180 protein-coding genes, 1 tRNA gene, 1 rRNA gene and 5 pseudogenes (1 of these 187 only partly in view) are annotated in these 198,926 nt (G+C 69.7%); 70 read left to right on the forward strand and 117 right to left on the reverse strand.

The window, feature by feature from the left end:
• From G4G93_RS02875 to G4G93_RS02910, 8 genes are all read right to left on the reverse strand, one after another.
• On the reverse strand, window positions 1–492 hold the 5' portion of the coding sequence (locus tag G4G93_RS02875; RefSeq protein WP_246736477.1) for a GntR family transcriptional regulator. 180 nt of this gene lie to the left of the window's left edge; only the first 492 of its 672 coding nucleotides appear in the window; it begins with the start codon at window positions 490–492; the stop codon falls past the left edge of the window.
• Between the two features lie 382 nt (window positions 493–874).
• On the reverse strand, window positions 875–1,684 hold the full coding sequence (locus tag G4G93_RS02880; RefSeq protein ID WP_165080956.1) for an ATP-binding cassette domain-containing protein: 810 nt from the start codon (window positions 1,682–1,684) through the stop codon (window positions 875–877).
• Window positions 1,668–2,654, reverse strand: coding sequence for an ABC transporter ATP-binding protein (locus tag G4G93_RS02885; protein ID WP_165080958.1), 987 nt, complete (start codon window positions 2,652–2,654; stop codon window positions 1,668–1,670). The genes G4G93_RS02880 and G4G93_RS02885 overlap by 17 nt, the downstream gene beginning before the upstream one ends.
• A gap of 30 nt (window positions 2,655–2,684) precedes the next feature.
• A complete protein-coding gene (locus tag G4G93_RS02890; protein WP_165080960.1) occupies window positions 2,685–3,611 on the reverse strand; it encodes an ABC transporter permease in 927 nt (308 codons plus the stop codon).
• Window positions 3,611–4,618, reverse strand: a complete 1,008-nt coding sequence (locus G4G93_RS02895) for an ABC transporter permease (RefSeq protein WP_165080962.1) — start codon at window positions 4,616–4,618, stop codon at window positions 3,611–3,613. The genes G4G93_RS02890 and G4G93_RS02895 overlap by 1 nt, the downstream gene beginning before the upstream one ends.
• Window positions 4,619–4,637: 19 nt before the next feature.
• On the reverse strand, window positions 4,638–6,221 hold the full coding sequence (locus G4G93_RS02900) for an ABC transporter substrate-binding protein (protein WP_246736478.1): 1,584 nt from the start codon (window positions 6,219–6,221) through the stop codon (window positions 4,638–4,640).
• A 17-nt stretch (window positions 6,222–6,238) separates the two neighbouring features.
• Entirely contained in the window at window positions 6,239–6,904 is a 666-nt protein-coding gene (locus G4G93_RS02905) for an AroM family protein (protein WP_165080964.1), read from the reverse strand.
• 287 nt (window positions 6,905–7,191) lie between these two features.
• Complete coding sequence (locus G4G93_RS02910; protein ID WP_246736479.1) at window positions 7,192–7,641, reverse strand: MarR family winged helix-turn-helix transcriptional regulator; 450 nt, start codon at window positions 7,639–7,641, stop codon at window positions 7,192–7,194.
• Window positions 7,642–7,678: 37 nt separating this feature from the next.
• Here G4G93_RS02910 and G4G93_RS02915 point away from each other — a divergent pair, with 37 nt between their 5' ends.
• Window positions 7,679–8,824, forward strand: coding sequence for an FAD-dependent oxidoreductase (locus tag G4G93_RS02915; protein ID WP_165080966.1), 1,146 nt, complete (start codon window positions 7,679–7,681; stop codon window positions 8,822–8,824).
• 170 nt (window positions 8,825–8,994) lie between these two features.
• Here G4G93_RS02915 and G4G93_RS36695 read toward each other — a convergent pair whose 3' ends face one another.
• The 3 genes and pseudogenes from G4G93_RS36695 to G4G93_RS02925 all read right to left on the reverse strand — a co-directional run bounded on the left by G4G93_RS36695 (window position 8,995) and on the right by G4G93_RS02925 (window position 10,836).
• A complete protein-coding gene (locus tag G4G93_RS36695; RefSeq protein WP_409513817.1) occupies window positions 8,995–9,132 on the reverse strand; it encodes a hypothetical protein in 138 nt (45 codons plus the stop codon).
• A 30-nt stretch (window positions 9,133–9,162) separates the two neighbouring features.
• Window positions 9,163–9,808: pseudogene (locus G4G93_RS02920) on the reverse strand (transposase); the annotation flags it as partial.
• A gap of 101 nt (window positions 9,809–9,909) precedes the next feature.
• The gene (locus G4G93_RS02925; RefSeq protein ID WP_165080968.1) at window positions 9,910–10,836 is read right to left on the reverse strand and encodes an AroM family protein; all 927 of its coding nucleotides are present in this window, start codon (window positions 10,834–10,836) and stop codon (window positions 9,910–9,912) included.
• A gap of 98 nt (window positions 10,837–10,934) precedes the next feature.
• On the opposite strand from G4G93_RS02925, the gene G4G93_RS02930 reads away from it, so the two are divergent.
• A complete protein-coding gene (locus tag G4G93_RS02930) occupies window positions 10,935–12,014 on the forward strand; it encodes a DUF917 domain-containing protein (protein WP_165080970.1) in 1,080 nt (359 codons plus the stop codon).
• Window positions 12,011–13,555 carry a hydantoinase/oxoprolinase N-terminal domain-containing protein gene (locus G4G93_RS02935; RefSeq protein WP_165080972.1) on the forward strand — a complete coding sequence of 515 codons (1,545 nt, stop codon included), beginning with the start codon at window positions 12,011–12,013 and terminating at the stop codon, window positions 13,553–13,555. Before G4G93_RS02930 ends, G4G93_RS02935 begins: the two co-directional genes overlap by 4 nt.
• Window positions 13,556–13,792: 237 nt before the next feature.
• Here the strand turns inward: G4G93_RS02935 and G4G93_RS02940 are convergent.
• The 5 genes from G4G93_RS02940 to G4G93_RS02960 form a co-directional block, all read right to left on the reverse strand.
• Window positions 13,793–13,868: transfer RNA gene (locus G4G93_RS02940), tRNA-Ile, on the reverse strand.
• Between the two features lie 127 nt (window positions 13,869–13,995).
• Window positions 13,996–14,778: an ABC transporter ATP-binding protein gene (locus tag G4G93_RS02945; RefSeq protein WP_165080975.1), complete on the reverse strand. Its 783-nt coding sequence runs from the start codon at window positions 14,776–14,778 to the stop codon at window positions 13,996–13,998.
• Complete coding sequence (locus tag G4G93_RS02950; protein WP_165080977.1) at window positions 14,775–16,553, reverse strand: ABC transporter permease subunit; 1,779 nt, start codon at window positions 16,551–16,553, stop codon at window positions 14,775–14,777. The genes G4G93_RS02945 and G4G93_RS02950 overlap by 4 nt, the downstream gene beginning before the upstream one ends.
• Before the next feature lies 1 nt (window position 16,554).
• The gene (locus tag G4G93_RS02955; protein WP_165080979.1) at window positions 16,555–17,592 is read right to left on the reverse strand and encodes a branched-chain amino acid ABC transporter permease; all 1,038 of its coding nucleotides are present in this window, start codon (window positions 17,590–17,592) and stop codon (window positions 16,555–16,557) included.
• A 297-nt stretch (window positions 17,593–17,889) separates the two neighbouring features.
• Window positions 17,890–19,047: an ABC transporter substrate-binding protein gene (locus G4G93_RS02960; protein ID WP_165080981.1), complete on the reverse strand. Its 1,158-nt coding sequence runs from the start codon at window positions 19,045–19,047 to the stop codon at window positions 17,890–17,892.
• 252 nt (window positions 19,048–19,299) lie between these two features.
• Between G4G93_RS02960 and paaG the strand changes: the two genes are divergently transcribed.
• The 4 genes from paaG (at window position 19,300) to G4G93_RS02980 (ending at window position 22,685) form a co-directional block, all read left to right on the forward strand.
• Complete coding sequence (gene paaG, locus G4G93_RS02965; protein WP_165080983.1) at window positions 19,300–20,103, forward strand: 2-(1,2-epoxy-1,2-dihydrophenyl)acetyl-CoA isomerase PaaG; 804 nt, start codon at window positions 19,300–19,302, stop codon at window positions 20,101–20,103.
• A 50-nt stretch (window positions 20,104–20,153) separates the two neighbouring features.
• Window positions 20,154–20,561 (forward strand): hydroxyphenylacetyl-CoA thioesterase PaaI, encoded by a 408-nt coding sequence (paaI, locus tag G4G93_RS02970; RefSeq protein ID WP_165081350.1) that lies wholly within the window; start codon window positions 20,154–20,156, stop codon window positions 20,559–20,561.
• A gap of 134 nt (window positions 20,562–20,695) precedes the next feature.
• Entirely contained in the window at window positions 20,696–22,030 is a 1,335-nt protein-coding gene (gene paaK, locus G4G93_RS02975) for a phenylacetate--CoA ligase PaaK (RefSeq protein ID WP_165080985.1), read from the forward strand.
• A gap of 25 nt (window positions 22,031–22,055) precedes the next feature.
• Window positions 22,056–22,685 (forward strand): TetR/AcrR family transcriptional regulator, encoded by a 630-nt coding sequence (locus G4G93_RS02980; RefSeq protein ID WP_165080988.1) that lies wholly within the window; start codon window positions 22,056–22,058, stop codon window positions 22,683–22,685.
• 246 nt (window positions 22,686–22,931) lie between these two features.
• On the opposite strand, the gene G4G93_RS02985 is transcribed toward G4G93_RS02980, so the two are convergent.
• Window positions 22,932–23,468: a GNAT family N-acetyltransferase gene (locus G4G93_RS02985; protein WP_165080990.1), complete on the reverse strand. Its 537-nt coding sequence runs from the start codon at window positions 23,466–23,468 to the stop codon at window positions 22,932–22,934.
• Window positions 23,469–23,646: 178 nt separating this feature from the next.
• Window positions 23,647–24,813 carry a type III PLP-dependent enzyme gene (locus tag G4G93_RS02990; protein ID WP_165080992.1) on the reverse strand — a complete coding sequence of 389 codons (1,167 nt, stop codon included), beginning with the start codon at window positions 24,811–24,813 and terminating at the stop codon, window positions 23,647–23,649.
• A 697-nt stretch (window positions 24,814–25,510) separates the two neighbouring features.
• Here G4G93_RS02990 and G4G93_RS02995 point away from each other — a divergent pair.
• From G4G93_RS02995 to G4G93_RS03005, 3 genes are all read left to right on the forward strand, one after another.
• Complete coding sequence (locus tag G4G93_RS02995) at window positions 25,511–27,130, forward strand: glucan biosynthesis protein G (RefSeq protein ID WP_165080994.1); 1,620 nt, start codon at window positions 25,511–25,513, stop codon at window positions 27,128–27,130.
• Complete coding sequence (locus G4G93_RS03000; RefSeq protein WP_312891657.1) at window positions 27,127–27,606, forward strand: GNAT family N-acetyltransferase; 480 nt, start codon at window positions 27,127–27,129, stop codon at window positions 27,604–27,606. The genes G4G93_RS02995 and G4G93_RS03000 overlap by 4 nt, the downstream gene beginning before the upstream one ends.
• Window positions 27,607–27,825: 219 nt before the next feature.
• A complete protein-coding gene (locus tag G4G93_RS03005; protein ID WP_165080996.1) occupies window positions 27,826–28,242 on the forward strand; it encodes a hypothetical protein in 417 nt (138 codons plus the stop codon).
• A 122-nt stretch (window positions 28,243–28,364) separates the two neighbouring features.
• On the opposite strand, the gene ugpA is transcribed toward G4G93_RS03005, so the two are convergent.
• From ugpA to G4G93_RS03020, 3 genes are all read right to left on the reverse strand, one after another.
• Window positions 28,365–29,249, reverse strand: a complete 885-nt coding sequence (ugpA, locus tag G4G93_RS03010; protein WP_165080998.1) for a sn-glycerol-3-phosphate ABC transporter permease UgpA — start codon at window positions 29,247–29,249, stop codon at window positions 28,365–28,367.
• A 4-nt stretch (window positions 29,250–29,253) separates the two neighbouring features.
• Window positions 29,254–30,582 carry a sn-glycerol-3-phosphate ABC transporter substrate-binding protein UgpB gene (gene ugpB, locus G4G93_RS03015; protein ID WP_165081000.1) on the reverse strand — a complete coding sequence of 443 codons (1,329 nt, stop codon included), beginning with the start codon at window positions 30,580–30,582 and terminating at the stop codon, window positions 29,254–29,256.
• A 321-nt stretch (window positions 30,583–30,903) separates the two neighbouring features.
• A complete protein-coding gene (locus tag G4G93_RS03020; RefSeq protein WP_165081002.1) occupies window positions 30,904–31,269 on the reverse strand; it encodes a hypothetical protein in 366 nt (121 codons plus the stop codon).
• 318 nt (window positions 31,270–31,587) lie between these two features.
• On the opposite strand from G4G93_RS03020, the gene G4G93_RS03025 reads away from it, so the two are divergent.
• The gene (locus G4G93_RS03025; RefSeq protein ID WP_165081004.1) at window positions 31,588–32,421 is read left to right on the forward strand and encodes a glycosyltransferase; all 834 of its coding nucleotides are present in this window, start codon (window positions 31,588–31,590) and stop codon (window positions 32,419–32,421) included.
• A gap of 610 nt (window positions 32,422–33,031) precedes the next feature.
• Window positions 33,032–33,238, forward strand: a pseudogene (locus G4G93_RS35715) (transposase); the annotation flags it as partial.
• A 193-nt stretch (window positions 33,239–33,431) separates the two neighbouring features.
• Here G4G93_RS35715 and G4G93_RS03035 read toward each other — a convergent pair.
• From G4G93_RS03035 to G4G93_RS03045, 3 genes are all read right to left on the reverse strand, one after another.
• Window positions 33,432–33,797 (reverse strand): c-type cytochrome, encoded by a 366-nt coding sequence (locus G4G93_RS03035; protein ID WP_165081009.1) that lies wholly within the window; start codon window positions 33,795–33,797, stop codon window positions 33,432–33,434.
• The gene (locus G4G93_RS03040; protein ID WP_165081011.1) at window positions 33,794–34,162 is read right to left on the reverse strand and encodes an SPW repeat protein; all 369 of its coding nucleotides are present in this window, start codon (window positions 34,160–34,162) and stop codon (window positions 33,794–33,796) included. The genes G4G93_RS03035 and G4G93_RS03040 overlap by 4 nt, the downstream gene beginning before the upstream one ends.
• A gap of 84 nt (window positions 34,163–34,246) precedes the next feature.
• Window positions 34,247–37,306: a cation-translocating P-type ATPase gene (locus G4G93_RS03045; RefSeq protein WP_165081354.1), complete on the reverse strand. Its 3,060-nt coding sequence runs from the start codon at window positions 37,304–37,306 to the stop codon at window positions 34,247–34,249.
• Window positions 37,307–37,478: 172 nt separating this feature from the next.
• Between G4G93_RS03045 and G4G93_RS03050 the strand changes: the two genes are divergently transcribed.
• The gene (locus G4G93_RS03050; RefSeq protein WP_165081013.1) at window positions 37,479–38,321 is read left to right on the forward strand and encodes a universal stress protein; all 843 of its coding nucleotides are present in this window, start codon (window positions 37,479–37,481) and stop codon (window positions 38,319–38,321) included.
• 190 nt (window positions 38,322–38,511) lie between these two features.
• Here the strand turns inward: G4G93_RS03050 and G4G93_RS03055 are convergent, their stop codons facing one another.
• Entirely contained in the window at window positions 38,512–39,630 is a 1,119-nt protein-coding gene (locus G4G93_RS03055; protein ID WP_165081015.1) for an AraC family transcriptional regulator, read from the reverse strand.
• Window positions 39,631–40,045: 415 nt separating this feature from the next.
• Here G4G93_RS03055 and G4G93_RS03060 point away from each other — a divergent pair, with 415 nt between their 5' ends.
• The 3 genes from G4G93_RS03060 to G4G93_RS03070 all read left to right on the forward strand — a co-directional run bounded on the left by G4G93_RS03060 (window position 40,046) and on the right by G4G93_RS03070 (window position 41,625).
• Window positions 40,046–40,240 (forward strand): hypothetical protein, encoded by a 195-nt coding sequence (locus G4G93_RS03060; protein ID WP_165081017.1) that lies wholly within the window; start codon window positions 40,046–40,048, stop codon window positions 40,238–40,240.
• 276 nt (window positions 40,241–40,516) lie between these two features.
• The gene (locus tag G4G93_RS03065; protein ID WP_165081019.1) at window positions 40,517–40,906 is read left to right on the forward strand and encodes a hypothetical protein; all 390 of its coding nucleotides are present in this window, start codon (window positions 40,517–40,519) and stop codon (window positions 40,904–40,906) included.
• A 179-nt stretch (window positions 40,907–41,085) separates the two neighbouring features.
• Window positions 41,086–41,625, forward strand: coding sequence for a Spy/CpxP family protein refolding chaperone (locus G4G93_RS03070; protein WP_165081021.1), 540 nt, complete (start codon window positions 41,086–41,088; stop codon window positions 41,623–41,625).
• A 592-nt stretch (window positions 41,626–42,217) separates the two neighbouring features.
• On the opposite strand, the gene G4G93_RS03075 is transcribed toward G4G93_RS03070, so the two are convergent.
• Window positions 42,218–42,628: a hypothetical protein gene (locus G4G93_RS03075; RefSeq protein ID WP_165081023.1), complete on the reverse strand. Its 411-nt coding sequence runs from the start codon at window positions 42,626–42,628 to the stop codon at window positions 42,218–42,220.
• Window positions 42,629–42,741: 113 nt separating this feature from the next.
• On the reverse strand, window positions 42,742–43,167 hold the full coding sequence (locus tag G4G93_RS03080) for a hypothetical protein (RefSeq protein ID WP_165081025.1): 426 nt from the start codon (window positions 43,165–43,167) through the stop codon (window positions 42,742–42,744).
• Window positions 43,168–43,829: 662 nt separating this feature from the next.
• On the opposite strand from G4G93_RS03080, the gene G4G93_RS03085 reads away from it, so the two are divergent.
• Entirely contained in the window at window positions 43,830–44,657 is an 828-nt protein-coding gene (locus G4G93_RS03085) for a DUF4344 domain-containing metallopeptidase (RefSeq protein ID WP_312891662.1), read from the forward strand.
• Window positions 44,658–44,694: 37 nt separating this feature from the next.
• On the opposite strand, the gene G4G93_RS03090 is transcribed toward G4G93_RS03085, so the two are convergent.
• Window positions 44,695–45,750 (reverse strand): AI-2E family transporter, encoded by a 1,056-nt coding sequence (locus G4G93_RS03090; protein ID WP_246736480.1) that lies wholly within the window; start codon window positions 45,748–45,750, stop codon window positions 44,695–44,697.
• Here G4G93_RS03090 and G4G93_RS03095 point away from each other — a divergent pair.
• From G4G93_RS03095 to G4G93_RS03130, 8 genes and pseudogenes are all read left to right on the forward strand, one after another.
• On the forward strand, window positions 45,749–45,928 hold the full coding sequence (locus G4G93_RS03095; RefSeq protein WP_165080007.1) for a hypothetical protein: 180 nt from the start codon (window positions 45,749–45,751) through the stop codon (window positions 45,926–45,928). The two genes, G4G93_RS03090 and G4G93_RS03095, sit on opposite strands and share 2 nt — an antisense overlap.
• 515 nt (window positions 45,929–46,443) lie before the next feature.
• A pseudogene (locus tag G4G93_RS03100) lies at window positions 46,444–47,399 on the forward strand (phosphate acetyltransferase).
• Window positions 47,400–47,401: 2 nt separating this feature from the next.
• Complete coding sequence (locus tag G4G93_RS03105) at window positions 47,402–48,604, forward strand: acetate/propionate family kinase (RefSeq protein WP_165081032.1); 1,203 nt, start codon at window positions 47,402–47,404, stop codon at window positions 48,602–48,604.
• 16 nt (window positions 48,605–48,620) lie between these two features.
• The gene (locus G4G93_RS03110; protein WP_165081034.1) at window positions 48,621–49,139 is read left to right on the forward strand and encodes a hypothetical protein; all 519 of its coding nucleotides are present in this window, start codon (window positions 48,621–48,623) and stop codon (window positions 49,137–49,139) included.
• 28 nt (window positions 49,140–49,167) lie between these two features.
• Complete coding sequence (locus G4G93_RS03115) at window positions 49,168–51,486, forward strand: DUF3141 domain-containing protein (protein WP_165081036.1); 2,319 nt, start codon at window positions 49,168–49,170, stop codon at window positions 51,484–51,486.
• Between the two features lie 45 nt (window positions 51,487–51,531).
• Window positions 51,532–52,314: an enoyl-ACP reductase FabI gene (gene fabI / locus G4G93_RS03120; RefSeq protein WP_165081038.1), complete on the forward strand. Its 783-nt coding sequence runs from the start codon at window positions 51,532–51,534 to the stop codon at window positions 52,312–52,314.
• A 10-nt stretch (window positions 52,315–52,324) separates the two neighbouring features.
• The gene (atpC, locus tag G4G93_RS03125) at window positions 52,325–52,762 is read left to right on the forward strand and encodes an ATP synthase F1 subunit epsilon (protein ID WP_165081040.1); all 438 of its coding nucleotides are present in this window, start codon (window positions 52,325–52,327) and stop codon (window positions 52,760–52,762) included.
• Window positions 52,763–53,102: 340 nt separating this feature from the next.
• A complete protein-coding gene (locus G4G93_RS03130) occupies window positions 53,103–53,480 on the forward strand; it encodes a hypothetical protein (RefSeq protein ID WP_165081042.1) in 378 nt (125 codons plus the stop codon).
• Between the two features lie 4 nt (window positions 53,481–53,484).
• Here the strand turns inward: G4G93_RS03130 and sfsA are convergent, their stop codons facing one another.
• Window positions 53,485–54,192 carry a DNA/RNA nuclease SfsA gene (gene sfsA, locus G4G93_RS03135; protein WP_165081044.1) on the reverse strand — a complete coding sequence of 236 codons (708 nt, stop codon included), beginning with the start codon at window positions 54,190–54,192 and terminating at the stop codon, window positions 53,485–53,487.
• A 255-nt stretch (window positions 54,193–54,447) separates the two neighbouring features.
• Between sfsA and G4G93_RS03140 the strand changes: the two genes are divergently transcribed.
• The 4 genes from G4G93_RS03140 to G4G93_RS03155 all read left to right on the forward strand — a co-directional run bounded on the left by G4G93_RS03140 (window position 54,448) and on the right by G4G93_RS03155 (window position 57,399).
• The gene (locus G4G93_RS03140) at window positions 54,448–55,200 is read left to right on the forward strand and encodes a competence/damage-inducible protein A (RefSeq protein ID WP_165081046.1); all 753 of its coding nucleotides are present in this window, start codon (window positions 54,448–54,450) and stop codon (window positions 55,198–55,200) included.
• Between the two features lie 8 nt (window positions 55,201–55,208).
• Entirely contained in the window at window positions 55,209–55,715 is a 507-nt protein-coding gene (gpt, locus tag G4G93_RS03145) for a xanthine phosphoribosyltransferase (RefSeq protein WP_165081048.1), read from the forward strand.
• Window positions 55,716–55,891: 176 nt separating this feature from the next.
• Window positions 55,892–56,566, forward strand: coding sequence for a transglutaminase-like cysteine peptidase (locus G4G93_RS03150; RefSeq protein WP_165081050.1), 675 nt, complete (start codon window positions 55,892–55,894; stop codon window positions 56,564–56,566).
• A gap of 140 nt (window positions 56,567–56,706) precedes the next feature.
• Window positions 56,707–57,399, forward strand: coding sequence for a transglutaminase-like cysteine peptidase (locus G4G93_RS03155; RefSeq protein ID WP_165081052.1), 693 nt, complete (start codon window positions 56,707–56,709; stop codon window positions 57,397–57,399).
• Between the two features lie 25 nt (window positions 57,400–57,424).
• Here the strand turns inward: G4G93_RS03155 and G4G93_RS03160 are convergent, their stop codons facing one another.
• The 9 genes from G4G93_RS03160 to G4G93_RS03200 form a co-directional block, all read right to left on the reverse strand.
• Window positions 57,425–58,165, reverse strand: a complete 741-nt coding sequence (locus G4G93_RS03160; protein WP_165081054.1) for a BTAD domain-containing putative transcriptional regulator — start codon at window positions 58,163–58,165, stop codon at window positions 57,425–57,427.
• 274 nt (window positions 58,166–58,439) lie between these two features.
• Window positions 58,440–58,691 (reverse strand): hypothetical protein, encoded by a 252-nt coding sequence (locus G4G93_RS03165; protein ID WP_165081056.1) that lies wholly within the window; start codon window positions 58,689–58,691, stop codon window positions 58,440–58,442.
• 74 nt (window positions 58,692–58,765) lie between these two features.
• The gene (locus G4G93_RS03170; protein WP_206289437.1) at window positions 58,766–59,413 is read right to left on the reverse strand and encodes a TetR family transcriptional regulator; all 648 of its coding nucleotides are present in this window, start codon (window positions 59,411–59,413) and stop codon (window positions 58,766–58,768) included.
• A 102-nt stretch (window positions 59,414–59,515) separates the two neighbouring features.
• A complete protein-coding gene (pcaD, locus tag G4G93_RS03175) occupies window positions 59,516–60,697 on the reverse strand; it encodes a 3-oxoadipate enol-lactonase (protein ID WP_165081060.1) in 1,182 nt (393 codons plus the stop codon).
• 38 nt (window positions 60,698–60,735) lie between these two features.
• Complete coding sequence (locus G4G93_RS03180; protein ID WP_165081062.1) at window positions 60,736–62,094, reverse strand: adenylosuccinate lyase family protein; 1,359 nt, start codon at window positions 62,092–62,094, stop codon at window positions 60,736–60,738.
• Window positions 62,095–62,098: 4 nt separating this feature from the next.
• Window positions 62,099–62,932, reverse strand: a complete 834-nt coding sequence (locus G4G93_RS03185) for a 3-keto-5-aminohexanoate cleavage protein (protein ID WP_165081064.1) — start codon at window positions 62,930–62,932, stop codon at window positions 62,099–62,101.
• Between the two features lie 138 nt (window positions 62,933–63,070).
• Entirely contained in the window at window positions 63,071–63,706 is a 636-nt protein-coding gene (pcaG, locus tag G4G93_RS03190) for a protocatechuate 3,4-dioxygenase subunit alpha (RefSeq protein ID WP_165081068.1), read from the reverse strand.
• 4 nt (window positions 63,707–63,710) lie between these two features.
• Entirely contained in the window at window positions 63,711–64,439 is a 729-nt protein-coding gene (gene pcaH, locus G4G93_RS03195) for a protocatechuate 3,4-dioxygenase subunit beta (protein WP_165081070.1), read from the reverse strand.
• A 132-nt stretch (window positions 64,440–64,571) separates the two neighbouring features.
• Window positions 64,572–65,381 carry an IclR family transcriptional regulator gene (locus tag G4G93_RS03200; protein ID WP_165081072.1) on the reverse strand — a complete coding sequence of 270 codons (810 nt, stop codon included), beginning with the start codon at window positions 65,379–65,381 and terminating at the stop codon, window positions 64,572–64,574.
• Between the two features lie 118 nt (window positions 65,382–65,499).
• On the opposite strand from G4G93_RS03200, the gene G4G93_RS03205 reads away from it, so the two are divergent.
• Entirely contained in the window at window positions 65,500–66,402 is a 903-nt protein-coding gene (locus G4G93_RS03205) for a DMT family transporter (RefSeq protein WP_165081074.1), read from the forward strand.
• 116 nt (window positions 66,403–66,518) lie between these two features.
• Here the strand turns inward: G4G93_RS03205 and G4G93_RS03210 are convergent, their stop codons facing one another.
• The 4 genes from G4G93_RS03210 to G4G93_RS03225 form a co-directional block, all read right to left on the reverse strand.
• Window positions 66,519–67,718 carry an L-dopachrome tautomerase-related protein gene (locus G4G93_RS03210; protein ID WP_165081076.1) on the reverse strand — a complete coding sequence of 400 codons (1,200 nt, stop codon included), beginning with the start codon at window positions 67,716–67,718 and terminating at the stop codon, window positions 66,519–66,521.
• Between the two features lie 90 nt (window positions 67,719–67,808).
• The gene (locus G4G93_RS03215) at window positions 67,809–69,149 is read right to left on the reverse strand and encodes an LLM class flavin-dependent oxidoreductase (protein ID WP_165081078.1); all 1,341 of its coding nucleotides are present in this window, start codon (window positions 69,147–69,149) and stop codon (window positions 67,809–67,811) included.
• A gap of 60 nt (window positions 69,150–69,209) precedes the next feature.
• On the reverse strand, window positions 69,210–70,376 hold the full coding sequence (gene metB / locus G4G93_RS03220) for a cystathionine gamma-synthase (RefSeq protein WP_165081080.1): 1,167 nt from the start codon (window positions 70,374–70,376) through the stop codon (window positions 69,210–69,212).
• Between the two features lie 104 nt (window positions 70,377–70,480).
• A complete protein-coding gene (locus G4G93_RS03225) occupies window positions 70,481–71,311 on the reverse strand; it encodes an NADPH-dependent oxidoreductase (protein ID WP_165081082.1) in 831 nt (276 codons plus the stop codon).
• A 166-nt stretch (window positions 71,312–71,477) separates the two neighbouring features.
• Here G4G93_RS03225 and G4G93_RS03230 point away from each other — a divergent pair, with 166 nt between their 5' ends.
• Window positions 71,478–72,836, forward strand: coding sequence for an LLM class flavin-dependent oxidoreductase (locus G4G93_RS03230; RefSeq protein WP_165081084.1), 1,359 nt, complete (start codon window positions 71,478–71,480; stop codon window positions 72,834–72,836).
• A 174-nt stretch (window positions 72,837–73,010) separates the two neighbouring features.
• Here the strand turns inward: G4G93_RS03230 and G4G93_RS03235 are convergent, their stop codons facing one another.
• From G4G93_RS03235 to G4G93_RS03275, 9 genes are all read right to left on the reverse strand, one after another.
• Complete coding sequence (locus G4G93_RS03235) at window positions 73,011–73,976, reverse strand: type II secretion system F family protein (RefSeq protein WP_165081086.1); 966 nt, start codon at window positions 73,974–73,976, stop codon at window positions 73,011–73,013.
• A 56-nt stretch (window positions 73,977–74,032) separates the two neighbouring features.
• The gene (locus G4G93_RS03240) at window positions 74,033–75,001 is read right to left on the reverse strand and encodes a type II secretion system F family protein (RefSeq protein ID WP_165081088.1); all 969 of its coding nucleotides are present in this window, start codon (window positions 74,999–75,001) and stop codon (window positions 74,033–74,035) included.
• A 46-nt stretch (window positions 75,002–75,047) separates the two neighbouring features.
• The gene (locus tag G4G93_RS03245; RefSeq protein WP_165081090.1) at window positions 75,048–76,514 is read right to left on the reverse strand and encodes a CpaF family protein; all 1,467 of its coding nucleotides are present in this window, start codon (window positions 76,512–76,514) and stop codon (window positions 75,048–75,050) included.
• A 58-nt stretch (window positions 76,515–76,572) separates the two neighbouring features.
• Window positions 76,573–77,817: a CpaE family protein gene (locus tag G4G93_RS03250; protein ID WP_165081092.1), complete on the reverse strand. Its 1,245-nt coding sequence runs from the start codon at window positions 77,815–77,817 to the stop codon at window positions 76,573–76,575.
• A 171-nt stretch (window positions 77,818–77,988) separates the two neighbouring features.
• A complete protein-coding gene (locus tag G4G93_RS03255) occupies window positions 77,989–78,717 on the reverse strand; it encodes a CpaD family pilus assembly protein (protein WP_165081094.1) in 729 nt (242 codons plus the stop codon).
• A 68-nt stretch (window positions 78,718–78,785) separates the two neighbouring features.
• Entirely contained in the window at window positions 78,786–80,288 is a 1,503-nt protein-coding gene (locus G4G93_RS03260) for a type II and III secretion system protein family protein (RefSeq protein ID WP_165081096.1), read from the reverse strand.
• 95 nt (window positions 80,289–80,383) lie between these two features.
• Window positions 80,384–81,196, reverse strand: coding sequence for a Flp pilus assembly protein CpaB (gene cpaB, locus G4G93_RS03265; protein ID WP_165081098.1), 813 nt, complete (start codon window positions 81,194–81,196; stop codon window positions 80,384–80,386).
• Between the two features lie 276 nt (window positions 81,197–81,472).
• On the reverse strand, window positions 81,473–81,979 hold the full coding sequence (locus G4G93_RS03270; RefSeq protein ID WP_165081100.1) for a prepilin peptidase: 507 nt from the start codon (window positions 81,977–81,979) through the stop codon (window positions 81,473–81,475).
• Window positions 81,980–82,161: 182 nt separating this feature from the next.
• On the reverse strand, window positions 82,162–82,344 hold the full coding sequence (locus G4G93_RS03275) for a Flp family type IVb pilin (protein ID WP_165081102.1): 183 nt from the start codon (window positions 82,342–82,344) through the stop codon (window positions 82,162–82,164).
• 291 nt (window positions 82,345–82,635) lie between these two features.
• Between G4G93_RS03275 and G4G93_RS03280 the strand changes: the two genes are divergently transcribed.
• From G4G93_RS03280 to G4G93_RS03290, 3 genes are all read left to right on the forward strand, one after another.
• Window positions 82,636–83,160, forward strand: a complete 525-nt coding sequence (locus G4G93_RS03280) for a pilus assembly protein N-terminal domain-containing protein (protein WP_165081104.1) — start codon at window positions 82,636–82,638, stop codon at window positions 83,158–83,160.
• 149 nt (window positions 83,161–83,309) lie between these two features.
• On the forward strand, window positions 83,310–83,879 hold the full coding sequence (locus G4G93_RS03285; RefSeq protein WP_246736481.1) for a TadE/TadG family type IV pilus assembly protein: 570 nt from the start codon (window positions 83,310–83,312) through the stop codon (window positions 83,877–83,879).
• Between the two features lie 53 nt (window positions 83,880–83,932).
• Window positions 83,933–84,553, forward strand: coding sequence for a TadE/TadG family type IV pilus assembly protein (locus tag G4G93_RS03290; RefSeq protein WP_246736482.1), 621 nt, complete (start codon window positions 83,933–83,935; stop codon window positions 84,551–84,553).
• A gap of 6 nt (window positions 84,554–84,559) precedes the next feature.
• On the opposite strand, the gene G4G93_RS03295 is transcribed toward G4G93_RS03290, so the two are convergent.
• Window positions 84,560–85,117 carry a TIGR02281 family clan AA aspartic protease gene (locus G4G93_RS03295; RefSeq protein WP_165081110.1) on the reverse strand — a complete coding sequence of 186 codons (558 nt, stop codon included), beginning with the start codon at window positions 85,115–85,117 and terminating at the stop codon, window positions 84,560–84,562.
• 286 nt (window positions 85,118–85,403) lie between these two features.
• Here G4G93_RS03295 and G4G93_RS03300 point away from each other — a divergent pair, with 286 nt between their 5' ends.
• The 5 genes from G4G93_RS03300 (at window position 85,404) to G4G93_RS03320 (ending at window position 89,724) form a co-directional block, all read left to right on the forward strand.
• Window positions 85,404–86,081 carry a 50S ribosomal protein L25/general stress protein Ctc gene (locus G4G93_RS03300; protein WP_165081112.1) on the forward strand — a complete coding sequence of 226 codons (678 nt, stop codon included), beginning with the start codon at window positions 85,404–85,406 and terminating at the stop codon, window positions 86,079–86,081.
• A 94-nt stretch (window positions 86,082–86,175) separates the two neighbouring features.
• On the forward strand, window positions 86,176–86,787 hold the full coding sequence (pth, locus tag G4G93_RS03305) for an aminoacyl-tRNA hydrolase (RefSeq protein WP_165081114.1): 612 nt from the start codon (window positions 86,176–86,178) through the stop codon (window positions 86,785–86,787).
• Between the two features lie 94 nt (window positions 86,788–86,881).
• The gene (ychF, locus tag G4G93_RS03310) at window positions 86,882–87,979 is read left to right on the forward strand and encodes a redox-regulated ATPase YchF (protein WP_165081116.1); all 1,098 of its coding nucleotides are present in this window, start codon (window positions 86,882–86,884) and stop codon (window positions 87,977–87,979) included.
• Between the two features lie 7 nt (window positions 87,980–87,986).
• Window positions 87,987–88,652, forward strand: coding sequence for a deoxyribonuclease V (gene nfi / locus G4G93_RS03315; RefSeq protein ID WP_165081118.1), 666 nt, complete (start codon window positions 87,987–87,989; stop codon window positions 88,650–88,652).
• Between the two features lie 73 nt (window positions 88,653–88,725).
• Window positions 88,726–89,724: a MaoC family dehydratase gene (locus tag G4G93_RS03320; RefSeq protein ID WP_165081120.1), complete on the forward strand. Its 999-nt coding sequence runs from the start codon at window positions 88,726–88,728 to the stop codon at window positions 89,722–89,724.
• On the opposite strand, the gene mtnA is transcribed toward G4G93_RS03320, so the two are convergent.
• Window positions 89,721–90,818: an S-methyl-5-thioribose-1-phosphate isomerase gene (gene mtnA, locus G4G93_RS03325; RefSeq protein WP_165081122.1), complete on the reverse strand. Its 1,098-nt coding sequence runs from the start codon at window positions 90,816–90,818 to the stop codon at window positions 89,721–89,723. The genes G4G93_RS03320 and mtnA overlap by 4 nt on opposite strands.
• Before the next feature lie 532 nt (window positions 90,819–91,350).
• On the opposite strand from mtnA, the gene G4G93_RS03330 reads away from it, so the two are divergent.
• Window positions 91,351–91,521: a type II toxin-antitoxin system VapC family toxin gene (locus G4G93_RS03330; protein WP_165081124.1), complete on the forward strand. Its 171-nt coding sequence runs from the start codon at window positions 91,351–91,353 to the stop codon at window positions 91,519–91,521.
• Between the two features lie 260 nt (window positions 91,522–91,781).
• Here G4G93_RS03330 and serA read toward each other — a convergent pair whose 3' ends face one another.
• The 3 genes from serA to G4G93_RS03345 form a co-directional block, all read right to left on the reverse strand.
• On the reverse strand, window positions 91,782–93,380 hold the full coding sequence (gene serA / locus G4G93_RS03335; protein ID WP_165081126.1) for a phosphoglycerate dehydrogenase: 1,599 nt from the start codon (window positions 93,378–93,380) through the stop codon (window positions 91,782–91,784).
• Between the two features lie 217 nt (window positions 93,381–93,597).
• Window positions 93,598–94,767 carry a phosphoserine transaminase gene (locus G4G93_RS03340; RefSeq protein ID WP_165081128.1) on the reverse strand — a complete coding sequence of 390 codons (1,170 nt, stop codon included), beginning with the start codon at window positions 94,765–94,767 and terminating at the stop codon, window positions 93,598–93,600.
• A gap of 83 nt (window positions 94,768–94,850) precedes the next feature.
• Window positions 94,851–95,087 (reverse strand): hypothetical protein, encoded by a 237-nt coding sequence (locus G4G93_RS03345; RefSeq protein ID WP_165081130.1) that lies wholly within the window; start codon window positions 95,085–95,087, stop codon window positions 94,851–94,853.
• A gap of 156 nt (window positions 95,088–95,243) precedes the next feature.
• On the opposite strand from G4G93_RS03345, the gene G4G93_RS03350 reads away from it, so the two are divergent.
• On the forward strand, window positions 95,244–95,948 hold the full coding sequence (locus tag G4G93_RS03350; protein ID WP_165081132.1) for an ABC transporter permease: 705 nt from the start codon (window positions 95,244–95,246) through the stop codon (window positions 95,946–95,948).
• Between the two features lies 1 nt (window position 95,949).
• Here the strand turns inward: G4G93_RS03350 and G4G93_RS03355 are convergent, their stop codons facing one another.
• From G4G93_RS03355 to G4G93_RS03365, 3 genes are all read right to left on the reverse strand, one after another.
• Entirely contained in the window at window positions 95,950–96,789 is an 840-nt protein-coding gene (locus tag G4G93_RS03355; protein ID WP_395410424.1) for a substrate-binding domain-containing protein, read from the reverse strand.
• Window positions 96,790–97,112: 323 nt separating this feature from the next.
• Window positions 97,113–97,841: a tRNA (guanosine(37)-N1)-methyltransferase TrmD gene (gene trmD, locus G4G93_RS03360; RefSeq protein ID WP_165081134.1), complete on the reverse strand. Its 729-nt coding sequence runs from the start codon at window positions 97,839–97,841 to the stop codon at window positions 97,113–97,115.
• Between the two features lie 162 nt (window positions 97,842–98,003).
• Window positions 98,004–99,395: a deoxyribodipyrimidine photo-lyase gene (locus G4G93_RS03365; RefSeq protein WP_165081136.1), complete on the reverse strand. Its 1,392-nt coding sequence runs from the start codon at window positions 99,393–99,395 to the stop codon at window positions 98,004–98,006.
• Window positions 99,396–99,772: 377 nt separating this feature from the next.
• Between G4G93_RS03365 and G4G93_RS03370 the strand changes: the two genes are divergently transcribed.
• Entirely contained in the window at window positions 99,773–99,964 is a 192-nt protein-coding gene (locus G4G93_RS03370) for a hypothetical protein (RefSeq protein WP_048429329.1), read from the forward strand.
• Between the two features lie 25 nt (window positions 99,965–99,989).
• Here the strand turns inward: G4G93_RS03370 and G4G93_RS03375 are convergent, their stop codons facing one another.
• Window positions 99,990–101,075 carry a TRAP transporter substrate-binding protein gene (locus tag G4G93_RS03375; RefSeq protein ID WP_165081139.1) on the reverse strand — a complete coding sequence of 362 codons (1,086 nt, stop codon included), beginning with the start codon at window positions 101,073–101,075 and terminating at the stop codon, window positions 99,990–99,992.
• Window positions 101,076–101,289: 214 nt separating this feature from the next.
• Here G4G93_RS03375 and G4G93_RS03380 point away from each other — a divergent pair, with 214 nt between their 5' ends.
• Together G4G93_RS03380 and G4G93_RS03385 are read left to right on the forward strand one after the other, a co-directional pair.
• Window positions 101,290–101,868 carry a tyrosine phosphatase family protein gene (locus G4G93_RS03380; RefSeq protein WP_165081141.1) on the forward strand — a complete coding sequence of 193 codons (579 nt, stop codon included), beginning with the start codon at window positions 101,290–101,292 and terminating at the stop codon, window positions 101,866–101,868.
• 192 nt (window positions 101,869–102,060) lie between these two features.
• Window positions 102,061–102,471, forward strand: coding sequence for a hypothetical protein (locus G4G93_RS03385; protein ID WP_165081143.1), 411 nt, complete (start codon window positions 102,061–102,063; stop codon window positions 102,469–102,471).
• 319 nt (window positions 102,472–102,790) lie between these two features.
• Here the strand turns inward: G4G93_RS03385 and G4G93_RS03390 are convergent, their stop codons facing one another.
• Window positions 102,791–103,588 carry a Cof-type HAD-IIB family hydrolase gene (locus G4G93_RS03390; protein WP_165081145.1) on the reverse strand — a complete coding sequence of 266 codons (798 nt, stop codon included), beginning with the start codon at window positions 103,586–103,588 and terminating at the stop codon, window positions 102,791–102,793.
• A gap of 38 nt (window positions 103,589–103,626) precedes the next feature.
• Window positions 103,627–104,889: an alpha/beta hydrolase gene (locus tag G4G93_RS03395; RefSeq protein WP_165081148.1), complete on the reverse strand. Its 1,263-nt coding sequence runs from the start codon at window positions 104,887–104,889 to the stop codon at window positions 103,627–103,629.
• A 226-nt stretch (window positions 104,890–105,115) separates the two neighbouring features.
• On the opposite strand from G4G93_RS03395, the gene G4G93_RS03400 reads away from it, so the two are divergent.
• Window positions 105,116–106,285, forward strand: a complete 1,170-nt coding sequence (locus tag G4G93_RS03400; RefSeq protein ID WP_165081150.1) for a polysaccharide biosynthesis/export family protein — start codon at window positions 105,116–105,118, stop codon at window positions 106,283–106,285.
• Between the two features lie 33 nt (window positions 106,286–106,318).
• Here G4G93_RS03400 and G4G93_RS03405 read toward each other — a convergent pair whose 3' ends face one another.
• A complete protein-coding gene (locus G4G93_RS03405; protein ID WP_165081152.1) occupies window positions 106,319–107,287 on the reverse strand; it encodes a D-2-hydroxyacid dehydrogenase family protein in 969 nt (322 codons plus the stop codon).
• A gap of 244 nt (window positions 107,288–107,531) precedes the next feature.
• Here G4G93_RS03405 and G4G93_RS03410 point away from each other — a divergent pair, with 244 nt between their 5' ends.
• On the forward strand, window positions 107,532–108,641 hold the full coding sequence (locus tag G4G93_RS03410; RefSeq protein ID WP_165081154.1) for a branched-chain amino acid ABC transporter substrate-binding protein: 1,110 nt from the start codon (window positions 107,532–107,534) through the stop codon (window positions 108,639–108,641).
• Here the strand turns inward: G4G93_RS03410 and G4G93_RS03415 are convergent.
• From G4G93_RS03415 to dctP, 6 genes are all read right to left on the reverse strand, one after another.
• Window positions 108,629–109,492 (reverse strand): PhzF family phenazine biosynthesis protein, encoded by an 864-nt coding sequence (locus tag G4G93_RS03415; protein ID WP_165081156.1) that lies wholly within the window; start codon window positions 109,490–109,492, stop codon window positions 108,629–108,631. The genes G4G93_RS03410 and G4G93_RS03415 overlap by 13 nt on opposite strands.
• A gap of 170 nt (window positions 109,493–109,662) precedes the next feature.
• The gene (locus tag G4G93_RS03420; RefSeq protein WP_165081158.1) at window positions 109,663–111,186 is read right to left on the reverse strand and encodes a malonate--CoA ligase; all 1,524 of its coding nucleotides are present in this window, start codon (window positions 111,184–111,186) and stop codon (window positions 109,663–109,665) included.
• A gap of 93 nt (window positions 111,187–111,279) precedes the next feature.
• Window positions 111,280–112,686 carry a malonyl-CoA decarboxylase gene (locus G4G93_RS03425; protein WP_165081358.1) on the reverse strand — a complete coding sequence of 469 codons (1,407 nt, stop codon included), beginning with the start codon at window positions 112,684–112,686 and terminating at the stop codon, window positions 111,280–111,282.
• A gap of 160 nt (window positions 112,687–112,846) precedes the next feature.
• Complete coding sequence (locus tag G4G93_RS03430; protein WP_165081160.1) at window positions 112,847–114,199, reverse strand: TRAP transporter large permease; 1,353 nt, start codon at window positions 114,197–114,199, stop codon at window positions 112,847–112,849.
• Complete coding sequence (locus tag G4G93_RS03435; RefSeq protein ID WP_165081162.1) at window positions 114,196–114,834, reverse strand: TRAP transporter small permease; 639 nt, start codon at window positions 114,832–114,834, stop codon at window positions 114,196–114,198. The genes G4G93_RS03430 and G4G93_RS03435 overlap by 4 nt, the downstream gene beginning before the upstream one ends.
• Window positions 114,831–115,868 carry a TRAP transporter substrate-binding protein DctP gene (gene dctP / locus G4G93_RS03440; RefSeq protein WP_165081164.1) on the reverse strand — a complete coding sequence of 346 codons (1,038 nt, stop codon included), beginning with the start codon at window positions 115,866–115,868 and terminating at the stop codon, window positions 114,831–114,833. Before dctP ends, G4G93_RS03435 begins: the two co-directional genes overlap by 4 nt.
• Before the next feature lie 205 nt (window positions 115,869–116,073).
• Here dctP and G4G93_RS03445 point away from each other — a divergent pair, with 205 nt between their 5' ends.
• From G4G93_RS03445 to msrB, 3 genes are all read left to right on the forward strand, one after another.
• Complete coding sequence (locus tag G4G93_RS03445) at window positions 116,074–116,730, forward strand: GntR family transcriptional regulator (RefSeq protein WP_165081166.1); 657 nt, start codon at window positions 116,074–116,076, stop codon at window positions 116,728–116,730.
• A gap of 129 nt (window positions 116,731–116,859) precedes the next feature.
• On the forward strand, window positions 116,860–118,020 hold the full coding sequence (locus G4G93_RS03450) for a YihY/virulence factor BrkB family protein (protein ID WP_165081168.1): 1,161 nt from the start codon (window positions 116,860–116,862) through the stop codon (window positions 118,018–118,020).
• Between the two features lie 91 nt (window positions 118,021–118,111).
• Window positions 118,112–118,522 carry a peptide-methionine (R)-S-oxide reductase MsrB gene (gene msrB / locus G4G93_RS03455; protein ID WP_165081170.1) on the forward strand — a complete coding sequence of 137 codons (411 nt, stop codon included), beginning with the start codon at window positions 118,112–118,114 and terminating at the stop codon, window positions 118,520–118,522.
• A 142-nt stretch (window positions 118,523–118,664) separates the two neighbouring features.
• Here msrB and G4G93_RS03460 read toward each other — a convergent pair whose 3' ends face one another.
• From G4G93_RS03460 to pdxH, 7 genes are all read right to left on the reverse strand, one after another.
• The gene (locus tag G4G93_RS03460; protein ID WP_165081360.1) at window positions 118,665–119,753 is read right to left on the reverse strand and encodes an SPL family radical SAM protein; all 1,089 of its coding nucleotides are present in this window, start codon (window positions 119,751–119,753) and stop codon (window positions 118,665–118,667) included.
• Between the two features lie 89 nt (window positions 119,754–119,842).
• Window positions 119,843–120,106 (reverse strand): hypothetical protein, encoded by a 264-nt coding sequence (locus tag G4G93_RS03465; RefSeq protein WP_165081173.1) that lies wholly within the window; start codon window positions 120,104–120,106, stop codon window positions 119,843–119,845.
• Between the two features lie 196 nt (window positions 120,107–120,302).
• Window positions 120,303–120,734 carry a TIGR02301 family protein gene (locus tag G4G93_RS03470; protein WP_165081175.1) on the reverse strand — a complete coding sequence of 144 codons (432 nt, stop codon included), beginning with the start codon at window positions 120,732–120,734 and terminating at the stop codon, window positions 120,303–120,305.
• A complete protein-coding gene (locus tag G4G93_RS03475) occupies window positions 120,731–121,255 on the reverse strand; it encodes an NUDIX hydrolase (RefSeq protein ID WP_165081177.1) in 525 nt (174 codons plus the stop codon). Before G4G93_RS03475 ends, G4G93_RS03470 begins: the two co-directional genes overlap by 4 nt.
• Window positions 121,252–122,274 (reverse strand): hypothetical protein, encoded by a 1,023-nt coding sequence (locus G4G93_RS03480; protein ID WP_165081178.1) that lies wholly within the window; start codon window positions 122,272–122,274, stop codon window positions 121,252–121,254. Before G4G93_RS03480 ends, G4G93_RS03475 begins: the two co-directional genes overlap by 4 nt.
• Complete coding sequence (locus G4G93_RS03485; protein WP_165081362.1) at window positions 122,267–122,989, reverse strand: SDR family NAD(P)-dependent oxidoreductase; 723 nt, start codon at window positions 122,987–122,989, stop codon at window positions 122,267–122,269. The genes G4G93_RS03480 and G4G93_RS03485 overlap by 8 nt, the downstream gene beginning before the upstream one ends.
• A 178-nt stretch (window positions 122,990–123,167) precedes the next feature.
• Complete coding sequence (gene pdxH, locus G4G93_RS03490) at window positions 123,168–123,809, reverse strand: pyridoxamine 5'-phosphate oxidase (RefSeq protein ID WP_206289440.1); 642 nt, start codon at window positions 123,807–123,809, stop codon at window positions 123,168–123,170.
• Between the two features lie 111 nt (window positions 123,810–123,920).
• Between pdxH and G4G93_RS03495 the strand changes: the two genes are divergently transcribed.
• From G4G93_RS03495 to G4G93_RS03510, 4 genes are all read left to right on the forward strand, one after another.
• Window positions 123,921–124,370: an RT0821/Lpp0805 family surface protein gene (locus G4G93_RS03495; protein WP_409513818.1), complete on the forward strand. Its 450-nt coding sequence runs from the start codon at window positions 123,921–123,923 to the stop codon at window positions 124,368–124,370.
• A 220-nt stretch (window positions 124,371–124,590) separates the two neighbouring features.
• Window positions 124,591–125,520 (forward strand): DnaJ C-terminal domain-containing protein, encoded by a 930-nt coding sequence (locus tag G4G93_RS03500; protein ID WP_165081181.1) that lies wholly within the window; start codon window positions 124,591–124,593, stop codon window positions 125,518–125,520.
• A 145-nt stretch (window positions 125,521–125,665) separates the two neighbouring features.
• Window positions 125,666–126,523: an enoyl-ACP reductase FabI gene (gene fabI, locus G4G93_RS03505; protein WP_165081182.1), complete on the forward strand. Its 858-nt coding sequence runs from the start codon at window positions 125,666–125,668 to the stop codon at window positions 126,521–126,523.
• A 103-nt stretch (window positions 126,524–126,626) separates the two neighbouring features.
• Window positions 126,627–127,832, forward strand: coding sequence for a pyrophosphate--fructose-6-phosphate 1-phosphotransferase (locus G4G93_RS03510; RefSeq protein WP_165081183.1), 1,206 nt, complete (start codon window positions 126,627–126,629; stop codon window positions 127,830–127,832).
• Window positions 127,833–127,894: 62 nt separating this feature from the next.
• Here the strand turns inward: G4G93_RS03510 and G4G93_RS03515 are convergent, their stop codons facing one another.
• Both G4G93_RS03515 and G4G93_RS03520 read right to left on the reverse strand, forming a co-directional pair.
• Entirely contained in the window at window positions 127,895–128,122 is a 228-nt protein-coding gene (locus G4G93_RS03515) for a hypothetical protein (protein ID WP_165081184.1), read from the reverse strand.
• Window positions 128,123–128,252: 130 nt separating this feature from the next.
• A complete protein-coding gene (locus G4G93_RS03520) occupies window positions 128,253–129,164 on the reverse strand; it encodes a lytic transglycosylase domain-containing protein (RefSeq protein ID WP_395410450.1) in 912 nt (303 codons plus the stop codon).
• Window positions 129,165–129,287: 123 nt separating this feature from the next.
• Between G4G93_RS03520 and G4G93_RS03525 the strand changes: the two genes are divergently transcribed.
• Together G4G93_RS03525 and G4G93_RS03530 are read left to right on the forward strand one after the other, a co-directional pair.
• Window positions 129,288–130,169 carry a methyltransferase domain-containing protein gene (locus tag G4G93_RS03525; protein WP_165081185.1) on the forward strand — a complete coding sequence of 294 codons (882 nt, stop codon included), beginning with the start codon at window positions 129,288–129,290 and terminating at the stop codon, window positions 130,167–130,169.
• The gene (locus G4G93_RS03530; RefSeq protein ID WP_165081186.1) at window positions 130,166–130,519 is read left to right on the forward strand and encodes a DUF427 domain-containing protein; all 354 of its coding nucleotides are present in this window, start codon (window positions 130,166–130,168) and stop codon (window positions 130,517–130,519) included. The genes G4G93_RS03525 and G4G93_RS03530 overlap by 4 nt, the downstream gene beginning before the upstream one ends.
• A gap of 107 nt (window positions 130,520–130,626) precedes the next feature.
• On the opposite strand, the gene G4G93_RS03535 is transcribed toward G4G93_RS03530, so the two are convergent.
• The 3 genes from G4G93_RS03535 to argJ form a co-directional block, all read right to left on the reverse strand.
• Window positions 130,627–131,043 carry a (deoxy)nucleoside triphosphate pyrophosphohydrolase gene (locus tag G4G93_RS03535; protein WP_165081187.1) on the reverse strand — a complete coding sequence of 139 codons (417 nt, stop codon included), beginning with the start codon at window positions 131,041–131,043 and terminating at the stop codon, window positions 130,627–130,629.
• 86 nt (window positions 131,044–131,129) lie between these two features.
• Window positions 131,130–131,858: an SIMPL domain-containing protein gene (locus G4G93_RS03540; protein WP_312891672.1), complete on the reverse strand. Its 729-nt coding sequence runs from the start codon at window positions 131,856–131,858 to the stop codon at window positions 131,130–131,132.
• Window positions 131,855–133,096 carry a bifunctional glutamate N-acetyltransferase/amino-acid acetyltransferase ArgJ gene (argJ, locus tag G4G93_RS03545; RefSeq protein ID WP_165081188.1) on the reverse strand — a complete coding sequence of 414 codons (1,242 nt, stop codon included), beginning with the start codon at window positions 133,094–133,096 and terminating at the stop codon, window positions 131,855–131,857. Before argJ ends, G4G93_RS03540 begins: the two co-directional genes overlap by 4 nt.
• A 325-nt stretch (window positions 133,097–133,421) precedes the next feature.
• Here argJ and G4G93_RS03550 point away from each other — a divergent pair, with 325 nt between their 5' ends.
• Together G4G93_RS03550 and G4G93_RS03555 are read left to right on the forward strand one after the other, a co-directional pair.
• Window positions 133,422–134,384, forward strand: a complete 963-nt coding sequence (locus tag G4G93_RS03550) for a LysR family transcriptional regulator (protein ID WP_165081189.1) — start codon at window positions 133,422–133,424, stop codon at window positions 134,382–134,384.
• 34 nt (window positions 134,385–134,418) lie between these two features.
• Window positions 134,419–135,117, forward strand: a complete 699-nt coding sequence (locus G4G93_RS03555; protein ID WP_165081190.1) for a 4'-phosphopantetheinyl transferase superfamily protein — start codon at window positions 134,419–134,421, stop codon at window positions 135,115–135,117.
• 120 nt (window positions 135,118–135,237) lie between these two features.
• Here G4G93_RS03555 and G4G93_RS03560 read toward each other — a convergent pair whose 3' ends face one another.
• The 7 genes from G4G93_RS03560 to G4G93_RS03590 form a co-directional block, all read right to left on the reverse strand.
• Window positions 135,238–136,116, reverse strand: a complete 879-nt coding sequence (locus G4G93_RS03560) for an RNA polymerase factor sigma-32 (protein ID WP_165081191.1) — start codon at window positions 136,114–136,116, stop codon at window positions 135,238–135,240.
• Window positions 136,117–136,404: 288 nt separating this feature from the next.
• Window positions 136,405–136,992, reverse strand: coding sequence for a CarD family transcriptional regulator (locus G4G93_RS03565; protein WP_165081192.1), 588 nt, complete (start codon window positions 136,990–136,992; stop codon window positions 136,405–136,407).
• Between the two features lie 547 nt (window positions 136,993–137,539).
• The gene (gene fdxA / locus G4G93_RS03570; protein WP_165081193.1) at window positions 137,540–137,878 is read right to left on the reverse strand and encodes a ferredoxin FdxA; all 339 of its coding nucleotides are present in this window, start codon (window positions 137,876–137,878) and stop codon (window positions 137,540–137,542) included.
• 173 nt (window positions 137,879–138,051) lie between these two features.
• Window positions 138,052–138,333: an RNA-binding S4 domain-containing protein gene (locus G4G93_RS03575; protein WP_165081194.1), complete on the reverse strand. Its 282-nt coding sequence runs from the start codon at window positions 138,331–138,333 to the stop codon at window positions 138,052–138,054.
• Between the two features lie 9 nt (window positions 138,334–138,342).
• Window positions 138,343–141,777 (reverse strand): helicase-related protein, encoded by a 3,435-nt coding sequence (locus G4G93_RS03580; protein WP_165081195.1) that lies wholly within the window; start codon window positions 141,775–141,777, stop codon window positions 138,343–138,345.
• 88 nt (window positions 141,778–141,865) lie between these two features.
• Entirely contained in the window at window positions 141,866–142,237 is a 372-nt protein-coding gene (locus G4G93_RS03585) for a hypothetical protein (protein WP_165081197.1), read from the reverse strand.
• A gap of 4 nt (window positions 142,238–142,241) precedes the next feature.
• Entirely contained in the window at window positions 142,242–143,156 is a 915-nt protein-coding gene (locus G4G93_RS03590) for a DUF3108 domain-containing protein (protein WP_165081199.1), read from the reverse strand.
• A gap of 289 nt (window positions 143,157–143,445) precedes the next feature.
• Between G4G93_RS03590 and rpmB the strand changes: the two genes are divergently transcribed.
• Complete coding sequence (gene rpmB, locus G4G93_RS03595; RefSeq protein WP_093567567.1) at window positions 143,446–143,736, forward strand: 50S ribosomal protein L28; 291 nt, start codon at window positions 143,446–143,448, stop codon at window positions 143,734–143,736.
• A 186-nt stretch (window positions 143,737–143,922) separates the two neighbouring features.
• Here rpmB and cobT read toward each other — a convergent pair whose 3' ends face one another.
• From cobT to G4G93_RS03615, 4 genes are all read right to left on the reverse strand, one after another.
• On the reverse strand, window positions 143,923–145,824 hold the full coding sequence (gene cobT, locus G4G93_RS03600; RefSeq protein ID WP_165081201.1) for a cobaltochelatase subunit CobT: 1,902 nt from the start codon (window positions 145,822–145,824) through the stop codon (window positions 143,923–143,925).
• A 6-nt stretch (window positions 145,825–145,830) separates the two neighbouring features.
• A complete protein-coding gene (locus tag G4G93_RS03605) occupies window positions 145,831–146,328 on the reverse strand; it encodes a DUF29 domain-containing protein (protein WP_165081203.1) in 498 nt (165 codons plus the stop codon).
• Window positions 146,329–146,346: 18 nt separating this feature from the next.
• Entirely contained in the window at window positions 146,347–147,330 is a 984-nt protein-coding gene (gene cobS, locus G4G93_RS03610; RefSeq protein ID WP_165081205.1) for a cobaltochelatase subunit CobS, read from the reverse strand.
• A gap of 215 nt (window positions 147,331–147,545) precedes the next feature.
• Window positions 147,546–148,169, reverse strand: a complete 624-nt coding sequence (locus G4G93_RS03615; protein ID WP_165081208.1) for a J domain-containing protein — start codon at window positions 148,167–148,169, stop codon at window positions 147,546–147,548.
• 134 nt (window positions 148,170–148,303) lie between these two features.
• Here G4G93_RS03615 and G4G93_RS03620 point away from each other — a divergent pair, with 134 nt between their 5' ends.
• The gene (locus G4G93_RS03620; RefSeq protein WP_165081210.1) at window positions 148,304–148,576 is read left to right on the forward strand and encodes a BolA family transcriptional regulator; all 273 of its coding nucleotides are present in this window, start codon (window positions 148,304–148,306) and stop codon (window positions 148,574–148,576) included.
• Here G4G93_RS03620 and G4G93_RS03625 read toward each other — a convergent pair.
• The 4 genes from G4G93_RS03625 to G4G93_RS03640 all read right to left on the reverse strand — a co-directional run bounded on the left by G4G93_RS03625 (window position 148,518) and on the right by G4G93_RS03640 (window position 152,109).
• On the reverse strand, window positions 148,518–149,795 hold the full coding sequence (locus G4G93_RS03625; RefSeq protein WP_165081212.1) for an MFS transporter: 1,278 nt from the start codon (window positions 149,793–149,795) through the stop codon (window positions 148,518–148,520). The genes G4G93_RS03620 and G4G93_RS03625 overlap by 59 nt on opposite strands.
• 19 nt (window positions 149,796–149,814) lie before the next feature.
• A complete protein-coding gene (locus G4G93_RS03630) occupies window positions 149,815–150,981 on the reverse strand; it encodes an acetyl-CoA acetyltransferase (RefSeq protein ID WP_165081213.1) in 1,167 nt (388 codons plus the stop codon).
• A 62-nt stretch (window positions 150,982–151,043) separates the two neighbouring features.
• Window positions 151,044–151,751, reverse strand: coding sequence for a 7-cyano-7-deazaguanine synthase QueC (gene queC / locus G4G93_RS03635; RefSeq protein ID WP_165081215.1), 708 nt, complete (start codon window positions 151,749–151,751; stop codon window positions 151,044–151,046).
• A 130-nt stretch (window positions 151,752–151,881) separates the two neighbouring features.
• Window positions 151,882–152,109 (reverse strand): hypothetical protein, encoded by a 228-nt coding sequence (locus G4G93_RS03640; RefSeq protein ID WP_206289442.1) that lies wholly within the window; start codon window positions 152,107–152,109, stop codon window positions 151,882–151,884.
• Window positions 152,110–152,337: 228 nt separating this feature from the next.
• Between G4G93_RS03640 and rpsT the strand changes: the two genes are divergently transcribed.
• The 3 genes and pseudogenes from rpsT (at window position 152,338) to G4G93_RS03655 (ending at window position 155,689) form a co-directional block, all read left to right on the forward strand.
• Window positions 152,338–152,613: a 30S ribosomal protein S20 gene (gene rpsT, locus G4G93_RS03645; RefSeq protein WP_109958403.1), complete on the forward strand. Its 276-nt coding sequence runs from the start codon at window positions 152,338–152,340 to the stop codon at window positions 152,611–152,613.
• A gap of 181 nt (window positions 152,614–152,794) precedes the next feature.
• Window positions 152,795–153,640, forward strand: a pseudogene (locus tag G4G93_RS03650) (YifB family Mg chelatase-like AAA ATPase); the annotation flags it as partial.
• A gap of 225 nt (window positions 153,641–153,865) precedes the next feature.
• Window positions 153,866–155,689 carry a hypothetical protein gene (locus G4G93_RS03655; protein ID WP_165081217.1) on the forward strand — a complete coding sequence of 608 codons (1,824 nt, stop codon included), beginning with the start codon at window positions 153,866–153,868 and terminating at the stop codon, window positions 155,687–155,689.
• 42 nt (window positions 155,690–155,731) lie between these two features.
• Here the strand turns inward: G4G93_RS03655 and G4G93_RS03660 are convergent, their stop codons facing one another.
• The 6 genes from G4G93_RS03660 to G4G93_RS03685 all read right to left on the reverse strand — a co-directional run bounded on the left by G4G93_RS03660 (window position 155,732) and on the right by G4G93_RS03685 (window position 160,679).
• Complete coding sequence (locus tag G4G93_RS03660) at window positions 155,732–156,481, reverse strand: hypothetical protein (protein WP_165081219.1); 750 nt, start codon at window positions 156,479–156,481, stop codon at window positions 155,732–155,734.
• Between the two features lie 86 nt (window positions 156,482–156,567).
• Entirely contained in the window at window positions 156,568–157,062 is a 495-nt protein-coding gene (locus tag G4G93_RS03665; RefSeq protein WP_165081221.1) for a helix-turn-helix transcriptional regulator, read from the reverse strand.
• 113 nt (window positions 157,063–157,175) lie between these two features.
• Window positions 157,176–157,685 carry a hypothetical protein gene (locus G4G93_RS03670; protein WP_165081223.1) on the reverse strand — a complete coding sequence of 170 codons (510 nt, stop codon included), beginning with the start codon at window positions 157,683–157,685 and terminating at the stop codon, window positions 157,176–157,178.
• A gap of 191 nt (window positions 157,686–157,876) precedes the next feature.
• Window positions 157,877–158,170: a hypothetical protein gene (locus G4G93_RS03675; RefSeq protein ID WP_165081225.1), complete on the reverse strand. Its 294-nt coding sequence runs from the start codon at window positions 158,168–158,170 to the stop codon at window positions 157,877–157,879.
• A 418-nt stretch (window positions 158,171–158,588) separates the two neighbouring features.
• A complete protein-coding gene (locus G4G93_RS03680) occupies window positions 158,589–159,404 on the reverse strand; it encodes a hypothetical protein (RefSeq protein ID WP_165081227.1) in 816 nt (271 codons plus the stop codon).
• A gap of 384 nt (window positions 159,405–159,788) precedes the next feature.
• A complete protein-coding gene (locus G4G93_RS03685) occupies window positions 159,789–160,679 on the reverse strand; it encodes a 3'-5' exonuclease (RefSeq protein ID WP_165081229.1) in 891 nt (296 codons plus the stop codon).
• A gap of 340 nt (window positions 160,680–161,019) precedes the next feature.
• Here G4G93_RS03685 and G4G93_RS03690 point away from each other — a divergent pair, with 340 nt between their 5' ends.
• The 3 genes from G4G93_RS03690 to G4G93_RS03700 all read left to right on the forward strand — a co-directional run bounded on the left by G4G93_RS03690 (window position 161,020) and on the right by G4G93_RS03700 (window position 164,179).
• Entirely contained in the window at window positions 161,020–161,475 is a 456-nt protein-coding gene (locus G4G93_RS03690; RefSeq protein WP_165081231.1) for a LexA family transcriptional regulator, read from the forward strand.
• 516 nt (window positions 161,476–161,991) lie between these two features.
• Entirely contained in the window at window positions 161,992–163,305 is a 1,314-nt protein-coding gene (locus tag G4G93_RS03695) for a Y-family DNA polymerase (protein WP_165081233.1), read from the forward strand.
• Between the two features lie 46 nt (window positions 163,306–163,351).
• A complete protein-coding gene (locus G4G93_RS03700; RefSeq protein ID WP_165081235.1) occupies window positions 163,352–164,179 on the forward strand; it encodes a hypothetical protein in 828 nt (275 codons plus the stop codon).
• On the opposite strand, the gene G4G93_RS35720 is transcribed toward G4G93_RS03700, so the two are convergent.
• From G4G93_RS35720 to G4G93_RS03735, 7 genes are all read right to left on the reverse strand, one after another.
• Window positions 164,176–164,691 carry an HNH endonuclease gene (locus G4G93_RS35720; RefSeq protein WP_312891677.1) on the reverse strand — a complete coding sequence of 172 codons (516 nt, stop codon included), beginning with the start codon at window positions 164,689–164,691 and terminating at the stop codon, window positions 164,176–164,178. The genes G4G93_RS03700 and G4G93_RS35720 overlap by 4 nt on opposite strands.
• A gap of 286 nt (window positions 164,692–164,977) precedes the next feature.
• A complete protein-coding gene (locus tag G4G93_RS03710) occupies window positions 164,978–168,991 on the reverse strand; it encodes an N-6 DNA methylase (protein ID WP_165081239.1) in 4,014 nt (1,337 codons plus the stop codon).
• The gene (locus G4G93_RS03715) at window positions 168,991–171,750 is read right to left on the reverse strand and encodes a DEAD/DEAH box helicase (RefSeq protein WP_165081241.1); all 2,760 of its coding nucleotides are present in this window, start codon (window positions 171,748–171,750) and stop codon (window positions 168,991–168,993) included. The genes G4G93_RS03710 and G4G93_RS03715 overlap by 1 nt, the downstream gene beginning before the upstream one ends.
• On the reverse strand, window positions 171,747–177,005 hold the full coding sequence (locus G4G93_RS03720) for a DEAD/DEAH box helicase (RefSeq protein ID WP_165081243.1): 5,259 nt from the start codon (window positions 177,003–177,005) through the stop codon (window positions 171,747–171,749). The genes G4G93_RS03715 and G4G93_RS03720 overlap by 4 nt, the downstream gene beginning before the upstream one ends.
• 412 nt (window positions 177,006–177,417) lie before the next feature.
• Window positions 177,418–179,079, reverse strand: a complete 1,662-nt coding sequence (locus tag G4G93_RS03725; RefSeq protein ID WP_165081246.1) for a DUF3987 domain-containing protein — start codon at window positions 179,077–179,079, stop codon at window positions 177,418–177,420.
• A gap of 150 nt (window positions 179,080–179,229) precedes the next feature.
• Window positions 179,230–180,060 carry a hypothetical protein gene (locus tag G4G93_RS03730; RefSeq protein ID WP_165081248.1) on the reverse strand — a complete coding sequence of 277 codons (831 nt, stop codon included), beginning with the start codon at window positions 180,058–180,060 and terminating at the stop codon, window positions 179,230–179,232.
• Window positions 180,061–180,067: 7 nt separating this feature from the next.
• Window positions 180,068–181,000 carry a hypothetical protein gene (locus tag G4G93_RS03735; RefSeq protein WP_206289444.1) on the reverse strand — a complete coding sequence of 311 codons (933 nt, stop codon included), beginning with the start codon at window positions 180,998–181,000 and terminating at the stop codon, window positions 180,068–180,070.
• Between the two features lie 367 nt (window positions 181,001–181,367).
• Between G4G93_RS03735 and G4G93_RS03740 the strand changes: the two genes are divergently transcribed.
• The gene (locus G4G93_RS03740; RefSeq protein WP_246736483.1) at window positions 181,368–182,273 is read left to right on the forward strand and encodes a hypothetical protein; all 906 of its coding nucleotides are present in this window, start codon (window positions 181,368–181,370) and stop codon (window positions 182,271–182,273) included.
• Here the strand turns inward: G4G93_RS03740 and G4G93_RS03745 are convergent.
• The 4 genes from G4G93_RS03745 to G4G93_RS03760 form a co-directional block, all read right to left on the reverse strand.
• The gene (locus G4G93_RS03745; protein ID WP_165081250.1) at window positions 182,268–183,233 is read right to left on the reverse strand and encodes a hypothetical protein; all 966 of its coding nucleotides are present in this window, start codon (window positions 183,231–183,233) and stop codon (window positions 182,268–182,270) included. The genes G4G93_RS03740 and G4G93_RS03745 overlap by 6 nt on opposite strands.
• Before the next feature lie 209 nt (window positions 183,234–183,442).
• Window positions 183,443–184,537, reverse strand: coding sequence for a TniQ family protein (locus tag G4G93_RS03750; RefSeq protein WP_165081252.1), 1,095 nt, complete (start codon window positions 184,535–184,537; stop codon window positions 183,443–183,445).
• A complete protein-coding gene (locus G4G93_RS03755; protein ID WP_165081254.1) occupies window positions 184,506–185,408 on the reverse strand; it encodes a TniB family NTP-binding protein in 903 nt (300 codons plus the stop codon). Before G4G93_RS03755 ends, G4G93_RS03750 begins: the two co-directional genes overlap by 32 nt.
• Window positions 185,409–185,861: 453 nt before the next feature.
• Window positions 185,862–187,139 (reverse strand): hypothetical protein, encoded by a 1,278-nt coding sequence (locus tag G4G93_RS03760; protein WP_165081256.1) that lies wholly within the window; start codon window positions 187,137–187,139, stop codon window positions 185,862–185,864.
• A 948-nt stretch (window positions 187,140–188,087) separates the two neighbouring features.
• Here G4G93_RS03760 and ltrA point away from each other — a divergent pair.
• Entirely contained in the window at window positions 188,088–189,752 is a 1,665-nt protein-coding gene (gene ltrA, locus G4G93_RS03765; protein ID WP_165081258.1) for a group II intron reverse transcriptase/maturase, read from the forward strand.
• A gap of 129 nt (window positions 189,753–189,881) precedes the next feature.
• On the forward strand, window positions 189,882–191,066 hold the full coding sequence (locus tag G4G93_RS03770; RefSeq protein WP_206289445.1) for an RNA-guided endonuclease TnpB family protein: 1,185 nt from the start codon (window positions 189,882–189,884) through the stop codon (window positions 191,064–191,066).
• 182 nt (window positions 191,067–191,248) lie between these two features.
• Here G4G93_RS03770 and G4G93_RS03775 read toward each other — a convergent pair whose 3' ends face one another.
• The 3 genes from G4G93_RS03775 to G4G93_RS03785 all read right to left on the reverse strand — a co-directional run bounded on the left by G4G93_RS03775 (window position 191,249) and on the right by G4G93_RS03785 (window position 195,153).
• Entirely contained in the window at window positions 191,249–192,370 is a 1,122-nt protein-coding gene (locus G4G93_RS03775; protein ID WP_165081260.1) for a hypothetical protein, read from the reverse strand.
• A gap of 186 nt (window positions 192,371–192,556) precedes the next feature.
• Window positions 192,557–194,455: a Mu transposase C-terminal domain-containing protein gene (locus G4G93_RS03780; RefSeq protein WP_165081262.1), complete on the reverse strand. Its 1,899-nt coding sequence runs from the start codon at window positions 194,453–194,455 to the stop codon at window positions 192,557–192,559.
• A complete protein-coding gene (locus G4G93_RS03785) occupies window positions 194,353–195,153 on the reverse strand; it encodes a TnsA endonuclease N-terminal domain-containing protein (protein WP_165081264.1) in 801 nt (266 codons plus the stop codon). Before G4G93_RS03785 ends, G4G93_RS03780 begins: the two co-directional genes overlap by 103 nt.
• A 262-nt stretch (window positions 195,154–195,415) precedes the next feature.
• Here G4G93_RS03785 and G4G93_RS03790 point away from each other — a divergent pair.
• Window positions 195,416–196,135: pseudogene (locus G4G93_RS03790) on the forward strand (ATP-binding protein); the annotation flags it as partial.
• A 135-nt stretch (window positions 196,136–196,270) separates the two neighbouring features.
• Entirely contained in the window at window positions 196,271–198,301 is a 2,031-nt protein-coding gene (locus G4G93_RS03795) for a PAS domain-containing hybrid sensor histidine kinase/response regulator (protein WP_165081266.1), read from the forward strand.
• Window positions 198,302–198,651: 350 nt separating this feature from the next.
• Here the strand turns inward: G4G93_RS03795 and rrf are convergent.
• Window positions 198,652–198,767 (reverse strand): 5S ribosomal RNA (gene rrf / locus G4G93_RS03800).
• Between the last annotated feature and the right edge of the window lie 159 nt (window positions 198,768–198,926).

Raw genomic sequence — 198,926 nt, forward strand, 5'->3', positions numbered from 1 at the left:
GCGCCGGATCATCTGCGCCAGCACGTCGTTGCCGCTGTTGCGGGCGAAGAGTTCGTGCAGGGCGTCGTCCGACTGCCAATGCGCGTCGGTATGGAGCATGGTCGAGCCCGCCTGGAGCCCGGCGATCTCCCGGCGCACGGCAGCGATCTCGGCCTCCGGGATGTGGCCGCAGGCCGCCTCGGCGGCCTCGGGCTCGAGGATCTCGCGGACCTTGAGGCTCTGGAGATACTCCCCGAGATCCACGTGCCGCACGACGAACGAGCGTCCGCCGCCCTTCACGACGAGCCCTTCGCCCTCGAGCCGTTGCAGGCCCTCGCGCAGCGGCGTGCGGGAGACGCCGAGCTGGGCCGCCAGCTTCGCCTCGACGATGCTGTGGCCGCCGCGCAGCTGGCGCCGGCGGATCATCGCGGTGACGGAGGTGTAGACGAGGTTGACGAGGTTGGAAGGCGCCGCCGCCTCGCCCGCATCGGTGACGCCGGGTTCGATGCCCAAGACCGCTTCGCCCGCCTGATCCATCCGGTGATCGCCGGTCCGGATTGTATGCAGATTGAACGCATTTGCAATGGTGTGGGACGTGAGGTGATCCCCCGGTCGCCGCGCGGTGGGCCGGCGACGCGCCGGAGGCCGGGAGCACGGTGTCGGCGTTCTCCGCCGTCGGGTTCGGGACCCTCCTGACGCGGACCGGGACGTGGAAGCCGAGCGCCGGCAGCGCGTCCGGGTCGTCGCTGCCACGGCAGGCCGCGGCGCCGGCCGGGAGTTTCGTGGGAGACGCCGGAACGCCGTCTCGCGAGGCGGATGCCGTCTCGTCGTAGGCGTTGCCGTCGAAACGGAAAACCCCGAGCGCCATCCGGCGGCGGCGCGATCGGATGGTGCTCTAAATCCGCGGCAGCCGCGGCACGCTGTCCAGAAGGGTACGCGTATAGGCTTGCGACGGGTTCGCGAAGACGGCCGCGACCGGGCCCTCCTCGACCACGCGCCCCTGGCTCATCACCAGCACCCGGTCGCAGAGGGTGCGCACCACGGCGAGGTTGTGGGAGATGAACAGGTAGGTGAGCGAGAGCTCGCGGCGCAACTCGCCGAGGACATCCAGGATCTGGGCCTGGACCGAGACGTCGAGCGCCGAGGTCGGCTCGTCGAGGACGAGGAAGCGGGGCTCCAGCGCGAGCGCGCGGGCGATGCAGACCCGCTGCTTCTGCCCGCCCGAGAGTTCGTGCGGGTAGCGGTGCCTGAAGGCGCGCGGCAGGCTGACGAGGTCGAGCAGCCGGTCGACCCGCGCGTGGAGCGCCGCGCCCCGGGCGATGGTCTGCACGCGCAGCGGCTCGGCGATCGCCTCGCCGATGGTGCGCCGCCCGTTGAGGGCGGAATGCGGGTTCTGGAACACGATCTGCATGTCGCCGCGCAGGCGCCGCATCGCCTCGTCGCCGAGCGCCGTGATGTCCTGGCCCGCGAACATGATCCTGCCGGCGCTCGGCTCGATCAGGCGCAGGACCATGCGGGCGATCGTCGACTTGCCGGAGCCCGATTCGCCGACGATCCCCAGGACCTCGCCGGTCCCGATGGAGAACCCGACGCCGTCGACGGCCCGCACCTCGCGCCCGCCGCTCGCGTGGAAGACCTTGACGAGGCCGATGGCGTGCAGGAGCGGCGATGGATGGAGCGGCGTCACGTCAGGAGAGGTCGGCATGGTGGCACGCGACGCTGTGGGCGGGATCGGCGCGACGCATCGCGGGCCGCTCGGCGGCGCAGATCGCCGTGGCACGGGAGCAGCGCGGGTGGAAGCGGCAGCCGGTCGGCGGGTCGATCAGGCTCGGGATCGTGCCCGGCACGCCCGCGAGGCGCCGGATCTCGCCGTCGATCGCCGGCAGGGCGGCGAGCAGCCCGCGGGTGTAAGGGTGGAGCGGACGCGCCAGCACCCGGGTCGTCGGCCCCTCCTCGACGACGTTGCCCGCATACATGACGGCGATGCGCTCGGTCAGCGCCGCGATCGCCCCGACGTCGTGGCTGATCATCACCACCGTCAGCCGCAGGCGATCGACGAGGTCGCGCAGGAGCCGCAGCACCTGGGCCTGCACCGTCACGTCGAGGGCCGTCGTCGGCTCGTCGGCGATCAGGAGGCGCGGCTTGCCGGAGAGGGCGAGCGCGATCAGCACGCGCTGGCGCATGCCGCCGGAGAGCTGGTGCGGGTAGGAATCGAGCGCACGCTGCGGCTCGCGCAAGGCCACCTGCGCCAGCAGCTCGGCCGCCCGGGTCCGGCGCTCGGCCCGGCCGGGCCTCGGGGCGCCTTGCGCCCGCGCATGGGCGGCGATCGCGTCGCCGAGCTGCCGCCCGATCGTAAAGAGCGGGTTCAGGTAGGTCATCGGATCCTGGAAGATCATCGAGATCTTCACGCCCCGGATGCCCCGCCAGTCGCGCTCGCTGAACGCCGCCACGTCGCGCCCCTCGAACAGGATGCGCCCGCCCGTGCACGCCGCCCGGCCCGGGCCGATGCCGAGGATCGTACGGGCGAGCACGGTCTTGCCGCAGCCGGATTCGCCGACGATGCCCAGCGTCTCACCCGCGTCGAGCGCGAGGTCGATGCCGTTCAGCACCTGCGCCGGTCCGTCGAAGGTCGGAATCGCCAGGTGGTAATCCTCGATCGCGAGCAGTGCGTTCATCGCCAGAAGCACCTCATCGTCCTGCCCACCTCATCGGCCGGAACTCCTGGGATCGAGGATGTCGCGCAGGCCGTCGCCGAGCAGGTTGAATCCGAGCACGGTCAGGAAGATGGCGAGACCCGGAAACGCCGAGTACCACCACCAGTCGGGCATGTAGGAGCGGGCGACCGAGATCATCGCGCCCCATTCCGGATCCGGCGGCTTGGCGCCGAGCCCGATGAAGCCGAGGCTCGCGGCCGAGAGCACGGCGAGGCCCATATCCATCGACAGCTTGACGATGATCGGCGACAGGCAGTTCGGCAGGATGTGGTGCCACAGGATCCAGGGCGTGCGGGCGCCCGCGGCCCGGCTCGCCTCGACGAACAATTCCTCCTTGACCGACAGGGTCTTGGCCTCGACGAGGCGGACGTAGCCCGGCCACCACACGAGGGCGAGCGCCGCGATGCAGTTGGCGATGCCGGGGCCCAGAGCCGCCACGATCGCCAGCGCCAGGGCGAGGCCCGGCACGGCGAGAAAAAGGTCGGTGAGGCGCATGATGGCGCCGCGCAGCAGACGGCTCTTCGTGTAGCCGGCGACGATCCCGAGCGGCACACCGATGCCGGCCCCCACCACCGTGATGATGAGGCCGATCCAGAGCGAGATGCGGGTGCCGACGATGACCCGGGACAGGAGGTCGGCGCCCATCTCGTCGGTGCCGAAGGGGTGGGCGAAGGACGGCGCCAGGAGCCGCTGCGACAGCTTCACGGCGCCGGCCGTGTCGCCCGGATAGGGGGCGAGCCAGGGGCCGAAGGCGGCGAGCACCAGGAACAGGGCGACGAGGGCGAGGCCCAGCATCGAGGAGAACGAGCGGGAGAAGAGGTGGGCGTAGAGCCGCCACTGGCGGATCGTGGTCGCGTGGCGCATCCGGAAGGTGGGCGGCGCGTCGGCCAGGGCCGGGGAGGCGTCCGGGAGAGCCATCACGCGGCCCTCAGGCGCGGGTCGATCCACGCATAGGCGAGGTCGACCAGGATGTTGACGGTCATGAAGCAGAGCCCGATCGCCAGCGTCACCCCGACGACCGGCTTGAAGTCCGAGGCCAGCGCCGAGGAGACCGCGTAGAGGCCGATGCCGGGCCAGTCGAACACCGTCTCGACGAGCACGGTCGAGCCCAGCATCCAGCCGAAGCGCAAGCCGATCATCGCGATGGTCGGCAGGAGCGCGTTGCGCAACGCGTAGACCGCGACGATGCGCAACGGGGCGATGCCGTGGGCGCGCGCCGCCACGACGTGGTCGGATTGCAGGGCCTCGATCATCTCGGCGCGGTTCACCCGGAGGATCGAGGCGAGGCACGGAAAGGAGAGCACGATCGCCGGAAGGAGGATGTGGCCGAGCGCCTCGCGGAAGGTCTCGAACTGCCCGCGCAGCAGCGAATCGACGAGGTAGAGGCCGGTGATCGTCCCGGGCGGCGCCTCCGAGAGCGGCAGGCGGCCGGAGACCGGCAGCCATTCGAGGTGCACGGCGAAGGTGAGCTGGAGCAGGATGCCGAACCAGAAGGCCGGCAGGGCGACCCCGGAGATCGACAGGATGCGGGTGAGGTGGTCGATCGCGCCGTCGCGCTTCAGGGCCGACAGGATGCCGAGCGGCAGCCCGAGCCCGACGCCGATCGTCATCGCGACGAGCACCAGTTCGAGCGTGGCCGGGAAGTAGCGCCCGATCTCGGACAGGACCGGCCTCGTCGTGACGATCGAGGTGCCGAGGTCGCCCCGGGCGAGGTCGCCGAGATAGATCGCGAGCTGCACCGGCAGCGGCTTGTCGAGGCCGTATTCCCGGCGGACGGTCTCGACCATGTCGGCGGTCGCCTCTGGGCCGGCGACGAGCCGGGCGGGATCGCCCGGCGCCACGTTGGTGATGAGGAACGTCAGCACCGCGAGGCCGAGCATCGTGCCGGCGACGGTCAGGAGCTTCTTCAGGACGAAGCGCAGCAAGGGCCGTTCCCCATCGGAGCTATTTCGCGTCGATCCAGAGCGGGTAGAGGTCGACCTCGCCGGTGAACCGGACCGGGCTGAAGCTGAAGCCTTTCAGCACGTCGCGGCGGGCCCAGCGGCGGTTCTGCACCATGCCGAACACCTCCGGCTGGTCGGCGACGATCCGCTTCTGGATCTCGGCGTAGAGCGGGGCGCGCGTGTCCCAGTCGGGCGTGGAGCGCGCCTCGTCGATCATCCGGGCGACCTCGGGATTGTCGTAGAACGACATCGCGAAGTACTGGCCCCAGGAATTCGGATGGTACTGATAGGCGACGGCATCGGGATCGGTCGAGATCGGCGTCACGAAGACCGAGGTCAGGTTGGGCGAGGTCTCCGGCTTCGAGCCCTTGGCCACCATGTTCGGCCATTGCTCGGGCCGCATGTCGACCTTGATGTTGAGGGCGGCGAGGTTGTCGAGGAGGAGGAGGCCGATCCGGCGTGCCTCCTCCAGCCCGGCGATGTGGTAGTACTCGAGCGTGATCCCGCCATTCGGGTAGGCCGACTTCGCCAGATAGTCCTTGGCCTTGGTAAGGTCGCGCCGCGGCATGCCGGGCACGTCGATATGGCCCTTCATGCCGGCCGGAAACACGCTCGTCTGCAGCCTGGCGGCGCCGTTGTAGATCTGGACCAGACCGTCGTAGTCGAGCGCGTAGGCGATCGCCTTGCGCAGGTTCGGGTCGGCGGTCGGCCCGACCTTGTTGTTCATCTTGATGCCGAAGGTCGTCATGCCGGCATGGTCCTCGATCGCCACGCCCTTCTGGCGCGCGACCTGGACGTAGTCGTCGGGGGTCAGGCCCTCGACGATGTCGGATTCGCCCCGCAGCAGCGAGGCCTTCTGGGCGGCCGGCTCGCGGACGATCCGGTAGATCACGCCGGCGGGGCGGTGCGCCTCGCCCTGCGGCCAGCCCTTCCAGTAGTCGGGCAATGCCGCGAGCTCGTGGAGCACGTTGGGCTCCCAGCGCTTGATCGTGAACGGGCCGGAGCCGGCCTCGTGGTCGGTCAGCCACTTCTGACCGTCGTCGCCGTCGACGGCGTGCGCCTCGACCTGCTTGGGATCGACGACGTACCACCAGGGCAGGAACGACAGGAACGCCGCGTAGGGCTTCTTCAGCGTGAACCGCACCGTCCTCGCGTCGACCGCCTCGATGCCCTCGGGCGCGAGGAAGTCCTTCAGCATCCAGGCGACGCCCTTGTTGAGCTTGAGGCCCCGCACGAAGGAGTAGCGCACGGCTTCGGCATCGACCGGATTGCCGCTGTGGAACTTCGCCGTGCCGGTGAGGTGGAAGGTCCAGACCGTGCCGTCGGGGCTGGTCTCCCAGCTCTCGGCGAGCCACGGCTTCACCTCGGCCGGATTGCCCTCGTACTTGACGAGGGCGTCGTAGACCGCCTGCTGAAGCATGCGGGTCGACCAGTCGTAGCGCACGTGCGGATCGAGCACCGGCACCTGCTGACGCCCGCCGAACACGATGACCTTGCGGTCGCCGACGCGCTCGAAGGCGCTCGCCGGAAGGGCGGCACCCGCCAGGCAGGCCGCCGCGAGCAATCCGAGGCCCAGTTTGCGCATGGGGCGAATCCTTCGTGTCAGAGAAGCTGGCGGACGGCGCCGGCGACGATCCGGCGCGACAGGAGGACGGGCACATCGACGGTGTCGCGGATCTCGCGGCGCATCGCCTCGGTGTAGCCCATGCAATGCATGACGATCAGGTCGCACCCGGCGAGCGCGGCGGCGCGCTCCGCCATGGCGTCGCCCGCATAAGGCGAGGCCGCCACGACCTTGGGCGTGCCGGCGAAGACGTGCCGTGCCGGGAATTCCTCGACCTGGCGGGCGAGCGGCACCATCACGCCGAGCCGGGGACAGGACGCGGCGAGCGCCTCGACGGTCGCATCGACGATGCGCTGGGCCTCGACGAGGAGCGTGCTCTCCAGCGGCTCGACCTGCGTTCCGGTGCACAGGAGCACGATCGCGTCATGGCCGTGGCGGTCGATCCTCCGCAGCAGGCCGGACAGGCGCTCCTCGATGCGGGCCTTCGACAGCACCGCCTCGCGCCCGTCGCGCAGGCGGCTCGCGAAGGAGGCCTCCCCATCGGCCGGGTGCAGGGCGGCGATCTCGTCCTCGGTGGCGTCGTCGAGCACGCCGTATTCCCGCGCCTCGACCGCCCCGCCGATCTCGGCCAGCATCTCCGGCACCATGTCGATCCGCGGCGATTGCCCGATCGTCACGAAGGCGAGCCGGCTCGTCCGTCCCATCCGATCCCCCACCCGAGCCCCGTCGATCCGCAGAAAGCTAGTCCCGGGCCGGACCGGGCCGCTATAGGGGAGGGCCCTTAGGGTGGGGGTGGTGAAAGCGTGGGCTTCTGCCTGCGGGGTGCGCAATCGGGGCCGGCCGATGTCCCAAGTCCGATCAGCTGAGCCGCACGAAGGGCTGCTGAGGGTAGAAAACGGTCCAGCCGCTTTTGGAGAATTGGGGACGGAAACCGGCTCTGGCCCAGACGGACGAGACCGCGGCGCAGGCCTGTCGAGATCGAGAGCCGTCCTTACAATGCTGTCTCGACGCTGCTCGCCATCCGCCCGATGAGGTCCATGAGCACGGCGCGCTCGTCAGCCTGAAGACCCGCGCAGGCCGTATCCTCCGCGGCGCGCAGCACATCGCGCCCCGGTTCGAGGCGTTGCAACGCCGTGTCGGTCAACGACACAAGTGTGCTGCGCCGATCGTCGGGCGCTGGTTCGCGACGGATCAGGCCGTCGCGCTCCATCCGCGCGAGTAGCTGCGCCATGCTCGGCTGTTCGACCCCCGCGAGCCGAGCCAGCTCCAGTTGCGTGCGGCGCTCGCCGTTCTTTAGGGCCGCGAGCACGGGAAGCTGAGATGCGGTGATGCCCACCCTCTGTAGCCCCACGTCGTGCAGCTTCGCCAGGAGACGCCCCAACCGTGCGATCGCCAGCGTCGCCATCAGCTCGGGCCGCCATAGGGCTTCCTCCGAATCCATCTTGCATAGGCTCCTATGTTTTTATATAGGTACCTATATGAATACGCCGGTTCCAACATTCACGCAACGCCCCCGCATCGCCATCGTCGGCGGCGGTCCGGGCGGACTAACCCTGGCCGCGTTACTCGAACGCCACGGCTGGACGTCCGCAGTGTTCGACGCTGACACCGCCGCGGATGCGCGCGATCAGGGAGGGACGCTCGACCTGCATCCGAACGAGGGACAAGTCGCATTGGCCAAGGCCGGGCTGCTCGACGCCTTCATGGCGGTCGCCCGCCACGACGATCAGGAGGAGCGCCTGCTTGACCCTGCGACGGCGGCCGTCCTGCGCGAGGAGATCCCGGAGCCGGGCACGGGCCAGCGCCCCGAGATCGACCGGCTCGTCCTGCGCCGTCTGCTGCTCGACGCCATAGCCCCCGGCACCGTGCGCTGGGGTGCTCGTGTGCGCGAGGTCGTCGATCACCCCGCGGGAGGGCACGGCCTCCGACTGGATGACGGTCTCGCGGGTCCCTTCGATCTCGTCGTCGGCGCAGACGGCGCGTGGTCGCGCGTGCGCCGTGCGCTCACCCCCGTCATGCCAATCTACACGGGCGTGACCTTCGTCGAGTTCTGGCTGTCGGAGGTCGACCAACGGCACCCCGCGCTCGCCCGGCTGGTCGGCCACGGCACGATGTTCGCTCTGGGAGATGGGAAGGGCGTAATCGCCCAGCGTAACGGCGGCGGCACGATCCGCGCGTATGCCGCCTTTCATCGGGAGCTGAGTGCGGACGAACGGACCGGCATTCCAGCGACGATCGACAGGGCGGAGGTGCTGGCGCGGTTCGAGGGCTGGGCAGTCCCGCTGCGAGCGCTGATAGCTGAGGCGGACCGGCTCGCGGCAGTGCGCCCGATCATGGCCTTGCCGCCGTCGTTGGATTGGGCAGCGCGGGCGGGCCTGACCGTAATCGGCGACGCGGCCCACGTCATGCCGCCGCTAGGCACGGGTGTAAACCTCGCCATGCTGGACGCAGCCGAGCTGGGCGAAGCGCTGGTGGCGGCGGACGAGTGGGAGGCGGGCGTGGCGGCGTTCGAAAGCGCGATGTTAGCGCGGGCACGTCGAGTTTCATTGGAGTGCCAGCAAGGCTTCTCCGACATGTTCGGCGTGGGTGGAGCGCAGCGCGCGCAGGACCTCGCTCCCCGGTAGATGCGAGACCGGTCGGGAGCGAGCCTACTGCGAATGTCGCGAATGACTGCTTCCGAGCTGAAGCGACACGCGGTGGAACGGCTGGGTCGGGTGCAGGCTGTGTGAAAACGCGGTTTTGGTAGCTGGGTCGATGAGTGCGTCCTTGCAGCGCGCTCGCGTGCGGAGCGGGCTTAAGCCTGGATTGCCGCGATCAGCGCTCCAACCCCAACGATCTGGATCATGCGCTTCATGTTGTAGGCCAAAACCTGCAGGCTCATCTCGCTTCTGACCTTCGCGAGTGTCTGGGTCAGGAAGTGTGTCGCCCCCATCCAGGCCTACATCGTGCCGAATGGATGACGCATCGCTTGCAGGTCTTTCATCTGCTCGCGTAGATCTGTGATCTTCTCAGTGAGCCGCGCCGTGCGTGCCTCGTCGACGTCACTCGGCTGGCAGTCGGGCCGGTCCAGGGCCGCGAGGTCGCGGGCGACGCTCGCCTCGACCTGAGCCAGACGCGTCTCGACCTTTGCCACGGTGAAGTTCTTGTCGCGATTGTTGACCGCCTTGAACTTGCTGCCGTCGATCGCAACGACCGCCTTGCTGAACAGGTTCAGCCGACGACAGAGAATGACGAACTGTACGCAGGTGGCCTGGATCGCAGGGCCATTGTTCTTGCGGAAGTCGGCCAGGGTCTTGAAGTCGGGCGTCAGCCGCCCGGTCAGCCACATCAGCTCGATGCTGCGCTGGGTCTCGCGTTCCAGACGGCGGCTCGACAGGACGCGGTTGAGGTAGCCGTAGAGGTAAATCTTGAGAAGTGTCGCGAGGTCGTAAGCTGGACGGCCGGTCGCCTCAGGCACTGCTTTGGCAAAGCCGAGATTTGCAAGATCAAGTTCGTCGACGAAGACCTCGACGAGGCGGGCCGGATTATCCGCCTCAACGTAATCATCGAGGCAGTCAGGCAGCAAGCGTGCTCTGGCGTCGATCCTCACCGGCGATGAAGCGGGCCATCCCGACCTCCTCAGATCGGCGACAAGCTTAGCAGATTACGGCGTTTTCACACAGCCTGGGTCGAACGGCCCTCCGTACAGCGGGCCATCTGATTCCCTGCCCTAAGCACCCGGCGCCTCCGACGCCATCACCAGCCGGATCAGCGCCCCCAGCGAGCCGACCTCCATCTTGCCCATCACCTTGGAGCGGTGGATCTCCACGGTCTTCGGGCTGATCGCGAGCTGGCGCCCGATCGCCTTCGAGGTCAGGCCCTCGGCCATCAGGGAGAGAACCTGCCGCTCCCGGGGCGTCAGCCGGGCGAGGCGCTCGCCGTAATCGGCGGGGCCGGTGCGCGGCTCGCCCGCCGGGGCACCGCCCTGGTCGAGGAGGAGCCGGATCGCGCCGGCGACGATGCGGCGGGCGAGCACGACCGGGCGGCCGGTCGCCCGCGCGACGATCGCGCGGTCGCGCTCGTCGAAGGCGACCGAGTTCAGCACGATCACCTCGCAGCCGCCGAGATCGACGATGGCGCGGGCGAGCGCGTCGCGGTCGCCCGGCATCGCGTGCGTGATGCTGACCGGATAATCGGCGAGCGTGGGAAGCTGGACCTCCTCGATCTGCCGGGCGATCGGCTGCACGATGCCGAGGCGCTGCTCCTCCGCCGCGAGCGCCCGGATGCCGGATTCGATGGCGCGCTGGGCGTTCACCATCGGGGTCGGGCTGTCGAAGTCGCGCAGGAGCCCGGTCGAGAGGATCACCACGAGGTCGAACTCGCGCGGGCGCAGGGAGGCCAGGATCGCCGCCATGCGCTCGCCGACCGCCGCCTTCGAGACGACGACGTCCTCGCCGCTGCGCAGGCGCGTGACGAGCGACGCCTCGCCGATCCCGGGCACGAGCGCGGCGATCTCGGCCGGCGACAGCCCGTCGAGGGCGCCCCGCTCGACCGGCTCGATCGGTCCGTTCAGCTGGAGCAGGATCTCCGGGACGATGTCGTCCCGTGGGCTCTGGCCGGCCTCGATGAACACCACGCGCTTGAGGCGACCCGCCACGAAGAACCCGCTCCCGCCCGATCCCGGGTAGGGGCCTCTCCGGATAGGCGAGGCCCGCGCCCGACCTTACCCTCGCTGCCCATCAGTGAGGAGGGGTCATGATCCGCGAATTCGAGCCCGAGGAGATCCAGCCCCTCGGCATCGGTGCCTGGATCCTCGGCACCGGCGGCGGCGGCAGCCCGTACTTGGCGGAGCTCAACCTCAGGACCCTCTACACCGAAGGCAAGCGCTGCCGGCTGATCGACCCGCGGGCGCTCGACGACGACGACCATGTGGCGGTCGTGTCGAAGATGGGCGCGCCGCTGGTCGGCCAGGAGCGGCTCGTCGACCCGGCGCACCTCGCCCGCGCCGTCCGGCTGATGGAGGAGGTCACGGGCTACCGCTTCCGCGCCGTGATGAGCGTCGAGATCGGCGGCGGCAATGCCGTCTCGCCCTTCCTGGCGGCGGCGCATCTCGACATTCCGGTGGTCGATGCCGACGCGATGGGGCGCGCTTATCCGGAGGCGCAGATGACGAGCTTCGCCATCGGCGACCTCACCATGTACCCGCTGACGCTCGTCGATTGCCGCGACAACGAGGTGGTGGTGGCCCGCGCCGCCTCCTGGACCTGGATGGAGCGGATCTCCCGCAAGGCCTGCACCGAGGTCGGCTCGACCGCCGCCACCTGCAAGGCGCCGCGCACCGGGCGCGAGGTCAAGGAGTGGGGCGTCCTCGACACCGTCACCAAGGCCACGGGTCTCGGCCGGGCGGTGCTCGAGGCGCGGGCCGCCCATGCCGACCCGGTCGCCGCCGTGGTCGCGCACGAGGGCGGGAAGGTGCTGTTCCGCGGCAAGATCGGCGACATCGACCGTACCGCGACCGGCGGCTTCCTGCGCGGCAGCGCCCGCATCGACGGGCTCGGCGACGATGCCGGCAGCCGCATGGAGCTCGCCTTCCAGAACGAGTGGGCGGTCGGTTTCCGGGACGGGACACCGGTCGTGATGACGCCGGACCTGATCTGCGTCCTCGATACGGTCTCGGGCGAGGCGATCGGCACCGAGACGGCGCGCTACGGCCAGCGGGTGACGGTGGTGGCCCTGCCGGCGCCCGGGATCCTGCTCTCGCCAAAGGGGCTCGCCCATGTCGGCCCGCGAGCCTTCGGCTACGACATCGACTTCACCTCGGTCTTCGCATCATGAAGCGCATCGGCATCGACGTCGGCGGCACCAACACGGATGCCGTGCTGATCGACGGCACGCAGGTCCTCGGCGCCGTCAAGACGCCCACCACCGCCGACGTGATGTCGGGGGTGCGCACCGTCATCCGCGATCTCGGGGCGGCGGCCCCGCTCCAGGGCATCGACGCCGTGATGATCGGCACGACGCACTTCACCAACGCGGTGGTCGAGCGCGCCCGGCTCGAACGCATCGGGGCGATCCGCATTGCGTTGCCTGCCGCCCGCTCCCTGCCGCCGACGGTGGACTGGCCGGACGACCTGCGCGCCGCCGTCGATCCTTTGTCGGTCATGGTGGCGGGCGGCCACGAATATGACGGGCGCGAGCTGGTCCCCCTCGACCGCGCGGCGATCCGGGACGCGGCGTCCCGCATCCGCGACGCCGGCATCACCTCGGTCGGCATCACCGCCCTGTTCTCGCCGCTAACGGCGATCTGCGAGGAGGAGGCGGCGGAGATCGTCCGCGCCGTGATCCCGGGCGCGCGGATCACGCTGTCGCACACGCTCGGCCGCATCGGGCTCCTGGAGCGCGAGAACGTCACGCTGCTCAACGCGGCGCTGCAATCCCTGGGCTTGCGGACGGTGGCCGCCTTCGAGGAAGCGCTCTCCGCCTCCGGCATCGCGGCGCCGTTCTTCCTGACCCAGAACGACGGCACGGTCGTGCTGGCGGAGGTCGCGGCGGCCAACCCCGTCCACTCCTTCGCCTCCGGCCCGACCAACTCGATGCGCGGCGCCGCCTTCCTGTCGGGACGCGACGGCGCGATGGTGGTGGATGTCGGGGGGACGACGAGCGACGTCGGCTCGCTCGTCAACGGCTTCCCGCGCGAGGCCAACAACGTCGTGGCGATCGGCGGCGTGCGCACGCTGTTCCGCATGCCCGACCTGCTGCCGATGGCGCTCGGCGGCGGCACGATCATCGATCCCGCCACGGGTGCGATCGGGCCGCGCTCCGTCGGCTACCGTATCACCGAGAAGGCGCTGGTCTTCGGCGGCGACACGCTGACGGCGACCGACATCGCCGTGGCGGCAGGCCGCGTCGAGATCGGCGACCGCGACCGCGTGCGCAATCTCGATCCCGGCTTCGTCGCCGCGATGCTGGCGCGCATCGCCGGGATGGTCGAGGAGGGCGTCGACCGGATGAAGAGTTCGGGCAGCGCGACCGAACTCGTCGCGGTGGGCGGCGGCGCTTTCCTGGTTCCGGACCGGCTTGAGGGCGTCAGCGAGGTCGTGCGCGTCGCCCATGCCGGCGTCGCCAACGCGCTCGGCGCCGCGATGGCGCAGATCTCGGGAGAGGTCGATCAGATCTTCTCCGACCTCTCCCGCGACGCGGCGCTCGCCGAGGCGCAGGCGATCGCCGAGCGCCGGGCGGTCGAGGCCGGGGCCGAGCCCGGCAGCCTCAAGGTCATCGAGGTCGAAGACATCCCGATCGCCTATCTGCCCGGCGGGGCCCGCCGCGTCCGCGCCCGCGTCGTCGGCGACGTGCGGGAGCGCGCGACCGTCGCCTGAGGGAGGACGCACCGCGACCGGCGGCGTCACCGCCGCTCCTGACCGCCGCCGCCCGGGGTGACCTGGGACCGCGTCGCCTTCGAGCGCGGGCAGATCGACCCGCGTACCAGCGATACCGGCCCGCTCAAGGCGCGCGCGATCGTTCCAATGACCGCATGACTCCCCGCGGCGCCCAGCAAGGCACAGCGCGAGGCTTGGGCCGCCACGGCTCTTTGTGGTATTTTCAATGGTTTAGGATGGTGGGCCCGGCAGGACTCGAACCTGCAACCAGACCGTTATGAGCGGTCGGCTCTAACCATTGAGCTACAGGCCCTCGGGCTTCGTTCTCAATGCCTTATCTGCCATCGGGCTGCAGCGTCGGCGACAGGAAACCCTGCCCGTAGGTACCTGGGCCCGGGGCGTCCGGCAAGCCCCTGCACCACCGGTTCCGCCGCGCAGCCTCACCGTCCGGAGGCGGCCCGGCTCGGCGGGGCGTCGTCGACCGAGAGGCTGCCGAGATAGGTCTCGACCACGCGCGCATCGCCCTGGAGGGTGCGGCTGTCGCCCTCCAGCACCACGGTGCCGCCGTCGAGGACGTAGCCGTGATCGGCGATCCGGAGCGCCGCGCGGGCGTTCTGCTCGACGAGCAGGATCGCCACGCCTTCGTCGCGCAGGCGCGCCACCGTGCGCATCACCTCGGCGACGATGAGCGGCGCGAGGCCGAGGCTCGGCTCGTCGAGCATCAGGAGGCGCGGGCGGCCCATGAGCGCACGGGCCATGGCGAGCATCTGGCGCTCGCCGCCCGAGAGCGTGCCGGCCTGCTGGCGCCGGCGCTCGGCGAGGCGGGGGAAGAGGCGGTACATCTCGCCGAGATCGCCCCCTCCACTGGCCATACCCCCTGCCATGCCCCCTGCCTTGCCCCGGAACCGGAAGGCGCCGAGCTTCAGGTTGTCCTCGACGCTCATGGTCGAGAACAGCTCGCGGCGCTCGGGGATCAGGCTCAGGCCTCGCGCCACCCGGGCCTCGACGGGCAGCCGCGTCAGGTCGGTGCCCTCGAAGCGGATGCGGCCGCGGGCCGGCAGCACCCCCATCAGGGCGTTGAGGAGCGTGGTCTTGCCGGCGCCGTTGGCGCCCAGCACCGTGACGAGCCGTCCGGGCCCGACCGTGAGGGACACGCCGCGCACCGCCTCGACCTTGCCGTAGGCGACGACGAGGTTCTCCGCTTCGAGCATCGGATGCGTCATGCGGCGCTCCCCAGATAGGCCTCGACCACCGCCGGGTCGCGGCGGACCGCGGCGGGGGCTCCCTCGCACAGCTTGGCGCCGAAATTCATCACCACCAGCCGGTCGGCGAGCCCCATCACGAAATCCATGTCGTGCTCGACGAGCAGGATGCCGAGGCCTTCCTGGCGCAGCCGGCGCAGCAGGTCGCCGAGCGCCTGCTTCTCCTGATGGCGAAGCCCTGCGGCCGGCTCGTCGAGGAGGAGGAGCCGGGGGCCGAGGCAGAGGGCGCGGGCGATCTCCACGATACGCTGCTGGCCGAGCGCCAGGCTGCCCGCCGGCAGGTCGCGGCAGGCCGACAATCCGACCCGAGCGAGCTGCCTTTCGGCCTCGGCGAAGAGGGCGGCCTCTTCCGCTGCATCGAGCCCGAGCGCGCCGCGGAACGGCCCGGCCGACCCGCGCAGATGGGCACCGAGCGCCACGTTCTCGATCACCGACATGCCGGCCACCAGCTTGACGTGCTGGAAGGTGCGGGCGCAGCCGAGCCGGGCGATGCGCCGGGCCGGCAGGCCGGTCACCTCGCGGTCGCCGAGGCGGACCGCCCCGGAGGTCAGCCGCGCGACCCCGGTGACGAGGTTGAAGGTGGTGCTCTTGCCGGCGCCGTTCGGCCCGATCAGCGCCACCACCTCGCCGGCCGCCACCGAGAAGCCGATGTCGTTGACCGCGACGAGGCCGCCGAAGGTCTTTCGCAGGCGCGAGGCTTCGAGCAGGGCCGTGCCGGGGGCGGCGGCCGGGCGCGGCGCCAGCGGCGCGGTCGCCGGCCCGCGATCGGGCGGGGCGGAGACCGTGCGGCGGACGATCAGCGGCCACAGCCCGTCCGGCGCGCGCTGGAGCATCAGCACCAGCAGGATCCCGAACACGATCGCCTCGAAGTTGCCCTGGGCCCCGAAGACCAGCGGCAGCACGTTCTGGAGCTGGTCCTTCAGCACCGTCACCAGCACGGCGCCGAACACGCCGCCGCCGATCGAGCCGGCCCCGCCGATCACCGCCATCAGCAGGTACTCGATGCCGGCATTGATGCCGAACGGCGTCGGGTTGATGGCGCGCTGGATATGGGCGTAGAGCCAGCCCGAGAGCGCCGCCAGCATCGCCGCGTAGACGAAGGCGACGACCTTCACCCGCGCGGTATCGACCCCGAAGGATTCCGCCGCCACGACCCCGCCTTTCAGCGCCCGGATCGCCCGGCCGGTGCGCGAGCGCAGCAGGCGGTGGGTGAGCCACAGGCAGACGCCTAAGAACCCCCAGGTCAGCAGCAGCGCCTCGCCGCCGCCGAGGACGGAAAAGCCGAGGATCGTGATCGGCGGCAGGCCGGTCAGGCCGTCGTAGCGGCCGAGCGCATCGGTGTTGCCGAGCACGTAGAAGAACGAGATGTTCCAGGCGATCGTGCCGAGCGGCAGGTAATGGCCCGACAGGCGCAAGGTGATCGCGCCGATGATCCAGGCGGCGGCGGCCGACAGCAGCAGGGCGACCGGCAGCGACAGCCAGGGCGACAGGCCGCCTTGCGTGGTCAGCAGGGCGGTGGCGTAGGCGCTGATGCCGACGAACATCGCCTGCCCGAAGGAGGTGATGCCGGCGACCCCGGTGAGCACCACGAGCCCCGTGACCACGATGGCCGAGAGCCCCGCATAGGTCATGAGCGTGAGCCAGAACGGCGGCACGCCGGGCAGGACGGGGAGGGCGACGATCAGGAGGGCGGTCAGGCCGGCCAGCAGGCGGGTGGGAGTGAAACGGGCGGGCATCTTACTCCTCGTCCTCGATCGGGGCCGAGCGCAGGGAGCGCCAGAGCAGGACCGGGATGATCGCCATGAACACGATCACTTCCTTGAAGGCGCTGGCCTCGAACGAGGCGACGGATTCGATGATGCCGACCAGGATCGCGGCGGCCGCCGCCGCCGGGTAGCTCGCCAAGCCCCCGATGATCGCCGCGACGAAGCCCTTGAGGCCGATCAGGAAGCCGGTGTCGTAGTAGACGGTGGTGAGCGGCGCGATCAGCACGCCCGACAGCGCCCCGATGAAGGCCGCGACCGAAAAGCTGAGCCGGCCGGCGAGCGAGGGCGCGATGCCCATCAGCCGGGCGCCGAGCCGGTTGACCGCGGTGGCGATCAGCGCCTTGCCGAGGAGGGTGCGCGAGAAGAACAGCCACAAGCCGAGGATGATCGCCAGCGTCAGGCCGATCATCCACAGCGACTGGCCGCTGACCAGGAGGGGGCCGGCCGGGAACGAGGCCTCCGACAGGGGCGGGGTGCGCGAGCCTTCCGCGCCGAAGAAGACGAGGCCGAGGCCGGTCAGCGCCAGGTGCACGCCGACCGAGGCGATCAGGAGCACCAGCACCGAGGCCTGGGCGAGCGGCCGGAACGCCACCGCGTGCAGGAAGCCGCCCATCGGCGTCACGATGGCGAGCGTGACCAGGATCTCGATCAGCAGGCCGGGTTTCGCCGGCGCCAGGAACCAAGCGGCCGCCGCCACGAGGGCCGGCAGGGCGAGGTCGCGGAGCGCGAGGCGCAGGAGCGTCCGGCCGTCGAGGGTGTGGCGCGCCTCGGCGCAATCGGCCAGGAAGGCGAGCCCCCCGAGGCCCAGCAGCAGCGGCACGGTGCCCGGCAGGGTGCCGGCCTCCAGGCTCGCCAGCGTCAGCGCCCCGTAGGCGACGAACTCGCCCTGCGGGATCAGGATCACCCGGGTGACGGTGAAGACCAGGACCAGCGACAGGGCGATCAGCGCATAGATCGCGCCGTTCACGACGCCGTCCTGGAGGAGGAGAAGGAGGATCGTGGCGTCCACGGCGGAGAACTCGGGCTGTCTCTATGACTGAGTTATCGATGTCTGGGCTTTATCGACGCGCTGAACCCCGCCGTGTCATTCCGGGGCCGCGCAGCGGAGCCCGGAATCCAGGCGCCCCGGTGATGCGGGACGAGGCGGATGGTGTTCCGCTTCATCCGGCACCGTCAGCGGTCATGGGTCCCGGGCTCCACTGCGCGGACTCGGGATGACGCGGAGGGTGGCAAGGCTGCCGGGACCAAGATGTCGGCCGATCCCGTCTTCGACGCAGGATGATGTCGAAGGCGGCCCCGCCCCGCCTCAATTCGTCGCCGACAAGAGCTTCCAGCGGCCGTTCTCGATCGTCACCATCACGCGGGCGCGGTCGTCCTGGCCGACATGGTCGGTCGGGGTCATGTTGACGACGCCGTTGGTGTAGACGACGTCCTTCAGGCCCTCGAGCGCGTCGCGCAGGGCCGAGCGGAACTCGGGGGTTCCGGGCTTGGCGGTCTTGAGCGCGACGGGAATCGCGTTCGCCAGCAGCACCTCGGCATCGTAGGCATGGCCGCCGAAGGTCGCCAGCGAGCCCGCCCCGAACTTCGCCTCGTAGGCCTTGGTGTAGTCGAGGGCGACCTTGCGCACCGGGTTCGATTCGGGGAGCTGCTCGGCCACCAGCAGCGGGCCCGCCGGCAGCACCGTGCCCTCGAGATCCTTGCCGCCGACGCGCAGGAAGTCCGCATTGGCGACGCCGTGGGTCTGGTAGTACTTGCCGGCGTAGCCACGCTCCTTGAGCGTCTTCTGCGGCAGCGCCGCGGGGGTGCCGGAGCCAGCGATCAGCACCGCGTCGGGCTTCGCCGCCATCACCTTCAGCGCCTGGCCGGTGACGCTGGTATCCGTCCGGGCGTAGCGCTCGGTCGCGGCGAGCTTGATGCCCTTGGCCTCGAGCCGCGGGGTGATCTCGGCGAGCCAGCCGTCGCCGTAGGCGTCGTTGAAGCCGATGAAGCCGACCGACTTCACGCCGGCCTTGGCCATGTGGGTGGCGATCGCCTCGGCCATCAGGCCGTCGTTCTGCGGCGCCTTGAACACCCAGCGGCGCTTGTCGTCCATCGGGGCGACGATCTTGGACGAGGCCGCGAGGCTGATCATCGGCACCTTGGCCTCGGCGGCGACCTCGACCATGGCGAGGGAGACCGGGGTCACCGACGAGCCGACGATGGCGTCGACCTTGTCGTCACTCGCCAGCTTGCGCGCGTTGGCGACGCCCTTGGTCGTGTCGGTCGCGTCGTCGAGGACGATCCACTCGACCTTCTGGCCGCCGATCTCCGTCGGCAGCAGCGTCACGGTGTTGGCCTGCGGGATGCCGAGCGACGCGGCCGGGCCGGTCTTGGCGATGGTCACGCCGATCTTGATCGGCTGCGCCAGCACGGGACTGGCCAGAACGGTGCCGGCGAGGGCGAGCGCCCAGACGATGCGCTTCATGGTGGTGTCCTCCCCATTGCGGGCCGCGCCGGTTGGAACCCGGTCGCCGGCATCACGGGCTTCGTTGAGCCCGCCGATCGCTGCTTTGCAGTCCCGCGCGGCGTCCGTCCACCCTGGCGTTCGGCTAACGGCCTGCGCGTTTGACTTCGCCCGCACAGCTTTATAATTTACCGTCCGGTTGGTCAATAGATCGCGCCGGCGGGGAGACCCGACACGGCGGGGCGGATTGGCGGGACGGGGAGGGCGCACCGAATGAGCGAGACGAGCGAGACCCTGGTGCTGACGGAGCACCACCCGGGCTACCGCGTGCTGGTGCTCAACCGGCCGGACCGGCTCAACGCCTTCAACGAGCCGCTGCACCTCGCCCTGCGCGGCGCGCTCGGCGACGCCGCGGCCGATCCGGAGTGCCGGGCACTGATCCTCACCGGGGCCGGCCGCGGCTTCTGCGCCGGCCAGGATCTCTCCGCCCGCAACTTCGCGCCGGATGTCGAGCCGGACCTCTCGCGCACCCTCGAGGAATTCTACAACCCGCTGGTCAAGCAGATCCGCGACCTGCCGATGCCCCTGATCTGCGCCGTCAACGGCGTGGCGGCGGGGGCGGGCGCCAGCCTCGCCTTCCACGGCGACCTCGTGCTCGCCGCGCGCTCGGCGAAGTTCATCCAGGCCTTCGCCAAGCTCGGCCTGATCCCGGATGCCGGCGGCACCTGGCTGCTGCCGCGCCTCGCCGGCCGGGCCCGGGCCCGCGGCATGGCGCTGCTGGCCGAGCCGATCACCGCCGAGCAGGCGGAAGCCTGGGGCATGATCTGGCGGGTGATCGACGACGCGGATCTGATGACCGAGGCCCATCGGCTGGCCGCGCAACTCGCCCAGGCGCCGACCTACGGCCTGGCGCTCATCCGCCGCGCCCTCGACGCCTCGGAGACGAACGACCTCGAGGCGCAGCTTCAAGTGGAGAGCGATCTTCAGGGCGAGGCCGGGCGCTCGCCGGATTACCGCGAGGGCGTGACGGCCTTCCTGGAGAAGCGCCCGGCCCGCTTCACCGGGCGCAAGCGGTGAGCCCGAACGACACGAGCCCGGAGGAGGTCGCCCGCGCCTGCGCCGCCGCGATGTGGGCGGAGGACCGGGCGAGCCGGGGGCTCGGCATGCGCCTCGACCGGATCGGCCCGGGCGAGGCGGTGCTGTCGATGCGGGTGCGCGACGACATGACGAACGGCCACGGCTCCTGCCACGGCGGCTTCATCTTCGCGCTGGCCGACTCCGCCTTCGCCTTCGCGTGCAACGCCTACGACCAGCGGGCGGTGGCGCAACACTGCGCCGTGACGTTCCTGCGGCCGGGGAAACGCGGCGAGGTGCTCACGGCCCGCGCCGTCGAGCGGGCGCGCGAGGGGCGCTCGGGCATCTACGACGTGACGGTGAGCGATGCGGAGGGCCGGGTGGTGGCGGAGTTCCGCGGCCACTCGCGCACCGTGGCGGGGACGGTGCTGGCGGGGGAGGGGGGATCGGCTCACGGTTGATCCGCCCGACAGGTTTCCCTCCCTCCGCGTCGTCCCGGGTCCTCGCTTCCGGCGAGCCCCGCGATGACATCGAGGGTTGCAGGTCTGCCGATGATCTCAGGCAGGATTTCATAAGAACACCAGGGAGAATCGCCATGCTCCAGATCGCCCCCCGCAAGCTCACCCGGATGGTGCCGGAGCCCTCCGAGCTCGACCGGTTCGAGACCGCCTCGCGGGCCGAGCTCGCCGCCTGGCAGCGCGAGAAGCTCCGCGAGACCCTGCACCACGCCTATGCCGACGTGCCGCATTACCGCGCCGCCTTCGACGCGGCCGGCGTGCATCCGCGCGACTTCCAGGACCTGCCCGACCTCGCCCGCTTCCCCTTCACCGCCAAGGCCGACTTGCGGGCGAACTACCCGTTCGGGATGTTCGCGGTGCCGCGCGAGCAGGTGGCGCGCATCCACGCGTCATCCGGCACCACCGGCAAGCCGACGGTGGTCGGCTACACCAGGGCCGACATCGACACCTGGGCCGACGTGGTGGCGCGCTCGATCCGCGCCGCGGGCGGGCGGCCCGGGATGCTGATCCACGTCGCCTACGGCTACGGGCTGTTCACCGGGGGCCTGGGCGCCCATTACGGCGCCGAGCGCCTCGGCTGCACGGTGATCCCGATGTCGGGCGGGATGACCGAGCGCCAGGTCCAGCTGATCCAGGACTTCAAGCCCGACATCATCATGGTGACGCCGTCCTACATGCTGGCGATCCTCGACGAGTTCCGCCGCCAGGGGCTCGACCCGCGGGCCTCCTCGCTCAAGATCGGCATCTTCGGGGCCGAGCCCTGGACCAACGCGATGCGCCAGGAGATCGAGGAGGCGTTCGACCTCCACGCCGTCGACATCTACGGCCTGTCCGAGGTGATGGGGCCGGGGGTCGCGAGCGAGTGCGTCGAGACCAAGGACGGGCTGCATATCTGGGAAGACCATTTCTACCCGGAGATCGTCGATCCGCGGACCGGTGCGGTGCTGCCGGACGGCGAGGAGGGGGAACTCGTCTTCACCTCGCTCACCAAGCAGGCGATGCCGGTGATCCGCTACCGCACCCGCGACCTGACCCGGCTGCTCCCCGGCACCGCCCGGGCGATGCGCCGGATGGAGAAGATCACCGGCCGCTCCGACGACATGATGATCGTGCGCGGGGTCAACGTGTTCCCGAGCCAGATCGAGGAGAAGATCCTGACGATCCCGGCCCTGTCGGCGCATTATCAGGTGGTGCTGGCCCGCGAGGGCCGGATGGACACCATGACGATCCGCGTCGAGGCGCGGCCGGAGGCCGACATCGCGGAGTTGCGCGAGGCGGCGGCCGACCGGCTCTGCCACGCGGTCAAGGACACGATCGGCATCACCGCGACGGTGGAGGTTCTGCCCCCGGGAGGCATCGAGCGCTCCCTCGGCAAGGCCCGCCGCGTCATCGACCGGCGCCCCCGGGAATAGCGAAGATTACCGGCGACGAGACCCCATGGCCCGCACCCGCGCCAGCGACTACGACGACAAGAGCCGGGCGATCCTGGATCGCTCGGCCGAGCTGTTCGCCGCCCACGGCTACGACCGCGCCTCGATGAGCCGGATCGCCGAGGCCTGTGGCGTCTCGAAGGCGAACCTCTACCACTATTACCGCGACAAGGACGAGATCCTGTTCGACGTGATCCGGCGGCACCTGGAGGAGTTGCTGGAGGCGGTCGAGGCTGCCGACCGTCCGGGCCTCGCGCCCGAGCCGCGCCTGCGCAGCCTCACCGAAGCGCTGCTCGAGGCCTACCGGGACGCCGACGCGCAGCACAAGGTCCAGATCAACCATCTGGGCCTGCTCTCGGCGGAGCGTCAGGCGGAGGTGAAGACGAGCGAGCGCGAGCTGGTGCGCCTGTTCTCCGAGGCGATTGCCGGGGTGGCGCCGCACCTCGCCGGGACGGCCTTGCTCAAGCCCGTGACCATGTCGTTCTTCGGCATGGTCAACTGGCACTATCTCTGGTTCAAGCCGGGCGCCGGGCTGACCCGCGCGGATTACGCGGATCTGGTGACGCGGCTCATCGCCGAGGGCGCGCGGGGAATCGGCGAGGAGCGGGCGGCGGAGATGAGGGTGGTGGGGGGGTAGGCCGCGATCCGACAGCCGATGCGCTCAAAAATGCAAGCACCACGCCCTTTCCCGGACGGCTGCAACGAAGTGGAAGGAGATCCGGGAGCCAGCACAGGAATTCGAGAAGCGTCCGTCTGCATGCAACGGTGCAGCATATCGAGCCGCTTCGCGGCACATATCTCCTGGATCCCGGACCTCCTTCCCCTGTCGCTGCAATCGTCCGGGACAGGGGCGGGTGGGAGAGGTCGGTCCTCCCCACCGCGCTCACGCCGCGACGCGGAACTCCTCCGCCGACAGGGTGCCCGGCACCAGCTGCCCGGTCGCCCGCACCATGCCGGTGGCGCCGTCGAGCGCCCCGGGCACGAGGTCGAGGGCCAGGAACCGCTCCGGCGCGTAGGGGCCCGGCAGGCTCAGGGTCCCGACCCGCTCGCGGGTGAAGCCGAAGCGGGCGTAGTAGGGCGCATCGCCCACCAGGATCACCGCCCGGTGGCCGAGCGACGCCGCGCGGGCGAGCGCCTCGCGCATCAGCCTGTTGCCGAGGCCGAGCCCGTGCAGGCCGGGATCGACCGCGATCGGCCCCAGCATCAGGGCGGGGCGGTCGCCGGCCTCGACGTGCCACAGGCGCACGGTGGAGACCAGGCGGCCGTCCATCTCGACCACCAGGGCGAGGCCGTCCGCCGGAAGGCGGCCCTCGCGCAGGCGCTCGCAGGTCTTGGTGAAGCGGGCCTCGCCGAAGCAGACGTCGAGCAGGTGCTCGCGCGCGGCGATGTCGGCGGCGCGCTCGTCGCGGATCTGGATCACGGCCGTACCCTCCCGAGACTGACAAAAACGGGCGAAGGACAGCCCTCGCACCCGCCGCACGCGGCGGGCCGTCCGGGACTAGTGGGATGTGGATGCAGGCACGGATGCGCCGGGGCCCGCAAAAACGGCGGACCCGGCGCATCGTTCCGAGGAAGCGGCGCGGTGAGGCGCCGAAACGTCAGATCACGTAGGACTGGAGCGGCGGGAAGCCGTTGAATGCCACCGCCGCGTAGGTGGTGGTGTAGGCGCCTGCGCCCTCGATCAGCACCTTGTCGCCGATCGCCAGGGAGATCGGCAGCGGGTACGGGGTCTTCTCGTAGAGCACGTCGGCCGAGTCGCAGGTCGGGCCGGCGAGCACGCAGGGGATCGTGCGATCCTCGTCGCGCTCGGTGACGATGCGGTAGCGGATCGACTCGTCCATCGTCTCGGCGAGGCCGCCGAACTTGCCGATGTCGAGATAGACCCACCGCACCTCGTCGGCGGCGTCGGACTTCTGCGAGACCAGCACCACCTCGGCCTCGATCATGCCCGCATTGCCGACCATGCCGCGGCCCGGCTCGATGATCGTCTCCGGGAGATGGTTGCCGAAATGCTTGGTCAGCGCCCGGAAGATCGCGTCGCCGTAGGATTCCACGCCGGGCACCGCCTTGAGGTACTTCGTCGGGAAGCCGCCGCCGAGGTTCACCATCGAGAGATGGATGCCGCGGGTGGCGCATTCGCGGAAGATCATCGAGGCCGAGGCGAGAGCCCCGTCCCAGGCTTCCGTGTTGCCCTGCTGCGAGCCGACATGGAACGACACGCCGTAGGCATTGAGCCCCGCCCGGGTGCCGTGCTCCAGCACGTCCACCGCCATCTCCGGCACGCAGCCGAACTTGCGCGACAACGGCCACTCGGCCCCGGCGCCGTCGCACAGGATGCGGCAGAACACCTGCACGTCCTCGCGGGCAACCTTGACCGCGTCGGCAGCGCGGGCGATCTTGTCGATCTCGGCCTGGCAGTCGACGGCGAAAAGCCGCACGCCGAGCTGAAGCGCGCGGGCGATGCAACGCTCCTTCTTGATGGTGTTGCCGAACGACACGCGGTCGGCGGTGGCGCCGGCGGCGAGCGCCATCTGGATCTCGACCACCGAGGCGGTGTCGAAGCACGAGCCCATCTCGGCGAGCGTGCGCAGCACCTCGGGAGCCGGGTTCGCCTTGACGGCGTAGAAGACCCGGGTGTCCGGCAGGGCGCGGGCGAAGGCGGTGTAGTTGTCGCGCACGACATCGAGGTCGAGGACCATCACGGGACCCTCGTCCCGGCCGAGCTCGCGGCGCACGCGCAGGAAATCGCGGATGCGATCGGTCATGATCAGCCCCACCAAAGGTTCGAGAGGGCTCCCGCGGGAACCCGAAGTCGAGGTCAAGACGGCGCGCGTCGGCCGTCCGGCGTCAGGGGGCGTTGCGGCGCGGCGCGGACGTGCTGTGGAGACACGCCGTGCGACGCGGGCGCAGAGCACCCGGAAGCTGCCTTTGCTTGGAACGGGGAAACCCGATCCGCACTCGGGGCAAGGAGAAACAAGCCTCTTCGGTGTCGGCCTTTGGAGGGCCGACGAGACCAAAAAAGCCCGTTCGTCGTTGCTTTAAGCTGCGTCCCCCGTGGAGAGCGGGGTTCGCCGGTTTTGCCTCCGGCTGCCGGTTGTTGTCGGGGTCCGGTGTCGCCACCTGGATGCCGGCCGGAGGGATCCACCCTTCCCGGCCATCGATCCTTTAAGACCCCTGGCGGCTGTCCGGCCTCTTGTCCGGATGCCCACCAACCGGCACGCGGCCACAGGCACGTGCGAAATTGGGCAAGGCGGTAGATACGGGTCACGGCCCTCCGCCGCAAGCCTCATGATGCGGATTTCCGCCGGATTCTCCTGCCGTGGCACGCGGGACACGCGTGCGGCCCGCCGCATGGAGAAAGCGTCACGTCGCGGGCCCTTCTCAAGTGGCGCCGGACGGGCCATTCAACCGGGCGACGCACGAGGCGCGCGTTCAGCCGACGCGCCTTACTCCTAGGGCACCATGACCATCGCACCCTCGCGCCGCGCGCTGCTTGCCGGCCTGCTTTCCACCGCCGCCCTGACCCGGGCCACCACCGCTCAGGTCGGGCCGACCCAACCCGGCCCGAGCGCCCTGCCGCCGCCGGCCCCGATCCCGGCTCCGGCGGGCCCGCCGCGCTTCCGCTTCGACGAGGTGGTGCGCCGGGCGAAGGCCCTCGCGGGCGCCCCCTTCGAGGCCGGCGTCGCGCCGCTGCCGGCGCCGCTCGCCTCCCTCGATTACGATGCCTGGCGCGACATCCGCTTCCGGCCGGACAAGGCGCTGCTGGGGGACCAGGACGGTCCGTTCCGGCTCCAGCTGTTCCACCTCGGCTTCCTTTACACCCGCCCGGTGACCGTGAACGTGGTGCGCGACGGCGTGCCGACGCCGATCCCCTACCAGCCCGCCCTGTTCGATTACGGCCGCACCACCGTTGACAAGCCGCTGCCGGTCACCCTCGGCTTCGCCGGCTTCCGGCTGCACTACCCGCTCAACAAGCCGGGCGTGCTCGACGAGCTGATCTCGTTCCTCGGCGCCAGCTACTACCGTTTCCTCGGCCGCGACCAGCTCTACGGGCTGTCGGCCCGGGGCCTGGCGCTGAATGTCGAGGGTGTCGGCGGACCGGAGGAATTCCCGGTCTTCCGCGAGTTCTGGATCGAGATGCCGCCGAAGGGCGCCGACCGGGCGGTGATCTACGCCCTCCTCGACGGGCCGTCCTCCACCGGGGCGTTCCAGTTCCTGGTCTATCCGGGCGACGAGACCGTGGTCGACGTGCGCTGCACGCTCGTTCCGCGCCGCGAGCTGGCAACGGTCGGCATCGCGCCGCTGACCTCGATGTTCTTCATCGGCGAGAACGACCGCCACCACTCGGACGATTACCGGCCCGAGCTGCACGACTCCGACGGTCTGCTGATGCAGTCCGGCGGCGGCGAGTGGATCTGGCGGCCCCTGCGCAACCCGAAGGAGCGCTGGATCTCGGCCTTCCAGGACCGCAACCCAAAGGGCTTCGGGCTGATGCAGCGCGACCGCGTGTTCGAGGATTACCAGGATCTCGAGGCGTTCTATCACCGCCGTCCGGGCTACTGGGTCGAGCCGCAGGGCGAGTGGGGCGAGGGCACGGTGCGCCTCGTCGAGCTGCCGACCGAGAACGAGACCCACGACAACATCGTGGCCTCCTGGCAGCCCAAGCAGCCCTACCAGCCCGGCGAGGCGGTGGAACTGTCCTACAAGGTGCGGGCGCTGGCCGAGACCGACGACCTGCATCCGGGCGGTCGGGTGGTGAACACCTATGTCGCCCGCACCACGGCGAGCGGCGGCACGGCCGACGGCAGCGAGCCGCTCACGCGGCGCTTCCTCGTCGACTTCTCGGGCGGCGACCTCGCCTACTGGCTCACCGACCCGAAGGCGGTCGAGATCGTGCCCTCGACCACCGCCGGCAAGATCACCGCGGTCTCGCTGGTGCCCAATCTCCACGTGAAGGGGTTCCGCGCGGCGATCGACGTGCGCCTCGACCAGCCCGGCCAGGCGACGGACCTGCGCGCCTTCCTGCGCGCCCGCGGCCAGACCCTGACCGAGACCTGGACCTATCCGTGGAAGGCCGCGTGACCGGTCCTGCATCCCAGGCGTCGGCCGTGACCGTCCGGCCGGCGCTTCCGGAAGACCTCGACGCCCTGATGGCGCTCGAGGTCGCCGCCTTCGCCGCCGACCGGGCGGACCGTCGGGCGATCCGCCACGCCATCGGGTCGCCGTCGATCTCGCTCCTCGTCGCCCTCGACGGCGCGGTGCTGGTCGGCGCCGCCACGATCGAGCGCCGCCGCAGCAGCCGCCGCGCCCGCCTGTCCTCGATCGCGGTGGCGCCGAGCCGGGCCGGCACCGGGCTCGGCCGGGTTCTGCTCGAGGCCGCCGAGGCGGAAGCCCTGGCCCATGAATGCGACCGCCTGAGGCTCGAGGTCCGCGAGGATAACGGCGCCGGCATCCGCCTCTACGAGCGCAGCGGTTATCAGCGGTTCGAGACCGTGCCGGACTATTACGAGGACGGTACCACCGCCTGGCGCTACGAGAAGCCGCTGGCGTCCCGGTGAGGCGATGGGCGGGGCGGGCGCCCGCCCTGCCCCGCCCTGACACAACCAGCATACGAGCGGGACGGGAGACGGTACCACCGTCCTGAACGTTTTCCCGTCAGGATGTGCCGTGACGGAATGGTTTCCGCTTCGTTACGATTGGCACACCTTACGCAGAGATCCCGGTACGCGAGGCAGACGCTGCCTCACTCTGGGATCTTCGGGGAGAACCTGGTAGCCATGGCCCTGACCAACGCCGATTTCCGCAGGATGATCGCCGGCCACCGCGGCGCCGTTGCAGACACGCTGCCGCCCCTGACCCTGCCCGACCGGCTGCCTCATCGTTTCGAGCCGTGCTCCCGGCTTCCGGTCCGGCCCGAACCGGTCGGGCCGCGCACCATCGAGATCGTCTGGGCCCCGGCCCCCGCCCGGGCCGGCGGCGTCCCGCGCGGCCTTGCGATGCTCGCCAAGGCGCTGGCGGTGCCGGTGCTGCTCGCCGGCGGCCTCTACGCCAAGCCGGTCTACGAGTGCCACAAGCAGAAGAGCCATGGGATGCTGTATTACGGCACCACCGTGCAGATGTGCGTCAACGAGCGGATGTCCGCGAAGGTCGAGAGCGTGCAGGCCTTCGTGGATCGGCAGATGCGGGCGATGTGAGGGCGGGCTTCACGGACCCGCGACCGATCTGCTGTCCTCGTCATTCCGGGGCCGCGCGGCGGAGCCCGGGATGACGCGGAGGGGGTGGACCAAGCAGGGCTGATCCGTCCATCACCTTGGAATCAATACGCCACCCGCTTCTCGACGTACCGGAACTGGATCGCCGTCAGCCCGATCACGATCGCCATCAGCACCACCGACTGCGCCGCCGAGCCGCCGAGATCGGCGCCGATGCGGCCGTCCTGGTAGACCTTGTAGACGAGCGTCTGGGTCGCCCGGCCCGGGCCGCCATGGGTGAGCACGTCGATGACGCCGAACGTTTCGCAGAAGGCGTAGACGACGTTGACCACCATCAGGAAGAACGTGGTCGGCGAGAGCAGCGGGAACACGATGGTCCAGAACCGCCGCGCCGGGCCGGCCCCGTCGATCGCCGCCGCCTCGATCACGCTGCCGGGGATCGCCTGCAGGCCGGCGAGGAAGAACAGGAAGTTGTACGAGACCTGCTTCCAGGCCGCCGCCATCACCACCAGGATCATGGCGTGGGTCCCGTCGAGCAGCGGGTTCCACGGGATGCCGATCTGGTTGAGACCGCGGGCGATCAGCCCGAGGCCGGGCTGGAACAGGAAGCCGAACAGCACGCCGGCCACCGCCGGCGCCACCGCGTAGGGCCAGATCAGCAGGGTCCGGTAGATCCCCGCACCCCGGATCTCCCGGTCCGCCATCGTAGCGAGCAGCAGCGCGAAGCCGAGCGAGAGTCCCGCCACCGCCGCCGCGAAGATCAGCGTGGTGACGAGAGCCTGATAGTAGCCCGGATCCGTGAACAACGCCCGGTAATTCTCGAACCAGACGAACTCGGTCGAGAGCCCGAACGCGTCCTGCATCTGGAACGACTGCCAGACCGCCTGCACGGCCGGCCAGTAGAAGAACAGGCCGACGATGAGGAGCTGCGGCGCGATCAGCACCGCCGGCAGCAGCCGGCCTCCGAAGGTGACGCGCTCGGGACCCATGACGTTACCGCCCGGCCTGCTTCTCGAACTGGCGCAGCATCGCGTTGCCGCGGGCCGTCGCCTCGTCGAGGGCCTGCTTCGGCGTCTTCTTGCCCGCGAGCGCCGCCTCGATCTCCTCAGCCCACAGGTCGCGCATCTGCGGCAGGTTGCCGAGGCGCAAGCCACGGGAATTCTCGGTCGGCGGCTTGTTGGTCAGCTCCTTGATCGGCGTCTCGAGGGCCGGGTTCTTGTCGTAGAAGCCGTCCGCCTTCGATTTCTCGTAGGCCGCCTTGGTGATGGGCATGTAACCGGTGGTCTGGTGGAGCTTGGCCTGGCGGTCCGTATCGGACAGGAAGCTGAAGAACTTCGCCACGCCCTTGTACTCGTCGGGCTTCTTGCCGCCCATCACCCACAGGGAGGCGCCGCCGATGATGCTGTTCTGCGGCGCGCCCGGCACGTCGGGATAGTAGGGCATCGGCGCCGAGGCCCAGGCGAACTTCGCCGCGCCCTTGACGTTGCCGTAGGAGCCCGACGAGCCGAACATGATCGGGCACTCGCCGGCGGTGAAGCGGCCGAAGCCGCTGTCGTAGCGGCCGGAATAGTCGAAGGACTTGTCCTTCTGCGCCTCGGCGAGGTTGCCGAGATGCTTGACCTGCAGCGGACCGTTGATCTCGAGCGTGGCGTCGAGGCCGTCCATGCCGTTGGCCTTGGTGGCCACCGGCAGGTTGTGCCAGGCCGAGAGCTGCTCGATGTTGAGCCAGGTGACCCAGGTGGTCGAGAAGCCGCAATTCGGGAAGCCGTTCTGCGTCAGCTTCTTGGCCGCGGCGAACAGGTCCGGCCAGGTCTTCGGCGGCTCCGAGAGCCCGATCGCCTTCAGGGCGTCGAGGTTGGCCCACATCACCATCGACGACGAGTTGAATGGGAACGAGAGCATCTCGCCCTTGGTCGTCGAGTAATACCCGGTGATCGCCGGCAGGTAGGCGTTCGGGTCGAACGGCTCGCCCGCGTCTTTCATCAGCTGGTAGACCGGCTTGATCGCACCCTTGGCCGACATCATCGTGGCGGTGCCGACCTCGAACACCTGCATGATGTGCGGCGCGGTGCCGGCGCGGAAGGCCGCGATGCCGGCGTTCAGCGTCTCGCCGTAATTGCCCTTGTAGGTCGGCACCACCTTGTAGTCGCTCTGCGAGGCGTTGAACTCGTCGGCGAGGCGGTTGACGGCGTCGTTGTTGGCGCCCGTCATCGCGTGCCACCATTGCAGCTCGGTCACGGCGAGCGCCGGAGTGGCGGCTGCCAGGGTCGCCGCCAGGCCGAAGCCGGCGAGCGCGATGCGGATGGTCGTGGTGGGGGCCATCGGGGTGTCGTCTCCTCGTGTGCGGCCCCTCATGCGGAGCCGGTGTGACACTCCGACGACAGGGACGCCGGGGGGCACGCGGCCCGTACCGTCTCAGGCGGCGGGGCATTTGTTAGTAGCTGGCTAAGCACGGCCGTGCCCGCGCGACAAGAGCCTGGCGTCTGGGCGTCGGGCGTTTCCCGGGCCCGGGCCGGCTCCGGCGGCTTGGGATGCGGCCTGTCGTGGCGGCTGCCCACGCGCGGAGGCGCGGGCGCGCGGAGCGTGAGAGGAGCGCTCACGCATCGGAGAAGCGCGCCGTCGCGATGACCGCGACCTGCAATGTCATCGAGCCACGGACGGGCTCGTCAGCGACGCCGCGAGCATCGCCGCGCTGTCGTCATCGAACAGGAACCCGATCCATCCCAGGCCAGGATGCCGGATGAGGAGCGGCCGCTTGCCATCCGTCCGGTCCGCGAGCGCGGCCCAGACCGGAGAGGTGGTGCTCATCGGGATATCCGTGTCGTGCGGCGTCGTCGGCACGGGGGGCGTCATCTGGGCCCGAAGCACGCCCACCATTTGGATCAGCCGATCGAGGTCGTCGACGCTGTGGAACACGATGGTTGCCTCCTCCGTCGCGCCCTGCGGGAGGGTGATCACGGCGGCCTGACCATCGTCGCTGATCACGCTGCGCCAGTCCTGGTCGGCCATGACGATCTCTTTCAACGCTGGGGAGGCGGCCCGCTGGGGTAGCGCGGCCGATTCGCCGCGCAGTGATAGCGTCTGGGCCTCCCGATCACCAAGCGGCGTTCGGCGTCTCCCTCCCTCGGTGGTCGGTCCGCATGGCCGGGGCGGGAAGGGGGCGGCGCGCACCGTCGCCAGGGTACGACTGATGCCGCGATCTTCTCGCGGGCGGGATGTCGCGGTACGGATGCGGGTTCGAAGGGCGTCATGGCGTGAACGGATGCGAAGCAGAACGAAGCATCCCTGCCGGCCGCGAACCCGGGCGGCGTGCGGATGGAACATCCGATGAAGTGGTACACCTGCTGCAACGAGGCGGCGCTCGAAGCCGGCGGCGAAACATTGATCGCAGCGGTCGAGTCCTGCCTGCGAATGACGACCTTGAGGCCTCACCTTGTCTACGATGGCCGAGCCAATCCGTTGCTCTCCTACTTGCGCGACCGGGGCGTCGTCGTCATCCCCCATCGCTTAAGCTTTAGGGAACAGATTGAAAATTACCGGGGGCAGGCCGATATCGATTATGACTGGTTGCTCGGTAATTCCTTGCGTTTCGATATTCCCAATCTTGAAGAAGAAGCAGATAATATCATCTACACCGACACGGATGTCGTCTTCCATCGGGACGTGCAGCTGAATCCCGGCTCCGTGCCGCTCGCGGCGGCGAGGGAGATCATCATCGACGGCGATCTTGTGCGCGAGACCGAGCGGGCGTTCAATGCCGGCGTCATGCTCCTGAACGTCGCGTTCATGCGCAGTCTCCATGATGTCTTCCGACGGTTGCTGATCGACATCGCGTCCGGAACGCTCGTCAACCCGTGGTATGATCAAGGAGTCTTGAACTCCGTCTGTCAGGGATTGTGGCTCCCTCTGCCGCAGAGCCTGAATTGCCGTCCGTTCTACGGCTGTGAGGGCCCGCCCGCGATTTCGCACTTCCAGTTCCTGAAACCGCACATGATCACGGACCGCTCCGCGCTGGTTGAGCCGAATCCACGCGGCGACGTGCTGCTGCGGCGGGGAAGCACGGCCTACGCCGCCCTTCGGCGGACCATCATCGATTTGGTCACGCCGCAGGCGCGTTCCGCCCTCCTGGCGTCCTGCCCGACAGCGCGGCTCTCGACGTGACCAAGCGCGCAGATCGGTCCTTCGATGCAGCCCTCGCGAGGAATGGAGCGCAGCCGTGAGCATCGCGGCTGGGGATCGCCCTCGGGTGAGTCGAGTTGCGGCGTCGTCGGGCTGGAGGCAGGCGGCCGGATCCTGCTGCGGCAGCCATACGTTGTGAGACGGGGATCGCCTTCAGAGCGAAGCGGCCGCCCCATGCGATTCCCAGGCGGACGGTTTCCAGGGAAGCGTGCTCGCGGCGCGCATCCTGTGGGCCGCCTCCTGCCGGCCAGGGCCACACCGCCCGGCTGACGTCGCTTATTGCCTGCGTTCCTGTGATCGGGGGACGCCCGGTCGTCCGGCCGGGGCGCCCGCCTTTATGACGAGGCGGGTGCGGCGGCAAAAATGGGATGATTGCAGCCCGGAGTCGATCGGGCGGGCCATCGCTGGCCGCGCCCAACCATCTAAATCACGTTGTCCTGTTAATTGACTTCAAGAGACAAAGTATAAATCACAACACGCACTCTTGTCCTGACGGGCCGAACGAATATAAATATGAAATTCCGTCGGAGCGTATCTGGATAATGTTTGAATGATTGATAGCGTGGCGCGTCGTCGTTGGCGGGAGGATCCGATTTGGACGCAAGCGAATCGCGATCTCAGCAAGGACGACGGCTATTGCTATCCATGCGACCTGACCGATGCGCAATGGGCGCTGATCGCGCCCACGCTGCCGAGCGACGACCCGCTCAAGGTCGACCTGCGCGAGGTGGTCACCACCTGCCTGTACCAAGAGAAGACCGGCTGCCCGTGGCGCTGCCTACCGAGCGACTTCGGGCCGATGATGGCTCACCCCGCCATCTCCATCGTCGGTGGCTTGCACATCCCTCTCGCCCTCCCCAAGGGCCGTATCGCAAGTCCGGATCGCAAGCGCGCGCGGCGACTGTCCGTACGCCCTGGATCGTCGAGGACGGCCTGATCACGCCGGCCTGGAAGCTGCACCGTGGCGTCTTGCGGCAGATGGCGGCGCGTCCTCACCGGGCTGCCCGCGGGCCCGCCTTGAGGCTGAGGATGTAATCGATGATCGCGTCGCGTTCGTCCCGCTCCAGCCGCAGGCTCGGCATCCGCTGGTGATGGCTCTGCAGGAAGACGCTGAGGGCGAGCCCGGTCGTCGAGGGCATGGTGGCGATGCCGACGAAGGACGGCCCGACGAACCCGCCCGCATTCTGCTCGCGGCCGACCGCGTGGCACGCGCTGCAGAGCTGCACGGCGAGGAGCTGGCCGCGGGCGGCATCCGCCGCGAGGGCAGCCTCGGGGAAGGCGAGCTGGATCGAGGCGCCGGGGGGCACCAGGGCGGCGACGAGCATTGCCCGAAGGGCGGCGGACGGCCGGGGGCTCATGATGCCCTCGCGAAGCACAGACGCGCCGCGGCGGACCCCGCGGCCACCGCCCCGAGGACGACGTGCGTCCAGGTGGCGGCGTCGTTGGCCGAGAATCCGAACAGCCAGGGGGCGAGGGCCGCGCCGGTTCCCAGGATCACGATCGCCCGCTCGATCGCCGGGCGGATGCGGGCCGGATCGATTCCTGAGAGCACGAGAATCATCAGGCCCGGCGGCAGCGCCGAGGCCGCGGCCCCGGCATTCCCGGCGATGATCAGGACCCAGGCGGCGACGACGAGCGCGGTGCCGGCCGCGTGCTGCAGGGCTGCGAGCAGGATCTCGTCCGCCCGGGGAGGCCAGCGGAAGTCGGGGTGGGATCGGTGCATCGGATGGCTCCATCCGGCGTCGGCCGCCGCTCGGCGGGCGGAGTCGGAGGATACCGGCCCCGGACCCGACGCGGATGATCTGGATCAAGGCGGGCCGCGGCGGTCTCCTTGCCCGGTGACGTCGGGCCGCCCGAGAGGCGCGGGCATAAGAGGCGCAATCCCCGGCAGGCGGGGTCGCTGGCGGTCGGGTCGATCCTCGGCCGGGGTGGCCGGCGTCACCGGCGGGCCGGTTGCGGGGACGAGGACGGCCGGCCCACGGCCCTCGGTCGTTCGCAGGCCGGGAGGGACGGCCCGCCGCGCGCGAAGGACCGCCTTTCGCAACTCCTCGAGAACCAGGACCCCGCTGGCGACGCCGGCGCAGTACAGCCAGTCGCCGAGGCTCAGGCTCACCGTCGAGAAGCCTCGTTGCAGGACCGGCGTTTCGATCACGGCGACCTGGAGCAGGAGCGAGACGACGACCGCGGCCCAGAGCCAGCGGTTCCCGAACAGGCCGTCGAGCGCGCTCGCCTCCCCGGAGCGGGCGTTGAGGACGTTGAAGAGCTGGCACAGGACCAGGGTCGTGAAGGTCATCGTCCGGGCATAGGCCGGGGTGCCGGTGCCCTCGACGAGCCCACCGGGCAGGCAGGCGTCGAGAACGAACAGGCTGCACGACGCGGTCACGAGGCCGACGAAGCCGATGCTCCACCCCATCGCGCCGGTCAGCACGCCCTCGCGCCGCGGTCGCGGCGCGAGGGTCATCACGGCCGGGTCTGCCGGATCGACCGCGAGGGCGAGCGCCGGCACGCCGTCGGTGACGAAGTTGATCCACAGGATCTGCGTCGCCAGGAGCGGCAGCACCACCTCGCCGGGACCGGCGGCGAGCCCGAGGGCCGGGGCCAGCACGACGCCGAGGCCCATCACCGCCACCTCGCCGAGATTCGACGACAACAGGTAGCGCAGAACCTTGCGGATGTTGGCGAAGATCGCCCGGCCTTCCTCGACCGCCGACACGATGGTGGCGAAGTTGTCGTCGGCGAGCACGATGTCGGCCGCCTCGCGCGCGACGTCGGTGCCGGTCGCCCCCATGGCGATGCCGATGTCCGCCGCCTTCAGGGCGGGTGCGTCGTTCACGCCGTCGCCGGTCATGGCGACGACGAGGCCGTTGCGCTGAAGCGCCCGCACGATCCGCAGCTTGTGCGCGGGCGCGACGCGGGCATAGACCGAGACGTGGCGCACGGCCTCGTCCAGCGCCTCCGGCGAGAGCGCGTCGATCTGGTCACCCGTGAGGACGGCGCCGTCGGCGGCGATGCCGAGCTCGGCCGCGACCGCCGCGGCGGTGCGCGGGTGATCGCCCGTGATCATGACCGACCGGATGCCCGCGGTCCTGGCGCGGGCCACCGCCTCGCGGGCCTCCGGCCGGGGCGGGTCGCTCATGCCGACGAGGCCGAGGAAGACGAGATCCTGCTCGACCTCCTCCAGGGCCGCACCGCCCCCATCCGGCATCCGCCGGTGGGCGAGGCCGAGGGTCCGCAGACCGTCCCCGGCGAAGCCCGCACTCGCCGCGAGGATCGCCTCGCGCCGCGCCGGCGTGAGCGGCCGGTCCTGCCCGTCGGCGCGTTCGCGCGTGCAGCGCGACAGCACGACCTCGGGTGCGCCCTTCAGCGCGACGAGCACCCCGTCCCGGCCCGCCTCGCGGTGGACCGCGCTCATCCGCCGGCGCTCGGACGAGAACGGGATCTCGCCGAGGCGGACGAAGCCGCGCAGGGCGGCGTCGAGGCCGGCGTTCCGGGCGGCGAGGAGCAGGGCGCCCTCGGTCGGGTCGCCCTGGACGGTCCAGCCGCCCTCGCGCTCCTGCAGGACGGCATCGTTGGCGAGCGCACCCGCGAGGAGGGCCGCCTCCACCTCGCCGCTCGGCCGTCCGTCACGGTCGCGGCCGGCCGGGGCACCGTCGAGCGGGCTGCGCCCGCCCGCCGTCACGACCGTCCGGACGGTCATCGTGTTGCGGGTGAGCGTGCCGGTCTTGTCGGAGGCGATCACGTCGGCCGAGCCCAGCGTCTCGACGGCGGCGAGCCGGCGCACGATCGCCCGCCTGCGGGCCATGCGTAGCACGCCCAGCGAGAGCGCCGCGGTGACGATCGCCGGCAGCCCCTCCGGCACCGCCGCGACCGCGAGCGCCACCGCGACGATCAGGGTCTCGAGCAGGGCGGCGACGGTGCGGACCTCCTCGGCGAGGACGATGATCGCCGCCAGCGCGGCGGCGATGACGAGAACTGCGAGCCCGAGGCGCCGGCCGAGCCGGGCGAGGGCGACCTGGAGCGGCGTGGCCTCCTCCTGCGTATCCTCCAGCATCCCGGCGATGCGGCCGAGCTCGGTCCGCATCCCGGTCGCCGTGACGATGCCGAGGCCCCGCCCGGCGACGATCGTTGTGCCGCTGAACACCATGGTGCGCCGGCCATCCAGGCTCGCATCACCGGCGAGGGACGAGGCGTCCTCGGGCAGGGCGTCCTCGGGCAGGACGTTTTCGGGCATGGCGTTCTTGGGCAGGGCGTTCTTGGGCACCGGGACGCTCTCGCCCGTCAGGGCGGCCTCGCCGGCCCGCAGGGCGCTCGTCGCGATCAGCCGGGCATCGGCGGGGATCGCGTCGCCCTCCTCGATCCGGATCACGTCGCCCGGCACCAGTTCGGTCGCCGGGATCTCCAGGTGGATCCCGTCCCGGACGACGCGCGCCCGGGCGGCCGACATCCGCCGCAGGGCGGCGACGGCCCGCTCGGCCCGCGCCTCCTGCAGGACGCCCATCGCGGCGTTGAGGACCACGATGCCCAGGATCGCCAGGGCTTCGAAGGGCGGGCCGGACCGGCCCTCCGCCACCGCCTGCCGGAGCCACAAGCCGGCCGAGACCGCCGCCGCGGCGACGAGCAGCAGGACCAGCGGGTCGGCGAGCTGGGCCGTCAGCCGGCGCCAGGTCGGGACGGGCGGACGGGAGCGCAGGGCATTGGGCCCCCAGAGCCCGGCCCGGACGTGCGCCTCGCCCCGGCTCAACCCGGAGACGGCATCGACGCCGAGGGCGGCCGCCACGGCGTCCGGAGGCAGGCGCTCGATCTCGCGACCGGTCTCGGGCAGGTTCGCCCCCGCATCGTCGTCGGATCCGTCCCGGCCCGCGTGCATCCGGCCCGTCATCGTCGGCTCGCTCACCGGGCGCCTCCCTCGGTCGGCCCCGATCGGCGGCGGCCTTCGGCCCGAACCCACGACCGATCGGGCGAGGCGTCGTTGATCCAGCGCAACGTGCCCGCGGGCCGGGCCGCCACACTCGCGCGCGTCGGACATCCCCGGGGCGGCCATGATCGAGAACCTGCGCAACATCCTGATCGCCCTGACCGAGCGCCTGGGCGACGAGACCCCGTCGAGCGCGCTCGCCTACGGCCTGTCGCTGGCGGAGCGCGCACATGCGCGGGTGACCGTCCAGGCGGTCTCGGTCCGGCTGGTCGTGCCGCATGCCTGGATCAGCCGCTTCGTCGGCATGGTCGTCGCCGCGGAGAACCGGCGGCTGCGGGACCTGGCGCAGGCCGTGGCCGAGCGGGCCCGGGGCGACGCGGCCGCCGCCGGCATCCTATGTACCGCGCAGGCCGAGCACCTCTCCTACGACCGCCTGCTCGCGCGCTTCTCGGCCCAGGCGCGGCTACACGACCTCGCGGTGATCGACGCCGAGCCGCGGATGCTGACGGGCGACCGCGGCCTGATCGAGACGCTGCTGTTCGAGAGCGGTCGCCCGCTGATCGTCGTCCCGCCGGGCTGCGAGACCGTCACGACGCGACGCATCCTCGTCGCCTGGGACGGCAGCGCCCAGGCGGCCCGCGCCCTCCACGACGCCCTGCCGTTCCTCCGCCAGGCCGAGAGCGTCGACATCGTCGTGGTGAGCGGCGAGAAGGACCTCTCGCACGCGGTCCCGGGCGCCGAGGTGGCGCCCGGCCTCGCGCATCACGGCGTCGCCGTGACGGTCACCGACCTGCCGGCGAGGGACGGGGACGTCGCCGGCACCCTGCGCGGTCACGCGACGGAAACGGGAGCCGACATGATCGTGATGGGCGCCTTCGTCCACTCGCTCCTGCGCGAGACGGTGTTCGGCGGGGTGACGCAGGGGATGCTGCGCGCCTGCCCGGTCCCGCTCCTGATGGCGCATTGAGCCGGGCGCATCGAGCCGCCCGCGCATTTCGCCCGGTGACCGAAGACTTGCCGGGAAGCGAGGACTTGCTCGGGATCGCGGGCTTGCCGGTGAGCGCCGGCCTCCTCGCCGAGGGACTCGGCTTCTCCGACCCCGCCGCCACCGGAACCGGCGGGAGGCGGCGCGCCCGGGATCGGGCGCGCCGCGGCGGTCACGGCGCCTCTCCGCCCTGGCCCGGCGCGGCCCGTTCCGCCGTCGCCGCGCGTCCGCGCCGATCCCTGCGCCACGCGCTCGGCGTCGTTCCGGTCCAGCGCCGGAAGGCATGCGTGAAGGCGGCGGGTTCCGAGAATTCGAGGGTGGCGGAGATCTCCGCCAGGCCGAGATCCGTGTCGGCGAGCAATTGCCGCGCCACGGCGAGGCGGGTCTCGTTCGCCACCGACCGGTAGCAGGTTCCCTCGGCCTTCAGGCGCCGGCTCAGCGTCCGCCGGTGCACCGCCATCGTCTCCGCGGCCCGTTGGGCGCTGAGCCCCCCGTGGATCAGGGATGCCCTGAGGTGGCGGCGCAACTCGTCCGTGAGGCCGCCGGACTCGAACCGGCGCAGGCGCCGCTCGGCGATCCTGCACAGGACGGGGTTCGCGCCGGCGACCGGGCGCACGAGGAGCGCCGCCGGGAAGACCAGCGCCGCGATCTCCTGCTCGAAGCGCACGGGAGCGCGGAAGAAGTCCGCGTAGGGCTTCGTGTCCCGCGGCTGCGAGCGCGGCACCAGCACCTCGTCGGGCGCCCACTCCGCATCGCAGAGGGCGCGCAGGAGGGTCGTCATCGCGGTCAGCGCCCGCTCGCAGTGAAGCGCGATGCCGTCCGCGTCCGGTTCGTAGGGGGCGTAGCTCGCGACGGCGACCGGCCCGTCGACCCCGACATCGATGACGGCGCCGCGGTCGAAGAGCCCCTGGTGCACCTCGAGCGCCCGCAGGGCATCGCCGACGGTCTCGGAGTTCCTCATCAGCACACCGAGCAGCTCGACGGATGCCAGGGTCGTGCGCCGGCCGGCCAGAAGACCGCCATGGGGGCATCCGCTCCGGTGTGCGGCCACGACCATCAGGCGGCCGAGCGCGAAGGCGACCGGGTCGGTGCGCCCGAGATCGTGCGGATCGATGCCGCTCTGCACGAGCAGCCGGTCCTGCGCGATCCCGAGTGCGGCCAGCGTCCCGCTCGCCGCCTCGACGGCGCCGCCGGAGACGAAGCCGACGGCGATCGGCGACCCGGAGGCGCCGCCTTCGTCGGCGAGCCCAGGCGTCGATCGCTCGTGACCCGCTGAGAGCGACGTCGTCATGCCCTTTCCTCCCCACTCTGCCTCGTGAGCATCCCGCCGGAGCCGGGCGTGCCGGCGCACCGCCGGCCGGCACGATCGGTGAAGCGTCCCGGATCGGGACTCCGGCTTCGGCAAGTTCATCGTGGTGCGACGCATGAGATGTGCTTGCGACGCATGGGACTAAAAACAGGAATTGCACCGAACTTCGGATGCAATGGCTGCTTTTCGCCAGTATTTTACAATAAAAAAATTAAATAATAATTGTTAGGCGCTTCGTCGGTCGTGATCGATGAAAGACCTGCCGCCCATCGCTCCGTCGGCCAGCGGACCCCGCGGTCGTCAGGGCAGCTGCCTGACAGGCAAGGCGACCGGCCCGCCAGGCCAAGACGCCGGGTTCCATCCGGCCGCATCGCGGAACCAAAACGATAATCGGCGGGTGACGATCAGCCTTGATATGGATCAACATCGGTCGGATTTAATCATGCCGGATGCCTGTAGAAATCGGATTTATAGTCATGTTTTTGCGGCAAAATATATTTCTATTCTTGATTTGATTGATGCCGCGATTGATCTCGGGCGTCGCCGTCATGGTTGCCCGGTGCGTGGCCCCGAGCGGGTGCAGCCTCGATGACGATCGATCGTGCCGGGACGCATGTCGCGCAAGATGCCGTCCGGACCGGGACGCGCCGCGACGGGATCGGCTGCGACCGGGCGGCCCCAAGGTCTCGAAACGTGAGGTCGCACAAACTGAGCCATGGGCCGCCGGTCGGTTTCGGGATCGCCGCCTAATCAAAATTTTTCGTCGGCCTGATATGTTTGTCTCGATCAATCAAGCGTGCTCTTCGAGGCCAGACCATAATGAGATCGATCATCCGGGCCATCAGATGACCTGAAGAGGAGGAGAGCGATGCTGTCTCGTATCTTGCGCTGTGTGCGCCTGACCGTGGGGTTCGGACTGCCGGCGGTGGGCGGGCTCGCCTGCGTCGCGGTGTCGGCCCAGCCGCTGGTGGTGCGCGTCAACCCGCAGCTCGCACAACGCGGCGTGCTGATGTCGGGCGGCGAGCCCGGCACGATCGACGCCCTGTTCGATTCGGGGCCCCGCTACTCCGAGCCGAGCGGCGTGCGCGTCGGACGCGGCAGCGTGATTCCCGGCTGGCTCGAGCTCGGCTCGTTTCAGAACGTCTCGGTCCCGGGACTGAATCCGGTCGGATACTACGGCTACTTCATCTCTCCGGACGATCACGCCGTGGTGGTCGATCTCGGATCCCGCCGGGTCATGCGCGTCATCAGCCACTGATCGAGGGGCGTCGCGTCGGACGAGCGGCCGGCCGCGTCTCGTCCGGACGGGCGAGACACCCGACCGGTCGGGGCGGCCTCGTTCGCGCCGCCGCGAGACACGTCGGAGAGCGGGCCGCCTGCCCGTATCCGAAAGCTCCCTACAGAATCATCCCGAAGGAGGCAGCGATGCAAAAACGCATGATCGGCGCAGGCGCCGCGATCGCCGTGGTGGGATTCCTGGCCGGACCTTGGGCCGGATCGTCCGCGGTTCGGGCCGGGGACGTAACGACGACCGGCGCGATCGGCGAAAGCGCCACGGTGAGCCAAGCCACGGTGAGCCAGGCGAATTTCAAGGTTCTGACCGATGCCCGGATCGGAGTCGTGAAGGCCGTGCTCCAGCTGACGCCGGAGCAGCAGCGCTACTGGCCGCCCGTCGAGGAGGCGATCCGCGCCCGCGCGGAGGGGCGCTATCACCGGCTGTCCGCCCTGGTCGGGCATCTGCAGCAGCGGGGCGAGGTCGATCCGATCGCCGCGATGCGGACGCGCGCCGACTCGCTCGGCCAGCGGTCGGCAGAGCTCAAGCGACTCGGCGATGCATGGCAGCCCCTCTACCAGACTCTCGGTCCGGATCAGAAGGAGCGGATGCGGCTGGTCACGGCGAGGATCATCGGCGGCTTGCGCGAGGCGATCGAGACTCGCCGCAGGGAGCTGGTCGAGGACGAGGACGACGAAGGCTGAGCGTTTCCGGGCTGGGGGTGGTCCCTCCGGACCTCGACGGAACGCCAGGGGAACGCCAGGACGGGTTTCGGCGATGACCCGCGAGGAGCCCTGCCCGCAGGATTTCTCGCGGCGTCCCGCGTCCCGGTCGTGCGAGGGCGCCCGTCGCTCCTCGCGGGGGCAATCCTCGCGGGGGCAAGTCGGTTCCTGAAGTCGGTTCGTGGCCTCTTTTCTCTCCCCCGAGGCGCTTCCGCCAGCGACCTCCGAGCCTGCGTGAGCAGGGTGTTGCTCTGACTGCTTGGGGCGAGCAGGCACTTCCTATCCTCCCACCTCCTATCCTGAAGCGGTGGAGCAACGCGCAGGTCTCGAAGGAGGCCCTGGAAGTCTCCAGGTCGTCTCTCGATATTACCTGGAGGCCCCTCCTGCGAGGTCGGTCCATCTCCGCTGAACTGACGCCTCCGGGATGAGGGACAGGGTGGGATAATCAGTTTTATTTTAAGTACCATCGAAGATAAGGATACGCATTGCGAACCGTCCCGGGCATGGCATCGGCATCGCACGCATGCTGCTCCCCAGCCGCGGGACGATGATCGGGGCAACCCGGTGCGGCCGGTCAGTACGCGACCCGTGCGGGGCGGTGGGGAAACGGAGCGTCCCACCGTGGTGCCATGGCAACCATGGGAGGCTCGGGCGCGAACGGCAGCATCGTCGCGCCGAAGGCGACGAAGCCGGCGGCGGCGCGCACGTCGTCGGGCTGGCGCGGATCGCGCGCGATGAGGTCCGCGCGCTGGAACAGGCGCAGGTTGCAGAGGCGGGATGGAAGCCCGCCCGACGGCGTGCAGGCGTCGTGCCGCGCGCAGGCCGCGTCGAGCGCATCGATCGGCGGGAGCGGGAACCGGTTTCCCAAGCCGCAATAGTTCCCGTGGATGAGGACGGACGGCTCCCGCCCGTACCCGCCCGGTTGCGCCTGCGCACAAGACAAGCCTGCGGTGGCGACGAAGAGAACCGCGATCGGTGTGCGCATGACAATCGCTCCGTGCGCCAGCGCAAGGTCGGGACGGGCGTCGCCGGCTCCGGGGAGAGCGAAGCTCTCGCCCGGGGGAACGGCGCCGCCCGGGAATGGCAGTCCGGACAGCCTCAGTACGGCAGGCACTGGCCGGTATAGGCATCCCAGTACCGGTAGGGGCCGCATCCGCCGCGGGTCGCGCCGTAATAGCCCGCCGCGGCCGCGGCGCCGGCGGCCCCGGCTGCGAGCCCGTATCCGTAGGGCCGGTAGCCGTATCGGCCGTAACCGTACCCGCCCCGATAGCCGTAGCGCCCGCGAGCGGCATACCCGCCCCGGTAGCCGTACCCGCCCCGGTAGCCGCCCACGCGACCGCCGTGGAAGCCGCCCCGATTGCCCACGCCCCGATACCCGCCGCCGTGAAAGCCGCCGCCGCGGAAGCCGCCGCCATGGAAACCACCACCATGGAAACCGCCGCCGCCGAAGCCGCCGCGCGCCTCCGCGGCGGTCGTAAGGAGCAGTGCGGCCATGGCCGATGCTGCGATGATGAAGCGCTTCATGGGACAGTCTCCTTCCTCCAGGCGGATCGATCGATGCTCCGCCCTTCGCAGCCGGGCATGAGCGGCCTTCGCGTGCGACGGCCGCTCATGCGAACCGTCTTCGCCGGCCTGAACGCCGTCTCAGCCGGACCGTAGCGTCCGGGGCTCTCACGTGCTTGATCGGATAGGTCACGATGCCGCGCACGGCATGCGCTGCCCGGACACAGCTTCGTCAGGGCCAGTCCCGTTCGATCAAGCACCCGTCGAGAAGTCGGCCATCCTCGCCGGATAAGGCTGGCTGGCCCATCCGAGAGCATCAGTCGGAAGCAGGTGCGGAGCGGACAAGGAGAGTTGGGCGGTAAAATTGGTATTGTAATCTATTTACTTAATATAATTCATGTGCAAGTGATTATATTTTCCTAATTTCACCGACTGTTTCTGCGCATGAATCACGTCTTATGACTCTCGGATCCAGAAAGGCCTTCACTGGCAGAGCTTGCGGCTCCCTCTCGCATCCATCGGATGGTGTACGCCCCCGGCGTCTCGTCTTGAAGCCTGGAGCATCCCGGTCCTGCCGCTGCCTTTCGTGCGCGCCGGGACGCGCAATCGGGGTCGGCCTCGCTCTGCCGGAGATCCAGGCGGAGATCCAGGGTGATGGAATGCGATGCGCTGCAGCGATCTGGGTGGGTTCGGCACTGGCGCTCGGCGCCGGGCCGGGGCGTGCAAGCCCGGTTTCGGATGCTCCGATCCGCGTCGTCTACGACCGTCCGGGTCGGCCGGAATCGCTCGCCATCTACCACGAGGTCAGGAAGCGCCGCGTCCTCGAAGGCCTGCGGGAGATCGCCGCCGGCATGCGCCTGCCGCGGTCGCTGACCCTCCGGTTCTCGGCTTGCCGCGGCGAGGCCGATGCGTGGTACGAGCCCACGAACCGGACGGTCACGGTCTGCTACGGGTATGTCCGGGAGGTGGAGGACCGGTTGCCCTGGGACGCGGTCCGGGCCCGGGAGATGGGACCGGGGAGGCGCCGGGGAATGCGCCACGACGCGGTGTTCGGCCTCATCGCCCAGGCCTTCCTGCACGAGACCGGGCACGCCCTGTTCGACCTGCTCGACGTGCCGGTGCTCGGCCGCGAGGAGGATGCCGCCGACCAGTTCGCGGCGCTCGTCCTGCTCGAACTGCCGCCGGCGCAGGCCCGGCACGTCGTCGACGGCATCACGCATCTCTTCCGCAGCCTCGCAGCCGACGAACCGGCGCAAGCGGTTCTGCTCGCGGACGACCACAGCCTCGCGCTCCAGCGCCTCTACAACCTGCTCTGCCTCGCCTACGGAGCCGACCGCCGCGCCTTCGGCTACCTCGTCGCCAGCGGCGCCCTGCCGCGACCGCGGGCCGAATTCTGCGAGGCGGAGTACGATCTCGCCCTGTCCTCGCTGCACGCGCTCTTCGGGCGTCATCTCCGCGGCGGGCGGCTGGAGCGCGCACGGGTCCGCCGCGCCTTTCGCGGGATGTTCTGATCGCGGGCCGGACTTCAGCGGCCGCGATGCGCGGGGACTATTCGCCACTCGCCATGGCCTGCGCGTCCTCGCCAGGATGGCGCGTCATCCAGCCGACCAGCAGCACATAGCCCGTCGCCAGCACGACCGGTCCGATGAACAGGCCGAGAAGGCCGTCGGCGATCACGCCGCCGACGACGCCGGCCAGGATGACGGGCATCGGGACGTCCAGCCCTCGGCCCAGGAGCAGGGGCTTGAGGATGTTGTCGCTCAATCCGGCGCCGAGCGTCCAGAGCGAGAAGACGAGCGCCGGCACCGTGTCGTGGGTGGCGAAGACGTAGCCCATCACCGGGATGGTCAGGATGACGGCCGGAACCTGGACGATGCAGAGAAGCAGCGACGCGAGCGTCCACAGGCCGGCGGCCGGAAGGCCGATGACGAAGAATCCGGCGCCGAGAAGGAGGGACTGGACCACCGCCACGCCGACGATGCCCAGGGCCACGCCGCGAATGGTATCGACGGCCAGTCCCGCGAGCGCGATGCCCCGGGCCGGGCTGCCCGTGGCACGCACCAGGACCCGCCGCGTGAACGACGCCGCGGCCTTGCCGTACCCGACCAGGAACGCGGCGATCGCGAAGGACAGAACGAACGACACTTCGCCGGTCGCGAAACGCCGGGCCGTCGACAGGAGCCAGGCGGCCGGTCGCTTCAGCATCGGCCCGTAGCGCGCGAGGGCCGCCGGCGCGTTGTCGGCGGCGAGCGCCCAGGCCTCCGCCAGCTTCCGGCCGACCAGCGGAAGGTCGGCGAGCCGGGGCGGCGGGGGCGGCACGGTCAGCGTCTGGTCCCGCAGGCCGGAGAGGATCGTGGCGGCGGACGATCCGAGCGACGTCACGATCAGGATCGTCGCCGCCAGCATGACCGCGATGCCGACCAGTCCGATCAACAGGGCGGACCCGCTCTCGCCGACGCGGACGAGGAGGCGGCGATGCAGCGGGTACAGCATGACGGCCAGGATCGCCGACCAGAGCAGGATCTCGGAGAGCGGCGACAGGATGCGGCTGCAAGCATAGATCAGCGCCGCAACCAGGCCGACTTGAAGAATGAGATCGAACATGCCCGTCGTCGAGGGCGGGATGTCGGGTTGCGGCGTATTGTTGTCCATCGCGACGACCGCTCGGTTGTCTAAACGTTTCAGGGGTAAAAACGGTCACGGCCTCCAGGACGAGTCCTTCAACCGTGACGAAGCCCTGCCGAATGGCGGTTGCGACGGGCCGGCAGCCGGGAAAACATGACGGAGACGCCTTCGTGATCCGCGCTCTGCAACCCTACCGTCCCAGATCCTGTGTGATGGGCGGACCGAATTCACATCCCCCGTCGTCATCCCGGGTTCTCGCCGTCGGTGAGCCCTGGATGACGCAGTGCATTGTCGGCCTCTGCGCCCGATCAACCGACCCCTCGCATCGACCAGGCTCCCACCGCGGTGATGCGTCCGCGCACCGCATCCTGAACCGAGGGCCGCAGGCCTCCTTGCGGTGGATCAAGGCGGCGTCGATCCCGTCGCCCCTCCGGATCGTCCGCTCCCGCCGGGTCGTCGGCGCTTCCGAAGTGCATCGACGCCATCGCCGCGGCGGATCGCGCGGTGTCCCGCCCGATCAAGCGGCGAGGCGCATCCCCGGCGAGAGTGCCGACGGGCGTCGGGGCGATCCGTGGTGGAGGGCACAGCCCGATCCGCCGCGGGTGCGAGCCGATCGTCACCGGGGCCGACGTCCCGCCGCATCCGGGAGGAAGCACCGTGGCGCGTTCGACGATGCAGGAGGCGCCGGCTTGCCGCCGGCACGAGAAGTACGAACGCCTGATCGCCGCCGCGCAGGCGCGAGCCCGCCTCACGGTCGCGGTCGCGCATCCGTGCGACGAGGCCTCGCTCGGCGCCGCGCTGGAGGCGGCGGATCTCGGTCTCATCGAGCCGATCCTGGTCGGTCCCCGGTTGCGGATCGCCGCCGCGGCCGCGGCCTGCGGCCGGGACCTCGCGGCGTTCCGGATCGTCGACGCGGCCCACAGCCACGATTCCGCGGCGCGGGCGGTGGCGCTGTCAATGCCGGGGAGGCCGGCGCACTCATGAAGGGCAGCCTCCATACCGACGAGCTGATGGGGGCCGTGGTGCGGCGCGAGGGCGGGCTGCGGACGGCGCGCCGCCTCAGCCACTGCTTCGTGATGGACGTGCCGGGCCACGACGACCCCCTCATCGTCACCGACGCCGCCATCAACATCGCCCCGACGCTCGAGGAGAAGCGCGACATCGTCCAGAACGCGATCGACCTCGCGCATTCCTTCGGGATCGAGGTGGTGCGGGTCGCGATCGTGTCGGCGATGGAGACGGTCAACCCGAAGGTCCCCTCGACCGTCGATGCCGCGGCACTCTGCAAGATGGCCGATCGCGGCCAGATCACCGGGGCGGTCCTCGACGGGCCGCTCGCCCTCGACAACGCCATCGATCTCGGCGCGGCGGCGATCAAGAAGATCCGCTCGCCGGTCGCCGGCCGCGCCAACGTGCTGGTGGTGCCGGATCTCGAAGCCGGCAACATGCTGGCGAAGAGCCTGATCTTCCTCGCCGGCGCGGACGCCGCCGGGATCGTGCTCGGCGCCAGGGTGCCGATCATCCTGACGAGCCGCGCCGATTCGCGCCTGACGCGCCTCGCCTCCTGCGCCGTCGCCTCGCTGTTCGCCGCCGGCCGTCGCGCCGCCAAGCCGTTGCCGAAGGTGTAGGGATGATCCCGGCCTCGCTCGTGCTGAATGCCGGCTCGTCGAGCCTGAAGTTCCAGGTTTTCGAGCCCGGAGCGGAGGGGGCGCCGCGCCGCCTCTACCGCGGCCTGTGCGAGGGGCTGGGCGGCGAGGCGCACATGATCGTGCGCGACGAGGCCGGCGCGGTCGTCGCGGACGATCGCCTCGGCGCGGGCGGGCCCGGCCACGAGGAGGCCCTGCTCCGCGTCGCCGCGTGGCTGCGGGACCACCGGAGCGGGCACCGGCTGGCGGCGGTCGGCCACCGGGTCGTGCATGGCGGCACGGATTACGCCGCGCCCATGCGGATCGACGACGCGGTGCTGGCGGCCCTGGAGCGCCTCGTGCCGCTCGCGCCCCTGCACCAGCCGCACAACCTCGCGCCGATCCGCATCCTGCGCCGGCTGTTTCCGGACCTGCCGCAGGTGGCCTGCTTCGACACCGCCTTCCATCGCGGCCAGCCGGACATCGCGCAGCTCTTCGCGCTGCCGGCGGAGATCGCCGACCGGGGCGTGCGCCGCTACGGCTTCCACGGCCTGTCCTACGCCTTCGTCGCCGGGCAGCTCTCCGCCTGCGCGCCCGCCCTCGCGTCGGGGCGGGTGGTCGCGGCCCATCTCGGCAGCGGCGCGAGCCTGTGCGCCCTCGCGGGCGGCCGCAGCATCGCCACCACGATGGGCTTCTCGGCCCTCGACGGGCTGCCGATGGGCACGCGCTGCGGCAGCCTCGACCCGGGCGTGGTGTTCTACCTGCTGCGGGAGATGCGGCTCGACGCCGAGGAGGCCGAGCGCCTGCTCTACACCCGCTCGGGGTTGCTCGGCGTCTCGGGCCTGTCGAACGACATGCGGACGCTGCGCGCCCGGGCGTCCGAGGACCGGCGCGCGCGGACGGCCATCGACCTCTTCGTCTACCGCATCGGGCGCGAGCTCGGCTCGCTCGTCGCGGCGCTCGGCGGGATCGACGGCCTCGTCTTCACCGGCGGCATCGGCGAGAACGACCCCGCGACCCGGGCCGAGGTGCTGCGGGGTGCCGCCTGGGCCGGGTTCCGGCTCGACGAGGCCGCGAATGCGGCGGGCGGTCCGCGGATCACCGCCGGCCCCGGCCCCCAGGCCTACGTCATCCCGACCGACGAGGAAGCCATGATCGCCCGCGGCATGCGCGAGGTGCTCGACGACACGCGCCGGCCGGCGCTCTGACCCGATGGAGGTCGCCATGGAAACCCCAACCACGAACCCCGCGACGAACCCTGCGACGAATCCCGCCGCGATCGGTACCGAGCCCTTCATGTCGGCGGACGACCTCGCCGCCTACTCGGCGCGCATGCGGGCCGCCAAGGCCTTGAAGGAGATGGAGGGCCAGGACCGGGCCGGAAAGGCGCGGGAAGAGCTGGTCAAGCAGCTCGCCGAGCCCGTCGCGGTCACGCCCGAGAAGATGGCCGAGATCACCCAGGGCCTGCTGCACAAGCTCCGCATCGCCGCCGAGCAGGGCCAGAAGGAGCTTCTGGTGATGCGTTTCCCGAACCTGATGTGCAGCGACAAGGGCCGGGCGATCAACAACGCGGAGGCGGGCTGGGCCGAGACCCTGACCGGCCGCCCGCGCCAGGCCTACGAGTTCTGGCGCGACCGCCTTCAGCCCGCCGGCTACGGCCTGAGGGCGCTGGTCGTCGACTGGCCGGACGGCATGCCGGGCGACATCGGCTTCTTCCTCACCTGGAAGCCCACCCCGCATTGAGCGTTCCCCAAACCAGGATCGACCCGCCATGTCCGAGCCCGTGATCGACGCAGCCCCCCGGCCGCCCGAGGCCGCCGGGGGGCTGCCCTCCCTTCTCTCCCTCCAGGCCCGGGTCGCCGAGGTCTACCGGGACCGCTGCACCGCGGCGTTCGGCGCCTGGCTCGACGCGATGCAGGGGGCGAACCGCGCATGGCTGGAGAATGCGAGGCCGACGACCCCCATGCAGGCCGCCGGCGACGCTCTCACCTACTGGACGGACTTCGCTCAGCGCTCGCTCCTGTTCTGGGACACGCTCCGTCAGCGCGGCAACGACTGGCTGGCCCACGAGGCGGCCGGCAAGCCGCCGCTCCTCGCCTTTCCCTACGAGATCGTGGCCGATGCCCGCCGCTTCGAGCGGCCGGCGAACTACGCCCTGGCGCGCATCGTGCCGCCGGCCGACAGCCCGGTCGACGAGGAGAAGCGCCCCTACCTCATCATCGATCCGCGCGCCGGGCACGGGCCGGGCATCGGGGGCTTCAAGCCGGATTCCGAGGTCGGCGTGGCGTTGCGGGCCGGCCATCCGGTCTACGTGGCGATCTTCTTTCCCGAGCCGGTGCCGGGCCAGACCCTGGCGGACGTCGCGCAGGCGGAAGCCGCGTTCGTGCGCCTCGTGCGCGAGCGCCATCCGACCCGCGGCAAGCCGGTCGTCGTCGGCAATTGTCAGGGCGGCTGGGCCGCGATGCTGGTGGGCGCCCTCGACCCGGGGAGCGTCGGACCGATCGTGGTGAACGGCGCGCCGATGTCCTACTGGGCCGGCAACGACGCCGAGAACCCGATGCGCTACGCCGGCGGCATGCTCGGCGGGAGCTGGACGGCGCTCCTCGCCAGCGATCTCGGCGGCGGCGTCTTCGACGGCGCCCACCTCGTCGACAACTTCGAGTCGCTCAATCCGGCCAACACCTGGTTCGGGAAGTCCTACGCCCTGTTCTCGAAGATCGACACCGAGCCGCCGCGCTACCTCGCATTCGAGCGCTGGTGGGGCGGGTACTTCCTGATGAACCGCGAGGAGATCCGCTGGATCGTCGACAACCTCTTCGTCGGCAACCGGCTCGCCGCCGGGCGCGCCGAATGGGCCGAGGGCCGGGCGTTCGACCTGCGGGCGATCCGCTCGCCGATCATCCTGTTCGCCTCGCTCGGCGACAACATCACCCCGCCGCAGCAGGCCTTCAACTGGGTCGCGGACCTCTACCCCACGACCGCGGACCTGAAGGCCAACGGGCAGGTCATCGTCGGGCTGATGCACGAGAGCATCGGGCATCTCGGCATCTTCGTCTCCGCAGGCGTCGCCCGGCGCGAGCATTCGCAGATCGTCGACCTCCTCGACTACATCGAGCACCTGCCGCCCGGGCTCTACGGCATGACGGTCGAGGAGAAGCGCGTCGACGGACGGGTGCGCCACGACGCGGTCTTGCGCGAATTGCGGGTCGAGGACCTGCAGCGACTGCAGAAATACGCCCGCAAGGACGAGGTGCCGTTCGCGGCGGTGAGCCGGGTCTCCGAGTTCAACGCGGCCGCCTACGAGGCCTTCGTCCATCCCTTCGCAAGCGCGTGGCTGCCGCGGGAGACCGGGGCGTGGTCGCGGGCGCTGCACCCGCTCCGGGTCCGGCGCTGGGCCTTGTCCGATCTCAACCCGGCCCTGGCCCGGCTCGGACCGGTCGCCGGGCTCGTGCGGGGACACCGCGTCCACCGGGACGAGGCGGGCGCCCTCGCGGCGACCGAGCGCATGGCGGCGGCCGGGATCGTGGCGGGGTGGGACCTCTACCGGCAGCTGCGCGACGCCACCGTCGAGAACCTGTTCTTCACGGTCTACGGGACGATGAGCGTGCTCGCCCCGGCCGGGGAGGGACAGGCGCCCGGCCGGGCGGCCGGCGCGCTGCCGGCGGCCTCCGATGCCGCGAGCCGGATCTCGGAGGGCGGCTTCACCGAGGCGGCGGTCCGGGCCGGCCTGCTCGTCTCGCGGCGCGGCCGCGGGGGCCGGCGCCTGTCCGCCTTCAAGCGCATCCGCGACGCCGTCGGCCGCGACGTCGGCCTGCTCGACATGCCGGCGGATGCGGCGGCCGCGCTGATCCGGCGGCAATCGGAGATCGTCGAGCTGGTGCCGGAGCGCGCGATGGCGGCGCTGCCGGACCTGGTGCGGACGGCCGCGGACCGCCGTCGCCTCCTCGACATCCTCGACCGCCTGGCGGGACGCCTCGACCTCGAGCCGGAGCAGCGCGCCGTGATCCGGCGGTTCCACGACCTCCTCGCACCGGCCCCCGGGGCGGTGCCTGCCGCCGGGCCGGCCCCGCGTCGCCGCCGGGCCGGCTGAAGCTCGCGTCGGACCGGGACGACGACAGGTTCGGAGATGACGGCCATGACGCAGATCCCCGACGGTACCGCTCTCGCGGGCAAGCGCGCCCTCGTGCTCGGCGTCGCCAACGAGCACTCGATCGCCTATGGCTGCGCCCGGGTCTTCCGGCGGCTGGGGGCGCAGATCGCCCTGACCTATCTCGACGAGAGGGCGAAGCCCTTCGTCGAGCCGCTCGCCCGCGAGCTCGACGCACCGGTCCTCGCCCCGTGCGACGTCCGGAAGGACGGGGATCTCGAGGCGGTGTTCGCGCAGGTCGCCGAGACCTGGGGCGGGCTCGACATCGCGCTCCACGCGATCGCCTTCGCGCCGGCGAACGACCTGCAGGGCCGGCTGGTGGACAGCTCCCGCGAGGGATTCGGCATCGCCATGGACGTGTCCTGCCACTCCTTCGTGCGGATGGCGCGGCTCGCCGCGCCGCTGATGAGCGAGGGCGGAACGCTCCTGACCATGAGCTACCACGGCGCCAGCAAGGTCGTGCCGAACTACAACCTGATGGGCCCGGTCAAGGCAGCGCTGGAGAGCGCCGTGCGCTACCTCGCCTACGAGCTCGGCGACCGCGGCATCCGCGTCCACGCCGTCTCGCCCGGGCCTCTCAAGACGCGGGCCGCGTCGGGCCTGAAGGATTTCGACCTCCTCCTGAACCAGGCGATCCAGCGCGCGCCGATCGGCGAGCTCGTCGACATCGACGATGTCGGCCTCACCGCCGCCTTCCTGACGACGCCCTACGCCGCCCGTCTCACCGGCACGACCGTCTACGTCGACGGCGGCCTCAGCATCATGGCGTGAGGAGGGGAGCATGGCGGGTTCGACGGCGGGTCGCGCAGCAGGTCTCATGGCCGAACTCGTGTCGCCCGAGCGCATCGTGTTCTCGGGCGAGGTCCGCTCGGTGCTGCTGCCGGGCGCGGAGGGCGACATGACGGTCCTGCCCGGCCACGTGCCCCTCGTCGCCCTGCTCCATGCCGGGATCGTCTTCGCGACCGACGCGACCGGGACCGGCCGCCGGGCCTACGTGAGCGGCGGGCTCGCCGAGATCGTGGCCGAGGGCGGGGCGACGCGGGTGACCATCCTGGCGGAGCGCGTGACCGCGGTCGAGGAGATGACCGCCGACCGGATCGTGGCCGAGATCGAGGAGATCCGCCTGGAGCGGGACAGTTCGGAGGATCTCGACCACCGGGCGCGCTGCGACGTCTCGATCAGCCGCCTCGAGGAGATCGGGGCGAGCCTGAAGCTTTGATACGGGATCCGCAAGATCCCGTCCGGATCTCGTCTCGCCAGCCCGCGCGGCGCGTGAGCCAAGCCGATCGTCGCGACGCGATCGGTCGGCGACCGTATGGGTTCGCCACCGGCTTTGCCGTTCCTCGCGGATGAAGCCTTGTCGCGAGGGCGCGCAGCGATGGCCGCCCTGGATCGCGAATGTCGCCTCGGGTCGCCTGCCGGCCGATGCCGGCGGCAACCTGTCTGTCCGGCAACGGCGGCTTCAGCCGCGGTTCAACGCCGGGGCGCGAGGATGCGGACATGCCGGCTGCCTTCACCGCCGGAGCCATCCTCCCCTTCTGAGCCGAGAGTGTCCCGCCATGACCGCGCGTTCCCCGCGCCCGACAGCCCGCCTCGTCCTCGGTGCCCTCGCGCTCCTCAGCCTCGCCGGCCCGGTCGCCGCAGCCGATCTCGACGACGATCCGCCCCGCTTCGAGGGCCGCGGCGAGTGGCGCGCGCCGCCTCCGCCCCCGCCGCGCTATGGGCAGGGTCCCGGGGGCTGCCGGGTCTTCGTCAAGCGCCGCATCGATCCGTACGGCGACGAGGTGGTGCGCCGGGTGCGGGTCTGCGACGAGGGCCGGGGTGACTGGAGCGGCGACCGGGGCGGCTACCGCGACGGTCGCCGCTGGGCCGGCCCGCCGCCCTGGCCGCCGCGCCACCGGCACTGGGACGACGAGCCCGGCCCCGGCCGCTGGTGAGAGATCACTCGACGATCGGGATCTCGGTCCCGATCGTCACCTCGGTCGCGTCGACCCGGCAGGTGAAGGCGTAGGCCGCCACGCCCGCGGCGCGCGCCCGCCGGAAGGCGGCGGCGAAGCCCGGATCGAGGTCGCCGGCCACCGCGAACCGCTCGGCGCGCATCTGCACCACCCAGATCACCATCGCCCGCCCCCCGGACCGCACCACCTCGGCGAGCTCGTCCATGTGGCGGGCGCTGCGGGCGGCGACGCAGTCGGGGAACTCGGCGAGGCCGGGCCGGCGCATCAAGTGGCAGTTCTTGACCTCGACATGGATCGGGCCGGCGGCGTCGCCGGCCAGGAAGTCGACCCGGCTCGCCCGGCCGTAGGCCACCTCCGCCCGCCAGGACGTGGCACCGGCGAGCGGAGCCAGGCGCCCGGCGTGAAACGCCTCCGCCACCAGGGCGTTCGGCCGCGCGGTGTTGATGCCGACCCATTGCGGGCCGCCGGGCAGGTCCGCCTCGACGAGTTCCCACGACCAGGCGAGCTTGCGGGCCGGGTTGGTCGAGGCCGAGAGCAGCACCGGCCGGCCGGGCTCGACGAGGCCCAGCATCGCCCCCGGATTGGCGCAATGCGCCGTGACGAGGCTGCCGTCGGCGAGCGCGATGTCGGCGAGGAAGCGCTTGTAGCGGCGCACGAGCCGCCCCTCGGTCAGCGGGCCGGGGAAGTGCACGATACCGGTCCCCTGGGATTCCGTCCGGAACCAAGATCACAAGCCCGCGCCGCGCCTGGGCGGAGCCGAGCTCCGCATTGCGAGAGCGATCCGGCAGGATCGCCGGAAGCAATCGAGCGGATTTCGCGTGAGAGGGCGTCGTCGGTGGGCATTCCCGGCGCTTACCCCGGCCGATCCGGGGTGTCACGCTTGAGCCCGGTCGGGCGCCGGGATAAGGCGGGCGTCAACCCTGTCGTTTCCTGACGAGGACGCCCGATGCCTGACGCCAGCCCCGCCCCGGTCACGGCCGCCATCCTGGTCATCGGCGACGAGATCCTGTCCGGACGCACCAAGGACAAGAACATCGGCTACATCGCCGAGTACCTGACCAATTCGGGCATCGACCTGCGCGAGGTGCGGGTGGTGCCGGATGTGGCCGAGGAGATCGTCGGTGCGGTGAACGCGCTGCGCGCCCGCTACACCTACCTGTTCACCACCGGCGGCATCGGGCCGACCCACGACGACATCACGGCCGATTGCGTCGCCCGCGCCGTCGGCGTCGGCATCGACGTCGATCCCCGGGCGCGCGCGATGCTACTCGAGCGGATCAAGCCGGAAGACCTCAACGAGGCCCGCCTGCGCATGGCCCGGATCCCGTTCGGCGCCGAGCTGATCGAGAACCCGATCTCGAAGGCGCCGGGCTTCATGATCGAGAACGTGATCGTGATGGCCGGCGTGCCCTCGATCATGCAGGCGATGCTGGACGCGGTCGCCCCGCGGCTGAAGACCGGCACCCGGGTGACCGCCGAGACGATCGAGGCCGGCAACCTGCCGGAGGGCGGCTACGCCGAAGGGCTCGCGGCCATCGCCGAGGCGCATGCGAACGTCTCGATCGGCTCCTACCCGTCGATGACGCCGGCGGGTTTTCGCAACCAGATCGTGGTGCGCGGCCGCGAGCCGGAGGCCCTGGCGGCGGCGCGCACCGACATCGAGGCGCTGCTGGCGCGCCTCCAGGCAGAGCGGAACTGACGAGAACCATGGCTGCACCGAGCGACAAGGCCTTCCCGGTTTCCTGGGACCAGTTTCACCGCGACGCCCGGGCGCTCGCCTGGCGCCTCGCCGGCGCCGGCCCGTTCGAGGCCATCGTGTGCATCACCCGCGGCGGCCTGGTGCCGGCCGCGATCGTGGCGCGCGAACTCGGCATCCGGCTCATCGAGACCGTCTGCGTGGCGAGCTACCACGATTACCAGGAGCAGGGCTCCCTTGAGGTGCTCAAGGACGTGGCGCCCAGCATCCGCGCCATCGGCGACGGCAGCGGCCGCGGCGTCCTGGTCCTCGACGACCTGACCGATACCGGCAAGACCGCCCAGGTGGTGCGCGCGATGCTGCCGAACGCGCATTTCGCCACCGTCTACGCCAAGCCGGCCGGGCGCCCGCTGATCGACACCTTCGTCACCGAGGTCAGCCAGGACACCTGGATCTACTTCCCCTGGGATATGGGCCTGTCCTACCAGGCGCCGATCCAGCCTGGAACGTCCGGTTAGGATCAACGATCCGCTAACGCGAGCTTCGGCTTTCGACGGATCAGTTGAGCGGGGTCTTGGGCCTGTTCTCCGGCCCGCCCCGGCGGTCCGCGAATCGATAAAATTGCGCGGATCCATTTCAGCGCCGGCCAGCAGGTGGGCGGCCATTCTCCTTCCTAACGAAGGGGACGGCGCAGATGACCACGGGTTTCGGGCGGCAGGTGAAGCGGGTTCTGGCCGGTGCGGCGATGATCGCGGCGGCCCTGGTCTCGGCCCGGAGCGGCGAGGCGGCAGCCCAGACGCAAGGCCAGATCCAGGCCCAGATCCTGGCCGCCCTGCCGATGCCGAGCGCCGGCGCCCCGGATCTCGGCCAGGCCCGGCCGATCGCCGGCTGGGTCGAGTTCTGCGCCCGCTACGCGTCGGAATGCGCGGTCGACCCGAGCGAGCCGGCCCAGGTCACCCTCACCCCGCGGCTGTGGCAGGCGGTCACCGGCATCAACCGCCAGGTCAACACGTCCCTGCGCGCGGTCACCGACATGGACCACTGGGGCGTGCCGGACCGGTGGGACCTCGCCGAGGACGGCTCGGGCGATTGCGAGGACTTCCAGCTCCTCAAGCGCAAGCTGCTGGCCCAGGCCGGGCTGCCGCGGCGCGCGATGCGGATGACGGTGGTGATCGACGAGAAGGGCGAGGGCCACGCCGTGCTGATGCTGCGCACCGACCGCGGCGATCTGGTCCTCGACAACAAGACCAGCGCCGTGCTGCCCTGGCACAAGACCGGCTACACCTTCATCAAGCGCGAATCGCAGACCGCGACCGCGTGGGTCTCGCTCGGCGGCGCCACCGCCCCGACCGTCACCGCCAACCGCTGAATCAGTCGAGAAATCTACGTCTCGAATTGGAACCAAAGTGCGGCAGGCACGTTTACCGGGGTTTAAATTTTTCGGTTGAGCCCCGCCCGGCCCCGTGGCAGCTTGGATGCAAGAACCAAGCTCAACGAGTCGATGGGGCAATGCGGGCAGTGATGGACGGCCTCGGCCGGGCGATCCCTATCGATCGTCAGGGCCTCCTGATGCGCGGCGCCCGGGCGGCGCAGCTCGGACTCCTCGGGACGCTGCTGCTGATCGGCGGCGCGACGACGCAGGGGCAGACGCAGACCCTGGCGGCCCTGCCGGATGCCAGCGTGGCGATCGAGCGCGGCGGCGCGGCGAAGCCCGTGAGTGCCTGGAACGATTTCTGCAACCGCTACCCGGCGGAATGCGCGGTCGACACCAAGGAGCCGGCCACGCTGACGATGACGCCGGCCCTCTGGCGCACGCTCACCGCGGTGAACCGCCGCGTCAACGGCCGCATCCGCCCGATGATCGACCAGGACCATTGGGGCGTGGTCGACCGCTGGGACTTCCCGGATGACGGCCAGGGCGATTGCGAGGATTACCAGCTCCTCAAGCGCCGCATGCTGGTCGAGCGCGGCCTCGCCCGCCGGGCCCTGCGGATGACCGTGGTGATCGACGAGATCGGCGAGGGCCACGCGGTCCTGATGGTCCGCACCGACCGCGGCGACTACATCCTCGACAACAAGACCAACGCGATCCTGCCCTGGCAGCGCACCGGCTACACCTACGTGAAGCGCGAAGGCCAGGACGGTCTGGCCTGGGTGGCGCTCAACGGCGTCGCGTCGCCGGTGACGACGGCGAATCGCTGATCCGTCCGGCCTTTCGGACGACGGGTCAGATCCGGCGCAGGACGCCCTCGGCCATGCGTCCCCATTCCGCCTGGAGCTTGCGCACGTGGGCGGGCGCGCGATGCAGCCGATCCAGGATCTCCTGCGCGGTGCGGCGGCCCTCCTCGGCACATCCGGTTTCGGCGAGCAGGGCCGCGAGGCGGGCGCGCGCCTCGTAGCTGTCGTGGTGTTGCGAGATCACCTCGAAGGCGTCGAGCGCCTCGGCGGTGCGGCCGGTCGCGGCCAGCGATCGGGCGTAGACCATCTGCCGACGGGGACTGTCGTAGCCGGGCTCCCGCACTGCGAGCGAATCGAGGCCGGTGAGCGCGTCCGCGGGGCGGCCGAGCTCCAGCTCGGCCTCGGCCTTCGCGAGATGGAAGACCGGCTCGTCGCCGTTCGGCCGCCGGACGATCTCGTCGTATTGCTCCCACGCCTCTTGCCACTTGCCCAGGGCCGCGCATTCCTCGGCGAAGCGGGCGCGGTTGGCGACGGTGTCGGCATCCGTCAAGGCGTCACGCAGGAGCCGGTAGGTCTTCTCGGGGTTCACGCTCTGCGCGATGGCGCGTTTCGCCTTCTGTCCGCGCGGCGAGCCGAGGAGTTCCGGCAGAACCTCGACGAGGATGTAGGCGATGCCGCCGAGCGGCGGCAGGAAGAGGATGATCCAGCCCCAGGGCGAGAACCGCCCGGTCTTCGCGGCATGAATGACGAGACCGAGATTCAAGCATATGACGAGAAAGGCGATCGGCATGACACGCATCCCGGGATCGAGGGCTGCGTGCGAGTAGCGGCATCGCTTCCGCTGGGTCAAGGCGGTGCGGGCGACGACCGGCCTTGAGCGGCGGCGTGTGTTCAAGACCCGTCTGACCGGTCGCGTCGATCGATCCGGTAATCGATTCGTCGCACGGGCCGGCATATCTCTCACAATCCCGAGGCTCGGTGCCACCGGGCGCTCGGGATCCGCTGTCGCGGCTCCGGGATGTCGCGATTGGCGAGGGCTCGCGTCGGGCCCTCCACCGTGTCCCTTACCCCCGCTGCGGCCGCAGCACCCCGTCGGTCGTCTTCGGGTCGGGCGCGGCCGGCCGAACGGTGCCGGTCGAATCGGTATCTCCCGGGCGGACGCGCTCGGGCGGCGTCTCGTGCGGGGACGGCATGTTGGGGGCCTGCTCACGGCTGCGCTGCGGGCTGTCGACCAGCGGCTTGTCGGTCACTTGTGCCAGGACGGGCGTCGCGGCCAGGACGGCGAGCAGGATCAGGCGGCTGGTGCCCCGGGTCATCGGGCTCTCCTCCGAAAGATTGTCTGCAGTCTTGGGGAGAAATCGATCGGGGGCAGATCCGGTTCCAAACCCGATCAGCGCAGGGCGAGCATCCCGATCACCGCGTCGCCGACCATCCGCTTGTGGCGCGCACGCAAGGCAGGCGCGTCGAGGTCGACGGAGAAGATCGCCCCGAAGGTGTGGCGGTTCGAGACCCGGAAGAAGCATAGCGCGCTGATCATCAGGTGCACGTCGAGGGGATCGACGTCGGCGCGAAAGACGCCCTCGGCTTGCCCGCGGGCGATGATGTCGGTGATGGTCTGGATCACCCCGAGATTGAGGCCGCGGATCGTCTCGGAGCCCGACAGGTGCTCGGCGCGGTGGATGTTCTCGATCGCCACGAGGCGGATGAAATCCGGATGGGCCTCGTCGTACTCGAAGGTGAACTCGACGAGACGGCGGATCGCCTCGGCCGGCCGCAAGTTGCCGAGATCGAGATCGGCCTCGACCTGGCGGATATCGGCATAGGCCTTCTCCAGCACCGCGAGGTACAGACCCTCCTTGCTGCCGAAATAGTAGTAGATCATCCGCTTCGACGTGCGGGTGCGCTCCGCGATGGCGTCGACCCGGGCGCCGCTGAGCCCGAAGGCGGAGAATTCCTCGGTCGCCACCGCCAGGATGTCGGCCCGGGTCCGCTCGGGATCCTTGGTGCGGGAAGAGGCGCGGGGCGTGACGGCGTCCATGGTCCTACGGCTCGACGGGCCGGGGAGGGCGGCCGGGATGGTGCTCGCTCTACCATCCCGGCCGCGCCGGTGCATCCGCCCAGGCGGGTTCGTCGCCCGGACTCAGGCGATCTCGTCGCCCAGCACGTCGCGGGCCCACCGGAAGGCGCCGTTCGCCGCCGGCACGCCGGCATAGATCGCGGTCTGGATCAGCAGCGCCTGCAGCTCCGGGATGGTGACGCCGTTGCGCAGGGCCGGGCGAATATGGAGCTTGAACTCCTCCTCGCGGCCGAGCGCGACCATCATGGCCAACGTCACGAACGAGCGGGTCTTCCACGGGATGCGCGGATCGCCCCAGACCTCGCCCCAGGCGGTGCGGGTGATGAAGTCCTGCCACGGCCCGGCGAAGGTGCCGGCGGCGGCCAGCGAGCGCTCGACATGGGCCTCGCCGAGCACGCTCTTGCGATTGGCGAGCCCGGCCTCGAACGCCACCGCGCCGGTGGCGGAGTCCGCCGCCTCGCGATGCCGGTCGAGGAAGCCGAGGAGATGGGCGGCGGTGGCCGCCGGCTGCTCGACGGCGAGCAGATGCGCGGCCTTCGGCAGCAGCACCAGCTCGGCCTGGCGGATGCCGGCGCAGATCTCCTCGGCCATGGCCGGCGGCGTCGCCGGGTCGTCGCGACCGGCGATCACGAGCGTCGGCGCCGTGATGCGGTCGAGCACCGGGCGCAGGTCCATGCGGCCGATGGCGTTGCAGCAGACCGCGTAGCCGGCCGGATCGGTGCCGGTGAATTGCCGGCGCACCGGCGCCACCGCGTCCGGGTTCGACGCGGGGAAGTCGGGCGTGAACCAGCGGGTCATCGTCGCCTCGACGATCGCCGCCGTCCCCTTCTCGCGCACCAGCTCGGCGCGCTCGTTCCACGATGCCTCGCTCGGCATGAAGGCGGCGGTGGCCATCAGGGTCAGGCTGATGACCCGGTCGGGGTGGCGGCTCGCCGCCGCCTGGCCGGTCATGCCGCCGAGCGACAGGCCGACCACGTGGGCGCGGCGGATCTCAAGGGCGTCGAGCAGGCCGACGAGATCCTCGGCGAGATCCTCGACCTCGATGCGCGCGTCGCGGACCTGCGAGGCGCCGTGGCCGCGGGTGTCGTAGCGCAGCACCCGGTAGCGGCCGCGAAGATACGGCACGAGCGGGTCCCACATCGCCAGCGAGGTGCCGAGCGAGTTGGAGAACACCACCACCGGCGCGCCGCTCGGGCCGGAAAGCTCGTAGTTCAGACGGGTACCGTTGGCCTCGATCTGGGGCATGGGGTCCTCGGTCAGCGGGCAAGGAGAGGGGGAAGGGGTCAGGCGGCGTGAAGGAAGGCGGCGAGGCGCGAGACTTCCGCCAAGGCCCGGTCGGCGGTGCGGGCCCCGGCCCGGATGGCGGGCCCGAGATCGAAGGCGGCGTCGAGATCGGCGCCCGCCGTCTCGGGCCGGGCACGTAGGACGTCCTGGAGCGAGCCCCGCCCGTCGCGGACGGCGCCGGCCGCTTCCTCCACCAGGGCGTGGGCCGCTTTGGCGCCGAGGACGGGGCCGAGCCGGCTCGCCGCGGCATCGGCGAAGAGGAGCCCTTGCGTCACGTCGAGGTTGCGGCGCATCCGCTCGGGGTCGGGCACCAGCCCCTGCGCGAGGCCGCGCGCCTCGCGAAGCGCCCCGGAGGCGAGGCCGAACAGGGTCGGCAGGGCGTGCCACTCGGCGTGCCAGGCGCCGGCCGGGCGCTCGTGGGCCGCCGCCATGCTGTCGAGGAGCGTCAGGCTGGCGCCCTTGGCGGCGCCGAAGGCGGAAAGGATCACCGTCGAGGAGACGGGGTTGCGCTTGTGCGGCATCGCCGAGGAGCCGCCGCGGCCCGGCACGTACGGCTCGGCCACCTCGGCCACCTCGGTGGTGGCGAGATGCGCGACGTCGGTGGCGAATTTCGCGAGCGCCCCCATCAGCAGGGCGAGCCACGACCCGGTCTCGGCGATGCGGGCGCGGCGCGCGTGCCAGGGCGCGAGGTCGGGATGGAGACCCAGCGCGGCGGCAAAGCCGTCGCCCACCGCTTCCGCCGCCTCGCCGAGGCCGGCGAGCGTGCCGACGGGGCCGCCGAGGGAGGCGGTCAGCACGCGGTCGCGCAGGGAGGGCAGCAGGGCCGCCACCTCGGCGATGCCGAGCGCCCAGATCGCCGCCTTGAAGCCGAAGGTGACGGGGGCCGCGTGCTGGCCGTAGGTGCGCCCGACGCACGGGGTCTCGCGGTGCCGGCGGGCGAGCTCCGACAATCCGTCGAGGATCGCCCGGAGATCCCCCGCCACGAGGTCGAAGGCGTCGCGGACCTGGAGCACCAGGGCGGTGTCGGCGATGTCCTGGGTGGTGGTCGCCTTGTGGAAGGCGGGCTCCAGCTCGGGCGGCAGCGCCCCCTGCACCGCCTTCACGAACGGGATCACCGGCACGCCCGACACCGCGGTGCGCCGGCCGAGCGCCGCGGGGTCGAGGCTCCGGGCGCAGATGGCTTCGATGGCGGGGCTGAGGGAGGCCGGCACCAGGCCGGCCCCGGCTTGCGCCCGCGCCAGGGCCGCCTCGGCCCGCAGCATCGCCGCCACCCGGGCCTCGTCGGCGAAGACGGCGCGCATCGCGTCCGTGGCGAAGAGGGGCCCGAGCAGGGCGGAGTCGAGGGCCGAGAGCGTCATCGGGTCAGGCCACGGGCTTCAGGTGCAGGACGGCGCGCGCCTCGGCCGGGGTCGCGACCTTGCGGTTGTGGCGGGTCACCATCTCGGCGGCCAGGGACACCAGCTCGGCATTGCTCGCCGCCAGGCGGTCCTTGGTCACCCGGATGTTGTCCTCGAGGCCGGTGCGCACCGCATCCGCCCCGCGGGCCAGCGCCCAGCCCATGACGCGGGCCTGCTCGCGGCCGATGCCGGCGGCGGTCCAGGTCGCGCCCGGGATCACGCGCCTCGTCTCGGCGAGCAGGATGTCGAGCAGGTGCTCGTCGGCCGGCATCGCGTTCTTCACGCCCATCACGAACTGCACGTGCGGATGGGCATCCATCAGCCCCTCCTCGATCAGGCGCTTGGCGCCGTGGATGTGCGAGAGGTCGAAGATCTCGATCTCGGGCCGGATGCCGTTCTTGTGCATCGAGCCGGCGAGGTCGTTCACCAGGGTGGCGTGGTTCTCGTAGACGATGCTCGGGAAGTTGACCGAGCCGGTCGAGAGCGAGGCCATGTCGGGCCTGTGCACCAGCGAGAGTCCGCGCGCGCTCGGATCGCGGCCGCGGCCGCCGGTCGAGAACTGCACGATCATGCCGGGACAGTGCTTGCGCACGCCCTCCTGGACGGCCGCGAACTTGTCGGGGTCGGAGGAGGGCGATTCGTCGTCGTTGCGGACGTGGATGTGGACGAGGGTGGCGCCCGCCTCGAAGGCCTGGTGCGTGGACTCGATCTGCTCGGCGACCGCGGTGGGCACCGCCGGATTGTCCTTCTTGCGCGGCACCGAACCGGTGATCGCGACCGCGATGACGACGGGGTTCATGGCGTTCTCCTTGCCGTGTGTCTCGTCCCTGCGAGCGCGAGACGGGTCCGATTGATTTTTATGCCTTTTCCACCCGCGACCTCAGGATGACGTCGCGGGTGGGACGAGCGGTGCCGTGAAAGACGCGCGAGATCAGTCTCACACGTCGAAGAAGACGGTCTCGTTCGGCCCCTGCAGATAGATGTCGAACACGTAGACCACCGTCCCGTCGCGTTCCTCGCGCCTCGCCAGCAGGCTGTCGCGCAACGGCCCGCGCTCGACGAGGTTCAGCACCGGGTCGTCGGCGTTCGCCTCGGCCTCGTCGGCGAAGTAGAGCCGGGTCTGCAGGCCGATATTGATGCCGCGGGCGGCGATCCAGAGGTTGATGTGCGGCGCCATCGGGCGGTGGCCTTTCCGGCCCTCGACCGGGCCGGGCTTCACCGTCTCGAAGAACCACAGGCCCGTGTCGAAGTCGGAGCCGGTGCGGCCCCAGCCGCGGAACGTCCCGTCGAGGGGCTTGCCCTCCTGGCGGTCGGCCGGGTGGTTGTAGCGGCCGGCGGCGTTGGCTTGCCAGATCTCGATGAAGGCGTCGCGCACCAGCGAGCCGGCGCCGTCGAAGACCCGTCCCTCGATCCGGATGCGCTCGCCCTTGGTCTCGGGCCCGGCGAGCACGTTCGTGAAGTTGGTCTCGAAGATGTCGAAGCCGGCCTGGTGCGGGATCAGCCCGATATGGACGTAGGGACCCGCGGTCTGGGACGGGGTCTCCTGCAGGCGGGTGGGAAGCGGCTGGACCATCGTCTCAGTTCCCCTGGAGCTTGTTCTCGAACAAAGTCTGCTGGCGGCCGCGCAGCACGATGTCGAACTTGTAGGCGAGCATGTCGAGCGGCACCGCGGCGCCGAGGTCGAGGGGGGCGATCAGCCGCTCGGCGGCCGAGCGGTCGGGGATGCCGAGCACCATCGGATCGCGCCAGATCAGCGGGTCGCCCTCGAAATACATCTGGGTGATGAGGCGCTGGGCGAAGCCTGTGCCGAACACCGAGAAGTGGATATGCGCCGGGCGCCAGGAATTGAGGAAGTTGCGCCAGGGATACGGCCCGGGCTTGATCGTGCGGAAATAGTAGAAGCCGTTCTCGTCGGTGATCGTCCGGCCGCAGCCGCCGAAATTCGGATCGATCGGCGCGAGGTAGCGGTCGTTGCGGTGGCGGTAGCGCCCGCCCGCATTGGCCTGCCAGAACTCGACCAGGGTGTGGGGGATGCCGCGCCCGTTCTCGTCGCGGACATGGCCGTGGACGAAGATCCGCTCGCCGATCGGCTCGCCCTCGCGGGCATAGTTGAGGATCAGGTCGTTATCGAGCGGGCCCAGCTCCGAGTGGCCGAAGGTCGGGCCGGTCACCTCCGACAGGGAGGATTGCAGCGACAGCATCGCCCGCCGCGGCGAGCGCAGCACGCTGGTCTTGTAGTCCGGCGTGAAGGCCGGCGGGTGGATCGAGCGGTCCCGTTGCAGGAACTCGCTGTCGGCCTGGGTCATCGTCTCCTCCTGTGCGCTCCTTCGGAGCGACTGCGGGTCGTGCGGGGTTGAAACCCCGGTGTGCTGGTCGTTCGACGCGCGCCTCGGAATTTTATCATCCCCGCGGGGCCGGGACTACGTCAGGACATCTCGTCAGGAGAGGGCCGCGGCCTTGCCGCCGAGGGTCCCGAGATAGTCCGAGAAGGCGCCGACCGTGGACAGGTCCGCGGCGGCCGCCAGCAGGTCGGGGGCGATGGCGTCGGCTTGCGCCTCCGTGAGCCGCAGGCTCGGGCCGGCGATGCTGAGGTTGCCGACCGCGCGGCCGGTCTGCGGATGCACGATGTTGGCCGCCATCGCGGCGGCGCCCGGCGTGTTGGTGTCCTGCACCCAGGCGTAGCCGCGGGCGCGGGCCTCGTTCACCAGGACCATCAAGGCCGCGACGGTGCGCGGCGCGTTGGGGCCGCACGCCTCCGGCGTGCCGAGCCCCTGGCGCATCACCAGGCTCAAGGCCTCCTCGTCCGAGAGGCTGGCGAGCCAGGCGATCCCGGTGGACGTCGTGGAGAGCCGCGCTTCCGTGCCCATGTCGCCGTCGAAGCGCAGGCCGCTGCGCGCGCCTTGCGCCTTCGCCACCCAGACGAGGCGCGGGTAATCGACGACGGCGAGGCGTGCCAGCTCGCCGCTCAGATCCGCCAGCCGGTCGAGCACCGACTGGGCGACGTCGACGACGCCGGTGCGCGAGAGATGCTTGAGGCCGAGCGTCGCGAACTTGGTGGTGAGCAGGTAGCGGCCGGTCTCGTCGTTCTGCACGACGTAGGCGAGCTCGGCCAGCTCGGCCAGCAGCCGGTGGGCGCCGCTCTTCGGAATATCCAGCGTCTCGGCGATGGTCTGGAGCGGGAGTCCGCGCGGATGGTTCGCGAGGAGTTCCACCAGGTCCAGGGCGCGCCGCAGCAGGGAGCCGGCCATCTCTCGTGCTCGAAATCTCGTGCTCGGATCGGCGCTCCAAATCTGGAACGCGGTTCTGGATTTGAACTCAGTTCCGTTCTAAGTCAAGACACGGGCGACGGGTGCGAGGGAGGCCGGCATGCGCGGGACGGGGCAGGGGGAGACCCTGGTCGGCATCGCCCTGATGGTGAGCGCGGTGGCGGGCTTCGCGAGCATCGACGCCTCGGCGAAGTTCCTCACCGGCACCATGAGCCCGATGCTGATCGTGGCGCTCCGCTACCTCGTCAGCTTCGTCATCGTGGCGGTTGTCCTCGCCTCGCGGCGCGACGTGATCGGGCTCCTGCGCACCAGGAAGCCGGGCCTGCAGGTGCTGCGCTCGCTCTGCCTCGTGACGGCGACGATGTGCTCGTTCGTGGCCCTGCGCTACCTGCCCCTGGCGCAGGTGACCTCGATCACATTCGCCTCGCCCCTGGTGGTGGCGCTGATCGCCGGGCCGCTCCTCGGCGAGCGGGTCGGGTGGCGCCGGACGGTCGCGGTGCTGGTCGGTTTCTCGGGGGTTCTGGTGGTGAGCCGGCCCGGCATGTCGGGCATGCATCCGGCGGCCCTGCTCGCCGTGGTGACCGCCCTCGTCAACGGCGTCTACATCGTGGTGACGCGGATGCTCGCCGCCCACGATCCGCCCGAGACGACGATGTTCTATACCGGCCTCGTGGGCTCGGTGCTGACCGCGCCGGCCCTGCCTTTCCTGTGGGAGACGCCGACCGCGCCCTCGACCTGGATCGGCATCGCCTCGGTCGGGTTCTTCGGGGCGCTCGGGCACTGGCTCCTGATCCTCGCCCATCGCCGGGCGCCCGCCTCGACGCTGGCGCCCTTCGCCTATGCCCACTTGCTCTGGGCGGTGCTCCTCGGCTTCCTGATCTTCGGCCACCTGCCCGACCGCTGGACGGTGATCGGCGGCGCCGTCGTGGCGGCCTCGGGGCTGTACCTGCTCTATCACGAGCGCCCGCGGATCACGCCGCCGGGGGAGGAGGGGGCGGTGTGAGGGCGGCCGCGCATGGACCCCTCCCCCCGACGGAACTCGGGCAAGCCCGAGTTCCGCATCCCTGTGGCCGAAGCGGGCGAGCCCGACCCGGGAGGGGGCACGGGTTCAGGGGCGCTTCACTTCACCGGGCCGGTCCCCGTCGATCCCGCCGCCGGAGATCCCGTGCGGATCGCCCACAGCTCCGTCGGCAGGCTGATCGGTGCGCCGGGCTTGTAGTCGGCCGAGTCCTGGATGTGCGAGGTGGTGACGTAGATCGTTCCGTCCGGCCCCTCGCCGAAGGTGTCGGGCCAGCGCAGCTGCGGATCCTGGACCAGGGTGGTCAGCCCGGCACCTTGATTCGCGAGGTCTCGCACCTTGACGGCGTTGTCCTGCGGCGAGGTCACGTACATCCGGCCGTCCTTGCGGGCCACCAGCAGCCCGTCCGCCGGACCGTTCTCGCCGACCGTGACGATCTTGGGCCCCAGCGTCCGGTCGGTGAGCGTCTCGGGCACGACCGACGCGGTGGCCCAGCCGGTGAGCGCGTCGGTCGGCAGGCTGTAGAGCGTCTTCCCCTTGATCGCCTGCCAGTACAGGGTACGGCCGTCCGGCGAGAGCGCGATGCCGTCGGCCGAGAACTCGACGCCGCGCCCGTCGGGCCGGCGCAGGGGCTGGCCGTCGGAGGTCACGGTCACGCTCTTGTCCGGCATGGTCGAGGGATGGCCGGAGAGCACGCGCCTGGCCGCGCCGCTGTCGATGTCGACGACGATCAAGGCGCCCTCGGCGCCGGAATCGGTGAGATAGGCGGTCTTGCCGTCGGGAGAGATCCGTACGTCGTTGATGTAGGAGGCCTGCAGCACCGTCGCGGCGTCGAATGGGATCGTCTTGACCACCTGGTTGGTCTTGAGGTCGATCCCGACGAGCTTCGGCCCGTCCTTGACGACTGCGGCCATCGCGGGCGCGGCGGCATCCACCACCCAGAGCCGGTCCTGGGCATCGGCCACCACGCTCTGGACGCAGACGAAGTGGGTCTTCGGGTCGATCTCGTCCTTCTTCGCGTTGCGCCAGGAATTCCACCCGGCATCCGGGTAGGGCACCGGCTTGCCGTCCTTCAGCTCGGCCACCGAGACCGGCGCGTCCTCGCTCCAGCGCGGGAAGTTGACGAAGATCCGGCCGTCGCGCGCCACCGTGACGCCGGTGACCTGATGGGCGAAGCTCGCGACCTTGTCGAGGCGGGCGGGCGTCTGGACGGGGCTGCCCTGCGCCAGGGCGGGGACCGGCGCGAGGCCGGCCGTCAGGACCAGGGCGAGCCCGAGGCGGGCGCCGAATTGCTGCGTCATCGAAAGAACTCTCCGTCCGGGCTTTGGCCCGGACGGTGAACGCAGCGGCACCCGGCCAAGGTCCGGGGGTGCAAGGGCGAGAGGTGTATGTCAGCCGACCGTCGCCCGCCCGGGCCCGTAGCCGGAGGGCGGACGCGAGCCGAGATTCGCCCGCAGGGTCCGGCCCTCGTACTCGGTGCGGAACAGGCCGCGGCGGCGCAATTCCGGCAGGACCAGCTCGACGAAGTCGTCGAGCCCGCCCGGCAGGGTCGGGGGCATGATGTTGAACCCGTCGGCGCCGCCGGCCCGGAACCGCGCCTCCATCTCGTCGGCGATCTGGGCCGGCGTGCCGACGATCTGCGAGTGGCCGCGGGCGCCGGCGATCCGCAGGTAGAGCTGGCGCAGGCTCAGGCCCTCGCGCCGGGCGAGGTCGAACATCAGCTGCTGGCGCGACTTCAGCCCCGCGGTGGCGGGCAGCTCCGGCACCGGGCCGTCGGGCGAAAAGCCCGAGAGGTCGTGGCCGACCATCCGGCTGAGCAGCGCCAGCCCGACCACCGGATCGATCAGCGCCTGCAATTCCTCGAACTTGCCGCGTGCCTCGGCCTCGGAGCGGCCGACGACCGGGAACAGCCCGGGCATCACCTTGAGGTCGTCCGGCGAGCGGCCGAACCGGGCCATGCGGCCTTTCAGGTCGCGGGAGAACTCCACCGCCTCGTCGAGGGTCTGGTTGGCCGTGAACACGATCTCGGCGGTGCGCGCCGCCAGGTCCTTGCCCGGCCCGGACGACCCGGCCTGGACCAGCACCGGCTGGCCCTGCGGCGTGCGCGGGATGTTGAGGGGCCCTCGCACCTCGAAATGCTTGCCCTTGTGGTCGAGGGGCCGGAAGCCGTCGGGCTTCGAGAACTGGCCCGACGCCGTGTCGATGAGGACGGCGTCGTCGTCCCAGGTGTTCCACAGGCCCAGCACCACGTCGACGAATTCCTCCGCCCGCTCGTAGCGGTCGGCGTGGCGGGCGATCCTGTCGTGGCCGAAATTCGCGGCCTCCAGGTCGGTCGCCGAGGTGACGAGGTTCCAGCCGGCCCGGCCGCCGCTCAGGAGGTCGAGGGAGGCGAAGCGGCGGGCGACGTTGAAGGGCTCGTTGAAGCTCGTCGAGGTGGTGGCGACGAGGCCGATCCGGCTCGTGACGGCGGCGAGCGCCGACAGCAGGGTCACGGGCTCGAAATGGCCAGAGCGGGCGGTGCGCTCGCTCGAGCGCAGGTCGGCATCGCGGATGCCGGTGCCGTCCTCCAGGAAGATCAGGTCGAACTTCGCGGCCTCGGCCCGCTTCGCCCAGCCGACATAACGGTCGAGATTGATCCCGCCATCGGCCTCGCTCGACGGGTGGCGCCAGCCGGCGACGTGGTGGCCGGTGGCGTAGAAGAAGGCGCCGAGGCGCATCGTAGCATTGGTCATGGCGGGCTCATGGTAGGGACCGGTGCCGTGAGATCTAGCGCCCCGCGTGCGCTCGGCCCGTCATCCGCGGAGGACGGCGTCGAGCGCCCGGCTCAGATCCCCGAGCAGGTCCGCCTCCGCCTCGAGCCCGACCGAGAGCCGCACCAGACCGTCGCCGACGCCGGCGCGCTCGCGCGCTTCCGCGTCCATGGCGGCATGGGTCATGGTGACCGGATGGGCGATCAGGCTCTCGACCCCGCCGAGGGATTCGGCCAGGCTGAACACGCTGAGCGCCCCGACGAGGCGGCGCACCGCCTCGCGCCCACCGGCGAGCTCGGCGCTCAGCATCGCGCCGAAGCCGCTCTGCTGCGCCCTGGCGACGTCGTGGCCCGGATGGTCGGGCAGGCCCGGATAGTAGACCCGGGCGATCGCCGGATGCGCGGCGAGGAAAGCCGCCACCGCGGCGGCGTTGCGCTCCTGGCGCTCGATGCGGGCAAACAGCGTGCGCACGCCGCGCAACGTCAGGTAGGCGTCGAAGGGCGAGCCGGTGACCCCGACGGTGTTGGCCCAGGCCGCGAGCTCGTCGCCGAGGCCGGCCTCCGCGGCGATCACCGCGCCGCCGATCACGTCGGAATGGCCGTTGAGGAACTTGGTGGTCGAGTGGACGACGAGGTCGGCCCCGAGCGCCAGGGGCCGCTGCAGCGCCGGCGACAGGAAGGTGTTGTCGACGACGAGCAGGGCGCCCGCCGCCTTCGCCAGGGCGGCCGTGCGGCGGATGTCGGTGATCCGCATCAAGGGGTTGCTCGGCGTCTCGGTGAGTACGATCCGGGCGCCCTCGGCCAGGGCCGCGGTCAGCGCGGCCTCGTCGGTCTGGTCGACGAAGGCGACGCGGTAATGGCCCCGCGCCGCGCGCATCGAGAGCAGCCTGTGGGTCCCGCCGTAACAATCGTGCGGCGCCACCAGGAGGTCGCCCGGCCGCAGGGGCGACAGGGCGAGGTCGAGGGCCGCCATGCCGCTCGACACCACGACGGCCCGCGCCCCGCCCTCCAGCTTCGCCAGCGTGTCGGCGAGCTGGTCGCGGGTCGGGTTGCCGAGGCGGGCGTAATCGTAGGCCCGGGCCTTCTCGAACTCGGCGAAGGTGTAGGTCGTCGAGAGGTAGAGCGGCGGGGTCACCGCCCCGAAGGCCGTGTCCGTCCCGATCCCGTTTGCCGCCGCGATCGTCTCCGCCCGCCTGTGCTCGTCCGCCACCGTCGCTCTCCCGTGCCGCACGCGGGACGATCCCGCTCTTCCGTTCTTTATGAAGAACGCATCGGGCGATCAACGGAAAACCGTTCGACGCGGCGGACGGCGCTCTATTTCAGTCCGAACCCCCGTCGCTCCAGGATCCCGCGCAGGCGGTCGCGGCCGCTCAAGGATTCCGGACCGCGCACCCGCTCCAGGGCCGCCCCGCTCCAGCCGACCTCCGGCATCCGCTGCCCGGCCTGGAACGCGCTCATTGCCGCGTCGTAGGCGGCGACCGGCCCGGTCGCGAGGGCGGGGTCGTAGCGGCCGCGATGCAGCACCACGTCTTGCGGAAGGCGCGGCTTGACCGCGGCCGGGCGTGCCGGATCGGGCCAGCCGACGCACAGGCCGAACACCGCCAGCACGTTCGGCGGCAGGCCGAGCAGCTCGGCCACCGCCTCCGGATCGTTGCGCAAGGCCCCGATATAGACCGAGCCGAGACCGAGGGATTCGAGCGCCACCGTGGCGTTCTGGGCGGCGAGCGCGGCGTCGACCACGCCGACCATCAGCGTCTCCAGGTAGTCGAGCCCGTCGGTCGGCCGGTCCCGCTCGCGCCCGAGCGCCGCGAGCCGCGACAGGTCGGCGAGCCAGACCAGCACCAGCGGCGCCTCGACGACGTGGCGCTGGCCCCGCGCCACCTCGGACAGCCGCCGTTTGGCCTCCGGATCCTCGACCGCGACGACGCTCCAGGTCTGGAGGTTCGACGAGCTCGGTGCCGATTGCGCCGCGGCGACCAGCGTCTCCAAGATCCCGGCGGGAAGCGGATCGGGCCGGAACGCCCGCACGGTGCGGTGGGCGAGGAGCCCCGCGATCACGTCGTTCCAGGGGCCGTCGGCGACGGCGCGGGCGGTCTTTGCGCCGTAGCGCGCCTCCAGGGCGTCCTGCCGTCCGGTCCCGCTCATGCGCTCTCGCCTTCCCGTCAGCCGCGACGCGGCGCAGTCGTACATGGAGCAGTCGTGCATGGAATCGATTGACCAACCAGGGCGGCGGAGCCAGATCCGGCCTGCGCGGCCCGCAGGGCCGCGCGATCCAGGAGCCTGATACAGGCGCCCGCCACAGGAGCCCGACATGGCGCAACCCCGCAGGCTTCATCTCGGCGCCTTCATGCGCCCGGTCGGCATCCACACCGCGTGGTGGCGCTATCCCGGCGGCCTGCCGGACGCCAACTTCAACATCCGCCACCTCGCCCGCTTCGCCCAAATGCTGGAGGCGGCGAAGTTCGACGCCTTCTTCATGGCCGATCACCTGGCGGTGCTGAACATGCCGGCCGAGGCGCTCAAGCGCTCGGCCACCGTCACGTCGTTCGATCCCGCCACCCTCCTGCCCGCGCTCGCCATGGTGACCGAGCGGATCGGGCTGATCGCCACGGCCTCGACCACCTACGACCAGCCGTTCCACGTCGCCCGGCGCTTCGCCTCCCTCGACCATCTGAGCGGGGGACGGGCCGGATGGAACGTGGTGACGACCTCGAATCCCGACGCGGCGAGGAATTTCGGGCTCGAACACCATCCCGAGCATGCCGACCGCTACGACCGCGCCCGCGAATTCGTCGAGGTGGTGAAGGGCCTGTGGGATTCCTTCGCCGACGACGCCTTCCTGCGCGACGTCGAGAGCGGGATCTTCTTCGATCCCGACCGGATGCACGTCCTCGACCACCAGGGCCCCCACCTCTCGGTGCGCGGGCCCCTCAACGTCGCCCGGCCGGTCCAGGGCTGGCCGGTGATCGTCCAGGCCGGCGCTTCCGAGGCCGGGCGCCAGCTCGCCGCCGAGACCGCCGAGGTGATCTTCGGCGCCGCCGGCAGCCTGGAGGACGGGTGCCGCTTCGCCGAGGACGTGCGCCGGCGCATGGTCGCGGTCGGGCGCGATCCCGACCACCTCAAGATCCTGCCGGCCTGCTTCGTGGTGGTCGGCGATACGGTCGAGGAGGCGAGGGCGCGGCGCGCCCATCTCGACGGGCTGGTGCACGAGGCGAGCGCCGTCGCGGCCCTGTCGATCGCGCTCGGCGTCGATGCGAGCGCCTTCGACCCGGACGGCCCCCTGCCGGAGATCCCGGAGACCAACCAGTCGAAGACCGGGCGCGAGCGGGCGATCGCGCTCGCCCGCCGGGAAAATCTGACCGTCCGGCAGCTGGCGCAGCGCCTCGGCGGCTATGCCGGCCTCGCGATGGTCGGCACGCCGGCCACCATCGCCGACGAGATGCAGGCCTGGCTCGAGGCCGGCGCTTGCGACGGCTTCAACATCATGGTCTCCGACCTGCCGCAGGGACTCGCGGACTTCACCGCCAAGGTGGTGCCGGAGCTGCAGGCCCGCGACCTGTTCCGCCGGGACTACGAGGGCCCGACGCTACGCGACCATCTCGGCCTGCCCCGGCCGGAGAACCGGTTCTTCGCCGGGACGGAGAGAGCATCCGATCCGGAGCCGGCCTGACGGACATCGCCGGATCCGATGCCATGTCCGGACGATGACTTCCGGACATGGCAAAGCCAGCCCGCGCGGCGTCGGATTTCGTATGACTTCCTTCACGTCATCCCGGAACGACAGGATGGACGCGGTTTCTGTCCGATCGATCGAACAGATTTTCAGCGCCGCCCGACGCGCCCTCTACTTCATGCTGAACACCTGCACCATCGCCGGGGTCAGGATCACCACGAACAGCACCGGCAGGAAGAACAGGATCATCGGCACGGTGAGCTTGGGCGGCAGGGCCGCGGCCTTCTTCTCGGCCTCGTTCATGCGCTGGTCGCGGCTTTCCTGGGCCAGCACCCGCAGGGCCTGGCCGACCGGGGTGCCGTAGCGCTCGGCCTGGATCAGCGCCGTGGTGATGTTCTTCACCGATTCGAGGCCCGTGCGGTTGGCGAGGTTCTCGTAGGCGATGCGCCGGTCGGTGAGGTAGGACAGTTCGGCGGTGGTGAGCGCCATCTCCTCGGCCAGCATCATGCACTGGTCGGCGATCTCGACGCCGACGCGCCGGAACGCCGCCTCGATCGCCATGCCCGACTCGACGCAGATCAGCAGCAGGTCGAGCGTATCCGGCCAGTTGCGCTGGATCACCGCCTGGCGCTTCGAGGTCTGGTTGCGCAGGAACAGCTCCGGCGCCTTGATCCCGAGATAGGTCGCCAGCACGACGATGCCGAGGCGCACGACCGTCGGCTGGTCCAGCACCTCCAGCACGAACAGGTAGACCACCGCCAGCACGAAGAAGCCGATCGGCATCACCAGGCGGAAGAACAGGAAGGCGATCTCGGCCTGCGGGCCGCGATAGCCGGCCATCAGCAGCTTGTTCTTGGCGTCCTCGGTGCCGAGCCAGTTGTCGAGGCGCAGGCGGTCGACCACCTGCTTCATGTAGGCCTTGGGCTCCTGGCGCAGGGACGCCTTCTGGTTCATCCGCTCGCGCTCGCGCACCCGGATGCGGTCGCGCTCCTTGCCGACGCCCTTCAGGCGGGCCTTGAGCCGGTTGGGTTCCAGGAACGGCTGGGCCAGGGTGAACACCGTCGCGGCCGCCGCCACCGCGGTGAGGAGGGCGCCGATGAGGTAGGGGTCGAGGGCCTGCTGGACGAAGAAGAACACGGGCCGCCTCCTGAGCAGCGTGCGGCGGGAGCGAAGACCGGGGCGGCGTCGCCCGGTCAGATGTCGAAGCGGATCATCCGGCTCATCACCACCACGCCCAGGATCATCCACACGGCGGAGCCGGCCATGGCGATGTGGCCGATCGTGGTGGTCCAGAGCAGCGAGATGTAGTCGGGGCTGGTGAGGTAGGCGAGGAGGGCGACCACGAAGGGCAGGGAGGCGATGATCGCCGCCGAGGCCTTGGCCTCCATGCTCACCGCCTTGACCTTCTCGCCCATCTTGCGGCGGTCGCGCAGCACCCGCGACAGGTTGCCGAGCGCCTCCGAGAGGTTGCCGCCGGCCTTCTGCTGGATGCCGATCACGATGGCGAAGAAGTTCGCCTCCGGCACCGGCATCCGCTCGTAGAGGCGCGCCACCGCGTCGCTTAGCGAGATGCCGAGGGCCTGGGCCTCGACGAGGGCCCGGAACTCGCTCTTGACCGGCTCCTGCGCCTCGCGGGCGATGATGCGCAGGCAGTCGCCGACCGGCAGCCCCGAGCGGATGCCGCGCACGATCACGTCCATGGCGTTGGGCAGTTCGAGGATGAAGCGGGTCATCCGCCGCTTGCGCAGGTAGCCGAGCAGCCAGCGCGGCAGGCCGAGCCCGACCGCGAAGGCGAGGCCGAGCGCCAGGAGCGCGCTGCCGCTCAGGAGCAGGCCGAGCAGGCCCGCCGCCAGGCCGCTCGCCGCGCTGAACAGGTGGAACTGGGCCTTGGTGATGGACAGGCCGGCCTGCGTCAGCCGGAGCTCGAGGCTGACGCGGGACTTCTTCTCCTTGTCCTCGATCTCCTTGAGGCTCTTGGCCACCTGGTCGCGGCGGCTCACCGCCTGGACGCGCTCGGCGGCCTGGCGCTCGCCCACCAGCGCCTGCTGGCGCTTGGCGGCCCGGGCCTCGCCCGGGAGCAGCGGCACCAGCACGGCGGCGGTCAGCGAGGCGGCGCTGATCGAGAGCAGGGCCGCCGCGATGACGGCGTGGAGGTCGATCACCGGCGCCTCCCCGCGCGGGCGAGGGGCGGCGGGGCGGCTGCGGGGCTCACGCCGTCTCCTCCGCCTTGGCCTCGGCGGCGTCGAGGGCGGCGGCGAGCGCCCGGTCCTCGCCGTAATAGCGGGCCCGGTCCCAGAAGCGCGGCCGGCCGACGCCGGTCGAGCGGTGGCGGCCGATCAGCTTGCCGTTCGCGTCCTCGCCGACGATGTCGTAGATGAACAGGTCCTGCGTGATGATGACGTCGCCCTCCATCCCCATCACCTCGGTGATGTGGGTGATGCGGCGCGAGCCGTCGCGCAGGCGCGCGGCCTGCACGATGACGTCGATCGAGCCGGAGATCATCTCGCGCAGGGTCTTGGCGGGCAGGCTGAAGCCGCCCATCGCGATCATCGACTCGATGCGCCCCAGGCACTCGCGCGGCGAGTTGGCGTGCAGCGTCCCCATCGAGCCGTCATGGCCGGTATTCATCGCCTGGAGCAGGTCGAAGGCCTCCGGTCCGCGCACCTCGCCGACGATGATCCGCTCGGGCCGCATGCGCAGGCAGTTCTTGATCAGGTCGCGCATCGTGACCTGGCCCTGGCCCTCCAGGTTCGGCGGCCGCGTCTCCAGGCGCACCACGTGCGGCTGCTGCAATTGCAGCTCGGCCGCGTCCTCGCAGGTGATGATGCGCTCGTCGTCGTCGATGTAGCGTGTGAGGCAGTTCAGCAGCGTCGTCTTGCCCGAGCCGGTGCCGCCCGACACCACCACGTTGCAGCGCACCCGCCCGATGATCTGCAGGATCTTGGCGCCTTCCGGCGAGATCGAGCCGAAGCGCACGAGCTGGTCGAGGGTGAGCTTGTCCTTCTTGAACTTGCGGATGGTGAGCGCAGGCCCGTCGATGGCGAGCGGCGGCGCGATCACGTTGACGCGCGAGCCGTCCGGCAGGCGGGCGTCGCAGATCGGCGAGGCCTCGTCGACCCGGCGGCCGACCTGGCTGACGATCCGCTGGCAGATGTTCATCAACTGCTGGTTGTCGCGGAAGCGCACGTTGGTCAGCTGGATCTTGCCGCCGACCTCGATGTAGGTCCGGCTGGCGCCGTTCACCATCACGTCGGCGATGTCGTCGCGGGCGAGCAGCGGCTCCAGAGGGCCGTAGCCGAGCACGTCGTTGCAGATGTCGTCGAGCAGCTCCTCCTGCTCGGCGATCGACATCACGACGTTCTTGAGGCCGATGATCTCGATGACGATGTCGCGGATCTCCTCGCGCGCCGCGTCCGGCTCGAGCCGGGCGAGCTGCGTCAGGTCGATCGCCTCGATGAGCGCGCCGAAGATCATGCTCTTCGTGCGGTAATACTCGTCCGAGCGCGGGCTCTCGGCCGGCACGACCTGGGTCTCGCGGACCGGGCTCGCGGCGCCCTCCGCCCGCTTCCCGTCCTGGAAGACCGGGGCGACCGGCTCGGGGGCCGCCGGCGCGGGGCTGGCGGGACGCGCGGCCGGCATCGTCTGCGCCGCCGCTCCGGGTCTCCTGCCGAACATGGAATCAGCGCCCTCTATGGGGAATCGGTGTCGCGGGGCGGCGAGGAGCGGGACCAGCTCACGACGCCTTGCGGCGGGCGAACCGGGCCAGCAGCGGCTCGAGCAGGTTGGCGCGGCCGCGGCGGATCTCGGCCCGCCCGGTCACGCTGCCGGCGAGCTCGCTCAGGATCTCGGTGACCTTGGCGCCCGGCTGCACCTCGGCCAGCATCTGACCGTTATTGGCCGCGGTGCCGAACAGGGCGGGCTCGAACGGCACCGTCGCGGCGACCGGCGCGTCGAGGGCCTTGGCGAATTCCGCGACCGCGATCTCCGGCCGCTTGGGCATCCCGACGCCGTTGAGGACGAGGCGGGGCATCCGGTCGTGGGGCCGGGCCTGCCGCAGCACCTCGAACAGGTTGCGGGCGTTGCGCAAGGACGCGAGGTCGGGGGCGGCCACCACCACGATCTCGTCGGAGCCGATCAGCTGGCGCCGGCACCAGGCCGACCACGCATGGGGCACGTCGAGAACGATGCAGGGCACGCTCGCCCGCAGCACGTCGATCACGCCGTCGAAGGCGCTCTCGGCGAAGTCGGTCGGGCGGTCGAGGGTCGCGGGCGCGGCGAGCAGGCTCAGGTTGTCGGTGCATTTCGACAGCAGCCGGTCGACGAAGTTCGCGTCGACCCGGTCGGGCGCGAACACCGCCTCGGCCACGCCCTGCGGCGGGTCCTGGTTGAAGTTGAGCCCGGCGGTGCCGAAGGCGACGTCGAGATCCGCGATCACCGTCGCGGTGCCGAAGTCGCGGGCCACCGACCAGGCGAGGTTGTGGGCGAGCGTCGAGGCGCCGACGCCGCCCTTGGCGCCGACCACCGCGATGGTCCGTCCGAGGGGCTCGGCGGCGGGATCGCTGAACAGCTCGGAGATCGCCGCGATCACCGCGACGGGATCGATCGGCGCGATCAGGTACTCGCTCACGCCGCGGCGGATGAAGTCGCGGTAGAGCACGACGTCGTTGACGTGGCCGACGACCACCACCTTGGTGCCGGCGTCGCAGACCTCCGCCAGGCTGTCGAGGGCGGCGAGGGGGCTGCCTTTGCCCGTGCCGAGCTCCACCATGATGACGTTCGGGGTCGGCGCGTTGCGGTAGGCTTCCACGGCGGCGGGCGCGCCGCCCATCTGCACGCGGGTATGCGCCTTCTGCATCCGCCGGTCGCCGGCCGCCGCCTCGATCACCGCGGCGATCTCGGCGTTCTCGCAGAAGGCCTGCACGGTGATGCGGGGAACCGGGGGGATCGCCCGGCCCGAGGGATCGGACGGCTCAGACATGGAGCGGCGCTCCCCCCAGGGCGAAGCCTTCTCCCCGGAGGGCGGAGGCCTTTCCCGCCAGGGCGAAGCCTTCTCTCCACGGAGCGAAGGCTCCTCGGCCGGACCGGGCCCGGGCGGCGCCGGCGCGCCTCGCCGCGGGCGCGGCGGCGACAATCGTCCGGCGCGTCCTCATCACTGTGCCACCTGGTTCTTCACGCTCGCGCGGCCATCCTGCTTCCAAGTGGTTGACGGATCCTTTCCGGTGCGCAGGTCGATCAGGTTCTGGGTCCGGGTCACCGTATCGATCCGGCCTTCCTGGCGGCCGCGCACGAGGTCGACCGGGTCGACGACCTGGCTCGCGACGTTGGACTGCATGGCGCAGCCGAGGTTCCAGTACGGCTCGTTGCGGGTGTTGAAGCCCGCATTCGACGAGCCGAGATCCTGCGGCCACAATCCGCAGGCCCCCGCCACCTTCGCCTGCATGCGCTGGAAGCTCAGGCGTACCGGCGCGCTCACCGCCACGTCGGCGACCGGGTAGGGCGCGATCACGATCTCCCGCGGGCTCACCCCGAGTGCCGTCACCCGGGCGCGCAGCCGCGCGAGGGTGCGCTCCACCGCGCCGCCCGGCACCTGTGCGCCGCGCGGCACCTCCAGCACCAGCACGCCGCGGCCGTAGCGGCGGTACTCGGTCACGAAGGCGTCGACGTCGTCGCCCTGGCGCGGGTCGATATGGCCGGTCCCGGTAACGAACACGTCGAGGTTGCGCGGCGAATCCGTCAGGACGATCGGGTGCCGCTCGGGCACCGACATCGGGTAGGTCGAGCCCGTGGTCACCGGACCCCGCGAGGCGCAGGCGGTCAGGCCGGCGCAGGCCGCGAGGATCGTCAGGCGGAGGGCCGGGCGAAAGGCAGTGCGGATCATGGTGGCGGGATCTCGGCGCGGGAACTCGGCGGACATGTCTCGGCGGGGTCTCGGGGGAAGTCCGACGCTCAGTCGGTGATGAAGCCGACCCGGCCGCGATAGCCCGAGCCGAGGGGGGCGGCGCCGACGACGCCGTAGAGCCGGTTGAAGCGGCCGAGCAGGACCGACTGGCTGTCGCTGACCTCGGTGAAGCCGTCGTCGGGCTTCTTGACCTGGCTCTGCTCCATCGGCTTGGCGATGTAGGGCGTCACCATGATCATCAGCTCCGTTTCCTGGCGCTGGTAGTCGCGGGAGCGGAACAGCGAGCCGAGGATCGGCAGGTTGAGCATGCCCGGCAGGCCGCTGATCGCCTGGCGGTTGCGCTGCTGGATCAGGCCGGCGATCATCATCGTGGCACCCGAGGGCAGCTCGATCGTCGTCTCCGACTTGCGCACCGTGAGGCCCGGCACCGAGATCGTGTTGTTGCCGTTCGAGACCGGGATCGCGCCCTGCGGATCGAGCTCGGTGACGTTGGTGCCGATCCGGATCGAGATCCGGTTCTCGGACTGGACGACGGGCGTGAAGTTCAGCGTCACGCCGTAGGGCTTGTACTCGATGCCGACCGAGCAGTTCGAGGTGTTGGAGGCCACTACCGCCGAGCAGCTCTGGCTCGTCGGAACCGGGATCTCGCCGCCGGCGGTGAAGTTCGCCGCCTCGCCGGAGATCGCCGTCAGGGTCGGCTCGGCGAGCACCCGCGACACGCCGGCCTGCTCGAAGGCCCGCAGGGTCGCCTGCAGGGAGAACCCGCCGGCGCTGATCTTGCCCGAGATGTCGTTGCCGGCCGGGAACGATCCGCCGGTCAGCGGGAACGGCACCCCGTTGACGAAGTTCATGGCGCTCCAGTTGGCGTTCAGGTTGACGCCGAATTGCTTGAGCACCTGGCGCGACACTTCCACCACGGTGACGCGCAGCATCACCTGATCCTTGCCGCGGATCGTCAGGTTGTTGATGACCGCGCCGCGGGCGCCGGCCGCCGCCCCGCCGACGCCCACGAAGGCGTTGGCGATGTCGACCGCCTGCTGCGCCTCGGCGGTGGATCCGACCGTGCCGGTGAGCAGCACCGAATCGCCCGCCGGCCGCACGTCGAACCGCCCGCCCGGGATGCTGCCGGCCAGCGTCTGGCGCAGCACGTTGAGGTCGCGCCCGACCGTGACGTCGAGGGCGGCGATCTGGCGGCCCTCGCCGTCCATCACGAAGATCGAGGTGGCACCGTTCTCGATGCCGATGACGAACACCTTGCGGGTCGAGCGCACCACGGCGTTCGCCACCTTGGGGTTGGCGACGAACACCTCCTTGGCGTCCCGCGGCAGGTCGATCACCAGCGAGCGGCCCATGGTGAGGTCGATGCGGCGCGACACGTCGGCCTCGTTGGGGCCGACATTCACCACCGGCGCCGGCGCGATGCCGCCGCGCATGCCCGGTCCGCCACCCGGTCCGCCTTGGGCGCCGGCAGGGGAGGCGAGCAGGGCGGCCGCCGCCCCGGCGGCGAGCACGGTGCGCAGGAGCGCCGGAAACGTCACGGACATCGTCATGGAACGGGGACTCGCGGGGCGGGGGCCGGGCGCGCTCCCGGGTTCGGAGGGGCGCAGGCGCATCGAGGGGGCCTCTCGCATCGATCTGGCCTGTCTCATCGGCGGGGCGTCTGCTTGGCGACGCCGTAGCGCACGACCGTGACGCCGCCCTCTCCTTGCGCCTCCGCCACCTGCGGGGCGGGCTGGCCGGCATCGGCGAGGCTGCGAAGGGCGAGGGAGAGCTGGCCGACCTTCTGGGCCAGGGTCACGGCCTCGGCCTGGACGGGGGTGAGCTCGAGGGTCGCGGTGTCGCCGGTGACCACCCGCTCGCCGTTGCGCTCCTGCACGGTCTGGCCCACGGCCAGGACCCGGATGTTGGTCAGGATGGTCTCGGCGGTCTGCACGTCGCCGCCGCCGGCGCGGGAGGCGTCCTCGTCGCGGGAGGTGCGCAGGACGTCGACCCGGTCGTTCGGCAGGATGAAGCCGCCGGCGGTGTTGCTGCCGCGGGCGTCGATCGAGATCGCCACGGCGCGCATCCCGGAGGGCAGGATCGCCGACAGGAAGCCGCTGCCGTTGGCCTTGATCAGCTTCTCGCGCCGGATCGGCTCGCCGGAGAGGAACGGGCTGCGCACGATCGAGCCGACCGTATCCTCGAGCGCCCCCGGCACCGCGGCGCGCTGCAGGAAGCCGTCGCCCGCCGCGCTCTTCGGCCAGGTCTGCCAACGCAGGTCCGGCGGCTTGACGGTCTGCCCCATCGGCAGCTCCGCGGCGGCGACCAGGACCTCGACCGTCTCGACGGCAGGAGCCTGGACGGCGACCGGCTGGACCGACGGCGGCGGGGGCGGCGGCTCGCGGCCGCTCATCACGATGAAGGCGCCCGCGCCGGTCACGACGGCGACGCTGATCAGGAGCAAGCGCGAAGACTTCATGGAGCGCCAACGAGAGGACGGGCCGGGGAAAAGCGCTGCCGCCCTCCCCGCCCGAATTCAGCAGGCATTCCTCAAATTAAGGTTAACCGGCTTTAGGGTTAACGCGAGCCTTCGGGCGGCAGCCGGTGCGCGACAGGATGGTCCGGATGGGAACGTCCGAGGCAGCGCCCGGCGCCCGCCGCTCGCCGACCGGGCACGAGCGCGGCTTCCTCTTCGGCACGCGGTGACGGCGAACATCCGCCGCCGCGCATCGGAAACGGGCGGGACGCAGGGGGATCAGGCCGGCAGCACCAGCCGCCACAGGGGCGCGGACGGGCAGGTGACGAGGGCCGCCGCTGCCAGGGCGACGCCATAGGGCATGACGGCCCGCCCGGTCTGCAAACGCAGCGCGAAGGGCCAGGACGCCGCGAAGACGGGCAGGGGACAGATGCGCAGCACGAGGACGCCCGCCGCCAGCGCGCCGCCGATCAGGGCGGCGATGAGGACGTAATCGACCAAAGGACCGTAGCCTAGCCACAACGCAGTCGCGGCCGCGAGCTTGGCATCGCCGCCGCCGATCACGCCCGCCGAGAACAGACCGAATCCCACCGCCAGGACGAGGGCGCCCGCGCCGACATGGCTCGCGATATCGGACAAGCCGAGCCCGGCCGTGACGCACAACAGCGCGAAGGCGCCGGTGAGGACCGCGCTGATCCGGTTGGGGATCGTCATCGTGAGAATGTCGCTGGCGGCCGCGTAGGCCATCAGGAACGGGAACACGACGAGGAGGCAGAGGGTGCTCATGCGGACTCGCGACAGCGGTCGTGAGGCGCGGTGCGGTACCCCGCGACCCCCACCGAGCGGGACGGAACGACGCCGCGCGGCATTCGCGCTGCGACGTGTCGGGGATGCTCGAAAACGGTCCGACCGGCGCCTTGCGCCCATGGACCGCGCCGACCCGCTGGATGCGGGTCGGCTGGCGATTCTTACTTCGTCGCGGCGGGCGGGGCGAGGTTGCCGGCGACGGAGGTGAACTGCAGCGCCAGGTTGGTGCCGACGGTGCGGGCCGCGACGATCACCGCGAGGGCGATCAGGGTCGCGATCAGGCCGTACTCGATCGCGGTGGCGCCGGACTCGTCGCTGACGAAACGCTTCAGCTTGGTGATCATAACTCTAGTTCCCGCCTGAGTGAGCTCGATGAGTCCGTCGACAATCGACCGACGCCGACCGGGACTGACGACAACCTAGGCCGCCTCGCGTTGAGGTTGGGTTAAAGCGATTGCGGATCCCTGGCATCCCAAGTGTAAATTCGTCATTGGTTAACGATCGGTCGCTCGGAACGGCGACCCGCCCGTCCCAGGGTTAGACCGAGCTGCGGCCCAGGCTGCCTTAGCGGTTTGTCAACCGTCCGACGCTTCACTGCCACGAACCCGAGTCGCGTCCGAAAGAACCGCCAGCCGATGAACCCGCTCCGCCCGAGCCACCCGCGTCAGAGCCTCCCCTGCGGGGCCCTTCTGCGCGCCGCGCCCGTGCTCGCCGTCGCGCTGCTGCTGGCCCCGGCCGCCGCGCAGGCGAGCGAGCAGGCCACCGTCACGGTGACCGTCGACAACGCCAAGGTGATCCGACTGCCGGAGCGCACCGCCACGGTGATCGTCGGCAACCCGATCATCGCCGACGTGTCGCTGCAGCGGAACGGCATCGTGGTGCTGACCGGCAAGAGCTTCGGAAGCACCAACCTCATCGCCCTCGACTCGTCCGGCACGATGCTGGCCGAATCGGCGATCAGCGTGCGGGCCGGCAGCCCGTCGGTGGTCACCGTCCAGCGCGGACTCGAGCGGGAATCCTATTCCTGCACGCCCGCCTGCCAGCCGGCGATGCAGCTCGGCGATGCGCAGCGCTACTTCGCCGAGGTGAGCGGCCAGGCCGGCCAGCGCAACTCGCTGGCGACGGCGGGCGGGGCCGGACCCGGTTCGGCGGCGCGCTGATTCCTCGCGTATCGGTTCAACCGATCCGAAACCCTTCGATGCGTAACCAGCATCCTCGGCCACCCACGGATCGGGATCGCGCCATCACCCATCGCGTCATGCCCCGTCGTCGCTCGCCCCATCGCGGCCCGCCCGGGGTCCGCCGGTCCTTGCGCGCGCGGATCGCCGGCTTCGCCGCGGCTCGCGACGGCGCGACCGCGGTGGAATTCGCCATGATCGGGATGCCGTTCCTCTGCCTCATCGCGGCGATCATGGAGACCGCGTTGGTCTTCTTCGCCGGCCAGGTCCTCGACAACGCGGTGTCGAACGCCTCGCGCCAGCTCTATACCGGCCAGTTCCAGGCCGCCCGGGCCTCCGACCCGCCCCCGCCCTCCGGCACGACCTCGCAGGAGGTGGCGCTGCAGAAGTTCAAGGACGCGCTGTGCAGCGGGCGGGTCGCGCTCTTCTCGTGCAGCGCCGTCAAGATCGACGTGCTGGCGATGCCGGACAGCGCCGACTTCACGCCGCCGAGCCCGATCGACGCCGTCTCGCGCTCCTGGCGCAGCTCGCCCACGGTGTTCGGCACGCAATACCAGAACCCGGGCTCGAACCAGATCGTCATCGTGCAGGCGGCGGTGGAATTCCCGGTCTTCTTCGGCTTCCTCAATCCCAACACCCTGGCGAACGGCAGGCGCGTGCTGCAGAGCACCGTCGCCTTCCGCACGGAGCCGTTCCAATGAGCCCGCGGACGGGACGGAACGGGACATGCCGGGCCGTCGCGCACGTCCAGCGCATGCTCGTGCGATTTCGACGGGGGCAGGACGGGATCGCGGCGGTCGAGTTCGCGATGGTGCTGCCGCTCCTGCTGCTGCTCTATCTCGGCACCACCGACCTCGCCGGCTACATCAGCAACTTTCGCAAGGTGACACTCGCGGCCCGCACCGTGGCCGACCTCGTGGCGCGGGAGGGCGGCACCATCCCGACCGGCCAGTTCGCCACCATCGTGAAGGCCGGGCGGGCGGTGCTCGCCCCGTATGACGGCGCCACGGCGCGGATCGCCGCCAAGGCGATCGGCGTCTACGATGCGAACGGCACCGCCCGGGTCTGCTCCTACGCGGTGGATGGGGGCAATGCCGGCGCGCCGGCCCCGATCGGGTCGACCGCCGTGCCGCCCGTGCCGGACGTATTCAAGAAGGCGGGGATCCGGTACGTCGTCGTCGAGCTCACGATGACCTACAAGCCGCTGTTCGGCGCGCGGCTCGCCAACCAGTTCCACCTCAGCACGATGACCGAGACGATCGTCTGGCCGGTGCGTAACGGCAAGGTCTACAACGTCTCGGTCACCAACAACCCGGAGATCGTGCTGCCGACGGTCGTCGACCCGCGCAACGGCGGCGCTTGCCCGAGCCCCTGATCCGGCTCAGCCCCGCAGGGTCATCCGCCCCGCCGCGACCTCGAACCCGCGCAGGCGGCGCAGGAACGACATGCCGAGCAGGCTCGTCTCGAGCCGGCCGCTCGGCAGCACCAGGGCCTCGACGTCGCGCACCGTGATCCCGCCGACCCGCACCTCGCGCACCCGCACCGGGGCCGCCGGGATCGTGCCGTTGGCGGTGCCGACCTTGGCGGTGAAGTCGCGCCCGGAGAGCCGCAGCCCGATCCGGGCGGCGTCCTCGCTGGTGAAGACGCAGTGCGTGGCGCCCGTATCGACGAGCATGCGCAGCACCTGCCCCTCGACCTGCGGATGTGCCCGGAACTGCCCCGCCCCGTCCTGGGCCAGAATCACCGGAGCGGGACTTCCCTGGCCTGGGTTTCCCGGCACCAGGCTCTCGCCGGGGGCGGCGCCGGGATCGACCTGCGCGGCACTTGCCGCCGGGGCCGGGCCGCCGCGGGCGGGCTTCGCGAAGTGCTCGATCATCGATCCGCCTGTGAGGGCGGCGGTCGCGAGCACGCCGAGGGCCCAGAGGATCGGGCGGGTCACGGACAAACTCCGGCAAGGTCTCGGGATACGGCGCGCAGACTCGCGGCCGACCGGTTAAGGATCCTTGCGCCGATCGCGCCGGAATCCCGCGCAAGCCCGATCATTGTCCGCCGTCCTTGCCATCGCGTCCTTCGTCTGCTAGCAGCACCCCGCCCGCCGGACACCCTTGGAGGCCGGATTCCCGTCATGGGAACGGGCGTGGCGACGTCGGTTCACAGGGCCGTCCTCGAGGGGGCGGCCTTCGGCGTTTGAGCCATCCGCAAACACCAGTTTTAAGGATCACGCCATGAGCGCCGTGAAGCCGCTTGAGGCCGTGGCACGCGACCGGGTCGGCAAGGGGGCCGCCCGGGCCGTTCGTCGCCAGGGCCAGGTGCCGGCCGTCATCTACGGGGGCAACCAGCCGCCGCAGGCCATCGCCATCGACCTCATCCGCACCCGCACCCTGATCTACGCCGGCGGTTTCCGGACCACCGTGTTCGAGATCAGCGCCGGCGGCCGCAAGGTCCGGGCCATCCCGCGCGACTTCCAGCTCGACCCGGTCTCCGGCGTGCCGCTGCACGTCGACTTCCTGCGCGTCGTCGCCGGCCAGACGATCGAGGTCGAGGTGCCGGTGCACTTCACCAACGAGGACGCGGCCCCCGGCATCAAGCAGGAGGGCGGCACGCTCAACGTCGTGCACCACACCGTCGCGGTCGAGGTCGCGCCCGAGTCGATCCCCGACGCGATCACCGTCGACCTGACCGGCAAGACCATCGGCGACACCATCCACGTCTCCGACCTGCCCGTGCCGTCCGGCGCCACCCTCGCCCTCGACGGGGCCGACGTGGTCGCCACCATCGTGCCGCCGACGGTGCTCGGCGCCGAGGTCGAGGCCGAGGAGGCCGCGGTGGCCGAGGCCGCCCGCGCCGAGTCGGCCGCCGAGGCTGCCGAAGAGGCCGCCGAGGGCGAGGCCAAGGAGGACTGAGCCGCCTCCCGGCTCGACCTCAACCGTCAACGGGACGCCCCGGTCGCGAGACCCGGGGCGTCTTTTCGCTTTCTCGGGGAGCTCTTGCGTCGCCATGCGGCTGTTCGTCGGCCTCGGCAATCCCGGGACCCGCTATGCGGGCAACCGGCACAATATCGGCTTCATGGCGCTCGACGCGATCGCGCGCCGGCACCGCGCCGCGCCGTGGCGCCGCAAGTTCCAGGGCGACTGCACCGAGGCGGTGATCGGACCCGAGCGCGTGCTTCTGCTGAAGCCCCTGACCTTCATGAACGAATCCGGCCGGGCGGTCGCCGAGGCGCAGCGATTCTACAAGATCCCGCTCGAGGGCGTGGTGGTGTTCCACGACGAGCTGGACCTCGCTCCCGCCAAGCTGCGGGTGAAGAAGGGCGGCGGCAATGCCGGTCATAACGGCCTGCGCTCGATCACCGCGCAATGCGGCAACGAGTACTGGCGCGCCCGCCTCGGCATCGGGCATCCGGGCGACAAGGCGCTCGTCCACGCCTACGTGCTCAACGACTTCGCCAAGGCCGAGACGCCCTGGGTCGAGGACCTGTGCGACGCGATGGCCGATGCCGCCGAGCTGCTCGCCGCGGGCGAGGATGCCCGCTTCCAGAACAAGGTCCACCTCGCCATGGCCGGGCGGGGCTGGGACGAGGTGAAGCGCGTCGGCGAGAAGCCGGCTTGACCCGTGCTCCCCGACGCCGCAAGTGCCAGGCAACCGAATACTATGCAACATGGCCGCGGCCGGCGGTCTCCAGAGAATCGAACGGACTGATCTGATGGGCTTCAAATGCGGCATCGTCGGCCTGCCGAACGTCGGCAAGTCGACGCTCTTCAACGCGCTGACGCAGACGGCGGCGGCGCAGGCGGCAAATTACCCGTTCTGCACCATCGAGCCGAATGTCGGCGAGGTGGCGGTGCCGGATAGCCGGCTCGACGATCTCGCCCGGATCGCCTCCTCGAAGGAGATCATCCCGACCCGCCTCACCTTCGTCGACATCGCCGGCCTGGTGCGCGGTGCCTCGAAGGGAGAGGGCTTGGGCAACCAGTTCCTCGCCAATATCCGCGAGGTCGACGCCATCGCCCACGTCGTGCGCTGCTTCGAGGACGGCGACGTCACCCATGTCGAGGGCAAGGTCGACCCGATCGCCGACATCGAGACGATCGAGACCGAGCTGATGCTGGCCGATCTCGACAGCCTCGAGAAGCGCCTGACCGCCCTGGAGAAGAAGGCCAAGGGCGCCGACAAGGAAGCCAAGGAGGTCCTCGACCTCGTCCAGCGCGCCCTGCCGCTGCTGCGTGATGGCAAGCCGGCCCGGCTCGTCGAGCGCAAGGCCGAGGAGGAGCGCCTGTTCTCGCAGCTCGGCCTGATGACGGCCAAGCCCGTGCTCTACGTCTGCAACGTCGAGGAGGGTGCGGCCGATGCGGGCAACGCCCATTCGGCCGCCGTCTTCGCCCGCGCCGCGGCCGAGGGCGCCAAGGCGGTCGTCGTCTCGGCCAAGATCGAGAGCGAGATCGCGGTGCTGCCGCCGGCCGACCAGGTCGAGTACCTGGAGGCGGTCGGCCTCACCGAGCCGGGCCTGAACCGGGTGATCCGCGCCGGCTACGAGCTGCTCGGCCTCATCACCTACTTCACCGTGGGCCCCAAGGAGGCCCGGGCCTGGACCATCACCAGGGGCACCCGCGCGCCGGGCGCCGCCGGGGTGATCCACACCGACTTCGAGAAGGGCTTCATCCGCGCCGAGACCATCGCCTATGCCGACTACACGGCGTTGAAGGGCGAGGCCGGGGCGCGCGAGGCCGGCAAGCTTCGGCTGGAAGGCAAGGAATACCTGGTGCAGGACGGCGACGTGCTGCATTTCCGCTTCGCCAACTGACGATTCGATGGATCTCGTCCGGCGCCACGATTGGGACCTGACGCCCACGGAGGCCGTGGCGCTCCAGCGCCGGCTCGCCGCCGAGATCGTGGCCGACCGGCCCCTCGACATCGACGCCGTGCGGCTCGTCGCCGGCGTCGATGTCAGCGTGAAGAACGATCGCTCGCATGCGGCGATCGTGGTCGCGACCTATCCGGATTTCCGGGTGGTCGAGACCGTGACGGCGCTGATGCCGACGCCGTTCCCGTACGTGCCGGGCCTGCTGAGCTTCCGCGAGGGCCCGGTGCTGGAGGAAGCCTTCGGACGCTTGAGGGCCGAGCCGGACGTCTTCCTGTTCGACGGGATGGGCACGGCGCATCCGCGCCGCATCGGCATCGCCAGTCATATGGGCCTGTGGCTGCAGCGCCCGACGATCGGGGTCGGCAAGACCCGGCTCTGCGGCCGCAACGCGCCTCTGTCCGAGGAAAAGGGCGCTCACCAGCCGCTGATCGACAAGGGCGAGACGATCGGCGCGGTGGTCCGTACCCGCACCGGGAAGCACCCGCTCTTCATCTCGCCGGGCCACCTCGCCGACATCCCGACGAGCGTCGCCCTGGTACTGGCCTGCGCGCCGAGATTCCGCCTGCCGGAGCCGATCCGCCTCGCCCACAAGGCCGCGGGGGCATTCTCTTAAGGGCCGCGGGCGCTTTCGCGTAAGAGCCTGGCTGTGCTAGCCCGGCGGCCCGCAATGCCGCCGGACGCTCCCCATGACCCGTTATTGCTTCGAGGATCTCACGCCCGGGTTCCGGCTCGATTTCGGGCCTCTGGCGGTGAGCCGCGACGACATCGTGAACTTCGCCCGCGACTTCGATCCGCAGGGCTTCCATACCGACGAGGCCGCGGCCAAGGAGAGCTTCGTCGGCGGGCTGATTGCTTCCGGCTGGCATACCTGCGCGCTGGGCATGCGGCTCGTCGCCGACGGCTTCATCCTGCAATCGAGCTCGATGGGTTCGCCCGGCATCGAGGAGGTGCGCTGGCTGCGTCCGGTGCGCCCCGGCGATGCCCTGTCGATGCGCATGAGCGTCACCGAGAGCCGCCCCTCCGGCAGCAAGCCCGACCGCGGCTTCGTGCGGGTCCTGCTCGAGATCGGCAACGGGGCCGGCCAGCCGGTGATGACCCAGGATTTCTGGGCGATGTTCGGCCGCCGCGGGACGCCCCCGCTGCCGCCGCGCCCACGTCCGCCGGAGGAGCCGGCCCCGGCCGAGCTGCCCGAGGGCGAGGCGCTGCCGTCGGCTTATCTCGAGGACATGCCGCTGAACCGGCCCTTCGACCTCGGCGCGCACCACTTCACCCGCGACGACATCCTGCGGTTCGCCCGCGCCTTCGATCCGCAGCCGTTCCACGTCGACGAGGCCGCGGCCGCGCAGACGCATTTCGGGGGGCTCTGCGCCTCCGGCTGGCACACCGCCGCGGCCTGGATGAAGCGGATGGTGGCGGGCCGCGACCGCGGCCGGGCGCTCGCGATCCAGCGGGCTGAGCCGGTGGTCGAGGGCGGTCCCTCGCCGGGGTTTCGCGACCTGCAATGGCTGAAGCCGGTCTATGCCGGCGACACGATCCGCTACGACGTGACCCTGACCGAGGCCCGCCCCTCGCGCACCCGTCCGGGTTGGGGCGTCGTCAGCCACACGGCGACGGGGACCAACCAGCGCGGCGAGCCGGTGTTTCGCTTCGCGGGAGCGTGGCTGGCGCCGAGCCGGGGTTCCTAAGCCGCCGCCCGCCGCTCCGGATAGAGACCCAGCAATCCCTCCGGCGTCGCCTCCGCCACGCCGCGCTCGGTGATGATGCCGGTCACGAGGCGGGCCGGCGTCACGTCGAAGGCCGGGTTCGCCACCGGGCTTCCGGGCGAGACCACCGCCACGGTGGCGAAGGCGCCGTCGTCGGTGCGGCCGGTGAGGTGGGTCACCTCGCGGGCGTCGCGCTCCTCGATCGGGATGCCGGCGACGCCGTCGGTCAGGGTCCAGTCGATGGTCGAGAACGGGAGCGCCGCGTAGAATGGCACGCCGCAATCGCGGGCGGCGAGCGCCTTCAGGTAGGTGCCGATCTTGTTGCAGACGTCGCCGGTCGCGGTGGTGCGATCCGAGCCGACGATGCAGAGATCGACCTGCCCGTGCTGCATCAGGTGCCCGCCGGCATTGTCGGCGATGACCGTATGGGGCACGCCGTGGGCGTTGAGCTCGAAGGCGGTGAGCGCCGCGCCCTGGTTGCGCGGCCTCGTCTCGTCGACCCACACATGGACGGGCAGCCCGGCATCGTGCGCGACGTAGATCGGGGCCAGCGCCGTGCCCCAATCGACGGTGGCGAGCCAGCCGGCATTGCAGTGGGTCAGCACGTTGACCGGCCCGTTCTTCTTGCGGGCGATGGCTGCGATCAAGGCCGCGCCGTGCTCGCCGATCGCCCGGCAGCTCGCCACGTCCTCGTCGGCGATGCGGGCGGCCTCCGCGAAAGCAGCGGCCTCGCGCTCCTTCGGGTTCAGAGGGTGCAGCACGCCTGCGACCCGGTCGAGGGCCCAAGCCAGGTTGATCGCGGTCGGCCGCGTCGCGGCGAGCCGCGCCTGCGCCCCGTCGAGGTTGCGGTCGGACGGGTCCTCGCGCATCGCCAGCGCCAGGCCGTAGGCGGCGGTGGCGCCGATGAGCGGCGCGCCGCGCACGATCATGGTGCGGATGGCGATTGCGGCCTGCGCCTCGCTCCTCAGCGTCGTCGTCTCGAAGGCGAAGGGCAGGCGGGTCTGGTCGATCACGCAGATCCCCTCGCTGTCGGGCGCGGGGAAGATGGTGCGGTAGTGGCGGCCGTCGATCTTCATGGGCGGGGGTTTAGCACGAAAGGCGGGGAGGGGGAGCCGGCGGGATGGCGCGCCGTCACGCCCAGGCGTCGGATACCCCTTCGCGACGAGGCATGCGCCTCGATCCAGCCCGGCGGAAGGATCGTTCCGGCTTCCGAAGACGCCGAGCCATCACACGGGCATCGGTGCCACACTGTCGATCGGGATCCGGTGATCGTCATGAAGGCTATGGTCTTGCCCGATGGGAACCTCAGTCTGCCCGCTGCCCTGCGCGAGAGGCACGGCCTCGCGCAGGGGGGAAGTCCTGGTCGAGGATACCGGCGATGCGATCGTCCTGCGCACTCTGGATCAGGCCGTCGCCCGGGCACAAGCCGTGAGCCGCCGCTTGGTCGAGGGCCGGGCCGGTGCGACGGTCGACGACTTTCTCGCAAGCCGTGCCGGTGACACCGGGGCCGAATGAGCGCCTTCGTTCTGGACGCCTCGGCCCCTCCTGGCCCTGCTGCTCGACGAACCGGGCGCGGATCGCGTCAAGGCCGTCGTCGATGGCGCCGCCTTGGGGGCCGTGAACTGGGCGGAGGTCGTCCGCCACGACGCCAAGCTCGGCGCGGCGCGCTCCGACATCGAGGCGATGCTGCGGCCGCTCCCGATCGGGGTCGTGCCGGCGGATGCGGATCTGTCCGTTGCCGCCGGCATGCTGAGGCCGATCACGCTGCATCTCGGCTAAGCAGATTTCGCAAAAGTGGCCGCCGGTTTTGCGGCAAAAATCTGTGACACAACAACCTAAGCGGACGAAGCGTTGGCCGGCCAACGCAAGTCTGCTTAGTCGCCGGGCGACCGCGACTGCCTGGCTTTGGCCAGGCGGGAGGGCGCGACGGCGCTGACGGCCGAGCGGCGCTGGCGCGACCTCGCAGCCGCCGTTGCCGTACAGGTCGAAACCATCCGCTGACGAGGCGGGACGCCACCCGGCAATCCCGCCCCACGCTGTCAAAACCGCACCGCCCGCGCCCGCTTCACCTGCGGGATCGCCTCGATCGCCCGCAGCAAGTCGGGCGAGACCGCCTCGTCGATGGCGGCAAAGCAGATCGCGTCGCCGCCCGGCCGGTCGCGGCCGAGATGGAAGGTGGCGACGTTGACGCCGGCCTCGCCCATCAGCGTGCCGAAGCGGCCGATGAAGCCGGGCTGGTCGGCGTTGCGGATGTAGAGCATGTGCGGCGCCACCGCGGCTTCCAGCGCGATGCCGCGGATCTCGACGAAGCGCGGGCGGCCGTCGCCGAACACCGTGCCGGCGGCGTCGCGGGGCATGTCCTCGGCCTCGATCGTGAGGTGGAGGCGCGAGGCGTAGGGCCCTCCGACCGTGGTGCGGGTCGCGGTCTCGACCTGGATGCCGCGGGCCCGCGCCACCTCGATCGCCGAGACCATGTTGACGCCCTCCAGGAACGGCCGCAGCGCGCCGGTGACGGCGGCGGCGGTGAGCGCCTTGGTGTTCAGCTCCGCCGCCTCGCCCTCGTAGATGAGGCGGATGCCGCGGATCGGCGCCTCGGTGAGCTGGCCGAGGAACGAGCCCAGCTGCTCGGCCAGCGTCACGTAGGGCCGCAGGCGCGGCGCCTCCTCGGCGGAGATCGACGGGAAGTTGACTGCGTTGCGGATCGCACCGTGCAGCAGGTAGTCGCTCATCTGCTCGGCGACCTGGAGCGCCACGTTCTCCTGCGCCTCGGTCGTCGAGGCGCCGAGATGCGGCGTGCAGACCATGTTCGGGTGGCCGAACAGCACGTTCTCCTTCGCCGGCTCCTCGGTGAACACGTCGAAGGCCGCCCCCGCGACATGGCCGGAGTCGAGGGCGGCGCGCAGCGCCACCTCGTCCACGAGGCCGCCGCGGGCACAGTTGACGATCCGCACCCCGGGCTTGGTGCGCGCCAGCGCCTCGGCCGAGAGGATGTTGCGGGTCTTGTCGGTGAGCGGCACGTGCAGGGTGATGACGTCGGCCCGCCGCAGCAGCTCGTCGAGCTCGACCTTCTCGACGCCGAGCGCCACGGCGCGCTCGGGGGTCAGGAACGGGTCGTAGGCGATGACCCGCATCCGCAGGCCGATGCCGCGATCGGCCACGATGGCGCCGATATTGCCGCAGCCGATGACGCCGAGGGTCTTGGCGGTCAGCTCGATGCCGAGGAAGCGGTTCTTCTCCCAGCGCCCGGCTTGGGTCGAGGCATCGGCCTGCGGGATCTGGCGGGCGAGCGACAGCATCAGGGCGATGGCGTGCTCGGCCGTCGTCACGGCGTTGCCGTGCGGCGTGTTCATCACGATCACGCCGCGGGCGGTGGCCGTCGGCACGTCGATCGTGTCGACGCCGATGCCGGCCCGGCCGATCACCGAAAGCCGCCCGGCCCGCTCCAGCAGCGCAGCGGTGACCCGGGTGGTCGAGCGGACGGCGAGGCCGTCATACTCGCCGATGGCGGCGGCCAGCGCCTCCTTGTCCTTGCCCAGTTCCGGGCGGAGATCGGCCTGGATCCCGCGCTCGCGGAAGATCGCGACGGCGGCGGGGGAGAGGGTGTCGGAGATCAGGACTTTTTTGATGGGAATGGGCATGGCGGCCTCTAACGGGTGTGCGCCATTGCCCCGCCTGGGAGCGGGTCGGCCGGGGGCTCGCGCAGTCACACTGGGTCGCGCGCATCCTCCTCTCCCCGCGGGCGGGGAGAGGGGAAAGCCCGCGCTTCATTCGGCGATGTGTGATCCTCGCAGCCCGCGCCCGGCCGACGCCGGTCCCTGCGGGGCTCCGGCGCCTATGACGGCGATGACGGGCGTATCAGGCCGCCTGGGTCAGGCGGGCCTTCTCCTGGGCGAAGGCCCAGTCGAGCCACGGCGTCAGGGCCTCGAGATCCGAGGCCTCGACCGTGGCGCCGCACCAGATCCGCAGGCCGGGGGGTGCGTCGCGGTAGGCGCCGATATCGAGGGCGACGCCCTCGCGCTCCAGGCTGGTGGCGATGCCCTTGGCGACGGCGGCCACGGCCTCGGGGCCGCGCCCGACCACGTCGGGATCGCTCACCACCAGGCAGACGCTGGTGTTGGAGGCCGTCGCCGGATCCTCGGCGAGGTTGGCGATCCACGGGGTGCGGGCGACCCAGTCGGCGATCACGCCGGCGTTGCGGTCGGCGCGCCCCCGCAGGGCGGCCAGACCGCCGAGCGTGTCGGCCCAGCGCAGGGCGTCGATATAGTCCTCGACCGCCAGCATCGACGGCGTGTTGATGGTCTCGCCCTGGAAAATGCCCTCGATCAGCTTCCCGCCCTTGGTCATGCGGAAGATCTTCGGCATCGGCCAGGCCGGGACGTGGCTCTCGAGCCGCGCGACGGCGCGGGGCGAGAGGATCAGCATGCCGTGGGCCGCCTCGCCGCCGAGCACCTTCTGCCAGGAGAAGGTGACGACATCGAGCTTCGCCCAGTCGAGGTCCTGCGCGAAGGCCGCCGAGGTGGCGTCGCAGATCGTCAGCCCCTCGCGGTCGGCGGCGATCCAGTCGGCGTCCGGCACGCGCACGCCCGAGGTGGTGCCGTTCCAGGTGAAGACCACGTCGCGGGTGCGGGTGTCGACCGTGGAGAGGTCGGGCAGGCGGCCGTAGGGCGCCTTGATGACGCGGGCGTCGAGCTTGAGCTGCTTGATCGCGTCGGTGACCCAGGTCTCGCCGAAGGATTCCCAGGCCAGCATGTCGACCGGGCGGGCGCCGAGCAGCGACCACATCGCCATTTCGACGGCGCCGGTGTCGGAGGCCGGCACGATGCCGATGCGGTACTCGGCCGGGACCTGCAGCACCGTGCGGGTGAGGTCGATCGCTTCCTTGAGCTTGGCCTTGCCGAGCTTCGCCCGGTGTGAGCGGCCGAGCGCCGCGTCGGAGAGGGCCTCGGGCGTCCAGCCGGGGCGCTTGGCGCAGGGTCCGGACGAGAAGAAGGGCGCGCGCGGGCGCGCCGCGGGGCGGGTCGTCATGCTGGTGTCCATCCTTCCAGATGGGCGCCTCTCGGTGGGGAGAGGTGTCCCGCCGACCCGGATGCGCCAGCCGGGACCCGGCGTCAAGACCTCGCGCCACGCGGGGGCGGCGGGGTGACGCGGGCGAGGTGGGCGCGATGGGCCGCGAGATCGGACTGGAAGTCGGCGAGGAGGGCATGGGCCAGATCTGCGACGCGTCCGCCCTTCGGGCCGAGCCGTGCGACCAGGGCGCGCTGGCGCAGCACCCGGGCCTCCGCCTCGATGACGTGGCGCAGGGCCATCTGGAGATCCGTCTCACGGTGAGGAGCGGCCGCGTTCATGGCGGAGCCTTCCTGCCGCGGGCCCGGCCACGGTCGGGCGGGGGCGATGGGGGGCGGCCTGTGGAACGCGCAGCCCACCCCGCAGGATCCCGGTCGCTCTGGCATGGGCCGGTCCGTCCGGATAGGACGAGGCGGGACCGCGCGAGACGGGGTGAGATGGACGAGTTCGGGCGTGCCCTGGGACTGGCGGTCGCGATGATCCTGCGGGCGGATCCGGACCTCGTCGCCATCGTCGGCCTGTCGCTGCGCGTCAGCCTCACGGCGGCGGCGCTGGGCTTCGTGCTGGGCGCGCCGCTCGGGGCGCTGCTCGCCGCGACCCGCTTTCCCGGCCGCAGCGCGCTGCTCGTGCTTCTCAACGCGCTCCTCGGCCTGCCGCCGGTGGTGGTGGGACTGGTGCTCTACCTGCTGGTCTCGCGCTCCGGGCCGCTCGGGAGCTTCGGCCTGCTGTTCACGCCCGGCGCGATGGTGATCGCGCAAGGCGCGCTCGCCCTGCCGATCGTCGCGGCGCTCGCGCACCGCACCTGCGAGGCCCTGTGGGCGGAGTACGGCGACGCGCTGCGGGTCGACGGGGTGGGGGCCGGGCACGCGGCCCTGATCCTGCTCGCGATGGCGCCGGCCCCCCTCGTCACCGCCTTCCTGGCGGCGTTCGGCCGGGCGATCGCCGAGGTCGGCGCCATCCTGATGGTGGGGGGCAACATCCGCGGCTACACCCGCACCATGACGACCAGCATCGCCCTGGAGACGAGCCGCGGCGACCTCGCGCTGGCGCTCGGCCTCGGGCTCGTCCTCGTCAGCCTGACGCTGGTGGTGAGCGCCGCCGCCTTCGGGCTCAACCGGGTGGCGGCACTCCCGAGGGCGTGAGCTACTGGCTCGGCATCGTGCCGGCGGGGAAGAACAGCTGCTCGCCGTTGATCTTGAACGAGGCGATCGCCGCCCGGCCGCGCTCCGAGGTCAGCCATTCGTGCCAGATCCTGGCGTCGGCCGCGTGGATCTGCGGATTCTTGGCGGGGTTCACCAGGATCGAGCCGTAGGGGTTGAACAGGGCCGGATCGCCCTGGACCAGGATCACGAGGTTCTGGCGGTTCTTGAAGCTCGCCCAGGTCGCCCGGTCCGTCAGTGTGTAGGCGTCCATCGCGGCCGCCGCGTTCAGGGTCGGGCCCATGCCCTGGCCGAGTTCGCGGTAGCTCGCCCCGATGCCGCGGGCCTCGATGCCGGCCTTCTTCCACAGCCGCAGCTCGGTGCGGTTGGTGCCGCTGTCGTCGCCGCGGCTGGCGAAGGGCGCCTTGGCGCGGGCGATGCGGGCCAGCGCCTCCGTGGCGTCCCGCCCGCCCTTGATACCGGCCGGGTCGGCGGCGGGGCCGACGATCACGAAGTCGTTCGCCATCACGTCGCGGCGATCGAGGCCGTGGCCCTCGGCGACGAACTTGTCCTCGCCCGGCCGGTCGTGGACGAGCAGCGCGTCGGCGTCGCCCTTGGCGCCGATGGCGAGCGCCTGGCCGGTGCCGACCGCGACGACGCGCACGGTGATGCCGGTCTCGCGCTGGAAGATCGGCAGCAGGTGGCCGAACAGACCCGACTGCTCGGTCGAGGTGGTGGAGGCCAGCGTGATCGCCCGCTCCTGCGCGGCGGCCGGCAGGGACAGGGCGGGCGCGGCGAGCAGCAGGGCCAGGAATGCGAGGCGACGGGAGATCGGGGGGCGCACGGGCGGGCTCCGGTTGGGGTCTCCCGGCGAGCGATACCCCGCGGCTCCCGCCCTGCGCCAGGGTCAATCGGTCCCGATCCGGCGGCGGCGTGATCGCGGGTCCTGCCGTCGCGCTCCGCATCCCGGTCAAGGCCCAGGATCGCCGCCCACATCGCCGCCCACCTCAACGGCCGGCATCGTCGCCGCCCTTCCTGTCGGCAGGGCCTCTCCCCTCGGCGAGAAGTCCGGCCTCCCGCGTCCCGACGAATTCCGGCCGCGCTCCGACATGTCGAGGAGCGGCCCCCCGATCGCCACCAGGGCGTCGAAGAGTTCGGTGCCGTTCATCACGTCCGCGACGGCGCCGTCACTTCCCGCTGCACCAGGTCCGGACGCCGCTCGCGGGTGATGCGGGCGGATTCCGCTGCGCGCCAGCGGGCGATCGCCGCATGGTTGCCGCCGGTGAGCACGTCCGGGATGCCGCGCCCTTCCCAGTCTCGCGGCCGGGTGTAGTGCGGGTATTCGAGGGCGCCGCCCTCGAAGCTCTCCTCGACGCCGGAGGCGTGCTTGCCCATCGTGCCGGGCAGGAGGCGCACGCAGGCATCGAGCACCACCAGGGCCGCGGGCTCGCCGCCCGACAGCACGTAGTCGCCGATCGAGACCTCCTCCAGCCCGCGGCCGGCGATCACCCGCTCGTCGACGCCCTCGAACCGGCCGCAGACCACGATCACTCCCGGCCCCTCCGCCAGCGCCCGGACCCGGGCCTGGCTCAGCGGACGGCCGCGCGGGCTCATCAGCAGGCGCGGGCGAGGGTCGTCGGCGGGGGAAGCGGCATCGATCGCCGCCGCGAGCACGTCGCAGCGCAGCACCATCCCGGCCCCGCCCCCGGCCGGGGTGTCGTCCACCGCCCGGTGCCGGCCGATGCCGTGGTCGCGGATGTTGCGCGCCTCCAGGCTCCAGGCGCCCCGCGCCAGGGCGTCGCCGGCGAGCGACAGGCCGAGATGGCCGGGAAACATCTCGGGGTAGAGGGTCAGGACCGTGGCGCGCCAGGGCGCCTGAGGAGCGGGGGAGGTCATGCGGGTTGATGGCCCCGGCGGGGCGGGGCGGTCAACCGGGGAGGGGCGCGCTGGCCGGGTCCCTCCTGGCGGGTATGACGCCCTCCGGTCGTGCCGGGGCCGAAAGCGGAGCCCGGAACGATCTCACCGGATGTCGATTTCCGCCGCGACCGCGAAGCGATCTCATTCGCTCTCCTCCGCCCGGCACAACTCGTCCACCGCCGCCAGATACGCCTTCGCGTCGAACTTCTTCAGCGTGTTCTGGCCGAGATAGCGCACGGTGCCGAACACCTTGCGCCGGCCCCAGGGGCGGTCGTGCAGGCCGAACAGCCAGGCGACGTTGGTGAACGAGTTCGGGTCGCGCCCGTCGAGGAAGTAGCGGTTGTTGAGGCGCAGGGCCACCGCGAAGGCCTCGTCCGGCGAGGGCGACCATTCGAGGATCTTCTTGCCCCAGTACATGCGCAGGTGGTTGTGCATGTAGCCGGTCTCGCGCATCTCCCGCATCGCGGCGTTCCAGTATTCGTCGTGGGTGCGGCCTTCCGCCAGCGCCTCCTCGTCGTAGAGATGCGGGCGCGGATCGTCGGCGTGCTCGGCCAGCGCCTTGCGGGACCAGTCCGGCAGGGCCGTCTCGTAGCGGTCGTAGCCCGGATTGAACTGGACGTGGTTCATCGCCAGCTCGCGCCGGACGATCAGCTCCTCCAGGAAGGCCGCCCGGTCCTCCGGGCCGCCGGTCTTCGCGGCCTGCACCTTGAGGGCGGCGGCCACCGGCGAGATCTGGCCGAAATGCAGGTAGGGGCTCAAATGCGAGGCGGCTCCCGCCTCGGGCCGGTTGCGCACCGCGCCGTATTCGGCGAAGGGCCCGGCGAGGTAGGCCTCCAGGCGGCGGTACGCCTCGACCTCGCCGCCGCGGAAGCGCCGCACCGGCTTGATCGACCGGTCGAGCGTCATCGCGGCCAGAGCCGCGTCGGGATCGGCGACGTCGAGGTCGCTCGTCAGGTCGAGGTCGTCGGCCGGGTGCTTGACCTTCCGCGCCCGCAACGGCGCGAGATAGGGCTCCCAGGTCTTGTGCAGCTTCGGCCGCAGGGTGCGGGCGGCGAATTCATGCTTCCCCGAGGCGACGTCGACCGGCACCACCACGTCGCCCTCGACCTGGACGATCCGGCCGTCGAAGCCGTCTCCGATCTCGGCGTACCAGCTCTTCTGGATCGTCAGGTAGCCGCGGTCGAGGACCAGCATCGCGGCGCGGCACCCGAGCGTGATCGCCGCCTTGGCCGGCGTGGCACGGCGCAGCACGAAGGCGATGCCGCGGCGCTCCAGACCCGCCTTGGCATCGGCCAGCCCCTGGAGCAGGAAGGCGTAATGCCGGGCATTCGCCTCCGGGAAATGGGCGCCGCCATCGAGCAGGCCGAACCCGGCCACCACCGGCAGCCCGAGGCGGTTGGCCTCCTCGACGGCGTATTCGAGCGCCGGGTTGTCGCGGCTGCGCATGCCCTGCTGCATCAGGTAGAGCACGTAGGCGCCGTCCCGCGGCTCCACGTCCTTCAGAACCCGGATCCGCCCCGCCTGAATCGCCATTCCGCGCCCCCGTCAGGCGTCTGAACCTAGGCCGTGGCCCGGCCGGGTCCAGCGCGGCGCGCCGACGCTGCCCGCAAAAGCGTCAACCATGCCTATCATCGCGCCTTGCCTTCTGGCGCTGCACATTTATCTTATTGCGGTGCGGGAGCGCGATGGCGTCGTGCTTCCGCTGCCCTTCTTGGGCGTTTCCTCCCTAGACTTCGGGCCGCTCGCAAGAGCGGCCTTTTTTCTTGCATCCATGCTTCGTCGTGACATCGCGGCCGGCTTATCCCTACGTGCGGTGGAGCTTATGGCCGCGCTCCGCGTTGCCTCCTGGCTTTGGCCCGCCTCGTGCATCGCGGGGCGATCGGAGCCGAGCGTGAGGGAGCGGTCGAGCGATGCGGCAATTCACCCTGCGGGTCGAGGAGAGCGGAGAAGGCCTCGTCTGCATCACCAGCCCGGAGATCAAGAGCCTGTTCGTGGCCGACGAGACCCTGGCGGGCGCCCTGGAAGCGGTGCCGAGCGTGGTGCGGGCGCTGATGCGCGAGGAGGGGCGTGGCACCCTGCCGGGCGAGGAGGCCGCCGAGTAGGCGGCGTCCTCACGCCCGGGGCGGATCAGCCCCGGGCGCGGGCCCGGATCATGAAGTTGTCGTAGGTGTATTCCGCGACCTGGAACCAGAGGTATTCCTCATTGCGGAAGGTCTTCAGGGCGTCGTAGACGCGCTTGAAGTCCGGGTTCTTGGCGCCGAGGTCGGCGTAGATCTCGTTCGCCGCCTTCAGTGCCGCCTCCATCACCTCCTGCGGGAAGGGGCGCAGCTGGGCACCGCCGCCGACGAGGCGCCGCAGGGCCGCCGGGTTGCGGGCATCGTACTTGGCCTGGAGGTCGCCGTTGACGCTCGCCGCCGCGGCCGTCGCGATCGCCCGGTAGGTCTTCGGCAGCTCGGCCCATTTCTGGGCGTTGAACCAGAAGTGCAGCATCGCGCCACCCTCCCAGAATCCCGGATAATAGTAGAACGGCGCCACCTTGTTGAGGCCGAGCTTCTCGTCGTCGTAGGGGCCGATCCACTCGGCGGCATCCAGCGTCTTGGCCTCGAGCGCCGCGTAGAGGTCGGGCCCCGGCAGGGTCTGGGTCGCGACGCCGAGCTTGGCGAGCACCTGGGCGCCGAGGCCGGCGATGCGGAAGCGCAGGCCCTGGAGATCGGCGGTCGCCTTCACCTCGCGCCGGAACCAGCCGCCCATCTGGGTGCCGGTATTGCCGCCGGGCAGGGCGTAGAGCTTGCTCTTGGAAAAGATCTCGTTGAACAGGTCCAGCGCCCCGCCCTGATACATCCAGGCATTCTGCTGGCGGGCATTGAGCCCGAACGGGATCGCGGTGGCGAGCGCGTAGGTCGGGTCGCGGCCGACCTCGTAATAGGCGGCCGAATAGGCCATCTCCAGGTTGCCGGCCCCGACCGAATCGAGGAGGGCGGCGGATTCGCCGGCGGGCGCCGCCGCGACCTCGATCTGGAAGCGGTTGTCGGTCGCCTCGGCGACGAGGCGGGAAAACAGCTCCGCGGCGCCGTAGAGCGCGTCGAGGTTGCGCGGGAACGCCGAGTGCAGCCGCCAGCGCAGCTCGGGCGCGCCTTGCGCCACTGCCGGGGCGGCGATCGCCGCGGAGCCGGCGAGGCCGAGGCCGGCCGTCAGGATGTCGCGACGCTTCATGCTCTCCCCATCGAGGGTCGTTCTCAGCCGTGTCGCCGCCAGAACTAGCGCGCTTCCGGTGAAAGCGCACCCGGGACGCGCATCCCTGCCGCCGCCTTCCTGCGAGTGGGCGGGGCTGGGGCAGGGCTCTCGTGCGGCCGTGACGCCTATGCTAATTCCCGAGGCTCGCGGCGGCGCCTCATGCCCCGCCGGCCCGCCGGAGCGCGACCCGACCGTGAAGCCCGAACCGATCTCCCTGCACACGGTCTGCGGCCTCGAGGAGCTGGGCCACCACTCGGCCCGCGGCGTCACCCACGTGCTGTCGATCCTCGACCCGGCCTGGCCCGAGCCCGAGGCCTTCGGCGGCTACGACGCGCATCACCGCACCACCTTGCGCTTCCACGACATCATCGAGCCGACCGACGGCCAGATCCTGCCCGAGCGCCGGGACGTCGAGGCGATCCTGCGCTTCGGCGAGGAGCTGATGGCCGAGACGGCGCGGCGCAAGACCCATCTGCTGATCCACTGCCACGCCGGCATCTCGCGCTCCACCGCCGCGATGACCATGCTGCTCGGCCAGGCCCATCCGGACCTCGACGCCGGGGCGGTCGTCGCCAAGGTCCACGCCCTGCGCGAGAAGGCCTGGCCCAACGCCCGCATGATCGCCTACGCGGACGACATCCTGCGCTACGACGGTCAGCTCACCGAGGCGGTGCGCCGCCTCCACGCCGAGCAGCTGCGGGTGCGCCCGAACCTCGTCGAGCTGATGCGGGGGTTGGGCCGGGGGCGGGAGGTCGATGCGGCGCTCGCCTGACCCGTCGCGGGCCACGCTCGTACGCCGGGCCCTCCCGGGCGCGTTTGTCGCGTCTTCGATTGCTCTTGCGGCAAGTCGAGGCAACGGAGTATCGTGTCTCGCGTGATCGGACGTCGACAGACGAAGGCCGCCTCGGTGGTGTTTCTGTTCTGTGAACGACCGACGGCACACCCGTCCCGCGAGACATGATCGATGCGCGATCACAGGATTGTCTTGGGCGCTGCGCTCGTGTGCCTTGCGCCGACGAGTGCCTTTGCCTGGCCGCGACCCGTTCCGACCGTCGAGAAGGTGGTCAAGCCCGGGCAGGCCCAGAAGATCGGGTGGTTCGTCTCCGTCGATCCGACATGCCGCTCGGTCGGCGCATGGACCGTGAACCTGATCGAGCCGCCCGGCAAAGGGCGGATCACGGTCGAGCAGGGTTCGGAATATCCCGAGTTCCCTCCGACGAATCCGCGCTCGGCCTGCAATAAGCGCAAGGTTCCGGCAACCCGGCTCATCTACGCTGCGCCGCCCGGTGCGGGCGACGACGATCAGTTCACGATCGAGATCGTCGATCCTCTGGGGAACGCGAAGCAGGTGCGCTATCACGTGGGCCTGCACTGACGGCTGCGGGCAGCGGTCGGAAGCAGGGCCGTGACGGGCTCGCCTCGCGGCCTGCTTCGATGCGTGTGCTCCCCACGGCGTCCCTCCGGGCTCCGCCGTGCGGCCCCGGGATGGCGCGGAGGCCCGGTTTCCCTATCCGGGACATGTCACGCCGCGTGAGCCCCAGGATTCAGAGTTCCTCGAGCACAGCCCGATCGTGTTGCGATCGGGCTGTGCTCCAAGCAGACTTGCGTTGGCAGGCCAACGCGTCGTCGGCGTAGATGCTGAGTGTGTCGCAGATGTTTGTCGCAAAACCGGCAATCGCTGTTGCGAAATCTGCTCAATCCAGCACGTAGCGCTCGATCGCCTCCGCGAACCCGTCCGCCTCGTTCGTCCCGGTGACCCGGCTCGCGGCCCGCTTCACCGCGTCGCTCGCATTGCCCATGGCGATCGACAGGCCGGCGCGGGCAAACATCGCCGTGTCGTTGGCCATGTCGCCGAGCACCGCCACCTCGGTCAGCGGCACGCCCCGTTCCCCGGCAATGCGGGCGACGAAGTGGCCCTTGTCGACATGGGGCGGGGTCACGTCGAGGTAATAGGCCTGCGAGCGGTGGACCGCCGCGCCCTCGCCGATCTCGTCGGCCAGGCGCGGTTCGAGAGCAGCCAGGCGCGCATGGTCGCGCGACACGCCGACGAGCTTCGCCGCCCGGGCGAGATGCGGCGCCGGGTCGTCCACGACGCGGGGCTCGGCCTGGAGGGTGCGGCGCTCGAGATCGGTATAGGGGCCGTCCGGGTCCGTCAGGAGCCACGCGCCCCCGGCGAAGACCCAGAGGCCGATCCCCTCCGCGGCGAAGCGCGCGGCGGCCGTTCGGGCGGCCGTCTCCGGGATCAGGGTCTCGTCGATGAGGGTGAGGTCGGGCCGCACCACCGTCGAGCCGTTGAAGGCGCCCATCGGCAGGTCGAGCCCGAGCGGCGCCACGAGGGCGCGCAGGCCGATCGGCGGGCGACTCGACGCCACCGTGAAGGCGATGCCGCGGGCGCGCAGGCCTTCGACCGCGCGGATCGCCCGCGGCGTCAGCTGCTTGTCGCCGGTGACGAGGGTGCCGTCGACGTCGGTGACCACGAGGGAGATGGACAAGAAGCAGCCTCCTCAGAGCTCAGGCTCGGATCTCACGTTCAGATCTCTCTGTGCACGGACACCGGCTCGGGCGGCGTCTCCGGCCGTAGCGGGACGATCTCGGGCGTGAGCACCCGCTCGCCAAGCGCCTGCGGCCCGAGCGTCAGGGCGAAGAAGTCGTACTCGCCCGGCAGGTCGTTCGCCATCAGGAACTGGAAGTGCATCCGGAACGGCCGGAACGAGATCCGCCGGTACACCTCCGGATCGATGATCTCGCGGAACTTCGTCGAGCGGATCGCCGGGTTGCGGACCGGGCCGGCCGGAACCTCGCCGAGGTCGCGGGCGGGGTTGAAGCCCGGGAAGTTCATCCAGTCCTGCGGCGCCTGGTAGTCGGCCCAGACCAGCCGGTCGCTCGCGACGAGCCGCATCACGTCGGCCCGCACCCGGCGCGCCCGCGGGTTGATGGTGACGAGCGGCAGCCCGGCCCCGAGGGTGAGGAGGGACAGGCGCGGACCTGCCGGCAGGTCGTGTTCCAGGACGCGGGCCGCGACCTCGGCGGCGGTGAGGCCGCCGGAGGAATGGCCGACGATCATCACCTCGTCGACCGCCCCGGCCCGGACGATCCCGGCGACGTGGTCGGCGAACAGCGCCAGGCGCTCCTCGTAATCCCGGCGCCAGCCGTTGCTGTGCTGCCAGTTGAACACCCAGTCGTTGATGAGCTGGCGCAGGAAGATGCGGTCGAGGAGCGGGGTCGCGGCGAGGAGGAGGCCGATGCCGGCGAGCGCCCCGGCGATGCCGGCGGCGAGGCCCGGCAGCCACCCGGCGAGCAGATGGGCGACGCCGGTCCCGAGCAGGGCGGCCAGGGCCGCCAGGATCAGCACCATGCCGAAGGGGTAGAGGATGACGTTGCCGTATTTCCAGTTGAGGCCGTAGAGCCGGAACAGCTTGCCGGTCACCAGGCTGTGCAGCATGCCGGCGGCGAGGAGCGCCATCGAGGCGATCAGCGGCCGGCGGAAATCCGCCCGCACCACGTCGTCCCACAGCAGCACCTGGTAGGTGGTGTGGGTCTCCCCGGCACCGCGGCCCGCCTCGACGGTCCAGGTCTGGACCAGCCCGTCGGGCCGGGTCTCGGCCCGGGTGATCCTGCGCGTCGCGAGATCGAAGCGCTTGCCGTAGCGGGTGAACTCGCGGGCGAACAGCGCCCGGTAGCGCTTGCCCGCCTCCGGATCGTAGCCCGGCAGGTAGACGACGTGGCGCCGCCGCACCGGTCCGGGGGCTTGAGCGCCCAAGTCGGGCGGCGTGAAGCCGATCTGTGTGGTCATCGCTGCCCTGTCATCCGCGTCACGCCATCCTGAAGCCGTGATTTCGTAACCAGTGTCGTGCTTGGACGGCACGACGGTGACGGCCCCGGGGCCTTCCGCCCTGTGTCTAGCGGGGAAGGCGGCGTCGGGGGAGGGCTCCCGAAGGCAGTGTGACACGAGGGCCACGGACAGGCCCCCGCGACTCGGCTAGGGACCACTCTCAAGCTAAGGACGAGCAATCTCCCTGATGCGCGCATTCCCGATCGCCCTCTGCACCGCACTCGCGGTCTCGGGCTGCTCCAGCTTCCTGCCTGCGTCCGGCCCCTCGGCGAGCGCGGTCGCGGAGGGCGCCGGCATGGCGACCGACCAGGGCCTGCTCGCCCGCTACGAGATCATCGACGTCGACGCCGCCGTGGTCGAGGCCCTGCGCGGCCGCCCGCTCGACAGCCTGCTCGCCTCCTTCGGCGACCGCCGCCCCTCCGTCGAGCCGGTGATCGGCGTCGGCGACACCGTGGCGGTGACCATCTACGAGGCCAGCACCGGCGGCCTGTTCTCCGGCTCGCTGTCGGTCGACCGGTTCTCCTCCGGGTCGAAATCGGCCACCATCCCGCCCCAGGTGGTCAACCGCGACGGGTCGATCACGGTCCCGTATGCCGGCCGCGTCCAGGTCGCCGGCCGGCGCGTCCAGGACGTCCAGACCCAGATCGAGCAGGAACTCGCCGGCAAGGCGATCGAGCCGCAGGTGATCGTCACCGTCGTCCAGCCGACCAGCACCGCCGTGACGGTGACCGGCGAGGTCACGGCGGGCGCCCGCGTGCCGCTCTCGACCAAGGGCGACCGCCTGCTCGACGTGGTGGCGGGGGCCGGCGGCGTGCGCGCACCGGTCTCCGAGACCTTCGTGCGGCTGTCACGCGGCTCGACCACCGCGACGGTGCCGCTCACCGCCGTGGTCTCGAACCCCCGCGAGAACATCTTCCTGCGCCCGGGCGACACCCTCACCCTGGTGCGCGATCCCCAGACCTTCCTGGCGATCGGCGCCCTCGGGGCGCAATCCGAGATCCCCTTCGCCGCCGAGGGCATCACGCTGGCCCAGGCACTCGCCAAGGCCCGCGGCCTCTCGGACGTCCAGGCGGATCCGGCCGGCGTGTTCCTGTTCCGGTTCGAGCCGGCCTCGGTGGTGCGCCGCCTGCGCCCGAACAGCCCGCTCGTGTCCTCGAACTTCGTGCCGGTGGTCTACCGGATCAACATGCGCGACCCCAACAGCCTGTTCGTCTCCCAGGCCTTCCGGATGCGCAACCGCGACCTCGTCTACGTCTCGAACGCGCCCTTCACCGAGGTCCAGAAGGTGCTCGGCGTCTTCTCGACCATCACGGCCCCGGTCTCGGCCGGCGCCTCGGTCTACGCCGGCGTGCGGTAGGGAGAGCGGGCGCCGGGGGCGCCCGCTCCCGCCTCAAGCCGTCACCACCCGCACCGGGGCGCCCTTCCGCCAGGCCGCGATGGCCTCGACCGTGTCCTCGTAGAACATCCGGAACGTACCGTCGGTGACGTAGCCGAGATGCGGCGTCAGCACGGCGTTCGGTAGGCTCCGCAGGGGGTGGTCGGCGGGCAGGGGCTCGCGGTCGAACACGTCGAGCCCGGCCCGGATCCGGCCTTGCGTGAGCGCCGCGATCAGCGCCCCCTCGTCGACGAGCGGGCCGCGGGAGGTGTTGATCAGGATCGCGCCCTTCCGCATCCGGGCGATCTCGGTCTCCCCGACGATGCCCCGGGTCGCGGGCGCCAGCACCATGTGCAGGCTGACGACGTCGCTCTCGGAAAACAGCGCCTCGCGGCTGGCCAGAGCCGCGCCGCCGGCCTCGGCCCGCTCCGGCGTGAGGTTCGGGCTCCAGGCCGTCACCCGCATGCCGAGCGCCCGGCCCACCGCCGCCACCCGGGCGCCGATCCGCCCGAGGCCGACGAGCCCGAGGGTGCGGCCCTCCAGCCCCTCGCCCAGGCTCTCCTGCCAGCGCCCGCCCGCCATGTTGGCGAATTCCCGCGGCAGGTGGCGGGCGCAGGCCAGCATCAGCGCGACCGTCAGCTCGGCGGTGGCGATGCCGCCCTCGCCGTTGCGGGTGTTGCAGACGGTGATGCCGCGGGCCGTCAGCGCCGCCGCGTCGACGGAGGGATTGCGCCCCCCGGTGAACACCACGAGCTTGAGGGCGGGCAGCTGCGCGATCAGCGCGGCGTCGAGGGGCATGCGCTCGCGCATCAGGCAGAGCACGTCGTAGGGCGCGAGGCGCGACGGGGCTTGCGCCCGCGGCACCGGCTCGCGGAAGAAGTCCACCGCCACGAGCGGCCCGAGGCCGGCCCAGTCGGCGAGCCCGGCGGCCACGCCCTGATAATCGTCGAGCACCGCGACCCGGACGCCGTCAGCCTGGTTCATCGAAGGATCCCCTTTGAATTCCTCAATATCCGGCGTCGGATGGGCGTTCCACCCGCGGCGTCCGTGCTATCATCGCCGCAGCATCCTGACGCGCCACGTCCGTCTTGCGCCCCTACGGGCTCGCGCCCGATAGAGCGGGCGCCCTCGCGGGTTCAAGCGGACGACAAAGGGGCGACGGCCGTGCTAAGCGGCCGGACATGAGGCCGGAGGTCGGAGTGGGTCGAACCATGCGGGAGCGCCGAGGATGACGCGCACCAGGGCCATCGCCGCCCTGTGGCTGGCGATCGGAGCGCTGCTGTACGGGCCGGACCCCGCCCGCGCCGACGTGACCATCGGGGTCGCTGTGCCGCGCACCGGGGCGATCGCCGGCATCGGCGAGCAGGTGCTCCAGGGCGTGCAGGCCGCCGTCCGCGACGCCAATGCCCGCGGCGGCATCGCCGGCGAGCCGATCGTGCTCGACGTGCAGGACGATGCCTGCGACCCCGGCCAGGCGATAGCGGTGGCCGAGCGCTTCGTGCGCACCGGCGTGCGGCTGGTGATCGGCCATGTCTGCTCGAGCGCCTCGCTCGCCGCCTCCGACGTCTACGCGGCCGCCGGCGCGGTGATGATCAGCCCGGCCTCGAACGCCGCCCGGCTGACCGATCGCGGCCTGCCGACGATCTTCCGGGTCTCGGGACGGGAGGACGACCAGGGCCGGCTCTCGGCCACGATCCTGGCCGAGCGCTTCCGCGACAAGAAGATCGCCATCCTGTACGACGACACGCCCTTGTCGCGGAACCTCGCCGAGTCGACCAAGGCCAACCTCAACAAGATCGGCCAGAACGAGACCCTGTTCTCCGCCATCGTGCCGGGCCAGACCGACGATGCGGCGCTGATCAAGCGCCTGCAGGGGGCGGGGATCGAGGTGGTCTATTACGGCGGCCACTACCAGGAGATGGGCAAGCTGGTGCGCAAGGCCGCGGAAGCCGGCTACCGCCCGCAATGGTTCGGCACCTCCGGCATCGCCACCAAGGAATTCGGCCTGCTCGCCGGCCCGGCGAGCGACGGCGTGCTGATGACCTTCAACCCGGACCTGCGCCGCAAGCCCGAGGCCGCCGCCGCCGTGAAGGCCCTGACGGCCGACGGGATCGACCCCGCCGGCTTCACGCTCTACGGCTACGCCGCGCTCCAGGCGCTGGTCGAGGCCGGCAACTTCGCCAAGTCCATCGACCCGAAGGCCATCGCCGGGACGCTGCATTCCGAGCGCTTCAACCTGGTGCTCGGCAATGTCGGCTTCGACCAGAAGGGCGACGTGACGGCGCCGGGCTACGTGCTCTACGTCTGGCGCGACGGCGTCTTCACCTATGCGAATTGAGGCCTGCGCGAACCGAGATCGACCGGGAGCGTCCCCTCCGCCACCGTGAGGGTGCGCCCGCCGATCCAGTCGGCGCCGTCGTAATCGACGAAGATCCGGCCGCGGCGCCCGAGCTTCGTGCCCTGCGCGGCGACGTAAGGCCCGGCGGCGCGGCCGGTCTCGCGCAGCCAGCCGGCGACCGCCGCGTTGAAGCTGCCGGTCACCGGATCCTCGACGAGGGCGCCGGCGCCGTCGCTGAACAGGGTGCGGATCTCCCAGGCCACCTCCCCGCCGGGAGGATGGGCGCCGACGAGGCCGATATCGATCCGGCCCTCGTGCCGCCGGAGCGGCTCGACGGCCAGCACCGCCTCGGCTGACGCCAGCATCACCCCGACCCAGCCCGGGCCGTTATCGGCCCAGCGGGCCTCGACGACCTGCCCGGGGTCGATGCGCAACACCGCCACGATCTCCCGCATCGTCGCCGCGTCCACCGGCCCCTCGCGCAGCAGCTTCGGCGCCGCGAAGGCGAGGCGGTCCCGGTCCTGCCGGATCGGCACGAGGCCGGCACCGCATTCCTGCACGATCCGTCCGGGCTCTCTCGGCGTGCCGCCGAAGGCCATCCAGGCGTGGCAGGCGCCGAGCGTCGGGTGGCCGGCAAAGGGCAGTTCGTGCGCCAGGGTGAAGATGCGGGCGCGATAATCGGCGCTCCCGTCGGTCGGCGGCAGCAGGAACACCGTCTCCGACAGGTTGAACCAGCGGGTCATCGCCTGCATCGTCGCGGCGTCGGGCTCGACCCCGCTCACCACGGCGAGCGGGTTGCCGGTGAAGGCGCCGTCGTGGAACACGTCGATCAGGGCGAAGCGGGCGGTCATGATGGGGCTCCGGGCGGCGGACGGTGCCGTCCATGGATCTGTCTGTCCGATTCCCGTGCCGCTTCCCAGCTGGGATTTCGTCAAACCTCCCCGTCATCCTGAGTTCCGCTGCGCGGCCCCGGGATGACACTGAGGGTTTGAGGTCTCCACGTGATCAAGGGGGGGGCTGCTCAGCCCGCGTACAAACCCTTGTGCTCTTCACGCAGCAAGTTCTTCTGAACCTTGCCCATGGTGTTGCGCGGCAGCTCGTCGACCACGATCACGCGCTTGGGCAGCTTGAACTTGGCGAGCCGGCCCTCCAGCGCGCTCAGGATCGCCGCCTCGCTCGGCGCCTCCGCCCCGCGCGGCACCACCACCGCCGTGACGCCCTCGCCGAAATCCGGGTGCGGCACCCCGATCACCGCCGATTCGAGCACGCCGGGCAGCCCGTCGATCTCGGTCTCGACCTCCTTCGGATAGACGTTGAAGCCGCCGGTGATGATCAGGTCCTTGCCGCGGCCGACGATGTGGACGTAGCCGCGCTCATCCACCTTGCCGAGGTCGCCGGTGATGAAGAAGCCGTCGGCCTTGAACTCCGCGGCGGTCTTCTCCGGCATGCGCCAGTAGCCCTTGAACACGTTGGGGCCGCGCACCTCGATCATCCCGACCTGGTCGGCGGCCATCGCCCGCCCGGTCTCCGGATCGACCACCCGCAGCGAGACGCCGGGCAGCGGGAACCCGACCGTGCCGGCGACCCGGTCGCCGTCATAGGGGTTCGAGGTGCTCATGTTGGTCTCGGTCATGCCGTAACGCTCGAGGATCGCGTGGCCGGTCCTCTCCTGCCACTCGCGATGGGTCTCGGCGAGCAGGGGCGCGGAGCCGGAGACGAACAGGCGCATGCCGGCGGCCGCCTCGCGGGTCAGGCCCGGTTCCTTGAGCAGGCGGGTGTAGAAGGTCGGCACCCCCATGAGCGCGGTCGCCCGGCTCATCAGCGACAGGATCAGCGCCGGATCGAGCTTGGGCAGGAAGATCATGCCTGCGCCCGACATCAGCACCGTGTTGGTGGCGACGAACAGGCCGTGGGTGTGGAACACCGGCAGCGCGTGGATCAGCACGTCCCGGGGCGTGAAGCGCCAGTCATCGACGAGCGTGAGGGCGTTCGACGACAGGTTGTCGTGAGTGAGCATCGCGCCCTTCGAGCGCCCGGTCGTGCCCGAGGTGTAGAGGATCGCCGCGAGATCGTCAGGACTGCGGGCGACGTCGGCGAAGTCGCCGGTCTGGCCCGCGGCCTCGGCCGCCATCGTGCCTTCGCCCCGGGCGTCGAGGGTGCCGACTTGGCTGACGCCCGCCTGCTCGGCCACGGGCTTCAAGGCGTCGAGCTTCGCCGGATCGCAGACGAACAGGGCCGGCTCGGCATCGCCGAGGAAGTAGGCGATCTCGGCCGGGGTGTAGCCGGTGTTGAGCGGCAGGAACACCGCGCCGGCCCGCACGCAGCCGAGATAGAGCGCGATCACCGCGGGGCTCTTCTCGACCTGCACCGCCACCCGGTCGCCGGGCGCGACCCCGAGGCCGACGAGGGCGGCGGCGTAGCGGCCGGATTCGGCGATCAGGTCGGCATAGCTCCAGCGCAGGCCCTCGGGGGTTTCGAGGAAGACCTTGGCCGCCGGGTCGGCGGGAAGGCGGGAGCGGACGATGTCGGAGAAGTGGTTGGACATGGACTTATGCTCTCGGAGACCGGCGACGACGGGATCGCGCCGACTGATCGAAGATCGCGGGATCCCCTTTCCCGAACGGGAGAGGGTGAAGGCTCACGCCTCCGCCAGCGCCACCGACCGCGCCGGCGGCAGGTTCTGGCGCAGTTCGCGGTTGACCGTGAGCGAGGCCGAGACGGTGCCGAGATTGGCGTAGGTCTCGTGGTTCTTCTCGATCGCCGCGAGGTCGTAGAGGTAGTTCACCATCAGCCCGTAGCCCTGCGACAGGCCCTTCGGCGAGACGTCGCCGAGGAAGTTCAGCCGCTCCAGCCGGGCGCCGTTGCCGAGGTGGAACCGCGCCACCGGGTCGACCGGCTTGCCGCGCGGGGTCTTGGCCCGCAGGAAGTAGTAGGCGGCGGCCGGCAGCAGGGCCTTCTTCACCGCGTCGGCCTTGGCCTTGTCGGCGTGCCAGTCGGGCTGGTCGAGGAGGCGCAGGGTCTCGACATCCTCGCGCGTCAGCCCCTGCGGCGCGTCCGAACGGCGCTCGCGGTCGAGCCAGGTGCGGAAGGTCGGCACCGGCGAGAGCGTCACGAAGGTCTTCAGCCCCGGCATCTCGCGGCACAGGTCCTCCACCACCTGCTTGATCAGGAAGTTGCCGAAGGTGATGCCGGCCAGGCCCTTCTGGCAGTTCGAGATCGAGTAGAAGATCGCGGTCGTCGCCTCGCTCGTGTCGGTCCGCGGGCGCTCGTGGGCGAGGATCGGGGCGATCGCCGCGGCAATGCCGGTGGTCAGCGCCACCTCGACGAAGATCAGGGGCTCGTCGAGGAGCGCCGGATGGAAGAAGGCGAAGCAGCGCCGGTCCGGCGGCTCGATGCGCCGGCGCAGGTCGTCCCAGCCGGAGATCGCGTGCACCGCCTCGTAGCGGATGATCTTTTCCAGGATATGGGCCGGGGTGGTCCAGTCGATCCGGCGCAAGACCAGGAAGCCGCGGTTGAACCACGAGGCGAACAGGTGCTCGAAATCCGAATCGAGGCTGTCGATCGCCTCGACCAGCGACGCGTCCGGCTTGTCGGCCTGGCGGGCGGCGTCGCGCAGGGAGAACAGGTCCTCGCGCATCCGCACGAGCGCGATCGTGCCGTCGCGGGCGAGGTTGAGGCGGCGGATCAGTTCCTGCGAGCGCGGCTCGGCCGCCTCGTGCAGGCGGCCGAGGGCGGCCCGCGACGGCGCCTTGCCGTAGGCCGCGATGGCGCTCGCGACCGCCGCGTGGTCGGCCCCGAAATCGAGGGCGATGCGGCGCAGGAAGTCGTGCCGGTCGGCGCGCGAGAAGCTCTCGTAGCGGTCGAGGATGATGCGGGCGAGCGCGACCCCAGAGGCCTCGCCGCGCCGGGAGATCAGGTCCTCGGCGAGCTTCACCACCTCGGCGACGCTCGCCTTGGCGAGGTCGCCGCGGCCGAAGGCGATCAGCCCGCGGCCCCGGTCCGAGATGCTCTGGAGGAGGTCGCCGAGGAACGAGATCGCCGCCATGGAGCCCTGCTCGCTGTCGCTCTGCTTGATGGCGGACCGCCCCCGCGGATCGGGGACGGCTCCGGCCTTCGATAGATAGGGCTCCGCCGGGGCAGCGGAGAGGGAGGGGCGGCGCCGTCGCGCGTCGCGGTCGGGGGCCGTCCGGGCCATGGTGGCGCCTTTACTTGGTCGAGGGCAAGAGCAGATCCGGCAGCCACAGGGCGATGCCGGGGGCGACGCAGAGGACGAGGATCGCGACCGCCATCAGGATCACGAAGGGGAGGGTGCCCCAGATGATGTCGGAGAGCGGGATGTCCGGGGCGATGTTCTTGATGACGAAGATGTTGAGGCCGACCGGAGGGTGGATCAGCCCCATCTCCATGGTGATCGTCATGACGACGCCGAACCAGACCAGGTCGAACCCGGCATCCTTCAGCGGCGGCAGGATGATCGGCGCGGTCATCAGGATGATCGAGACCGGCGGCAGGAAGAAGCCGAGGCCCACGACCAGCAGCAGGATGGTGAGGAGCAGCAGCCACGGCGAGAGGTGCATCTCCACGATCGCGGCGGCGGCCGCCTGCGAGATGTGGAGGTAGCTCATCACGTAGGCGTAGAGCAGCGACATGCCGATGATCAGCATCAGCATGGTGGATTCGCGAAGCGTCGCGGTCAGGATCGGGCTCACGTCCTTCCCCCGCCACACGCCGTAGATCGCCGCGATCAGCGCCAGCGCCAGCAGGCCGCCGAGGCCGGCGGTCTCGGAGGGCGTGGCGTAGCCGCCGTAGAGCGCCACCATCACGCCGGTGAGCAGGACCACGAAGGGCAGCACCCGCGGCAGGGTCGAGAAGCGCTCCGCCATCGAGTAGCGGTCTTCCGCCAGGATCGGGTGCGCCGGCCCGCCGGCGACGGCGGCGGCGCGCGCCATGGCGAATTCGCGCCGGAAGCGCCAGGCGGCGTAACCGGCGAAGAGCAGGACCAGCAGCAGCCCCGGGCCGATGCCGGCGAGGAAGAGCCGCCCGAGCGACTGCTCGGCCGCCACCGCGTAGAGGATCATGGTGATCGAGGGCGGCAGGAGGATGCCGAGCGTCCCGCCCGCCGCGATGATGCCGGCGGCGAAACCGCCCGAGTAGCCGCGCCGGCGCATCTCCGGGATGCCGGCCGAGCCGATCGCCGAGCAGGTCGCCGGGCTCGATCCCGCCATCGCGGCAAACAGCGCGCAGGCGAAGACGTTGGCGATGCCGAGACCCCCCGGGATCTTGTGCATCCAGGCATGCATCGCCGAGTAGAGGTCCTGGCCCGCCTTCGACCGGCCGATCGCCGCGCCCTTCAGGATGAAAAGCGGGATCGACAGCAGCGTGATCGAGGCCATCTCCTCGTAGACGTTCTGCGCCACGGTATCGAGGGAGGCGCCGGGCATGAAGGCCAGCATGAAGACCAGCGCCACCGCGCCGAGCGCGAAGGCGATCGGGATGCCGGCGAGCATGGCGCTCAAGGTAGCGCCCGCATAGAGCGTGCCGATGATCGCGGTGCTCATCGGGCGGGTCCTCCTGGAGGGGCGTTCAGATCGGCCCCGAGACCGATCTTTTGATCGGCGAAGCCGGCGGCCTCCGGGCCGCGGGCGATCGCCTCGGCGATCTGGAGCAGGAATTGCAGGGCCAGCAGCGTCATGCCGATCGCCATCAGCGAGTAGGGAATCCAGAGTGGCGGGCCCCAGGTCGATTGCGAGATCTGGCCGTCGACCCAGGCCTCGTGCAGGAGCGTCCAGCTCTTCCAGGCGAAGAACGCCACGAAGCCGAAGCTGACCACGTCGGCAACGATCAGGCGGATGCGGTTCGCCCGCGGCGACAGCAGCCCGGTCAGCGCCTCGATGGCGACGTGGCCGCGACGGGCCTGGACGCCCGCCGCCGACAGGAAGGTGGCGCCGACGATGAGGAACACCGCCGTCTCGTCCTGCCACTCGGTCGGGACCTTCAGGATGTAGCGGATGACGACGCTGTAGCTCAGCACCAGGCAGGCGGCGACGAGGGCGATGCCGCCCATGAGCAGGATCAGCCGGTTGAGGCCGCCCATCGCGGCCTCGATCGCCGCGAGCGGCCCGGGCAGGCGGGTGCGCGCGCCGGCGCGCTCCGGTTCCGCGGCGGCGGAGGCCGCGTCGAAGGCGTGGCTCACGCGACCGCCTCCGCGAGCTTCAGCATCTCGGCGCAGGACGAGGACTTGGCCGCGTAGTCCTTCCAGGCGGAGTCGCGGGCGATGTCGCGCCAGCGGCCCAGGGTCGCCTCGTCGAGGGTCTCGACCTTCGCGCCGGCCTTGCCGAAGATCTGCTCGACCCGGGTGTCGTCGGCTTGCGCGCCCTCCTGGCCGAAGGATTCGAGCTCGGCCCCGACGGTCATGATCAGGTCGCGCTGGTCCTTGGTCAGGCCGTCGAAGACGCCCTTCGACATCATGATCGGCTCGAGCATGAACCAGTACGAGCGGCCGCGGCCCGAGGTGAGGGACTTCGCCAGCTCCTCGAGCCGGAACGAGATCAGGCTGGTCGAGGAGGTGATGACCGCGTCGCAGGCGCCGGTCTGCATCGCGGCGTAGGATTCGTTCGAGGGCAGGCTGAGCGTCGCGGCGCCGGCGGCCTTCATCATCAGGTCCATCTCGCGCGAGCCGCCGCGGACCTTCAGGCCCTTGGCATCCTCCGGCCGCACCAGCGGCCGCTCGCGGCTGGCCACGCCCCCGGCCTGCCAGACCCAGGAGACCAGCACGATGTTCTTCGACAGCAGGATCTCGGTGAGCTTGCGGCCGACGGGGGCCGACTTCCAGGCCATGGCCTGCGGGTAGGACGTCACCAGCGCGGGCATCAGCCCGATATTGGTCTCCGGCACCTCGCCGCCGGCGTAGGGCAGCGGGTAGAGGCTCATGTCGAGGGCCCCTTTCCGCATCGCGCTGAACTGGGCGTTGGTCTTCATCAGCGACGAGCCGGGATAGACCTGGACCTCGATCGCCCCCTTCGAGCGCTCCTTCACGGCGGCCGCGAACTTGCGGCACATCCGGTCGCGAAAATCGCCCTCGTCGATGGTGCCGCCCGGGAACTGGTGCGAGAGCTTCAGGGTCGTGGCGGCCTGCGCGGCGCGCCCGAGGCCGATCAGCGCGGGGGCCGCCAGGCCGGCGGCCAAAAGGGAACGACGGCTCAAGCGGGAGCGGCGGGGGAAGGCCATGGCGTTTCCTCTGGATGGAGCGCGGCTCGTGGTCCGCGCCTCTCGAAGGCGACGCAAGGTCAGGTTGCTGCCCCTCCGCCTCATACACTCAGAAGACGCCGATCTTGTATATTTTGTCAATCCGCGTGCATACTCACCGATGGTGGATGCCGGTATCCGCCGATCGTCACGCCTCCGGCCAGTCACGCTTCGAGAGTCACGCGTCATGAGCCATGCCCAGCGGCTGCGGCGGACGATCGAGGACGAGATCGTGGACGGGATCCTGCGGCCCGGCGACCGGCTCGACGAGGTCCAGCTCGCCTCCCGGTTCGGGGTCTCTCGCACGCCGATCCGCGAGGCGCTGCTGCAACTCGCCGTCACCGGCCTGATCGAGGTCAAGCCGCGCCGCGGCGCCGTGGTGAGCACGCCCGAGGCCGGTCGGCTGCTAGAGATGTTCGAGACCATGGCGGAGCTGGAGGCAGCCTGCGGGCGCCTCGCCGCACGGCGCCTGACGGACGAGCACCAGCGCGACCTCGTCGCGGCCCTCGATGCCTGCCGGGCGGCCGCCGCGACGGGCGACACCGAGGTCTACTACGCCGAGAACGCGGTCTTCCACGCGGTGATCTACCGGGCCTCGCGCAACGGGTTCCTGTGCGAGCAGGCGGTGAGCCTGAGCCGGCGCTTGGCGCCGTTCCGGCGCATCCAGCTGCGCGGCCGCAACCGACTGCGCCAGTCCCTCGCCGAGCACGAGGGCGCGGTCGAGGCGATCCTGGCCGGGGACGAGGCGCTGGCCGGCGAGCGCCTGCGCGCCCACGTGCTGGTCCAGGGCGACCGGTTCTCGGAGCTGATCCGCAGCCTGCCGGGCGGCAGCGCGGCGGCCTGACCTTCAGGTCAACCCCTTGACCCTACGGCGCTTTCTTTGAAGCGGAACGACCCCCGGGACGCCACGTTGTGATCCCGAGCGCCTACGCTTGCGGGCGCCCGCCGCGATCCTCCTGCTTCCGGTGCCGTGATGCCGCCCGAACCCCGCTCCGGTCTCGCCTCGTCCGGCGTGACCTCGACCCTGTGGACCGTCTTCCTCGGCCTCGCCCTGGTGCGCCTCGTCACCGCGCGCCGGCCCGACGGCGTGCAGGACGCTGCGCCCGACCCGACCCGGCATCTCGGCGGCGGCGCCAAGTCGTATTCCGGGCGTCCGGCCCAATGGGTGGCCGACACGGAGGAAGATCGCGGGCGCAAGGCCGAGACGCCGACCGAGATCTCCGCCAAGGGCTGGAAGGACATCCTCTACCGCGTCTACCTCGAATTCCAGAAGGACCGGGTGCTGTCGGTGGCGGCGGGCGTCACGTTCTACACCCTGCTCGCCCTCTTCCCGGCGGTGGCGGCCCTCGTCTCGCTCTACGGGCTGTTCACCGACCCGAGCACGATCAACGACCACCTCTCGCTGCTCCAGGGCGTGCTGCCCAACGGCGCGCTGGAGATCATCGGCGACCAGGTCAAGCGCATCACCGCCAAGGGCGGCACCACGCTCGGCATCACCTTCTTCACCAGCCTCGCGATCTCGTTGTGGAGCGCCAATGCCGGCATGAAGGCGATGTTCGACGCGCTCAACATCGTCTACGAGGAGGAGGAGAAGCGCAGCTTCCTCCAGCTCAACCTGCGCTCGCTCACCTTCACCTTCGGCGCGCTGGCCTTCGTCATCGTGGCCCTCGGCTGCATCGTGGTGCTGCCGGTGGCGCTGAACTTCTTGGGCTATTTCGGCATCCGGATCAGCCCGACGGCCTGGTACATCGCGCTCCTGCGCTGGCCGGCCCTGCTCGCCGTACTGCTCTTCGCACTCGCGCTCCTCTACCGCTACGGCCCGAGCCGCGACCTGCCGCGCTGGCGCTGGGTCACGCCCGGCAGCCTCGCCGCCGGGGTGGTGTGGCTCGTCGCCTCGATCGGCTTCTCCTGGTACGTCGCGCATTTCGGCAGCTACAACGAGACCTACGGCTCGCTTGGCGCCGCGATCGGCTTCATGACCTGGATCTGGATCTCGTCGACGATCGTGCTGCTCGGCGGCGAGATCAACGCCGAACTCGAGCATCAGACCGCCCGCGACACCACCACCGGGCCGGAGGAGCCGATGGGCGCCCGCCGGGCCAGGATGGCCGACACGGTCGGGGCGCCGGCCTGAAGCGTTACCGCGCCGCACCATCTCGCGGGATGGGGTGCGCACCACCATCTTGAGGCCTCGACGGTTACGGACGTGACGAGGAGAGACCGCGATGGCCGTGAACGAGATCGGCATCGCCGAGGCCCGCACCGAGGCGGAGTGGCGCCGGGCCCTGACGCCCGAGCAGTACCGCATCCTGCGGGAGCACGGCACCGAGCGGGCCGGCACCAGCCCGCTCAACCACGAGAAGCGCGCCGGCACCTTCGTCTGCGCCGGCTGCGGGCAGCCGCTGTTCGCCTCCGGCACCAAGTTCGAATCCGGCACCGGCTGGCCGAGCTTCTATGCCCCGCTCGACGGTGCGGTGGAGACCCAGACCGATCGCTCGTTCTTCATGACCCGCACCGAGGTGCATTGCGCCCGCTGCCACGGCCATCTCGGCCACGTGTTCGACGACGGGCCGGCGCCGACCGGGCTGCGGTACTGCATGAATGGCGGGGCGATGGCGTTCGAGCCGGAGGGGTGAGGCGGCACAGGCGGCCCCGACCGTCGTCGGCGCCCTCTACCCTCCACGCCGTGGCCCTCCACGACATCGCGGGGCTCGCGTCGCGGCCCCGTGATGTCCGTGGAGGGCGTGGGCGGCCCAACCGGGCGCTCGAAGGCCCGCCCTACGTCCAGTAGAGCACCCGCGCCGCCGGCAGCTTCTCCGCCAGCTCCCGCGTCAGGCACGCCTTCATCTCCCGCATCAGCTCGGCCGGAAACACGTATTTCACCGAACCGAACTTGGTGAGCTTGCGGCTGCGCTCCTCCTCCCGCATCGGCAGGTCCGAGCCCGGGTACCAGCCCGCCAGCACCTCCTTCGAGCCGGGGGTGAAGCGGTGGGTGATGAGTTCCGCGGTGAGATCGAGGTCGCGGACGCCGTCGAGCGCCGCGGCGGCGTCGGCGAACAGGGAGGCGTAGGCCTCGCGCCACTCCGGCACGGGCAGGATCGGCGCCACCGTGAGCCCGACCGGGTAGCCGGCCCGCGCCACCGCGCCCATCGCGCCGAGCCGGTCGCGCAACGGGGCGGTGCCGCCTTCGTAGCGAGTGGCCGAGGCGGCGTTGACCGAGAAGCGCAGCCGCGTGCGGCGTCCGTGGTCCAATCCGAGCAGCGGCTCGATCGCGGCGAACTTGGTGGTCGCGCGCAACGAGACCGGGGCGCTCCAGGCGCCGAAATGCCGGATCGCCGCCGAGAGCGAGCCGGTCAGGTGCTCGATGCCGAGGGGATCGGTGTAGCACGAGGCCTCGAAGGTGGTGCCCTCCTGCGCCCGGTCGGCGCTCGCCGAGGTGACGCTGCCCTGCCCGGCATAGGCTGCGAGATTCGCGAGAATTTCGGGCAGGTTGGCGTAGACCCGCGTCACCGGCGGCCCCGAAAGCGAGCCGGCGAGATAGCAATACTGGCAATGGGCCGGGCAACCCTCGGCGAGGTCGACGCGCCAGTCGGCGCTCGGCGGGATCGGCTGCAGCTTGAGCTTGGTCGGCGGCGCCACCACCACCGCGAGGGTGTTCTTGGCCTCGATATAGGCCCGGCGCGGGTCGGGATGGCGCAGGCCGACGAGGCGGTTGCCGGGCAGTTCCTCGACGGGAAGGCCGAGACCGGCGGTCCGCGCGGCGATCGCCCGTCCATGGGGGTGGTCGCGCGCCGCCGCGGTGATGACCACCCGGCGCGGGCGCCAGAGGCGGGCGGTGCGGGCGGGGGCGGGATCGTGGACGGTCATGCCCGGCGAACGCACGGGACCCTGCTCCGGGTCCCGCCCGCGGCGTTGGTGAGCTGGCCCCGGTCCCTAAGCCCCGATGCCGGGCTTCGTCAGTGCCGGGCCTGCGGCCGCACCGTGTAGGTGCCGCCACGGATCCGCTCGGGGAAGCCCTCGGCGTAGCGGGCGGTGGCCTCCTCGCCGTAGGTGTGAACGAGTTCCTGGAAGGCCGCGAACAGGGCGGCCTGGGCCATGCAATCGCCGTCGAGCCCGTCCAGGCAACCTTCCGCGAAGGCCTCCGAGACGTAGCTCAGGGCGGCGCGCTTCGCCTCCTGGTCGGAATCGAGCGCGGGGTCGTGGGTTTCGAAGTCGGTCATCGACAGCCTTGGAGATCGGGTCTCTGGGGGAGAACGGCGGTCTCGAATCCGCAGCGGCCTCAGGTGATGACCGGATTCATAGGATCTCCGCCGGCCCCGGGCCAGCAAGGAATTGCGAAGAGGTTAACGCCGCCGCGAGAATGCCTCACGCCTCGACGCTGGCGCCACAGCTGTGGCGCGCCCGCAACAGGCGGCCTCAGCCGCCGAACCGGTTCGCCAGGGCGGCGGACAGGCGCTCGCCTTCCGCGATGTAGCGGGTGGCGGCCTCGACCGCCGACGGCGTGCAGACCCGGTAGGTGACGGCGTAGCCGCCATAGCCGCGGTTATAGGCCCCGGCGAGCCGGTCGCGCCGGCCCGGGCTGGTGCCCTCGGCGTCGAGCAGGGCCTTCATCCGCGCCGGCCATTCCGGCGCGTCCGGCGTGCCGCACAATTCGCGCAGGAAGCTCAGCGAACCGATGATCTCCGACAGGCGCAGGAGGTCGCGGTCGTAGGGGGCGGGCGCGTCGGCCGGCGCAGGCGCCGCCGGGGCCTCCTTCTCCGGCGGCTTGGCGGCGGGCTTCGGCCGGGTCTGCGCCAGGGCGGGCAGGGCCGCGAGCAGGCAGGCCGCCAGCAGGACGGCGCACCTCACGACGCGTTCCCCATCACGGCCGGCTCTCCCATGACGTCCGGCTCTTGCATGACGGCCAGCGCCTGGGCGATCACGTCGTGCAGCCCCCGGGTGGTCGGCAGCTCGCGCGCCTCCGCCGGGGTCACCCAGCGCAGGTCGAGGGCTTCCGGCCCGGTGGCCGGCTCGCCGGAGAGCCACCGGGCGGCATGGGGGTGGATCACGAAATGGTGCAGCACCGCGCCGTCCGCGTCGCGCTCGATCACCTCCAGCGGGCTCAACGCCGCGACCGCCTCGGCCACCACCCCGACCTCCTCGTGCAACTCGCGCAGGGCCGCCTCGGCCAGGGTCTCGCCCGCCTCCACCTGACCGCCGGGCAGGGTGTAGACCCCGCGCATCGGCGCCTGGCCGCGGGCGGCGAGCAGGACGCGCCCGTCCCGCACCACCGCCGCGGAGGCGGCGATGAACGGCCGCACGGGATAGCGGCGGCGCCAGGCGAGCTCCCAGGCGGGTTCCCGAGCCGGTTCCTCGGCCTCGCTGCTCACGGCCGCGCATCCCCGTCCTGCACCGTCGCCAGGCGCCCGTCCGCCAGCGCCACGATGACGGGCGCGTTGCGCCCGGAGCCCAGGACCGCGAGCCCGGCGCCGATCGGAGCCGGCAGGGCCGCCCGCGCCCGCTCCGCGAGGTCCTTCAGCGAGACGTAGGCGAGGGCGGCCCGATCCCGGGTCGCCAAGACGATCTCACCGTCGCCGAGGTCGGCACCGGGGGCGGAAAAGCCCTTGCCGTCCTGGCTCCTGCCGCCCTGCGCCTGCCGGGCGGGCTTGGGCCCGGCGAGGCTCCAATGCTCGATCCGGCCCTCCTCGCCCCGCACCAGCACCGCGCCGGGCCCGGGCAGGTCGGCGGCGAGGCGTACGGCGCCGGGCTCGGGCGGCGTCTCCGCCGTCACCCGCCAGGCTCCGTCCCGGCGCCCGATCACCGCGAGGCCCGCGCCCTCCGGGTGCTCGCTCACCGTGAGCAGGGCGAGGGCGCCGTCGATCTCGACCGGACGCAGCGTGTCGGCGGCGAAGACCGCGCCCGCGCCCGGCGGCACCGTCGCGGTCGCCACCGGCACGGGCTTCGGATCGGCGCTCATCGTGACCTTCTGGCGCTCGCGGATCGTCACGCCGGCGGCGGCGGGGTGCCCGTCCGGGCTTCGGCTCGGGCCCGACAGGTAGGCGCTGACCGGGCCGGACAGCACCCGTCGCGAGCCCGGCACCGCGCCCTTCGGCGCCTCGGCGGCGGTCAGGCCCTCGACCGCGTCGAGGGAGAGGGGGACGACCGTGACCCGGTCGCCGGTGAGAGAGAGGACGGCCGCGCCGGTCTCGCCCCAGGCGACGGCGAGCGGGCCGGCCTTGCGCGGCAGCTGCGGCAGCCCGGCGGTCGCGACCGCCAGGGCCGCCTCGCTGCGCGCGTCGCGCAGCTGCGTCACCCGGAACGGCAGGTCGAGGAGGGTGACCCGCGGCTCGGCGGCGGCGGGCGAGGCGAGAAGCAGGACGGCGAGGGCGAGCGCCGCCCGCTCAGACATGCTGGCCGCCGTTGATGTGCAATTCGGCGCCGTTCACGTAGGACGAGGCCTCGGTGCACAGGAAGTAGATCGCCTTGGCGACCTCGTCCGGGGTGCCGAGGCGGCGCTGCGGGATCTGTGCCACCAGCTTGTCGGTCCCGGGCGACAGGATCGAGGTGTCGATCTCGCCCGGCGAGATCGCGTTCACCCGCACGCCGAGCGGCCCGAAATCCGAGGCCATCTCGCGGGTGAGGCCCGCGAGCGCCGCCTTCGAGGTGGCGTAGGCCGCTCCCGCGAAGGGGTGGACGCGCGAGCCGGCGATCGACGTCACGTTGACGATCGAGCCGCGAGCCCGGGTCAACTCGTCGCGCAGGCCGCGGGCGAGCAGGATCGGCGCGAAGAAATTGACCTGGAACACCCGCTGCCAGTCGGAGAACGGAGTGTCGATGGCTCCCAGCCGCGCGCCGCCGGCCCCCTTCGGCGAGATGCCGGCATTGTTGACGAGGGCGTGCAGCAGCCCGCCCTCGGCCTCGAGCCGCCCGGCCACCTCCTGGACGGCGCGGATCGTGTCGTCCGGGTCGGCGAGGTCGACCTGCAGGTGGTCCTCCGGCCCCATCTCCCACGGGCAGTTCTCCGGGAAGGGGTGGCGTGAGCAGGTGATGACGCGCCAGCCCGCCGCCGAGAAGCGCTTGACGGTGGCGTGGCCGATCCCCCGGCTCGCGCCGGTGAGCAGCATCACGCGGCGGCGTTCGTTCGACGGTTGGGCCACGGCCGTTCCTCGGGATGTCCGGTGCGGGGCGCCGCCGTCTCGGGGGGCGCGGATAAGCCTCAGGGTAGAGCCCGGCGGCCCGGAAATCCAGGGCTCGCCGCGCCGCAGCAATGCGTCCGCGCGGCTCCCGTGACGGACCTTGCCGTCATGGATAGAGGCGCTGGCCCTCCCAGCCGCCGCCCCGGCGGGTGAAGCGCACCCGGTCGTGCAGGCGGTAGGCGCCGTCGTGCCAGAACTCCATCGAGGTCGGCGCGATGCGATAGCCGGTCCAGTGGGGCGGCCGCGGCACGGTCTCGCCGGGAAAGCGGGCGCCGACCTCCTCCACCGCCCGGATCAGCGTCTCGCGGCTGTCGAGGGGTTGCGATTGCCGGCTGGCCCAGGCGCCGAGGCGGCTGTCGCGGGCGCGGCTCGCGAAATAGGCGTCGGCCTCGGCGTCGTCGACCTTCGTCACCGGGCCGCGGGCCCGCACCTGGCGGCGCAGGCTCTTCCAGTGCAGCACGATCGCCGCCCGCGGGTTGTCGGCGAGCTCCAGCCCCTTCATCGACAAGGTGTTGGTATAGAACACGAATCCGCGCTCGTCGACGTCCTTGAGGAGCACGATGCGCACGTCCGGCAGCCCGTCGGCGTCGCAGGTCGCGAGCGCCATGGCGTTCGGATCCTCCGGCTCCGCGGCCTCTGCCTCGGCAAACCATTGCCGGAACAGCGCCCAGGGATCCGGGTTCTGCGTGAAATCATCCTTCGTTAACCCGTCCACGGCATCGTCCTTACCCAAGTGGCTTCTCGCCAATGTGACAACCGGAACCGGGGGCGGGCCGGCGTCGCATCCTCATGCGTCGCGACGGGCCGCCCGGTCGTGAGAACAGGTGTAATGCGTCGCGGTGCGTGTAAAGTCGGTACGGTGACGCTCAGCCTCGCCCTCGCGGCGAGCGCGCTGGTGAGCGTCCTGGCGATCGGCGGCTGCAGCCAGCCGCTCATCATGTTCACGCCGCAGGTGGATGCGGCCCCGCCGGAGCCCGAGAGCACCGGCAGCATCGAGCCCGCGGCCCCGAAGAGCTTCGGCTCCGACCTGTCCGGCGAGGATTGGCGCCGGGCCAAGGCGGCGCTCGGGGTCGCCCTCGATCCCCAGGGCAACGGCCAGCCGGTGAAGTGGGACAACCCGGATTCCGGCATGCGCGGCATGGTCAACCCGACCGGGTTGCCCTTCGTGAGGAACGACGAGATCTGCCGCGGCTTCCTTGCCTCGGTGATCGGCCCGTCGGGCAACCGCTTCGTGCGCGGCACCGGCTGCCGTCCGTCCGGCGGCGCCTGGGAGTTGAAGAGCCTGAAGGCGTCGTCGAAGCCGGGGTAGGGGAGCCCTCGAGACGATCCGGTCGCGCCCGTTCCGTGACCGGATCGCCCAGCGTGGCGCGCATGAAGGAAGTGACGTAACCTGGATTCTTCCCGCTCCGCCTGCGTTGCAATCCGGCAACACGGTCGCCAGATAGAGCTCATCCTGTTTTCACGAGGCGGTGTCGTCCCGAGAGCCGATCGCTCCGGAGCCGCGCCGCCCGAATCGCCATCGGATCGCCATGCGCAACCCCTATGACGTTCTCGGCGTGAGCCGTTCGGCCGACGAGGCGGAGATCAAGAAGGCTTTCCGCAAGCTCGCCAAGGCCTACCACCCCGATCGCAACAAGAACGACGCCAAGGCGCAGGACCGCTTCGCCGAGGTCAACCAGGCCTACGAGATCCTGGGCGACGCCAAGAAGCGCGAGCAGTTCGACCGCGGCGCCATCGACGGCGAGGGCAAGCCCCGGTTCGCGGGCGGCTTCGAGGGCTTCGGCGGCGGGCGCGGCGGTGGCGGCAACTTCGACTTCGAATCGATGGCCCGCGGCCGGGCCGGGGCCGGCGCAGGGGCCGGCGGCTTTGGCGAGGACATCTTCTCGCACCTGTTCGGCGAGGCGTTCCGCTCCGCCGGCGGGGCCGGCCGCGCGGCGCCGCCCCAGAAGGGCGAGGACGTCGCCGCGGAGCTGACGGTCACCCTCGACCAGATCGCCGGCGAGGCGAAGCTGCGCCTCAACCTGCCGAGCGGCCGCGAGGTCGACGTGGTGGTGCCCAAGGGCGTGGTCGACGGGCAGGTGATCCGCCTGCGCGGCCTCGGCTATCCGGGCGCCCACGGTGCCGACCCGGGCGACGCGCTGCTCACCATCCGGGTCGCGCCCGATTCGCGCTTCCAGGTCGAGGGTGCGGACCTGCGCACCTCCGCCGAGGTGCCGCTGGAGGACGCCGTGCTCGGCGGCCCGATCCGGATCCAGACCCTGACCGGCGCGGTCGAGATGAAGATCCCCCCGATGACGAGTTCGGGCCGGGTCTTCCGCCTGCGCGGCAAGGGCCTGCCGAGGAAGGACGGCACCCGGGGCGACCTGCTGGCCACCATCGCCGTCACCCTGCCGGCCGCCGCCGACGAGGACCTCACCGAGTTCGCCCGCAAGCGCCGCGCCGCCGCTGCGACGAGCTGACGGTTTCGGACGTGTGAGTCTTTACCGGAGCCGGCACACTTCCGTCGTCCGCGGGCGTCGGTTAAGGAAACCGCTGGGGAGCCATGCACGGCCGGGTCCGATCGGCCGCCGCGGGTCCCCGTGGCGGCTGTTCTTTGGGTGACACATGGCTGACTCGAACCGGGCACAGGTACAGGATGACGGGCAGCCCCGCACCGGGCTTCTCGCCGGCAAGCGCGGCCTCGTGCTCGGCGTCGCCAACAACCGCTCGATCGCCTGGGGCATCGCCCGCAGCGCCCGACAGCATGGCGCCGAGCTGGCCTTCACCTATCAGGGCGAGGCCCTCAGGAAGCGCGTCGAGCCCCTGGCCCGCGAGCTCGACGCGGCGGTCGTCGGCCATTGCGACGTCACCGACCCGGCCTCGATCGATGCCGTCTTCGAGGCCACCGGCCGGCATTTTCCCGACGGGATCGACTTCGTCATCCACTGCATCGCCTTCTCGGACAAGGACGAGCTGACCGGCCGCTACATCGAGACCAGCGAGGCGAACTTCTCCAAGTCGCTGCTGATCTCCTGCTACTCGTTCACCGCGGTTGCCCAGCGCGCCGAGAAGCTGATGCGCAACGGCGGCTCGCTCCTCACGCTGACCTATTACGGCGCCGAGAAGTGGATGCCGCACTACAACGTCATGGGCGTCGCCAAGGCGGCCCTCGAGGCGTCGGTGCGCTACCTCGCGGCCGATCTCGGTCCCCAGAAGATCCGCGTCAACGCGATCTCGGCCGGCCCGATCAAGACGCTGGCCGCCTCCGGCATCGGCGATTTCCGCTACATCCTGAAGTGGAACGAGTACAACGCCCCCTTGCGGCGCACGGTGACGATCGACGAGGTCGGCGAGACCGCCGCCTACCTGATCTCCGACATGTCCCGCGGCATGACCGGCGAGATCCTGCACGTCGATGCCGGCTACCACGTCGTCGGCATGAAGAATCCCGAGGCGCCCGACCTCAGCCTCGACAAGGATTGAGCCTGCCGGGAAGGCCGGCAAAGGGGCCTGATTGACGGGCAGGGGCTGGACCGGCGGGTCCTTCGGCCCAATGTGGGCTTCGCAGCGCAACGCGGAGCCCACGATGTCCACCCTCAAGATCGCCATGCTCACCGCCGGCGGCCTCGCGCCCTGCCTGTCGGCGGCGGTCGGCGGGCTGATCGCCCGCTACACCGACCTCGCGCCCGACGCCGAGATCATCGGCTACCGCAGCGGCTACAAGGGCCTGCTGCTCGGCGACCATCTCACCGTCACCCCGGAGGTGCGGGCCCGCGCCGACGTGCTCCTGCGCCATGGCGGCTCGCCGCTCGGCAACAGCCGGATCAAGCTCACCAACGTCAAGGATTGCGTCAAGCGCGGCCTGGTGAAGGAGGGGCAGGACCCGCTCAAGGTGGCGGCCGACCGGCTCGCCAGCGACCGGGTGACGGTGCTGCACACGATCGGCGGCGACGACACCAACACCACGGCGGCCGACCTCGCGGCCTATCTCGAGGCCAACGGCTATCACCTGACGGTGGTCGGGCTGCCGAAGACCATCGACAACGACGTGGTGCCGATCCGCCAGACCCTGGGCGCCTGGACCGCCGCGGAGCAGGGCGCGATCTTCGCCGAGAACATCGTCAACGAGCAGAGCGCCAACCCGCGCATGCTGGTCGTCCACGAGATCATGGGCCGCAAATGCGGCTGGCTCACCGCGGCCACGGCCAAGGCCTATCGCGAGCGGCTCGACCGCACGGCCTTCCTGCCGGAATTCGGGCTGGACCGGACCCACAAGGATGTCGACGCGGTCTACCTGCCGGAGATGCCCCTCGACATCGAGCGGGAGGCCGCGCGGCTCAAGCTGCGGCTCGACGCCAAGGATTGCGTCACGGTTTTCCTGAGCGAGGGCGCCGGCCTCGACGAGATCGTGGCCGAGATCGAAGGCCGCGGCGAGGTGCTGGGCCGCGATCCGTTCGGGCACGTCAAGATCGACACGATCAATGTCGGCAAGTGGTTCGCGGACCGCTTCGCGCCGATGATCGGGGCCGAGAAGACCCTGGTCCTGAAATCGGGCCATTTCGCCCGCTCGGCCGCGCCGAACCCGCACGACCTGCGGCTGATCCAGGGCATGGTCGACCTCGCGGTCGAGTGCGGCCTGAACGGCGTCTCCGGAGTGATCGGGCACGACGAGGAGCGGGACGGTCGCCTGCGGGCGATCGAGTTCCCGCGCATTCGCGGGGGCAAGGCCTTCGACCCGACGACGCCGTGGTTCACGGCCCTGCTCGACGGAATCGGCCAGGACCGGGGCTGACCCGGGCCAGGGGACGGGGCCGGGCGCAGGCGCCGGGCCCCGGTCTTACTTGAGGTGTTATCCTAAGAGCCCGTCGCATCGAGCGGCGGGGCGTCGTCGAGGCCGGCGGCCGGCGGCCGGCGGACGAAGGGCAGGACGTTGCCGCCGGCTTCGACGGGCGTTCCGTCGACCCTTATCCGCCGATGTTGCGGTCCGAACACCATCCAGCGGACCACCTTGCCGTCGCTGTGCCGTGCACGGTGCCGCTCGGCCCACCTCCGGGCCCATCGGGGTACGCCGTAGATGGTCATGGGGCTTCCCTCCCTGTTCGCCCACCGTGCGATCCATGCCGGCGATTGATGTTTCGCGGCATGTCGCCTTGTGAACGAACCAAGCCGGTTCGCCCCTGTCATCACCCATTTGGGTGAGAATAGCCACACCTCAGGTTTTCAGCACGATGCAGGCGCCGCCGACGCCGCGGATGCGGCCGCACAGGGCCTCGGCGCTGGCGCGCGTCTCCGACGGCACCCGGATGCGATAGAAGGCGCGGGTGCCGCGGTGGCGCAGCCGCGTGCCGATGATCATCGGTCTCACGTCGCCGAGGATCGTGGCGTAGCGGTCGCGGGCCCGGCCGAAGCTCGCCAGCGCGATCGACTTCGAGAAGTTGCCGGCGAGCTGCACGCCCCAGGGCGCCAGCACCGCCGCGGTCTCGGCGAAGAAGGTCTCGGTGCGCCCGCGGATGCGCAAGGCCGCGGTGACCTGAAGGCAGCGGGTGCCGTCCGGCTCGGACAGGTCGCTCTTCGGCTCGGCCTTGGCGGCGGCGGCCCAGTCCTCGGCGCTGCGGCCGGTGATCGCCGCGACATAGGCCCGGGTCTCGGCCGGCAGGCCGCCGGTGCCGGCGAGCCAGGCGGAGACCCGGCCCGGCCCGCCGTTATAGGCTGCCGCCGCGAGGCCGAGATTGCCGAAGCGCCCGCGCAGGTCGATCAGGAAGCGCGCCGCCGCGGGAATCGCCTGTTCGGGGTCGAACGGGTCGGCGAGGCCGCGCTCCTGCGCCGTGCCGGGCATGAATTGCGCGACGCCCTGCGCCCCGGCGCGGCTGACCACGCCGGGGCGGAAGCTGCTCTCGCGCCAGATCAGCCGGGTGAGGAACGCAACCGGGAGGCCCTTGGTCTTCGCCGCGCCCTCGATCAGCCGGCACAGGGCCTGCTCGACCGTCTCCTCCTTGCTCTCCGCCGCAGGCGCGGGCGCCGCCGGGGCGGCGAGGGCCGGACCGGCCAGGGAGAGGACGAGGCAGGAGGCCGGGAGGGAGGCGAGGGGAGAGGCCAGGAGAGAGCTGAAGCGGGTGCGGGTCACGATTCACCCTTACCCCGATTCGCTGAACGATTCGGTAAGGCACGATCGTCGCGGGGGCGTTTCGCGCCGTCCCGATGCGCGAGGCCCTGGCGCCGGGCGTGCCGCCGCGCCATCTAGCGGTCGATGTCTTCGCCGCTCCTGTTCGACACCCCCCTGATCCGCAAGCGCCTCGCCCGTGCGCGCCGTGCGGGCTTCGCCGATTTCCTGGTCGCCCGCGCGGTCGAGGACCTGTCCGATCGCCTCGGCGCGGTGCTGCGGGATTTTCCCCGGGCCCTCGACCTCGCCACGCCGGTGCCGGCGGCGGCGGCGTGGCTCAGGGAGAGCGGCCGGGCCGCCGCGGTGACCCGCCTCGCGCCCGTCCCCGAACCCGGTAGTCCCGGCCTCGCGGTCGCGGTCGGCGATCCGGAGGCGCTGCCCTTCGGCGAGCGGCATTTCGATCTCGCGGTGTCGCTGCTCGCGCTCCAGCACGCCAACGACCTGCCGGGGGCCCTGGTGCAGGTGCGCCGGGCGCTCAGGCCCGACGGGCTGTTCGTCGGCTGCCTGCTCGGCGGGCGGACCCTGACCGAGCTGCGCCAGGTCCTCACCCAGGCCGAGAGCGAGATCGACGGGGGGGTAAGCCCGCGGGTGGCCCCCTTGGCGGAGGTGCGCGACATCGGCGGCCTGCTGCAGCGGGCCGGCTTCGCCCTGCCGGTGACCGACGTCGAGACCGTGACGGTGCGCTACGGCGATCCGTTCGGGCTGATGCGCGACCTGCGCGCCATGGGGCTCACCAACGCCCTGCGCGAGCGCCGAGGCCGCTTGCGTCGCGAGACCCTGATGCGGGCGGCCGGTCTCTATGCCGAGCGCTTCGCCGATCCGGACGGGCGCCTGCGCGCGACCTTCGAGATGATCTGGCTCTCGGGCTGGGTGCCGCACGAGAGCCAGCAGAAGCCGCTGCGGCCGGGCAGCGCCCAGGCGCGGCTGGCCGACGCCCTCGGCACCGTCGAACGCAAGGAGCCGTCATGACGGACCATCCGATCACGATCACGCCGAACCCGCACCGCATCCGCGTGATGCTCGGCGGAACGATCGTCGCCGAGACCACCCGGGCCCTCACCCTGCGCGAGGGCGGTCTGCCGCCGGTCCAGTACGTCCCGCGCGAGGATGCCGAGATGGACCTCTTCGACCGCACCGAGCACCGCACGCATTGCCCGTACAAGGGTGATGCCAGCTACTTCTCGCTCACCGCCGGCGGGGTCGAGCGGGCGAACGCGGTGTGGAGCTACGAGACGCCGTTCCCCAAGGTGGCGGCGATCGCCGGCTACCTGGCGTTCTACCCGAACAAGGTCGATGCGATCGAGGAATTCACGGAGTGAACGACGGCCGCTGAGACCGTGTTCGTCGTGCGGATCCACGGCGTGACATCCTCCGCGTCACCCCTGGGTCGCGCAGCGGGGCCCAGGACGACGCGGAGGGGTATCACTCACGGCCCCAGCAGATCGACGATCGCCGGCAGCAGCGGCAGGTCGGCCGGGGGCATCGGGTAGCTCGCGAGGTCGCGCGGGCGGACCCATTTGAGCGCCTGCCCCTCGCGCGACTGCACGAACCCCTCCCATCGCCGGCAGACGTAGAGCGGCATCAGCAGGTGGAAGGCCTCGTAAGCGTGGCTGGCGAAGGTCAGCGGCGCGAGGCAATCCGCCTTCGCGGTGATGCCGAGTTCCTCCGCCAGCTCGCGGATCAGCGTCTCCTCGGGGCGCTCGCCCGGCTCGATCTTGCCGCCCGGGAACTCCCATAGACCTTCGAGCTGCTTGCCCGGCGGGCGCTGCGCCAGCAGCACGCGCCCGTCCGGATCGACGAGGGCGACCGCCACCACGAGGAGGAGCTTGAGGGGATCGGCCATGCGGGGCGGCTCGCGCAATCGGTGAGAGAGGTTGCGCCTCTCAGGGCGCGGGTGTTGCGTTCGTCAGGGCGTGGGTGTTGCGCCCGTCAGGGCGCAACCAGGTAGGTGGCCTCGACCGCGGCCTCGACCGTGATCGTGCCGGGCTCGATCGGGACTGCGACGCCGCCGCCCGAAGCCTTGGCGGCGAAGCTCCGCGCGTGCATCGGCGCCGGCGCTCCCTCCCGCGGCGGCGAGACCAGGCTCTCGAGGCGGCCGAGGCGGGTGCCCGCCGCCTCCGCCAGGGTCTCGGCCTGGCGCTTGGCGTCCCGCACCGCGTCGGCCCGGACGGCGTTCTCGGTCTGGCCGGGATCCGACAGCCCGAAGGCGACGCCGCCGATCCGGTCGGCCCCGCCGTCGAGCAGGCGCCGCATCACGGCGCCGAGACGTGCGAGGTCGCGCACCCGGAGGCTGACCGCGTTGGTGGCCTGGTACCCGTCCGGCACGTCGCGCAACTGGCCGCCGGGCTCGCGCACCGTCCTGGAGGCGGGACGCAGGGAAACGGCGGCGGTGGCGAGGTCCGGCCCGCGGATGCCGAACTCGCCGGCCAACTCCGCCACTTTGCGGGCGGCTGACGAGTTCTGGTCGAGGGCGGCGGCCGGCGTCGCACCGCGGCTCTCGACCGCGATCTCGACGGTGGCGAAGTCGGGCGCGACCTCCCGGCTCGCCCGGCCGACGACGCTGATCCGGCCCGGCGCCTCCTCGGCGCGAGCGGACCCCGCCGGGAGCAGCGCGGATCCCGCCAGGAGGAGCGCCAGCAGCCCCGCCGACGCCCTCACGAGCGGTAATCCCCGTTGATCTCGACATAGGCCTTGGTGAGGTCGCAGGTCCAGACCCGGGCGGTCCCGGCCCCGAGCCCCAGATCGACCCGGATCGTCACCGCGTCGCCGCGCATCGCGGCGGAGGCCGCTTCCTCGTCGTAGCCGGCGTCGCGGGCACCCGCGACGGCGACCCGCACGTCGCCGAACCAGATCGCCAGCCGGTCGCGGTCGGCGGGCTCGCCGGCCTTGCCGACCGCCATCACCACCCGGCCCCAATTGGCGTCCTCGCCCGCCACCGCGGTCTTCACCAGCGGCGAGTTGGCGATCGACATCGCGATGCGATGCGCCGAGGCGTCGTCGGTGGCACCGCCGACCTCGACGGTGACGAACTTGCGCGCGCCCTCGCCGTCGCGGGCGACCAGCTGGGCGAGCTCGATCAGCAGGTCGTCGAGGGCCTGCGTGAACTCGGCCAAGGCCGGATCCGCGGCCGACGCGACCGGAGCGTTGCCGGCCTTCCCCGTCGCGAACAGCATCAGCGTGTCGGAGGTCGAGGTGTCGCCGTCGACCGTGCAGCAGTTGAAGCTCTTGGCGACGCCCTTCGTCAGCAGCCCCTGCAGCACCTCCGCCGGCAGGTCGGCATCGGTGAACACGAAGGAGAGCATCGTCGCCATGTCGGGGGCGATCATGCCGGCGCCCTTGGCGATGCCGTTGATCGTCACCTCGGCGCCGCCGAGCCGCACCCGGCGGGTGGCGAGCTTGGGGAAGGTGTCGGTGGTCATGATGGCGCGGGCGGCCTCGGTCCACCGCTCGGCGCCCTCGCCGGTGCGGCCGGCGCACTCGGCCAGCACGCCGTCGAACTTGCTGGCGTCGAGGGGTTCGCCGATCACGCCGGTCGAGGCGATGAAGACCTCGCCGGGGGTGCAACCCGCGGCCTTGCCGGCGATCTCGGCGGTGAGGCGCACCGAGTCGCGGCCCTTGAGGCCGGTGAAGGCGTTGGCGTTGCCGGAATTGACCACCAGCGCCCGGGCCGAATGGCCGCCGCGCAGGGTCTCGCGGCACCAGTCGACCGCCGCCGAGGGGCATTTCGAGCGGGTGAACACCCCCGCCGCCCGGGTGCCGGGATCGAGCAGGACCAGGAGCACGTCGGTGCGGCCGCGATAGCGGATACCCGCCTGCGCGGTGGCGAGGCGCACGCCGGCGATCGGCGGCAGGTCGGGCTGGTGCTTGGGCGCGAGCGGCGAGACGGGATGAGACATGCGGGACTCCGGTCCGCCGACGCCGCGTCGTCCGCGCCGGCGCCGCGGTGTTGCCCCGCCAAGGTGCACGGCGTCAACCGGTCGGCGCCGGGTCACGGCGTCGGTTGTGCCGGCGGTTGTGCATGCCGAGGTTGAAATTCCTGCCTGCCGTCCCGCCTGCGGCCGGCCCGGCGGGCAAGCGGCCCGGCGGCCTTGTTTTTCGCCGGAAGGCTGACGCAAGGGCGGTACGGAGTTTCCTTATCTAGAGTTGCAGATTATCATCTAGAGGATCCGAATCAGGATGCGCAGCCGTGCGCATCACCGTGCGTCGCCCGGAGGTTCCCGCTTGGCCCACCCGCAAGTCCTTCGCGACATGGCGCTCTTCGTCGAGGTCGCGAAGCGGAAGAGTTTCAGCCAGGCCGCTGTGGCGCTCGACGTGCCGATCTCGTCCCTGTCGCGGCGCATCACCCAGTTCGAGACCTCGATCGGCCTGCGCCTGCTCGACCGCACCACCCGCAAGCTCGTGCTGACCCCGCACGGCGAGGCCTATTACGAGCAGGCGACCCGGCTGGTGGAGGAGGCGCAGCGCACCTTCGACGAGCTGATCGCCCAGGCAAAGGGGCCGAGCGGCCTCTTGAAGATCGCGGCGCCGCCGGACACGTGGGTGCTGCACCACCTCTCGGCCGTGATGGTGGAGTTCTCGGACCGCTATGACCAGGTACGGGTGCATCTCGATCTCTGGCCGCACCTCGTCGACCTCGCCCAGGAGGGCTACGATCTGGCGCTCGCCATCGGGGCGCCGCGGGAGACCTCGATGATCACCCGCAAGGTGGCGCAGCTCGAGAACGGTCTGTTCGCCGCGCCCGGTTACCTCGATCGGGCGGGACGGCCCGAGCGACCGGTCGATCTGGCGCGGCACCGGGCCGTGGTCGTCGGCCCGCCGGCCGCGTCGAGCGCCTGGCCGCTGGAGCGGGACGGCGAAAGCGTGTCGGTGACGGTCGCCAACACCGTGTCGAGCAACAGCCAGGGCATGGCGCGGCGCTTCGCGACGGCGGGGTACGGCATCGCCCTGCTCCAGGCGATCGACATCGAGCCGGACGTGGAGGCGGGCCGGCTGGAGCGGGTGCTGCCGGACTGGCACGGCCTGCCGAGCCCGGTCTTCATCGTCACGACCTCGCGGCTGTTGCCGGCCAAGACCCGCAGTTTCATCGCCTGCGCCTCGCGCCACTTCGCCGAGCAGCTGATGCCCCGTGGCGTGACCCTCGACGAGGCCGAACTCGCCGCCCTCTACGACCTCGAAGAGGCGTGACGCGCCGCCCGCCGCCGTGCATGACGCCCGGGGCATGGGCAGGGCGATGGTGCGCGAACTCTCGGATCTCGTCGTCTCGGACGGCGCGCTGGCGGTGGCGGTACCGGCCGCCCGGGTCGCCCGGCTGCCGGAGGGGCGACTGCGGCTGCCCCCGGACGAGGCCGCCCGCATCGCCCGTTACCGCTTGGCGCAGGACCGGGCCGAGCGCGAGGCAGCCCACGGGCTGCTGCGCCACCTGCTCGGGCTCCGGCTCGGCCGCGACCCGGCAGGCCTCGTTCTGGCGCGGGACGAGGACGGCCGCCCGTTCCTGCCTGGGTCTCCCGGTCTCGACGTCAATCTCAGCCACGGTGGCGGCTGGGTCGCGGTCGGGCTGTCCTGGGTCGGTCGGATCGGCGTCGACGTCGAGGGCACCGCCCGGCCGGTCGAGTGGGACCGGGTGGCACCGGTCTTCCTGCACCCGACGGAACTCGCCGCGTATCGCGACCTGCCCGCCGACGCGCGGCCGGTCCGGGCGCTGGAGTACTGGTCGGTCAAGGAGGCCTGCCTGAAGGCCACCGGCGAGGGCTTGGTGGCCGAGCCGTCCTCGGTCCGGCTGACCGAGGACGGGACCGGCTGGCGCCTGCGGCGGGCGGGCTTGTCCTTGCGGGCAAACTCGCGGGTGCTGAGCGACGGGGCGCGGTTCGCCTGGGCGGTCGAGAAGCGGGCGGAGGTGAGGGTGGTGGTCCTCGATTGACGAAAGCGGCCGCCAACGGCCGCTCCACTGCCGGCCTAAACCGAGGTGTAGCAGCGCCACCTCGGGACGATGTTCAGAGGAAGATTACCGCCTTTCCTCCCATGCCCGATGCTCCCGATGTCAGACGTAGGCGCTCATGCCGGTATTGGATTGAGGGAAGCGCTCGGCCAGGGCACGGCGGAGCTTCTCCAGCGCGCGGTTCTCGATCTGCCGCACCCGCTCCTTGGAGATGCCGAGGCGGTGGCCCAACGCCTCCAGGGTGGCCTGGTCCTCGGCGAGGCGCCGCTCGTGCAGGATGCGCAGCTCGCGCTCGGAGAGCACGGTGAGGGCCTGGCGCAGCCAGGTCAGGCGCCGCTCGCCGTCGACGGCGTCGGACACGGTCTCGTCCGGCAAGGGCGAAGTATCGACCAGGAAGTCGACGCGCTCCGCCGAGGCCTCGCCGTCGTCGCCGACGGGCGCGTTGAGCGACATGTCCGGACCGGAGAGGCGGGCATCCATCAGCGCCACGTCCTCCCGCGACACGCCGATGGCGGTGGCGATGCGGCGGTGGATCTCGTCGCCCACGCGCTCGTCGGTGGATTGCATCAGCCGGGCGCGCAGGCGCCGGAGATTGAAGAACAACGCCTTCTGGGCCGAGGAGGTACCACCGCGGACGATCGACCAATTGCGCAGGATGTAGTCCTGGATCGAGGCCCGGATCCACCAGGTCGCGTAGGTCGAGAACCGCACGTCCCGCTCCGGCTCGAAGCGGGCGGCGGCTTCCATCAATCCGACATGGCCTTCCTGGACCAGATCCGCCATCGGCAGACCGTAATGGCGAAAGCGGCCTGCCAGGGCGATCACGAGCCGCATATGGGCCGAGATCAGCCGATGCAGGGCCTGCTCGTCCCGGTCGTCCTTCCAGCGCACCGCCAGGCCGCGCTCTTCTTCCCGCTCGAGGAAGGGGGCATCCATCGCAACTCGTACGAACTGCCGACGTATGCCTGCGATTTCCGCCATCCCCGCCTCCGCCGCTTTGGTGAGCGCTGTGTGTCGCGATGAGGTCGAGGGCAGCGTGGCGCGCGCTCGTTACACCGCAAGGCCTGCGACAACGGCGCGACCACCCCGTCGGTTCCCGCAGCGCGAAAAAAACCTCTGTGGTGCGATTCTCTCGCGGACGCGGCGGCTGCGGCGGCGACCCCGAGGAGGGACAGTTGGGGAGCCGTGAGGGAGGGATCAGACATGCGAAAGCCCGGCACGGGGCCGGGCTCTCGGTCGTCTCGGTGACGTCTTCCGCGATGCGGACGCTCAGGCGGCCTCGGCCTCGTCCTGGATGTCCTCACCTTCGGCCTCGGCCTCGGCGCCCTTGGCGCGGCGGGGCGACTTGGCCAGGCTCTGCTCGATGAGCTTGAGCGACTCGGTATCGGTGATGCGGTTGACAGCCGCGATCTCGCGCACCACGCGGTCGAGGGCCGCCTCGTAGAGCTGGCGCTCGGAGTAGGATTGCTCGGGCTGGGCGTCGGAGCGGAAGAGGTCGCGCACCACCTCGGTCACGGCGATCAGGTCGCCGGAATTGATCTTCGCCTCGTATTCCTGGGCCCGGCGCGACCACATCGTGCGCTTCACCCGGGCGCGGCCGGTGAGCACGTCGAGCGCCTTCTTGACCAGCTCGGGCTCGGCGAGCTTGCGCATGCCGACCGAGTTCGCCTTGGCGGTCGGGACCCGCAGGACCATCTTGTCCTTCTCGAACGACACCACGAACAGCTCGAGCTTGTAGCCGGCGATCTCCTGCTCCTCGATGGCCGTGATGCGGCCGACGCCGTGAGCCGGATACACGATCGCTTCGCCGGTCTTGAAGCCCTGCCGGGCGGCTGTCGTCTTCTTGGCGGTCGTCATGCGGGGGTGGCCTCCAGGTCACCGTTCGCGGCAATGTCCGCGACCGGATCGTTCATCCGGGTCAGGGCGCCCGGCGAAAAATACGCGCCTGCCGGACGTCCCGAGGGGCGCCCGCCAGTCCCTGTCAAACCATAGCTAAGGAACGTCCGAACGCGCTGCAGACCGGATAAGATCCACCTCGGCTGATCGCATGCCGCCTCGCCCCATCGAAAAATTCCCGTCGGTGGACGAAGGCTGCACGTCGGACGCAAGCGACGGCAATCAGGAACCTAGCACGAAGAGGCCCGAAAATCAAAAAAATTCAGGCGCCCGGCATGGCTGCGCAGGCGCCTTGCACCATATTTCACCAGCTTGGCGGACCGTTCGCAGACCCGTCATGCGATCCCGGAAGGGATCGTAGACGAGCCGTACGAAACCCGATCGGCTGCTTCGGCCGCTCCTACCGGATCGCTTCCGCAATGCGGATTTCGGCTTCGTGCAGGTACCGCGCGGGCCTTGCCGCCCTTTCCGCAAGGAAGCGTCCGGAGCGGGGAGCAGCCGGGACCGGTCAGTCGCCCGAGCCCGGATTGGCCGAGAAATGGGCCTCGAGCTTGCCGGGCTTCCCGTCCCAATCCTTGGCGTCGGCGGGCGCCGCCTTCTTCTGGGTGATGTTGGGCCAGCTCTTCGCCATGTCGGCGTTGAGCTTCAGCCAGCTCTCCAGGCCCGGCTCGGTATCGGGCTTGATCGCCTCGGCCGGGCATTCGGGCTCGCACACGCCGCAATCGATGCACTCGTCCGGCTGGATGACGAGCATGTTCTCGCCCTCGTAGAAGCAGTCGACCGGACACACTTCCACGCAGTCCATGTACTTGCACTTGATGCAGTTGTCGGTGACGACGTAGGTCATGGGCTGGGGAAACCTCGAAGGCGGGGGAGGGGCGCCGGGAGAGGGCATTCGGTCTCGGCGCCTGGATATGGGCCGGGCCTTAGACCCGGGCGGGCGGCCATGCAAGCCGCCCCGTGGGGGACGGCGTCGCGTAGTCGGGGAGCGTCGCCTTCGCGTCACTCTTTCCCGCACGGTCACCCGGCAGGGGGACCGGCCGAGAGATCGGCGTAGAGCAGCCTGGCCTCCGGCGCGGGGCCCCGGCGTTCGCCGAGATCGATCACCCGCACCGCCGCCGTGACGTGCTGGGCCGCCACCGTGACCACGTCGCCGACCGCCAGGGCCTTCGACGGGGCGTCGGCCCGCTGGCCGTTCACCCGCACGAAGCCGTCCTCGATCAGCCGCGCCGCCAGGGAGCGCGTCTTGGCGAAGCGCGCGAACCACAGCCACTTGTCGAGCCGCTGACGGTCTGTGCGCATCGCCAGGGCTCAGCGCTTGTCGCCGTCCCGCGACTCCATCTGCGCCTTGAGGGCGAGGAGCTTCGCGAAGGGCGAATCCGGGTCCGGGGCGCGCTCGCGCCGGGGCGGCCTGGCCTCGTGCATGCCGCCGTTGCGGGGCCCGCCGTCGCGGCGGTCCTGGGGGGGACGACCGCCCTCGCGCCCGCCCGGATGCGGTCCGCGCGGCGGACGGCCGTCGCGGCGGCCCTCGCCCCGGTTCTCGCCACCGCGGCCCTCGAACCGGTTCTCCGGACGCCCGTCGCCGGCGGCACGGTTCTCGCCCGGGCGTCTGTCGCCCCAGCGCTGGCCCTCGCGCGGGCCGGAGCGCTGGGCGCGCTGCTCCGCCGGCGCCCCCTCGCCGCCCTCGGGACGCGGGAAGCCGCGGGAACGATCCCGCTGCCCGCCGCCCTCGCGCGGCTGGCCATCGCGCTGGCCGTCCTGCCGGCCGCGGCCCTGGTGGCGTGGCGCGTGGTTGCGCTGGTGGCGGTGCATCCGCCACACCTCGATGACGATCGGCTCCTCCGGCGCGGCGGGCTCGCCTGTCTCAGCGTCACCCGACGCCTCGGGGGCGGCCTCGTCGACGGCGGCGACCGGCTCGCCGGCCTCGGTCGGAGCGGCGTCCTCGGAGGGCGGCGCTTCGGCCTCGGCCGGCACCGGCTCCGGTGCCGCCTCGGCGGCGGGAGCCGGCTCGGCCGAGGCTTCTTCGGTCCGGATTTCCTCCGCCGCGGTCTCGGCGGCGGCAGCCGTCTCCACGGCGGAATCCTCGTTCGCCGCCTCGGCGGCGCTCTCCGGCTCGGCGGCGCTCTCGGGCTCGGCAGCGCTCTCGGGCTCGGCAGCGCTCTCGGCTTGCCGGTCCTCGCCGGCCTCCGCAGCGTCCTCGGCCGTGGCCTCGGCGCTTTCCGCCACCTTCGGCTGCACCGGCACCGTCGGGGCGGACGGGCGGAGCGCCACGGTGATCGCCGGGCCGGGCCGGCGGTCGACGACGTAGCCGAGCGACTTCAGGATCGAGGCGAAATCCTCGCCGGAGCAACCGACCAGCGAGGTCATGCCGACGGTCGGCACGAAGCCGTCCTTGTCGGCCGCGCCCGGAGGCGGCTCGCCGGGGGTGGTGCCGGGCACGTAGGCGATCGCCGGGCGGATCAGGTCGGCCAGGCGCTCGAGGATGTCGACCCGCACCGCCCGGCCGCCGCAGACCCGGAAGCCGGCGGCGCGATAGAGGCCCTTGGCGATCTCGGGATCGACCGGCATCGAGGTGCGGCCGGAGCCGGCGAGATGCGCGATCTCGTCGAGACCGCGCTGGTCGAGGCCGCCGTTATGGAGCGCCCAGAGCTGCGCCGCGAGGGTCCGAGGCGCGGGCTTCAGGAGCGCCGGCATGGTGATGTGGTAGGCGCCGAAGCGCACGCCGTGCTTGCGCAGGGCCGCGCGGCCCTCCTGGTCGAGGCTGCGCATCTCGTTGAGCACCTTGGCGCGCTCCAGCACGCCCAGCGCCTCCGCGACCTGGAAGCCGATGCCGCGGGCAAGCCCCGTCAGGTCGGCTGCGGTCTCGAGCTCGAGGGCCGGGCCCAGCAGGCGCACGATATGCGCCTTCAGCCAGGCGTTCAGCCGGGACTCGACCTTCTCGCGGGCCGCACCCGCGAGTTGCTCGTCGGCCAGCAGCCGCAGGCCCGGGGCGTAGAGCTTTTCGCCCGGGACGAGCTTGGCGACCGGGTTGCCGGTCCAGCGGATGGTGCCGTCGTTCGAGAGCACCAGAGCCGCGTCGGCCGCGGCGGCGAACCTGTCGGCCCGCGCCTCGATCTCGCTCGCCAGCGCCTTCTCGGCGGCGCTGCGCAGGGTCTTGGCTTCCTGGCCCTCGGCGCCGGGATCCGGCACGAACTGGAATCCGTGCAGATGGCCGACGTGCTGGCCCTCGACCGTCACGTCGCCGCCCGCGGTGATCTCAGCTTCCAACATGGTGTTCTCTCTCAGGCGCCGCATCAGCACGCTGGTGCGCCGATCGACGAAACGACTCGCCAGCCGCTCGTGCAGGGCGTCGGACAGCCTGTCCTCTACCCGACGCGTCTCGCCCTGCCAATGCTCCGGGTCGGCGAGCCAGTCGGGTCTGTTGGCCACGAAGGTCCAGGTGCGCACGTGGGCGATGCGCTGCGACAGGGCGTCGATGTCCCCGTCGGTGCGGTCGACCATCGCCACGTGCTGCGAAAACCAGTCCACCGGGATCCGTCCGGCCATGCCGCGCATCAGGAAGCGGAACAGCTGGGCGATCAGGTCGGCATGGGTCTGGATCGCCGATTTCCGGTAATCCGGCACGCCGCACACCGCCCAGAGCCGCTCGACCGCGCTCTTCGAGGTGGCGTAGTCGCGGATGTCGTCCTCCTTGGCCAGGAGGTCGAGGGCCGCCTCGTCGTCGCCCGTGGGCGCGCGCGTCAGCCCGCGCTCGGTCGGGTGCTCGCCGAGGCTGCGGCGCAGGGCGTCGATCGAGCCGAAATCGAGGTCGGGATTGCGCCATTGCAGCATCCGCAGCGGCTCGAAGCTGTGGCCCTCCAGCGCCTCGACCATCTCGGCCTCCATCGGCGGGCAGCGGCCGGTGGTGCCGAAGGTGCCGTCGCGCAGGTGGCGCCCGGCCCGGCCCGCGATCTGCGCCATCTCGGACGGGCCGAGATCGCGGAACCGCGTGCCGTCGTATTTGCGGTTCGACGCGAAGGCGACGTGGTCGACGTCGAGGTTGAGGCCCATGCCGACCGCGTCGGTCGCCACCAGGTAATCGACCTCGCCGGACTGGTAGAGCTCGACCTGCGCGTTGCGGGTTCGCGGCGAGAGGGCGCCCAGCACCACCGCGGCGCCGCCGCGCTGGCGCCGCAGCAATTCGGCGATGGCGTAAACCTCCTCGGCCGAGAAGGCCACGATGGCGCTGCGCTCGGGAAGGCGGGAGAGCTTGCGGCTGCCGGCGAAGCTCAGCTGCGACAGGCGCGGCCGGGTGGTGACGGTGATGCCCGGGATCAGCGACTTGACCAGCGGCTCCATCGTGGCCGAGCCGATCAGCAGCGTCTCCTCGCGGCCGCGCTGGTGCAGGAGGCGGTCGGTGAAGGTGTGGCCGCGGTCGCGGTCGGCGCCGAGCTGGATCTCGTCGATGCCGACGAAATCCACGGTGTTGTCCCGCGGCATCGCCTCGGCGGTGCAGATCCAGTAGCTCGGCCGGTTCGGCTTGATCTTCTCCTCGCCGGTGACGAGGGCGACCCGCTCGGGGCCGACCCGCTCGACCACGCGGTGATAGACCTCGCGGGCGAGCAGCCGCAGCGGCAGGCCGATCATGCCGGTCGGATGGCCGAGCATCCGCTCGATGGCGAGGTGGGTCTTGCCGGTATTGGTGGGACCGAGCACCGCCGTGGCGCCGCGCAAGCGGGCCTGCGGAGAGAGGGAACGGCGCGTCATCGGGCTGGACTGGATTCCTCGGGGCGAAGCTCCGGCAGGGGCCGCAGCGCCGTCCCGGGGCCTGTGCCGGGATCGACGCGCGACCCCTTCAGCGCTCCGGATCGCGGCCGCCCCGCGGCCGTGGCCCGAGCAGCGGCCGTCCTCCATATGGGGCGGGGGCGTACCGATCGCCAGTTGCGCCGTACGGCGGAAGGCCGGGGGACCCGTAGCCCGGAGAGGAATAGCCCGGCGCGCCGTAGCCCGGGGCGATGACCTCGATGCGGGCCTCGGGCGCCCGGCCCTGGTCCAGGTCGGCGCAGAGCGTGTCCGGGATCGCAGTCAGCGGGCCCGGCGGGTTCGCGCCGATCGTCGCCGAGGAATAGGCGTCGCCGCCGCAATCGGACCCGTTCGCCGACGCCGGGTGGGGTGCGAGGAGGGCGGCCAAGAGGAGGGCGGCCAAGAGGAGGGCAGCGGCGCGCACGCCTTCAGCGCCCGTCCGAGGACGATGCCGGGGCCTGTGCGGCGGCCTGGGCGCCGGCTTCCGGAGCGGTCTGGCCGTTCTGCGGGGTCTGCCCGCTCTGCGACCAGCGCGTCGCCTCGATGATGTTGAGGCCGAGCTGGGTGCGCACGGCGATGCGCAGGGGCAACAGCACCCGCGCGCCCTCGACGGGCGCGAGCCACACCGACATCTCGGTGTTCTCCTCCATGAACTTCACCCCCGGCCGATCGGGCCGGTGGCCGGCGATCGGCTGGTAGCGGGCGTTGCAGACCAGGATCGGCCCGGCATAGCCGGGCTTCTGGACGCTGCGGGTCTCGCCGTAGCTCAGCACCACGTTGAACCGGCTGGCGCCGTCGAAGACCGGGATGGTACGGTTGCAGTTCTGCGGGTCGATGAGCTCGCCGCGCCCCTGCGCCGGCATCATCAGGGCGCTCACCGGATCGATGACGCCGCGCTTGTGGACCTCGCTGACGGTGACCCGCTCCGGGTCCGGCACCAGCGGCGGGGCGATGTCGGAGGCCACCACGTTGCCGCGGGCCATCGCCATGCGCACGGTGATCGAGGCGCTGGCGCTGTGGGAGGCGAGCGCGAAGGCCGCCGGCACCGGCTTGGCCGCCACCGTGCCGCTCGCCCGGCCCGAGCCGTAGCCGCCGGTGATCGCCCCGACGAGGCCGGTGAGGCGGGCGCTGACATCCATGGTGTAGCGCGGGCCGTCCACCGAACCGGTCACCTGCGCGCTGCCGATCGGCACGCCGGCCAGCATGATGCCGTAATCGACCGTGACGGAGGTCTCGCCGGCTTTCGGGGCGCGGCTCCGCGCAGCCTGGGCCGTATTCGCCTCGCCGGCCGGAAGGGCGAGCCCCGCCGCGAGGGCGAGCGAAAGGAGGGCCTTGGAACGCATTGGGGGAACCGATCTCGATCACCGTCGCCCGCTCCCGATGAAGCGGGGGAAATCTGGCCCTATCGTGACGCGGTTAGGGTTAACGGTTCGTCTCGCTCCCGGGGGCGGGCGGGGGGCGGACCGGAGCCCGTCGCGGCACCCGCACCTTGACGAGACCCGCCTTCCGCCTCTATAGGCGCGTGCTTTCCAGGGACTTCGCGGGGTCCGGTTCATGCCGGGGTGCGCAGCACGCCCGGCTCTCGCGTTGCGTGGTCCCTCGCCGAACGAAGACCAGTTGAGGATACAGACCATGTCGCGTCGCTGCGAGCTCACCGGTAAGGGGGTGCTCACCGGCCACCTCGTGAGCCACTCGAACCACAAGACCAAGCGCCGGTTCCTCCCGAACCTGTGCAACGTCACCCTGCTGTCCGACACGCTCGGCCGCTCGGTGCGCCTGCGCATCTCGGCCAACGCCCTGCGCTCGGTCGAGCACCGCGGTGGCCTCGATGCGTTCCTGATCAAGGCCGGCGAGACCGACCTGTCGCAGAACGCCCGCCTGCTGAAACGCGAGATCGAGAAGAAGCTCGCCGAGGCGGCCTGATTTCAGCGGTGGAGGCGCCTCGCGCCTCCCTCGCCAGGACGAACGACGAAAAGCCCCCGGATGCGCCTTGCGGCGCCCGGGGGTTTTTCGTGTTGGCGATCGGGGTGTGGCGCTCACGCCGTCGATCCCACCCACAGCCTCAGGACGAGGTCGTGGGTGGGGTGGGACGGAGTGGACTTTGTCGCTCTACCGCCGCCCGCCCGCTGCCATCCGGCGCACCGGCACCGGGCCGCCATCCTCGTCGAACAATTCGGCCAGCTTCTCGGTCATCACGCCGCCGAGCTCCTCGGCATCGATGATGGTGACGGCCCGGCGGTAGTAGCGGGTCACGTCGTGGCCGATGCCGATGGCGAGCAATTCGACCGGCGAGCGGGTCTCGATCTCGTCGATCACGTAGCGCAGGTGGCGCTCCAGGTAGTTGCCCGGATTGACCGAGAGGGTCGAGTCGTCGACCGGGGCGCCGTCGGAGATCACCATCAGGATGCGGCGCTGCTCGGGCCGGCCGAGCAGGCGCTTGTGGGCCCAGTCCAGGGCCTCGCCGTCGATGTTCTCCTTGAGCAGGCCCTCGCGCATCATCAGGCCGAGATTCTTGCGCGCCCGGCGCCACGGCGCGTCGGCCGACTTGTAGACGATGTGGCGCAGGTCGTTGAGCCGGCCCGGGGTCGGCGGCTTGCCCGATTGCAGCCACGCCTCGCGCGACTGCCCGCCCTTCCAGGCCCGCGTCGTGAACCCCAAGATCTCGACCTTGACGCCGCAGCGCTCCAGCGTGCGGGCCAGGATGTCGGCGCAGGTCGCCGCCACGGTGATCGGCCGGCCGCGCATCGAGCCCGAATTGTCGAGGAGCAGGGTGACGACCGTATCGCGGAAGTTGGTGTCCTTCTCGTGCTTGAACGAGAGCGGCTGGAACGGGTCGATCACGACGCGCACCAGGCGGGCCGGATCGAGCTGGCCTTCCTCCAGATCGAACTCCCAGGCGCGGTTCTGCTGCGCCAGCAGGCGGCGCTGCAGGCGGTTGGCGAGACGGCCGACCACGCCCTGGAGATGGGCGAGCTGCTTGTCGAGATAGGAGCGCAGGCGCGCCAGTTCGTCGGCGTCGCAGAGGTCCTCGGCGTGGATGACCTCGTCGTATTTCTGGGAAAAAACCTTGTAGTCCGGCCCTCGGGGCTCGTTCGCCCGCGGACCCGGCGGGCGCCACGATTCGGAGGCGTCCTCCGAATCGGCATCCTCGGCATCCTCCGGCAATTCGCCGGAGGGCGCGTCGGCGGCCTCGGTGGCGCCTTCCTCGATCTCGTCGGAGGCCTCGTCCGAGACCTCCATCTCGGCCCGGTCGCCCTGGCTCTGCTGCTCGGCCTCGCCCTCGCCGGCCTGCTGCTCGTCCGACTCGGCCTCGTTCTCGTCGTCGTTCTCCTCGTCGTCGGGATCGAGGGGCGCCTCGTCCGCCATGTCGAGGGAGGAAAGCAGGTCGCGCACCGAGCGGGCGAAGGCACGCTGATCCTCGAGGGTGCCGACCAGCCCGTCGAGGTTGCGCCCGGCCCGATCCTCGATGAACTCGCGCCACAGCCCGACGATGCGCTGCGCCGCCGGGGGCGGGAGCTGCCCGGTCAGGCGCTCGCGCACCATCAGGGCGACCGCGTCTTCCAGCGGGGCGTCGGCCCGGTCGGTGATCTCCTCGTACTTGCCGCCGCGGTGATAGCGGTCCTCCAGCATCGCCGTGAGGTTGCCGGCGACGCCCGCCATCCGGCGCGAGCCGATCGCCTCGACCCGGGCCTGCTCGACGGCGTCGTAGACCGCGCGGGCGGCGGCGTTCTCGGGGGCGAGGCGGCGGTGGACGGCGTTGTCGTGGCAGGCGAGGCGGAGCGCCATCGAATCGGCATGGCCGCGCAGGATCGCCACGTCGCCGGGGGAGAGCTTGCGCGGCGGCTCGGGCAGGCGGGCCTTGTCGCCGGTGAGGGCCGGCCGGTCGGTCGCGAAGGTGACCTCGATCTCGGCCTTGCGGGCGATGGCCCGCAGCGTCCCGGCCACCGAGCGCTTCAGCGGCTCTGCGACGGACTCGCGCTTCTCGCCGGGCTTGCGGTTGGAGATGGACATGCGAGGCTACTTCTTCAGCGAGTCGAAGTCGAAGGGGCGGTCCAGGAGGTCGTCCCAGGTGTAGGGGCAGGTGCGCGGAAATTCGTCGGCGGGGATGTGCGTCTCGTCGCTGGCCCAGTCACGCGCATCCGGGTAGCAGCGCTGCAAGGCCTCGTCGCGGCGAGGCCGGAGGCTCGGATTGTCGGCAAGCACGTCACGGTAGCGCCGCCGCTGTTCGCGGATCGAGAAGATCCAGCTCGCCGTACGATGCTCTGGCTGCTGGTCCCACTTGAGCATGTGCATCACGAGCACGCGCAGGCAGCTGCGCAGCCTGGCGAACTCGCTCTTGCCCAAGCTCTCCAGCTCCTCGGCGACGTGCACCGCATCGACCGCGTCGAGGCGGCCGGCGCGCAACAACCGCGCCTGTTCCAGCGCCCAGGCATGGGTGTCGTCCTCGTAGCGGACCCGGTCCCGCGACGGCGGCGCTTCGTCGGAACGCAGCTCGCTCAAGACCGGGTCCGCCATCGGGGATCTCCCTGAGGATTAGCTCAGCGCGACGTTCACCGCGCTCTCGGGCAGCTCCTTGCCGAAGGAGCGCTGGTAGAACTCGGCCACCAGCGCGCGCTCCAGCTCGTCGCACTTGTTGAGGAAGGTCACCCGGAAGGCGAAGCCGATATCGTTGAAGATGTCGGCGTTCTCGGCCCAGGTGATCACCGTGCGCGGGCTCATCACGGTCGACAGGTCGCCGTTGATGAAGGCGTTGCGGGTGAGGTCGGCGACGCGCACCATCTTGTTGACGATGTCGCGCCCGCCCTCGCCACGGTAATGTGGCGCCTTGGACAGGACGATGTCGACCTCGCGGTCGTGCGGCAGATAGTTCAGCGTGGTCACGATCGACCAGCGGTCCATCTGGCCCTGGTTGATCTGCTGGGTGCCGTGATACAGGCCCGACGTGTCGCCGAGGCCGACCGTGTTGGCGGTGGCGAAGAGGCGGAAGCCGGGATGGGGGCGGATCACCCGCTTCTGGTCGAGCAGCGTCAGGCGGCCCGACACCTCCAGCACGCGCTGGATCACGAACATCACGTCCGGCCGGCCGGCATCGTACTCGTCAAAGACGAGCGCGACGTTGTTCTGCAGCGCCCAGGGCAGGATGCCGTCCTGGAAGGCGGTGACCTGCTTGCCGTCCTTCAGCACGATCGCGTCCTTGCCGACGAGGTCGATGCGCGAGACGTGGCTATCGAGGTTGATGCGCACGCAGGGCCAGTTCAGCCGCGCGGCGACCTGCTCGATATGGGTGGACTTGCCGGTGCCGTGATAGCCGGTGATCATCACCCGGCGATTGCGGGCAAAGCCCGCCAGGATCGCCAGGGTGGTCTCGCGGTCGAACAGGTAGTCGGGATCGAGATCCGGCACGTGCTCGTCGGTGGCCGAGAAGGCCGGCACCTCGAGGTTCGAATCGATCCCGAACACCTTGCGCACCGAGACGGTCGTGTCCGGGAGAGCGGGTGGCGTGTCTTCAGCAAGCATACGGAGCCTCGTCGGGGCAGGCTTGGCCCGCCATGGGCGGCCTGCGAATGTCGCGACGGCGCGGGAGAGTCCGGCGGGCGCCGCTTGTCCTTAAGCTGCGGGGGGAGCCGGCGCAAACGTGCCTGACCCCGATATATGGGCAACGCGTCCGGTTTCGAGCCCCCCTCGCGGCGGATCAGGGATGCGAGAATCGTGCCCCTGGATTCCCGCACCCCTCAGCAGAGGCTGGCGGCCCGCAGGGTGTCGTGCGCCTTGATGATGTCGCGCAGGCGGTCCTCGAACGAGCGGTCGCCGCCATTCGCGTCGGGGTGGAAGCGCTTCACCAGCACCTTGTACTGCGCCTTGATGGCCGCCGCGTCGGCGCCCTCGTCGAGGCCGAGCACGTCGAGGGCCTTGCGGATCGGCGCCGAGTAGCGCGGCGGCGGCGGCTCGGCCCGGGCGCGGCGCGAGGCCGGGCCGGCGCCCTCGCCGCGCAGGATGCCCAGGGGATCGACGTAGTCCCAGTCGCGCGGCGTCGCCTCGGGCTTCGGGCCTGTCTTACCCCCGGGATTGACGCCCATTGCCCAGGTCGGCCGGTGCCCGATCACCGCGTCCTTCTGGTAGGCCTGGACGGCGGCGTCGTTCATCCCGTCGAAGTAATTGTACGAGGCGTTGTACTCGCGCACGTGCTGCATGCAGAAGCGCCAGTACTGGCCCTCCTGCTTGCGCCCCTTGGGCGCCTTGTGCAGCCCCGGCTGGCTGCAGCCCGGCCGTTCGCAGGCCGGGCCCTCGGCCTTCTTCGGCTCGTCGCAGGAGGGCCGGATGCGGATGCGGTCGAACAGGGGCGAGTTCAGATCCATGACGAAGCGATTATGAGGGGCGGGAGGGCGGGCACAAGGGCTCCGGGCCTGATGCCGCAGGCGGAACCGGACGGCTTGACGGGGAATGCCCGCTCCGGTCAGTCACGCCGAAGCAGGTTGAGGACAGGTGCGCGATGAGCCTGAACGACTGGATCAGGACGACGCTCGAGGAGCGGCTGGCACCGACGGCGCTCAGCGTCGTCGACGAATCACACCAGCATGCCGGCCATTCCGGCTGGCGGGAGGGCGGGGAAACTCACTTCCGGCTCGATGTGGTGTCGGCCGCCTTCGAAGGTAAGAGCCGGGTCGAGCGCCACCGCATGGTGAATGCGCTCCTCGACGATGCCTTCAGGCGCGGCCTGCACGCCCTGGCGCTGCGGGCACGGACGCCGGGGGAGGCGGGGTAGCACCCATCTCGTTCCGGCCCGGATCGGCGGTGTCCCTCGGCCCGAAAGCCGGCTCCCGCGGCGCCACGGCATAGACCGCCGTCGCCGCCAGCAGCGCCAGCCCGTAGGCCAGGAACAGCCGGCCGTAGAGCGCGTCCGGCGTGAGCCTGCCGGTGCCCACGAACAGGGCCGAGAGCCCCTGCAGGGCCGCCGCCCCGCCCATGAAGACGATGTTCATGAAGGCGACGCCGCGCCCGAGCAGGTGGGCGGGGAAGAACCGTCGGGCATGGGCCATCAGGATGCCGTAGCTCAGGCCCGCCGCCCCGGTGAGCGCCAGCAGCGCGACGGCAAGCGCGGTGGAGGCCGCGCCGAACAGGCCGAGCCCCGCGAGCGCCAGCCCGGTGACGAGGCAGCCGCCGAGCGCCGTGCGCTTCGGATCGCGCACGAGCCGCTCCAGCGGCCCGTACCCGATCGCGCCCGCCGCCATCGCGGCGCTCATCGCGAGCGTGCCGTTGCCGCGCTGGAGCGCGTCGAGGCCGTGGACGCTGCCGAGATAGGACCCGACCCAGAGCGAGCGGGTGGCGATGACGACGGCGTAGCTGACGAACACCACCGGGAAGACCGGCCACAGCGCCCGCATCCGGGCGACGTCGGCGAAGCCCCGCCAGACCGAGGTCCTGGGCGGATCCGCGAGGCGTGGCGGATCCTCGATCAGCCGCAGGACCAGCCCGGCCGAAGCCAGGGTGACGGCGGACAGCCCGAACAGGATCGTGCGCCAGCCGAGGGCGTGGCTCGCCAGCGCCAGCGGCGTCGAGCCCAGAAGGTCTCCCGACGTGCCGAGCCCGATCATCACCGAGGACAGCATGGCGAAGCGCTCGGGCGGATAGGACCGCCCGAACAGGTAGAGCGCGCCCATCAGGGCCGGTGCGCAGCCGAGCCCGATCAGCGCCATTGCGGCCGCGGCCCCGGGAAATCCCCGCGCCAGCCCGAGGGCGGCCGCCCCGAGCGCGGCGACGACCAGGAACCCCGCCACGGTGCGCCGCGGCCCGATCCGGTCGAGGAGCAGCCCGGTCGGCACCTGTCCGGCCGCGAAGGCCAGGAACCAGCCCGCCGAGAGCAGCGCGAGATCGGAGGGGGCAAGGCCGAGGTCGGGCCCGAGATCGGGCGCGACCATCGCCAGGAAGCCGCGGTCGAACTGGCTGATCGTGTAGGCGAGCAGCAGGACCAGGAACGCCGTCATGGCCCTGCGACCTCACCCCTTACTTGATGCGCTCGAGCACGCTGACGTAGTTCGCCACCGCGACCCCGCCCATGTTGAACACGCCGGCGAGCGTCGCGTCCGGGATCTGCATGCCGCCGGCCTCGCCGCAGAGCTGCATCGCCGAGAGGGCGTGCATCGAGACGCCGGTGGCGCCGATCGGGTGGCCCTTGGCCTTCAGCCCGCCGGACGGGTTGACCGGCAGCTTACCCTCCTTGGTGGTCCAGCCCTCGCGGATCGCGTCGGCGCCGCGACCCTCCCGGGTCAGGCCCATCGCCTCGTACTCGATGAGCTCCGCGACCGTGAAGCAATCGTGGGTCTCGACCAGCGACAGGTCGTCGAGGGTGATGCCGGCCTGGGCCAACGCCCGGGCCCAGGCGGTGGCGGCCCCCTCGAACTTCAGCACGTCGCGCTTCGACATCGGCAGGAAGTCCTGCGCGTGGGCGGTCGCCCGGAAGGCGACGGCGCGGCGCATGCGAAGCGCCGTCTCGGTATCGGCGAGCACCACCGCCGCGGCGCCGTCCGAGACCAGCGAGCAGTCGGTGCGCTTGAGCGGACCGGCGACGAAGGGGTTCTTGTCCGATTCGGTGCGGCAGAACTCGAAGCCCAGATCCTTGCGCATCTGCGCGTAGGGGTTCTGGACCCCGTTACGGTGGTTCTTGGCGGCGATCATCGCCAGGGCGTCGGACTGGTCGCCGTGGCGCTGGAAATAGGCGCCGGCGATGTTGCCGAACACGCCGGCGAAGCCCGCCGGGTTGTCGCCGTCCTCCGGCAGGTAGGAGGCCTTGAGCAGGGTGCGGCCGATCTCGGGGCCGGGCGTGCGGGTCATCTGCTCGACGCCCACCACCAGCACCACCCGGGCGCGCTTCGCCTCGATGGTCTTGATGCCCTGGTGCACCGCGGCCGAGCCGGTGGCGCAGGCATTCTCGACCCGGGTCGCCGGCTTGAACCGGAACCCGTCATCGGCCTGGAGCACCAGCGAGGCGGTGAAGTCCTGCGGCGTGAAGCCCGCATTGTAGTGGCCGAGCACGATCTCGTCGACCTCCTGCGGGCCGATCCCCGCATGGGCCAGCGCCTCGTTGGCGACGCGGACGATCAGGCTCTCGACGGTTTCGGTATCGTGCTTGCCGAAGGGCGTGTGGCTCCAGCCGACGATGCAGGCGGTCATGCGTCTCTCTCCCGTGTTTGCGGCGCACTCTGCGCAACGGAAGGGCGGCCGGCAAGCGCCGCTCACGCATCCTCGGCGCGGAAGCGCGCATAGCCGGCGGCACGGAGGGCGCAGGCCGGGCAGGTGCCGCAGCCATGGCCCCATTCGTGCAGCGCGCCGCGCTCGCCGAGGTAGCAGGTATGGCTCTCGCGCACGACGAGATCGACCAGCGCCTCGCCGCCGAGGTCGCGGGCCAGCCGCCAGGTCTCGGCCTTGTCGATCCACATCAAGGGCGTGTGCAGCACGAAGCGGCGATCCATCCCGAGGTTCAGCGCCACCTGAAGCGCCTTGATGGTGTCGTCGCGGCAATCGGGATAACCGGAGAAGTCCGTCTCGCACATGCCGCCGACGATGTGGCGCAGGCCACGGCGATAGGCGAGGGCAGCCGCGAAGGTGAGGAAGACGAGGTTGCGGCCCGGCACGAAGGTGTTCGGCAGCCCGCCCGCCTCCATGGCGATGGCGGTCTCCCGGGTCAGCGCGGTCTCCGACACCTCGCCGAGGGCAGCGAGCGACAGGGTATGGTCTTCGCCCAGGCGCCCGGCAAAGGCCGGGACGATCCGGGTCATCTCGGCCCGCAAGGTATCGCGGCAATCGAGTTCGATCCGATGGCGCTGGCCGTAATCGAAGCCGAGCGTCTCGACATGGGCGAAGCGGTCGAGGGCCCAGGCGAGGCAGGTGGCGGAATCCTGTCCACCGGAGAACAGGACCAGGGCGCCGTCGGGGGACGTCATGCGGGCTCCAGTCATACGGGCTCATGCGAAAGGGGCGGCCCCGCTGCCGGAGCCGCCCCCTTATAAGCCCGAGGCGCGGGCGCGGCCTACCGGGCTGCGCTCACCGTCCCCGCACGCGCCGGCTCTGCCCTTACTGACCTTGGGCCTGGCTCGCCTTCTTGTTGGCGTTGTGGTGGCCCACGGCGCAGCCGGCCGCGGCGCCGGCCTTGCCGTGGCCGACCGCCTTGCCGGCGAGCCCGCCGACGATGGCACCCTTGATGCAGCCCTTCGCCTCGGCCTGGTGCGGGATCGCTACGCCTGCGACCGCGAGCAGGCCGGCAGCGAGGAGGGAGGCGGAGCGGATCGTGGGACGGATCATCTGGGAAGCTCCCGTGTCTGTGTGGGAACCTCAACCATTGATCGGGCAAGGTGTTCCACGGCCCGACGCGTTCCGCCGTTGACGATCCGCCCGGTCGCGTCTATAGACCGCGGCTCGCGGACCTGCGGGCTTTCGCCCGGCGGGTTGCCCGTGCTTCCATGCCCTGACACGCGACGCCACGATCCCGCCGGGATCGCTCGGGCCTCGCTTTGAGAATGAGGAACGCCGATGGCCAACACCGTGTCGGCCAAGAAGATGACCCGCAAGATTGCCAAGCGTACGGCAGTCAACCGCTCGCGCCGCAGCCGCATGCGCACCTTCATCCGCAAGGTCGAGGAGGCGATCGAGTCCGGCGATCACGGCACCGCGCTGACCGCCCTGCGCAGCGCCGAGCCGGAGATCATGCGCGCTTCCCAGAAGGGGATCGTGCACAAGAACACCGCCTCGCGGAAGGTCTCGCGCCTCGCCGCCCGCGTGAAGGGCCTGCAGGCCGCCCAGGCGTAAAGCCTGCCGGACGGCTCCGGCGGCGTCCGCGGGCGCCCTGGATCCAGGTCACGAGAGGAAATGGCCCGGCCGTGTGCCGGGCTTTTTCGTGTTTGCAAAGGTCTTTCGCCGATGTGGGTTGTGTCGCCGCCGGCCGCAAACTAACGTAGCGGCAGGCAGCCAGCACGAAGGCCCTCGACCCATGGTCACGCGCGTCGCTACCGTCGCCTTCGAGGGGATCGAGGCGCGCGCCGTCGACGTGCAGGTGCAGATCACGCCCGGCGCCGTCGCCTTCACGGTGGTCGGGCTGCCCGACAAGGCGGTGGCCGAATCGCGCGAGCGGGTGCGCTCGGCGCTGATCGCCTCCGGCCTGGCGCTGCCGGCCAAGCGCATCACCGTCAACCTCGCCCCCGCCGACCTGCCCAAGGAAGGCTCCCACTACGACCTGCCGATCGCACTCGGCATGATGTGCGCCATCGGCGCCCTGCCGGCGGACGCGCTGTCGGGCTATTGCGTGCTCGGCGAACTGGCGCTCGACGGCAGCCTCACGGCGGTGGCCGGCGTCCTGCCGGCGGCGATGGCGGCGAATGCCCGGGGCCTGGGCCTGATCTGCCCGGCGGCGAGCGGACCGGAAGCCGCCTGGGCCGCCGGCGACATGGACGTGCTGGCGCCGCGCTCGCTGATCCAGCTCGCCAATCACTTCAAGGGCACGCAGGTCATGGCCCGTCCGGTGCCGGCGGTGGCCGCTCCCGCCGGCGTGCTGGCGGACCTGCGCGAGATCAAGGGGCAGGAGGGCGCCAAGCGGGCGCTGGAGATCGCGGCGGCCGGAGCGCATAATCTCCTGATGAACGGCCCGCCCGGGGCCGGCAAGTCGATGCTCGCCGCCCGGCTGCCCTCGATCCTGCCTCCGCTCGGGCCGCGCGAGCTGCTCGAAGTCTCGATGATCCAGTCGGTCGCCGGCACGCTGAAGGACGGCGCGCTGTCGAACCGCCGGCCGTTCCGGGCGCCGCACCACTCGGCCTCGATGGCGGCGCTCGTCGGCGGCGGCTGTCACTTCCAGCAAATGCTGCGACTGATCTAAAAACTCTGCGACTGGCCAAGCCCGTCTCGCGAGACTGTGCGCCAGTCCGCCGCACCTTATCCACAAAGCTCTCAGCGATCCCCGGCCTGCTGCTCACGACGTCACTTACCGCCCTCCACACCTGTCAATTCCACGGGATCTTAAGCACCCTTCGTCAACCCTGCGACACCAAGTCGTGCCGTGGGTCTCCGTATGGCGTCGCGCTCGTTCAAGATGTCGGGGCTTCCACAGGAGGGCTCGTGGTTCATCCGCTGGATCGACGGCTTCGTCGATCATCCGGCGTCCTTGTCGAATCCGGAAATCGAAGTGGCACTTGAGCGTCTCCCGGACGATCGCTGGGATGGTGTGACGTTTGCGGAAGCCGTCGCGCTGAATGAACCCGCGCGCAGCAGCGACGACCGTCCGATGGAGAGCGTGATCTGTCGGCTCCATGCGGGGGCGATCACGGGGCTGCATCTTGGCGCGGTCATTCACAAGGGCGACCATGTCGGTCGGCTCGACGCGCCGATCGTGCCTTTTGGCGTCGATCTCCCGGGCGATCTCCTCGCCCTGCCGCCGACTGATCAAAACCTCGGGCTGGTTCACGCGGGCACGAGGATCGGGGGGCTCATCGGCGGCGACAGCGAGCGCGCGTTGGTCCCACGCGACCTCTATCGGACGTTCCTGATTCCGCGCCTCGTCACGCCTGTGAAGGTCTCCGGTGGCGTGCTGATCCTGCCGTCGTCGGTGGTGATTCGGGCTTTTATTTCGCCCATCGGCGCGGTGGTTCGCGACCTCGTGCGCCGACCACCTCAGCCGCTGCCTCTCACGCCTCAGCCTCTTCTCTACTCGGTCCTGGGACCCGGGACGGGCGTGATGCAGGACGGGCGATGGCGGGTGGCGCTCGATGCGAAGATCCACGAGCGTCATGCGCCGTTGCTCGCCAACCTCCACCGGACCTTTAGCGAGCATGGGTTCCTGGCAGCGGAGCGCGTGTTCGACGGCGCGCGCAGCGAGCCGCCGCGGCTCGCGGGCCCGCTGCCGTTCACCGACTGCATCTTGCACATGCGGGTGCACGTCTACGAGATCGCGCCGGGTCATTGGCTGGCGCTGGATGTCGAGAGTGCGCGGTGGCCGTACGACGAGCCACGCGAGATCGACGTCGTGCGCTGGGTGCGCGAGGGCGAGCGCCCTGGCGACGTGCTGTATCGGCCGGGCGGTCGGCCTGGACTGGCGGACGATGGCCAGATCGACGTTCTCTCGCAGGAGGATGCGCATGAGGGCGCGGATTTGGCGATGTGGGCGACAGGTGGCCCGGCATGGGAGGCGCTTCCCGTTCGCCATGAGACCCGACAGCCTTATCACCGCGACGAGGAGCGCTGGGTCGGGGTGAAGAGCGGGAACCCGAGCGAGGTCGGCTCGCTGGGTGGTACGGGGCCTCACGGTGACGTCGAGGCGGTCACGTTCGATCAAGGTCCCAAAGAGCCTTCGCAGATCGAGCGCATCGCGCGGTTCGAGGAAATCCTCGCGCTTTTCGACGAGCTTTGCGCGCCAGATCCTCGAGGGCGGAGAGGGACGATCACGTCCGCGATCCCCTGTGTCCAGGGAGCAGAGGTAGACCGGATCATGGCTGGCAATCGCCCGGTATGGCGATTTCGGAATAGCCCCAACAAGCCCGACAAGCCCAATCTCTGGGTGGTGTGGAATCCTGGGGCGATGCCGCAGCGAAACCGCACGGCCCTCGTCTGTCAGATCGCCGTGCCAGGTCGCGGCGTCGCGACATGGTTCGAGATCGAGGGCCGCACGGCGAACGATCTCTACCGGGCGCTGATCGTGGGGCGTCTTTTGTGCGATGCGGAGATCATCGCGATCCTGGACGCCGTGAGCGAACAGAACAACGTGCTTCACGTCGATTACGGTGCGATCCTTCCCCATTGCCCGCCGCCCGCCCTGTGGAAGCATGGGCGGGTCAAGGAGACGGGTCGGCTCAATGCGGACAGCGCCTGGGCAAAGCTCGTATCGGCGTTCGGCGGCTGATCCGAGGGGATCGGTATCCTTGTTACGCGTGCGTAACCCGGATCAGACGCCGGACTTCTCGGCAGCGGCCGCCCCGAGTTCGGCGATCTTATCGAGCACGGCCTGCCGGATTTCGGCGACGTCGTTCATTCCAGGAACGGCTTGGATCTCAGCCGGGGTCGCTCGTGCGAGCGCGGCATAGTTCGTGAGACCGGCCCGCTTCCTGGCCGGGGCGGTTGCGGCATCACCGCCGAGCTTGCAGGTGGCGAGGCGTTCGAGCGCATCGCTGTCGGCCTCAGGCACGAGACAGGTCCGGTCGCGTTCCTCGGGGCTGATGGTTGAGCGCTTGAGCAAAACCTTGAGCGCGTTGGTGAGCGCTTCGGCCGCTCGGATCTTGGCAACGCGGGCGGCAGAGGCTTGCGAGCGCGCTTGGGCGGCGCGGTCGCGCTCGATTGCCTTGAGGACGCTGTCTCGCATGTTGCCCACGAGTTCCGACTGTGCGCCGGGCAGGGCGAGGATTTCGGCGGGCGTCGCGCGGGCGAGGGCGGCCATGGTCAGGAGGCCGGCATCCTTCATGGCCTGGCGGAAGGCGGGTTCGCCAGTGAGCCGATGGCGTACCAAGGCCCCGAGATCCGCCGCGGTGGCTTCAGGGACGAGGCAGGTTCGCTCGCGCTCCTCGGCGCTGATGATCGAGCGCGCGAGCAGAACCTCGAGCGCATCGGCAAGGATCTGGTCCGGCGTGCGGCGGGCCTTGCGCTCGGCCGGTTGCGATCGCGAAGGGCCCCAGGTCGAGAGCCATGGTGTGTCGGTCATGGATGTCCTCGTGGCGCTGACACGCGGCAGATCAGCCTGGACGCTCGCTCGAGGTGCGCGATTCAGGCAAACTGCTTGTCCAGCCTTCAGATGGACGCTTGAGCCCCCTGGGTCATCTTTCCTTTGTCCGAGCCGGGCAATGTGCAGTCCACGGCACCGAACCGGATCGGGCAGAGGCCGAGTGTCTCGGCGAGTTTGACCAGGATCGCCATCGGCATGCTGCGGCGACCGTCCTCGACGATGACGATGTCGTCGAGGGAGACGCCGGAGCGTGCTGCGAGATCCTCGCGGCTGAGCCCGGCGGCGGCGCGAGCCTTCGGTAGGATTTCCTTGGCCTGGCACCCTCGGCGAACGATGCCGACGCTCAGGCGGTCCGGGATCTGGCGCAGGATCTCCCAGCCGAAGGCCTCGTAGGCTTGCTGGGCGCTGATTTTCAGCCCTCCCGCGTCCGGGCTGTCATGGGCGATCGCGGTGTGGCAGCGAACGAAGCGCTGCGAAGATTGGCGCGCCCTCTCGGCCGGCGTTTCACCCGGTCCTGGTCCGAAAACGTCGTCGAGTTCAAAGGGGTCTGCGACCGTCATCCTGGAATGTTCTCTGTTATCCATTCGCAGAATGGACCGCCTTCTGCGTGTTGACCTTCCGTTTCTTCAGGCTGCGCCGCAACTTAGCTCTCGATCCCGCAGCGATACCGCGCTCAATCCCCCTTCGGCTGCGGATCGTCACGGCCGCACGTCACGCGAGCCACGCGGTCGTCGCTCGGGTTCGAGCGATCGATTTCGCGCAAGGCACGGTGAGGGGAGCTGCTCCACCAGCGCCAGACATCCTCTGCGGCCTTCTCGCTGAGGCCGCGCTCGCGCAGCAACCCTGTCGCCCACGCCCGCGCATGATGCCATGCGTAGCGGACGCCGGCATTGTTGCCGCCGCCCGGGACGCGATAGGTCTCGCCGCAGACTGTCAGTACGCGGCCCGGGCCGAAGGTCGGCACGAAAGCCCCACGCGGGTGGGCGGCGCAGAGTTCGCGTCCGCGCGCCTCCATGGCGGCCTGAACGGGTGCCAGATGTCGATCCGAGAGCCCGAACTCGTCAAAGGCGGCCTGGAAGGCCTCCTCGATCGCGTCCGGGGATTTCGCGATGCGAATAGCTGCCACATGCTTTGCGATCGTAGCCTTTACATCGGAGGAACGCGGCTTTGGGCGAGCCTGCATCGCAATCGCTCTCTTCTGATTTCTTGCAGCCGCTCGGCTCGGCGAAAGCTGGACTGACACTTGAAATTCGATCGGTTCCGCGCCCGGATCCTCCGGGATGGCATGCTCGAGCCCTGAGAGCGCGAGGTCGCATAGGGCGGTTTAACGCGACCGATCGGGACGGCCTTCCAGAGGCTCCGACGCAGCGCAGCTCACGCGAGGAACCGGGCAATGTAGGCGTGGTTCGGGTGTCCCGTCGGCAGCAGCTGGTCGGCGAGCATCTTCAAGCTCTGGAATCTGGCGACGCCGTCGATGACCAGGTTGGCGAGTTCCGCCGGGTCCGCTTCGCGCAGGTGCGTCTCCAGGGCCAGCGCGGTCTCTGGCGTCGGGCGTCCCGTCGACAGGGCGTTGCCGAACGCGGCAGGATCCACTTCGATCCCCGTGCTCGCTCTGAAGTGGCACAGCGCCGCCTCGACGGCATCGCTCGTGCGATTGTTCGCGCTCATGGCCTCGCCCCTTGTTGGCGACGCCCTGGAGACATGACGGCCTCAGAGATCCTTGATCTCGGCAGAAGCCTTCGCGCGAAGCCAGGATCCTTTGAGCTCGGATCGACCCTGAACGACGACGCGCTCACTGGAGCGAATGACGTAGGGAGAGCTTGAGAATTCGGACAGGTACTGAGCGTCGGTCGTTTTTGTTCTCTCAGACATCGTTTTTCGATCCGTCTTGGTTGCTGGAGCCGCAGGGGGGCCGCGCAAGCCGTGATGTCGCATGAAATCCGGTCGGCCGAGGAGCCGTTCCAGACCGCGTTCGGTTCAAGCGCGCCCCTGGCTTCTTGGGGCGATCATCAGGCTGGATCGCGCGTGCGATGTGTTGGAATGGACACCGCGGGCGTTCCGTCTTCGTCTGGCTTCGCGCGGAGGCTCAGATCCGTCCGGTGAGACGCGCGTAGGCGTCCCGGATCGGCGTGTGGATGCGCTGCCCATCGCGTGAGAGGATCCACTGGCCCTCGCCACGGCCGCAGAGGCGCACGGTGCCGTGCTGGTCGATCACCCGGAAGATCCCGGGCGCGAGCCCGCTTTGATCGTCGTGCAGCACGGCCACGCTGATATGACCGCGGATCTCGCCGCTGCCATCGAACAGGCGATGGCCGGGCGAGGGTGGCGACAGGGCGTCGATACCGATCCGCGAGAGCGGGAACAGGCCGGCGCGATCTTGCGCGTCGTAGGTGATCGTTATCTCGTCCTGGTCTGCGTCGTCATCCGGCTCGCTGACGACGAGGGTGATGTCGACGCGATCGCCGCGGCTGGTCACGTCCTGGATCGGCAGGATGTCGCCGGGCGAGACTTGCGCATCGCCCTCGCCGTCGGAGCTTTCGACGAAGCCGTGAAGCTGCACCACGACACGGTCGCCGGGCATCAGTGTGCGCACGTCGTCCGCGCGCAACCAGTCCTGGGTTCCCCGAGCGAGGATCGCGGCGACCCAATCCCGGTAGCCGAGGTCGGTGGCTTCGCTACGCACGGCCGCGCGCCAGTCTTCGCGCAGCAGGCTGGGGTGCTCGAACGCGCGTGCGTCGATCTCGGTTGGCTTTTCGCCCGCGATGAGTGCGGCGATCGTGGCGGCGCGCGCCTCGGCGTCCGTCCGATCAGCGAAGGCGTGGGCGAGACCGCCGGACTGCGCCGCAACTTCGGCGGCGAGACGGACGAGGTCCGCGTAGACGGTATCCTGGAGCGTGACCATCTCTGTCCTCGGATTGGTCGAACCCCACCGGGTTTTATAGGCCCGTTCTTCCCTGGGATTTGACGCGGGGTCGGCAGATCCGCCGCTTCTTCTTGGGTATTTCTTCTCCGGCGCTACGGCCGGTCCTCAACCGATTGTCAGAACTGTCGGTTCTGTCGCTGCCTTCGGCTCGGCCAATCGGGACAGACGGCAGGGGTACGACAACAGGCGTGAGGTCGTCTGACAGAAGGGACGGAAGCGCTGCAACCCGGTCGGCGTCGTACCCGTAGTCGGCGGGGATGCCCGGGATGGCGTCGGCAGACGCCTTCGTCATCCCCGCCTCCGGATGAGCCTGCAGGACGCTTCAGGCCAGCAGGCCCGCAAAGCTCTGCCGGACGTGTCGTGTCAGAACAGCCGATCCGAGAAGCGGATATAGGCGTCGACCGCGGTCACGAGCGGGGCGATCTCGGGGAAATCGAGATCCTCCAGGAAGCAGAGCTCGGCCTCGACCTGGTCCACGTCGACTTCACGATGCCAGGCCCGGTAGCGCCCGTCCTGCCCGGCATTCCATCGGTACCCACGCTCGCGCAGGCGATCCTTGACCTCGAATGGGGTTCCGATGGCCCAGATTTTCCGGGTCTCCCGGCGGGCGGCGTCGAGGAGCGTCGTCATCGTGATCGCGTGCGAGCGCGGCAGCGGCATCTCGAGGAGTTCGAGGAGAGCGTAGCAGTCGTCCAGCGCGCGATGGCCCTCGAACCAGAAGGCCTGCTGGTAGGCGACGTAGAACAGCTTGGTGCCCTCGACGCCTTCCTCGCGCCAGGGCACCTGGCTCATCGAGCAGGCCCAGGCCTTGTCGATGAAGACGGTGTTCAGGCGCTCGCAGAAGCGACGGTCGAAGGCGGCGTTGTGGGCGATCACGAGGTCGGCTGAACCGACGAAGTCGCGCACGGCGTCATCGTCGATCCGCTGCCCCGCGACCATCTCGTCGGTAATCCCGGTCAGCTGGGTGATGTGCCGGGGGATCGGCCTGGAGGGCTCGCGGAAGCTGTGGAACTCGGCGAGCGGGCCCAGAATGGTGCCGCTGGCCGTGTAGGCGAAGCGGAGCATGCCGAGTTCGATGATCTCGTTCTCGTGCGGATCGAGGCCAGTGGTCTCGGTGTCGACGATGACGCCGATCTTCACCTTGTCGGGCAGGGGCCACTCGTAGAGGGGACGACGATCGAGCTTGCGGAGAACCCGGTAGTGAGGTGAGCCTTGCAGAGCGATCGCGTGCAGCTCGGCTTCGAAACGGTCCATTTTGGGCCTCCGGAATCCGAAAAGCCCGCGTCCGCTCCTAGGATTTTGGAGCAGTCCGCTGGGCTTCTGGTCCGGACGTTAACCAAGAACAAAAAGGGAACAAGACCTTGCCGAAATCGCGTTGGGACCGCGAACGGGTGCGCCGGACGGGGACTTAGCGGGGGGTCTGGACTCGCGTTCGTGGCGAATTCGGTTGGGCGTTGTACCCGCCTGGGTCGACCCGCTGTCCCCGATATCCACAGGCTTCCCCAGGCTCGCGCGATCGTTGCCGTCGGCGCTTGCCTCAGCCGGAACCGACGGCGCATCTGTTCGCGTTCTGTTCCAGAATGGGAGGGGCGCGGTGGGGATCGCACGGATCGACGAGCTCGTTCCCGGCAGCGCCGATGCGGTGCGGATCCCGCTGATCGGGCAGAGCCTGTGCGCGGGCTTCCCGTCGCCGGCCGACGACTTCCTGGAGGGCGCGCTCGAACTGCCGCGCTGGCTCGCGCCGAACCCACCCGCGACCTTCCTCTGGCGCATCGCCGGCAACAGCATGCGCGGGGCAGGGATCTTCGACGGCGACCTCGCCTGCGTGGACCGCAGCTTGCAGCCCGCCGACGGTAGCGTCGTCGTGGCGGCGATCGACGGCGAGATGTCGATCAAGCGCTACCGCCTGGAGGGCAACCGCGCCTGGCTCGCCTTCGAGAACCCGGACCTGCCGGTCTTCTCCGTCGAGGAGCTTCAGGACGGCGTGATCTGGGGCGTCGTGCGGTTCACGATCCACTGGCACACGGCCAAGGCATCTGTTCGCATTTAGGCGCGAGATGAAAGGAAGTTTCAGTTCGCAATATGGCCGGTGTGGTTGGAACTGGAAGGCCCAACCTCGGACACACTCAGGATTTGTGTCGAATCGCCTAACTGCAATAACGTCACGCCATCTCCTTCGATTTAAGAGAACGGCATGTCATGCTAAGCATCAATAGATATAAATATCCAGCAAGAATTCTGGCAGCTCTCCTGATAGGAATGGCTGCGGTCTACTGGTATATAGATCTTACAGCAAAAACAAAGATGATCTACTACGCGCGCATAAATTTTATATATTTTGGCCCTGTCTTAATATCATTTATAGTACTGAGAATTGCTGGCATAAACGGCCAAATTTCATTGGCGATTGCTACAGCTATCACAGCTTTTCTCATCTTAAACATAATTGTATTGAAATTAGAAATACTAGAAGAATACAGACCTGTGTCATACTTTGAGTATATGAACCGGCCAAGGCCGGTGGCTCTGCCGCCGTGTTTTGGATGTGAAGGTTATAAGCCTCTATATGACTGATATATCTGAAAATATAGCCAATCGCGTGATCGCGCTCATTGACGGCAACTCGTTCTACTGCTCGTGTGAGCGCGTGTTCGACCCGAAGCTCGCGCGGGTCCCGGTGATCGTGCTGTCGAACAACGACGGCTGCGCGATCGCTCGGACGGCTGAGGCCAAGGCGCTCGGCATCAAGATGGGCGCGCCGTACTTCCAGATCCGAGACATGTGCCGGGCTGAAGGCGTGCGCGTGTTCTCGTCGAACTACACGCTCTACGGCGACATGTCGGCCCGCACCAACGCAGTGTACCGCGACTTCACGAAGGACGTGGAGATCTACTCGATCGACGAGAGCTTTTTGGACCTCTCCGACGTGCGCGAGCGGGACCGCCTCGCGCTCGCGCAGGATCTCAGGGCAACGGTGCGCGCTTGGACCGGCATCCCGACCTGCGTCGGCCTCGGGCCCACGAAGACGCTGGCGAAGCTCGCCAACCACATCGCCAAGACGGTGCCGGACCTCGGCGGCGTCTGCGACCTGACCGATCCTGTCCAGTACGACCACTGGCTCTGCCGGATCCACGTCGGCGAGCTCTGGGGTATCGGCCGGGCCTCGCTCGCCAAGCTTGAGGCCATGGGCGTCGACAGCGTCGCCGATCTGCGCGACCTCGATCCCCGACCGGTGCGCAAGGCGCTGACAGTGGTGGGCGAGCGCATGATCCACGAGCTGCGCGGGCTCTCCTGCCTGCCGCTCGAACTGGTGCCGGCGCGGCGCAAGGGCTGCGCGGTGACCCGCTCGTTCTCCGGCCGGGTCAGCGACCGGGCGACGCTGGAAGAGGCAGTCGCCGCCCACGCCGCGCGGCTCGGCGAGAAGCTGCGGCGCGACGGGCTCGGCACCGATCAGGTGACGGTCTTCTACCACACGAGCGAGCATGACCGCGGCGAGCCGATGCGCTCGGTCTCGACCGTGGTCAGCCTGCCCGAGGCGACGAACGACAGCCTCGCCTTGATCAAGGCCGCGAACCACGGCGTCGCCAAGACCTGGCGCGAACCCGGTGAGGTGCCCTGGCGCTATTCCAAGGCCGGGGTGATCACCACCGATCTCGTGCCGTTGGCTGAGAGCCCGCGGGCGCTCATCGACCGCCTCGACCGCGAGCGGTCCGGGCCGCTTATGGCGGCGCTCGATGCCTGCAACGCGCGCTGGGGTCGCGGTGCCGTCGTCCCGGCACGGGCTGGGCTCACGACGAAGCGGGACTGGAACACGAAGTTCGAGATGCGCACGCCCTGTTACACCACGCGAGTTGCGGACCTACCGCTTGCCCTAGCTTAGCGGTAGGAGTCCTGGAAAGGACAACCTCAGGTGCCGGGCAGACGTAATGGATACGAAAGGGTTCCCGAAGCCGATCAACGACACACAGCGCGAGTTCCTGCGTCTGTGCGAGCTAGGCGGGGGCGCTCGTGGTGGTCCCCCGCGTGGCAAGGTCCTCGAGGTGCTGCGGGCAAGCGGCAAGAGCCTCAATATGCTCGCGCATGCGGAAGCGCAGGCTCACCTTGCAGCCTACCCGGATGCGAACCCTTGGCACCTCTGCTTCGCGATCGGTCTCTCGTGGGGACACTTGGCGCGCTTGGATGTGGACTTCACAGGCGCAGTGGCCGGCGTGCTCGCGAACTGGAACAGCGGTGATCTCGCTGCGGCGAAGTCGTTCCACATGGAGCGTGGTCCCGAGCCCATCGAACAGTCGCTACGTGGGGCTCATAATCTCTTTGGCCGCGTCATCCTTCCGAAGACATTACCGAGCACCCTGGATCGTCTGGACACCGCGCAGCAGCGCTGGATCTCCCCGATCCTCACCGGGTCAGATCGGCCGCGCTACATCGGCAGCTGGAACGCGACGGCGATGTTCATGGCCGCGCTGTTCGCTCAACCGTCACTGGCTGCCATACAGACCGAACCGAGGCCGATGCTGCCGCCTGGTGGCCCGATCTTCAAAGGCTTGCAGATGCTCCACAAGGCCGGGCTTCTCAAGGAACCCCCGTCCGGCAGCGAATTGGATGACCAGGCGTTTGAGCCCGGGTCCCTATATGAGAACAACAAGCACCTGGCGGATCTCTGCGCCGGCCTCCCTGGCTGGAGCCTCATCGATGTTCACAGCGGCGTGTACATGTTGGGTACGCGTCACCCGCACTCGGGCAAGTGGGTCTAGGAATCCAGCGCGCTGAAACCGTGCCGTAGCCTGTGTTCTCTCAGGTAGGGTGCGTGGCCGATGCTTACGGCCACCGTGACCGGCCGCCCATCGGTCAGGACCGCCGTCGCTCGCTCTGATAGCTTCGGGCTCACAAGGAGATTGCCCTCGTCGCTGAAGCTGATGAGCCCTTGGTCGAATGCGGCATCCCACAGAGCCGACAGCAGGAGACCGTTGTGGACGTCCACGCGCTCGTAGTCGCTGGATGCCGCCCAGGGCTTGATATGCGAGGCCCGGAGTAGCTCCCGGTCCTGCACCCCCGTGACCGCACAAGCCTGGTTCCAGTACCGATCCAGATGACGTCGGAAAATGCCCTGGGCGGTCCGGACGATGGCCTTTTTCTCGGCCTCGGTCGTCGCCGGCATGGCGTAGGTCGCGCCGAGGAACTCTTGGTACGCCGACGGCGGAAGTTCCTTGGTGACGAGGCGAAAGAGCGAGGCGAGGGCGTCGCCCAGTTCAGCGAGCGTGCTCACCGTGCGACCGCTGCGCCCAGGCATTGGCCCCTGAAAGTCGTGGCCGGGCAAAGCTTCGGTCGAGATCCGAGGCTCGGTAAATGAGAGCGTCCAAGGACCGTCTTGGCTATCAGCCGCGACGTGGACCTGGAAGGGTGTCTCAGTTGAGCGCAGCAGGTACCATCCTTCGTGAACCACTGGTTGATCCAAGCCCCTAGAGAAACCATTCCTGCTTGCGGCTTGGCGGATATCAATCCAAATGGGAAGTCGGAAAGATGAGGAAAGCGCAGGCAGGGAGTCGGACATTCTACTCTGCTGCCACGCGTGCGCCAAAATCGTTCTTGAGATCGTCATACGCAGCTAGTATCAGCCGAGAAGTTCGATATTCCTTGTAGTCACGCATCTCATTGAACTTCAGACCCCGGAAAGTTTCTGAGGGATAATCCTTCCCTTTCACTGCCGTAGGATCGAGGATGTAGCGCAGGTCATCGAGATTGAGACCATAGGCATGCGCAAACCATGCATCGAGTTCGGCTCGCAGCATAGCACGCCGCTGATCCTCCCATTTGAAAGGAGATCCGACAAATCCCAGATCGCGCGCGAAAGGTGCCATCGAGCGGCTCGTGTACACGAGCTCGAGAACGCGAGGCACAATATAGTTCAGGTCCGCATCATTGTAATCGTTAGGGTTCAGCACTGGAAACTGTTTTACATAGAAAAAATTCATGTGCAGACCGCCCGCCTTCTGGCGAACGACGAAATCAAAGATTATGCTACTGATATTGGCGAATAGGCATGCAATTTTCCTGACGTTGCTCATGTCAGGAAACAAAAGAGGTAGGTTGTTTCCAACCCCAACGCGGGGAATAATTGCAGGGATGAAAGTTCGCTCGTTGGTCGCCGAGGTGAGATCCTTGAAGCCGATGAACCAATCGCGCTTCCAGCGCACTGCGGCGAGGCGCTCCTCGACGTCCGCTTGATCGACCCAGTAGAACGGGGTCAGCTCGAAATCTGGATCGGCATGTTCCTCATCGCTGGTTTCGGGTAGAACTCTATACCCGCGCTCATCGCCTCTCTGAGCGTATCCTCCGGCACGATGATCGTAGAAATTGACCATCTTGGCTTCATAGAGCGGGATGTACCGCAGCGGTTCACCGCTGCGGGTGCTTTTCGACGTCGAGTTCGGATCGGTAATCCAGTCCGTACCCTCGCGTACGAGATCCATGTTGGTCAACTGAACAGCATCTTTGAAGAGTGCGCTATCGGACGTCATGTTGTATAGGCCCTGACGGAACGTCACACGCCAAGGATTACCAGTGGTTTTGTTGGACTCCTCGACGAGTACCTGAGAGCGGTCGTAGATATATTTGGTCAGTCGAGCGTCTTCGCGAGCTCGAAAGATCGGCACAGTCTTCGTATTGGGATTGATTTTTAAGATTTCTTCTGCAGATAACGTGAAGTTTCTTTCGGGCTCGTCGATTTGGGAAGTCGCCGTAGAGAAGAAAGAAAAAGTTGGCTTATCGACGCCTTCGCCGATTGTTAGAAGGCAAAACTTCATTCGCGCATCTGGAGCGGCGAAAAGCTTCTGCCGGTTCTCGAAATCAGCTAGGCGAATGAGCCTCTTATTCGCGATCAGATCGGCGAAGAACAGTGATGTGGTAGCATCTGTTGCAATCCCGGTAGGAACGACGATCCCGGCCCTCCCTCTGGGCGAGATCAATCTAGCACAAAGTTCGGAGAACAGTGCATAGGAATTGACCTTGCCGCGTGCGGTCAGAGGAAATCTGCCTGACGAACGTGCGAACTCGTTTGCCGCTTCGAACGCACGCTTATCTTTTTCATACGCCGAGAAGATCTCAGGATGATGAGCTTTGAGTTCCTGGATAGCTTTTTTGCGCTTTGCTCCGGCCAGAAGGGCAATCTCAGGCTTGCGTTGTGCGAAATACTCTTCTTCACCAAGCTGGATCACATCCCACGGAGGATTTCCAACGACAATGTCGAATCCTCCTGCGGCAAAGGCGTCGGCGAAGGTCAGGCCCCAGTGAAGAACGCGTGCGATTGTGCACGCGCGTGAGCACGAGGATTCGAGTTCCGAACCTATGCTGAGCTGGCGTAGGATGGCAGCGACGTCGGCTGTCGTGGGGACTGTTCGCTCCCCGTGCGATGGCGGGGTACTATCCTTGATGATGAGATAGGCGGCCACGTAGGTATCGCACGCCTGTTTCTTTGCAAGTAACCCCGGATCAGCCATGGCCTGCTGCCAGAGTTCTTGGCGTGCCCTCCGCTCGCGAGGGGTATCCTCCGGCATCGCCTTGAACGTCTCTACGATTCGTTCAATGTAGGAATTCTGTGGCTTCCAAGTCTTGTCTTGAAAAATATCGAGCCGCCCCTGTCCGATACGTTCGTCTCGGTTCCTGAGGAAATATCTGCGGCACTCAGACTTCTCGTCTGCAGTGAGAGGCTTGTACGCGTCGTCAGGAATACCATCGTCCATGAGGCTGTCGAGCTTTTCGCCGAAAGCGAACGTTCCGAGGAGAGCATCCCCACAGACAAGATTGGCATCGAGGAAACCGAGCGGCTTGCCCGGTTCGAGAGACTCGATCCAGAGCGCAACTTTGGCGAGGTCGATTGCCATTGGATTGCGATCGACACCATGAATGCATCGCCTGATCACGTCACGCATGGCCTCGCGATACTGATCCGCCGAAGCGACACCGCCGTTGCGGGCGCGCGCGACCCGTGTCGCCAATCGGCGCGCGGCTGCGAGGAGGAAATGTCCCGAACCACAGGCCGGGTCGATAATGCGTAGGCCGAGCAACGCACGGGTTGGATCTTGCGAGCCTGCAATGACGCGATCCATGACTGGGTCGGCAACGGTGTCCAATAGCGCCTGAACGAGGCTATCGGGAGTGTAGTAGCTGCCAGTCGTCTTTCTTGCGTTACCCTTCTTTTCCGCGCCTTCTGCAAAGAGCAGCTCTCTTCCGTTCGCAGTAATGCGCGGTGCGAGTTCGAGCAGACTTTCGTAAACGGAGCCGAGTTCCTCGGTCTGCATATCTCGCCAATTGACGGGTAATGTGCCGTCCTGGCCTTTGAGCCAAGCCAGACGATGGATGGCCCTCATCAAGTCCCGGTTCGCCAGGGCACAGCTTTCGAGATCATCCATGCGGCCCGGCTCGAACAGCCCGGAGAGTGCAGGCAGGCCAAGTTCTTCTTGCCCCTCCGCTAGACCATGGAAGACAATCTGAAGCGCCTCCCAACGATCAGTGTGGGCATCGTATGACGTTCGACGGATGCTGGCCTGTCGAAGGTTTCCGAGACTGTAGCCCTGCGCATAACGCAGCCGCTTGAGCGCGGCAGTCTGAGGAGGATGCAGGAGGTCGCGATCCTCGGCGACGAAGAGGAAGATCAGCCTGTAGACGAGGTGCAGGCACTGCTCGAAGTAGATCTGCGCCGGGATCACGCCGCTGCCGACGAACTTGCGTAGGTCCCCATTGGCTGGATGGCTGAGGAAGCCAGTACCTAGCGCCAGAAGGGCTTCTTCGACGCCGTCGCGCAAGCGGTCGCGGGCGACCTCGCCTTCCTTCAGACCGGCAAGCCGCCACCGCTCCAGAGTGCAATCCGAAACCGCATCGGCGGGCTTGCCGAACCGAGTGGCATGCAACAGCAGCCAGAGCACGGCGAAGTCGACACGGCCTTCGTTCGTGAAAATCGCGTCGAGGTCGGCCTCAATGTAAGCGGGGCGGGTCAGGCTGGGGTTGTCGCGCAGCAGGCGCAGCCGCGTGCCGCAGCAGGCGAGGCCCCAGAGAGCGGGGTCTTCGGCGTTGAGCCAGTCTTGGATGACGCTGGCGGCCGATCCGCGCCGTCCGGCTGCCGTGAGGCTCGGGCTCACGCGGTCGATGCCGTCAGCCGGCGGGACCACGACTACCGGCACACGTCCGCTCAAAGCTTCGAAAGTCAGCGGGTAGATGTCGCCGTCGCGGTCGCGCCGACCGATCGGCACGAGGTCCCGAAACTCCAGGACGTCACGCAGGAGGGCCTCGGTGAAGCGCTCTGTGGCCGCGAGCGAGGGCTCCGGGTGCGCCGTGAGGTCGGCGTAGTGCGCCTGGGCAATCCGGTAGGCTCGCGCGATTTCATCGCGAAGGATCAGGCCTCGCGCGATGCCGTAATCGGTCGCGGTCTGCTCGTCCGCCTCGATACGGGCGATCTGTGTCAGCATCGCCGGCGCGATCAGGCCACCTTCGAGGGTGATCGCATCGAATGCGATGGCCGGCGCGCGCTTGGCGCGGCGGGTCCGCGCCGCGGGTCTCGGCTGGCGGGCCATCACAGATCTCCCGGGGTGAGGATGTAGACGCCGACGATGTCGGCGGGCAGGATCGGCTCGACCGTCACCCGGGGCGTTCCTTGAGCAGCAGCGCGGACGCGGCGGTGGTCGGCCTCAAGCGCTTTGCCGCGTTGGGTGGCGTAGGCCTCTATTGCAGGCATGTAGGTACCCAGCACACGCTCGCAGGCCTTCTCGATCAGACGGTGGCGTGCAGTCTCAGAAAGATCGCCGCTCGCAGGCGCTTCGAGCAACTGCTGAGCCGCCTCGCCCTCAGCGATGGCGGTCGGATGGGATCCGGCGAAGGCCAGAGTTACGGCCTCCTCCGAGAGAAGCATGCGCTCAGTCCGTCCGTGGACAGTGAGCTTGTGGCGCAAACGGATCAGCACGACCGTCGTCATCGCATCGACGGCTTCGGTGCTCCACACCCCGGTCCGGGCGAGCTCGAAGCCGGTCTCGCTCTTTGGGTCGAGCGCCGTCTCCAGCAGGCTTTCGGCCAGCGTCGACGTGATTGGGTGGGCCCGACCGACAGTGGCGGCTCCGACCGGCGCTTTGGCCTCGAAGCTGATCCGCACATCGCCTCTGACGCCACTTGCGTCGAGACGCTCAGTTATGGTCGCCGGCAGCTTGGCGAGATCGGCACGGAACGTCGCCTCACGGGCGGGCTCGAGGGCCGTGTTGAAGTGATCCATCGCTTGGGCGACGAAGCGCTCGACCCGATCGGGGCCGCCGATGATTGCGCGCCAGCTCTCCCATTCCGGCATCACTTCAGCGGGCTTAAGAGCGTGTTGCGCGTAGCGCGCACGCGACCGCTTCTCGCCCTCTTCTGCATCGCGCCAGCAGGCCGACAATACACTCGCTTCCTTGGCAAAGAGGTCAAGCTGCCGCTGGGCGCGCGGTCGGCCGCGGTGCTCTAGCATCGCGTTCAGGAGCGCACCGGAGATCACCTGGCGATCCTCAGGGAGCGCGATGATGACGCCGAGATCCTTCTTGATCTGCTCAGCCTTCCTCAGGATCACGCTGAGGACGGCGCTGTCGATCAGGCTGTCAGCACCGAACAGCAGCATCGACTTTACAATTGGGGCTGGTTGGCCGAAGCGGTCGACGCGTCCTTCGCGCTGCTGATGCCGGGTCGGGTTCCACGACAGGTCGTAGTGCACGACGGCATCGAACAGCATCTGCAGGTTGATGCCCTCAGAGAGGCAGTCGGTTGCCACCAGCAGGCGCTGCGGCTCCTCAACCATGCCTTCGACACGGTCGCGGCGATCATCGGGAACGAGCAGACCGGTGACGGTCTCGATGGCAAGGCGGGGAAAGGCTTTTCGCAGCGCCGTGGCGACGTAATCTGCCGTGGCAATGTAGCGGCAGAATACGACAGGATTCGCGCCGGCAGCGACGAGGGGCTTCAGCTCCTCGATCATCATCGCGAGCTTCGGGTCCGGCTTTCGGACCAGCGCTTCCGCCTGCTGGATCAGCTTGGCGAGCGCAGGATCGGTGCCGAGGTAGGCGCTCGGTTCGGCGTCGACGGCTTCGGTATCCTCGTCCTCCTCGTCGAGGACCTGCATTGATAGGCGATCGGGATCGCCGTCCTGGCGGTTTCGGAGCGCGTTCAGGGCGGCAGCGGGAGAGGATCCCACGCACCGTAGAAGTGCCAGTGTAGACCAGAGAGTGAGGCGCTGACGATGCGTGCCGTCGCCCGCGTCCTCGATGCGGTCGAGGCAGTAGTCGAGGACGGCATCGTGGAACGCCGTATGATCGGAGCCCAACGAGTAGGGTCGGTGGAGCTTCTCGTGCTTCGGGAAGATCTGATCGTCTTCCCATTTCTGATCGAGAATGTCTTTGCGCCGTCGCTGCACGAAGTGGCGCGCGAGCGCGATACGACCGGCATTGGTATCGAGACCTGCCATCTCGAAACTGTCGTCGAGGAGCTTCAATAGACGGTCGAAGGCTTCCTCGTCGCCACTGTGCGGGGTCGCCGTGAGGAACAGCATGTGCCGCTCGGCATCCCTGGCGAGACGCTGCAGGAGCCGGTAGCGACGCTGACGGCTGCCATGCGTGCCGACGCAAGCATGGGCTTCGTCGACGACGACGCAGGGTGGGCAGGACGCGGCAAAGCTCTCACGGCGCTTTTCAGCCTTGATGTAGTCGAGGCTCACAACCGTGAAGGGATGGACCTCAAACAGGCTCTGGGTCCCGACGACCTTCCGCTCGAGGCGCGGCGCGGAAGCTGACGTCACGGGGACGGCTTCAATGTCGAACTTGGTGCGTAGCTCCCCGACCCACTGATCGACGAGATGGGGCGGGCAGAGGATGCAGAAGCGCTCAATCTCGCCGCGGTCGAGGAGTTCGCGAACGATGAGGCCGGCCTCGACGGTCTTGCCAATGCCGACATCATCGGCAATCAGCAGACGCACGACGGGCAGACGCATCGCCATCAGCAGCGGCACGAGTTGATAGGCGCGCGGCTCGAAACTGACGCGTGCCGACGAGCGGAACGGACCTGCACCCCGCCGAAGCGAAAGGCGTAGCGCCTCTGCGAGGAGGCGTGCGTTCTCCTGCGTGCCGCGCACGTCAACGTCCGGCGGGGGGAAGTGAGCCGCCTCAACCGGCACGCGCTCAAGCGCCGGCAGGATCGTCAGCGCGTCGGCTTCGGTGCCCGAAAGCGGGCGAAGCCGCAGCGCGGCCGGATCGTCATGGGGCAGCGCAACCCATTCCCGGCCACGTGCCCGAACGAGATCGCCGGGGGAAAACTGGACGGTCATGCGGCGACCTTGAACAGCGTGCTGAGGGCAGAGGGTGGATCGTGCTCGGGATCGCCCTTGAGAACCACGAGCGTCCAGCCGCCGTCCTCAAGCTCATCGACGACCTCCTGCGGCGGCGGCGCGTAGGCGATCGCGACGTGGTGACTGCGCCAGACATCGAGGAGCCCGTCGGTATCGAACTTCAGGCGCTTGGCATCGAATGGCGGCAGACCCCATCGGCTGAGAGCCTGCGGCCAAGTTTCGATGGTCGCGGCGACCGACGGCGCTGTGCAAACGACGGAGGTTGACCGGATAACACCGGCGGCGAGCCGAACTAGCACGGCTCGCGCGTTCTCGTCGTTACGGTCGATGAGAGCGTGGTCCATCTGGTTGTAGTAGGACAAGAGACAGCGGTAGCAGCCGCGCACACAGAAGGTCGCGTCGGCGTCCTTGAGCTTGGATGCGTCCCGCGTAGCGAGCGCGTCGTCGATGCTGTCGGGGGTGAAGTGCATGACTTCCAGAGCGCGGTGGGCGACCTCTGCCAACCGTTCTGGCTCGCTGACGAGCCGCCGCAGGACACCGGCTCCGCCCTCGCTGGACTCGTAGGCCAGGATGGCCTTGCGATTGCGACGGTCAGGCACGGCCTCTGTGGCAATCTCGCCTTCCTCGACCTGGAAGACGAGGCTCAAGCCACGAGCGACCGCGTACTGGAGCGTGGCAAGCGTGCACTCCTCAGCCTCTGGGCCGAAGAGTTTTAGCAGGGCTGCATTCTTGTGGTCTTGGACAATGGGTACGACGCGCACGGCTCCTGGGCGTGAGGGGTCGGCCGGGTCGGTATCGTCGTCGTCGCGCTCTTGGTCGGCCCCGACCCATTGGCCGTTTTGCGGATCGATGGGGTAGCCGTAGAGATCCTTGTCCTTGCGCTTGCGAAGGCCGAGGTTGAGCCGGCTGATCTGAGCTCGGGGTGCGTAGGTCAGGTCCAGCACGGTCCCATCGTCATCCTCAGCGACGGCGGTCAGGACGTCGCTCTGACCGTTACGCTTGGCCCAGGTGAACGTCGTCTGGATCTCGAACCCGCGACCCCGACGAGCCTCCTCGTTGGCGGTGATCCGCTCGGACGGGATTGTCTCGACGTTCTCGATGCGTAGAACCTTCTGGATCCGCTTCGCACCCGTCATCTGCTTGCCGCAGGCGTGACACAGATTCTGTCCGTCACCCTCGTGGCCCGCGCCGCAGGAGCGGCAGACGCGCCAGAGCGCGAGATTGCTCTCGGCCAAGATACCCTGCGCGTCGCGGACGTCCGGCGGGATCTTGGCGCGCACGACCTTGAAGGCACGCCCCTCGTGATAGATCAGAGAGCCGGGACCAAACTCGGCGATTGCCAGGAAGCGGGCGCGCTGAAGGTAAGCCGCGCGCGGACCACCGGAGCCCTGCTCGGGCACGTAGGCGTAGAGCGGTAGCCGCGGGAAGTTGTAACCCGGCAGGAACCCCTCGGTCGCCAGGTAGCGATGCGAGGCGAAATCCGAATTATCCGACCTACCGCCATGCTCCAGCAGCCTGATCTGGCTGTTGGCGATGCGGAAGGCCCGCTCGGCCGCATCACGCGCCTGCTTGGTCAGGCCAGGCCGCATGCTCTGACGATTGGCTTCCTCCATCTGCGCGAAGGCGGCATTGTAGAGGTCACGCCACCGTCCGAAAGCGCTGTTGAAGCGCTGTGACGCCGTTCTTGCGACCTCGGCTACGAAGGCGTTCGGGTTCTTCAGCCAATCGCTGCCGGGATCGTTCAGAACGGCGGGGGTAACGCAGTCGCGAATCGTGTCGAGGATCCGTTCGAAGTCACCCTCGACCCCGACTACGCGGTCCGGGTTCGTGAGATGGTCGACGATGTCGGTGCGGACCGTGCGCTTGGGCGTATCAAGATCGAGGATGGCTGGGATGGCGTCGGGCAACTCCTGACGCAACCGGCCGTCGGCACCGGCCTTGGCCAACCAGATCGCATTGAGATGAGCCTCGACGAGGTCGCGGTTGGCGAGATCGATGCCCGGAGGCCTGACGGAGCCGGCGACGAGCTGCTCGCGCCGGGCGAAGTAGTACTGATCGTGGGGACTCTGCGCAGCGCAGTAGGTCACGATGAGCGCCGCTTGGCCGGAACGTCCGGCCCGCCCCGAGCGCTGCGCGTAGTTCGCCGGCGTGGGCGGTGCGTTGCGCAAGTAGACTGCGTTCAGAACCGAGATGTCGACGCCGAGCTCCATCGTCGGCGAGCAGAACAGCACCGGCAGGAAGCTGTCGGCCTCCAGCGGATTGGTCTGGTCCGCGCGCATCGTGTCGAGGTTGCGCCGTCCGGCATCGCCCCATCGGAAGCGCGCCTCACGCCACAGCCGCAAGTCTTTGTCGACCTGCGCGGTGTGCTCACGGCTCTCGAAGCCGAGCAGGCTGTCGTCATCGCTCATGAGGATGCTAGCCGTCTCGCGATAGAGGCCTGCGAAGTAGCTGTTCACGTCCTTCGCGGGCGCGTCAGCGACGAGGCGGATAGCGGAGGGAAGCAGCCTCAGACCCGTGATTCCGTATTCTACGATCTCCCGGATCCAATTCTGCGCCTTGGCGATACGGACGACGCTTTCCAAAAGTTCGTCGTACTCGTGGATCGTGAGGCGTCGGCCGCCCCAGAGGCGACCGTCGCGCAGCCGCTTGCCGACCCGGCTGTTCGGGCCAGCTGTTATCAGCCGATGGTCACGCGCGCCGCCGGGAGGGAGCGGTTTTCCACCTGCACTCTCGGGCACAATCAGGATGCCGGCGGTGGAGACTGTCTCCTGATCCGAGATCGCCCAGGGTGCGCGCAGGTTGTCGCGCGAAGACAGCCCGAGGCTGTCGAGCGGTCCCTTCTTCAGGAAGTCGCTTTCGACCGCGAGTTCCCCACGCATGACCTCGAATAGGGCGCGAAAGACTGCTCGGCGGTCGTCAGGCTGGAGAGCCCGCAGAAGCTGGTAGTCCTTGAAGAGACTGTCGTCAGAGCAGCTTTCGAGACCTGGGTAATGCGCTCTGACAAGCTGAAGATTTTCGAGGTTGAGATTGGTGTAGCGCCAACCGCGGCGTTGGTCGCTCCACACCCGGTGGCTGAGCACCCGGGTCAGATCGGTGATGGCCCGCGCACGCGACGGCCCGACGGCCTGGGGTGCAGACATCCAGTGCCGCCGCCGTGCGTCATTGCCGTCCTCGAAACCGAGCGCTTTCTGGAGTGCCGTGCCGTACTCGGCTTCGGCGAGGCCATCCGGACCGGCGGCTCGGACGGCCGACAGCACGGCGGCGCGCAGCAGCGTCGTGAAGATGAAGTCGTTAAAGTGACCGGCTTGGAGTGCGGCGTCCTGCCGGTTGTCCGAAAAGCCCAGCACCTTCCGCTTGTCGGCCGCGATCTTCGCGTCGGGTCGGTGCATGTAACGCAGGAGACTGCTGACGAGGAGCGTCGTCGCGGACGAGCGCCCTTCGGCGGTGAGGCCCGCGAGCTTGTTCTGCTCGCGGGTGCCGGGTTGCGCCTCATGCTCGCAGGCCAAGCAGAAGCGCCAGCGGCCGGGGATGAACCAAGCTTGGCGTCCGGTCGGGTCGACCCGGCCATTCGGCAGAACAGAGACGGCCGCGACCTGCTGCTTGCGGCGCGTCGCCTTCAGCCGTGGACCACGGGGCGCGTGCTCGACCCATTCGTCTGGGTAGTCGGTCAATGCGCCCTGGAAGAAGTCGTTGATCGTCTCGGGCTCGGGCACGAGATACCCGGCGATCCCATGTTCGGTATCGCGCTCGTTGATGGGATCGTCGATCGACCGTGCGACGAAGTTGTCGCCTGCCTCGTCGTCGAGCCGGGTCACCGGGTGGTACTCGTGCCCGCACTCGCGGCAGAAATGGGTCGAGAACAGCCGAGCGGTCTTGTCTTCCGGGTGATGGGTCTGGCCGTTCAGCGTCACCCGGCGAATGCCGGGGGAACCGGCCGTGCGCAGGGTCGCGTAGACGAGCCCTGCGCCCGAGATGAATCGATGGAGCTTGAAAGCCAGGAATGCTCGGGAGCCTGAGCCACCCCGCTCAGCACCCGGCCGCGCTAAGAGGCTGAGCATCTCGCGCAACCGCTGCTCACACAGCGCGGCGTCGCACCCGGTCTCTCCGGCTAGGATCTCTGCCGCTGCGACCAGGGTCATGGGTGCCCGTCGCTTCAACTGTGGCTTGTACTCAAGACCGATGCGAAGCTCGATCCAAACAGCGAGCGGATGGACCTTGAGTTCTGCATCCGTTGCCGCTGCCGGGACGGTGTTCCGGATGCTGGCAGCAAGCCGCCCTTGAATGCCAGCGACGGTCAGATCCTCGTCGGTGGCACGTTGGAGGGCCTCATCGATGACGCAGTCATGAGGGATTTTGACCCCGAACAGATCGCTGGCAACCTTCGCCACGGCCTCGACGGGATTGCCCTGATCTGGCGTCGCCATGGTTGCGGACGTGCCGATGCAGACGGGGGGTCGACTATCGCGGCAAAGCTGATCGCGAAGGCGGCGTACGAGGACGGCGACGTCGGCTCCCTGTCGACCGCGATAGGTGTGCAACTCATCGAGCACGATCCAGCGCAATCCGCGGGCGTTGCCGATCACCTGGGCGTCGAGCTCGCTCTGCCGCGTCAGCAGGAGTTCGAGCATCATGAAGTTGGTCAGGAGGATGTCGGGCGGATTATCCCGAACCTCCTCGCGCTTCTCACGGCTCTCCTGGCCCGTGTAGATGCGCACTCTGGGACGCTGCGCCTCAGGGATCCCGCACTGGTTCAGGAACTCGGTCAGGCCTTCGTACTGCGAGTTCGCCAAGGCGTTCATCGGGTAGACTACGATGGCGCGTGTGCACGGCTTGAAGTCGGGCTTCTGCCGCTCGCGGACGGCTTCGTCGATGATCGGCAGGAAGTAGCAGAGCGACTTGCCCGATCCGGTCCCGGTCGTAACGACGAAGCTCTTGTCCGCCTTGGCCTTGGTCAGCGCCTCGGCCTGATGCCGGTGAGGATCAAGGACCCGACCGCGCTCGCGGAAGATCTGTGGCGTGAGCGGGTGCAGGATCCCGTCGTTCACAAGCGCCTGCAGGGTCTCGCCGCGCGCAAAGTGCGGGTTGATCGTGATGAGGGGATCCGGCCAGAACGCCTTGCCGTCGTAGAGGCGATCGACTTCGGTCCGGATGTCGTCGGCGGCGATCCTGTTAAAGGACCGCGCGAAGGCGTCGTAATCTCGGATCAGGCTCTGGTCGAGGCCGAACGCATCCACCGTGTCATGTCCCCCGCATGACGGCCGGCATGTCCGGCCATTCTCTGCCACTGGATGCGACGCTACCCTAGGTCCTCGCCGACAGGTAGCGGAAAGCTCGGCCGCGATCCGCCCAAGCGTTGTTTCAACAGCGGTCGTTTCGCCAGTGTGACCTGCGAAGCCGTGAGAGCTCTCGCGCTTGGGCATTCAAGCCGGCTGGAGGGCGACACGAATCGCTTCTTTCTGTGACGCGATGAGCACCGCGGACATGGCGTTCACGTCCGCAACGCTGCGGGATACGACCTATTGTCGGTACTGTCGGCACCGTCGGTGATGCGTGGCCCGGTCGTGCTGGGTACGACGGACGGGTTCGGTTCCCTTGTCCTGGAGCGGTTCTGACAATAGCGTCGGTAGCGACGGAAGGGTCGCGGGTTCAGGCGGCCTCGGCGGTATCGGCTGGGGCCTGGGGCCAGAGCGCGCCGGTGTTGACGACGTACTCCTCTCGCGCCCGGCCCTTGGTCTCGCCGGCGCGATGGAAGTCCTCGCGCAGGAGACCGGCCTCGACGAGGATCTCACAGGCGGCCTTGCGGTTACGGGTGTCAGCGAGGCGACCGCTCGCGACGCGCTGAAGCTGACGCCCGGTGAAGCGCTCCCATTTGCGCTCGCGGATGACGGCGAGCACCGCGCGGGCGTCGGCCTCGCCGTCGCCGACGGCCGCGGTCTGCCGGACGCGACGGGCCTGCTGAAGGAAGTAGGAGCTCATCAGGATGATCGCCTCCTGCATCTGCGCGCCGCCGATGCGCCGCGGCACCGGGGTGCCGTCCGGCTCGGCGCACCAGTGGAGGAAACTGAGCACGGCGCTGAGCCGCAGGACCTGGCCGGGAGCCTTGTTCAGGGTCGAGGCGTACCAGGCGCTGCAGCCCTCGGCCGCGTCCATCATCTGCTGACCGAAATCCTGAAGCCGGTCGACGGCCTCGTCGGTCAGCTCGATCCGCTCTGGCTCTGGCCGATCGGGGTCGGCCCTCTGGTCCTGCTGCAGGCACTCGATGCGCATGAGGGCGGCAAGGGCGGCCGCGTCGTCGGCGCGCTCGTTCGTGTCCGTGCGCCGCGGGATCGTGAACGTCTTCGCCGGCCTCGGCCACATCCAGAGGAAGCGGTGGGCGAGCCCGTCGTCGGTCTTCGTCAGAAAGGCGCGCAGCGGATCGGGCTGGACGCTGCCGATGACGCCGATCGAGAGATGCGGGATCTCCACGGGCGTGCGCAGGCCGTTCTTCAGGTCGCCGCCCTTGCGGATCACGCTGTAGGGATCCCCATCGAAGGCTTTCAGCCAGAACGGCCGATCGGCGCTCACGCCCTTGGCGCGGTAGCGGTCGAAGCCGCCGAACCAGCCGGCGAGCTCGTCGGAGAACTGCAGCAGGCCGCGGGGCGAGCCGGCCGCGGTGGCGATCAGGCCTTCCGTGGTCGCATCGACGACGTGCAACACCGGCACCACCGGGGCCGCCGGGACCTGGGCCTCGCTCGGCCAGGCCGGCAGCCCTTCCAGAGGATTGGGCGGCACCTCGTCTTTGGCGAGATCCTCGATCTTGGCCGGCTTGGGTCGGGTTGCGAGCGTCTCCTCGACCTCGCGCTTCCAGGACCGGTCCATGTATTCGGCCACGAGGGCTTGCAGCCGGTGCGCCGGTCCGGCGTCGCTGATCTGGCGGGCGCGCTCTTGCTCGATGGCGTGGATCAACTTGCGCACGGGGCGCATGCCAGGGCTCTTGGCGGTCGAAGGGTTTCCGACGAGACCGATCCAGAGCACGCACGGGTGCTCCCAGACGCCTTCGACGTTGGGCCAGCGCACATTGCCGAGCATGGCCCCAACGGTGGCGAGCAGGGTGCCGGCGGTGTAGTCGATTGGCGCATTCGCCGCCCGGGCTGACAGTGCGACCCACTGCGACCAGAACGGCCCGAGCATGTCGACCGGGAAGCGGGGCGCATCACCGAAGTCGCTGGAGAGGAGCGACCGATCGGGCGCGTCCCAGGTGAAGGCTTCGGGCCGCAGGTCGGCCGTACCGGGCAGTCCATCCTCGGCGGGGTCGTTGGGGTTGGGCATGGCCTTGCGCCTGGTGGTTCGTGACGGACCTTAGGGAGGCGTCTCAAACCTAACGCAGCCCTGTCGTACCCGCTGTCCCCAGGACGACAAGCTGATCGTTCAACCGGTATGCTGAAGATGTTCTTCATCCTGACGGTGAACAGAACCGCCTCATGCGGGTCCGGATTTGTGCGCCTTGGATAGTCCTTTCTTGCTGGCTGCACGCGGAGACTTCGGTTTTGAAGTCGCTTTCGGATCTGCTGCGAGCAGTCCTTCGCAACTCAGCGCGAGTCGTCGTCCATAAGTCCGTGATGCGTCACGGACAGGCGCGGCAGTAACGGCGAACAGCATGTAAGCCGAGTGAAGCACGACGGCGACTGTGACGCCGAGGAGCTTCTCGTTCAGATCCTCGATCCGTGTGAACAGAGGAGGCTGGAGCCAGAGGATCGCCGCAGCCGATGATGCGACAAATCCGTTGCAGACAAGAGCGACCGGCTTCAGTCCGAGGAGGTTGCGCCGGTAGCCGTAGCTGATGAGGTTGTCGAATAGGATCGAGAACCGCTTGTGGTCGCGCGTGTTCTCCCGCAACCAATCGGCTGCGGCGAGGTAGAAGGCGTTTGCCTGCTGCAACTGCGTCTGCTCATCCTGTTCCGCCGGTACGGGCACCGATATCTTTGCGGCCACGAAGGCTCGGTAGCGGGCCTTTGACGGCTCCGGGATTGCAGGGTCGTTCCGGTGCCAGATCTCCGGCGACGTCCGCGTCCCGAGCTTGACTTCGACGACCTTGCCTCGTCGTTGCGCCAAGTCGGTAGCTGCGTAGAGGAGAACGAGGCTCATCACGCTGACCAGCGTGTTGGACAGCCGCAGGCGATCCCACGGTACCAGAACGAAGAGGAGCGCCAGCGTCGGCAGGAACGCAAGGAGCGCCGGACAGACGCGGGCGCGGAGGCTGTAAGCATCAAACAGCTTCACGCCGTCGAAGAGTTTCGCGAGGTCGGGCACCTATGCCTCAGATATTCAGAGTTCCGGTATAGTACAGGGCGTCAAATCGCGTCTGGCCCTCCCAATCGAGCGGGCAATTCTCCGGAATGTATGCGAGCTCGGACGCGTAGATATGCACCTTGTTCGCGTCGGTCAGGTCGAAGGTGATATGACCAGCCTTCGCCTGAGTGAGCTTGCGGTAGCCGCGGTAGTAATGCAGGTGGCGGCTCGGTGCTTCCCCGATCACGATAATGTTGGGGTCGAGCTTGTCGAGCCATGCGTTCGGGATCTTGCCGGACTTGCGCCCATGGTGTGAGGCAAAGATGATATGGACCTTCTCGAGAGGCACCTCATCGGTGATCGCCTCCATGAACGCGGTCTCAAGATCACCGAGCCACAGCATCTTGACGCCGTTCGCGGCGTTGTACTGAACAACCGTGGAAAGGTTGTTGAATGCGAGGCCGTGCTTGGCATCAACCCAGGCGTCGATGAAATGAGGATTGTTCAACCGCGGCCATAGGATACTGAGGCCGGCCGATCCTCGAGTGGCATCAGCTTCATTCATCCACTTGCGGGTACAACCCTGCGATATGTGGAAAGCCTTCGGTCCGTCTCGCAGCATGCAGTAGTGCTTGAACGAAACCGAAGGGTCATCCTTCGTCGCCTTGTTCGTCACGCAATAGAAATTTTGCAGGCTTAGGACCTCATCGAGATCCTTCAATCCAGCGATGTGATCTTCGTCTGGGTGCGTCGAGATGAACCGTACGCATCCTTTCTTGCTGGCTTCTGTCCACACCTGTGCAAGCAAGGCGGCCTTATTGTGTTCCTGTAGGTGACAGTCGATGATGGTGAAGTTGTCGCTCGCATGCGAGATGTAGAACATGTCTCCGTGGCCCACGGAGAGCGTTTTCACAAACGGCATCGGCCAGCCTTTTGCTGATGGAGCAACGTGCTGGCCCACCCCTCGACCGCCGTGCTTTCGATAGTCCCCAACGCAGATGTACGTAGTGTGTTCCCGATAGAGACCGCATTCGTTCCAGGAGGGCACAGTCGTCGCTGAACCTTTGTTCGATCAAGGAGCAGATCGGCGGACAGCATGGGCTCGGCGAACGCGAGTGTCCGCATTATCGCGGCTCTCGGCACATGTGAGATCAAGCTGCTCGATCCCTTCCTGCCTCGACCCCGTCGTGGTTCACTCACGGAAAGGGAAGGGGGCAGCCATGGTCGGATGGCATCCGGGCGGTGAGATCTGTCCGGTCTGTAGCGGCGAGGGACGAGGTTCGGTCTCCTACCCAGCTGCGATCTGTCGGGCGTGCGAAGGACGCCTCGTGGATTGGGCCGGTCGGCCGGTCGATCTTGCGAACACCTCCCTCCTCGGGGCCGACATCCAAGTGTCGAATGGCGATGATGTCATCGTCGATGGCGACACGCCGATCTTCGTCGACGGCATAGCCTGCTGGGCGCGCGAGGCGCGCTTCGGTGGCATCGTGGTCCAACCTGCCGCCGCGTGGCTCAAGCCGCCGTCTACGATCGAAGAAAAGGGCTGCCCCAAGACGCTCGCTGCGTTCGAGTACGATGGGCGGGCGGTGCTGGATTTCCTGATCGCCGCATCCCCATGGGGATCGATCGATCAAGCGATCGCGTCCCTGTCGCTCTTCGCGCATCCCGACGTGGTCGCGGCGACCGGACGCCGAGCCGTCTTCCATACGGTACGGGGTCGGACGGCCGACCGGGGCACGATCACCGGCGGCGTGATGGTCGACGACAATGCGAGCCCGGCCGTCGCCTTCGAGTGGAGCACGGGTTTGAAGCGCGCGATGACACGCGATCTGACCTGCTGCCACCTCTACGCGAGTTCGAGCGACCCGGAGGCCTACACGGATCTCCGCAACATCTTCTACGCGCCGAGCTTCATCGCGAAGCTGACCGACAGCCAAGCTCGGTCGCTCCCGGAGGTGCATGCCCTCCACGTTCTGCGGTACCGCGCATTCGCCCTGCACGGCTACTGTGGGCCGGGCAGCACGATTCGACCACCGAAGCCACAGAACTACGATGGCCTGACATGGGCCGATCCGGCGGGCGCGGGCGCGACCGCGGAACAAGTGGAGGCCACGTTTCGGGCTCGGCTGGCTCAGAAGCCAAAAGACCGGATCACCAAATCGGTGGCGCGATGCGGCTGGGTGTTCTCAGGCGGCCACCCGGACCCTCAGGTGGTCTATGATGGACGTTCATGACCTGCGCCGATCGTTCTCGGCCGGCGTAGGTCTCCGGTCGAGGTGGTAGGCGATGGCAGCCTCTGACAGGGGTTGGTGCCCGTGCCGGCCGGGGAACGCCCAGGGGCCGGGCTGACTGCTCCAACCCGATGTCCATCTGGCCCAGCGCAGGAACGTGCTGGCGAACGGTTCTTCGAGGATGATCGCCTCGGCCGCCGGCCATAGCGTGACGCTGTTGCGGGTGACCACGATCTCGTCGCGCCGAAGCGCAAGGACGCGGGTGATCGGCAGGGCGCAGATCCGAGCCAGGAGCATGATGAGCATGGCGCGCGCCTCTCCGGCGCTGCGCGGCCTCTCCAGGCGCTTTCGCCAGGCTTTGATCTCAGCGCGCAGCCGCTTCTCTTGGGCGACCGGACTGAGACGGCGCGGCTTGGGCGAGGTCAGGGTCGGACCGCCCTGAGTGGCGACGAAGCTGAGAAAGCCCTGGAGCGCGGCCCGGTGCCCGGGGCTTTTGCGCAGCGCACGTGCGAGGTGGCGCTGGCTCAAGTCGCCGAGCGTGGCGTCGCCGAGTTCGGCGAGGAGGGCGAGGGCGGCCGTGAGCGCGGTCCGCTGAGTGATCGGCTTCCTGTTCCGGGCCGCGAGGCTGTCGCGGTACCGGCGCAGCAAGGGCGCGTGCGGGCTGTCCCGATGCGCTGTCAGGATCGCCTCGACCCGCTCGTTCTCGATCAGAACCTGGAGCCGGGCCCGGTCCCAGTCGAGGACGCCGACATCGCTCATGAAGGCGATCAGGGGTGCGACGCGTCGTGTGCCCTCTGCGCCGATCGCGGCGTGGAGCGCGTCGGTGGTGAGGCGCTCGGGGTTCGGAGCCGTGAGCGCGATCCGACGGCAAGCGTCTGCCGCCCGGGCGATGCGCTCGGTGGCGAGGCCGTTGTCGAGGGGAATGCGACCGCTCTCACAGAAGGCGATGAACATCCCGGACATCCAGCGGATCGGGATCGTTGCGGCTTCCTCGGCGATCTGGCGCTCGGAACGGCGTCGCTGGCTGCAGGGGTAGCAGGGAGCGTGGCCGCTTCCGGGTATGACGGCCTGGCAGATCGGGCACGTGTGGGTGATTCCGACCGAGCAGGGGAAGCAGATCCGGTCGTCCGCCATCACGGGGCGATGGCGGCGACAGATGCGGCAGGTTGCCCTCATCGGCGCGGATCCGTGGCGGCGAGGAGGCGGGCGGCCCGCACGCGCCGGTACCCGGCGCGGTTCTGTCGGCGCAGGCGCTTGAGGGCGCGGTCCTGGAGCACGGGGACGAAGGTCCGATCGCGGGCGAATCCTTCGGGCAGGCGCAGGATCTGGAGTGCGAGGTCGCCGGGCTGGGCGACTTTGCGGAAGCTGCGCTGGGTGAGCCCGGCGCTGCCGGCGGCGACGAAGAAGCGGTTCGGCCAGTCACTGAGCCAGTGACCGACGGTCTCGAGGATGACGGCGCGATTGCCGGCCCGCATTCTCTCGAACCGGCATGCTGAGATCGAGGCCGCGTCGAGCCCGAGGGCGGCGCGCAAGGCGGGCAGCACATCGGGATGCCGGGCCACTGTCACCAGCGCACGCAATCCGGAAAAGGCGTCATCCCCTTCCCAGGGCCCGACCGTCGTACCCGGGTCGTTCGCGAGCACAGCGAGCAGGCGGGCCTGCAAGTCGAGCGCGGCCGGCGGGACCACCGCGGGATGCGGATCGCGATGCGCGAGATCGAGCCCGCACGCGTGGCAGGCATCCAATCGCCAGCGGTAGCTGCGATGGGGCACGATGGCGGCCCCACAATGGGGGCAGGCATCGCGGAGCAGCGTCATGCAGCTCGGGCAGGAGAGCACGAAGCTGTAGCGCCACGCTCGCCGCACGTACGGCTCCCCGTCTGCCAAGCATCGCGGGCAGATCTGAACCGCGTGTCGCACCCGTGTGCGGTGAAAAATCCCGGCGGACAGGATCAGCGGCGTATCGCCCGATCCCCGGCCGAACCGGCGGCGCAGGGCATCGAGCGTCATCGTCTGCACCCGTTCGAGGGTGAGACCGGCGCGGCCCGCGAGGTCGGCGAGCCAGGCGGTTTCCTCGCCGCGGTCGAGATCGCGGTTCCAGACCGGTCGGTCCGGCCACCATTGGGCAGCGAACACGGTTGGTGGCAGGCGGTGCCTGAACGCGGCGCGCGCGAGATACGAGCTCAGGATCTCGTCGTCGTAGGGGGCTGAGGGCAGGGGCCAGCGCATGGCACCCTCAGCCGGCTGCGCGACGCCGTTCCCCGCCATACGGCAACCGCGACGCGGCCTCGAGGAGCGCCAGATCGACCCTAGGCTTGCCGGCCTCGATCGCGGTCTCGGTGGCTCGCTGGATCACCCGCACGACCCGACCGACGGTGCCTTCAGACACATTGAACAGGGCCGTCAGGGGCTCCTTGTCGGCGAGGTTCGAGGGCTCGGGCAGTGGCAAAAGCCGCTCGTAGCTCGCCACGAACGAGCGAAATTCCTGGTTCAATCGCCAGCGCGGCAACACGAACGGCTCGAACCGGTTGGCGGTCTGCTCGTCGGTCTTGAGCGCGGCCTCGGCGTCGCGTGTTCCCGCCGCGACGATGGGCAGACGCAGGCGGTTGCTCAGGCTTTTGAGCAGGAGCAGCCGGTCGCGCTGGGCGCGCGGGGGCAGGCGCGTGATGTTGTGCAACTCATCGATCATCAGCATGCGCACCGCGAGCTGATCGAGGATTGCGCAGGTGTAGCGCATCAGGTTCTCGCTTCGCCGGGGCGGCGCGCAGCGCAAGCGTTCCAGGATCGCTTCCCAGAACAGGGCCTCGTTGGCCTCCTTCGGCATCTCGATGAGGACGACCGAGAGTGGCCGATGACCGGTCAGCCCGTCGGGCTCGCGCAGGCGCACCGGATCGCCGTGACGGGCGGCGAAGGTCTCCAGGATGGTGCTCTTGCCGTTGTTGCTGTCCCCGATCAGCAGGCAGTTTTCCATCCGCCGGGCCCTGGCGTGGTGGAGGATGCTCTCCAGCCGATCCATCGCCGCCGTTGCCGCCGGGTAGCCGATCCACTGATCGGACTGGACGAACGCGATCCGCTCCTGGCGCGAGCGGTCCACGAGGAGCCGGACATCCGGCTGGAGGTGGGGATAGCGCTCGGACATCGGCGGCCTCGCAGATCGAGTTCCTGTTTTGTTCTAATCCGGGACGCTGATCAACGGGCTGGGGCGCGCTGTCCTCAGGCCTGTGGAGCGCTGTGGAGAACGGGGACAGGCGCTCGGGCGGTGGGTGTCACCCTTCGGCGGCGTCCAAGCACCTGCGCAGAATGAGCGATAGCGGTTGCGCAGAATTGGCAATGGGCGTGTCGCCCCGGCAGGGGCTGGGACCCAACTTGAACTGGCGGAGCGATGTCCATGGCAGGGCGAGGTTCTCGGCGGCGACCGCGCCGCTATCGAGAAACATTGGGTTCTCGTAGCCGGTGCCGCCGCAATCGGTGCAGTCGACGATGGCTTCCTTGCCATGCGCGTCGACGTGACCGCGCTCATAGCGGTACCAGTCCGTGACGATTTCTCAATTGCCCTGACAGGTCTAGTACCACATTTGATCGGCCTCGTCTTTCAAATCTGGTTTGCGGCGGGCGTGATCCCGATTTGGCGGAGTGCGGCTTGGTGGGCGGCCATCATTGCCGTCTCGGCCGGAAGCGAGGTGACCTCGCGATTGAGCCGAGCAACGAACGCTGAGGTCTCGCGATCCTCTCGCCTCCGCCGGTACGCGGTGTGCAGATCGCTCTCGTGGTGCTTCTGGACCGCGGTTTGTGCGACTGCGAGGCAAGCGCGCTCGGCGTCCGTCGGTTCATGTGCTTGAAAGGCGATGGCATAGGCGACTTTGGCCGCGCCCTCGCATGCGTTTTGAAGGATGAGCAACCGATCGTAGAGCGCTGCGAGATGGGGATTGAGGTCTTCGCGGGGGTAGAACGTCATCAGGTCGATGACATCGGGTTCCCCGTGCTCACAGCGCGGTCGCGTCACACGACCGATGCGCTCGACGTCGAACTGCCCGCTGATCAGGCTCTCCCAGCAGAAAGCGTTGTCGGCCGGCGTTTCGCCGACGCGCCCGTGGATCAGGCCTTCGGGGATCGCGATGGCGATTGCCCCGGACGTTGAGGTACAGTCGGAAAACAGCCGTGCCATCATGGCGATCTCTCCGAGGCGCTCGATCAAGATCTGCGGCGGGGCTTTGGCCCGGTTCATGAACCGCGCCATGGCGTGGACGCTGAGGTGAACCTGCGGATTGTACTGCGTGACGTGATAGAACCCCCGTTCCTGCTTGTAGGTCAGGCCGCACAGCGAGACGCCCAGATTGCCTCTGCGAACGAGCGTTTCCGCTTCGATCCAGACATCGATCTGACGCTGGACTTTCTTGAGGGTCCGCATCGTCGCGATGGTCTCCTCGCTTGCGACCGTTTGCAACTTCGACAGAAGGTTGCCGTAGCATCGCTCGACGAACTCGATGCTGGCTTTCCGATGCCGGAAGAACAGCCCTAGAGCGAGGCTGCCGATCTCTCCTAGGGGTTCTGTGAAGGCGGCAGATTGATCAAATATCTGGCGCTGGAGACGCTCGCAGAAATTCTGGCAGGCGTGTTCGGAGGTATAGGTCGTGGGGTGCGGACGTGCGATATCGCCGAACCCCCGGCATGTGGACCGGCGGGCCATGTCGAACTCCAATGGGATATGAGGATTTTGGTGTCGCGGGCAGCTCGGACACGCTGCAGCGGCGTTGGTGGGACAGGCCGCCTGGGCAAAGGTCCGAAGGAACCTGATGTAGGGGTGCTCGGGCCCAAAGTGGATGATTTCGTCGTTGGTGAGGTGCACGAGGTCCGAAAACGTTGCGTGCATCGCGGCCTCGGCATCCTAGGTCGTCGGGCAGGCGGCCCCACGCGACGGGGCGCTGGATCTGACCGCGCCGTTCCGGGCGCGCATTGGCGATGGCGATCGCGCCCTCGTGGGTGGTGTTCCACAAGGTGCATTTATCGTCGCGGTCCGTGGGGGCTGCGTCGCCCGCACGGTGGAAGAGGATCAGCGGCGGTGGGCGCGGACGAACCGGGCGATCTTTACGTCGCCCCAGTCAGCCATGGCGTCGAAGGCGGCATGGATCGCAGCCTCGGCTTCGTGGAACAGCGCAATCTGTTACTTGATGGGAGCGAAAGGCCCCGGCGTTTACGCCGTTGCGACCAGAGAGAAAGGGAGAACTGCACAGTTACCTGACTCGTAAGGATGAGATTCGAAGTGCCTAGCCAATCGTTTGGCCAGGACCCTGCGACATCCAGGTGCCCCTACCCGGGCGTGCGAAGAAGTAATTCAACGTGCGAAGCCCCGGGGACAATGTCCCGATACTGGCAGCCTCAGGCTGGTTGAGGGCTAGGGGAGGACCGAGAGGTTGAGCAACTGCGAAGAGCCAATCTAAAGACTCGTGAACGCCAACCTGCCAAAGGGGCTGACAGGCAGGACCAAAATGGTAAGCGGGTAGGTCCGACACATCAACGTTGTGTCGGCGATGTTCATGAACCCCGCCGGGTCACAGGCTCCAACCTCCTCGGACCGCATCTTCGGTCTGATCAACTGGGTAAGCCCCACTCGTCCCGCCGGCAGGCGGTATCCCGACCGCAAGGAAGGGGGACGGCGGAGGGGGTAGAGGAAAGCCGGAGAAAGCGAAGGCCGCACTGTAATGGCGCGGATAGGGCCCGCGTGAGCGGGACATACCCAGTCCGAAAGGACGCAGACTTCCGGCAGGTCTCAGCGGAAGCGAGGTGCTGGCATGGTGCCAGTCGTTGGAGACGTTAGACGATGCTCGTCATCGAACAGACCAACGAGCGTGAACTGAAGCGGTGGTCCGACATCAACTGGACCGCCGCCGAGGCGAACGTGCGCCATATCCAGGACCGCATCTTCCGAGCGGCCGCGGATGGGAAGCATGCGAAGGTGAAGAACCTTCAAAAGCTCCTCGTCCGCTCCACGTCCGCCAGGCTCAAGGGTGTCCGACAGGTGACCCAGGAGAATGGCGGCAAGCACACGTCAGGCGTCGATGGGGTGGTGTGCAACACCCCGGAGAGCCGCTTGGCGCTCCTGAAGGACGGCCTGAGTCTCCACGGGTACAAGCCGAAACCGGTACGGCGGGTTCACATCCCGAAGTCCGGCGGAAAGTTGCGCCCTCTGGGGATTCCGACCGTGAGGGATCGTGTCATGCAGGCCATCGTCAAGATGGCGCTGGAGCCGGAATGGGAGAGCCGTTTCGAGGCCAACTCCTACGGGTTCCGGCCCGGGCGTTCCTGTCATGATGCTATCGAGGCCATCCATACGACGCTGAACCAGAAGGGTAGCAGCAAATGGGTGCTCGATGCGGATATCAGCGGATGCTTCGACAATATCGATCATGATGCTCTGTTGCAGCGACTGCCGGTGTTCACGACGGTGATCCGACGCTGGCTCAAGGCCGGCGTCGTGGAGTTCGGTAAGCTCGCGCCGTCCGAGACGGGAACGCCGCAGGGAGGGGTCATCTCTCCTCTCTTGGCGAACATCGCCTTGGACGGCATGGAGCGACTGTTCGGTGCCGAGCGAGCGGACGGGAGCCAAGTGTCCCCAGCCCAACGACGGAACGCGGATCGAGGCGTCAACCTCATCCGCTACGCCGACGACTTCGTGATCACCGCTCCCTCACGGGAAGTCCTCGAAGCGTACGTCACTCCGAAGGTCGAGGCATTCCTCGCCGAACGGGGACTACGACTGAGTGAAGCGAAAACCCGGATTGTCCATGTCGACGACGGGTTCAACTTCCTCGGCTTCGAGATCAGGCAAATGGGCAGGACGCTGCTGGCGCGCCCTCAGAAGGCCAAGGTGCTTGGGCATCTAGCTCAACTCAAGGCCTATCTGAACGCGAATAAGCAGACGCCTGTTTCGGTAGTGATAGCCGATCTAGGACCCCGGGTTCGAGGTTGGGCGTATTACTATCGACACTGTGCCGCCAAGGAGACGTTTTCCTACGCCAGTCATCGCGTCTGGGCCATGTTATGGGCCTGGGCGAAGCGGAGGCACCCGAACAAGCCCAGCAAATGGGTTGTGAGGCGCTACTTCCGTGATGATGGCTACTGGACGCTCATCGACGGTACGGCCCAACTCTACCGCCACAATGCGACACCAATCACACGCTTCACGAAGGTGATTGGCCGTTCCTCGCCCATGAACCCCGCACAGCGGGAATACTGGGAACAGCGGAAGCAACGCAGCATGGCGCGAGAGGCGTACCGGAAAAGCCGGTTGGCGATGCTGAGAGCACAAGCTAACGCCTGTGGCCTTTGCCATGTCGCCTTCTGGCCTGGAGACCCGATCGACGACCATCACATCGTGCGGAAGCACGAAGGCGGTTCGAACGATCTGGTGAACAGGATGCTTGCCCACCGTTGGTGCCACCACGCGCATCATCAGCGGACAGGATACCAAGCCGTCGAGGCTTGAGCCGTGTGAGGGGAAACTCTCACGCACGGTTCTTAGGGGGCGGGGACGCAGCAATGCGTCCCCGCTACCCGGCGGGATGAAAGCGTTCGCGGCGTTGTTGCGCGCGGAACGAGCATCTAGGCTCCAACCATGACGTTCGCGGCGGGCTACCGGTACCGGTTCGACCCGACGCCTGAGCAAGCTGACTTGCTCCGGCGCACCTTCGGGTGCGTGCGCGTCGTCTACAACCGCGCGCTCTACGAACGCGAGACGGCTTGGCGGGAGCGCCGCGAGCGCATCCCGTTCAAGGTGATGTCGCGCTGGCTGCCGGTTTGGAAGGCTGAGTGGCCGTGGCTCGCCGAGGTCTCGTCGGTACCGGTGCAGCAGACGCTCCGGCACTTGGAGGCGGGCTACGTCCGCTTCTTCCAGCGGCTCGGGGGAAAGCCGCGGTTTAAGTCACGGCGCGATCCGCAAGCGGCGACGTTCATGAAGACGGGGTTCCGCTGGCGCGATGGCGAGCTTACGCTTGCGCTGATGAATCAGCCCCTGGCGATCCGCTGGTCGCGGGAACTGCCGAGCGCGCCCTCATCCGTGACGATCTCGCTCGATGCAGCGGGCCGCTGGCACGTGACGTTTCGGGTCGAGGTCGAGCCCGAGCCTGCGCCGGAGCCGCTGCGACCGGCGATCGGCATCGATCTTGGTCTGATGAGGCTCGCTGTCTCCTCGGACGGCGCGTCTGTGGCCAACCCGCGCTGGCTGCGCCAGCGCCAGCATCGTCTCCGCCGGGCGCAACGCGTTCTCGCCCGTAAGAAGAAAGGCTCGAAGAATCGGGAGAAGGCTCGGCGCGCGGTCGCGCGCCTTCACGCCCGCGTCGCCGACGCGCGGCGTGACCATCATCACAAGCTCTCGACGCGGTGGATCCGCGAGAACCAAGCGATCCATGTCGAGACGCTGAGCCTGCGCGGGCTCGCCCGCACGCGGCTCGCGCGCTCGCTCTACGACGCAGCCTGGGGCTCGCTGCTCGCGATGCTCCGGTACAAGGCGGCGTGGTACGTGCGGGACCTCGTCGCCATCGACCGCTTCTACCCGAGCACGCGCGCGTGCTCGTGTTGCGGCACCGTCGGTCCGAAACGGGCGCTGCACGTCCGGACCTGGACGTGCGACGCCTGCGGCGTCACGCACGACCGCGACGTGAACGCGTCGCACAATATCCTGGCCGCGGGGCACGCGGTCAGGGCCGGGGCACACCCTCGGCGATCGCCTGTGGAGGGGACGTCAGACGCAACGGGCTTAGCCCGGTGCGCATCCTCTGTGAAACAGGAACTTGCGGCGTGAGCCGCAGGAATCCTCGACCTTTAGGTCGGGGAGGTTCTGTCAATTGGCTTTCACGCGATCGAAGTTGATGAGGGGGCCGTCTTCGGTTGAGCGGGCATGGCGGAGCGTTCGGCCGCCATCCGCATGGCCCACAGGAGCGGCGGAGTGTCGACGTCGATCGCTGAGAGACGTGCTCAGGGGCCTTACGGGTCGACCCCGTGCCGTTTGACCCGCGCGCCGGCGGTAAAGCCGGGCTCGTGCGGGCCGTAGACGTTGAGGCTCGAACCGGCGACCTTGCAGTCCATCAACGCGCGGCGCAGGGCGACGATCATCGCGCACATCGGGTCCGGATCGCCATCGGCGACGATCCAAAGGAAAGCGAGGTCGGCTTCGGCGAGAAGGCCGAAACTGTCGATTCCATGCCGATAGAGCGCTTTGGCCCAGGCTGGTTCCGGATCTGCGTCGGTCCACCGGCCTCGTGACAGGATCGACCGTTCGCGATGCCAATCCACCCCCATCGGCACAATTGGTTGGTGGTGGGAACGATAGGGAAGCCGATAGAGCTCGGGCCCGTCCGCGTGTTCGGCCCGAAGCTGGTCGGCGTCGTGGTCGATGAGGTGTTCGATCCCGGCTCGGGTTTTGGCTCTGAACCGGCGACGCGCATCCTCGGGTGTATCGGCGAGGAACGCCATGACGTCCGCGTACGTCCCGAGCCCCTCGGCCTGTAACGCCGGGCCGAGCCATGATCGGCCCAGCGATCGGTTCCCGAACGCCTGAGATCCGAAGTTGGGCGGCAGAGGGCGTTGATCGCCGACGTCGTCCTCGTCCAGAGATGGCTCCGGGTTCACCTGGAAAGCCGAGATGCAGCGGCGTTGCTCGTCGAGGCTCAATCCGAGCGCGTCACGGGTCACCGCGGCCATGCGAGCCAGATCTCCGAGCGTCTTCAGACCGGCCATCTTCAGCGTGGCGGTGGAGCCCGCCGACAGGCCGGCGTCACGCAAGGGAACTGCGTCCAGGCGCGCGAAGTCGTCTGCGGTCAGCGTGTCCGAGGGCGGGCAACGGACCGTCACCAGCGACAGGCACTGCGCGATCCATCCGAATGCGTCGAACGTCGCGCCTGGGAGGCTCAAGATCTCCTCGGGCAGGAGCTGCACGAGATCGGCGAGCGTGTGGACCTCCCACGTCGCCAAGACCTGGCGGACCTCTGGCCTGCCGAAGTACCCAGGGAGCGGGTGGCGGCGCATCCGCAGGACATCCTGCTGGCTGAGATGCGGATAGAGGGACCACGCAGACCGGAGATCGGGCGGCAGGTCGTAGAACGGCATGATGGCCTCGTGGGTGCGACGGGAGCGCTGACTGACGGTGGCCGCTTCACCACACTGCGCCAATGCAACGCTGTGTCAGGACTGGCCGGCAAGACTGAGGGCGTCACTGATGCAGTGACCATCGGCGATCCGGCCGATCGAGTACGGGTCCGACGACGGCCGAAAAACGGTTCGTCGCACCCTACGTCAGCGCTGAAATTCCGCTGGCTCGATGTCGCCGTAGATGATCGGAGGCGTATCGAAGAGCCCGTCTTCCTCGCGTAGGCTCGGCGTGCTCGGCTGCGGTTCCTGCACGGCCGATGCTGCCGGGGCGGGCTTCACCCGCGTAGCACGATGAAACTCACGGCGGGCCGCCTTGGTCTTGGCTCGCGCTTCCTCGGCATAACCCTCCCGGCGCGCGATGGCCTTGAACAGCGCGTCCTCATCGACGTCGAGAACGCCCTGGCGTTTGAGTTCCGCCTTTGCGGCCTTGATCTGCCACAGGCTGACCGACGGGTGGCTGAGATCGCGATACGGGATCGCGAAGTATCGCTGGATCTCCGGGTCCCAGAACCAGATCCGGCTGACGTCGCGGGGATCCCGGCGGAATTCGAACTGTCGCGGCCGCTTCGGATCGTTCGGATCGGTCGCGCCGGCCCAGCGATACAGGACCTCGTCCTGGTAGCCGATCTTGTCCATCTCGACGCCGTAGCGCTGGATCGTGCGCTCGAGGCACGGCGTGAAGTCGAGCCGGAGCTTCTCCGCGTCGGCGATCTTTTCCGGCAACCCCGCCCCGGGTTGGATCCCGTCGCCCAGTAGACCGACTTGCCACCTGCGCCGCGGTGTCATCGCGATCTCGCTGTGCAGGCGCATGTGATAGGTCGTGGTGAGAAAGTCGACGAGGTACCGCTCGACCTCACCGAGGGTCATGCTGGCCATGCCCTCGGAATTGTAGCCCTCGCGCTGGCGCGTGTTCGAGAACGTCGCGCCGTCGAGCTTGCGCACCTCGTTGGCGGTCGTCCCCATCAGGCGCTCGATGTGACCGCCGTAGTGGGGGGTCTTCACCGGCCGGAAATCGAGGTCGATGCCCCAGTCCCGGCACGCTCGCGCGAGCAGCTTGCCGCGAAACTCCTTGGCGTTGTCCGCCATCACCTTCGCCAAGCGTCCGTAGACCGGCCACTCGCCGGGCACGCCGAGCGCCTCCAGCACCGACCCCTTGGGCAGCATGCTCATGGACAGGCACAGGCCGACCGCGTTGGCGTTCGGTCGCTCCATCGACAGGTGGTAGCCCGTGACCATGCGCGAATACACGTCGATCGCGAGCGTCAGCCACGGTCGACCCATCGGCAGCCGCGTCGTCTCCTCGACCACGATCACGTCGACCTGCGTGTGATCGATCTGGATCACCGCCAACGGCTTGTCCGCGCCCGGAAAATGCCCGCGAACCGGCTTGCCGAGGTTGTCCGCCTTCGCCTTCTGACCGCGCCGGCGCAAAACGAGTTGCGGATGCAGCGCCGCGATACGCGCCCGTACCGTATTCTTACCCGGCACTGGCAGCTTCGCCTGGCGGCAGGCGGCCTCGACCTTCTCGATGATGTCGGAGGGCTTCAGCTTCTGCCGCGTCAGGAACGCGTCCTCGATCGCGCCAGCGATCACCGCCTCGACCTCCGGCGACAGCGATGTCCGCCCCGGCGGGCGGCCCGCCGTCGTCGGGGCCAGGGCCGAGAGGTGCCCCGAGTGGCTGTAGTCCGAGAGCCAGCGGTAGATCGTGCTCGGATCGACACCCGCCCGGGCCGCGACCGCCTCGACCTCGGCGCGCGGGATGATGCCGCGGTCCACCAACGGCTTGATGATCGCCCAGCGCTGCTCGGCGACCGCCCACGCCTTGTCCGAGATGTCGCTCGCCCGGCGCTGCTTCTCGGCTGGCCCGTCTGTATCCGGCTGCACCGCCTCGATATCGGCGACCTTGAGCCGCTTGCGCTCCCCCGTCGCGACGTTCTCGCCTAGGACGCTGTCGAGATCGATCTCATGGGTGATGCGATACGTCGCCGCTCCGCAGCGGACCTCACAAGAGGGCGCAAGGCGTATGAATGCGGATCGCTCCATGTCGTGGCCTCGTCCTCAGCGACCCAGATCGGGGTCTTCATCGTCAGGTCTAGGGTGAGATCAGCCTCGATCCGACCCTGCGCAAGTAAGCGCCACAGGTGCGGGAGTGCCTGCAGGCGGCTGTGCTCGTCGGAGAAGCACGCGAGCAGCACGATCTCGGGCGTGGCCTCCTCGTAGGCCATCAGCGTCGCGATCAGCGTCTCCTCGAACCCGTCGTGCTCCGCGCGCCGGAGGTACGGGCGCAGGAACGTCACGTTGGCGAGCAACGGCGTGCGGATCTCTGTCTCGGTCAGAATCCTGAACGTCGCACCCTGCTCGCGCGCATAGGCGCGCGCCGCCAGGAACGCCGGCTTCAGGCGCGGCCACTGCGCCATCAGGTCCGCCCGGTACTTCACCTCGTAGATCATCGGCGTCGCCGCGGCGGCCGAGGGCTGGGCCGCATTCGGCCCGACGAATTCCACCGCCACGTCCGGCGTGTACCGGCGGGGCCTGTGAGTGATCGGATCGCGGAAGGGGATCGTGATGGGTTGCCCGCGCACCCGCTGGGCCGAGGGCAGGAAGTCCAGGATCGTCAGGAGGTCGCGTTCGAGCGTGCTCTCATGGGCGATCGACGCGCCCTTTACCTGAACCATGCCGCGGACCGAGCGGTGGCCCATGCCGATGGTGCGCGCCGACGCGCTGCCGGGCGCGAGCGGCACGGCCGGCCTGGTCGAAGCGCTTCGCGCCGAAGATTTCGGGGACGGACGTGGCATGCGCGGGAGTGTCCCCAAGCGGAAGGAGCATGGAAAGGGCAGCGGGATCGCAAAAATTCGGCGGGCTCGGCGCGGCCGTGTGAGGCGGCGAAATCCGGTCGCGGAATTTCCTGGAAAACGCGATCCAGTCGCGGAATTTATGGGTGTAGAATCTTGGGGTTTTGGGGTGGAAACCCTGTTAAATCGTTGTTTTTGTTATGGTCGAGTCGCGGTGTTTGGTGGAAGTGACAGCGGCATCGGCGCCCGGCCCGGCGAGGTGTCGCTCGCCCATGGCGGCGTCCTCTTCCTCGACGAACTGCCCGAGTTCAACGGCCAGGTGCTCGATTCCCTGCGCCAGCCGCTGGAGACCGGCAACGTCATGATCGCCCGCGCCAACCACCGGGTGACCTATCCGGCCCGGTTCCAGCTGGTGGCGGCGATGAATCCGTGCCGCTGCGGTCAGGCCACCGAGCCGGGCTTCGCCTGCCGGCGCGGGCCCAACGAGCGCTGCGTCGCCCAGTACCAGGCCCGGCTCTCCGGTCCGCTCCTCGACCGGATCGACCTGCAGATCGAGGTGCCGGCAGTCAGCGCCGCCGACCTGATCCTGCCGCCACCGGAGGAGGGCTCCGCGGAGGCCGCCGCACGGGTCGCCGCGGCGCGAACCCGCCAGGAGCGGCGCTACGCGGAGGCCGGCCAGCCCCCCGGTACCACCAACGCCTCCTGCCCGGCGACGCTGATCGAGGAGGCGGCGCGTCCCGATGCCGACGGGATGGCCCTGATCCGTGACGCCGCCGACGCCATGCGGCTCTCCGCCCGCGGCTTCCACCGGGTGCTGCGCGTCGCCCGCACGCTCGCCGACCTCGACGGCGAGGCGCGGGTGCGCCGGCTCCACCTCGCCGAGGCCCTGTCCTACCGCAGCCAGGCAGACCGGCGCACCGTCGCCGCCTGAACCGTCGTGGTGAAGCGGGCGTTACATTGGTCCCGCAAATCGTCCCGCTTCTCCGCACGATCCGCTAAGTCACTTTCCCAACTCATCTTTCAGCTCCGCCCGGCATACTCGCGACGGTGCGGTGGAGGATGTGGGATGGTGTGGCTCTGCGCGGCAGCCGGTGGCGCCTCGGTCCTTGCCTGGCTGGCTTGGCACTGGCGGAGCGGCCGACGCCTGACCCGGATCTGGCGCGACGGTGAGGTCGAGCGCCTGCACGACCTCGTCTGGCGTACCTCGGAGAGCGAGGAGCGCTATCGCAGCCTAGTCGAGGCGCAGATCGAACTCGTGGTCCAGCGCGATGCGGAAGGGCGCATCACCTTCGCCAACCAGGGTTTCGCCGACCTGCTCGGCACCACGCCCGCGGCGTTGCTCGGCACCACCCGCGAGGCCGACGTGGCCGAGACCGGTGCGATGCGCCAGCGCGCCGACGGCGCCCGCCTCGTCGACGTGGCGATCGTGCCTGCGGGGGGAGGGCCGTTGCGCTGGTTCGCCTTCGTCGAGACCGTCACGGTCGGGCGCGACGGCCGGGCCGAGGTGCTGCGGGCGGGCCGCGACGTCACCGAGCGGGTCGAATCCGCCCGCTCCCTCGAGGAGGCCCGCCGCCGGGCTGAGGCGGCGAGCGTGGCGAAATCGCGCTTCCTCGCCAGCGTCAGCCACGAGTTCCGCACGCCGCTCAACGGCATCATGGGCATGGCCGACCTAATGCTCGACACGTCCTTGAGCCCCGAGCAGCGCACTTATGCCGAGGCGGTCAAGACCTCCGGCGAGGCCCTGTTGTCGCTCATCGACGGTATTCTCGACTTCTCGAAGATCGAAGCCGGACGGCTCGACCTCGCGGCGGAGCCCTTCGACCCGGCGACGCTGGTCGAGAGCGTGGTCGAGCTGCTGGCGCCCCGGGCGCAGGACAAGGGTCTGGAGATCGCCGCCGACATCGAGGCGTTGCCGGCCGCGCTGATCGGCGATTCCGACCGTGTGCGGCAGATCCTGATCAACCTCGCCGGCAATGCGGTGAAGTTCACCGAGGCCGGCGGCGTCGGCGTCACGGCGTCCTGGGATGCCGAGGAGCTGATCCTGGCCGTGCATGATACCGGTCCGGGCATTCCCGAGGAGCGCCTGCCGGTGCTGTTTCAGGAATTCGAGCAGGGCGACGGCAGCGCCAGCCGCCGCCACGAGGGGACCGGCCTCGGATTGGCGATCACCCAGCGCCTCGTCGATCGGATGGGCGGCCGCCTCGCCGTCACTTCGCTCCCGGGCGAGGGCAGCTGCTTCACGGTTCGTCTTCCCCTGCGGAGCACCGTGATCCCGCCCCGGCCGCCGATGCCGCGTCTCACGGGACAGCGCGTCCTGGTGGTCGCCGCGGCGGCCTTCGAGGCGCCCTACATCGCGCGCCGTCTCGGCCGGGCCGGCGCCGAGGCCGTGGTGGTCGAGACGGAGGCCGAAGCCGTCGCCGCGCTGTCCGGCGGATCGACGTTCGGTTCCGTCATCGCCGACCGCGCCCTCGGCGACGCGGTCGTCCGCCGGATCGCGACCGCCGCCCGTCAGGCCGGCGTGAGCCGCAGCATCGTGCTCCTGTCACCGTTCGACCGGCGCGATTTCGGCTCGCCGGCGGCGGCAGGGTTCGACCGCTACCTCATCAAGCCGGTGCGCCTGACCTCCCTGCTCGCCCGCCTCGCCGAGCCGGCCCCGCCGCCGGCCCGCAGCCCGAGCGCAGCTGCAACCGCACCGCGACCCTCCTCCTGCCGTCCGCGAGTGCTGCTGGCCGAGGACAACCCGATCAACGCGCTCCTGGCCACCAAGGCGCTGGAGCGTCTCGGGGCCGTCGTGCTCTGGGCGCGGGACGGTGCCGAAGCGGTGACGCGGTTGCAGGAAGCTGCATCATCGACGACACCCTTCGACCTCGCGCTCGTCGACATCCGCATGCCGATCCTCGACGGCCTCGAAGCCGCGCGGTGCCTGCGCACCTACGAGGCCCAGCACCGCCTCGCGCGGACACGGCTCGTCGCGGTGACCGCCAACGTCCAGGCCGAGGACCAAGCCGCCGCCCTCGCCGCCGGCTTCGACGGTTTCCTGTCGAAGCCTCTCGACCTGAAAGCCCTGCCGGGGCTCCTGGAGGCGAGGGCGGCCTGAACCCGATCGGCATGCCGTTCGCACCGGGATCGACCCGGCGAGCGGCGAGCCCGCGTGGAGCATCGGCACCAGACTTGTTTGAATTGCGAGTGTGTCGGCCGAGCTGGCCCAGCGTCCGGATTTCTTCGAAGTCCGATCTTCAGAGCGTCTGGAATGCCATCCGCGACTCTTCGAACTCGGACATGACGGGCACAGCCCCGGATGGCCGGGAGAAATGCAGAGCCCTTGGTCCGGCATTGGATTGGCCGTGCGGTGGTAAGGGCCTCTGAACGCGACAAAGCCCGCCAGGGTTGAGCCTGGCGGGCTTGGCGTTCGAGAATCGTGCAGAGGGAACGTGACGTGCTTGGCAGGTCTGGCGGTGACCGACTCTCCCGTGTCTTGAGACACAGTACCATGGGCGCTGGGGCGGTTAACGGCCGAGTTCGAGATGGGATCGGGTTCTGATCACCCCGCTCAGACCACCAGACCGGCCAAGCACGTTCGTCCAGCAAGCATTCGTTCTGTGGCAGCCGCTCGGCTGCGTCAGGCGTCTTCATCGTGTCGTGGTGTCGGGGTTGATCCGGACACGGATCATGAGAGCGATCAAGCCGATCGAGCGATTAGTACTGGTCAGCTCAGCGCGTTA

This window comes from Methylobacterium sp. DB0501 (assembly GCF_011043735.1).
GTDB lineage: Bacteria > Pseudomonadota > Alphaproteobacteria > Rhizobiales > Beijerinckiaceae > Methylobacterium > Methylobacterium alsaeris.

Bases quoted from the DNA above. Each gene is read 5' to 3' on its own strand.
- G4G93_RS02880 (WP_165080956.1), bottom strand. From the start codon at position 1,684: ATGCCGACCTCTCCTGACGTGACGCCGCTCCATCCATCGCCGCTCCTG.
- G4G93_RS02885 (WP_165080958.1), bottom strand. From the start codon at position 2,654: ATGAACGCACTGCTCGCGATCGAGGATTACCACCTGGCGATTCCGACC.
- G4G93_RS02890 (WP_165080960.1), bottom strand. From the start codon at position 3,611: ATGGCTCTCCCGGACGCCTCCCCGGCCCTGGCCGACGCGCCGCCCACC.
- G4G93_RS02900 (WP_246736478.1), bottom strand. From the start codon at position 6,221: ATGCGCAAACTGGGCCTCGGATTGCTCGCGGCGGCCTGCCTGGCGGGT.
- G4G93_RS02905 (WP_165080964.1), bottom strand. From the start codon at position 6,904: ATGGGACGGACGAGCCGGCTCGCCTTCGTGACGATCGGGCAATCGCCG.
- G4G93_RS02910 (WP_246736479.1), bottom strand. From the start codon at position 7,641: ATGGATTCGGAGGAAGCCCTATGGCGGCCCGAGCTGATGGCGACGCTG.
- G4G93_RS02915 (WP_165080966.1), top strand. From the start codon at position 7,679: ATGAATACGCCGGTTCCAACATTCACGCAACGCCCCCGCATCGCCATC.
- G4G93_RS36695 (WP_409513817.1), bottom strand. From the start codon at position 9,132: ATGGGGGCGACACACTTCCTGACCCAGACACTCGCGAAGGTCAGAAGC.
- G4G93_RS02930 (WP_165080970.1), top strand. From the start codon at position 10,935: ATGATCCGCGAATTCGAGCCCGAGGAGATCCAGCCCCTCGGCATCGGT.
- G4G93_RS02935 (WP_165080972.1), top strand. From the start codon at position 12,011: ATGAAGCGCATCGGCATCGACGTCGGCGGCACCAACACGGATGCCGTG.
- G4G93_RS02945 (WP_165080975.1), bottom strand. From the start codon at position 14,778: ATGACGCATCCGATGCTCGAAGCGGAGAACCTCGTCGTCGCCTACGGC.
- G4G93_RS02950 (WP_165080977.1), bottom strand. From the start codon at position 16,553: ATGCCCGCCCGTTTCACTCCCACCCGCCTGCTGGCCGGCCTGACCGCC.
- G4G93_RS02960 (WP_165080981.1), bottom strand. From the start codon at position 19,047: ATGAAGCGCATCGTCTGGGCGCTCGCCCTCGCCGGCACCGTTCTGGCC.
- paaG (WP_165080983.1), top strand. From the start codon at position 19,300: ATGAGCGAGACGAGCGAGACCCTGGTGCTGACGGAGCACCACCCGGGC.
- paaI (WP_165081350.1), top strand. From the start codon at position 20,154: ATGTGGGCGGAGGACCGGGCGAGCCGGGGGCTCGGCATGCGCCTCGAC.
- paaK (WP_165080985.1), top strand. From the start codon at position 20,696: ATGCTCCAGATCGCCCCCCGCAAGCTCACCCGGATGGTGCCGGAGCCC.
- G4G93_RS02980 (WP_165080988.1), top strand. From the start codon at position 22,056: ATGGCCCGCACCCGCGCCAGCGACTACGACGACAAGAGCCGGGCGATC.
- G4G93_RS02990 (WP_165080992.1), bottom strand. From the start codon at position 24,813: ATGACCGATCGCATCCGCGATTTCCTGCGCGTGCGCCGCGAGCTCGGC.
- G4G93_RS02995 (WP_165080994.1), top strand. From the start codon at position 25,511: ATGACCATCGCACCCTCGCGCCGCGCGCTGCTTGCCGGCCTGCTTTCC.
- G4G93_RS03005 (WP_165080996.1), top strand. From the start codon at position 27,826: ATGGCCCTGACCAACGCCGATTTCCGCAGGATGATCGCCGGCCACCGC.
- ugpA (WP_165080998.1), bottom strand. From the start codon at position 29,249: ATGGGTCCCGAGCGCGTCACCTTCGGAGGCCGGCTGCTGCCGGCGGTG.
- ugpB (WP_165081000.1), bottom strand. From the start codon at position 30,582: ATGGCCCCCACCACGACCATCCGCATCGCGCTCGCCGGCTTCGGCCTG.
- G4G93_RS03020 (WP_165081002.1), bottom strand. From the start codon at position 31,269: ATGGCCGACCAGGACTGGCGCAGCGTGATCAGCGACGATGGTCAGGCC.
- G4G93_RS03025 (WP_165081004.1), top strand. From the start codon at position 31,588: ATGAAGTGGTACACCTGCTGCAACGAGGCGGCGCTCGAAGCCGGCGGC.
- G4G93_RS03035 (WP_165081009.1), bottom strand. From the start codon at position 33,797: ATGAGCCCCCGGCCGTCCGCCGCCCTTCGGGCAATGCTCGTCGCCGCC.
- G4G93_RS03040 (WP_165081011.1), bottom strand. From the start codon at position 34,162: ATGCACCGATCCCACCCCGACTTCCGCTGGCCTCCCCGGGCGGACGAG.
- G4G93_RS03045 (WP_165081354.1), bottom strand. From the start codon at position 37,306: ATGCACGCGGGCCGGGACGGATCCGACGACGATGCGGGGGCGAACCTG.
- G4G93_RS03050 (WP_165081013.1), top strand. From the start codon at position 37,479: ATGATCGAGAACCTGCGCAACATCCTGATCGCCCTGACCGAGCGCCTG.
- G4G93_RS03055 (WP_165081015.1), bottom strand. From the start codon at position 39,630: ATGACGACGTCGCTCTCAGCGGGTCACGAGCGATCGACGCCTGGGCTC.
- G4G93_RS03065 (WP_165081019.1), top strand. From the start codon at position 40,517: ATGCTGTCTCGTATCTTGCGCTGTGTGCGCCTGACCGTGGGGTTCGGA.
- G4G93_RS03070 (WP_165081021.1), top strand. From the start codon at position 41,086: ATGATCGGCGCAGGCGCCGCGATCGCCGTGGTGGGATTCCTGGCCGGA.
- G4G93_RS03075 (WP_165081023.1), bottom strand. From the start codon at position 42,628: ATGCGCACACCGATCGCGGTTCTCTTCGTCGCCACCGCAGGCTTGTCT.
- G4G93_RS03080 (WP_165081025.1), bottom strand. From the start codon at position 43,167: ATGAAGCGCTTCATCATCGCAGCATCGGCCATGGCCGCACTGCTCCTT.
- G4G93_RS03095 (WP_165080007.1), top strand. From the start codon at position 45,749: ATGCCCGTCGTCGAGGGCGGGATGTCGGGTTGCGGCGTATTGTTGTCC.
- G4G93_RS03090 (WP_246736480.1), bottom strand. From the start codon at position 45,750: ATGTTCGATCTCATTCTTCAAGTCGGCCTGGTTGCGGCGCTGATCTAT.
- G4G93_RS03105 (WP_165081032.1), top strand. From the start codon at position 47,402: ATGATCCCGGCCTCGCTCGTGCTGAATGCCGGCTCGTCGAGCCTGAAG.
- G4G93_RS03110 (WP_165081034.1), top strand. From the start codon at position 48,621: ATGGAAACCCCAACCACGAACCCCGCGACGAACCCTGCGACGAATCCC.
- G4G93_RS03115 (WP_165081036.1), top strand. From the start codon at position 49,168: ATGTCCGAGCCCGTGATCGACGCAGCCCCCCGGCCGCCCGAGGCCGCC.
- fabI (WP_165081038.1), top strand. From the start codon at position 51,532: ATGACGCAGATCCCCGACGGTACCGCTCTCGCGGGCAAGCGCGCCCTC.
- atpC (WP_165081040.1), top strand. From the start codon at position 52,325: ATGGCGGGTTCGACGGCGGGTCGCGCAGCAGGTCTCATGGCCGAACTC.
- G4G93_RS03130 (WP_165081042.1), top strand. From the start codon at position 53,103: ATGACCGCGCGTTCCCCGCGCCCGACAGCCCGCCTCGTCCTCGGTGCC.
- G4G93_RS03140 (WP_165081046.1), top strand. From the start codon at position 54,448: ATGCCTGACGCCAGCCCCGCCCCGGTCACGGCCGCCATCCTGGTCATC.
- gpt (WP_165081048.1), top strand. From the start codon at position 55,209: ATGGCTGCACCGAGCGACAAGGCCTTCCCGGTTTCCTGGGACCAGTTT.
- G4G93_RS03150 (WP_165081050.1), top strand. From the start codon at position 55,892: ATGACCACGGGTTTCGGGCGGCAGGTGAAGCGGGTTCTGGCCGGTGCG.
- G4G93_RS03155 (WP_165081052.1), top strand. From the start codon at position 56,707: ATGCGGGCAGTGATGGACGGCCTCGGCCGGGCGATCCCTATCGATCGT.
- G4G93_RS03160 (WP_165081054.1), bottom strand. From the start codon at position 58,165: ATGCCGATCGCCTTTCTCGTCATATGCTTGAATCTCGGTCTCGTCATT.
- G4G93_RS03165 (WP_165081056.1), bottom strand. From the start codon at position 58,691: ATGACCCGGGGCACCAGCCGCCTGATCCTGCTCGCCGTCCTGGCCGCG.
- G4G93_RS03170 (WP_206289437.1), bottom strand. From the start codon at position 59,413: ATGGACGCCGTCACGCCCCGCGCCTCTTCCCGCACCAAGGATCCCGAG.
- pcaD (WP_165081060.1), bottom strand. From the start codon at position 60,697: ATGCCCCAGATCGAGGCCAACGGTACCCGTCTGAACTACGAGCTTTCC.
- G4G93_RS03180 (WP_165081062.1), bottom strand. From the start codon at position 62,094: ATGACGCTCTCGGCCCTCGACTCCGCCCTGCTCGGGCCCCTCTTCGCC.
- G4G93_RS03185 (WP_165081064.1), bottom strand. From the start codon at position 62,932: ATGAACCCCGTCGTCATCGCGGTCGCGATCACCGGTTCGGTGCCGCGC.
- pcaG (WP_165081068.1), bottom strand. From the start codon at position 63,706: ATGGTCCAGCCGCTTCCCACCCGCCTGCAGGAGACCCCGTCCCAGACC.
- pcaH (WP_165081070.1), bottom strand. From the start codon at position 64,439: ATGACCCAGGCCGACAGCGAGTTCCTGCAACGGGACCGCTCGATCCAC.
- G4G93_RS03200 (WP_165081072.1), bottom strand. From the start codon at position 65,381: ATGGCCGGCTCCCTGCTGCGGCGCGCCCTGGACCTGGTGGAACTCCTC.
- G4G93_RS03205 (WP_165081074.1), top strand. From the start codon at position 65,500: ATGCGCGGGACGGGGCAGGGGGAGACCCTGGTCGGCATCGCCCTGATG.
- G4G93_RS03210 (WP_165081076.1), bottom strand. From the start codon at position 67,718: ATGACGCAGCAATTCGGCGCCCGCCTCGGGCTCGCCCTGGTCCTGACG.
- G4G93_RS03215 (WP_165081078.1), bottom strand. From the start codon at position 69,149: ATGACCAATGCTACGATGCGCCTCGGCGCCTTCTTCTACGCCACCGGC.
- G4G93_RS03225 (WP_165081082.1), bottom strand. From the start codon at position 71,311: ATGAGCGGGACCGGACGGCAGGACGCCCTGGAGGCGCGCTACGGCGCA.
- G4G93_RS03230 (WP_165081084.1), top strand. From the start codon at position 71,478: ATGGCGCAACCCCGCAGGCTTCATCTCGGCGCCTTCATGCGCCCGGTC.
- G4G93_RS03245 (WP_165081090.1), bottom strand. From the start codon at position 76,514: ATGTTCGGCAGGAGACCCGGAGCGGCGGCGCAGACGATGCCGGCCGCG.
- G4G93_RS03250 (WP_165081092.1), bottom strand. From the start codon at position 77,817: ATGTCTGAGCCGTCCGATCCCTCGGGCCGGGCGATCCCCCCGGTTCCC.
- G4G93_RS03255 (WP_165081094.1), bottom strand. From the start codon at position 78,717: ATGATCCGCACTGCCTTTCGCCCGGCCCTCCGCCTGACGATCCTCGCG.
- G4G93_RS03260 (WP_165081096.1), bottom strand. From the start codon at position 80,288: ATGACGATGTCCGTGACGTTTCCGGCGCTCCTGCGCACCGTGCTCGCC.
- cpaB (WP_165081098.1), bottom strand. From the start codon at position 81,196: ATGAAGTCTTCGCGCTTGCTCCTGATCAGCGTCGCCGTCGTGACCGGC.
- G4G93_RS03270 (WP_165081100.1), bottom strand. From the start codon at position 81,979: ATGAGCACCCTCTGCCTCCTCGTCGTGTTCCCGTTCCTGATGGCCTAC.
- G4G93_RS03275 (WP_165081102.1), bottom strand. From the start codon at position 82,344: ATGATCACCAAGCTGAAGCGTTTCGTCAGCGACGAGTCCGGCGCCACC.
- G4G93_RS03280 (WP_165081104.1), top strand. From the start codon at position 82,636: ATGAACCCGCTCCGCCCGAGCCACCCGCGTCAGAGCCTCCCCTGCGGG.
- G4G93_RS03290 (WP_246736482.1), top strand. From the start codon at position 83,933: ATGCTCGTGCGATTTCGACGGGGGCAGGACGGGATCGCGGCGGTCGAG.
- G4G93_RS03300 (WP_165081112.1), top strand. From the start codon at position 85,404: ATGAGCGCCGTGAAGCCGCTTGAGGCCGTGGCACGCGACCGGGTCGGC.
- pth (WP_165081114.1), top strand. From the start codon at position 86,176: ATGCGGCTGTTCGTCGGCCTCGGCAATCCCGGGACCCGCTATGCGGGC.
- ychF (WP_165081116.1), top strand. From the start codon at position 86,882: ATGGGCTTCAAATGCGGCATCGTCGGCCTGCCGAACGTCGGCAAGTCG.
- nfi (WP_165081118.1), top strand. From the start codon at position 87,987: ATGGATCTCGTCCGGCGCCACGATTGGGACCTGACGCCCACGGAGGCC.
- G4G93_RS03320 (WP_165081120.1), top strand. From the start codon at position 88,726: ATGACCCGTTATTGCTTCGAGGATCTCACGCCCGGGTTCCGGCTCGAT.
- mtnA (WP_165081122.1), bottom strand. From the start codon at position 90,818: ATGAAGATCGACGGCCGCCACTACCGCACCATCTTCCCCGCGCCCGAC.
- serA (WP_165081126.1), bottom strand. From the start codon at position 93,380: ATGCCCATTCCCATCAAAAAAGTCCTGATCTCCGACACCCTCTCCCCC.
- G4G93_RS03340 (WP_165081128.1), bottom strand. From the start codon at position 94,767: ATGACGACCCGCCCCGCGGCGCGCCCGCGCGCGCCCTTCTTCTCGTCC.
- G4G93_RS03345 (WP_165081130.1), bottom strand. From the start codon at position 95,087: ATGAACGCGGCCGCTCCTCACCGTGAGACGGATCTCCAGATGGCCCTG.
- G4G93_RS03350 (WP_165081132.1), top strand. From the start codon at position 95,244: ATGGACGAGTTCGGGCGTGCCCTGGGACTGGCGGTCGCGATGATCCTG.
- trmD (WP_165081134.1), bottom strand. From the start codon at position 97,841: ATGACCTCCCCCGCTCCTCAGGCGCCCTGGCGCGCCACGGTCCTGACC.
- G4G93_RS03365 (WP_165081136.1), bottom strand. From the start codon at position 99,395: ATGGCGATTCAGGCGGGGCGGATCCGGGTTCTGAAGGACGTGGAGCCG.
- G4G93_RS03370 (WP_048429329.1), top strand. From the start codon at position 99,773: ATGCGGCAATTCACCCTGCGGGTCGAGGAGAGCGGAGAAGGCCTCGTC.
- G4G93_RS03375 (WP_165081139.1), bottom strand. From the start codon at position 101,075: ATGAAGCGTCGCGACATCCTGACGGCCGGCCTCGGCCTCGCCGGCTCC.
- G4G93_RS03385 (WP_165081143.1), top strand. From the start codon at position 102,061: ATGCGCGATCACAGGATTGTCTTGGGCGCTGCGCTCGTGTGCCTTGCG.
- G4G93_RS03395 (WP_165081148.1), bottom strand. From the start codon at position 104,889: ATGACCACACAGATCGGCTTCACGCCGCCCGACTTGGGCGCTCAAGCC.
- G4G93_RS03400 (WP_165081150.1), top strand. From the start codon at position 105,116: ATGCGCGCATTCCCGATCGCCCTCTGCACCGCACTCGCGGTCTCGGGC.
- G4G93_RS03405 (WP_165081152.1), bottom strand. From the start codon at position 107,287: ATGAACCAGGCTGACGGCGTCCGGGTCGCGGTGCTCGACGATTATCAG.
- G4G93_RS03410 (WP_165081154.1), top strand. From the start codon at position 107,532: ATGACGCGCACCAGGGCCATCGCCGCCCTGTGGCTGGCGATCGGAGCG.
- G4G93_RS03415 (WP_165081156.1), bottom strand. From the start codon at position 109,492: ATGACCGCCCGCTTCGCCCTGATCGACGTGTTCCACGACGGCGCCTTC.
- G4G93_RS03420 (WP_165081158.1), bottom strand. From the start codon at position 111,186: ATGTCCAACCACTTCTCCGACATCGTCCGCTCCCGCCTTCCCGCCGAC.
- G4G93_RS03425 (WP_165081358.1), bottom strand. From the start codon at position 112,686: ATGGCGGCGATCTCGTTCCTCGGCGACCTCCTCCAGAGCATCTCGGAC.
- G4G93_RS03430 (WP_165081160.1), bottom strand. From the start codon at position 114,199: ATGAGCACCGCGATCATCGGCACGCTCTATGCGGGCGCTACCTTGAGC.
- dctP (WP_165081164.1), bottom strand. From the start codon at position 115,868: ATGGCCTTCCCCCGCCGCTCCCGCTTGAGCCGTCGTTCCCTTTTGGCC.
- G4G93_RS03445 (WP_165081166.1), top strand. From the start codon at position 116,074: ATGAGCCATGCCCAGCGGCTGCGGCGGACGATCGAGGACGAGATCGTG.
- G4G93_RS03450 (WP_165081168.1), top strand. From the start codon at position 116,860: ATGCCGCCCGAACCCCGCTCCGGTCTCGCCTCGTCCGGCGTGACCTCG.
- msrB (WP_165081170.1), top strand. From the start codon at position 118,112: ATGGCCGTGAACGAGATCGGCATCGCCGAGGCCCGCACCGAGGCGGAG.
- G4G93_RS03460 (WP_165081360.1), bottom strand. From the start codon at position 119,753: ATGACCGTCCACGATCCCGCCCCCGCCCGCACCGCCCGCCTCTGGCGC.
- G4G93_RS03465 (WP_165081173.1), bottom strand. From the start codon at position 120,106: ATGACCGACTTCGAAACCCACGACCCCGCGCTCGATTCCGACCAGGAG.
- G4G93_RS03480 (WP_165081178.1), bottom strand. From the start codon at position 122,274: ATGTCTGAGCGGGCGGCGCTCGCCCTCGCCGTCCTGCTTCTCGCCTCG.
- G4G93_RS03485 (WP_165081362.1), bottom strand. From the start codon at position 122,989: ATGCTGCTCACCGGCGCGAGCCGGGGGATCGGCCACGCCACCGTCAAG.
- G4G93_RS03500 (WP_165081181.1), top strand. From the start codon at position 124,591: ATGCGCAACCCCTATGACGTTCTCGGCGTGAGCCGTTCGGCCGACGAG.
- fabI (WP_165081182.1), top strand. From the start codon at position 125,666: ATGGCTGACTCGAACCGGGCACAGGTACAGGATGACGGGCAGCCCCGC.
- G4G93_RS03510 (WP_165081183.1), top strand. From the start codon at position 126,627: ATGTCCACCCTCAAGATCGCCATGCTCACCGCCGGCGGCCTCGCGCCC.
- G4G93_RS03515 (WP_165081184.1), bottom strand. From the start codon at position 128,122: ATGACCATCTACGGCGTACCCCGATGGGCCCGGAGGTGGGCCGAGCGG.
- G4G93_RS03525 (WP_165081185.1), top strand. From the start codon at position 129,288: ATGTCTTCGCCGCTCCTGTTCGACACCCCCCTGATCCGCAAGCGCCTC.
- G4G93_RS03530 (WP_165081186.1), top strand. From the start codon at position 130,166: ATGACGGACCATCCGATCACGATCACGCCGAACCCGCACCGCATCCGC.
- G4G93_RS03535 (WP_165081187.1), bottom strand. From the start codon at position 131,043: ATGGCCGATCCCCTCAAGCTCCTCCTCGTGGTGGCGGTCGCCCTCGTC.
- argJ (WP_165081188.1), bottom strand. From the start codon at position 133,096: ATGTCTCATCCCGTCTCGCCGCTCGCGCCCAAGCACCAGCCCGACCTG.
- G4G93_RS03555 (WP_165081190.1), top strand. From the start codon at position 134,419: ATGGGCAGGGCGATGGTGCGCGAACTCTCGGATCTCGTCGTCTCGGAC.
- G4G93_RS03560 (WP_165081191.1), bottom strand. From the start codon at position 136,116: ATGGCGGAAATCGCAGGCATACGTCGGCAGTTCGTACGAGTTGCGATG.
- G4G93_RS03565 (WP_165081192.1), bottom strand. From the start codon at position 136,992: ATGACGACCGCCAAGAAGACGACAGCCGCCCGGCAGGGCTTCAAGACC.
- fdxA (WP_165081193.1), bottom strand. From the start codon at position 137,878: ATGACCTACGTCGTCACCGACAACTGCATCAAGTGCAAGTACATGGAC.
- G4G93_RS03575 (WP_165081194.1), bottom strand. From the start codon at position 138,333: ATGCGCACAGACCGTCAGCGGCTCGACAAGTGGCTGTGGTTCGCGCGC.
- G4G93_RS03580 (WP_165081195.1), bottom strand. From the start codon at position 141,777: ATGACGCGCCGTTCCCTCTCTCCGCAGGCCCGCTTGCGCGGCGCCACG.
- G4G93_RS03590 (WP_165081199.1), bottom strand. From the start codon at position 143,156: ATGCGTTCCAAGGCCCTCCTTTCGCTCGCCCTCGCGGCGGGGCTCGCC.
- rpmB (WP_093567567.1), top strand. From the start codon at position 143,446: ATGTCGCGTCGCTGCGAGCTCACCGGTAAGGGGGTGCTCACCGGCCAC.
- cobT (WP_165081201.1), bottom strand. From the start codon at position 145,824: ATGTCCATCTCCAACCGCAAGCCCGGCGAGAAGCGCGAGTCCGTCGCA.
- G4G93_RS03605 (WP_165081203.1), bottom strand. From the start codon at position 146,328: ATGGCGGACCCGGTCTTGAGCGAGCTGCGTTCCGACGAAGCGCCGCCG.
- cobS (WP_165081205.1), bottom strand. From the start codon at position 147,330: ATGCTTGCTGAAGACACGCCACCCGCTCTCCCGGACACGACCGTCTCG.
- G4G93_RS03615 (WP_165081208.1), bottom strand. From the start codon at position 148,169: ATGGATCTGAACTCGCCCCTGTTCGACCGCATCCGCATCCGGCCCTCC.
- G4G93_RS03620 (WP_165081210.1), top strand. From the start codon at position 148,304: ATGAGCCTGAACGACTGGATCAGGACGACGCTCGAGGAGCGGCTGGCA.
- G4G93_RS03625 (WP_165081212.1), bottom strand. From the start codon at position 149,795: ATGACGGCGTTCCTGGTCCTGCTGCTCGCCTACACGATCAGCCAGTTC.
- G4G93_RS03630 (WP_165081213.1), bottom strand. From the start codon at position 150,981: ATGACCGCCTGCATCGTCGGCTGGAGCCACACGCCCTTCGGCAAGCAC.
- queC (WP_165081215.1), bottom strand. From the start codon at position 151,751: ATGACGTCCCCCGACGGCGCCCTGGTCCTGTTCTCCGGTGGACAGGAT.
- G4G93_RS03640 (WP_206289442.1), bottom strand. From the start codon at position 152,109: ATGATCCGTCCCACGATCCGCTCCGCCTCCCTCCTCGCTGCCGGCCTG.
- rpsT (WP_109958403.1), top strand. From the start codon at position 152,338: ATGGCCAACACCGTGTCGGCCAAGAAGATGACCCGCAAGATTGCCAAG.
- G4G93_RS03655 (WP_165081217.1), top strand. From the start codon at position 153,866: ATGGCGTCGCGCTCGTTCAAGATGTCGGGGCTTCCACAGGAGGGCTCG.
- G4G93_RS03660 (WP_165081219.1), bottom strand. From the start codon at position 156,481: ATGACCGACACACCATGGCTCTCGACCTGGGGCCCTTCGCGATCGCAA.
- G4G93_RS03665 (WP_165081221.1), bottom strand. From the start codon at position 157,062: ATGACGGTCGCAGACCCCTTTGAACTCGACGACGTTTTCGGACCAGGA.
- G4G93_RS03670 (WP_165081223.1), bottom strand. From the start codon at position 157,685: ATGCAGGCTCGCCCAAAGCCGCGTTCCTCCGATGTAAAGGCTACGATC.
- G4G93_RS03675 (WP_165081225.1), bottom strand. From the start codon at position 158,170: ATGAGCGCGAACAATCGCACGAGCGATGCCGTCGAGGCGGCGCTGTGC.
- G4G93_RS03680 (WP_165081227.1), bottom strand. From the start codon at position 159,404: ATGGTCACGCTCCAGGATACCGTCTACGCGGACCTCGTCCGTCTCGCC.
- G4G93_RS03685 (WP_165081229.1), bottom strand. From the start codon at position 160,679: ATGGACCGTTTCGAAGCCGAGCTGCACGCGATCGCTCTGCAAGGCTCA.
- G4G93_RS03695 (WP_165081233.1), top strand. From the start codon at position 161,992: ATGACTGATATATCTGAAAATATAGCCAATCGCGTGATCGCGCTCATT.
- G4G93_RS03700 (WP_165081235.1), top strand. From the start codon at position 163,352: ATGGATACGAAAGGGTTCCCGAAGCCGATCAACGACACACAGCGCGAG.
- G4G93_RS03710 (WP_165081239.1), bottom strand. From the start codon at position 168,991: ATGGCCCGCCAGCCGAGACCCGCGGCGCGGACCCGCCGCGCCAAGCGC.
- G4G93_RS03715 (WP_165081241.1), bottom strand. From the start codon at position 171,750: ATGACCGTCCAGTTTTCCCCCGGCGATCTCGTTCGGGCACGTGGCCGG.
- G4G93_RS03725 (WP_165081246.1), bottom strand. From the start codon at position 179,079: ATGCCCAACCCCAACGACCCCGCCGAGGATGGACTGCCCGGTACGGCC.
- G4G93_RS03745 (WP_165081250.1), bottom strand. From the start codon at position 183,233: ATGTCCGGGATGTTCATCGCCTTCTGTGAGAGCGGTCGCATTCCCCTC.
- G4G93_RS03750 (WP_165081252.1), bottom strand. From the start codon at position 184,537: ATGGCGGGGAACGGCGTCGCGCAGCCGGCTGAGGGTGCCATGCGCTGG.
- G4G93_RS03755 (WP_165081254.1), bottom strand. From the start codon at position 185,408: ATGTCCGAGCGCTATCCCCACCTCCAGCCGGATGTCCGGCTCCTCGTG.
- G4G93_RS03760 (WP_165081256.1), bottom strand. From the start codon at position 187,139: ATGCACGCAACGTTTTCGGACCTCGTGCACCTCACCAACGACGAAATC.
- ltrA (WP_165081258.1), top strand. From the start codon at position 188,088: ATGCTCGTCATCGAACAGACCAACGAGCGTGAACTGAAGCGGTGGTCC.
- G4G93_RS03770 (WP_206289445.1), top strand. From the start codon at position 189,882: ATGACGTTCGCGGCGGGCTACCGGTACCGGTTCGACCCGACGCCTGAG.
- G4G93_RS03775 (WP_165081260.1), bottom strand. From the start codon at position 192,370: ATGCCGTTCTACGACCTGCCGCCCGATCTCCGGTCTGCGTGGTCCCTC.
- G4G93_RS03780 (WP_165081262.1), bottom strand. From the start codon at position 194,455: ATGGAGCGATCCGCATTCATACGCCTTGCGCCCTCTTGTGAGGTCCGC.
- G4G93_RS03795 (WP_165081266.1), top strand. From the start codon at position 196,271: ATGGTGTGGCTCTGCGCGGCAGCCGGTGGCGCCTCGGTCCTTGCCTGG.